Origin of the sequence: Streptomyces sp. S.PNR 29, from assembly GCF_030386795.1 — a bacterium.
Classification (GTDB): Bacteria; Actinomycetota; Actinomycetes; order Streptomycetales; family Streptomycetaceae; genus Streptomyces.
In genome coordinates, this window is the sequence record NZ_JANUQM010000004.1 from 171,622 (window position 1) to 397,529 (window position 225,908).

Below are 225,908 nucleotides of genomic sequence, written 5' to 3' on the forward strand. Positions count from 1 at the left end.
CTCACCGGCGAGCAGCGGCTCCAGCCACTGCTTCTTCTGCTGCTCGTCCCCGAACTGGGCGAGGACCTCCATGTTCCCGGTGTCGGGCGCCGCGCAGTTCGTCACGGTGGGCGCCAGCTGGGGGGAGCGGCCGGTGATCTCGGCGAGGGGGGCGTACTGGAGGTTGGTGAGGCCGGCGCCGTACTCGGTGTCGGGGAGGAAGAGGTTCCACAGGCCCTGCCTGCGGGCCTGAGCCTTCAGCTCCTCGACCACCGCGGGCGTGTCCCAGGGGGACGCCAGCCGGGCGCGCTGCTCGTGGGCGACCTGCTCGGCCGGGTAGACGTACTCGTCCATGAAGGCGAGCAGCTTGGCGCGCAGTTCCTCGGTTCGGGCGTCGAATGCGAAGTCCATGGGTGGATCAGCCCTTCCGGGAGTCTGCTGAGTCTGCTGAGTCGGTTCGGAGAGTCGTCAGGCCGTGCTCGACGAAGACGGGGACCAGCTCGCCGATGCGGTCGAAGCCGTGGCCGACCGTCTGGCCCAGGGTGTAGCGGTAGTGGATGCCCTCCAGGATCACGGCGAGCTTGAACCAGGCGAAGGCCGTGTACCAGGAGACCGCGGATACGTCGCGCCCCGAGCGTGCGGCGTACCGCTCGATCAGCTCGGCGGGGGTGGGGTGGCCCGCCGCCTCGGCGGTCGTGGAGACGGGGGAGTCGGGCGAGCCGAGGGGGATGCTGTACATCACCAGCAGGCCCAGGTCGGTGAGCGGGTCGCCGAGCGTCGACATCTCCCAGTCGAGGATCGCCTTGATCTGGTCGTCGTCGCCGATCAGGACATTGTCGAGGCGGTAGTCGCCGTGCACGACGGCCGGGGCGGGGGAGGTGGGGAGCTGCCGTCCGAGGGTCGCGTGCAGCTCGTCGATGCCGGCCAGTTCGCGGTTGCGGGAGGCGTCCAGCTGCTTGCCCCAGCGCCGCAGCTGGCGGTCCAGGAAGCCCTCCGGGCGGCCGAAGTCCGCGAGGCCGACCTCGGCGGGGTCCACCGCGTGCAGTTCCACCAGGGTGTCCACCAGGTTCAGTACGGCGCCCCGGGTGCGGTCGGGGCCGAGCGGGGCCAGCTGGTCGGCCGTGCGGTACGGCGTGCCCTCGACGAACTCCATGACGTAGAAGGGCGCTCCGAGCGGCTCCTCGTCCTCGCAGAGGAGAAGGGGGCGCGGCACCGGCACGTCCGTGGGGTGCAGGGCGCTGATCACGCGGTGCTCGCGCTTCATGTCGTGCGCGGTGGCCAGGACGTGGCCGAGCGGGGGGCGGCGTACGACCCACTGCGACGTGCCGTCCGTGACGGCGTACGTGAGGTTCGACCGTCCGCCCTCGATCAGCCGGCCGGACAGGGGGCCGCTCACCAGGCCGGGCCGCTCACGGTCGAGCAGCGCGCGCAGCCGGTCGAGGTCGAGTCCGGGCGGGTGGTCGGGGCTCATCGTCGCTCCTACGGGCAGGTGAACGGGTTGCGATCCATGATGCCGACCGGTCGGTATGGCGTCCAGTGGGGAGGTCGAACGTGACGGGGGCCACGCTGTGCCGAGTGTTGCCACGATAGGGCAGGGCCTGTCTCGCGGATCAGAGGACGAGGGCCGCACCGCAGGCTGCCATCGCCACCGTGCAGAGGGCTGCCGCCGTGGCGTGGCGTGGGGCGAGGGGCGGGGGGCTGCTGGTGGCCGCCAGGGCGCGGATGCGGCGGTGGGCGATGCCGAGGAAGCCCAGCCACAGGGCGCAGCACAGGGCGCCCGCGATGGCTCCGGAGGCGGACGCGCCGCCGTGCAGGGCGGTCTTCACGGCGAGTACGGCGGAGACGGTGCCGGAGAGGGTCGTACGGCGCCAGGCGAGTCGGGTGCGCTCGGGCTGCAGGCCGGGGTCGCGGGCCTCTGTCTCCTCGGCCTTCCCCGCCTCCTCGGGGCTCATCCCTCCCACCCGACGAGTACGACGAGGACCATCGCGACGGCCACCACGGCGACGACGATGCTGAGCAGGGCCGGGAAGCGTGACACCGGCAGGTCCTCGCCCTTGCGCATGGCCCGCTCGCAGCGCACCCAGTGGTTGATCGCGCGCAGGGAGCACAGGACGCCTGCGGCGAGCAGCGCGAGGGCGAGTCCTACGCGCCAGCCCCAGCGCAGGTCCGGCAGGAACTGGTCGACGGCGAAGCCGCCGCCTATGAGGGCCAGTGCGGTGCGGAGCCAGGCCAGGAAGGTGCGTTCGTTCGCCAGGGAGAACCGGTAGTCGGGGGTGCCGCCTTCCCGGCGGATGTCCTGGGGGGTGAACCAGAGCCGGAAGTTCCGTGCGAATTCGATCACGTCGGGACCCTATCTGGCGGGTTCGGGCGGGGGCGGGTGCCTGCGGCGGCCTGTGCGGGCATGCGAGCCGCCCGGGGCGCTCGGGGGGCCCTGCTCGAAGAGCCTGGGTCACCCCCGGTGCGCCCTGAGCCGCTCGTACGCGGCCAACCCGTCCGGAACCCACGCCCACTCCACGAGCCGGCGTTCCACCTCCGGCTCCGGCAGGAAGTCGTACCAGGCCACCTCCTCGGCCTGCGGCCGCACAGGCACCTCGCAGCGGACCTCGTACACGGCCGACCACCAGGTCCGCCCGGCACCGTCGTCGTACAGGAACTTGAAGAGGTACTCGGGGCGCGGCAGCCCCGGCACGCCCAGTTCCTCCTCGGCCTCCCGCAGGGCCGCGTCGTCGTAGGACTCGCCCGTGCCGACCACTCCGCCGACGAACATGTCGTACAGGGAGGGGAAGACCAGCTTGGTCGGCGTGCGGCGGTGTACGAAGATCCGGCCCTCGGCGTCCCGGGCCTGGATGAACACGCAGCGGTGGCGCAGCCCCTCGGCGTAGGCCACGCCGCGCGGGGACTGCCCGATGACCCGGTCGTGCTCGTCGACGATGTCGAGAATCTCGTCAGCAGCGCTCATGGGCCTCATCCAAACAGGCCGTCGGCCACGCTTTCACTGCGGCTGCAGGGCCCGCGCCGGAGCCGGCTCCGCCGTTCCCCGCGGCATCGCCGGGTGCATCCCCAGCAGGACGATGCCGGTGACCACGGCCGCGAGCCCGCCCGCTTCCCAGGTCAGCGCCACGGCGTCGGTGCGCAGCCGGTCGCCCAGGAAGCCGACGCCGCAGGCGATGCCGGCGAGCGGCTGGGCCGCGGTGAGGGCGGGCAGCGACATGCGCAGGGACGCGGTCTCGAACGCGCTCTGCACCAGGATCAGGCCGGTGACACCCAGCGCCAGCACCGCGTACGGCTGCCAGGAGGTCAGCAGCTCCGCGAAGCCGCCCGCGGAGAAACGCTCCCCGGTCACCCGGGTCAGCGCGTCCTGCACGCCGTAGAGCATGCCCGCGGCCAGCGCCAGCAGCACCGGGCCCGAGCTCAGTCGTGAGCGCTTGGCGAAGGTCGTCAGCAGGGCGGCCAGGCCGATCATCACGCCGATGATCAGCCAGTGCCGCAGGGGATTGCCGGTCGGGGTGCCGCCGTGCGGTTGCCCCGCCATGATGAACGCGGTCACGCCGCCCGCGAGCAGTACCAGGCCCGCCCAGCCCTGGCGGCCCAGTGGCTGCCGGGTCTGTCTGCGGGAGAGCGCGAGCGCGAAGAGCAGGTTCGTCGCCAGCAAGGGCTCCACCAGGGACACCTCGCCCTGGCCCAGCGCCATCGCGCCCAGCGCCATGCCGGCCACCATCAGCGCTATGCCGCCCAGCCAGCGCGGCACCTTCATCAGGTCGAGCAGCAGCCGGAAGGAGAGGAAGTCCTTCAGCGGGGCATGCTGAGCGGCGTTCTGCTGGAGCACGTAGCCGAAGCCCAGACAGCAGGCCGCACTCACGGCGAGAACCAGAACGAGAACCGACACGCTGAGGAACCTCGATGATCGGGGGCGGGGTGCCCGTATCCGGGCAGTCGACCCGGTCACGTATGGCCATGGTGGGGGGTGGGGGGAGACCGGCACCATGACGCAGGTCACAGATTCGGACATTTGGGGCATGGGGTGGTAGGGGGCTCGCTGCAAGTCGCCTTGAGGTTCGAGGAGTTGACGCGTGTAAAAATCCGGCGGCCCTTGACGGAAAGTATGGGGCCCGGCTTTGCTGTGCGTGATCAATCGATGGCAATCCGGCAACCGACGCCTCACCGCGTCGCGTGAGGAAGTCCGCGGTGTCCCCACCCCCGCCTCCACTCGGCCGCGGCCGCAGACGCACGGCGCAGGCCTTCGACGAAGCTCTCGACGACGCCGAGCTCGTCGCCGCACGCGCCGCCCTGGCACAGGGGCGGTGGCAGACCGCCCGCTCGCTGCTCGTCCACACGGGGGACGAGTGGGACCGCCGCGGGCACCGGATCACGGTCCTGGCCAGGGAGCCGTACTGCGTCCCCTGGGCCCGCGAGTGGCTGCTCGCCGAGCCCGAGTCCGCCGACGCCGCCGTCCTGCTCGCCCTCGCGCTGGTCCGGGGCGCCCTGCGCGGCAAGGGGAAGCCGGACCGCGCCCGCGAGGCCTGCCGGGACGCCGCCGCGCTCGCCCCCGCCGACCCCACCCCGTGGCTCGGCCTGCTGATGCTGGAGCGGGCCCTGGGCGCCGAGGAGGACGTGGTCCGGCTGTTCGAGGAGATCCGCAGCCGGTACGCCGACCACCACCACGCCCACCACCTGATGGTCGCCCGGCTCGCCGAGCGCCGCGCCGACGCCGGCCCCGACCCGCTGCACGAGGTGTACGACTTCGCCGGCTGGGCCGCCGAGCAGGCCCCCGCCGACTCACCGCTCGCCATCCTGCCGGTCATCGCACACGCCGAGCGCTACCGCGTACTGGCCGCCGCCGGACACGAGCCGCCCGACCCGGCGGCCTCCGGGCACTGGTCCGGCCGCCGGGCCCGGCAGGTGATGAAAGCCGCCTTCGACTGGTGGCTGGAGTGGGAGCAGGACGGCCACCCGCGCCGCCTGATCGACCTCAACTTCCTCGCCCACGCGAAGGTCTGCGAGGGGCGGGGCGCCGAGGCCGCCGCCCTGTTCCACCGCATCGGCGAGCACATCACCCCCGCGCCGTGGTCGTACCCGGACCGCGACCCGCACACCGCCTTCCGCGCCGCACGCGCCAGCGCGCTCGGCGCGGCCTGACCCCCGCTCCCAGAGAAGACAGAAGGACGGCACCCCGATGACCACGGGCAGTTCGAGCACGAGCAGACCCACCGCCGCCGGCATCAGCACCTACCTGGGGCACGAGCGCGCCCTGCGCGCCGACCGCCTCGGCACGGGGGGCCTGCTGCTCTCCGTCCTCGCCGCCACCGCCCCGCTCATGGTGGTCGCCGGTGTCATGCCCACCACCTTCGCGGTGATGGGCATCGTCGGGCAGCCGCTGCTCTTCGTCCTGCTCGGTGTGGTGCTGGTGCTCTTCAGCGTCGGGTACGCCGAGATGAGCCGGCACGTGCACAACGCGGGCGCCTTCTACGCCTACATCTCCCGCGGCCTCGGCGGCACCGCCGGAGCCGGGGCCGCCCTGGTCGCGCTCGTCGCCTACAACGCCCTCCAGGTCGGCATCTACGGCATCTTCGGCTTCGAGGTCTCCGGGCTCTTCGCCACCTACGCCGAGATCGAGGTCGCCTGGTGGATACCGGCACTGGCGGCCGTGGCCGTGGTCGGCGTGCTGGGCTGGCTGAAGATCGACGTCAACGCGCGCGTGCTGGGCGTTCTGCTGGTCATCGAGGTACTGCTCGTCGCCGTGTTCGACATCGCCGCCGTCGCCGACCCCGGCGCGGAGGGCCTGTCGCTGCACGCCTTCGACCCGGGCACGCTCACCGGCGCCGGCGTCGGCACCGCGCTGTGCTTCTGCATCGCCGCCTTCACCGGCTTCGAGCAGGCCCCGGTGTACGCCGAGGAGACCAGCCGGCCGCACGTCCTGGTACCGCGCGTGATGTTCCTCGCCGTCGGCTTCGTCGCCGTCTTCTTCGCGATCAGCTCCTGGGCGTACACCGTCGCCGCCGGGCCGTCGCAGATCGTCGGCACCGCGCAGAAGCAGAGCGCCGGGCTGCTGTTCTTCCTCACCGAATCCCGGCTCGGCGGCACCTTCACGGACGTCCTGCACGTCCTGTTCGTGACCGGCATGTTCGCCGCCCTGCTCAGCTTCCACAACGTCGTCGCCCGGTACGCCTTCGCCATGGGCCGTGAGGGCCTGCTGCCCGCCGCCTTCGGCCGCACCAACACCACCAGCGGCGCCCCCGGCACCGGATCGCTGCTGCAGAGCGCCGTCTCCGCGGTGATCGTCCTCGCCTTCGCGATCGCCGACGACAAGCCGGTGGGCGACCCCACCGAACCCGTCCTGCACCTGTTCACCTGGTTCGGCAACATCGGCGCCCTCGGCGTGATCCTGCTGATGGCGGCGGCCTCCCTGTCGGTCGTCGTCTTCTTCGTCCGCCGCGGTGCGGCCGGCGCCCAGGCCTGGCGGCTGGTCACCTCCGTGCTGGCCGGCCTCGCCCTGCTGGTGATCGCCGGTTACACGGTGAAGGACTTCGACGTGCTGGTCGGCGCCGGCCCCGGCTCCTCCCTCAGCTGGCTGCTGCCCGGCATCATCGGCCTCGCCCTGGCCGCCGGCCTCGTGCAGGGCCTGGTCCTGCGCGCCCGCGCCCCCGAGCGGCACGCCCGCATCGGACTCGGCAACGAGGCGTTCCAGCTGGAGAAGGCGGCATCGTCCTGACGGCCGCGGCGCCGAGGTGAGAAGTGGTTACGGAACTCTGACGCGCACCCGTGCATCCCTGGCCCGCCGGGGGTCGCGGGTGGTCGAATGAGTACGTGAATTCCGGACCATCCGAGGAGCGGGGCACCCCGGTCGGCCGCCGCGTCTTCCTCGGCACCCTCGGCCTCGGCGCCCTCGGCGTGGCCGCCGCTCCCCAGCTGCAACGCGGCCTGGAGGCTCTGCTCGGCAGCGCCGCCGACAAGGACCCCACCGGCCTGACGGGCCTGCTCCCGAACGGCGGCGGCTTCCGCTACTACTCGGTCGCCTCCTCCGTACCGCACAAGAACGCCGAGACCTACCGCCTCACCGTCGACGGCCTCGTCGACCGCCCGAAGACCTACACGCTCGCCGAACTGCGCGCACTGCCCCAGACCCGGCTGGTCAAGGACGTCCAGTGCGTCACCGGCTGGCGGGTCCCCGGCACCCCCTTCGAGGGTGTGCGCCTGTCCCGGCTCCTCGACGCCGCGGGAGTACGCCAGGGGGCCGGGGCCGTGCGCTTCACCTGCTTCGACGGCACGTACAGCGAGAGCCTCACCCTGGACCAGGCACGCCGCTCGGACGTGCTGGTCGCCCTGCGCATGCAGGACAAGGACCTCACGCACTCCCACGGCGGCCCCGTCCGCCTCTATGTCGCGCCCATGTACTTCTACAAGTCCGCCAAGTGGCTCTCCGGCATCACCGTCACCGAGGACGTGAAGCCCGGCTACTGGGAGGAGCGCGGCTACGACGTCGACGCCTGGGTCGGCCGCTCGAACGGACGTGACGATGAGCCTACGAGCTGACGCCCCGGCACCGCCGGGAGTGCGGCGCTTCAGCCACGCCGAACGGTGGGTGCACCGCACCACCGCCGCCCTGATGGGCCTGTGCATCGTGACGGCGGCCTGCCTGTACGTCCCCCAGCTCGCCGAACTCGTCGGCCGCCGCGCCCTCGTGGTCACCCTGCACGAGTGGGCCGGACTCGCCCTGCCCGTCCCCGTCCTGGCCGGCCTCGCCTCCCGCGCCTTCCGCGCCGACCTGGGCCGCCTGAACCGCTTCGGCCCGCACGACCGCCTCTGGCTCCGCGCCGCCCTGCGCCGCGACCGGCGGCCCGGGTCGCGCCCGGCGGCGAAGTTCAACGCCGGGCAGAAGATCTACGCGGCCTGGATCGCCGGCGCCACCCTGGTGATGCTCGGCACCGGCCTGCTGATGTGGTTCACCCACCTCACTCCGCTGGAGTGGCGCACCAGCGCCACCTTCGTGCACGACTGGCTGGCCCTCACCATCGGCGTCGTCCTCGCCGGCCACATCGGCATGGCCCTGGCCGACCCGGAAGCACGGAGGGGGCTGCGGACGGGATCGGTGAGCCGGGAGTGGGCGGAGCGGGAGCACCCGCTCTGGCGACCGTAGCTCCGGGCCGCGCTGCGGGAGCGGTAGCAGCCCTGCGGAGCCTGGGCGAACGGTTCAGGACGCGAAGTCCAGCAGCACCTTGCAACTCCGGCTCCGGTCCCCGGCAAGGACGAAGGCCGACTCCGCGTCCCGGACCGGCACCACCGCGCTGACCAGCCGGTCGAACGAGGGCTCCGCCGCCAGCAGCCCCAGCGCCCGGTCGAACTCCGCGTCGAAACGAAAGGAGCCCCGCAGCTCGATCTCCCGGCTCACCACCAGGTTCCCCGCGAACGGGCTCTGCCCCGGCGGCAGCATCCCGAGCTGCACGACGACCCCGCCGCGCCGCACCAGCCGCAGACAGGTGCCGAGCCCGGCCGCCACCCCGGACGCCTCGATCGCCGTGTCCACCTCCGTCGGCCACCTGGAGTCGTCCGGATCACCGGCCCGTACGACGGCGTCGGCGCCGACCGCGGAGGCGTACTCCAGCGCCGCGGGCAGCAGATCGCTGACCGTCACCCGGGCCGCCCCGGCGGCCTTGGCCGCGGCGACCACCAGGCAGCCGATGGGCCCGGCACCGGTGACGAGGACGTGCCTGCCGGTCACGTCCCCGGCCCGCCGCACCGCGTGCAGCGCCACCGACAGGGGCTCCGCTAGCGCGGCCCGCCGCAGTGACAGCCCCGCCGGGAGGGGCCGCAGCTGATCGACGGGGACGACGACGAGGCCCGCGAAACCGCCCTGCACGTGCGGGAAACGTGCCGCACTGCCCAGGTAGCGGGTGTCCCGGCAGACGTTCCGCCGCCCGTCCCGGCACTCCGGGCACACCCCGCACGGGGTGGCGGGGTGCACGGCGACGGCCGTACCGGCAGGGGGACCCGGCGTGTCCGGGGAGCCGTACCCCACGACCGTCCCGACCACCTCGTGCCCGAGCACCATCGGCTCCCTGAGGCGGAAGTCGCCGACCCCGCCGTGCCGCCAGTAGTGCAGGTCCGACCCGCACACGCCCCCGTACCGCACGGCGACCAGCGCCCCACCGGGGCCGGGCACCGGGGCCGGCAGCGCGTCGACCCTGAGATCTCCCTGACCGTGGATCACACAACCGAGCATCGGCGGGGCCCCTTTCACAGCACGCTCGTCATGCCGCCGTCGACGTACAGCACCTGACCGCTGACGAAGTCCGCGGCGGGCGAGGCGAGGAACAGCACCCCGCCCACCAGGTCCTCCGTACGTCCCCAGCGCCCGGCCGGGGTGCGCCGCCGCACCCAGGCGCTGAACTCCTCGTCGTCCACGAGGGGTCGGGTCAGCTCGGTCTCGATGTAGCCCGGGCCCAGGCCGTTGACCTGCACGCCGTACGGGCCCCAGTCCGCGCACATGCCCTTGGTGAGCATCTTCAGGGCGCCCTTGGTGGCGGCGTAGGGGGCGATGCCGGGGCGGACCACCTCGCTCTGCAGCGAGCAGATGTTGATGATCTTGCCGTGCCCGCGGCCGGTCATGCGCCGGGCGGCCTCCCGGCCGACCAGGAACGCGCTGGTGAGGTTGGTGTCCAGGATGCGGTGCCAGTCGGCGTCCGCAAACTCCAGGAGGGGGGCGCGCAGTTGCATGCCCGCGTTGTTGACCAGGATGTCGAGCGGGCCCACCCGCTCCTCGACCTCCGCGATCCCGGCCCGCACCGACGCCCCGTCGGTGACGTCGAACGCGGCCGTGTGGACGTCACCGGGCAGCTCGGAAGCCGCCTTGGTGAGGCGTTCGCCGTCCCGTCCGTTGAGGACGACCCGGCAGCCGGCCTCCGACAGGCCCCGGGCGAGGGCGAGTCCGATGCCCCGGCTGGAGCCCGTCACCAGAGCCGTACGGCCGCTGATGTCGAAGAGCGGGTGACTTGTCATCGCCGTACTCCTAGATCACGAGGGACAACAGGAGCACCACGCCACCCGCGACCACGGAGATGATGCACTCCATCACCGACCAGGTCTTCAGGTTCTGCCCGACGCTGAGCCCGAAGTACTCCTTGACCAGCCAGAACCCCGCGTCGTTGACATGGCTCAGGAACAGCGAGCCCGCGCCGATGGCGAGGACCAGCAGGGCGGCGTGCGTGGTCGACATGTCGGCGGCGAGGGGGGCCACCAGGCCGGCCGCCGAGACCGTCGCCACCGTCGCCGAACCGGTCGCCAGCCGGATCGCCACCGCGATCAGCCAGGCCAGCAGCAGCGCCGGGATGGACCAGTCCTCCGAGATCTCCAGGATCATCTGTCCCACACCGGAGTCGATCAGCGTCTGCTTGAAACCGCCGCCCGCGCCGACGATCAGCAGGATGCCCGCGATGGGCCCGAGGCTCTTCTCGACCAGCGGGGATATGCGCTCCTTGGAGTACCCGGCGGGCCGCAGCAGCGTGAAGACGCCGAGCAGCACGGCGGCGAGCAGGGCGATCAGCGGGGCGCCGATGACGTCGAAGACGCGCTGCACCAGGTTCGCCGGGTCGTCGATGACGATGTCGACCAGCGCCTTGGCCAGCATCAGGATCACCGGCAGCAGGACGGTGATCAGCGTGGCGCCGAAGCCGGGACGCTTGTCCAGCTCCTCGGAGGCGCGCTGGGCGGGGGCCTGGGGGGAACCCCCAGTGGAAAGCAGCATGCGGTCGGGTGCCGGGACGTCCACCCAGCGGGCCGCGTACCGGGAGAAGAGAGGGCCCGCGATGATCACCGTGGGTATCGCGACCAGGACGCCCAGCGCCAGGGTGACGCCCAGGTCGGCCTTGACCGCGTCGATCGCGACCAGTGGGCCGGGGTGGGGCGGGACCAGGCCGTGCATCACGGACAGGCCCGCCAGCGCCGGGATGCCGATCCGCATCAGCGAGTAGTTGCCGCGCTTGGCGACCATCAGCACCACCGGGATCAGCAGCACGATGCCGACCTCGAAGAACAGCGGCAGACCGATCACCGAGGCGATCAGCACCATCGCCCACGGCATGGACCGGCCGCCCGCCTTGTCCAGGATGGTGTCGACGATCTGGTCCGCGCCGCCGGAGTCGGCGAGCATCTTGCCGAGGATCGCCCCGAGGGCGATCAGCACGCCCACGCCGGCGACCGTGGTGCCGAGCCCGGTGGTGAAGCTGGTCAGGACCTTGTCGAGCGGCGCCCCGGCGAACGCGCCCAGTGCCAGTGACCCGATGGTCAGCGCCAGGAAGGCATGCAGCTTGAACTTGGTGATGAGCAGGACGATGACGGCGATGCCCGCCAGGACGGCGATGCCCAGCTGAGCGTGGCCGGCCGAGGTGATCGGCTCGGGTGCGTCCGCTGCCAGCATCTCGACACTGAGTCTGGTCACGGTGATTCCCTTGCGGTTACGGGGATTCGGGGAGGGTCCGGGGCCACGTGCGGGCCCCGGACGGGTTACGGGGCCGGCTCCGGGAGCGCCGTCAGGGCGTTCATCGCCCGTTCGGTGATCTCCTCGGGGCTGCCCGCGACGTCCACCGCGACGCCCGTCTCGTCCGCCTGGAGCGGCTGGAGCGTGGCGAACTGGGAGTCGAGCAGCGCCGTGGGCATGAAGTGCCCCTGCCGGTGCGACATCCGGTCCTCGATGAGGGCGCGGTCCCCCGTGAGGTGCACGAAGACCAGCCCGGGGGCGGCGGCCCGCAGCCGGTCGCGGTACGACCGCTTCAGCGCCGAGCAGCTGACCACCCCGCCGAGCCCCGCCCGTCCGTGCGCCCAGCTGCCGAGGGCGTCCAGCCACGGCCACCGGTCCTCGTCCGTGAGCGGGACGCCGGCCGACATCTTGTCGATGTTGGCCGGCGGGTGGAAGTCGTCGCCCTCGGCGTACGGGACGCCGAGCCGGGCCGCGAGCAGGGGACCGATGGTGGTCTTGCCGGTGCCCGCGACGCCCATGACCACGACGACATGGGGGGTGTTCATCTCTGCCTCACTGTCTGCTGTCTTCGTCGACACGGATGACACGGGATGCCACGTGATGTCGACGCAACTGAAACCCATTAGGTACGACGAATTCAAGAGTCCGGGAGAGATAAGTCTGACTTTTTAGGATCGTGACACGACCAGTACTCTGAGTTGCATGAGCACACTGGGCCGGGGGCTGCACGGCCATGTACTGGACACCCTCGGCCTCGAGATCACCGCGGGCGAGTATCCGCCCGGCAGCGTCCTGCGCACGGACGAACTCGCCCAGCGTTTCGACGTGTCGCGCTCCGTGATGCGGGAGGCCGTCCGCGTCCTGGAGTCCATGCACCTGGTCGAGTCACGGCGCCGCGTGGGCGTGACCGTCCGCCCCAAGCCCGAGTGGAACGTGTACGACCCCCAGGTCATCCGCTGGCGTCTGGAGGGCGCCGACCGTCCTCGGCAGTTGCGCTCGCTCACGGTGCTGCGCTCGGCGATCGAACCGGTCGCCGCGGCCCTGGCCGCCAAGAACGCCACGGCGCAGCAGTGCGCCGAGCTGACCGAGTGCGCCCTCGGCATGGTCGCCAACTCACGCGGCCACAAGCTGGAGGAGTACCTCGTCCACGACGTCGCCTTCCACCGCGTGATCCTGTCCGCCTCCGGCAACGAGATGTTCGCCCGCCTCGGTGACGTCGTCGCCGAGGTCCTGGCCGGCCGCACCCATCACGACGTCATGTTCGACGACCCCGACCCGGCCGCCGTGACACTCCACGTCCAGGTCGCGGAGGCGGTACGCGCGGGCGACGCGACCCGCGCGGAACAGCTGACCCGGGAGATCACCGTCGGCGCGCTGCAGGAACTGGACATCCTGGCGCCGTGACGGCCGGCCTCCGCCGGAGGCGGCCCCCGTCACTCCAGGAAGTCGTCACTCCAGGAAGTCGCCGTCGACGTACACCCACGCCCCGTCGGCCCGCTCGAACCGGCTCCGCTCGTGCAGCGACCCGCCCTGGTACGAGGCCCGGAACGTCACGGTGCCGACGGAGTGGAAGGCGGACCCGTCCTCGGTGCCGAGGATCTCCAGCCCCGTCCACCGCATCCCCGCGTCCAGGCCGAGGCGGGCGGGCCGCGTCCGCGGATGCCACGTCCGCAGCAGATACGCCTCGTCCCGCACGACGAACGCGCTGTACCGCGACCGCATCAGCGCCTCGGCGGTCGGCGCGGCCGCCGCCCCGCAGTGGTAGCGCCCGCAGCACGCCTCGTAGGCATCGGGAAGCCCGCACGGGCAGGAACGCCTGGTCATGGTCACCCTTCCGCGACAACGCCTGAGGGCCGCGACCTCGCGGTCACGGCCCTCAGCTTCATGTGTCCGAGGGGGGACTTGAACCCCCACGCCCGATAAAGGGCACTAGCACCTCAAGCTAGCGCGTCTGCCATTCCGCCACCCGGACAAGGTGTCTGTCGCGCGGGTCTCCCTCGCGGCGACACAGGAAACATTACCAGGCTTTCAGGGGTGGCCGATCACCCCCTGCCGGTAGGTGAACGGCGTGTGACGGGCCGGGAGCGGTCTTGGGCGCGGGCAGCGGGGGAGAGAGGATGAGGGGGACCCAGCAGCAGTGACAGCGGGAGGAAGCACGTGAGCGAGACGGACACGGCCAGGAGCGTCACCGGCGAGGACGAGGTCGTGGACCTCTGCCGCGAGCTGATCCAGATCGACACCAGCAACTACGGCGACCACTCGGGTCCGGGCGAGCGCAAGGCGGCCGAGTACGTCGCCGAGAAGCTCGCCGAGGTGGGCCTCGAACCCAGGATCTTCGAGTCCCACCCGGGCCGCGCCTCCACGGTGGCCCGGATCGAGGGCGAGGACCCGTCCCGGCCCGCGCTGCTCATCCACGGTCACACCGACGTGGTTCCGGCCAACGCGGACGACTGGACCCACCATCCCTTCTCCGGCGAGGTCGCGGACGGGTGCGTGTGGGGGCGCGGCGCCGTCGACATGAAGGACATGGACGCGATGACGCTGGCGGTGGTGCGCGACCGGCTGCGCAGCGGGCGCAGGCCCCCGCGCGACATCGTGCTCGCGTTCCTCGCGGACGAGGAGGCGGGCGGCACGTACGGCGCCCGGTACCTCGTCGACAACCACCCGGACCTCTTCGAGGGCGTCACCGAGGCGATCAGTGAGGTCGGCGGTTTCTCGTTCACCGTGAACGAGCAGCGGCGGCTGTATCTGATCCAGACGGCCGAGAAGGGCATGCACTGGATGAAGCTGACCGTGGCCGGCACGGCAGGGCACGGGTCGATGATCCACCGGGACAACGCGATCACCGAGCTGTCCGAGGCCGTCGCGCGGCTGGGGCGGCACACGTTCCCGGTGCGGGTCACCAAGACCACCCGGGCGTTCCTCGACGAGCTCGGTGACGCGCTCGGCACCGAACTCGACCCGGAGGACATGGAGTCCACCCTCGCGAGGCTCGGCGGCATCGCCAAGCTCATCGGCGCCACCCTGAGCAACACGGCCAACCCCACGCAGCTGGGCGCCGGTTACAAGGTCAACGTCATTCCGGGCGAGGCCACCGCCCACGTCGACGGACGGTTCCTGCCCGGGCACGAGGAGGAGTTCCTCGCCGACCTGGACCGGATCCTCGGTCCGAAGGTGCGGCGCGAGGACGTCCACGCCGACAAGGCCGTCGAGACCACCTTCGACGGGGCGCTCGTGGAGGCCATGCAGTCCTCGCTGCTCGCCGAGGACCCGACCGCCAAGGCGATCCCCTACATGCTCTCCGGTGGGACGGACGCGAAGTCCTTCGACGACCTGGGCATCCGGGGCTTCGGCTTCGCGCCGCTGAAGCTGCCTCCGGAGCTGGACTTCGCGGGGATGTTCCACGGCGTCGACGAGCGGGTCCCCGTGGAGGGCCTGAAGTTCGGGGTGCGCGTGCTCGACCGGTTTATCGACGCGTCCTGAAGCGGCCCACGGAAACGAGACTCCTCTATTCGCTCGGACGTGCGGGGATCAACTGAGAAGAGTGAATGCGACCATAAGCTCGTAGCCCCATTACTCCGTCCTCGTTACTGGTCATGTGATCCGCAATTTGGGATCGCATTGCCAACTAGGAGGAATAATGATCAAGAGGGTCGTCGCTGCTGCTGCCGCCACTGGTGGGCTGGTTCTCGCGGGCGCGGGCATGGCCGTGGCCGACGCCGGTGCCGGGGGCTCCGCCGCGCACTCCCCGGGTGTCGCGTCCGGCAACGTTGTTCAGGTGCCCGTGCACGTCCCGGTGAACGCCTGCGGCAACACGATCTCCGTGGTCGGGCTGCTGAACCCCACCTTCGGCAACTACTGCGTCAACAAGTGACGTTGTGCCTCGCCCCATGAGGGCCTGAGCCCATCGGCCCCGGAGCGCATGCCACTCGCTCCGGGGCCGACCGGCCTTTTCGGAACCCCGAGCCCCACAACAAACCCGAATTCCGAAACCGGAATATCAGGGCTCCGGGGGCAACGTCCAAGGGAGGGATTCAGTGATGCGACAGGTTACCCGCAAGGGCCTGATGACGGTGGCCGCCGCGACCGGCGTGATCGCCGCCGCGGGCGGAGCCGCACACGCCACCACCGGCGCGGCCGCCGGCGGCTCGGCCTCGGGCTCGCCCGGCGTGCTCTCCGGCAACACGGTGCAGGCACCGGTGCACGCGCCGGTGAACGTCTGCGGCAACACGGTGAACGTCGTCGGTGTGCTCAACCCGTCGGTGGGCAACTCGTGCGCCAACGGAGGCGGCGGCAGCGGTTCGTCCGGGGGGTACGGCGACTCGGGCGGAGAGGACGGCGGCCACGGCGGCGGCGCGAACGCCGGCGGGCACGCCACCGACTCACCCGGCGTCGGCTCCGGCAACCACGTCCAGGCGCCGATTCATGTGCCGGTGAACGTCTGCGGCAACAGCGTCAGCGTCATCGGGGCCGGCAACGCCACCACGGGCAACGACTGCGCGAACGGTGGCGGTTCGGGTGGCGGCCACGAGACGCCCCCGGACGAGCCGGGTAACCCCGGTGACCCGGGTAACCCCGGCAACCCGGGCGAACCTGGAAACCCCGGCAATCCGGGCGAGCCGGGAAACCCGGGTAACCCGGGTGAGCCCGGAGATCCAGGGACCCCGGGCAACCCGGGCAACCCGGGCAACCCCACGGAGCCCGCCCGCCCCGGCACTCCGGGCACGCCGCCCGCCTCGGGCGAGACGCCGGGCGGCTCCTCGCACGGCAACCAGCCGGGCGCCCAGTCCGTCACGCAGCCCAAGGGTGCCGCGCAGCTCGCGCACACCGGCAGCGACCTGCCGATGGGTGCCGTGCTGCCGCTCGGCGCGGGGGCGCTGCTGGCCGGTGCGGTGCTCTACCGCAAGGCGCGCACCTCTGCCTGAACCGGGCACGCCAGACATACGGAGCGGGCCCCGCGTCCGCGGGGCCCGCTCCGTATGAGTCGCCTCGGAAGGGGACGCCTCAGCTCACCACGTGGCGCGCACCTGACGGATGATCCGTCGGCGCAACCGCACCCTGCGGCTGCCGTCGCGCAGCAGGCTCAGGCGGTACAACTCCCAGTGTCCGTACTCTGCGTGGTCGGTCAGCAGGCGTGCCGTCTCCTTGCGGGAGACCCCGCGCGGTACGTACACGTCGACAAATTCGTATTCCGGCATCGCATCTATTGTGCGGTCTGGTGCTCGGTACGGATAGCGTCTGCACTATGTCTGATGCTGTGCAGCCCACCGCTGCCGAGGTACGCGCCGCCGCCGAGGCGGTCAAGACCGCGCTCGACCGCCACCTGGCCGCGGTCGAACGCAGGTCGGGGGAGGACGACCCGGCCGTCTACGAGGCGTTCAACCAGCTGGCCGCGGCCGCGGAGGCGTACGACGAGCTGCTCTACGACCGCTACGACGAGGTCACGCCCTTCGAGATCCCCGGTGCGGAGGACACGCTGCCGCCGTACACGGGCCCCGAGGAACCGAGCGCGCTGAGCGTCCTGATCCGCCGCGACTACGCCGTGGCGGAGCCGCAGCGGCTGCTGGCGCAGGCCCGGCGGATCGAGGCGGCGGACGACGAGGCCGGCACGGAAGCCTCCGGCACGGTCCATGGCGCGCTCGGCCTTCTGTTCGGCGAGTTCGAACCGGACGAGATCGCCTCCCGGCACAAGGAGTTCGGCCTGGAGGAGGGTGACTCCACGCTCTGGGTGACGGCCGCCGACGAACCGGCCGAACCCGGCGAGTGGCTGCAGGCTCCGTTCGACCAGGTCGACTCCCAGCGGGTGGTCTGCCGCTTCGACGTCAGCGCGGTGTTCGACGACGAGATGGACGACGACCTCGACGACGAGGACGACCTCGATGAAGACGCCGACGACGTCGACGACCTCGACGACGAGATCGAGACAGATGTCGACGGGGTCGACGGTCCGGAGGATCTGGAGCCGCTGGACGCGGAGCGCCGGCGGTAGGGCTGTGACGACGGACGGCGGTCACGGGGCGCCCCCTGTGACCGCCGCCGTCGTGTGTTCCGGGGCGCTCCGGCCGCCGGGTCAGCCGGCCGCCGGCACCTGCGGGGCGAGCAGCACGGGCAGGCGGGTCGTACGGGGCTTCGCCGGGATCTCGGCCACGGCCCGGGGAAGCGCCTGTTCCACGCCGTGCACGACGGACAGATGGCGGTCTGCCCGGCCGAACGCCGTGTACACCCAGGGACGGCTGAGGGCCTGCGCGGCATCACCGGGCAGGACCACGACCACCGCCGGCCACCGGCCGCCCACCGCCTGGTGCGCGGTCAGCGCCCATCCGTGCCGCAGGCACTGCTCGACCCGCTCCTTCGGTACGACGACGGCCTCCCCCGCGCAGGACAGGTGCAGCCCGTCGGCATCGGCCTTCACCACGCGGCCCGGCAGTGTGCGGCCCGGGGCGGGGGAGTAGGCGACGCGGTCGCCGGGGTCGAAGCCGCCGAAGCGGCCGGGGCCCGGGTTGAGCCTCTCCTTCAACGCGGCGTTCAGCGCGCGCGTACCGGCCGCGCCGCCGTGGCCCGGTGTGATCACCTGCGTGTCCTCGGCGGGGACACCGATCGCGCGCGGCACCGAGTCGGCGACGAGCTGCACGGTCCGGTGCACGGCCTCGCCCGCGTCCCGTACGGGCACGATGACGACCTCCTTGCCGGGCGCGTCCACCTGGTTCAGCTCGCCGACGCCGATGCCGGAGACCAGCTCGCCCAGCGGGCCCGGGTCGGGGCGCCGGGAGGCGATCTGCGGGCAGATCCGCGCCGCCAGCAGGTCCGCGAAGACCCGCCCAGGACCCACGGACCACAGCACCGCCGGATCTCCGGCCAGCACCAGCCGGGCCCCGTCCGGCAGCGACTCCGTGAGCAGGGCCGCCGTCTCGACGTCAAGCTGGGGGGCGTCGAGCACGACGAGCAGATCGAGGTCCAGCGCACCGTCCGCGTCCCGGGCCGGCCCTTCGGCACCGGAGAGCAGCCCGGCGACGGTGGCGACGGCGGGGCCGGGAGAGGCGATGCCTTCGGGCCCGGACCGGCGCAGCAGAGCTGCGAAGCGGTCGCGGCCGATCGGGCTGTGCGCGGCGGCCCAGGCGCGCAGACCCAGGTCGTGCGCCGCGTGCAGCAGAGCCGCCGGCTCGGTCAGGGACGCCTCCCCGCCGGTGTGCAGGACCAGGCCGTGGCTCGCCACCGCGCGCATCAGGTCGGCGGCGGAGCCCTCCGCCGACGCGGCGGCGCGGTCCCACTGTGCGGCCGAACCGTCCTGCTTGGGCACCGAGTCGACCAGTCGGGCCAGTCCGTCGGCGAGGCTCTCCTCCGCCAGCGCGTACCGCTCCAGGCCGATGAGCACGCGGACCGGGCGGTCCTCGTCCTCGCCCTCGTCCGTGTCCTCGCCACGCCGCACCGGGGCACCGGGATCCTCCAGGGCGTCCTGGAACACCAGCGCCTCGCCCTCCGTGATCGCGTTCTGCACGGCGGCGTCGGGGTCCGGGACGCCCCGCTGGGCCAGCGCCGCGGTGAGCGCCGGCATCTCCAGTGCGGTGTGCCCGGCCAGGGCCGCCTGTTCCAGGAGCCAGACCGTGACCGCCCGGCCCCGTCGCTCGTCGTCCGGACCGCACTCCGCGCCGAGCAGCGCCCGCGCGAACCCGTCGGCCTGCTCCGGCCGTACCCCGGCGATCCGCAGCAGCTGCCAGGGATCCGCGCGCAGTGCCTCCTCCGCGCCCTCGCCGAGGACCGCGGCGATCTGCGGCGCGAGCGTCTGCGGCGCACCCCCTTCGGTCAGCACGCGCCGCACGGCCTCGACGGCCTCCGGTGCCGGAGCCGAGGGCGCGGCGGCCGTCCGGACCGGCACCGGCTGCGGCCGTCGTACCGGCTCCGGGGCCGGACGGCGGGGGGTGGGCTCGCTGAAGACCGTGGCCGCGGGCTTCTCGCCGCTCTCCACGGCCCGCACGGCGGCGAGCAGATCGGCCGCCTTGCCACTGAGCTTCGCACCGCTCTCGATCGGCCTCTTCTTCTCGGCCTTGCGCCGCTCGATGCGCTCCCGCTCGATCCGCTGAGCCGCCAGCTCGGCCTCGGCCTCGGACACCTCCCCGGCGGCTGCGGCGTCCGCGTCCCCGGACGCACCCTCCGTGGGGGCATCCCCCGAATCCGCGGCGTCCGCCCGCGTCGGCCCGTCTTCGGCCGGTCCGCCCGCGGTGGTCCCGGGCTCGCCGCCTCGCCCTTCGGCTCCTCGCCCCTCGGTGCCCCCGGCTGACGCCTCCTCACCAGGGCCGCCCTCCGCCGCGGCGCCCGGCCTGACCGGCTCGGCGTCCTTGGTGGTCTCGGGCTCCGTGCTCACAGCGTGCTCCAGTCGTGATCGGGATAGCGGTGCACGGGCGCCGACACGTCGTCGAGCGCCCGGCAGATCTCGTCAGGAAGACTAAGCGCCTCCACTGACAGTGCCGCCGTGAGCTGCTGCGCGTTGCGCGCGCCCACGACGGGCGCCGCCACGCCGGGCCGGTCGCGCACCCAGGCGAGAGCCACCTGGAGCGGGGTCACCGCGAGACCGTCCGCCGCCGTCGTCACCGCGTCCACGATGCGGCTCGCCGTGTCGTCGAGGTAGGGCGCGACGAACGGCGCCAGATGCTCCGAGGCACCCCGCGAGTCCGGCGGAGTGGCGTCCCCCCGGTACTTGCCCGTCAGCACACCCCGGCCGAGCGGCGAGGAGGGCAGCAGGCCGATCCCCAGGTCGAGCGCGGCCGGCAGCACCTCGCGCTCCACGCCCCGCTGCAGCAGTGAGTACTCCAGCTGAGTGCTCGCCAGCCGGGTCCGCATGCCCGGCGCCGCCAGCTGCCAGGTCGCCGCCTTGGCCAGCTGCCAGCCGCAGAAGTTGGAGACGCCGGCGTAGCGGGCGCGGCCGCTGCCGACCGCCAGGTCCAGGGCGTGGAGCGTCTCCTCCAGCGGGGTGTGCGGGTCGAAGGCGTGGACGTGCCACACGTCGACGTAGTCGGTGCCGAGGCGGGCGAGCGAGGCGTCCAGCGCGGAGAGCAGATGGCCGCGTGAGCCGTCGAAGCGGCGATCGGGGTCGGGCACGCTGCCCGCCTTCGTCGAGATGACGAGGTCCCGGCGCGGCACCAGGCCGTCCATGAGTTTCCCGAGCAGATACTCGGCCTCCCCGTCGCCGTACACGTCCGCTGTGTCGACGAGGGTTCCGCCCGCCTCCCAGAACGTCTTCAAGAGGTCCGCGGCGTCGTGCTCGTCGGTGTCCCTGCCCCAGGTCAGGGTGCCGAGACCGATGCGGGACACGCGCAGGCCGGTGCGGCCGAGATGCCTCTGCTCCATGAACGCCGAGATTACTGGCCAAAACCTGCCGTGTGGGGGCCTGTGGACAACGGTTTCCCCGTGCGGCACCGGCGTCGGCGTGGCCGGGCGGGCACAGGTCCGTACCTCCGGCGGCCCCGCGGCCTGCCCCGACCGCGATGCCCGCGCTAAGGTCTGTCGCCAAGAGACGTTACTGATCGGTAAGGGGAACGGCATGCAGCTCGGGATCAACCTCGGCTACTGGGGTGCCGGAATGGACGCGGACAATCTCGCCGTCGCCCAGGAGGCCGACCGGCTCGGCTACGCGGTCTGCTGGGCCGCCGAGGCCTACGGTTCCGACGCGGCCACCGTGCTGACCTGGGTCGCCGCGCAGACCGAGCGCATCGACGTCGGTTCGGCCATCTTCCAGATCCCGGCCCGCCAGCCCGCGATGACCGCGATGACCGCCGCCACCCTCGACTCCCTCTCCGGCGGTCGCTTCCGCCTCGGTCTCGGCGTCTCCGGGCCGCAGGTCTCCGAGGGCTGGTACGGGGTCAAGTTCGACAAGCCGCTGGCCCGCACCCGCGAGTACGTCGAGATCGTGCGCAAGGCGATGACCCGGGAGCGGCTGTCGTACGAGGGCGAGCACTGGACGCTGCCGCTGCCCGGCGGGCCGGGCAAGCCGATCAAGCTCACCGTGCACCCGCAGCGCGAGCACATCCCGCTGTACATCGCCGCGATCGGCCCGAAGAACCTGGAGCAGACCGGCGAGATCGCCGACGGCGCACTCCTCATCTTCCCCTCGGCCGACCACCTTGAGGAGACCGCGATCAAGTACCTGCGCGCCGGGCGGGAGAAGGCCGGCAAGACGCTCGACGGCTTCGACGTCTGCCCGACCGTTCCGCTCGCCGTCGGCGACGACAAGGACGTCGCGGCGCTCGCCGACACCTTCCGTCCCTACACCGCGCTGTACGTCGGCGGCATGGGCAGCCCCAAGCAGAACTTCTACAACCAGCTCGCCCAGCGCATGGGGTACGAGAAGGAGGCCGCCGAGATCCAGGCCAAGTACCTGTCCGGCGACAAGCAGGGTGCCGCGGCCGCCATCCCGCACGAGCTGATCGACCAGACCACGCTGCTGGGTTCCGTCGACCGGATCGCGGACCGGATGAAGGCCTACGCGCAGGCCGGGGTCACCACCCTGAGCCTCGCCCCCGCGGGCTTCACACGGGAGGAGCGGATCGCCTCACTGCGCGCCGGCACCGAGGCCCTGGAGCGCGCCGGGCTCGCGTAACAGCCAGGCGGAGCTCTTCGCGGCCGTGGTGGGGGCTCGGGGGTCTTCCCCGCCACGGCCGTCACGGGAACCAACGCGCCCGTGTGCCCGTGGTTACGCCCTCTCCTGCCCTTCGTCGTCCTCCTTTTGGCCGAGTTGTCCGACGTACCTGTTGCCGCGCCCGCCGTCTCGCATTTGACTCGTTCTTTGCGGAGCCTGCGGAACGCTGCGGAACCTGCAGAGAGGTGCCACCGATGCTTTCGGCCAAGAGTCTGTTCCAGGAGATCCTCGACAACGACGAGTCGTTCCGGCTCTTCTGCTCCATCGCGGCGAGCGGGGAGACGCAGGGCGGCTGGGAGAACGGGCGCATCGCGGCGCTCGTGCCGGAGAGCGAACGCGCCCTCGCTCCCAAGATCACCAGACATGGAGCGGACGAGGACAAGCACGGGCGGATCTTCAACGCCCTGCTGAAGAAGCGCGGCCTGGAGCCCGTCGAGGTCCCGCCCGAGACCGACTACACGATGCTCCTGGAGCACCACGGCATCGGTCTCGCGCACGACAAGCTCAAGGCCGACCAGCCGCTCACGGTCGAGGACATCATCACGTACCTGGCGCACAGCAGGGTCACCGAGCAGCGCGCCGCCGAGCAGATGGTGATGCTGAAGAAGTACTTCGCGAACCATCCCGAGGTCGGCAAGGCCGTCAGGATGATCTCCAGCGACGAGGACAACCACCTCGCGTACTGCCACGAGGAGCTGCTGCGTTTCGCCGCCGCCGGGCACGGCCGGTTCATCCAGCGGACGCTGCGCGCGTGCGCGCTCGCCGAGATCCGCGTCTACCGGGACGTCAGCCTCGCGGTCATGGCCCACATGGGGCGCGTCCTCGGCTGGCCGAAGGCCAAGTCGGCGGCGCTCGCGGCGGGCATCCACGCGATGTACGCGTACGAGCGGCTGGCGGGCTGGCGCCGCATGGTGACCCTGAAGATGCCGGAGCGGCGCAACGCGCTCGGCGGACCGGCGTCCACGGCTCCCGAGTTCGCCTGAGGCCACCCGGCGGACGCCCCGCCCTACAGCCAGCCCCGGCGCTTGAACAGCCGGTAGAGCAGCACCTCCAGGACGCCCATCAGCGCGATCACCGCCGGGTACGACCACACCCAGCGCAGTTCCGGCATGTGCTCGAAGTTCATGCCGTAGATCCCCGCGATCATCGTGGGGATCGCGGCCATGGCCGCCCACGCGGAGATCTTCCGCATGTCGTCGTTCTGACGGACGCTCATCTGTGCCAGATGCGCGGACAAAATGTCCGAGACCAGCCGGTCCAGGTTCTCCACCGACTCGTTGACGCGCGTGAGGTGGTCGCTCACATCGCGGAAGAAGGGCCGCGCCGTGTCGTCCACGAAGGGGACCGCGGCACCGAACGTGCCGTTGCCCGCGAGGCGGGTCAGCGGCGGGGCGAGCGGGCCGGTCGCCCGGCGGAACTCCAGGACCTGCCGCTTGAAGGTGTAGATCCGCGACGCGGTGTGGCGCGAGCCGCCGCGGTCCGGTGAGAAGACCTCCGCCTCCAGCTCCTCCAGATCGGTCTGCAGTTCGGTCGCCACGTCCAGGTAGTGGTCGACGGCGGCGTCGGCGATGGCGTACAGCACCGAGGTGGGACCCTTGCCGAGCAGCTCGGGCTCCTGCTCCAGGCGGCTCCTTACGGCCTTCAGCGGGGAACCCTCGCCGTGGCGGACGGTCACCACGAACCCGTCCCCCAGGAAGACCATGACCTCGCCGGCGGAGACGGTGTCGGTCTCCGGCTCGTACGCGACCGGTTTGAGGACCATGAACAGCGAGTCCTCGTACACCTCCAGCTTGGGCCGCTGATGGGCCTTGAGGGCGTCCTCGACCGCCAGCGGGTGCAGTGCGAACTCCTGGGTGACCAGGTCGAACTCCCGCTCCGTCGGCTCGTGCAGCCCGACCCAGACGAAACCCCCCGCCGCCCGTGCCTCGCCCAGTGCGTCGGAGAAGTCCTCGGGGCCCTCCGTCCGGAGCCCGTCCCGGTAGATGGCGCAGTCGACGATCACTGGGTGTGTTCTCCCTTCGCCCGCACGCCACCGCACCGCACGGTACGCCTACGCTGGGCCGCATGCCCACGCTGATCCTGGTCCGGCACGGACGTTCCACCGCCAACACCGAGGGACTGCTCGCCGGCTGGACGCCCGGCGTCGCACTCGACGAGCGCGGGGCCGCGCAGGCCGCCGCGCTCCCCGGGCGGCTCGCCGCCCTGCCGCTCTCCGAGATCGTCACCAGCCCGCTGCAGCGCTGCCGGGAGACCGTCCGGCCGCTGCTCGATGCCAGGCCGGAGCTCACCGCCCACACCGACGAGCGGATCGGGGAGTGCCACTACGGCGACTGGTCCGGGCGCAAGCTCGCCGAACTCAACGACGAGCCGCTGATGGAGGTCGTCCAGGCGCACCCCTCCGCGGCGGCGTTCCCCGGCGGCGAGTCGATGCGGGCGATGCAGACGCGGGCCGCCGAAGCGGTGCGCGAGTGGAACGCGCGCGTGGAGCGCGACCACGGAGCCGACGCGGTGTACCTCATGTGCTCGCACGGCGACATCATCAAGTCTCTGGTCGCGGACGCACTCGGACTTCATCTCGACCTCTTCCAGCGGATTTCCGTTGAACCGTGTTCCATCACCGCGATCCGCTACACCCGGCTGCGACCGTTTCTCGTCCGCCTCGGCGACACCGGCGACTTCGCGTCCCTGGTGCCGCGCGAGGAACCGCCGGGCGACGATGCCCCGGTGGGGGGTGGTGCGGGCGCACCGTGATCGTCGGCCGCAGTAGGGTGAAGCGGTCGCAGCAGTGCCGCACTCCCCACGATCGCCGTACACCCACGATTCCAATGGAGACAGGACGTGTCCCGTCAGGTGTTCCTCTACGACCAACCGGACCGCTTCGTGGCCGGTACGGTCGGACTGCCCGGGCGCCGTACGTTCTTCCTCCAGGCCTCCGCCGGCTCCCGGGTGACCAGCGTGGCCCTGGAGAAGACCCAGGTCGCCGCGCTCGCCGAACGCATGGACGAGCTTCTGGACGAGGTCGTACGCCGTAGCGGCGGCAGCGCGTCCGTCCCCGCCATGGCGCCGACCGAGATCACCGACACCGCCCCGCTGGACACCCCCATCGAGGAGGAGTTCCGGGTCGGCACCATGGCGCTGGCCTGGGACGGCGAGGAACAGCGCATGATCGTCGAGGCGCAGGCCCTCGTGGAGCTCGACGCCGACTCCGAGGAGGAACTCGCCGAGGCCGAGGAGCGGCTGCTGCAGGACGAGGAGAACGGCCCCCCGATGCTGCGGGTCCGGCTCACCGGCGCGCAGGCGAGGGCCTTCGCCAAACGCGCCCTCGACGTCGTCAACGCCGGGCGGCCGCCGTGCCCGCTGTGCAGCCTCCCGCTCGACCCGGAAGGACACGTATGTCCGCGCCAGAACGGATACCGCCGCGGAGCGTGACGACCGACCCGGCGGCCGTCGAACTGCTCGCCCGGGGTGAGCTCACCGTGCGCGGCCGCATCCGTGAGGCGTCCAACGCCGCGCTGTACTGCACGGTGGCGTACGACGGCCGCGAGGCAGCCTGCGTCTACAAGCCGGTCGCCGGCGAGAGACCCCTGTGGGACTTCCCCGACGGCACGCTCGCCCAGCGCGAGGTCGCGGCGTACGAGGTCTCCGAGGTGACCGGCTGGGGGCTCGTGCCGCCCACCGTGCTGCGGGAGGGGCCGTACGGGGAGGGCATGTGCCAGCTGTGGATCGAGCCGGTGCCGGGCGCGGAACTGCTCGCCCTGGTGGACGGTGAGGAACCCGAGCCGGGCTGGAAGGCGATCGGGTTCGCCGAGGTGGGGGAGGGGCGGACCGCGCTGCTCGTGCACGCCGACGACCAGCGGCTGCGGCGGCTGGCCGTCCTAGACGCGGTGATCAACAACGCCGACCGCAAGGGCGGCCATCTCCTGCCCGCCGGTGAGGGACGGCTGTACGGCATCGACCACGGGGTGACCTTCAACGTCGAGAACAAGCTGCGCACCCTGCTGTGGGGGTGGGCGGGAGAGCCCCTCACCGCAGAGGCCGTGACGGTGCTCGGTGTCCTGAGGGAGGCGCTCAAGGAAGGCGGGGCGCTGGCCGTACGGCTGGCCGGGCTGATCACCGCCGCCGAGGTGGAGGCCACACGCGCGCGCGTGGAGACGTTGCTGGAGTCCGGGGCACACCCCGAGCCGAGCGGCGAGTGGCCGGCGATTCCCTGGCCGCCGGTATAAGGGCCTGTTGCGAAAGTCCTAGCAGCACACCGGCCGGTATCGCGCAAGAACGCCTTACCGGCCATCCGGCCCGGTCCGGTTCGGTTACGGAACATCCGTCCGGTTAGGCTCATGACATGCATGCCTGGCCCGCTTCCGAGGTCCCCGCCCTGCCTGGTCAGGGCCGCGACCTGAGGATCCACGACACCGCGACCGGCGGCCTCGTCACCCTCGACCCCGGTCCCGTCGCCCGAATGTACGTCTGCGGCATCACGCCGTACGACGCCACCCACATGGGGCACGCGGCGACCTACAACGCGTTCGACCTCGTGCAGCGCGTGTGGCTCGACACCAAGCGGCAGGTTCACTACGTCCAGAACGTCACCGACGTCGACGACCCGCTCCTGGAGCGGGCGCAGCGGGACGGCCTCGACTGGGCCGCCCTCGCCGAGAAGGAGACGACCCTCTTCCGCGAGGACATGACGGCCCTGCGGATGCTGCCGCCGCAGCACTACATAGGCGCGGTCGAGGCGATACCCGGGATCGTGCCCCTGGTCGAGCGGCTGCGCGACGCCGGTGCCGCGTACGAACTCGAAGGGGACGTCTACTTCTCCGTCGAGTCCGACCCGCACTTCGGCAAGGTCTCGAACCTCGACGCCGCCGCGATGCGGCTGCTGTCCGCCGAGCGCGGCGGCGACCCGGACCGGCCCGGGAAGAAGAACCCGCTCGACCCGATGCTGTGGATGGCAGCCCGCGACGGCGAGCCCAGCTGGGACGGCGGATCGCTCGGACGCGGCCGGCCCGGCTGGCACATCGAGTGCGTCGCCATCGCCCTCGACCACCTCGGCATGGGCTTCGACGTCCAGGGTGGCGGCTCCGACCTCGCCTTCCCCCACCACGAGATGGGCGCCTCCCACGCCCAGGCGCTGACCGGCGAGTTCCCCATGGCCAAGGCGTACGTCCACGCGGGCATGGTCGCCCTCGACGGCGAGAAGATGTCCAAGTCCAAGGGCAACCTGGTCTTCGTGTCCCAGCTCAGGCGCGACGGCGTCGACCCCCTCGCCATCCGGCTCGCGCTGCTCGCCCACCACTACCGCTCCGACTGGGAGTGGACCGACCAGGTGCTCCAGGACGCCGTCGCACGGCTCGACCGGTGGCGCGCCGCCGTCTCCCGGCCCGACGGCCCGCCCGCCGATGCGCTCGTCGAGGAGATCCGCGAGGCCCTCGCGAACGACCTGGACGCCCCGGCCGCGCTCACCGCGGTCGACCGCTGGGCCGCGCTCCAGCAGGAGGGCGGCGGTACGGACCCGGGCGCGCCCGGTGTCGTGTCGCGTGCCGTGGACGCGTTGCTGGGTGTCGCCCTGTAGGGCAGGGGAAAGCGACAAGGGGGCCTCCGCGGTCGTGCCCGCGGAGGCCCCCTGCCCTGTGCGGTGGGCCGGCGGCGTAAGGGGCCCTCGGCGTGCGGCACCAAAGGGGCGCCGCGCTCGCCGTTGCTGCCGGACTCAGTCCTCCGACGAATCCTCGTCGTCCGCGCCCGCCTTCGGCGGCTTCGGCGGCCGCGTACGACCGCTGGGGTTGTCCCGCAGATACGACGTGCCGTCGCCGCCCTCGGAAGCGAGCCCGCCGGGCGGGCCGCCGCCGTCCCGGCGCCGCAGATACCGCTCGAACTCGCGGGCGATCGCCTCACCCGACGCTTCCGGCAGCTCGGCGGTGTCCCGCGCCTCCTCCAGCGTCTGGACGTACTCGGCGACCTCGCTGTCCTCGGCGGCCAGCTGGTCCACGCCCACCTGCCAGGCGCGCGCGTCCTCGGGCAGCTCGCCCAGCGGGATGCGTACGTCGATCAGGTCCTCCAGGCGGTTGAGGAGGGCCAGCGTCGCCTTCGGGTTCGGCGGCTGCGACACGTAGTGCGGCACCGCGGCCCACAGCGACACGGCCGGGACACCGGCGTGCGTGCAGGCCTCCTGGAGGACGCCGACGATGCCCGTGGGACCCTCGTACTTGGTCTCCTCCAGGTCCATACGCCGGGCCAGGTCGGGGTCCGACGTGGTCCCGCTGATCGGGACCGGACGTGTGTGCGGGGTGTCGCCGAGCAGGGCGCCCAGGATGACCACCAGTTCGACGCCCAGCTCGTGGGCGAAGCCGAGGAGCTCGTTGCAGAACGAGCGCCAGCGCATCGACGGCTCGATACCCCGGACGAGTACGAGATCACGCGGCTTCTCGCCGCCGACCCGCACGACCGAGAGACGGGTCGTCGGCCACGTGATCTTCCGTACCCCGCCGTCCATGAACACCGTGGGGCGGTTCACCTGGAAGTCGTAGTAGTCCTCGGCGTCCAGCGCCGCGAACACCTCGCCCTTCCATTCCCTGTCCAGATGCGCGACCGCGGTGGAGGCGGCGTCGCCGGCATCGTTCCAGCCCTCGAACGCGGCCACCATGACCGGGTCGATCAGCTCGGGAACCCCCTCGAGCTCGATCACCCAGTGCCTCCTTCCGACGTGCCCTCGCTTGACGTCCCAACCTTACGGCGTGCCGCGGGGGCGTCCGCAGCCCCCTCGCAGGGGCGGTGCCCCCATCACTGCCCCGACAGCCACCCGGGAACACACCCGAGTCATCGGAGCCGCAGCCGGTGGCTCACAGGGTGGACCGCAGCCACTGCTCCACGCTCGCGATGTGCACGGTCGCCCACGACCGCGCCGCCTCCGCGTCCCGGTCGCGCAGGGCGGCCAGGATCGCCCGGTGCTCGCGCAGGGTGCGCCCGATGGCGTCCTCCTGGGTCAGGCCGCGCCAGATGCGGGCCCGGGTGGTGGGGCCCGACAGCCCGTCAAGCAGGGAACACAGCACGGAGTTGCCGGAACTCTGCACGATGCCCCGATGGAAGTCCAGGTCGCAGGCGACCAGGTCCTCCACGGACGGGGCGTCGCCGAGCTTGTCCAACTGGGCCGACAGGGCATCCAGTTGCTGCTCGCTGATGCGCAGGGCGGCCATCGCGGTGGCGGCCGGCTCCAGGATGCGGCGCACCGCGAGGAACTCCAGGACGGTGTCGTCGCGGTGGAAGTCGACGACGAAGCTCAGCGCCTCCAGCAGGAGCTGCGGGTCGAGGCTGGTGACATAGGTGCCGTCCCCCTGCCGTACGTCCAGGATCCGGATCAGCGACAGGGCGCGAACGGCCTCCCGCAGGGAGTTGCGGGACAGTCCGAGCTCGGCGGCGAGCTCGCTCTCCTTGGGCAGCCGGTCGCCGGGGCGCAGCGCGCCGGAGACGATCATCCCCTTGATCTTCTCGATCGCCTCATCGGTGACTGCCATGGCCGGCCTCCCTGTTGTCCGGGAATGTCGTTCGGGAATGTCGTTCGGAACCTCGTACAGGGCCTCGTTCAGACATCCGATGTCCTGCCATTATGCGGGCTCAGCGCCCTGAGCGGGCCCCGAAGGTCCAGCTGGGGCCGCCTATACTCCGGACCCATGGCGGAAGCTGTGACCTCCCCGGATCCCGAACTGGTCGGCGCGTTGCGCGCGCTGGCCAATCCGATGCGGTTGCAGCTGCTGCTGTGGCTGCGCGAGCCCGAGCGGCACTTTCCCATGGACGGGGCGATCGCCGACCCGGCGGAGGTGGGCGTGTGCGTGAGCCATATCCAGGCCAAGGCGGGGCTCGCCCAGTCGACGGTCTCGGCGTACATGGCCGAGCTGCAGCGGGCGGGGCTGGTGCGGGCGACGCGGGTGGGCAAGTGGACCCACTACAAACGGGACGAGGCGCGTATCGCCCGGCTTGTCGCCGAGCTGGGGCAGACGCTCTAGGGTCACCGGACCGATCGGAAACAGTCATACCCGGGTGCCCGTTGGACTTCATATCGAAGATCTGCGATATTTCGATTCGATGGGGGTCGCGCCGGGCACGGTGCGGCACGGGAGCACGCTCACGGGTACGAGGAGGGGTTCATGGGCGCCATCGACGGCCTGGAGCTCGGAACGTTCGGCATCTACACCTTCGACTTCGAGCACCAGCCGGCGGCGCGGATGCGCGAGTCGGTCCAGGAGCTGGAAGAGCGGGGGTGGCGGGCGGTGTGGTTCCCCGAAGTCGGCGGGCGTGAGGCGCTGACCCAGGCCGGTTACCTGCTCGCCTGCACCGAGCGGCTGCACGTCGTCAACGGCATCGCGCAGATCTGGTCGCGGGAGGCCCGCTGGACGCACGGCGCGAGCCTGCTCCTCGCCGACGCCTACCCGGACCGGCACGTGCTCGGTCTCGGGTTCGGCGGCCTCGCACGGCCGGGAGTCAAGCCGCTGGCCGCCATGGCCGCCTACCTGGACGAACTGGACGCGCTCCAGGCTTCGGGCCCCGCGCCGGAGGCACCGGTACGCCGCATCCTGGCCGCGTACGGGCCGAAGATGCTCGCCCTGGCCCGGGACCGCTCGGCGGGCGCCCACACCTACCACGTCAATGTCGCCCACACCGCGCAGGCGCGGGAGATCCTGGGGCCGGACGCCTTCCTCGGTGTCGAACAGCCGGTGCTCTTCGAGTCCGACCCGGGCAAGGCCCGGGCGATCGCCCGCGAACATCTCGCCCCGTACCTCGACACCCCGTACAACATCGCCAAGTTCCGGCGGCTGGGCTACTCGGACGAGGAGATCGCGGACGGCGGCAGCGACCGCCTCGTCGACGACCTCGTGTTCTGGGGCGATCCGGACACCGTCATCGGCAAGCTCCACGCCCATGTCGAGGCCGGCGCCGACCATGTCGCCGTGCAGGTGCTCGGCGTCGAGCCGGGCGGATCCTCCATGCCGTACTGGCGGCTGCTCGGGGACGCCCTGCCGGACGGCAGGGGCTGAGTCCGCGCGCCCGGACGCGGGCGAGGGGCGGCTCCATCGGCGGGAGCCGCCCCTCGCGGTACCGGCCCCCGAAGCGGCAGAGAGGGCCGTGTACCTCTGTACTGCCCGACGGCTACTTCTTGTCGAGCAGGTCCTGGACCTTCGCCCGGACGTCGTCCGTGTCCAGGCCGCGGATGGTCAGCGTCGTACGGCGGCGCAGCACGTCGTCCTGCGTCTCGGCCCACTCGTTGTCCCGGGCCCAGACGACCTGTGCCCAGATCTCCGGGGCGTCCGGGTGGACGCGCTCGCCGAGCTCCGGGTTGTCGTTGGCGAGGCGGGCGATGTCGAAGGCCAGCGAGCCGTAGTGGGTGGCCAGGTGCCGGGCCGTGTCGGCGGCCATGCGCGGGCCCGGCGCGGGGCGGTCGACGAGCAGGCGGTGGGCGACCGCGCGCGGGTTGGCGATGCCGGGCAGCGGCAGCTTCTTCGGCAGCGTGCTGATCGGCTCGAAGTCCTCGCCGAGCGGGTGGCCCGGCAGGGACTCCAGCTTCTGCATGACCGTACGGCCGATGTGGCGGAAGGTGGTCCACTTGCCGCCCGCGACGGACAGCATGCCGCCCTTGCCCTCGGTCACGACCGTCTCCCGCTTGGCCTTCGCCGTGTCGCCGGGACCGCCCGGCAGCACCCGCAGGCCGGCGAAGGCGTAGGTGATCAGGTCACGGCTGAGCTGCTGGTCACGGACGGAGAACGCGGCCTCGTCGAGGATCTGGGCTATGTCCCTGTCGTTGACCGCGACATCCGCCGGATCGCCCTCGTACTCCTCGTCGGTGGTGCCGAGCAGCAGCATGTCCTCCCAGGGGAGGGCGAAGGTGATGCGGTACTTGTCGATGGGGGTCGCCAGCGCCGCCTTCCACGGCGAGGTCCGCTTCAGGACCAGATGCGCGCCCTTCGACAGGCGGATGGACGGCGCGGCATTCGGGTCCTCCATGCGGCGCAGGTGGTCGACCCAGGGACCGGTGGCGTTCAGCACCAGCCGGGCGTTCACGCCGAACTCGTCACCGGACAGGCGGTCGCGCAGCTCGGCGCCGGTGACCCGGCCCTTGGTGAAGCGCAGGCCGGTGACCTCGGCATGGTTCAGGACGACCGCGCCCGCCTCGACGGCCGCGCGGACCGTCATCAGCGCCATGCGGGCGTCGTTCATCTGGTCGTCGCCGTACACGGCCACGGCCTTGAGGTTCTCGGTGCGCAGCTCGGGCACGTCCTGCGCGGCCTTCGCCGGGCTCAGCAGGTGCCCCACGCCGTCACCGAACGCGGAGAGCGCGGAGTAGGCGAAGACACCCGCTCCGAGCTTCGCGGCGCCGTGCGGCCCGCCCTTGTAGACGGGGAGGTAGAACGTGAGCGGGTTCGCCAGGTGGGGGGCCACCTGGCGGGAGACCGCACGGCGCTCGAAGTGGTTCTCCGCCACCAGCTTCACCGCGCCGGTCTGCAGATAGCGCAGACCGCCGTGGAGCAGCTTGGAGGAGGCGGAGGAGGTGGCACCGGCGAAGTCGCCGGCGTCGACCAGAGCCACCCTGAGGCCGGACTGCGCGGCGTGCCAGGCGGTGGAGATGCCCAGGATGCCGCCGCCGATCACGAGAAGGTCGTACGACGCCTTGGAGAGCTGCTCCCTGGTCTCGGCCCGGCTCGGGTTCGAGCCGTAGGCCGGGCGCGTCCCCAGGGCAGGCACGGACTGCAGGGTGGACTGACTGGTCATGCGGTTTCTTACTCCTCGTCCTCGAGCCAGCCCATGGTCCGCTCGACGGCCTTGAGCCAGTTCTTGTACTCACGGTCGCGGGTCTCCGCGTCCATGCGGGGGGTCCACTCGGCGGCCCGGCGCCAGTTGGCGCGCAGGTCGTCGGTGCTGGTCCAGAAGCCGACGGCGAGGCCGGCGGCGTAGGCGGCGCCGAGGCAGGTGGTCTCGGCGACCATCGGGCGCACCACCGGTGCGTCCAGGACGTCCGAGAGCGTCTGCATCAGCAGGTTGTTGGAGGTCATGCCGCCGTCGACCTTGAGGGTGGAGAGCTGGACGCCGGAGTCCTTCGTCATGGCGTCGGCGATCTCCCTGGTCTGCCAGGCGGTGGCCTCCAGGACGGCGCGCGCGAGGTGCGCCTTGGTGACGTACCGGGTCAGGCCGGCGATCACACCGCGGGCGTCGGAGCGCCAGTACGGGGCGAACAGGCCGGAGAAGGCCGGTACGAAGTACGCACCGCCGTTGTCCTCCACCGAGAGCGCCAGCGTCTCGATCTCGGCGGCGGTGGAGATCAGGCCCATCTGGTCGCGCATCCACTGCACCAGGGAGCCGGTGACGGCGATCGAGCCCTCCAGGGCGTAGACCGTGTCCTGGTCGCCGATCTTGTAACCGACGGTGGTCAGCAGCCCGCTGTACGAGTTGATGATCTTGTCACCGGTGTTCATCACCATGAAGGTGCCGGTACCGTACGTCGACTTGGTCTCCCCCTCGGAGAAGCAGGTCTGGCCGAACAGGGCCGCCTGCTGGTCGCCGAGCGCGGAGGCGACCGGGATGCCGCCGAGCAGGTCGCCCAGCTTGCCGCCCTTGATCTCGCCGTACACCTCGGCGGAGGAGCGGATCTCGGGGAGGATCTGCTTCGGCACGCCGATGGACTCGCAGATCTTCTCGTCCCACTCCATGGTGTGGAGGTTCATGAGCAGCGTGCGGGAGGCGTTGGTGACGTCCGTGACGTGCTTGCCGCCGTCGACACCGCCGGTCAGGTTCCAGATGACCCAGGTGTCCATGGTGCCGAAGAGGATGTCCCCGGCCTCGGCGCGCTCCTTCAGGCCGTCGACGTTGTCGAGCAGCCAGCGGGCCTTGGGGCCGGCGAAGTAGGAGGCGAGGGGAAGGCCGGTCTCGCGGCGGAAGCGGTCCTGGCCGACGTTGCGGCCGAGCTCCCGGCACAGGGCGTCGGTGCGGGTGTCCTGCCAGACGATGGCGTTGTGGACGGGCTCGCCGGTGTTCCTGTCCCACAGCACGGTGGTCTCGCGCTGGTTGGTGATGCCGATGGCCTTGATGTCGTCGCGGGTGATGCCGGCCTTCTCGATGGCCCCGGCGACGACCTCCTGGACGTTGGTCCAGATCTCGGTGGCGTTGTGCTCGACCCAGCCCGGCTTGGGGAAGATCTGCTCGTGCTCCTTCTGGTCGACGGAGACGATACGGCCGTCGCGGTCGAAGACGATGCAGCGGGACGAGGTGGTGCCCTGGTCGATGGCGGCGATGAAGGGGCCGGCGGTGTGGGCGTCGGTCACTGTGTGCTCCTGGGAAATCCGTGGTTATGGGCTTTACGTACGGCGCACGCTCAGAGTTTCGAAGTTCTGTAGCTCCATCGGGTGAAGCTCGGGGGCCACTCGATGGCTGCTCGTTGGCTCTAGGCGAAGGCGACGTTGTAGATGCCTGCGGCGATGGCGCCGCCGATCAGCGGACCGACCACCGGGATCCAGGCGTAGCCCCAGTCGGAGCCGCCCTTGTTGGGAAGGGGCAGCAGGGCGTGCACGATGCGCGGACCGAGGTCACGGGCCGGGTTGATCGCGTAGCCCGTCGGACCGCCGAGGGAGAGACCGATGGAGACCACGACCAGCGCGGTGACCAGGGCGCCCAGGGTGCCCAGGCCGTTGCCCTTGTCGTTCAGACCCTGGGTGAGGACGGCGAGCACCAGCACGATCGTGCCGATGATCTCCGTGGCCAGGTTCTGCCACACGACCCGGACCTCGGGGCCGGTGGAGAAGACGCCCAGGACCGGGCCGGCGCCCTTCTCCTGGGCCTCGACGGCCTTGGCCGCCGTGGCCTGCGCGCCCGGACCGCCGACGATCTCCTTGTCGGTGAGGTGGGCGTGGAACTGGCCGTAGTAGGCGATCCAGACCAGAGCCGCACCGATCATGGCGCCGAGGAGCTGCCCGGCGATGTACGTCGGAACGTTGCTCCAGTCGTTGTCCTTGATCGCCAACGCGACGGTCACCGCCGGGTTGAGGTGGGCGCCGGACAGCGGCGCCGAGGTGTAGACCGCCGTGAGTACTGCGAAGCCCCACCCGAAGGTGATGGCGAGCCAGCCGGCGTTGCGGGCCTTGGAGGCCTTGAGCGTTACGGCGGCGCAGACTCCGCCGCCCAGCAGGATGAGTATGGCGGTACCGATGGTCTCGCCGATGAAGATGTCGGAGCTGGACACCCGCGACTCCTTTGTCCTTCGTCCAGGGAAGCCGAACCCCGGGTCCCTCCGGGGGTTGCGGCGCCCTCGGGGGTGAGAGCGATGCCGGCCCTTGGCGTTGCCACACTCTAGCGCGTATTGCCGGTAGGTGTTCGACAATGCCGACCGATGGACGGGAGTCTTGTCCTGGCGTCGCACGTGCGTCAAGAGCTCTGTTATCGAATGCACGATCGTTATTGATCGATGTGGGGTATCGGTCTTTTCGGTTGGGACCTGTCGGGTTCGGAAGGGTGTCCCGGGGCGGCTCCGAGCCCCGTTCGGCACGGGGGGGCCGGGGCATGCCGAAGACCGGAACGCCGTACGACGTCCCGGTCTCGTGAGTGGGGGCGAGGCGGTGGGCGACCCCTCAGAAGCGCCCGGCGCCCAGGTCCCGCGACACCGCGCGGGCGCAGTCCCGTACCGCCGCGATCAGCTCGGGGCGCAGCTCGCCGCTGCGGCACAGCCGCTCCACGGCCCCGGTGATGCCGACCGCGCCGACCGGCATGCGCCGCCGGTCGTGGATCGGTGCGGCGATGGAGGCCACGCCCTCCCAGGTCTCCTCGACGTCGGCCGCGTAGCCCCGCGCGCGTGTGAGGTCGAGGATGTTCTCGAAGCCTTCCAGCTCACAGACGGTCCGGTCGGTGAACGCCTTGCGGTCGGCCTCGATGGCCTCGCTGTGCGCGACCGGGTCGTAGGCGGAGAGCACCTTGCCCAGGGCCGTGGAGTGCAGGGGCTGCATGGCCCCTATCTCCAGGACCTGACGGCTGTCGTCGGGCCGGAAGACGTGGTGCACGATCAGCACGCCCTGCTGGTGCAGGACGCCCAGGTAGACGCTCTCGCCACTGGACCGCGCCAGGTCGTCCGTCCACACCAGGGCGCGCGCCCGCAGCTCGTGCACATCGAGATAGGTGGTGCCCAGGCGCAGCAGCTCGGCGCCCAGCTGATAGCGCCCGGAGGTGTCGTCCTGCTCGACGAAGCCCTCCTGCTGGAGGGTGCGCAGGATGCCGTGGGCGGTGCCTTTGGCGAGGCCCAGCGACGAGGCGATGTCCGACAGGCCGAGCCGTCGCTCGCCACCCGCGAGCAGCCGCAGCATCGCGGCCGCCCGTTCGAGCGACTGGATGTTCCGTGCCATCGCCGTACTGCCTCCGTCCCCTTCGACCGTCGACGCGCGACGTCGTCTGCCGCTGTTCGGCAATGCCGAACACTACCGGTCGATGCCGACCCTTCGCTAATGGTCGGTCAGTACCTGTTGCGTCACTGGTATCCCGCACGGCGTCCGCGCGTCCTCGCCGTCCGCCCCGTGGACGCCCTGCCCATCCGACACGACTCCCGGTTAGGCTGGCGCGGTGCGCCCTCCCCGGGAATGCGGGGAAACCGCATAGCCGACAGCCGTCGCACGTACAGGGAGCCCCTTCATGGCCTCGTTGCCGCCGACCCCTTCCGCCGACAGCCGGACCCGTGCGTCCGCCCTCCGTGAGGCGCTCGCCACCCGAGTGGTGGTGGCCGACGGAGCGATGGGCACCATGCTCCAGGCGCAGGAGCCCACGCTGGAGGACTTCCAGAACCTTGAGGGCTGCAACGAGGTCCTCAACGTCACACGGCCGGACATCGTCCGCTCGGTGCACTCCGCGTACTACGACGCGGGCGTGGACTGCGTGGAGACCAACACCTTCGGTGCCAACCTCACCGCCCTCGGCGAGTACGACATCGCCGAGCGCATCGCCGAGCTGTCCGAGGCGGGTGCCCGGATCGCCCGCGAGGTGGCCGACGAGTTCACGCAAGCGACGGGCCGGCAGCGCTGGGTGCTCGGCTCGATGGGCCCCGGCACCAAGCTGCCCACCCTGGGTCACACCACCTTCACGGCGATTCGTGACGCCTACCAGCAGAACGCCGAGGGCCTGCTCGCGGGCGGCGCGGACGCCCTGCTCGTGGAGACCACGCAGGACCTGCTGCAGACCAAGGCCTCGGTCATCGCCGCCCGCCGGGCCATGCGGACCGCCGGCTACGACGTACCCCTCATCGTCTCCGTGACCGTCGAGACGACCGGCACCATGCTGCTCGGCTCCGAGATCGGTGCCGCCCTGACCGCGCTGGAGCCGCTCGGCATCGACATGATCGGCCTGAACTGCGCGACCGGCCCGGCCGAGATGAGCGAGCACCTGCGCTACCTCGCCCGCCACGCGCGCGTCCCGCTGTCCTGCATGCCGAACGCCGGCCTTCCGGTCCTGGGCAAGGACGGCGCCCACTACCCGCTCACCGCGCCCGAGCTGGCCGACGCTCAGGAGACCTTCGTCCAGGAGTACGGCCTGTCCCTGGTCGGCGGCTGCTGCGGCACCACCCCCGAGCACCTGCGCCAGGTCGTCGAGCGCGTCCGCGAGCTCGCCCCCGCCGAGCGGGACCCGCGTCCCGAGCCGGGAGCGGCGTCGCTGTACCAGTCGGTGCCCTTCCGCCAGGACACCTCCTACCTCGCCATCGGCGAGCGCACCAACGCCAACGGCTCCAAGAAGTTCCGCGAGGCCATGCTGGAGGGCCGCTGGGACGACTGCGTGGAGATGGCCCGGGAGCAGATCCGCGAGGGCGCGCACATGCTCGACCTGTGCGTGGACTACGTCGGCCGCGACGGCGTCGCCGACATGGAGGAGCTCGCCGGCCGCTTCGCCACCGCCTCCACCCTGCCGATCGTCCTGGACTCCACCGAGGTCGACGTCATCAAGGCCGGCCTGCAGAAGCTGGGCGGCCGCGCGGTCATCAACTCGGTGAACTACGAGGACGGCGACGGCCCCGAGTCACGGTTCGCGAAGGTCACCCAGCTCGCGCGGGAGCACGGCGCCGCCCTGATCGCGCTGACCATCGACGAGGAGGGCCAGGCCCGCACCGCCGAGAAGAAGGTCGAGATCGCCGAACGGCTGATCGCCGACCTGACCGGCAACTGGGGCATCCGTGAGGAGGACATCCTCATCGACTGCCTGACCTTCACCATCTGCACCGGTCAGGAGGAGTCCCGCAAGGACGGCATCGCCACCATCGAGGGGATCCGCGAACTGAAGCGGCGTCACCCGGACGTGCAGACCACGCTGGGCCTGTCGAACATCTCCTTCGGCCTCAACCCGGCCGCCCGCATCCTGCTCAACTCGGTCTTCCTGGACGAGTGCGTGAAGGCCGGCCTGGACTCGGCGATCGTGCACGCGAGCAAGATCCTGCCGATCGCCCGCTTCGACGACGAGCAGGTCAACACGGCCCTGGACCTCATCTACGACCGCCGCAGCGAGGGCTACGACCCCCTCCAGAAGCTCATGCAGCTCTTCGAGGGCGCGACCGCCAAGTCCCTGAAGGCCTCCAAGGCCGAGGAGCTGGCCGCCCTGCCGCTGGACGAGCGCCTCAAGCGCCGCATCATCGACGGCGAGCGCAACGGCCTGGAGGCCGACCTCGACGCGGCCCTGACGGAGCGGCCCGCCCTCGACATCGTCAACGAGACCCTCCTCGACGGCATGAAGGTGGTCGGCGAGCTGTTCGGTTCCGGCCAGATGCAGCTGCCGTTCGTGCTCCAGTCCGCCGAGGTGATGAAGTCGGCGGTGGCCTACCTGGAGCCGCACATGGAGAAGACGGACGAGGGCGGCAAGGGCACCATCGTGCTGGCCACCGTCCGCGGCGACGTGCACGACATCGGCAAGAACCTCGTCGACATCATCCTGTCCAACAACGGCTACAACGTCGTCAACCTCGGCATCAAGCAGCCGGTCTCCGCGATCCTGGAGGCCGCCGAGGAACACCGCGCCGACGTCATCGGCATGTCCGGGCTGCTGGTGAAGTCCACGGTGATCATGAAGGAGAACCTGGAGGAGCTCAACCAGCGCGGCCTCGCGACCTCCTACCCGGTCATCCTGGGCGGCGCCGCGCTCACCCGGGCGTACGTCGAACAGGACCTGCACGAGATCTACGAGGGCGAAGTCCGCTACGCCCGCGACGCCTTCGAGGGCCTGCGCCTGATGGACGCGCTGATCGGCATCAAGCGGGGCGTGCCCGGCGCGAAGCTGCCCGAGCTGAAGCAGCGCCGGGTCCGCGCGGCCACGGTGGAGGTCGAGGAGCGGCCCGAGACCGGACACGTCCGCTCCGACGTGGCCACCGACAACCCCGTCCCCGAGCCGCCGTTCTGGGGCACCCGGGTCGTCAAGGGCATCCAGCTCAAGGAGTACGCGAGCTGGCTGGACGAGGGCGCCCTGTTCAAGGGCCAGTGGGGCCTGAAGCAGGCCCGCACCGGCGAGGGACCGACGTACGAGGAGCTCGTCGAGACCGAGGGCCGGCCCCGGCTGCGCGGTCTGCTGGACCGGCTGCAGACCGAGAACCTGCTGGAGGCGGCCGTGGTCTACGGCTACTTCCCGTGCGTCTCCAAGGACGACGACCTGATCATCCTCGATGAGCAGGGCAACGAGCGCACCCGCTTCACCTTCCCGCGCCAGCGCCGCGGCCGGCGCCTGTGCCTGGCCGACTTCTTCCGCCCGGAGGAGTCGGGGGAGACGGACGTCGTCGGCCTGCAGGTCGTCACCGTCGGCTCGCGTATCGGCGAGGAGACCGCTCGGCTGTTCGAGTCCAACGCCTACCGGGACTACCTTGAGTTGCACGGCCTGTCCGTGCAGCTGGCCGAGGCGCTCGCCGAGTACTGGCACGCGCGCGTGCGCGCCGAACTCGGCTTCGCCGGGGAGGACCCGGACGAGATGCAGGGCATGTTCGAGCTGAAGTACCGCGGCGCCCGCTTCTCCCTCGGCTACGGCGCCTGCCCCGACCTGGAGGACCGCGCCAAGATCGCCGACCTGCTCCAGCCGGAGCGCATCGGCGTTCACCTGTCGGAGGAGTTCCAGCTGCACCCGGAGCAGTCCACGGACGCCATCGTGATCCACCACCCGGAGGCGAAGTACTTCAACGCCCGCTGACGCGCCACCGAGCCGCCCCTGGGCACACACGGGTGACCCCGCGCAGGTAACCCGTGTGCCCCGCGGCGCAGCAGCCAAACCAGGCGCTTCGCTCGCGCACGACGTACACTGGTCGATCCACCGCAGGCCGGTTCCCCACGTGGGAACCGGCCTGATCGTCCCTCAAGGAGGTACGTGGATGACCAGTACGGTCCCCGCTTCAGGAACCCGGACGGCCGAAGGCTCCGCCCTGCAAGCGGTGCTTCTCGACATGGACGGCACCCTGGTGGACACCGAAGGCTTCTGGTGGGACGTCGAGGTCGAGATCTTCGCCTCCCTCGGTCACACGCTCGACGACTCCTGGCGCCATGTCGTGGTCGGCGGCCCCATGACCCGCAGCGCGGGCTTCCTGATCGAGGCCACGGGCGCCGACATCACCCTCGCCGAGCTCACCGTCCTGCTCAACGAGGGCTTCGAGGACCGCATCGACCGCGCCCTGCCCCTGATGCCCGGAGCCACCCGGCTGCTGGCGGAGCTGTACGAGTACGAGATCCCCACCGCCCTGGTGTCCGCCTCGCACCGGCGCATCATCGACCGCGTGCTGGCCTCGCTCGGCCCCCACCACTTCACCCTGACGGTCGCGGGCGACGAGGTGCCCCGCACCAAGCCCCACCCCGATCCGTACCTGGCGGCCGCCGCCGGACTCGGCGCGGACCCGGTCAGATGCGCCGTCATCGAGGACACCGCGACCGGCATCGCGGCCGCAGAGGCGGCCGGCTGCCACGTCGTGGCGGTGCCGTCGGTGGCTCCCATCACCCCGGCCGACCGGCGCACCGTCGTGACCTCGCTCGAAGAGGTCGACTTGACATTTCTGCGCGGGTTGATGGCGCTCTGATGACGGAAATGCGCTGCGTGTTCACCGAGCGTGCAGCATCGATAGAGCGCGAATTCCCAGAACGCGTGTCCGAAGGAACGCAGGGGTCCGTCACGGGAATTCCACCCGCTCCGGATGGCCGAATTCCGGTACTGGGGAACCCCTGTGCAATGTGACGTTCCCCACGCGACAGGGGGTCGACAGGCGGGTCGGCGTGTGCTGTTCGCCCCCTTTCGAGGGCTGTCGGCGCGTCCTTGTGTCCCGATTGGTGGGACGCTGCACGAATCCTTCCGCTGTCGGTTTTTCGGTCCGTCCACACCCGGTTTCGCTGCGTGATGGGGTCTCAACTCCGGTCGTTGCGAGCCTGCGTGCAGGTGCGGACTAATCTCGTCGCGAGAACATCGCCGCTACCCCCGTGATCCGCTGCGACACCCATGCATGCCGGATACACGGACTCGACAGCTCTGGAGAAACTCGAGCATGAACCGCAAGACTTTGGTGCTGCCGGCCGTCATCGGTCTGCTCGCGCCGGTACTCGCCGCCTGCGGCGGGTCCGACAGCGGCAGCGGCGGTGATGACGCCATCGTCGTCGGCACCACGGACCGGTTCACCGCCTCGAAGGACGCCCCCGCGCCCCTCGACCCGGCGTACGCCTACGACGTCGGCAGCTGGAACATCCTGCGCCAGACCGTGCAGACCCTGATGATCCAGCCGCGCGGCGACGGCGAGCCGGTGCCCGAGGCCGCCGAGAGGTGCGGCTTCACCGACACCGGAAACGAGCGCTACGCCTGCACCCTGCGCGACGGCCTGAAGTTCGCGAACGGCGACCCCGTCACCGCGGCCGACGTCAAGTACTCCATCGACCGCGCCCTGTCGCTCAAGGCCGACAGCGGTGTGTTCGCCCTGCTGTCCACCATCGACACCGTCGAGACGCAGGGCGACCGCGAGGTCATCTTCCACCTCAAGACCGCCGACGCCACCTTCCCGTTCAAGCTGTCGACCCCGGTCGCGGGCATCGTCAACCCGGACGACTACCAGAAGAACAAGCTCCGCGACGGCTTCGACGTGGACGGCTCCGGCCCGTACACCCTGAAGTCCGAGGTCGAGGACGACCAGCTGGTCAAGGCCGTGTTCACCAAGAACCCCAACTACAAGGGGGCCTTGAAGGTGAACAACGAGCAGGTCGAGATGGACTCCTTCGACGACGCCGACGCCATGGGCGAGGCGCTCGAGAAGGGCGACATCGACGTCATGACCCGCACGATGTCGCCGGAGCAGATCCGCAAGCTCTCCGGCGGCTCGGACAACGGTGTCGACCTCATCGAGATGCCGGGCCTGGAGATCCGCTACCTCGGCTTCAACACCGACGCCCCGACGGTGAAGTCCAAGGCCGTCCGCCAGGCGATGGCCCAGGTCATCAACCGCAGCGAACTCGTCTCCAAGGTCTACGGCACCCAGGCCGAGCCGCTGTACTCGTTGGTCCCGGCCAGCATCACCGGCCACTCCAACTCGTTCTTCAACAAGTACGGCGACCCGAACGTCACCAAGGCCAAGTCGATCCTCACCCAGGCCGGCATCACCACCCCGGTGAAGCTGACGCTGCACTACACCACCGACCACTACGGTCCGGCCACCGCACAGGAGTTCGGGCAGCTGCGCAAGCAGCTGAACGCCAGCGGACTCTTCGACGTCAACGTCAAGGGCACGCCCTGGACGACCTTCCGCCCGGCCGAGCAGAAGGGCCAGTACGACGTCTACGGCATGGGCTGGTTCCCCGACTTCCCGGACGCCGACAACTACCTCGCGCCGTTCCTGGACAAGGACAACACCCTCAACCTGCCGTACGACAACAGCGAGATCCGCAACACCCTGATCCCCGAGTCCCGCCGTGAGGCCGACCGGCTGTCCGCCGCCTCCAGCCTGACGGACATTCAGGACATCGTCGCCGCCGACGTACCGCTGATCCCCCTGTGGCAGGGCAAGCAGTACGTTGCCGCGCGGGACGACGTCACCGGCACCGCGTACGCGCTCAACTCCTCCTCGACTCTTCAGCTGTGGGAGCTCGGCCGTGGCGTGAGCGGCTGACACCCTCCCTGTCCGGGGTCCCGACCGGGGCCCCGGACGCTGCCGGGCCCGTGACCGGGGTCCCGGATCGACGACCACCGACGACAAGGCACCTGCACGTGAAAAAGCGCAACCAGTGGCCGGTCCTGCCTCTCGTGGCGGGGCTGGCCTCCGGCCTGCTGACCGGCTGCGGCTCGGAGAGCGGCGAATCAGGGGGAAACGGCTCCACCGTGGTGCTGGGGATGTCCGACGACGTTCTGGCCACCGACCCCGCCTCCGGCTACGACCCCGGCTCCTGGCTGTTGTTCAACAACGTCTTCCAGTCGCTGCTCAGCTTCCCCAAGGGAGCCACCGAACCGCAGCCGGAGGCCGCCCAGACCTGCGCCTTCGCGGACACGGAGACCAAGGTCTACAAGTGCACGCTGAAGGACGGCCTGAAGTTCAGCAACGGTGACTCGCTCACCTCCCAGGACGTCAAGTTCTCCTTCGACCGCATGCTGAAGATCAACGACGACGCCGGCCCCGCGGTCATGTTCCCCACCCTCGACAAGGTCGAGACACCGGACGAGAAGACCGTCGTCTTCCAGCTCAACACGCCCGACGCCACCTTCCCGAGCAAGATCGCCTCCGGCGCCGGCTCCATCGTCGACCACCGCCAGTACGACGCGGACGGCCTGCGCAAGGACGGCAAGGCGGTCGGCTCCGGCCCGTACAAGCTGGAGAAGTTCGGCGAGAACGAGGCAGTCTTCGCGGTCAACGAGCACTACAAGGGCAGCGCCGAGACGCAGAACTCCGGCGTCACGCTCAAGTTCTTCCACGGCGACCAGACCGCCCTGAAGAAGGCCCTCATGAACGGCGACGTCGACATCGCCTACCGCGGCCTCACCGCGGGCGACATCGCCGACATCGACAAGGCCGACGACGGCTCCGGCGTCGAGGTCGTCGAAGGCAGCAGCGCCGAGATCCAGCACCTGGTCTTCAACATGGACGACCCGGTGGCCGGAAAGCGCGGCGTGCGCAAGGCCATCGCCCACCTGCTCGACCGCGACGCCCTCATCAAGGACGTCTACCAGGGCACCGCGACCCCGCTGTACTCGATCATCCCGGCCGGTATCGCCGGCCACAACACGGCCTTCTTCGACACCTACGGCGCCCGCCCCTCCAAGGCCAAGGCCGAGGCGGCGCTGCGCGCCGACGGCATCACCGGCAAGGTGCGGCTGACCCTCTGGTCCACCCCGTCCCGCTACGGCCCGGCCACCGACCAGGAGCTGAAGACGATCGCCCAGCAGCTCAACGCCAGCGGGCTGTTCGACGCCGACGTGAAGTCCGTCGCCTTCGACCAGTACGAGAAGGACATCGCAGCCGGCAAGTACGGCGTGTACGTGAAGGGCTGGGTGCCGGACTACCCGGACGCCGACAACTTCACCGCCCCCTTCTTCGGCGACGGCAACGTGCTGGGCAACAACTACAGCAACAGCACGATCACCGGCTCGCTCATACCGCGCACCGCCGCCCAGAGCGACCGCTCCGCGACCGACAAGGAGTACAGCGAACTGCAGGACATCGTCGCCGACGAACTCCCCGTCCTCCCGGTCTGGCAGGCCAAGCAGTACGCGGTCGTCCACGACGGCGTCTACGGCGTGGAGTCCTGCCTCGACGCCTCGACCGTCTTCCGGTTCTGGGAGCTCAGCAAGAGCTGACGGACGGCCGGACACACGCGATGGGCGCCCCCTGCCCGGCAGGGGGCGCCCATCGCGCATGCGGGGGTCACCGCGGTCGCGGGGACTACTGTGCGCCGGGGCGCACCAGCCCGCTCTCGTACGCGTACACCGCGGCCTGCACCCGGTCGCGCAGCCCCAGCTTCGTCAGGACATGGCCGACGTGCGTCTTGACGGTGGTCTCGCTGACGAACAGGTCCGCGGCGATCTCGGCGTTGGACAAGCCCCGCGCCACCAGCTTCAGCACCTCCACCTCGCGGTCGGTGAGGGTGTGCAGCGTGTCCGGGACCGGCTCGTCACCGGACGGCAGATGCGTGGCGTACTTGTCGAGCAGCCGCCTGGTGATGCTCGGCGCGAGCATCGCCTCGCCGGCGGCCACCACACGGATCGCCTGCACCAGCTCGTTGGCCGGAGCGTCCTTCAGCAGGAAGCCGCTCGCTCCCGCCCTCAGGGCCTCCACCACGTACTCGTCCAGGTCGAACGTGGTCAGCACCAGCACCTTCGCCGGGCCGTCCCGCCCCGGCCCGGTGATCTGCCGGGTCGCCTCCACACCGTCCATCCGCGGCATGCGGATGTCCATGAGCACCACATCGGGCTGCAGGGCTCGTACCTGGTCGAGGGCCTGGAGGCCGTCTCCGGCCTCGCCGACGACCGCGAGGTCCTGCTCGGCCTCCAGGATCATCCGGAAGCCCGTACGCAGCAGCGGCTGGTCGTCGACCAGTAGGACGCGGATGGCCACGTAAGTCTCCTTCGCTAGTCCGGCCCCATTCTGCCCGCACCCGGGGCCCGGACCGCCCCCGGGGCGCCGGACTCAGCCGCCCTCACCCGTGGCCGCGCGGCCGGCCGCCGTCCGGACCGGCAGTGGATAGGGCGGGGGAGTGCCGCCGAACTCCGGGCAGTGCGCCTGGTGGTCGCACCAGCCGCACAGCTTGGTGGGACGCGGCCGCCAGTCACCCGTCTCGGTCGCCAGCCGGATCGCCTCCCACAGCGCCAGCAGCTTGCGCTCGACACGCTCCAGATCGGCGAGCACCGGGTCGTACGTCAGCACGTCGCCACTGCCGAGATACACCAGCTGCAGCCGCCGCGGAACGACGTTCTTCAGGCGCCACACCACCAGGGCGTAGAACTTCATCTGGAACAGCGCGCCCTCGGCGTACTCGGGCCGGGGTGCCTTGCCCGTCTTGTAGTCGACGATCCGCACCTCACCGGTGGGCGCCACGTCCACCCGGTCGATGATGCCGCGCAGCCTGAGCCCCGACTCCAGCTCGGCCTCGACGAACAGCTCCCGCTCGGCCGGCTCCAGGCGGCTCGGGTTCTCCAGGGTGAACCAGCGCTCCACGAGCCGCTCCGCCTCGGCGAGCCAGCGCGCCAGCCGCTCGCCGTCGGGGTCGTCCGCGAACAACTCCACGACCTCCGGCCTGGTCTCGCGCAGCCGGTCCCACTGGCCCGGGATCAGCGCCTTCGCGCGCGGAGCCGTACGCTCGGCCGCCGGGGCGTCGAAGAGCCGCTCCAGCACCGCGTGCACCAGGGTGCCCCTGGTCGCTGCCTCGCTCGGCTTCTCGGGCAGCCGGTCGATCACCCGGAACCGGTACAGCAGCGGGCACTGCATGAAGTCGCCGGCCCGCGAGGGGGAGAGCGAGGCGGGCGGTATCGCGGGGGCGGCCGTGGCGGCCGCGGTCGTGTCCGTGGCAGCGCCCGCGTCCGTGACCGCGTCCGCTGCCGGTGCCGTCGATTCCGTCCTCGCCGTCGCCCCTGCCGTGACCGGCGGATCCGCCGCCGCGGCAGGGCTGCTGGGGGCCTCGGCCGGGCCCTCGGTGCTCGTCTCCATGACCACAGACCTTACGGCCCGCCACTGACAGTGACCCAGCCGTGCCCGTACCGCCCACGACGGAACGGAAACACAGGGTGCCGGGGCGGAACGGGGAGCGACGGCCGCATACCATCGACTCAAGACCCTTCCGCCCGGCAGGCGCGGGAGACGCTGCGAACGAGGGGACACCGTGGACGAGAGCGGCCGAAGCGGGCAGCCGCGGTCCGGGAACGACGAGCCGGCCGAGCGCCACGCAGGGTCTGCGGCCCCGGCCACCGGCTTCGCACACCCCGACCCGGACGCGAACGGCGACACCGCCCACCGTGACGACACCGGCCCGGCCCCCGCCACGGCCACACCCGCTCCGGCAGACGAACGGCGCCTCGACGTCCGCGAGGAAGACGCCGAGGCGGGCGCCGAGCGGAACGGCGCGGCGGACAACGGCGTTCCCGGGAACGGCACTCCCGGCAACGGCGGGCAGACCACGCCGCCCCGGCCCGACCAGGACGCTCCGGCCGACGGCCACGCGCCCCCGCAGGACACGGGAGGCCCCGCCGCCGGCGAAACCCGCGAGGCGGCACCCGAAGACACCACGGCCCTCACCGCCCCCCGGCCCCCACAGACCGCAACACCCCCCGACGCCCCGGCAGACGCGGCACCCGGCCCCGCCGAGCACGGCACTTCCGGCCCTGCGCCCCACGCACCCGCCGCCGCCCCCGCAGACACCACCGAGCGCCGGCCCGCCGCCCCCGCCCCGGATCACCGCGCCTCCGACCACACGCCCGGCACCCCCGATCCCGGCCACAGCCACGACGACCGCGCGCACGCGCAGTCCGGCGCGGCCCAGGGGCGTCCGCCGCGCCCCCCGGAGCCGCGGGGCGGGCTGCTGATGGGGCGGCCGTTCGGCGTGCCGGTGTACGTCGCCCCCAGCTGGTTCCTCGTCGCCGCACTGATCACCTGGGTGTTCGGCGGGCAACTCGACCGGGTGCTTCCCGAACTCGGTGCCGCCCGCTACCTCGTCTCGCTCTTCTTCGCGGTGGCCTTCTACGCCTCCGTGCTCGTGCACGAACTCGCCCACACCGTCGCCGCCCTCCGCTTCAAGCTCCCGGTCCGCCGCATCCAGCTCCAGTTCTTCGGCGGGGTCTCCGAGATCGAGAAGGAGGCCGAGACACCCGGCCGGGAATTCGTGCTCGCCTTCGTCGGGCCGCTGCTCTCCCTCGTCCTCGCGGGCGTCTTCTACCTCGCCCTGCTGCCCATCGAGCCCGGCACCGTCCCGGGCGTCCTGCTGGCCGGCCTGATGATCTCCAACCTCATCGTGGCCGCCTTCAACCTGCTGCCCGGCCTGCCCCTGGACGGCGGCCGGATGCTCCGCGCCGTCGTCTGGAAGATCACCGGCAAGCCCATGGCCGGCACCATCGCCGCCGCCTGGGTCGGCCGCGCCCTCGCCGTCCTCGTCCTGATCGGCCTGCCGCTGCTCACCCAGTCCGGAGCCCTCGGCTCCGACGCCGTGGACAACGTCGGCATGGACACCGTCATGGACGCCCTGCTCGCCGCCATCCTCGCCGCGATCATCTGGACCGGCGCCGGCAACAGCCTCCGCATGGCCCGCCTGCGTGAACACCTCCCGGAGCTGCGCGCCCGAGCCCTCACCCGGCGCGCGGTCCCCGTCGAGACCGACACCCCGCTCTCCGAGGCCCTGCGCCGCGCCAACGCCGCCGGCGCCCGCGCCCTGGTCGTCGTCGACGCCGAAGGCAACCCCCTCTCCCTGGTCCGCGAGGCCGCCATCGTCCAAGTACCCGAGCACCGCCGCCCCTGGGTCGCCGTCAGCGGCCTCGCCCAGGAGCTCACCGACGGTATGCGCGTCTCGGCCGAGCTGGCGGGCGAAGAGCTCCTGGACGCCCTGCGGGCGACCCCGGCGACGGAGTACCTGGTGGTGGAGGAGACCGGCGCGATCTACGGCGTCCTGTCCGCCGCCGACGTGGAGCGCGCCTTCGTGAAGGCGATGGCCAGGCCGTCCTAGGCCGGCTGGTGGTCGGCGGCCCCCTCCGGGGCCGGTAGGCTGGTCACATGTCCGAACCGACCGGTGCCGCCCGCAGGCGCGGGCCCTTCAAGGTCGGGGACCAGGTTCAGCTGACCGACCCCAAGGGCCGCCACTACACGTTCACGCTCGAAGCCGGGAAGAACTTCCACACCCACAAGGGTTCCTTCCCGCACGACGAACTGATCGGCGCTCCCGAGGGCAGCGTTGTCCGCACCACCGGGAACGTCGCCTATCTCGCGCTGCGCCCCCTGCTCCCCGACTACGTCCTGTCCATGCCCCGCGGGGCAGCCGTCGTCTACCCCAAGGACGCGGGGCAGATCCTCGCCTTCGCCGACATCTTCCCCGGCGCCCGCGTCGTGGAGGCCGGTGTCGGCTCCGGCTCGCTCAGCAGCTTCCTGCTGCGCGCCATCGGCGACCAGGGCATGCTGCACAGCTACGAGCGCCGCGCCGACTTCGCCGAGATCGCCCAGGCGAACGTCGAGCGCTACTTCGGCGGCCCGCACCCCGCCTGGCGGCTCACCGTCGGCGACCTCCAGGACAACCTGTCCGACACCGACGTCGACCGCGTCATCCTCGACATGCTCGCCCCCTGGGAGTGCCTGGAGGCCGTCTCCAAGGCGCTCGTCCCCGGCGGCATCCTGTGCTGCTACGTCGCCACCACCACCCAGCTCGCGCGGACCGTCGAGTCCATCCGTGAGATCGGCTGCTTCAACGAGCCGACCGCCTGGGAGACGATGATCCGCAACTGGCACATCGAGGGCCTGGCCGTCCGCCCGGACCACCGGATGATCGGCCACACCGGCTTCCTGCTCACCGCCCGCCGCCTCGCCGACGGCGTCGAGCCGCCCATGCGCCGCCGCCGCCCCGCCAAGGGCGCCTACGGCGAGGACTACGCCGGTCCCAACGCCGACGGAGGCACCGGCCGCTGAGACGGCTTCCTGCCGCGAACAACGTGAAGCCGCCGTGGCCGAGTTCCCGCAACCGCGAGGGAACTCGGCCACGGCGCTTTCACGTTGACAGGACGCCGGCATCCGTCACCCCGGAGGCTGATGAACTCCGCACCCCGCCGTTCCCCCGCAGTGTGACGTATGGCACCATGCTGGCCACCCCCACCGGCACAGCCCTCACAGGAGACACTCCTAGTGCAGCCTTCCGCCGTCCCGGAGCTCGCCCACACCCACGCCCGCCCGATCCACTGGGTCGCCACCGCCACCGCTGTCGCCGGTGTCGTGGCCCTGTCCTCGGTCCTGCAACCCAACCCCGCCACGGCGGCCCAGGCGGCCGGCCCGGAGACGAAGAGCGCCCCGGTCCGCATCGCGCCCCCCGACCCGGCCGACGTGGCATTCCCCTTGGAGTGCGGCCGGGTGAAGGCCGTGGTGAAGAAGAAGGCCTCCGGCGACCTCGACGGCGACGGCCGCCCCGAGACGGTGGCCGTGGTCCACTGCGACTCGCCCATGGGCACCCCGCCCGACGGGGTCTACGTCCTCACCCGGGCCACCGACACCGGCAAGCCACGCGTGGTGGCCACCCTCGTCGACCCCAAGGACCGCCAGACCGTCACCGACTTCTCCGTGCGCGGCGGCGCCGTGCACGCCACGCTCCTCGGCTACTCGTCGCTCGACGTGCCCAGTTGCTGCCCCGACCTGAAGGACAGCGTGAAGTGGCAGTGGAAGAACGGCGCGTTCGCCCGCTCCACGCCGTCCCAGGCCCGCGCGGTGTGAGCAACGGGCCGACGCGTGTGAGAAATCAGACAGTAGTCACCGGGCGTACTGTTCCGGTCACTCCGCGTCCGGCCCGTACACCTCGACGCTGTCCGAAACCCGACGCACGTGGATGCACTCGCCCGGACACTCCTTCGCCGAGTCGATCACATCCGTGAGGAGCGGCAACGGGACGGGTGTTGCCGCCCCCTTGTCCTGCAGAAGTTCCTCGTCCGCGCCCTTCACGTAGGCCAGACCGTCGATGTCCAGCTCGAACACCTCGGGCGCGTACTGGGCGCAGATGCCGTCGCCGGTACACAGGTCCTGGTCGATCCAGACCTCCAGTGCCTCGCCGTCGACTCCGGTCGCCTGCTGCACGCTCATCTCTCCTGCCGTTTGCTGCGTCGAGCCGTACGGGAATCCGGCCAGCTCTGACGGGTGTTGAACGCTTCGACCCTACCTTCGTCCGCTTTCCAATCATGTTCGGTGGGTATTCCCCTGGCGTGAGGGAGAGCGCAAGGGTGAAGATCGGACACGCCTCTACCGTCTTTGTGATCTAGGGGTTTCAATCGACACCCACCCAGGTAGGGTCTGGAAGCGTCCAGCTCCCCTTGGAGGAGGTGAGGACCGTGGCAGCCCACGACGACGACATCAACCGCGGCATCCGCCCGGGACGCGGGTCCGACGACCCGGCCGGGCAGATCGCCTATCTCGAGCAGGAAATCGCCGTCCTGCGACGCAAGCTCGCCGACTCTCCGCGGCACACGAGAATTCTCGAAGAGCGGATCGTCGAGCTGCAGACCAACCTGGCCGGCGTGTCCGCGCAGAACGAGCGACTCGCCAACACGCTCCGTGAGGCCCGGGACCAGATCGTGGCCCTCAAGGAGGAGGTCGACCGGCTCGCGCAGCCGCCGGCCGGCTTCGGTGTCTTCCTGCAGGCGAACGAGGACGGCACCGCCGACATCTTCACCGGGGGCCGCAAGCTCCGGGTGAACGTCAGCCCCAGTGTCGAGCTCGACGAGCTCCGGCGCGGCCAGGAAGTGATGCTCAACGAAGCGCTCAACGTGGTCGAGGCCATGGAGTTCGAGCGCGTCGGGGACATCGTCACCCTCAAGGAGATCCTGGAGGACGGCGAGCGGGCCCTGGTGCTCGGGCACACCGACGAGGAACGGGTGGTACGGCTCGCCGAGCCGCTGCTGGACGTGACCATCCGTCCCGGCGACGCCCTGCTGCTCGAACCCCGCTCCGGCTACGTCTACGAGGTCGTGCCGAAGAGCGAGGTCGAGGAACTCGTCCTCGAAGAGGTCCCCGACATCGGCTACGAGCAGATCGGCGGCCTCGGCAACCAGATCGAGGCCATCCGCGACGCGGTCGAGCTCCCGTACCTCTACCCGGACCTGTTCAAGGAGCACGAACTGCGGCCGCCCAAGGGTGTCCTGCTGTACGGGCCCCCCGGATGCGGCAAGACGCTCATCGCCAAGGCCGTGGCCAACTCGCTGGCCAAGAAGGTCGCCGAAGTGACCGGCCAGGCCGCCGGCAAGAGCTTCTTCCTCAACATCAAGGGCCCCGAGCTGCTGAACAAGTACGTCGGCGAGACCGAGCGGCAGATCCGCCTGGTCTTCCAGCGGGCCCGTGAGAAGGCCAGCGAGGGCACCCCCGTGATCGTCTTCTTCGACGAGATGGAGTCCCTCTTCCGCACCCGTGGCTCCGGCGTCAGCTCGGACGTGGAGAACACCATCGTCCCGCAGCTGCTCGCCGAGATCGACGGTGTGGAGGGCCTGCAGAACGTGGTCGTGATCGGTGCCTCCAACCGCGAGGACATGATCGACCCCGCCATCCTGCGGCCCGGCCGGCTCGATGTGAAGATCAAGATCGAGCGTCCGGACGCCGAGGCGGCCAAGGACATCTTCGGGAAGTACCTCACCGAGCGCCTCCCGCTCCACGAGGAGGACCTCGCCGAGCACGGAAGCGACAAGGCGGCCACGGTCCAGGGCATGATCCAGACGGCCGTGGAACAGATGTACGCCGAATCCGAGGAGAACCGCTTCCTGGAGGTCACCTACGCGAACGGCGACAAGGAAGTTCTCTATTTCAAGGACTTCAACTCCGGCGCCATGATCGAGAACATTGTCGGTCGCGCCAAGAAGATGGCGATCAAGGACTTCCTCGAAAAGAATCAGAAGGGGCTCCGCGTCTCCCACCTCCTCCAGGCTTGTGTGGACGAGTTCAAGGAGAACGAGGACCTGCCCAACACCACCAACCCGGACGACTGGGCCCGAATCTCCGGAAAGAAGGGCGAGCGGATCGTGTACATCCGTACGCTCGTCACCGGAAAGCAGGGTGCGGACACCGGACGCTCCATCGACACGGTGGCAAACACCGGTCAGTACCTGTAAAAGGCAGGGCGGCTGCGGGTGCCCTCGGCGGGTACCCGCAGCCGACTGTTTTTCGGGGCCACGGCTGGAGCACAGCAATGACGCAAATGATCTCCCCACCAGCGCAGAGGCGTTCTAGGCTCTTCCGTACCGCCGAGTCGCGCAGTGCGGGGACGGGCACCGCACACGCACCGGAGCGCCAGCGGTATCTGAGCGGCGCCCACGACCGAGGGAGCCGCCGGGCAAGGAGGGCCGCATGACCGTACGGCGAGTAATGGGCATCGAGACGGAGTACGGGATCTCCGTCCCCGGCCACCCCAACGCCAATGCCATGCTCACCTCGTCCCAGATCGTCAATGCCTACGCGGCAGCGATGCACCGGGCCCGCCGGGCCCGCTGGGACTTCGAGGAGGAGAACCCGCTGCGGGACGCGCGAGGCTTCGACCTCGCCCGCGAGGCCGCCGACGCCAGCCAGCTCACGGACGAGGACATCGGCCTGGCCAACGTGATCCTCACCAACGGTGCACGGCTCTACGTCGACCACGCGCACCCCGAGTACAGCGCGCCCGAGGTCACCAACCCGCGGGACGCCGTGCTGTGGGACAAGGCCGGCGAACGGATCATGGCGGAGGCGGCCGAACGGGCCGCTCAGCTGCCCGGGGCACAGCCCATCCACCTTTACAAGAACAACACCGACAACAAGGGCGCGTCCTACGGCACGCACGAGAACTACCTGATGAAGCGGGAGACCCCGTTCTCGGACATCGTGCGCCACCTCACGCCGTTCTTCGTCTCCCGCCAGGTCTTCGCCGGAGCGGGCCGTGTCGGCATCGGCCAGGACGGGCACGAGCACGGCTTCCAGCTCAGTCAGCGTGCCGACTACTTCGAGGTCGAGGTGGGCCTTGAGACGACCTTGAAGCGCCCGATCATCAACACGCGCGACGAGCCGCACGCCGACGCGGAGAAGTACCGCCGTCTGCATGTGATCATCGGCGACGCGAACCTGTCGGAGATCTCGACGTACCTGAAACTGGGCACGACGGCCCTGGTCCTGTCGATGATCGAGGACGGCTTCATCGCGGTCGACCTGGCGGTCGACCAGCCGGTGCGCACGCTGCACCAGGTGTCGCACGATCCTTCACTGAAGCGGCTGATCACGCTCCGTAGCGGCCGGACGCTCACCGCGGTCCAGCTGCAGATGGAGTACTTCGAGCTGTCGCGCAAGTACGTGGAGGAGAGGTTCGGGGCGGACGCCGACGAGCAGACCAAGGACATCCTGGCCCGCTGGGAGGACACCCTCAACCGTCTGGAGCGCGACCCGATGAGCCTGGCCGGCGAGCTGGACTGGGTCGCCAAGCGGGAGCTCATGGAGGGCTACCGGCGCCGGGACGACCTCGACTGGGACGCGGCGAGGCTGCACCTGGTCGACCTCCAGTACGCCGACGTACGCCCCGAGAAGGGCCTGTACAACCGTCTGGTGGCCCGCGGCCGTATGAAGCGGCTGCTGGACGAGGCGGATGTCGAGCGGGCCCGTACCAAGCCTCCGGAGGACACGCGCGCCTACTTCCGCGGGCGCTGCCTGGAGCAGTACGCGGACGATGTCGCCGCGGCCTCCTGGGACTCGGTGATCTTCGATCTGCCGGGCCGGGACTCGCTCCAGCGTGTGCCAACCCTGGAACCGCTTCGCGGAACGCGTAATCACGTCAAGGAGCTCCTGGATCGCTGCCGCACGGCAGACGACCTGGTCAGGGTGCTGTCCGGTGGCTGAGGGGGTACTCGGGCGGAGCCGGCCGGGCGGGGTGGAAAGCCCCTGCTCCGGGAATCATCGAAGTGGCCCCGTACGTAGAAGTAACTGCGGGGCCGATGTCAGACCCGGCTTGTAGGGTCTGAGCATCACCGATCGGCAGGAAAGCCGACCTGTCGAGCATGTCGGGCGAACTGAGCGGGGTGAGGGATATGGCAACCAAGGACACCGGCGGCGGGCAGCAGAAGGCCACGCGCTCCACCGAGGAGGTCGAGGAGCAGGCGCAGGAGGCGCAGGCTTCGGAGGACCTCAAGGAACGGCAGGAAAAGCTCAGCGATGACGTGGACTCCGTCCTCGACGAAATCGACGACGTACTCGAGGAGAACGCCGAGGATTTCGTGAGGTCCTTCGTTCAGAAGGGCGGCGAGTGATTTCACCTTCGATTCGAAGGTGAAATCGGGGGGTTTCGGGGTGCACGAAGACTCGGAACCGAGACGCTGTTCGCGGTGCAAGGAGTTCTTGCCGCGTACGGCGTTCGCAAGCAACCAGTCCATGCCTGGTGGTCTCCAGGCGTACTGCCGGGAGTGCGCCGCTGAGTACTGCCGGCAGCGCCAGGAGGCCAAGGGGAGGGAGCGCAACAAGTCCTCGTCGGACGGCTGGGCGAGCTGTTGCCGTGCGTGCCGGGCGGAGCGGAACCGGATCAGCTGCTTCAAGCGCAGGTACGGACTCACGCCGGTGGAGTCGGACGCCCTGGTGGCTGAGCAACAGGGCGTCTGTTGCATATGTCCTGCCGCCCCGGCGGAGCATGTGGATCACCGCCACAACACGGGTAGGGTCCGTGGCGTACTGTGCTTCAGCTGCAATGCCGCACTGGGGCAGTTCAAGGATCGGCCCGATGCCATAAGGCGGGCTGCCGCATACGTGGAAGGAATCGCGTGGAAGCCAACACTCGTAGCACCGGGCGTCTACCAGCTGCCTTCCTGACGCCAGGATCTTCCTCCTTCATGGACTTCCTGTCCGATCACCAGCCCGAACTGCTGCCGGGCAACAAGAAGTTGCCGCCGGTCCAGGGAGCGATCGAGGCGCCGCACGGCACCACGATCGTCGCCGTGACCTTCCCCGGCGGAGTGGTGCTCGCCGGTGACCGGCGGGCCACGATGGGCAACGTCATCGCCCAGCGGGACATCGAGAAGGTCTTCCCGGCCGACGAGTACTCCGCGGTGGGCATCGCCGGTACGGCGGGTCTGGCCGTGGAGATGGTGAAGCTGTTCCAGCTGGAGCTGGAGCACTTCGAGAAGGTCGAGGGCACGCAGCTGTCGCTGGAGGGCAAGGCGAACCGGCTGTCGACGATGATCCGTTCCAACCTGGGCATGGCCATGCAGGGGCTGGCCGTGGTGCCCCTGTTCGCGGGGTACGACGTGGACCGCGGAAAGGGCCGCATCTTCTCGTACGACGTCACGGGCGGCCGCTCCGAGGAGCAGGGGTACGCGGCCACGGGCTCCGGTTCGATCTTCGCGCGCGGCGCGATGAAGAAGCTCTTCCGTGACGACCTGAGTGAGGCCGAGGCCACGACGCTCGTGGTCCAGGCGCTGTACGACGCGGCAGACGACGACTCGGCGACCGGTGGTCCCGATGTCGCCCGCCGGATCTATCCGATCGTCACCGTGATCACCGAGGACGGCTTCCGCCGGCTCACCGAGGACGAGGCGTCCGAGATCGCCCGCTCGGTCCTGGAGCGGCGTCTGGAGCAGCCCGACGGTCCGCGGGCCGCGCTGCTGTAGCCGGCGGCGCTTTCTTGTGAGGGTGGTCCAGTGACTTCTACAGAAAGGGACGGATAACCGGTGTCGACGCCGTTCTATGTCTCACCTCAGCAGGCCATGGCCGACCGGGCGGAGTACGCCCGCAAGGGCATCGCCCGTGGTCGCAGCCTGGTCGTGTTGCAGTACGCCGACGGCATCGTGTTCGTCGGTGAGAACCCGTCCCGCGCGCTGCACAAGTTCAGCGAGATCTATGACCGGATCGGATTCGCGGCCGCCGGCAAGTACAACGAGTACGAGAACCTGCGGATCGGCGGGGTGCGCTATGCCGATCTGCGGGGTTACACCTATGACCGGGACGATGTGACCGCCCGGGGGCTCGCCAACGTCTACGCACAGACGCTGGGCACGATCTTCTCGAGCGCGGCCGAGAAGCCGTACGAGGTGGAGCTGGTGGTTGCCGAGGTGGGGGAGACCCCCGAGGGCGACCAGATCTACCGGCTGCCGCATGACGGGTCGATCGTGGACGAGCACGGCTCGGTCGCGGTCGGGGGCAACGCCGAGCAGATCAGCGGCTACCTGGACCAGCGGCATCGGGACGGGATGACGCTGGCCGAGGCGCTGAAGCTGGCCGTGCAGGCGCTGTCCCGGGACACGAACGGCAGCCAGCGGGAGATTCCCGCGGAGCGGCTGGAAGTGGCGGTGCTGGACCGTACGCGGCCGCAGAAGCGCAAGTTCAAGCGCATCGGGGGTGCGCAGCTGTCGCGTCTGCTGGGGGCGGACGGGGAGGGCGCTGCCAAGGAGCCGTCGGAGTCCGAGGAGGAGTAGCCGCTTCGGTTCCACCGTTCGGGTTGGGTGGGGGGCACGACGCCGGCCACCCCCCAACCCAGTGGCCCGGAAACTACCGTGGCGGCCCCGTAGAGCCCCGTACGACCAGGTGCACCGGAATATCCCCGCCCTCGGGCGGGCGGCCCTCCAGGACGGCCAGCAGGGCCCGCATGCCGCGTTCACCGAACAGTTCGGCGTCCAGGTGGACTGTGGTGAGCTCGGGGTCGATCGCGGTGGCGAGGGCCAGGTCGTCGAGGCCGGTGATCGAGAGGTCGTCCGGGATGCGCAGACCCAGCCGGCGGGCGGCCTTGTAGGCGCCGGCGGCCAGTTTGTCGTCGTCGCAGATTAGGGCCGTGGGGCGGGGGCCTGGAGCCGACAGGGCGCTCTCGGCGGCGGCGCGGGCGCCTTCGAAGGAGATCGGTGCGTGCGCCGTGCGCAGGGATGTGCCGGGCGCCGTGGCGAGGCGGGCGGCCAGCTCGCGGGCCCGGACCTCGAACGTCCAGGACGGGATGTCCGCGGCCAGGTGCAGGAAGCGGCGGTGGCCCAGGGCCAGGAGGTGCTCCGCGACCTGGCGCACGCCGTCCGCGATGTCGAGGTTCACCGTCGCCGCGCCCAGGCTGCCCTCGGGATCGCTGTCCAGCATCACCAGGGGAAGTTGGTCGCCGCGGATCGCCGAGAGCGCGTCGGCGGCCATCGATGAGGCGATGACGCCGTCCAGGGCCGCCTGGGCCGAGGCGAAGGGGTCCCTGGCGGGGCCGATGCCCTCGGGCGAGGGGTACAGGACGACGCCGAAGCCGTGGGCGGCGGCGACGCGTGCGGCGCCGGTGTAGACGCCCGCGAAGAACTCCGTCGTGAGGGCCGGGACGACGAGGAGCACCGTGCGGGTGCGGCCGAGGCGGAGGTTGCGGGCCGCCAGGTTCGGGCGGTAGCCCAGGTCGCGCGCGGCCTCGCGTACGCGTTGTGCGGTGGCTTCCGAGACGCGGCCGCGCCATTTGTCGCCGAGGACCAGTGACACCGCTGCCTGGGAGACGCCGGCGGCCTGGGCGACGTCCCGGCTGGTGGGGCGGGTGCTGCCTCGTGCCACCGTCGGCGTGCTCCTTCGTATGGACTCGTGAACAGCGGCCATGGTACGTATGGGAGAGTTAGTTATACGTACAACGTCAGCGGGTCGGCGGCGAAGGGCGGAGCGGCGTGGGATATCTGGAGATCCTCCGGGCGAGGCACGCCGCCCGGCTCCTGCTCGGCACGCTCGTGGGGCGGCTGCCCAACGCCACCGCGGCGATCGCGATCGTGCTGTTCGTCCGTGCGGAGGGCGGCACCTACAGCCTCGCGGGTGCGCTTGCGGCCGTGTACGGGGTCGCCAACGCCGTGGGGCAGCCCGTGCTGGGGCGGCTCGTGGACCTGCACGGGCAGCCGCGGGTGCAGTTGCCCGCTGCGCTGGCCTCGGCGCTGGCCATGGGGGCGTTCGCCTTCGTCGGAACCTCACCGCTGCCGCTCGCCTACCTCGCCGTGGGGGCCGCCGGGCTCTTCACGCCGCCCCTGGAGGGCGGGCTGCGGGCTCTGTGGGCGACGGTGCTGCGCAAGGAGGACCAGGTCCACACGGCGTACGCCATGGACGCCGTGGCGCAGGAGGTCATGTTCACCGTCGGGCCGCTCCTCGTGACCTTGTGCGTGTCGCTGTGGTCCGCGCAGGCGGCGCTGGTCGTGCTCAACGTCATCGGGGTGCTCGGCGCGCTCTCCGTGGTCGTGTCCGCTCCCTCGCGCGCGTGGCGTTCGGCGCCGCGTGAGGCGCACTGGCTCGGCGCGCTGCGGTCGCCGGGGCTGCTGGCGCTGCTGGGCGCGTTTCTCTTCGTCGGGATCGCGCTGGGGTCCATCACCGTCGCCTCCGTCCCGTACGCGGACGACCACGGCGGCGACACGGTGTACGGCTGGCTGATGGCGGCCCTGGGGCTGGGCGCGCTGATCGGCGGCACCGTCTACGGCGCCCGCCAGTGGGCCGGCGAGCCCGCGCGACGACTGCAGGGCATCGTCGCCCTTCTGGCGGTGTGTTACCTGCCGCTGATGCTCATGCCGGGCCCGGTGGCCATGGTGGGGCTCACCGTGCTGTCCGGCGTCTTCCTCGCTCCGGCCATCGCCTGCGCGTTCGTCCTGGTCGACCGGCAGGCGCCGCGCGGGACGGTCACCGAGGCGTTCTCCTGGCTTGTGACGACCTTCACAGTGGGTCACTCCGTCGGAACGGGCGTGGCCGGGCCCGTGGTCGAGGCGGGCGGGGCCCTGTGGGGCTTCGCCGTGCCCGGTGCCGCGGGCGGCGTGTCCTTGCTCGTTTTGCTGGCCACCGGGCGGGTACTCGCAGCTCCCGCCGCGGGAGCGGTGGTTGCGGGAAGTTCGGAAAATGATCCGAACCGTGCCGTCGAACCCCGTTTCAGGTCGGGGGATCGGGCGTAATGTTCACTCATGGACCGCCGCATTTTCGGGCTGGAGAACGAGTACGGCGTCACGTGCACGTTCAGGGGACAGCGCCGCCTGTCTCCTGACGAGGTGGCGCGGTACCTCTTCCGCCGTGTCGTGTCATGGGGCCGTAGCAGCAATGTCTTTCTGCGAAACGGCGCCCGCCTCTATCTCGACGTGGGGTCACATCCGGAATATGCGACACCGGAATGTGACAACGTGGTCGAGCTCGTCACCCACGACAAGGCGGGCGAGCGCATTCTGGAAGGACTCCTGGTAGACGCGGAACGACGCCTGCACGAGGAGGGAATCGCGGGCGACGTCTACCTCTTCAAGAACAACACCGACTCGGCGGGCAACTCCTACGGCTGCCACGAGAACTATCTGGTGGCCCGGCACGGGGAGTTCTCGCGGCTCGCGGACATCCTCATTCCGTTCCTGGTGACGAGGCAGCTGCTGTGCGGTGCCGGCAAGGTGCTGCAGACCCCCCGTGGGGCCGTGTACTGCGTCAGCCAGCGGGCCGAGCACATCTGGGAGGGCGTCTCCTCGGCGACGACCCGCTCCCGGCCGATCATCAACACGCGCGACGAGCCGCACGCGGACGCCGAGCGCTACCGCCGCCTGCACGTCATCGTGGGCGACTCGAACATGTCCGAGACCACCATGCTGCTCAAGGTCGGCGCCACCGACCTGGTGCTGCGCATGATCGAGGCGGGCACGGTGATGCGGGACCTCACCCTGGAGAACCCCATCCGGGCGATCCGCGAGGTCAGCCACGACATCACCGGCCGGCGCAAGGTGCGCCTGGCCAGCGGCCGCGAGGCCTCCGCCCTGGAGGTGCAGCGCGAGTACTACGAGAAGGCGCTGGACTTCTGCGAGCGCCGCGGCATCCGCACCGGCACCGTCGAGCAGGTGCTGGAGCTGTGGGGCCGCACGCTGGACGCGATCGAGACCGAGGACCTCGACCGCATCGACACCGAGATCGACTGGGTCATGAAGTACAAGCTCATCGAGCGGTACCGCACCAAGCACAACATGACCATGTCACATCCGCGGGTCGCGCAGATAGACCTCGCCTACCACGACATCCACCGCCGTCGTGGCCTGTACTACCTGCTGGAGAAGAAGGGCCAAGCCGCCCGTATCTGCAACGACTTGAAGATCTTCGAGGGCAAGTCCGTTCCGCCGCAGACCACTCGTGCCCGGCTGCGCGGCGACTTCATCCGGCGTGCTCAGGAACAGCGCCGGGACTTCACCGTGGACTGGGTTCACCTCAAGCTCAACGATCAGGCTCAGCGCACTGTCCTGTGCAAGGACCCGTTCCGTTCCGTGGACGACCGGGTGGAGAAGCTGATCGCCGGAATGTGAGCCGGAGAAAACGGGACACGTGAGGTGAGACACGTGTTCCGGGCGAAATGCCGGAACGCCACACGGGCGCCGTACGTTTACCGTACGGCGCCCTTCTCACGCCGTAGAGTTGCGCGCACGCCATCCACAAGATCGACCGATTATGAGGCCCCCACAGTGCGCCGACGCTCACTTCTGATTGCCGTACCCGCTGGACTGACCACGCTCGCCGCATGTGGCAGCGAGGACAAATCCGACTCGAGCAAGGCCAGCGACAGCGCGTCGCCCTCGGCACAGGCCACGTCCGCGGCCCCGCCGCCGAAGATCGTGGACGGTCCGCTGCCGGCGATCACCGCGGGCACGAAGTTCGATGAGAAGCCGACGGTCGCCAAGGGCGGCGGGGACCCGTCCAAGCAGCTCGCGGTGAAGACGGTCATCGCGGGCAGCGGCAGGACGGTCGCCGAGGGTGATTACATCGTGGCCCACTACCTCGGGCAGATCTGGAACACGGGGAAGGTCTTCGACAACTCCTACGACCGCAAGACCCGACTGGCCATCCAGCTCGCCCAGGGCAGCATCATCGACGGCTGGCGGTATGCCCTGACCGGCAAGAAGGCCGGCAGCCGCGTCGAGATGGCCGTCCCGCCGACCTGGGGTTACGGCACGCAGGGCCAGCCCCAGGCGGGTATCAAGGGCACCGACACCCTGGTGTTCGTGGTCGACGTGCAGGGCACGTTCAACGCCAAGAGCTCCGCCAAGGGCACCCAGGTCGCCCAGAAGGACGCAGGCCTGCCCGAGGTCGGCACCAACACCGACGGCAAGGCGCCTTCCATCGAGGTGCCGAAGGCCGACGCACCGAAGAAGCTCGTGGCGAACTACGTCATCGAGGGCGACGGCGAGAAGGTCGGCGCCGGCGACACCGTCCTCGTGCAGTACAAGGGCGTGCTGTGGGACACCGGCAAGGAGTTCGACTCGACGTACAGCCGCGGGCAGCTGACGTCGTTCTCGCTGGAGCAGGTCGTCAAGGGCTGGGCGCAGGGTCTGACCGGCAAGAAGGTCGGCAGCCGCGTCCTCATCGTCATCCCGCCGAACCTGGGCTACGGCGACAACCCGCCGCAGGGCAGCGACATCAAGAAGGACTCCACATTGGTCTTCTCGGTGGACATCCTGGCGAAGATGTGACGCCCCAGGGACGCAGAGCGAGGTGAGGGGCCCGGGATGTAAGACTGTTCCTGTCGCCTTTCCACAGACACAGCAGGAGCAGAAGACGTGAGCATCGACAAGCCCGAGATCGACTTCCCGGGCGGCGAGCCGCCGGCGGACCTCGAGATCAAGGACATCTGGGAGGGCGACGGCGCCGTGGCGCAGGCGGGTCAGACCGTCACTGTGCACTACGTGGGTGTCGCCTTCAGCACGGGTGAGGAGTTCGACGCCAGCTGGAACCGGGGCGCGCCGTTCCGCTTCCCGCTGGGCGGGGGCCGTGTCATCAAGGGCTGGGACCTGGGCGTACAGGGCATGAAGGTCGGCGGCCGCCGCCAGCTGACGATCCCCGCCCACCTCGCCTACGGCAACCACAGCCCGACCCCGGCGATCAAGCCCGGCGAGACGCTGATCTTCGTGGTCGACCTGCTCGGGGTCTGATCGTCCTACGGGAGTCGTCACGGCTCCGGTGTGGTCCGTTCGGCGTGTGACCGCCGTACGGGATCCGACCGGAGCCGATCACCTGGGGGCCATGCCTGTTCGGGCATGGGCCCTCGGCTTTTGCCTTGCCACCGTGGGGCGGTACGGTCATCGGTCGTAAGCACCATAGGGAGGCGAAGGGCGTCGATGGCCATTGCCAAGGCCGAGCGGCTGATGAATCTGGCGCTGTGTCTGCTCGGGACGCGACGGCCGCTCAGCAAGCGCGAACTGCGCGAGTCCATCGAGGCTTACGTCGAGGCCTTCGGGCCGGGAAACGGTGCAGCGGGCTCCGACGACTCCTTCAACCGGATGTTCGAGCGGGACAAGGACGACCTGCGCGAGCTCGGGCTGGTCATCGAGACCGTCGAGAACCTGGACGGCGAGGTCGGGTACATGGCCCGCCGCGACAGCAACCGGCTCCCGCCCATCACCCTCGACGCCGAGGAGGCCGCCGCCCTGGGCCTGGCCGCCAAGGTGTGGCAGCAGGCCAGGCTGGCCGGCGCCGCCAGCGGCGCCCTGCAGAAGCTGCGCGCCGCCGGGCTGCCCGAGGACGTCGACCCGTACGAGGCCCATGGTGCGCTGGAGCCCCGCATCCCGGTGCACGAGGCCGCCTTCGAGCCGCTGATGCTGGCCTGCCGCGACCGCCGCCCGGTCGTGTTCGACTACCGCAAGGCCACCGCCGCCCACCCCGAGCCCCGGCATGTCGAGCCGTGGGCGCTGGAGTGCTGGCGAGGCCACTGGTATCTGGCGGGCTGGGACCGTGACCGCGGCGCCGAGCGGGTCTTCCGGCTGTCCCGGATCACCGGCAAGGTGCGCTCGCGCGCCGGCCGCTTCACCGCGCCCGTGCCCGATGTCGTCACCGTCCGTGAGACCGTCGCGAGCTGGGCCGGGGAGACCGCCGACCGCTCCGCGCTGATCCGGCTGCGCTCGGGCGCCGGTTACCCCCTTCGGGCGAAGGCCACCGTGGTGCGGGAACTCGGCGACGGCTGGGACGAGTTGGAGATTCCGTACGGGCACGGACTCGACGCCTGGCTGGTGGAGTTCGGGCCGGACGTGGTGGTCCTGGAGCCCGCCGAGCTGCGGGCCGACGTGGTGGACCGGCTGCGTGCCGTGGCCAAGGGCTGAGGGGGAGCGGGAAGCGACAGTGACAGGCAAACCGGTCAGGCCCGTGAACGCCATCGACCAGACCCGGCGGATGCTCTCCCTGGTGACGTACCTCAGGGAGCGCCCCGGCGCCCGGGTCGAGGACGTCGCGCGCGCCTTCGGGATCACCGAGGACGAACTGGTCTCGGACCTCGACGTGCTCCCCATGTGCGGCACCAGCTTCCGCGGTGGCGACCTGCTCGACATCGACACCGACGGCGAGCGCATCTGGTGGCACAACCCGGCCGCCCTCGGGGCGGAGGCGGCCGAGCCGCTGCGACTCGCCGCCGACGAGGCCACCGCCCTGCTGGTGGCCGCCCGCGCGGTGTCCACCCTGCCCGGCCTGCGCGAGAGCGACCGGCAGGCACTGCTGCGGGCCACGGCCAAGGTCGAGGCCGCGGCCGGCGAGGCGGCCGGCGCCAGCTCCCGCCTGTCGGTGACCTTCGAGTCCGAGGGCGGCGTGTTCGCCGATGTCGACCGGGCGATCTCCGAGCGCCGCCGTCTGTGGATCCGCTACTACTCGCCCGCCCGCGACGAGGTGACCGAGCGCGAGATCGACCCGATCCGCCTGGTCAGCGTTGGGCACACGTACGTGGAGGCATGGTGCCGCCGCTCCGAGGCGCGGCGCACCTTCCGGCTCGACCGGGTCGCCGAGATCAGGATCCTGGACGAGCCGTCCGCGCCGCCCGAGATCGAGCTCCGGGATCTGTCGGAGGGGCTGGTGCAGCCCGCCGCCGAGGACCCGGAGGTCGTGGTGGAGGTCGGCCCCGGCGGACGCTGGGTGGCCGAGTACTACCCCCACGACAGCGCGGATGAGCTTCCGGACGGCGGGTTGCGTATCACTCTGCGCACCCCTGACCCGGCGTCGCTCAGACGCCTGGCGCTGCGGCTCGGCCGGGACGGCCGGATCGTCTCGCCGCCCGAGCTCGCCGAGAGCGCCCGGCAGGCGGCCCGCGACGCGCTGGCGGCGTACGACGGCATCGACGCGCAGGGACCGCAGGGAGCACACGGGGTGCACGACGTGCAGAACGACAGGCGCGAGTGAGCCGGAGCGGCTGAGGCATCCCGTAGGCGAACGACCGGAAAAGGGGAGCGAGGGCTTGTGAGCGAGTCTGCGATGTCTGGTGTGCGGGACATGACAGTGGCTTCCGCGTTCGCCGGGATGAGAAGTGTGTCCCCGGTGGTGTTCAAGGCGGGCTGCCCGGACTGCCGGGGCCGCTTCGAGCTCGCGGCGAGCGCTCTGCGTCTCGCCATCGGCGCGACCAGTCGTACGACGTTCTACTCGTTCACCTGCCCGGACTGCGGCGCGTCCGTGCGGAAGCCGGCGGGGGAGCGGATCGTGCAGTTGCTCACCGGGGGCGGCGTCAGGACTCTGCGGCTGCACTCCACGGTCTAGGCTCGACGGCATGTTCTGGCCGATGTTCGCGGTAGCCGTGGGTTTTCTGGGTCTTGTCGTGCTGGCGGTGTTCGCCGTGCGGGTGTTCGTCGAGGCGCACCGTCTGGGCAGGCAGGTCACGGACTCCGCGCGCCGGATCAACCGGGCGGCGGAGGATCTGGAGCGCGCGGCCACGAATGCGGCCCGTTCTGTGGACGCCCTGTGAGTCGTACGGCGGGTGGCTGTGAGCCCGGCGTTTCGGGTGGCTTCGCCCTGTCACCTTGACGGTTCGGGCAGGTACGCTGCTGGTCGCGGCCCGGAGAACGAGGCTCGGACCGCGAAGAGGGAGTACGCACAGGGATTGCCTGCGGTTTACCCCTGAGCGTTACGATCGCTGCCAGCACGACCGTTCGGACACTTGTCCGACCGGTCGGACAGCACCCACCCAGCAGCCTCGGTGAGAAGGTAAACACTATGTTCGGAAGGCTCGGAGCCCCCGAGATCATTCTCATCCTCGTCGTCATCATCCTGCTGTTCGGCGCGAAGAAGCTTCCGGACATGGCCCGCTCGCTCGGCAAGTCCGCGCGCATCCTGAAGAGCGAGGCCAAGGCGATGAAGGAAGAAGGCAAGGCCTCCGCCCCGGCCGACCCGCCGAACCCCGGCGAGCAGCCCCCGGCCCAGCGCACCATCCAGGCCGCCCCCGGCGATGTGACCAGCTCCCGCCCCGTCAGCGAGCCGACGGACACGACCAAGCGCTGACGCAGGGCCGGTGACCTCCGGCCCGCCGCACGAGATGGGAACGTGGGTTGCTGAAGTCTGCCCGCAAACAGGAGAAGGATCCCGAGGGGCGGATGCCCCTCGCGGAGCACCTTCGTGAGCTCCGCAACCGGCTCGCGAAGGCGATGCTGGCCATCGTCATCGTCACGGTCGTCGCCGCTTTCTTCTACAACGACATCATCAACTTGATCACCAAGCCGATCCTCGACTCGGTCGGTTGTGACAAGACCTTCGCGGAACTGGCGAACTCCCGGTCCACCAAGCCCTGCGCCCAGATCACCATCAACGGTCTGCTCACGCCGTTCACCCTGGCGCTGAAGGTATCGCTGATGGCCGGCGTCGTCCTGGCCTCGCCGGTCTGGCTCTACCAGCTGTGGGCCTTCGTAGCGCCCGGACTCCACAGGCACGAGAAGAAGTACGCGTACGCGTTCGTCGGTACGGGTGCCCCGCTCTTCATCGCCGGCGCCTACTTCGCCTACACGGTGCTGCCCACCACGGCGAAGGTGCTGCTGGAATTCACCCCGGGCGGCACCTCCAACCTGCTGCCGCTGGACGACCTCCTCGACCTCGTCCTGCGCATGGTGCTCGTCTTCGGACTCTCCTTCGAGCTGCCACTGCTGCTGGTGTTCCTCAACCTCACGGGGGCGATCACCGGCAAGCGGATGCTCGGCTGGTGGCGAGGGATGATCATGGGCATCACGGTGTTCGCGGCCATCGCCACGCCCAGCACCGACCCGCTGACCATGCTGGCGCTGGCCGGACCGATCTGGATCCTGTACTTCGGCGCGGTCGCCTTCTCTCTGCTCAACGACCGCCGCAGGCGCCGCCGCGAGGCCCTGGGCCCCGCCGACGACGAGGCCTCCGAGCTGGACCTCACGCCCGAGGACATCGGCGAGATCGAGCCCGTGACCGCCAGCCGTGCCCTGCCCGAGCAGGCGAGCGCGGACCGCGTCAACGGCTACGACGACGTGACCTGAGAACACCGGTGCCGCCGGCCGCCCCGCTCTCACCGGGCGGCCGGACGCCGACCGGGCACGCCCCCGTGAGCTGCGCGGACCTCGGGTTCCACAGCACTGGATCCGGATAATGATCGTCCTGTTGTCAGTGCGGCCCGGTACGCTCGAAGGCACGATGACAGAGGACCTCTCTCCGGCCGAGCGGTACGCGGCAGCCCGCAAGCGCGCTGCCGAGCAGGCCACCGCGCTCGCCTCCTTCCGCGAGATGTACGACTTCGGCCTCGACCCCTTCCAGATCGAGGCCTGCCAGGCACTCGAAGCGGGGAAGGGCGTGCTGGTCGCCGCGCCCACCGGATCCGGCAAGACGATCGTCGGCGAGTTCGCCGTCCACCTCGCCCTCCAACAGGGCAAGAAGTGCTTCTACACGACCCCCATCAAGGCGCTGTCGAACCAGAAGTACGCCGACCTGTGCCGCCGCTACGGCACCGACAAGGTGGGTCTGCTCACCGGCGACAACAGCGTCAACTCCGGTGCGCCGGTGGTCGTGATGACCACCGAGGTGCTGCGGAACATGCTCTACGCGGGCTCCCAGACCCTTCTCGGCCTCGGGTACGTGGTCATGGACGAGGTGCACTACCTCTCCGACCGCTTCCGCGGGGCCGTATGGGAAGAGGTGATCATCCACCTGCCCGAGTCGGTCACCCTCGTCTCCCTGTCGGCGACCGTGTCGAACGCCGAGGAGTTCGGCGACTGGCTCGACACGGTCCGCGGTGACACCGAGGTGATCGTCTCCGAGCACCGCCCGGTGCCGCTGTTCCAGCATGTGCTCGCCGGCCGCCGGATGTACGACCTGTTCGAGGAGGGCGAGGGCCACAAGAAGGCCGTCAACCCCGACCTCACGCGCATGGCGCGCATGGAGGCGAGCCGCCCGTCGTACATGGACAGAAGGCGCGGCCGCGCCATGCGCGAGGCCGACCGGGAGCGGGAGCGCAGGCAGCGCGCGCGGATCTGGACGCCGAGCCGGCCGGAGGTCATCGAGCGGCTCGACGCCGAGGGCCTGTTGCCCGCCATCACGTTCATCTTCAGCCGTGCCGCCTGTGAAGCGGCCGTCGAGCAGTGCCTGTACGCGGGCCTCAGGCTCAACGACCAGGAGGAGCGGGAGCGGGTCCGCGCCCTGGTCGAGGAGCGCACGGCCAGCATCCCGCCCGAGGACCTGCACGTCCTCGGGTACTACGAGTGGCTGGAGGGCCTGGAGCGCGGCATCGCCGCCCACCACGCGGGCATGCTGCCGACCTTCAAGGAGGTCGTCGAGGAACTGTTCGTCCGCGGCCTGGTCAAGGCCGTCTTCGCGACCGAGACCCTCGCCCTCGGCATCAACATGCCCGCCCGCTCGGTGGTGCTGGAGAAGCTCGTCAAGTGGAACGGCGAGCAGCACGCCGACATCACGCCCGGCGAGTTCACCCAGCTGACGGGGCGTGCGGGCCGCCGGGGCATCGACGTCGAGGGCCACGCCGTGGTCCTGTGGCAGCGTGGCATGAGCCCCGAGCACCTCGCGGGTCTGGCCGGCACGCGTACGTATCCGCTGCGGTCCAGCTTCAAGCCGTCGTACAACATGGCGGTCAACCTGGTCGAACAGTTCGGCCGGCACCGCTCACGGGAGCTGCTGGAGACCTCGTTCGCGCAGTTCCAGGCCGACAAGTCGATCGTGGGGATCTCCCGGCAGGTGCAGCGCAACGAGGAGGGGCTGGAGGGCTACAAGGCCTCCATGACCTGCCACCTCGGCGACTTCGAGGAGTACGCGCGGCTGCGGCGTGAGTTGAAGGACCGAGAGAACGAGATCGCCCGGCAGGGTGCGGCGGAGCGGCGCGCGGAAGCGGCCGTCGCGCTGGAGAAGCTCAAGCCCGGTGACGTCATCCATGTCCCCACCGGCAAGTACGCCGGCCTGGCGCTGGTGCTGGACCCCGGCCTGCCCGCCGGCCGGTCCAACGGCCACCGCGGCTTCGAGCAGCACGACGGGCCACGCCCGCTCGTGCTGACCGCCGAACGGCAGGTCAAGCGGCTGGCGTCCATGGACTTTCCGGTACCGGTCGAGCCGCTGGAGCGGATGCGGATCCCGAAGTCGTTCAATCCGCGCTCACCGCAGTCCCGTCGGGACCTCGCCTCCGCGCTGCGCACCAAGGCCGGGCACATCACGCCCGAGCGGCACCGCAAGCGCCGTTCCGCGGCTGCCGACGACCGGGAGATCGCCCGGCTGCGCAAGGCGATCCGCGCCCATCCCTGCCATGGCTGCAGCGACCGTGAGGACCACGCCCGTTGGGCCGAGCGGTACCACCGGCTGCTGCGCGACACCTCGCAGCTGGAGCGGCGCATCGAGGGGCGCACGAACACCATCGCGCGCACCTTCGACCGGATCGTGGCGTTGCTGACCGAGCTGGACTATCTGCGCGGTGACGAGGTGACGGAGCACGGCAAGCGGCTGGCCCGTCTGTACGGCGAGCTGGACCTGCTCGCCAGCGAGTGCCTGCGCGAGGGCGTCTGGGAGGGCCTCGGCCCGGCCGAACTCGCCGCCTGTGTCTCTGCGTTGGTGTTCGAGGCCCGGGTCAGCGACGACGCGATGGCGCCGAAGTTGCCCTCGGGCAAGGCCAAGGCCGCGCTGGGCGAGATGGTGCGCATCTGGGGGCGCCTCGACGCTCTGGAGGAGGAGTTCCGGATCACCCAGACCGAGGGGGTCGGTCAGCGCGAGCCGGACCTCGGTTTCGCCTGGGCCGCGTACATGTGGGCATCGGGCAAGGGGCTGGACGAGGTGCTGCGTGAGGCGGAGATGCCGGCGGGTGACTTCGTGCGGTGGTGCAAGCAGGTGATCGACGTGCTGGGGCAGATCTCGGCGGCGGCGCCCGGGGAGGGCTCGACGGTGCCGAAGGCCGCGCGCAAGGCGGTCGACGAGTTGCTGCGAGGGGTCGTGGCCTACTCCTCGGTGGGCTGACTCGGCCCCTGACGCCTGGACGCGGAGCCGTGCCGCCAAGCGGCTCCGCCGGGCGGCGCACCAGCCATGACCGCCCCGCATCCGCCGGACGGCGAAGACCGTCACACGGTCGAGGGACGCGCAGGCCGGCGGCGACGGCCGTCGAAGGGCGCTTGATCGAGCGCGGCGGAGTCACGCTTTGCGCCCCCTGTTCACCCTTCACGGTGAGTGATATTCGCACGTCTGTATGCGGTTACTCCGTGTGTTCGATTCATGTCGGACCGTGTAAATGGAGTCGATCGTAGCTCTTGCCGATGCCCCATTTCAGGTGCTTGCGGAATATGACACGGCGTTGATCCGGTCGGACTAAGCTCGCCCGCAGCGCGCCGAGTTGGGATGAATTCGCGCGCTTGTTCCCGTATGTGCTGAAACTCCAGACAGTTCCATGACATACCCCCTGCACGCTCCCCCTATTCCCAGCCGACCTGTTTTCAGAGGGCCTACATGGTGAGTGTTGATTCCCCTCCCGGCCGCCGTGAACTTCCGTACACGCGCGTGCTGTTGATGCCGGCCATACTGATGGCCGCGCTGACCGGAGCCGCCGTCGCCGTGGTGACGCAGCCGGCCCGGCTCGCCGTGGGCCTGTCCGGTGCCGTCGCCACGCTCATGGTCATCGCGGTGGCGGCCGAAGCGGTGCGTCGCGGCCGGACCCTGCGGAACCTGCGGGCCGAGCACGCCCGTCACAGCGCGTATCTGGAACGGCGGATCGCCGGCCACGAGGAGCGCATGACCCGCCTCGCCCGGGAGATCATCCCCGCCGCGCTGGACTATATGCGCCGGGGCCACACCCCCCGAGAGGTACTCCTCGACCTGGGCGACCTCGATCCCTCCTACCGCGGACTCAGCGACGCGGAGCACACCGTGATCAACACGGTGCTGGAGAACATCGAGCGTGAGGAGATCGTGCGCGAGGGCTCCCAGCGCTCCTTCGTCGACATCGCCCGACGCGTCCAGGCCATCGTCCACCAGCAGGCCACGGAACTCCGGGAGATGGAGGAGGACCACGGCCGTAACCCCAAGGTCTTCGACGACCTGCTGCGCATCGACCACGGCAACGCGCTGATCGGCCGCCTCGCCGACTCCATCTCCGTCCTCGGTGGCGGCCGCCCCGGCCGCCAGTGGCCCGAACCCGTGGCGCTGTACAGCGTGCTGCGCGGTGCCATGTCCCGGATCCTGGAGTACCGCCGGATCGATCTGTCCTCCATCGCCAAGGTCAACGTCCGCGGCATCTCCGTCGAGCCGGTCATCCACGCCCTGGCCGAACTCCTCGACAACGCCACCCGCTACTCGCCGCCGCAGACCAAGGTGCACGTCACCGCCAGCGAGGTGCAGACCGGCGTCGCCATCGAGATCGAGGACTGCGGCGTCAGCCTCAGCGAGGAGTCCCGCGCCCGGATCGAAGGCCTGCTGGAGCGCGCCAAGAACGGCACCGACCTGGAGGACCTGGGCGGGCAACCGCGCCTCGGCCTCGCCGTCGTCGGCCGGCTCTGCACGGCGTACGACATGCAGTGCTCGCTGCGGTCCTCCGCGTACGGCGGGGTCCGCGCCATCCTCATCGTGCCGAGCGAGATGCTCACCGACGAGCCCGGTGTCGGACTCGCGCACGGCATCGGTGCCACCTCGCTGCCCCAGGTGGGCCCGGACGCCCTGCCCGGCCCCAAGCGCCCGCCCAAGAAGCGCAACCCGACCAACCCGCTCATCCCCGCCTCCGTGTCGATGGAGGACGACGTCCCCGTGGTCACCGAGTGGACAGAGGGCGGGCTGCCGCAGCGCCGCAGCAAGAACAAGACCCCGCTCTCCCAGCGGTACGCCGAGCAGGCGGCCTGGGAGCGCGCCCAGCAGGAGGCGGAGGAAGCCGCGGAACGGGTCGCCCGGGCCGCCGGGAGGGTGCCCGCACCCGCGCCCGAGCCCGAACAGGAGGAGGAGCCCCTGCCGGGAATGTGGGTCGAGGCGTTCTGGGAGGGACTCAAGGGCAACTACGACCCCACCGCAATCACCCAGCCGACCACCGAGCCGGCCCGAGCCGAGGCCGACGACGAGAGGGACCTCAAGTGATCCAGCAGCGAGGCAACTTCGACTGGATGCTCAAGGACCTGTACGACAGGGTCCCGGGCATCGAGATGATCGTGGTGCTCTCCGCGGACGGCCTGCGCATCGCCCGTTACGCCGGCGACCCGGACGCCGCCGACCGCGTCGCCGCGGCCTGCGCGGGCCTGCAGAGCCTGGCGGCCGCCGTCGCGCAGGAGATCCCCAGCAGCGACGGCGAGATGAAGCTGGTCATCATCGAGGTCAACCGCGGCTACTTCTACCTGATGGCCGCCGGCGCCAACGCCTACCTCGCGGTGCTCTCCGACATCCGCACCGAGCCCGGCCTGATGAGCCACCACATGCGTGATGTCGTCATCCGCATCGGTGCCCATCTGACCAGTCCGCCCCGCCGCAACGGGCAGACCGTATGACCCCTCCGCAACGCCAACGGCGTTATCCCAAGCCGGTGCCGCCCCCCGTCTCGCCCCCCGAAGAGGGCGAGCGGAAGAACCCCGAGCGGCTGTACGTGATCGGCGGCGGGGAAGGGAACGGCGAGCGCGCCGGACTCGACCTGGTGACCCTCATCGTGGCGCGTGCCGACCCACCGCCGTCCGCCACGCCGGAGCAGGCCGCCCTGCTCCGGCTGTGCCCCGCCCCGCTGTCCGTCGCCGAGCTGTCGGCCTACCTGAACCTGCCGTTCAGCGTGGTGACCGTGCTGCTCAGCGAGATGCTGACGGCGGACCTCGTGCAGGCGCGCGCCCCGATCGTCCGCCAGAAGCTCCCCGACCGTTCCCTCCTCGAAGCGGTGATGCATGGACTTCAAAAGCTCTGACACCGTCCCCGGCCCACGGACGGAGGATCAGCTGCCCCACACGGCCGAGGCCGCCGTGAAGATCGTGATCGTGGGCGGCTTCGGCGTCGGCAAGACCACCATGGTCGGCTCGGTCAGCGAGATCAGGCCGCTGACCACCGAGGAGACCATGACGCAGGCCGGTGTCGGCATCGACGACAACTACGGTTCCGACTCCAAGACGGCCACCACCGTGGCCATGGACTTCGGCCGTATCAGCATCACCGACCAGCTGGTGCTGTACCTCTTCGGGACGCCCGGCCAGGAGCGCTTCTGGTTCCTGTGGAACGGGCTCTTCGAGGGCGCGCTCGGCGCGGTCGTGCTGGTCGACACCCGACGGCTGGCGGTCAGCTTCGACGTCATGGGACGCCTGGAGGAACGCGGCGTGCCGTTCGTGGTCGCCGTCAACTCCTTCCCGGACGCGCCCCGTTACCCCGTCGAGGAGCTGCGCACCGCGCTCGACCTGTCCGAGGAGATCCCCATCATCGAGTGCGACGTGCGCCGCAGGGCCTCCAGCCGTGACGTCCTGATGACCCTGATGCGCTTCCTCCACACCCTCGCCCTGTCGGGCGCGCTCCGCTGATCCTCCGTCTTCCTTCCCCCACCTGTTCTCGAAAGCGATCACCGTGACGCCTGAACACCACGCACCGACCGGTACGGACGCCCCCGTGCCCGCCCCGCCTCCCGGCTGCCCCGCCCACGGACTCGGACTCGGCCCCGGGGGACTGCACCGGCTGCACGAGGCGGAGGACCTGCGGGAGCTGTACGAGAAACTCCGCGCCGAGCACGGACCCGTGGCGCCCGTGCTGCTCCACGACGACGTGCCGCTCTGGGTGGTCCTCGGCCACTCCGAGAACCTGCACATGGTGAGCACGCCCTCGCACTTCTGCCGGGACAGCCGCATCTGGACCCCGCTCAAGGAGGGCATGGTCAAGCCCGACCACCCGTACATGCCGCACATCGCCTGGCAGCCCATCTGCTCGCACGTCGAGGGCGACGAGCACAAGCGGCTGCGCGGTGCGGTCACCGGCGCCATGACGACGATCAACCACCGGACCCTGCGCCGCCACATCAACCGCCACACCCAGCGCCTCGTCAACCGGTTCTGCGAGACAGGCCACGCCGACCTCGTCAGCCAGTTCGCCGAGCGCCTGCCGATGGGCGTGATGTGCGAGATCCTCGGCATGCCGAACGAGTACAACGACCGCATCGTCGAGGCCGCCCGCGACATGCTCAAGGGCACCGAGACCGCGATCGCCAGCAACGCCTACATCATGGACGTCCTCGGGCGGCTCACCGCGCGCCGTCGCGCCGAGCCCGCCGAGGACTTCACCACCTTCCTCATCAACCACCCGGCGCGGCTGACCGACGAGGAGGTCAGGGAGCACCTGCGGCTCGTGCTCATCGCCGCCTACGAGGCCACCGCCAACCTCCTCGCCAACGTGGTGCGCGTGGTGCTCACCGACCCGGGCTTCCGCGCCCAGCTCAGCGGCGGCCAGATGACGGTGCCGCAGGCGGTCGAGCAGTTGCTGTGGGACGAGCCGCCGTTCAGCACCACCTTCGCCTACTTCGCCAAGCAGGACGTGGAGTTGGGTGGCCAGCGCATCCGCCAGGGCGACGGGCTGCTGTACGCCCCTCTGCCGGGCAACGTCGACCCGCGGGTGCGCCCCGACCCGACCGCGCACATGATGGGCAACCGCTCCCACCTCTCCTTCGGCGGCGGCCCGCACGAGTGCCCGGGCCAGGACATCGGCCGTGCCATCGCCGACTCCGGCGTGGAGGCGCTGCTGATGCGGCTGCCGGACGTCCAGCTCGACTGCGACGAGGACGCACTGCGGTGGCGGTCGTCGATCGCGTCGCGGCACCTGGTGGAGCTGCCGGTGCGGTTCGAGCCCAAGCCCCAGCAGGACGACCGGCAGAAGCCGAGCCACGCCCCGCTCCCGCCGCAGCGCACCTCCTGGCACGTCAGCACGCCGCAGCCGAAGCCCGCCGCCACCCCGCCCCAGCCCCAGCCGGCCGCGCCGCAGTCGCCCACGGCCGCCGCGCCGCAGCCGATGCCGGAACCGGCCCGTCCACAGGGTGCCTGGCGGCGCCTGCTGCGCTGGGTGCGCGGCTACTGACCGGCGGCCCAGCCCTCGTACGACGCCCAGGCCCCGAGCACCCGCCCGCTGCGGAACCGGTGCTCCACCCCCGTGACCGGATCGGTGAACGCGAGGCCCCGCGCCAGCAGTTGCAGCGGACGCCGGAAGTCACCGGCCGGCACGGGGGCGGTCACCTCGGGATAGAGGGGGTCGCCGAGGATCGGTACGCCGAGGGCGTTCATGTGCACGCGCAGCTGGTGTGTCTGCCCGGTGCCGGGCACCAGCCGGTACCGGCCGAGCCCGTCGTCGCGCCGCTCGATCAGCTCGATGCGGCTCACGGCGTTCGGCTCGCCCTCCACCTCCCGGGCCGTGAGCACCCCGCGCTCCTTCACGATCCGGCTGCGCACGGTCCGGGGCAGGGTGAGCGCCGGATCGTACGGGGCGATCGCCTCGTACTCCTTGTGCACCCGCCGGTCGCGGAAGAGCGTCTGGTACGCGCCGCGGTCCTGAGGCCGCACGGTGAACAGCACCAGCCCTGCGGTGAGCCGGTCGAGGCGGTGTGCCGCGGTGAGCGCCGGGACGCCCAGCTCCCGGCGCAGCCGTGCGAGGGCGGTCTCGGCGACATGGCTGCCGCGCGGGGTGGTGGCCAAAAAGTGCGGCTTGTCGACGACGACGAGGTGTTCGTCGCGGTACACGACCCTGAGCGGGAAGGGCACCGGCACCTCGACAGGCAGCTCCCGGTGGAACCAGACGAACATCCCCGGCTCGTACGGCGCGTCCGGCGGTACCGCCCGTCCGTCCGCCCCGACGACCAGCCCCGCGTCGAACATCCCGTCGACGACCCCGTCGCCCGCCCCCGTGAGCCGCTCCACCAGATGCTCCCGCACGGTGGCCCACGCCCCGGTGAACGGCAACCGCACCCGCACCGGGTCCACCCCGTGGCGCTGCGGCAGGGGCGCGGGCGGGATCCGGGTCTTGCGTCTCATCGGGTGACAGGGTACGAGGCCGCGGTCGGCCGCGGAAAACCGCTGGGCCCGCCCGCCGTCCCCTTGGCAGGATGCCGATCATGCCCTACCTCACCAGCCCGGTGCTGCCCGCCGGAACCTTCGCCCACGGTGCCCAGCCCAGCCTCCCCACCGGCGACGGACTGCTGCTGCGCCCGTGGAAGGCCGAGGACGCGCCCGCGGTCCACGCGGCCTTCCAGGATCCCCTGATGCATCAGTGGCACATCCGGGCCGCCGACTCCGAGGACGAGGCCGGCGGCTGGATCGAGGAGTGGCTGCTGGCCTGGGACGGGGAGCGGAACGCCCAGTGGGCCGTCGTGGACCCGGACGGAGACCGCCTGCTGGGACGTGTGGCGCTGCGCGAGATCCGGCTCGACGAGGGCACGGCCGAGGTGGCGTACTGGACCACCGCCGCGGCCCGCGGGCAAGGCGTCGCCGCCCGCGCCACCACCGCCCTCGCCCGCTGGGCCCTGGACACCATCGGCTTCCACCGCCTCGAACTCCTGCACGCCGTCCGCAACGAGGCGTCCTGTCGCGTCGCCGCCAAGACCGGCTTCATCCTGGAGGGCACCAAGCGCAGCGCCACCCTGCACGCCGACGGCTGGCACGACATGCACCTGCACGCGCGTGTGCGGGGGGATCGAGCCGCAGGGCTCACATGATCATCCGGGGTACGTCAGGAAGGCGTGCCCACGCTCTCCTGCTCCGCCTCGATGCGGGCGTTCCACTCCCGCTTGGAGGCCTGCCAGCCGTCCTCGTTGTGGCCGAGCCGCCAGTAGCCGGAGATGGACAGGTCCTCGCGGGGGACCTGGTGCTCGACCCGCAGCAGCCGGCGCAGCTCCTTCACCCAGCCCGCCTCGCCGTGCACGAACGCGTGCACCCGGCCCTCAGGGAACTCAAGGCTCCGTACCGCTTCCACCAGCGCCTCGCCGATCGGCCGGTCGCCGCGGTGGAGCCAGACGACCTCCACGTCGGAGTCGATCTTCTGCTCCTCCTCCGGCCCGGACACCTCCACGAACGCATGCGCCCGGACGCCGTGCGGCAGCGCCTCCAGGGAGCGGGCGATCGCGGGCAGCGCGCTCTCGTCACCGACGAGCAGATGCCAGTCGGCGCTCGGATCGGGAGCGTACGCACCGCCGGGACCCATGAACCGCACGGTCTCGCCGGGCCGGGCCCGCAGCGCCCACGGTCCGGCCAGTCCCTCGTCGCCGTGGATCACGAAGTCCAGGGTCAGCTCGCGGTGCTCGGCATCCCAGTGGCGCACCGTGTACGTCCGGGTCACCGGCCACTGCTCGCGAGGGAACTCCTCACGGATCCGCTGCACGTCGAACGGCTCGGGGTAGGTCACGCCCTCCGCCGGGAACAGGAGCTTCACATAGTGGTCGGTGCAGGTGTCCGCCGTGAAGCCGGCGAGTCCCGCGCCGCCGAGTACCACGCGCTGCATGTGCGGGGTCAGCCGCTCGGTGCGGACCACCTGTGCGGAGTGGGGTTTCCGCGGCTGGCGTGCCGGTCGGTCTGCCATGAGGGCCTCCCTGCTCCCAAAAAGGTTAGGTTTACCTAAGTTAGCATCTCTCCCCTGCTTAACACCCCGCAGTTGAACGGTCCATGCATCACCCGTTCCGAATTTGACCTCCCTTTGGTGAAAAGGTGATTCACGGAGCTAAAGCATGGCTCAAGTGTTGCTCACGCCGTCAGCGTCGTCAGCAGCCGCGCCAGAGAGCCGCCCAGGCCCCATCGGGCCGCCAGCTCCTCCAGTGCCGCCGGGTCGCGCGGGGTGCGCGGCAGCATGGTGTCGACCTCGGGCAGCGGGACGTCGTCCGCGACCCGGACGACCTTCGGCGCGACCGCGAGGTAGGGCCGTGACTCGTCCAGGCGCCTGCGCTGCGACGGCGTGAGCTTCGCCTTCGGGTCGTCCACGGCGGCCAGGATCCCGGCCAGGTCGCCGAACTCGGCGAGCAGCTTGGCCGCCGTCTTCTCGCCGATGCCGGGCACGCCCGGCAGTCCGTCGCTCGGGTCGCCGCGCAGCAGCGCCAGATCCGCGTACCCGCTGCCGTCCACCCCGTACTTCTCGCGCAGCACCGCCTCGTCGGTGAGCGCGAGCGTGCCCACCCCCTTGAGCGGGTACAGCACGCGCACCCCGCGCGCGTCGTCGACGAGCTGGTACAGGTCGCGGTCGCCGGTGACGATGTCGACCGGGCCCCTGGCTCGCGCGGTGAACGTGCCGATCACGTCGTCCGCCTCGTACCCCGCCACTCCCACGCGCGCGATGCCGAGCGCGTCGAGGACGGCCTCGATGACCGGCACCTGCGGCGACAGCGTGTCGGGCACCTCCTCCTCGTCCGGCCCCGCCTCGTGCTCCTCGGCGACGCGGTGCGCCTTGTAGGAGGGGATCAGCTCCACCCGCCAGTGCGGGCGCCAGTCGGCGTCCATGCAGGCCACCAGGTGGTCGGGCCGGTGGTCCTTGACCAGGCGGTCGATGAAGTCCAGCAGTCCGCGCACGGCGTTCACCGGCGTGCCGTCCGGGGCCTTCATGGTCTCGGGGACGCCGAAGTAGGCGCGGAAGTAGAGGGAGGCGGTGTCGAGGAGCATCAGTCGTCCGGTCACGCCTCGCATCATGCCGCACGGCACGGACAGTCCCCTCGGCGTGGCAGTTGTAAATGCCTTGTGAACTGACCCACTCGTGCGTTTGTGCTCCCCGAACGAGGGCAGGGGCCGCTTCGGAGCGATGCCGGTTGCACATTCAACTTTGCGCCGCGTCGCTCCGCTCCGTTGCCGCCGAGATCAAGAGGTATGTGTGTCAGCAAGACTTGAGGCCGAACATCTCTACAAGGTGTTCGGCAGACGACCGGACGAGGCAGTGCAGCGGCTGAAACAGGGAGCCGACCGGGAGGAGCTGCGCGCCGACGGTACGACCGCAGCCGTGATCGACGCCTCCTTCACGGTGGAGCCCGGCCAGATCTTCGTCGTCATGGGCCTGTCCGGTTCCGGCAAGTCCACACTCCTGCGCATGCTCAACGGCCTGCTGGAGCCGACCGCGGGCCAGGTCCGCTTCGACGGCCAGGACCTCACCGCGCTCTCCGACCGCAACCTGCGCGAGGTCCGCGCGAAGAAGATCAGCATGGTCTTCCAGCACTTCGCGCTCTTCCCGCACCGCAGCGTCCTCGACAACGCCGCCTACGGCCTGTGCGTGCAGGGTGTGCCCCGCCCCGAGCGGGAGAAGCGCGCCGCCGAGGCGCTCGCCCTGTGCGGGCTGGAGGGCTGGGAGAAGTCCTGGCCCGACGAGCTGTCCGGCGGCATGCAGCAGCGCGTCGGCCTCGCCCGCGCCCTCGCCACCGACGCCGACCTGCTGCTGATGGACGAGTCGTTCAGCGCGCTCGACCCGCTGATCCGCCGCGACATGCAGGACCAGCTCCTCCAGCTCCAGCAGACCCTCAAGAAGACGATCGTCTTCATCACCCACGACCTGAACGAGGCCATGCGCCTGGGCGACGGCATCGCCGTCATGCGCGACGGCCGCATCGTGCAGACCGGCACCGCGGAGGACATCCTCCTCAGGCCCGCGAACGACTACGTCGCCTCCTTCACCAAGGACGTCGACCGCTCCCGCGTCCTGACCGCCGGCGCCGTCATGGACACCGACCTCCGCGGCGACGAGGCCGACTGCGGCTGCCCGACCGCGACGCCCGACACACCGTTCGCCGAACTCTGCGCGATCAGCGCCCGCCTGTCGCACCCGGTCGCCGTGGTGGACGCCGAACGCACGCTGGTCGGGGTCGTGCCCCGGCAGCGGCTCGTCGGCTTCCTCGGTGACGAGCGGGGCGCGCCCCAGACCTGCGACACCCCTCGCGACCAGGACGGGAAGCAGGTGACGCTCAATGCCTAGGATTCAGGTCGGCAACTGGGTGAACGACGCGGTCGACTGGCTGACCCAGCACATGGGCTGGCTGTTCGACTTCCTGCAGACCGTCTTCGTCGGCCTCTACGACGGGATCAACGCCGTCCTGCAGGCCCCGGAGCCGCTGCTCCTCGCGGGCATCTTCGCCGTCATCGCGTTCTGGCTGCGCGGCACCCTCGCCGGTGTCCTCACCTTCCTGGGATTCGCCTTCATCGACTCCCTGGAACTGTGGGAGGACGCGATGGTGACCCTGTCGCTGGTCCTCGTGGCCACCGTCATCGCGCTGGTCGTCTCGGTGCCGGTCGGCGTCTGGGCGGCGCGCTCGGACCGGGTCAGCAGCCTGGTGCGTCCGGTGCTCGACTTCATGCAGACGCTGCCCGCGATGATCTACCTGATCCCGGCGATCCTCTTCTTCGGCACCGGTGCCCCCGCCGGCATCGTCGCCACGCTGATCTTCGCCCTGGCGCCGGGCGTGCGCATGACGGAGCTGGGCATCCGGCAGGTCGACAAGGAACTGGTCGAGGCCGCCGAGGCCTTCGGCACCACCCCCCGCGACACCCTCCTGCGCGTCCAGCTCCCGCTGGCCCTGCCCACGGTCATGGCCGGCGTGAACCAGGTCATCATGCTCGGCCTGTCCATGGCCGCGATCGCCGGCATGGTCGGCACCGGCGGTCTCGGCGGCGATGTCAACGAGGCCATCGGGCAGCTCAACGTCGGCCTGGGGTCCGAGGCGGGCGTCGCCATCGTGATCCTCGCCATCTACCTGGACCGCATGACCAGCGCGCTGGGCACCCAGGTGTCGCCGCTCGGCCGCCGCGCCGCGGCCCGGCTGCGCGCCGCCCAGGGCCTGAAGATCTGGTCGTACCGGCCCCGCCCGGCCGTCGCCGTGGTCGGCGTCGTGGTGCTCGCCCTCGTGGCGGGCGGCATGGGTGTCTTCGGTGGTGGCGGCCAGGGCACGGCTGTGGCCGACGGCAAGGACGTCGGTCAGGGCAAGAAGGTGAGCATCGGCTACATCCCCTGGGACGAGGGCGTCGCCTCCACCTTCCTGTGGAAGGAGATCCTTCAGGAGCGCGGCTTCGAGGTGGAGACCAAGCAGTTCGAGGCAGGTCCGCTCTACACCTCCCTCGCCCAGGGCGACGTCGACTTCCAGACCGACGCCTGGCTGCCCACGACCCACGCCCAGTACTGGAAGAAGTACGGCAGCCGGCTCGACGACCTCGGCAGCTGGTACGGCCCCACGTCCCTGGAGCTGAGCGTGCCCAGCTACATGAAGGGCATCGACTCCCTGGCCGACCTCAAGGGCAAGGCCGCCACCTTCGGCGGAAAGATCACCGGCATCGAGTCCAGCGCCGGTGAGATGGCCCTGCTCAAGAGCAAGGTTCTCAAGGACTACGGCCTCGACAAGGAGTACGAGGTCGTGGACAGCTCCACGCCCGCGATGCTGGCCGAGCTGAAGCGCGCGTACGCCGAGAAGAAGCCGATCGTGGTCACGCTCTGGTCCCCGCACTGGGCGTACAACGACTACGACCTGAAGAAGCTCAAGGACCCGAAGGGCGCCTGGGGCAAGGGCGACGGCATCCACACGCTGGCCCGCAAGGGCTTCGCGCAGGACAACCCCGTTGTCGGTGAGTGGCTGAAGAACTTCCGGATGGACGAGAAGCAGCTCACCAGCCTCGAAGCGGAGATCAACAAGGCGGGCAAGGGCAAGCAGCAGGAGGCGGTCCGCGCCTGGCTGAAGCAGAACCCCGGTGTCGTCGACAAGCTCGCCCCGGTCAAGAACGCCACGGGCAGCACGCCCGCGGAGGCCAAGCGCCCCCTGGACGTGGCCTGGTTCCCCTGGGACGAGGACGTGGCCGTCACCTACCTGTGGAAGAACGTCCTGGAACGGCGCGGCTACCGGCTGAACCTGAAGCAGATGGACGTCGGCCCGGTCTACACCGGCCTCGCCTCCGGTGATCTCGACCTCAACTTCGACGCCTGGCTGCCCTACGCCCAGAAGAACTACTGGGACAGGAACAAGGACAGACTCAAGGACCTGGGCACCTGGTACCAGCCCACCTCGCTGGAGATCGCCGTCCCCTCGTACGTGAAGGGCGTCAGGTCGCTGGCGGACCTCAAGGGCAAGGCGGACACCTTCGACGGCAGGATCGTCGGCATCGAACCGGGCACCGGCGAGATGAACCTCCTCAAGACCAAGGTCCTGCCGGGGTACGGCCTCGACAAGGAGTACAAGGTCGTCGACGGCTCCACGCCCGCGATGCTGGCCGAGCTGAAGCGCGCCTACGCCGAGAAGAAGCCGATCGCCGTGGTCCTGTGGTCGCCGCACTGGGCGTACAGCGAGTACCACCTGACCAAGCTGAAGGACCCCGAGAAGCTCTTCGGCGAGGGCAACACGATCCGCACGATCTCCAACGAGGACTTCCCCGGGCAGTACCCGCAGCTCACGAAGTGGATCAAGAACTTCCATATGAGCGAGGAGGAGCTGGGCAGCCTGGAGAGCGAGATCAAGGACCGAGGCCAGGGGCACGAGGAGGAGGCCGTCGCGGCCTGGCTCCAGGAGCACCCGGACATGGTGGGTCGTATGACCCCCCAGTGACCGGTCGTACGAGGGGTGGGCTCCGCCGCAGTGGTGGCGGAGCCCACCCCTTGTCATCCCGGCATGGCCCCCCGCCCGCAAAAAAGGATCCGGCCAACCACGCAGCGCTACCTTTCAGGCCCGGGACAGGAACGGGAACACCCGGGACCTCCCACGCATTGAACCGAACGGCGGTTGCCGGGACGCACGCGGCAGACGAGCACCGAGCCCGGGGAGATGATCGACTGGCGCGAAGTGTGAGGTCGGGCCCGGCACGACGTCACGTCGATGTGACGGGCGCATGAAACGGTTTGCCGAACATGCGTAGGGTGCAGAGAACTCGTCAGGACCCCTGAGACGGACAGCGCCCGGGTGCACGGGCGGCGGAGCGACAGCGAAGGAGGGAGCCGGAGCGATGGGCGACCACAAAGAGCAGCCCCTTCGGGTGGGCGCGGCCGTGCGACGGCGGCGCCGGGCGCTGGAGCTCACCCTCGCCGTCGTGGCCGAGCGCAGCGGCCTGTCCGTGCCCTTCCTGAGCCAGATCGAGAACGAGCGCGCGCGGCCCAGCAGAAGCTCCCTGGAGAAGGTGGCCGACGCACTGCGCACCACCGCCGTGGAGCTCCTCGCCGCGGCCGACCCCGCGTGCAGCGTGGACGTCGTCCGCGCCGAGGGCCTCGAACCGCTGCCGGCGCCGCACGTGCGCTCCCTGGTACGCGGACATCACCAGATGCACGCCTCGGAGTTCACCGGCGACCATGACCCCGGCCGTGAATTCCAGTACCGCAACGACCAGTTGATGTACGTCGCCGACGGTGTGGTGGAGGTCGAGGCCGAGGGCCGCGCCTACCGGCTCGGACGCGGCGACACGCTGTATCTGACGGGCGGGGTGCGCCACCGCTGGCGGGCCACGGAGTCGGACACCCGCGTGCTCGTCGTCGCCGTGGCGGAGCACATCGAGGCGGTCCGGGACCGGCCGCGCGGTGAGGGCAGGTGAGGACAGGTGAGGACAGGTGAGGACACGGTGAGCGCCTGGTGAGAGTCGTCTCGCTGGTTCCGTCGCTGACGGAGGCGGTGGCGGCGTCGGTCCCCGGCGCTCTGGTCGGCGCCACCGACTGGTGCACCCATCCGGCCGGACTGGACGTCGCCCGGATCGGCGGTACGAAGAACCCGAAGCTCGACCGCGTCCTCTCCCTCGACCCCGATCTGGTGATCGCCAACGAGGAGGAGAACCGCGCCCCCGACCTCGCGGCCCTGCGTGCGGCGGGCGTCGAGGTGCTGGTCACCGAGGTGCGGGACGTGCCGGGGGCGTTCCGGGAACTGGCCCGGGTGCTGGACGCCTGCGGCGCCGCGGAACGGCCGCGGTGGCTGGCGGAGGCGGAGAAGACCTGGTCGCGGCTGCCGGTCCCGAAGCGCCGTACCACAGCGGTCGTGCCGATCTGGCGCCGGCCGTGGATGGTGCTGGGCCGGGACACCTTCGCGGGTGACGTGCTGGCCCGCCTGGGCGTCGACCATCTGTACGCGGCCCACGCCGAGCGCTATCCGAAGATCCCCGTCGAGGAGCTGCGGGCGGCGGGACCGGACCTCGTGGTCCTCCCCGACGAGCCCTACCGCTTCACCGCCGACGACGGCCCGGAGGCCTTCTGCGGCCTGCCCTGCGCGCTGGTCAGCGGGCGGCACCTCACCTGGTACGGGCCGACGCTGGCGGAAGCTCCACGGGTGCTGGGCGAGGCCCTGCGAGCAGCTCGGACATAAGCTGGGGTTATGAGCAATGTGGAGGGGCAGGAGGACTCCCGGGTGGTGTCCGCCGGTTCGCTGGCGCACCGGGTGCCGGATCTCGGGGCGCTGGAGCTGCTGCTGGCGGTGGCGCGGCTGGGGAGTCTCGGCGGGGCCGCGCGGGAGGTCGGCATCTCCCAGCCGGCGGCCAGCAGCCGGATCCGCTCCATGGAACGGCAACTGGGGGTCGCCCTCGTGGACCGGTCGCCGCGCGGCTCCCGGCTCACCGACGCCGGTGCGCTGGTCACGGACTGGGCGCGGCGGATCGTCGAGGCGGCCGAGGCCTTCGACGCGGGAGCGCAGGCGTTGCGGGACCGGAGGGACTCGCGGCTGCGGGTGGCGGCGAGCATGACGATCGCCGAGTATCTGCTGCCGGGCTGGCTGCTCGCCCTGCGCGCCCAGCGGCCCGACACGGCGGTGTCGCTGCTCGCCGGGAACTCGGCGGCGGTCGCGGAGCGGCTGCTGTCCGACGAGGCGGACCTGGGGTTCGTGGAGGGGGTGAGCGTGCCGCCCGGGCTGGACTCCGCGGTCATCGCGCACGACCGCCTGATAGTGGTGACGGCACCCGACCACCCCTGGGCCCGCCGCCGGAGCCCCCTCGCGGCGGAGGAACTGGCGGTGACCCCGCTCATCCTCCGGGAGAAGGGCTCCGGCACACGGCAGGTTCTGGACGCGGCGCTGGGCGGACTGGCCCGGCCGCTGATCGAGCTGTCCTCGACGACGGCGGTGAAGGCGGCCGCGGTGAGCGGGGCCGGCCCGGCTGTCCTCAGCGAACTCGCGGTGGGGGAGGAGCTGGCGATGCGGCGACTGGTACGGGTACCGGTGGAGGACGTCGCGCTGGCGCGGGACCTGCGGGCGGTGTGGCCGACGGGGCATCGGCCTACCGGCCCGGCGCGGGATCTGCTGTCGCTGACGCGGGGCTAGGAAGGCGACGCGGGGCCAGGACGGCGTTTCCTCGCCCCCGCCGCCCCTACCCGTCCCACCCCGGGGCGCTGCCCCGGAGCGTTCGGGGCGGGGGTCGGGTGGGTGGAGTCTCTGGTGGGCGGAGGGGGTGGAGCCCTTGGGGGGCGAAGGTGCGGAGCCCGAGACGGGCGGTCCAAGGGGCGGAGCCCCTGGCGGGGTCGAAGGGCCTGAGCCCCTGGGGGTGGGACGGGCGGGGGCGAGGGGCTTCCCGCCCTGCCTCAGTGCGTCGCCGCTTCCACCAGCGCCCGCATCACCCGCACGTCCTCCCCCATCTCCGGATGCCACTGCACCCCCAGTACCCATCCCTGCCCACCCGGCAGTTCCACCGCCTCCACGGTCCCGTCCGCCGCGTGCGCCGAGGGGACGAGGCCGGTGCCGAGGCGGTCCACCGCCTGGTGGTGGTAGGTCGGGACGGACGTCTCCTCCGGGACGGCAGCGGCGTACAGCGTGCCCGGCACCGGCTTGACGGGGTGGCGGCCGAAGACGCCCTTCACCTCCGCGTGGCCCTCGATGTGCTGGACGAGCGTGCCGCCGAGGGCGACGTTCAGCAGCTGCATGCCCCGGCAGATGCCCAGCAAGGGCACGCCCGCGGCCAGAGCCGCCTCGATCAGAGCCAGTTCCCACGCGTCCCGGGCCCGGGCCGGCGGACCCGTGCGTGGATCGGGCTCGGCGCCGTAGCGCACCGGCTCCACGTCCGGGCCGCCCGCGATCACCAGTCCGTCCAGGCGGCCCACCACCGCGGCGGCCCGCTCGGGGGCGTCCGGCGGCAGCATCGCGGCCAGGCCACCCGCCCGCTGCACCAGCCGCGGGTATCCGGCCGGCAGCAGCGCCGCCTCCAGCTCCCACACGCCCCAGCGCGCCCCGGACTCCAGGTACGTACTGACGCCGATCAGCGGTCGTCCGGTCACATCGCCCTCCATGACCCGCAATGGTGTAACGGTATACCTTTGCGGTTCCGCTCGCCGTACGGCAACCCGGCGCCCGTCAGGCCAGGAACCCCCGCAGCAGCGCCGCCGTCCCCGCACAGTGCTCCCGCATCATCTCCCGCGCCCCGTCGGCGTCCCCGTCGAGCACCGCGTCGACCAGCGCGGTGTGCTGCCGCTGCGAGTGCTCCAGGTTGCGGACCAGGAGCGGTATGCAGTCCAGCAGGTCGTTCACCGTCGCCCGCACCGCCGCGTACTGCGCGGTCAGCGACGGCGACCCGCACAGCTCCGCCAGCGTGAGGTGCAGCATCGTGTCCAGGCGACGGTACTCGGTCAGCGGCGCGTCCCGCGTGGCCGCCAACGCCTCCCGCAGCCGCCCCGCCTGTTCCGCGCCGAGCCCGTGCGTCGCGCACAGCCCGGCCGCGCCCACCTCCAGCACCTCGCGGAAACGCAGCACGTCCTCGATGTCGACCTCGGCGATCCGCCGCCGCAGCTCGTCCTCGCCGCCCCCGTCCGCGCGCGGCAGCACGAACGTTCCGCCGTACCGCCCGCGCCGCGCCTCGATCAGCCCCTGCTCCTGCAGCACCTTCAGCACCTCGCGCAGCGTCACCCGGCTGATCCCGAGCCGCTCCGCCAGCTCCCGCTCCGCCGGCAGCCGCTCGCCCCCCGGCACCAGACCCAGCCGTACGACCTGCAGGATCTGCTCCAGCGCCTCCTCGAAGCCGTTACCGGCCCGCACCGGCCGCAGTACCGGCGTCAGACGGTCCTCCACCGATCCGCCGGCTTCCTCAGGCATATGGCCGTGCCCCCTTCCCAAGCAAAGGTTCTCAGCAATACCTTATGGCCACCGGCCGCCCCCGGCTGACCGAAAGCCCGAAGGAGGCTCTCCGTGGCAGACCGCACACCCCCGCTCAGTGTCGAGGAGCTGCACGCCCTCGTCGCGGGCGGTGAGATCGACACTGTCGTCCTGGCCTTCCCGGACATGCAGGGACGGCTCCAGGGCAAGCGGTTCGCCGCCCGCTTCTTCCTCGACGAGGTACTCCAGCACGGCACCGAGGGCTGCAACTACCTCCTCGCCGTCGACGCCGAGATGAACACCGTCGACGGGTACGCCATGTCGTCCTGGGACCGCGGCTACGGCGACTTCGCCATGCACCCGGACCTGAGCACCCTGCGCCGCGTGCCCTGGAACGAGGGCACGGTCATGCTCATCGCCGACCTCGCCTGGAACGACGGCTCCCCGGTTCAGGCCGCCCCCCGCCAGATCCTGCGCCGCCAGCTGGAGCGCCTCGCCGAGCACGGTTACACCGCCCAGGTCGGCACGGAGCTGGAGTTCATCGTCTTCAAGGACACCTACGAGCAGGCCTGGGACGCGAACTACCGAGGGCTGACGCCGGCCAACCAGTACAACATCGACTACTCGGTGCTCGGCACCGGACGGATCGAACCGCTGCTGCGCCGGATCCGCAACGAGATGGCCGGCGCCGGCCTCACCGTCGAGTCCGCCAAGGGCGAGTGCAACCCCGGCCAGCACGAGATCGCCTTCCGTTACGACGAGGCCCTGGTCACCTGCGACCAGCACGCGATCTACAAGACCGGCGCCAAGGAGATCGCCGCCCAGGAGGGCGTGTCCCTCACCTTCATGGCGAAGTACAACGAGCGCGAGGGCAACTCCTGCCACATCCACCTCTCCCTCGCGGACGCCGACGGCGCCAACGCCATGGCCGGAGACCTGGAGGGCGGCATGTCGGACGTCATGCGCCACTTCCTCGCCGGACAGCTCGCCGCACTGCGCGACTTCTCCCTGCTCTACGCCCCCAACATCAACTCCTACAAGCGGTTCCAGCCCGGCTCCTTCGCGCCGACCGCCGTCGCCTGGGGCTACGACAACCGCACCTGCGCCCTCCGTGTGGTCGGCCACGGCCGCTCCCTGCGCTTCGAGAACCGGCTCCCCGGCGGCGACGTCAATCCGCACCTCGCCGTGGCGGGCCTGGTGGCGGCCGGCCTGTACGGCATCGAGCAGAAGCTCCAGCTGCCCGAGCCGTGCCCCGGCAACGCCTACGCCGCCGACTTCGAGCACGTCCCGACCACCCTGCGCGAGGCCGCCGAGCTCTGGGAGAACAGCGCGATCGCCAAGGCCGCCTTCGGTGACGAGGTCGTCGCGCACTACCGCAACATGGCACGCGTCGAACTGGACGCCTTCGACGCCGCGGTCACCGACTGGGAGCTGCGCCGCTCCTTCGAACGCATGTGAGAGGTTCCCCCTTGTCGCACGAGTTGTCGCACGAGTTGTCGCACGAGCATGAGCTCCAGGTACTGAACCCCGCCACCGAAGAGGTCGTCGCCACCGTCCCGGCGGCCTCCGCGGCCGACGTCGACGCGGCCGTCGTACGAGCCGCGCGGGCGCAGGCGTCGTGGGCGGCCCTCGCACCGGCCGACCGGGCCCGGCTGCTGCGGCGCTTCGCCGTCGCCGTCGACGCACACCTCGAAGAACTCGCCCGCCTGGAGGTGCGGGAAGCCGGACACACCCTCGGCAACGCCCGCTGGGAGGCGGGCAACGTCCGCGATCTGCTCGACTACGCGGCCGGGGGAGTGGAGCGGCTGACCGGCCGGCAGATCCCCGTCCCGGGCGGCCTCGACGTCACGATCCTCGAACCGCTGGGCGTCGTCGGCGTCATCGCGCCCTGGAACTTCCCGATGCCGATCGCGGCCTGGGGCACGGCCCCCGCGCTCGCGGCGGGCAACGCGGTCATCCTCAAGCCCGCCGAGACGACCCCGCTGACGGCGCTCCGCCTCGCCGAACTCGCCCTGGAGGCGGGTCTGCCCGAGGGCCTGTTCCAGGTCCTGCCCGGCCACGGGCCCGTCGCGGGCAACGCGCTCGTCGAGCACCCCGGCGTCGCCAAGATCGTGTTCACGGGCTCGACAGCCGTGGGCAAACAGGTGCTGGCGAAGGGCTCGCAGCTCCTCAAGCGCGTCACCTTGGAACTCGGCGGCAAGAGCCCCAACATCGTCTTCGCCGACGCGGACCTGGAGGCCGCCGCGGCCGCCGCCCCCATGTCCTTCCTGGACAACTCCGGCCAGGACTGCTGCGCCCGCACCCGCATCCTCGTCCAGCGCTGCGCCTACGACCGCTTCCTCGACCTCCTCGCCCCGGCGATCGAGTCGGTCCTCGTCGGCGACCCGGCCGACGAGAAGACGGACATGGGCCCACTGATCTCCGACGCCCAGCTGGAGCGCGTCCGTTCGTACGTCCCGGAAGGCGCCGAAGGCATCCGCGGCAAGGCCCCCGAGGGCCCCGGCTTCTGGTTCCCGCCCACCGTCCTCACCGGCGTCGACCCGCACGCGCGCGTGGCCGTCGAGGAGGTCTTCGGACCCGTCGCCGTCGTGCTGCCCTTCGAGGACGAGGCGGAGGCCGTGACGCTCGCCAACGCCACCGACTACGGCCTGTCCGGCTCCATCTGGACCCGGGACGTCGGCCGCGCCCTGCGCGTCTCCCAGGCCGTCCGCGCGGGCAACCTGTCCGTCAACTCACACTCCAGCGTCCGCTACTGGACCCCCTTCGGCGGCTTCAAGCAGTCCGGCATCGGCCGTGAGCTCGGCCCGGACGCCCTGGCCGCCTTCACCGAAACCAAGAACGTCTTCATCAGCACGGAGGGCCCCGCACAGTGAGCGCAGCGACCGAGGACATCATCTGCCGCCGTCTGGTCGGCCGTACCGCCGTCGTCACCGGAGCCGGCAGCGGCATCGGCCTCGCCACCGCCCGCCGGCTCGCCTCCGAGGGCGCGAAGGTCGTCTGCGGCGACGTCGACGAGACCCGCGGCAAGGCGGCGGCCGAGGAGGTCGGCGGAACCTTCGTGAAGGTCGACGTCACCGACCCCGAGCAGGTCGAGGCCCTGTTCCGGACCGCCTACGACACCTACGGCAGCGTCGACATCGCCTTCAACAACGCGGGCATCTCCCCGCCCGACGACGACTCCATCCTGGAGACCGGCCTGGAGGCCTGGAAGCGGGTCCAGGAGGTCAACCTCACCTCCGTCTACCTGTGCTGCAAGGCCGCCATCCCCTACATGCGGCGCCAGGGCAAGGGCTCCATCATCAACACGGCGTCGTTCGTGGCCCGGATGGGAGCGGCCACCAGCCAGATCTCCTACACCGCCTCCAAGGGCGGTGTGCTCGCCATGTCCCGCGAACTCGGCGTCCAGTTCGCGCGGGAGGGCATCCGCGTGAACGCCCTGTGCCCCGGACCGGTCAACACCCCCCTGTTGCAGGAGCTGTTCGCGAAGGACCCCGAGCGGGCGGCCCGTCGCCTGGTCCACATCCCGCTCGGCCGGTTCGCCGAGGCCGAGGAGATCGCCGCCGCCGTCGCCTTCCTCGCCAGCGACGACTCCTCCTTCGTCAACGCCACCGACTTCCTGGTCGACGGAGGAATCTCGGGGGCGTACGTCACTCCGCTGTAAGACCCGTCCTACAGTGCCGGGATGAGCATGACGCCGCCGCCCGGCTGGTACCGCGACCCGTCGGCCCCGCACCTGGAACGCTGGTGGGACGGCACCGCCTGGAGCGAGCACCGGCGTGCACCCGGGACGACCGCGCAGCCGCCGGCCACGGGTGGCGGCACCGGCCGCGTGAAGGTCGTCGCCCTCGCCGCCGCCGGTGCCGTGCTCGCCGCCGCGATCGCCACGGGCACCGTCGTCCTCGGCGGGGACGACGGCGGTACGGAGGCGAAGACCCCGCCGACGGCCGTGGGTTCCACCGCCGTGCCCCCGAGCGCCCCACCGTCCGCCTCGGAGCCGTCCGCCGACGACCCGGCCGTCGTCGAGGACCAGCTCAACGGCATCACGTTCCCGCTGCTCGACGGCTGGGTCAGGCCGCAGTACATCGCCGACGACGACGTCATGATGACCACGGACGGCACGTACGACTGCCCCGGCGACCCCGGAGTGTGCCGGCGCGGCCAGGTGATCTCGCGCACGGTGACGGTGAACGACGAGACGTCCCCCGAGGTCCTCGCCAAGGAGGACATCTCCGATGCGGCCGACGCGGCCTACGACCGCGACCGGGCCGGCAAGCGCCCCTTCGGCGGCATCGAGTCCCACCGGCTGGTCGAGTCGGGGCCGGTCGCGGTCGCCGGACGCGCCGGGTACTTCGTGCGCTGGCGCGTCGAGACCGCCGAGGGCCCCGGCGGCTATGTGCAGTCGCTCGTCTTCCCGTCCACCGTCGGCACCGAGTCCCCGGTCCTCGTCCGTTTCGTCTTCGACGCGGGCGAGGACGGACCGCCGCTCGCCGACATGGACCGGATCACCAAGGGCATCCGGCCGGTCGGCGACGCCGGCACGGGCGGCGGCGTGGGCAGCAGCATCGGCCCCTGACCTACAGGAAGGTGCGGCCCTCGCCCCGGTACGTCGGCACGGTCGCCGTCACCGCGTCCCCCTCGACCAGGTGCAGCGCGTCGAACCGCTCGCACAGCTCACCGGCCTTGGCGTGCCGGAACCACACCTTGTCGCCGATCAGGAGATCGTCGGCGGGCGAGCCGAGCAGCGGCGTCTGCACCTCGCCGGCGCCCTCCTGGGGGTCGTACCGCAGCCCTTCCGGCAGATACGGCACCGGAAGCCGGTCGGCCCCGGCCGCACCCGAGGCGGGATACCCGCCGCCGAGCACCGTCACGACGCCCACCCCGGGCCGCCGTACGACGGGCTGGGCGAACAGCGCCGCCGGACGCCCGCTGAACGACGTGTAGTTGTCGAACAGCCGCGGCACGTACAACCCCGATCCGGCGGCGATCTCGGTGACCGCGTCCTCCGCGGCCGTGTGCTGCACACTGCCCGTGCCGCCGCCGTTGACGAACTCCAGGTCCGGCACCACGGCCCGCACGGCCCGCACCACCTCGGCCCGCCGCTCGGCCAGCTCCCGGCGGGCGGTGGCCTGCATCAGCCGGACGGCACGCGAGCGCAGCGGACGTCCGGCCACCGCGTCCCCGACACCGGCGATGTGCCCCTCGTACGCCATGATCCCCACGACCCTGAACCCCGGCCGCCGGGCCACCACACGGGCCAGGTCGGCGACCTGGGCGGGGGAGTGCAGCGGCGACCGCCGGGCCCCGACCCGCACACGCCCCCCGAGCAGCTTGAGCGACGTGTCCAACTCCAGGCACACCCGGACGACTTCACGTCCGCCGTCCCGCGCCTCGTCGATGAGCCGCAGCTGCGCGGGGTCGTCGATCATCACGGTCACGGCGGCGGCCAGCTTCGGATCACTCGCCAGCTCGGCGTACCCGGCACGGTCGGCCGAGGGATAGGCGAGCAGGACGTCGTCGAAACCGGAGCGTGCCAGCCACAGGGACTCGGCCAGGGTGAAGGACATGATGCCCGCGAAGCCCTCCCGCGCCAGGACCCGTTCGAGCAGGGCCCGGCACCGTACGGACTTGCTGGCCACCCGGATCGGCTTCCCCCCGGCCCGGCGGACCAGATCGTCCGCGTTGGCGTCGAAGGCGTCCAGGTCCACGATCGCAACGGGGGCGTCGAGATGGGCGGTGGCCCGGTCGTAACGGGCCCGGTCGGCGGCGCGCGCAGTCATGAACGCAGCCTGCCAGACAGGATTACCGCAGGGTAGGGGGACGTTCCGGGCCAAAGCCCCGTCAGGCGTGTACGGGTTCCCCTTCTGACAGGGGCAAGCCGTAGAGTGACGCGCACGTACGACGGAACGGCCCCTGCCGGTGTGTGCGCCGGGATGGCGTTCCGTCCGTGCGGGTATGTGTGCCCGGGACGGACCAGTCCGCTGCCGGGCCCGGCAGGAACGCGCCGGCCCGCGTACGAGGAACAGCGGCCCGGGCACAAGGAAACGGGGGGTGCATGAGCACGGAAGCGCGACGCGCCTCCCTACCCCCACAGCCCACGACACCGCCGCGCCCCGCACAGCCGCCGACGGCCGGGGCCGGCGAGACGGAACGGCACCGGGACGGGACGCCGGCGCGCGGCGGGGCCGCCGACCGGCCGTCCCCGGCCCGGGAGACCTCCTCGGCAGCGGGCGGCTCCGCGGGTCCCGGCACCTCCGCCGGGCGCGGTTTCTTCGACCTGCGCGAGACGGTTGCCTCGCCGCCGCAGGACGGCTCCCGCGTGGGATCGTCGGCCCGGAACGCCACGGACGCCGACGGGGACGCCGCCGCGGCCCGGCCGACCGGCTCCTCGGAGACCCACCCCCGTTTCCCGAGCTTCATCTCCGCCGGGCCCCAGGGCGTCGATCCCACGTCCCCGCCTCCGCCACGAGCCTCCGCCCGCTTCCCGGACGCGCCGCCGACCGTCGGCCGCGGCGCGCGGCAGGAGACCAGCGCAGCGCCCCGCCGTACCACCGCCCCCGCCGAGGCCTCGTCGGAGACGACCGCACGTCTGCGCCCGGTCCCCCCACAGACATCACCCACCCCGGACACGCGCCAGGGCTCCACCGGAACGCCCCGCGAGCGGGTCCCCGGAGAGCCGCCCCGGCCCCCGAACGCCACCGCGCCCGCTGAGACCGGCCATCGGCCCGGTTTCGACTCGTCCGCCGGGGCCGGTCGTCGGTCTTCGGAGGCGGCCTCGTCCGTCGGGGCTGGTCGTCGGTCTTCGGAGGCGGCCTCGTCCGCGGGGGTCGGCCATGGGCCTGGTTTCGACTCGTCCGTCGGGGTCGGTCGTCGGTTTCCGGAGGCGGCCTCGTCCGTCGGGACCGGGCGTCGGTCTTCGGACGCCGCCGCGCCCGCTGAGACCGGTCGTCGGTCTCCGGACGCCGCCGCGCCCGCAGGTGCCGACCGCCGGTCCCGGGATGCCGCCGCGCCCGCCGAGAGCGGCCGCAGGCCCGGTTCCGGCTCGTCCGTTCCGCAGTCCGGCGTCCCGTCCTCCGGTGGGCGTACGTTCGCCGAACCCACCGAGCCGCCCCGGTCCACCCCGGCCACGGACCCGGCCCCTGTTTCCCCCGACCCCGCCCTCTCCTGGAGCGCCCCCATGGTGCCGGGAGGGACGCTCGGGGCCGGGCGGCCGTTCGTGTCGTTCGGGGAGCCCGAGGGGTACGACGAGAAGGCGCGACCGCGCCCGCTCGGCGGGCGGATGCGGTCGCAGGCAGCCGCGGCGGCCGCCTGCCTCGTACTCGGCCTGGGACTGATCGGCGGCGCGGTGACCGGTAGCTGGCTCGCCGGGGACTCGGGCGACGGCGCCGGGAGCGGTACGTTCAGCGCGGCCGGCGGCCTGTGGCACAGCGTGCCCGTCGACCGGCTGTTCCCGCCGACCGTGCAGGGACAGGGCGCCGGACCCGGCGGCGCCGACCGGACCTGGACGCGGATCGCCGTCGCCCCCGACAGCGACTGCGAGGGCGCCTTCGACCCGCTGCTGAGGAAGGCCCTCACCCCCGTCGGCTGCCAGCGCCTCCTGCGCGCCACCTACACCGACGCCACCCAGAGCTACGTCACCACCGTCGGCCTGCTCTTCACCGAGGCCGACGCCCCCGCCATGGCCGCCCTCCGCACCCGTTTCGCCAAGGACGGCCTGGACCGGCGCACCGACCTCATGCCCCTCCCGTACGCCGCCAAGGACACCGCCGCCGCAGGCTTCGGGGCCGAGCAGCGCGCCTCGTGGACGATCTCCGTCCTCACCGACGCCCCCGTCGTCGTCTACGCCGTCTCCGGCTGGGCCGACGGCCGCACCGTCGACGACCCCGAGCCCGCCGAGGAGGCCATGGAGTCCGGCGCCACCACCGCCCCCGCCCAGGCGGGCCTCGGCAACGAGGCCCAGGGCCTCGCCGACCGCATCGAACGCGGCCTGCGCAGAGACGTCGGCTCGGCCACGGAGCAGCCGTCGTGAAAGCCGCCACGACCCGTGCCGCCACGACCCGCCGCGCCGGGGTCGTGGGCGTCCTGCTCACCGCCGGCCTCGCCCTCCTGCCGCCCACCACCGCGTACGCCGACGGCATACGCGCCCAGCAGTGGGCCCTTCAGGCCATGCACACCGACGAGGCCTGGCGGACCACCAAGGGCAAGGGCATCACCGTCGCCGTCCTCGACACCGGCGTGGAGGACGACCACCCCGACCTCGTCGGCAACGTCCTGCCCGGCAAGGACCTGGTCGGCTTCGGAGCCGAGCCCGGCGACCGGACCTGGGCCCGCCACGGCACCGCCATGGCCGGGATCATCGCCGGCCACGGACACGGCCCCGGCGACGCCGACGGCGTCATGGGCATCGCCCCCGAGGCGAAGATCCTCCCCGTCCGCGTGATCCTGGAGGACGGCGACCCCTCCCGCGCCAAGGCCCGCAAGACCCGTGGCAACGCCCTCGCCGAGGGCATCCGCTGGGCCGCCGACCACGGTGCCGACGTCATCAACCTCTCCCTCGGCGACGACTCCGCCTCCGCGCACCCCGAACCCGCCGAGGACGAGGCCATCCAGTACGCCCTGAAGAAGGGCGTGGTCGTCGTCGCCTCGGCCGGCAACGGCGGCGAGAAGGGCGACCACATCTCCTACCCGGCCGCCTACCCGGGCGTCATCGCCGCTGCCGCCGTCGACAAGTACGGCACCCGCGCCTCCTTCTCCACCCGCCGCTGGTACGCCACGGTCAGCGCCCCCGGCGTCGACGTCGTCATCGCCGACCCGGACCACCGCTACTACGAGGGCTGGGGCACCAGCGCGGCCGCCGCCTTCGTCTCCGGTGCCGTCGCCCTCGTCAAGGCCGCCCACCCCGGCCTCACCCCGGCCCAGATCAAGGGGCTCCTGGAGGACACGGCCCGTGACGCCCCCGTGGACGGCCGCGACGACTCCCGCGGCTTCGGCTTCGTCGACCCCGCCGCCGCCCTCAAGGCGGCCGGCCGCCTGAGGCCAAAGGGCCTGAAACCGGCGGCGTACGGCGGGCAGTACTTCGGCTCCGGCCCGGACGCCGCGACCTCCGACGACGACACATCGGCCTGGGCGGCGCCGCTGGCGGGCAGCGCGGGCGGCGTCCTGCTGGTCGCGGCGGTGGTGCTGTGGCGCGGCCGCCGCACCTCCTGTGACGAGGCCTCCGACTTCTAGGCCGTGTCCGCAAAGTCCCTCCTGCCCCGCGACGCCTGGCACGCTCCCCCAAGCTCTTCGAGCAGGGGGGACCCCCAGAGCACGCACCAGACGTCGCAGGGCCCGCCCTCCGGGCGGACGGAGGGACTTTGCGGACACGACCTAGGACGCGGAGGCGGACACGGTCGCGGACGAGGCGTCCTCGGCGAAGACCGACACCGCCGCCTTCGCGGCCGCCTCGACCAGCGAGATCCCCTTCGCCTTGGTCGGGTTGCCGTCGGACAGCACGGCCACCAGGCAGTCGTGGCCGTCGACGCGCACGCGCCCGATGCTGTTGATGTCCCACAGCCCGGTGGTGCTGCGCGGCAGCCAGCCGTTCTTCAGCGCCCACCGCGAGCCGTCGGCCGCGGCCGACACCCCCCAGTGCTGGCCGGCGGCGATCTGTTCCATCAGCCCTTGCAGATACGTCCGCGAGACCCCACTGAGCTCCGACTCCGCGTCGTCCCCGAAGACCTGGCCGAGCAGGGTGAGCTGGTCGGCGGCCGTGGTCTGCGTCAGTCCCCACAGCGCGCCGTCGCCGCCCTCGGTGTCCGTCAGCCCGAACCGCTCGTTGGCGGCGTCGAGCCCGTCCGCCCGCCCGATCGCCTGCCACAGCGCCGAGGCCGAGGCGTTGTCGCTGTTCTCGATCATCGCTTTGGCGTGCGCCTTCTCCGTCGCGGTGAGCCCGCGCCCCGCGTCCTGCGCCTGGAGCAGCAGCGCCGCCAGGATGTCGACCTTGACGATGCTCGCCGTGTCGAAGGTGCCGTCCCCGTAGGACGCGCTCTCGCCGGAGTCCAGGTCCAGCACCGCCACCGACACGTCCGCGCCGTCCGCCACCGCCACCGACTCCATCGCGTCGGCCAGCAGCGCGTCCCGGTCCACGGTCGGCTCCGCCACAGGTTCCACCGATGCCTCCCCGCTCGCCGGGGCCGAGGAGGAGGCCGACGGCGTCGCCGCCGACGATACGGCGCCCCCGCCCGAGTGCGTGTGGGTCCTCACGTACGCGGTCCCCGCGGCCGTACCGCCCACGACGGCGACCACGGCGAGCGCCGTGTACAGCAGCGGGCGGCGTCGGGAAGGGCGAGCGCGGCGGCGTCGGCGTGCTCTGGAAGACTCCATGCCCGTGATGCTGGGGGCCGTTGCTTTGCGGGCCGTTAGACGGACGTTAGATGTTCGTCATCGGTATCTGAGATTCCGGTGAAGGGCGTCACGGACAGGTTTCCGGGCCCGCACAAGCCCAGCAGCATCCCCCCTATAGGGTCGGGGATCGTGGCGAACAAGAACATTCCCGACTCCGGCTTCTCCGACGACGACGGCTCCGCCGACCCCCGGCTGAGCGCGGCGCTGGCCGCCTGGGCCCAGGACCGCACCGCCGTGGGCCCCGTCCTGGAGGCGCTCAAGGGCGCCCGGCTGCTCGTCCCCGTCGTGGCCGTCCTCGGCGAGGCCGAGGAGGATGAGAACGGGCTGCGCCGCGAGAAGACCAGCGACATGGCCGTCCCCACCCTGAAGGCCGGGAACCGCACCGCCCTGCCCGCCTTCACCTCCACCGACTCCCTCGCCCGCTGGGACCCGGCGGCCCGCCCCGTCGCCGTACCCCTGCACCAGGCACTCCAGGCCGCGGCACACGAGAAGGCGGACACCATCGTGCTGGACATGGCCGGACCCGTGCAGTTCGAACTGACCGGCCCCGCGCTGCTCGCCCTGGCCGAGGGCCGCACCTCGACCGACCCGCTCGCCGACCCGGCCGTCGTCGAGGCCGTACGCGGTGCCGTCGCCGCCGAACCCGCCGTACTGCGCGCCCACCTCGGGCCGGGACAGGCCGACGGCACCCTCGCCCTCGTCCTCGACCCCGCCGCACCCCCGGCCGAGGCCGCCCGCGCGGTCGCCCGGCGCCTCGCCGACGACGAAACACTCAGGGCCCGCCTCGTGCGCGGCCTCGACCTGGCACTCCTGCCGGCCGGGGCGACGCCGCCGGGCGAGCCCTTGTACGTACGGGGATGAACCCTGCCTAGCCGTAGACCGGGCCGGTGTACTTCTCGCCCGGCCCCTTTCCCGGCTCGTCCGGGACGAGGGACGCCTCCCGGAACGCCAGCTGGAGCGACTTCAGGCCGTCGCGCAGCGGCGCCGCGTGGAAGGAGCTGATCTCGGTCGCCGTCGCGTCCAGCAGACCGGCCAGGGCGTGCACCAGCTTGCGGGCCTCGTCCAGGTCCTTGTGCTTCTCGCCCTCCTCGGTCAGACCGAGCTTCACGGCGGCGGCGCTCATCAGGTTGACGGCGACCGTCACGATCACCTCGACCGCGGGGACCTCGGCGATGTCACGGGTCATGGCGTCGAAGTCGGGCGTCTCAGGAGGGGTCTCACTCATGCCCACACGATAGGCGGTCCTGCGCGGCGCCTTCCGGTTAGCCCTTGTCAAGCGACCCTGCTAGTCTGGTTGACGACCGGCCGGACACGACTGTGCTCGGCCCACAAGTGGAGGCTTTCGAACTCCCACCTGACTGTCCTCAGGGACGGCGGGTCACCGGTCAGGCGGCGCAGTCCCAGCGACGGCGTTCCGCCCGAAATCGCGCCCCGCGGCCACCGCGGCGGTGCTCCGGTAGTTCGAGGAGCCCCGCCTGTGATCGTCCGGGGCATTTTTTGTGCTTCGGCGCGGTTAGGTCTAACGAACATTAGACGTTACGCGGCTGTCCGCCAGACCGTCGCGTGGTGCTACCGAGGAGGATCCATCAGCGCCGAGCCCCGCATCAACGACCGGATTCGCGTTCCCGAGGTGCGACTTGTCGGTCCCAGTGGCGAGCAGGTGGGCATCGTCCCGCTCGCGAAGGCACTGGAGCTTGCGCAGGAGTACGACCTGGACCTGGTCGAGGTCGCGGCGAACGCCCGTCCGCCCGTGTGCAAGCTCATGGACTACGGGAAGTTCAAGTACGAGTCGGCCATGAAGGCCCGTGAGGCGCGCAAGAACCAGGCGCACACGGTCATCAAGGAGATGAAGCTCCGGCCGAAGATCGACCCGCACGACTACGACACCAAAAAGGGTCACGTCGTCCGGTTCCTCAAGCAGGGCGACAAGGTCAAGATCACGATCATGTTCCGTGGCCGCGAGCAGTCCCGCCCCGAGCTGGGCTACCGGCTGCTGCAGCGCCTCGCCGAGGACGTCCAGGACCTCGGGTTCGTGGAGTCGAACCCGAAGCAGGACGGCCGCAACATGATCATGGTCCTCGGTCCGCACAAGAAGAAGACCGAGGCGATGGCCGAGGCACGCCAGGCGCAGGAGGCCCGCAAGGCTTCCGCGAAGGCCAACCCCGGTCGCTCGCAGAACCCTGCCGACGCCGAGGCTGCCGCCGAGGAGCCCGCAGAGGCGTGATCCCCGGGACGCCGTCCCAGGAAGCAAACCGAAACAAGAGCGACGCTCCACCGTGCCCGGTTCTCGCGACCGGGCACCGGAGCGCCACCGACGAGGAGAGAACGGCGCTATGCCGAAGAACAAGTCGCACAGCGGTGCCAGCAAGCGCTTCAAGGTCACCGGCTCCGGCAAGGTGCTCCGTGAGCGCGCCGGCAAGCGCCACCTGCTTGAGCACAAGTCGTCCCGTGTGACGCGTCGCCTCACCGGCAACGCCGAGATGGCCCCGGGCGACGCCGCGAAGATCAAGAAGCTTCTCGGCAAGTGACGTCGGGCGCGCACCGCGCCTGACCTCTGACCGGGACCCAATCGATTTCCGGGCCGTGTGAGGACACCCACGGCCCCGCTACAAGGAGTTAACAAGTGGCACGCGTCAAGCGGGCAGTCAACGCCCACAAGAAGCGCCGGGCGATCCTGGAGCAGGCCTCCGGCTACCGCGGTCAGCGTTCGCGCCTGTACCGCAAGGCCAAGGAGCAGGTCACCCACTCGCTGGTCTACAACTACAACGACCGCAAGAAGCGCAAGGGTGACTTCCGCCAGCTGTGGATCCAGCGCATCAATGCCGCTGCCCGCGCCAACGGCATCACCTACAACCGCTTCATCCAGGGTCTGAAGGCCGCCAACGTCGAGGTGGACCGCAAGATCCTGGCCGAGCTGGCCGTCAACGACCCGAACGCGTTCGCCGCGCTCGTCGAGGTCGCCCAGAAGGCGCTGCCGAGCGACGTCAACGCCCCCAAGGCGGCCTGACCGCCGCGCTCGGCCTGAGCCGACGTGACCGAACGGACCCGTGGGTTCTCCCTGCGGGTCCGTTGTTGTAGGGCAGTGGTGTTTGCCGGGCAGCGGTGTTGTCGGGCAGCGGTGTTGTCGGGTAGTGGAAGTGGTTGTCGAAAGTGAAGAGCATGCCCTCGGCCAGCCCTGAGCTGATCTCTCCCCGTTCCCCCCGCGTCCTGGCCGCCCGGCGGCTCGCCAAGCGGAACTTCCGGGGCAAGGAGCGGCTGTTCCTGGCCGAAGGGCCGCAGGCCGTGCGCGAGGCGGCGGCGTACGGGTCCACGTTGACCGAGCTGTTCGCCACGGTGGAGGCCGCGGAGCGCTATGCCGACATCATCGGCGAAGCCCGCGCCGTCGGTGCCCGTATCCACCTCGCCTCCGAGCAGGTCATCGCCGACATCTCGACGACCGTCACCCCGCAGGGCCTCGTCGGGATCTGCCGGTTCCTCGACACCCCCTTCGAGGAGATCCTCCGGACGCGGCCCAAGCTCGTCGCCGTCCTCGCCCACGTGCGGGACCCCGGCAACGCCGGCACCGTGCTGCGGTGCGCCGACGCCGCCGGCGCCGAGGCCGTCGTCCTCACCGACGCCTCCGTCGACCTGTACAACCCCAAGGCCGTCCGCGCCTCCGTCGGCTCGCTGTTCCACCTGCCCGTCGCCGTGGGCGTCCCCGTCGAGCGGGCCGTGGCAGGCCTGAGGGACGCCGGTGTGCGCGTCCTCGCCGCCGACGGCGCGGGCGAGCACGACCTCGACGCCGAGCTCGACAATGGCGCCATGGGCGGGCCGACCGCATGGGTGTTCGGCAACGAGGCCTGGGGGCTCCCGGAGGAGACCCGCGCGCTGACCGACGCCGTCGTACGCGTCCCGATCCACGGGAAGGCCGAGAGCCTGAACCTCGCCACCGCCGCAGCCGTATGTCTCTATGCGTCGGCGCGTGCACAGCGCGCCTCCGGAGGGTGCCGCTCCGTCACCGAGAGCTAGTAGGGTGGCCAGCCGGGGACCCGCCCCCAAGCTCTCGACCGAGCATGAGCAGGGGGTACCCCCGGGCCGGCTGAGAGGTGGGGTACGGGGATGAGCGTGGGCACGAGCAGCGCACCGGGAACGCAGGACGTGGAGCGCCCGCCCGTGTCCTGCCCCGGTGATCTCGCCGAGCTCGGCATCGACCCCGACCAACTGCCCGACGGCCTCGTCGTCGCCGACGAGAACGGGCGCGTGATCTGCTTCAACGCTGCCGCCGAACGCATCACCGCCGTCCCCGCCGCGGACGCCCTGGGGCAGCGCCTGGAGAAGGCCCTGCCATTAGAGGACCTGGAGGGCCGGCGCTGGTGGCAGCTGACCGACCCGTACGGCGGGCTCGCCATCCGGGTTCGCCAGCCCGAGCGCAACCTGCTGCTCCCCGGCGGGCGCGAGGTGCTCGTCACCGCGCGGTACGTCCGCACCCGCCCCACCGGCCCCGTCCGCCGCGTCGTAGTCACCCTGCGCGACACCGAGGCCCGCCGCCGCACCGAGCGCAGCCACGCCGAGCTGATCGCCACCGTCGCCCACGAGCTGCGCTCACCGCTCACCTCGGTGAAGGGCTTCACGGCGACGCTGCTCGCCAAGTGGGAGAGGTTCACCGACGACCAGAAGCGGCTGATGCTGGAGACGGTCGACGCGGACGCCGACCGCGTCACCCGGCTCATCGCCGAGCTGCTGGACATCTCCCGCATCGACTCCGGACGGCTGGAGGTACGCCGCCAGCCCGTCGACATCGGCGCCGCCGTCGGCCGCCACATCCAGGCCTATGTCGCCGCCGGCCAGCCCGCCGACCGGTTCCTGCTGCGCATACAGCAGCCGCTGCCCGCCCTGTGGGCCGACCCGGACAAGATCGACCAGGTGCTGAGCAACCTGCTGGAAAATGCCGTGCGGCACGGCGAAGGAACCGTCACGATTGATGTCACGGCCACGGCGTCCCCCCGCGAGGGCGAGGACACCGGCACGTCGGTCACGGTGAGCGACGAGGGGCCCGGTATCCCGGAGGAGTCCATGAACCGCGTCTTCACCCGCTTCTGGCGGGGCAGCAAGCGCGGCGGCACGGGCCTCGGGCTCTACATCGTCAAGGGCATCGTCGAGGCCCACGGCGGCACCATCACCGTCGGCCGCGCACCCGGCGGCGGCGCCGAGTTCCGATTTACCTTGCCCGTGGCGGCCCCGGCCTATCTGGCCTGAGCAGCCCACGGGCGCATGCGCATACCTCCACCCCGTTAGACTCGGCCATTGGCACCTTTGTGTCCCAAAAACCGTGACAAACCGTCCACGAGTCGGTGACGGGGACCATCAGCCAGCCAATCGGAAGCACGGGAAGAGATGTCGGCACCCAATAAGTCGTACGACCCTGTCGAGGTCGAGGCGTTGAAACCGGAAGAGATCGAGCGCATGCGGGACGAGGCGCTCGCCGCCTTCGCCGCCGCGGACTCCCTCGACGCGCTCCACGAGGCCAAGGTCGCCCACACCGGCCCCGCCTCCCCGCTGGCCCTCGCCAACCGCGAGATCGGCGCCCTGCCCCCGCACGCCAAGGCGGAGGCCGGCAAGCGCGTCGGCCAGGCCCGCGGCGCCGTGAACAAGGGCCTCGCCGCCCGCCAGGCCGAGCTGGAGGCCGAGCGTGACGCCCGCGTGCTGGTCGAGGAGGCCGTGGACGTCACGCTGCCCTACGACCGGGTACCGTCCGGCGCCCGGCACCCGCTGACCACGCTGTCGGAGCGTATCGAGGACATCTTCGTGGCCATGGGCTACGAGGTCGCCGAGGGCCCGCAGGTCGAGGCCGAGTGGTTCAACTTCGACGCGCTGAACATCGGCCCGGACCACCCGGCCCGCGGCGAGCAGGACACGTTCTTCGTGCAGGCCGCATCCGACAGCGGCTCCGCCGCGGGCTCCGGCGGCACCGAGTCCGGCGTCGTGCTGCGCACCCACACCTCGCCCGTGCAGATCCGCTCCCTGCTCGACCGCGAGCTGCCGGTCTACGTGATCTGCCCCGGCCGCGTCTACCGCACCGACGAGCTGGACGCCACCCACACCCCCGTCTTCCACCAGGTCGAGCTGCTCGCCGTCGACGAGGGCCTGACCATGGCCGACCTCAAGGGCACCCTGGACCACATGGTCCAGTCGCTGTTCGGCGAGGGCATGAAGACCCGGCTGCGGCCGAACTTCTTCCCCTTCACCGAGCCCAGCGCCGAGATGGACATGCTCTGCTACGTCTGCAAGGGCGAGTCCGTCGGCAACCCCGACCGTCCCTGCCGCACCTGCTCCAGCGAGGGCTGGATCGAGCTGGGCGGCTGCGGCATGGTCAACCCGCGGGTGCTCACCGCCTGCGGCGTCGACCCCGAGAAGTACAGCGGCTTCGCCTTCGGGTTCGGCATCGAGCGGATGCTGATGTTCCGCCACAACGTCGAGGACATGCGAGACATGGTCGAGGGTGACGTCCGGTTCACCCGGCCGTTCGGGATGGAGATCTGATGCGGGTCCCGCTTTCTTGGCTGCGGGAGTACGTCGACCTGCCGGCGACGGAGACCGGGCGCGACGTCCAGGCCAAGCTCATTTCGGCAGGTCTGGAGGTCGAGACCGTCGAGCAGCTCGGCGCCGACCTCAAGGGGCCGCTGGTCGTCGGCCAGGTGCTCACCATCGAGGAGCTGACGGAGTTCAAGAAGCCGATCCGCTTCTGCACCGTCGACGTCGGCCAGGCCAACGGCACCGGAGAGCCGCAGGAGATCATCTGCGGAGCCCGCAACTTCGCCGTCGGCGACAAGGTCGTCGTCGTCCTCCCGGGCGCCGTGCTGCCCGGCGGCTTCGCCATCTCCGCGCGCAAGACGTACGGCAGGACCTCGCACGGCATGATCTGCTCCAGCGAGGAGCTGGGCATGGGCGAGGACGGCACCAAGGGCATCATCGTCCTGCCGCCGGAGACCGAGGTCGGCAAGGACGCCATCGAGCTGCTGGAGCTGGTCGACGAGGTCCTCGACATCGCCGTCACGCCCGACCGCGGCTACTGCCTCTCGATGCGCGGCGTCGCCCGCGAGACCGCCACCGCCTACGGCCTGCCCCTGCGCGACCCCGCGCTGCTCGACGTCCCCGGCCCGAACGCCTTCGGCTACCCGGTGCGCGTCGCGGACCCCGTCGGCTGCGACCGCTTCACCGCCCGTACGGTGACCGGCCTGAGCCCCGAGGCCCGCTCCCCGATCTGGCTGCAGCGCCGCCTGCAGAAGGTCGGCATGCGCCCGATCTCGCTCGCCGTCGACGTCACCAACTACGTGATGATGGAGCTCGGCCAGCCGCTGCACGCCTACGACCGCAACCTGGTCCAGGGCGCGATCGGCGTACGCCGGGCCGAGCCCGGCGAGAAGATCACCACCCTCGACGGCGTCACGCGCACCCTCGACGCCGAGGACCTGGTGATCACCGACGAACGCGGTCCGATCGGCATCGCGGGCGTCATGGGCGGCGCCAACACCGAGATCGCCGATCACGACGACGTCGAGAACGCCTCGACCGACGTGGTCATCGAGGCCGCCCACTTCGACGCGGTCTCCATCGCGCGCACCGCCCGCCGCCACAAGCTGTCCTCCGAGGCGTCCCGCCGCTTCGAGCGCGGCGTCGACCCGCAGGCCGCGGCCGCCGCCGCCCAGCGCACCGTCGATCTGCTGGTGCTGCTCGCGGGCGGCACCGCCGAGGCCGGCGTCACCGAGGTCATCGCCCCCTCCGCGCCGCGCACCATCACCATCCCGGCCGACCACCCGGACAAGGTCGCGGGCGTCGCCTACGGCCGCGAGACCGTCGTACGCCGCCTGCAGGAGGTCGGCTGCGACGTGTACGGGCAGGACGAGCTGATCGTCACCGTCCCGTCCTGGCGGCCGGACCTCACCGACCCGAACGACCTGGCCGAAGAGGTCATCCGCCTGGAGGGCTACGAGAACCTGCCCTCCACGCTGCCCAAGCTCCCCTCGGGCCGCGGCCTGACCCACCGGCAGCGGCTGCACCGCCGGGTCGGCCGCGCCCTGGCCGGGGCCGGGTACGTCGAGGCGCCGAACTACCCGTTCATCAGCGAGCAGGTCTTCGACCAGCTCGGTCTGGACACCGACGACCCCGCCCGCCGCGTCGTCAAGCTGGTCAACCCGCTCAGCGACGAGGAGCCCGCGCTGCGTACGTCGCTGCTGCCGGGCCTGCTCGGCGCGCTGCGGCGCAACGACGGCCGGGGCTCGCACGACCTGGCGCTGTTCGAGACCGGCCTGGTGTTCCAGCCGCGCGAGGAGCAGCGGGCCGCGGTCCGGCTGCCCGTCGACCGGCGCCCGAGCGACGAGGACCTCGCCGCGCTGAACGCCGCGCTGCCCGAGCAGCCGCGCCACGTCGCCGTCGTCCTCGCGGGCGCCCGTGAGCAGGCCGGCTGGTGGGGCAAGGGCCGCCCGGCCGAGTGGGCCGACGCGATCGAGGCCGCGCGCACGGTGGCCCGTGAGGCCGGCGCCGAGCTGATCATCCGCAAGGGCCAGTACGGGCCGTGGCACCCGGGCCGGTGCGCCGAACTGGCGATCACCGTCGATGGCACCGAGCGCGTCATCGGCCACGCCGGCGAGCTGCACCCGCGCGTCCTCAAGGCCCTCGGCCTGCCCGAACGCACCTGCGCGATGGAGCTGAACCTGGACGCCCTGGAGCAGGTCGGCGACGGGACCCCGCAGGCGCCGGGCATCTCCACGTTCCCGGTCGCCACGCAGGACGTCGCGCTGGTCGTCGACGCGTTCGTCCCGGCGGCGGACGTCGAGGCGGCGCTGCGTGAGGGTGCGGGTGAGCTGCTGGAGTCGATCCGGCTGTTCGACGTGTACGAGAACGCCGAGCAGTTGGGTGAGGGGCGGAAGTCGCTGGCGTACGCGCTGCGGTTCCGTGCGGCTGACCGGACGCTGACCGTGGATGAGGCCTCGGCTGCGCGGGAGGCCGCGGTGGCCCTCGCGGGCGAGCGGACGGGAGCCGTGCTGCGGAGTTAGTGCGCGTACGGGGCGGGGAACTGCGGTGGTCCGGCGGCTGCTGCGGGTGCGTCGTGGCTGGGCGCGCCCGCGCGGCCGAACCGCGCATCGCCGCAGTCCCGCGCCCCTTGACGGGCGTTTCCGTAGCCTCACTCATTCGGGTGACAAGTCCGGGTGATCCACCCCATTCGGGGCATGCGCTCGACAGAATCGGACCGGCCTCTCGGGGCCGGTCTGCGCTGTCGGGGCCTATGTGGGGGGGCCATCCGCATGATCCGCATCAAGGCTGGGATTTCCAGCAGGGCGCGGCCCCGGACGAACTCCCGTGCGCCCACCTTGACGCTGCTGGGCCGGGTGCTCGCACTGGCGGTCGGCACCGGGCTGGTGCTCCACGGCCGCCGGACTCTGCTGCGCGAGCTGCGCCAGGCCCGACGGATCGCGGGCGCCGCCCAGAGCGCCTTGCTGCGGCCACTGCCCCCGCGCATCGACGGGCTGCTCCTCGCCGCCACCCAGCTCTCCGCCGAGCGGGGCGCGTCGATCGGCGGCGATCTGTACGAGGTGATCGGCACCGAGCACGGCGTGCGGGTCGTGATGGGCGACGCGCGAGGGCACGGGCTCGGCGCCGTCAAGACCGCCGCCGCCGTCCTCGGCAGCTTCCGCGAGGCCGTGCACGACGAGCCCGAACTCGGCAGCGTCCTGCGCAGACTGGACCGCGCCCTGACCCGGCACCTGCGCGAACGGGCGAACGCCGAGCACCCGGTCACCGAGGAGTTCGTCACCGTCCTGCTGCTGGAGATCCGCCCGGACGGCGAGGTACGCGCCCTGAACTGCGGGCATCCGTGGCCGTACCTGCTGAGCGGCGAGCGGGCCGCGCAGCTTGCCGGCGTGGAACCCCTCCCTCCGCTCGGCGCGTTCCCCCTGCCGCCGGAACTGCCCACGGTTCCCTGCGGTCACCTGATGCCGGGCGAGGCCCTGTTCCTCCACACGGACGGGGCCGAGGACGCACGGGATGCCGGTGGCCGGTTCTTTCCGCTGGCGGCGACCCTGACGGAGGCCGTACGCGAACACCCCCTCGTCGTACCGCAGGCGGTGCTGCGCTGCGTCCTCACCGCACTGCTGCGGCACACGGACGGTGCACCCGCGGACGACATCGCCCTGCTCGTCCTCCAGAACGCACGTCAGCCGGAGCACCCCACAGGGGCTGCGCGACCGGCCGCGACGCACCCGCGGTCGACAAGCCACCTGTAGTCCCCGGCGTTGCCGGCGCGGCGTCCCGCCGGCGTGCCGTCCGCCCCGCCACGGAGTGTCGGGCAGGCAGCTGGGCGGACGGCGTGGATGCGGGCCGCCGCACTGTACGAGGGGGAGCCGACGGCCCGGCCGGCCTCTTGCGAGGCATTTCAGTCAACCGGCCGGAAACTCTGCGCGACAGCGCGCACACAGTGCGGATTCGGGCACTCCGTTCACACCCCGTGTGAACGCCTTCGCACTACGCTGTCGGCACCGAGCCACCCGGGGGGCCCGAATGCAGCCCAACACTCTGCTCGACGCGATCCTGGACGAGGCCGGGATCTCGCACGCGGGACTGGCCGCGCACGTCAACCAGGCCGGGCGCAGACGAGGTCTCGCCCTCAGATACGAACACACCGCCGTAGCGCGGTGGTTGAAGGGGCAGCGACCCCGCGGCCAAGTGCCCGACCTGATCTGCGAGGTGCTCGCGGTCCGTCTGCACCGGCCGGTCACCCTCGACGACATCGGCCTCGGCGTGCCCGGCGAGCCCTCCGCCCCGCACGCCGGCTCGCTGTCCGGCTTCGTCGAGCGCGCCACCGCGCTGTGGCGCTCCGACCAGCAGCAGCGCCCGCACATCCTGGGCGCGCCCGCGCTCACCGGGACGCCCGCCGTCATGCCCGTGTGGGAGTGGGAGAACCCGCCCGAGGACGTGGACGTCTCCCGCGGCGGCCGGCACCGGGTCACCGCGGCCGACCTGGACATGCTGCGGGCCGCCCGGACCCACTACGAGCAGATGTACCGCAAGGCCGGTGGCATAGCGACCCGCGCCCGTATCGTCGGCTTCCTCAACGCCGAGGCCGCCCCGCTGCTGCGCGGCGGCTACACCGACGCCACCGGGCGCCAACTGCACCGGGCCACGGGCGGGTTGGTGGCGATCGCCGGGATCTGCGCGTACGACTCCGACGCGCACGGTCTCGCCCAGCGCTACTTCCACCAGGCGCTCAGGCTCGCCAAGGCCAGCGGGGACCGGGGGCTGGGCGCCTATGTGATCGCCCTGCTGGTCAACCAGTCGCTGTTCATGCGGGAGTACCGGCAGGCCGTCGCCTTCGCGGAGGCCGCCCTGCGCGCCGCCGGGCGGCACATCACCCCGGCGCTCGCCTCCGACCTGTACGCGATGCAGGCCAAGGCCTACGCCCACCTCGGCGACGGCACGAGCGCGCTGTCCTGCATCCGGCGGGCCGAGCAGGCCGCCGAACGCATCCGGCGCGGATACGAACCCGACGAGACCGGCTATGTCCAGCCGGGACTGGTCAACGTCCAGGTGGCGGAGGCTCTGCTCAGCCTCGGCGAACTGGCGGCGGCGGAGGAGCACGCCGCGGCCGCCGTGGACAATCCCGCGCACGACCGCGGACGGGTGCACCGGCTCGCCATGCTCAGCACGATCGAACTGCGGCAGGGCAATGCCGACAAGGCGGTGGCCACCGCTGTGCAGATGGCCGAGCAGGCCCGGGGAATGGAGTCCCAGCGGCTCCGCGACAGACTGCGGGCGGTACGCGAGCACCTCGCACGCAGCGGCTGCGCCGGCACCGCCGAGGCGGCCGAACTCATCGACGGAGCACTGCGCGTACCACTGTGACCCCGGACGCCCGCTGACGGGGACGTCTGCCTCCCGCTGCGCTGTGAGCGGCCGCCGTGCGCCTGCTGTCAGACCCGCTCCTGCTGCGATATTGCCATCTCTACTCGGCGGAAGGTGGCAGAACCGTGCAGTGGACGAAACAGAACGAACAGACTGTGTACTCAAACCGCTGGTTCAGCGTCAATCTCGCGGATGTCGAGCTGCCGGACGGCCGGCACCTCGACCACTTCCTCATACGGCTGCGGCCCGTCGCCGTGGCCACGGTGGTCAACGAGGCCAACGAGGTCCTCCTCCTGTGGCGCCACCGCTTCATCACCGACAGTTGGGGATGGGAACTCGCGGCGGGCGTCGTCGAGGACGGCGAGGACATCGCCCGTGCGGCCGCCAGGGAACTGGAGGAGGAGACCGGCTGGCGACCGGGACCCCTGCACCACCTGATGAGCGTGGAGCCGTCCAACGGGCTCACCGACGCCCGGCACCACATCTACTGGGCCGACGAAGGCGACTACGTCGGACACCCCGTGGACGACTTCGAGTCGGACCGCCGGGAATGGGTCCCCCTCAAGCTCGTCCCCGACATGGTCGCCCGCGGCGAGGTCCCGGCCGCCAACATGGCGGCCGCGTTACTGCTGCTGCATCACCTCAGGCTCGGGCAGGACACTTTGCCCTGATCCCCCCACCGCGTCCGTCCGGAGCCCTAACGGCCGAACGCCTGCCAGACCGCCACGACGAGTGCGCCCACGGCCGTGAGGGCCGCGATCGCGGGCAGCGGCCAGCGGGCGTGTTCCAGGGTGACGATGCGGGAGTTGAGCTCGTCGATCTCCTTGGCTGTCTCCTCGGTGCGATGGCTGAGCAGGGCCAGACCGCCTTCGACGCGGGCGTATGCCACGTCGAGGCGGCGTCGTAACTCTGCGAGTTCTCCATGGACGACGGGATGCTCGGGATCGGCGGTCACAAGTCCGCTCCTTTCCGTAGTCGATTCACATCCCTTGCGTGCGCAGAGTGAGTCAACTCGCCTGGTGGGCGCGTGGGGAGCGTGTGCGCAGGGCATATGCGTGCCCGGCGCGCACACGGTGTGTGAATGCCGCGGGCCCGGCACCTTTCCCGGTGCCGGGCCCGTGCATGGCCGAAATCTGACCGTCCGTAATCAGCCGTGGGTACCCGGAGCGCATGCCGCGGGTTCCGGCCGCACCCGTTGCCCTGCCGGGTCAGCCGTACGTGTAGAACCCGGAGCCCGTCTTCCGGCCCAGCCGGCCCGCGTCGACCATGCGCTGCAGCAGCGGGGGAGCGGCGTAGAGCGGCTCCTTGTACTCCTCGTACATGCTCTGCGCCACGGAGGCGACGGTGTCCAGCCCGATCAGGTCGGACAGCTTCAGCGGGCCCATCGGGTGGGCGCAGCCCATCTCCATGCCGTTGTCGATGTCCTCGCGGCTGGCGATGCCCGTCTCGAACATCCGGATCGCGGAGAGCAGGTAGGGGATCAGCAGCGCGTTGACCACGAACCCGGAACGGTCCTGGGCGCGGATGGAGTGCTTGCCGAGCACCTTCTCGGTGAAGAGCTGGGCCCGGCCCAGCGTGCCCTCGGAGGTGGTGAGCGCGGGGATCAGCTCGACGAGCTGCTGCACCGGAGCCGGGTTGAAGAAGTGGATCCCGATGACCTGGTCGGGCCGCGAGGTGGCGACCGCCAGCTTCACCAGCGGGATCGAGGAGGTGTTGGAGGCCAGGATCGCGTCCGGCCGGGTCACGACGTGGTCGAGCACCTGGAAGATCTCCGTCTTGACCTGCTCGTTCTCGACGACGGCCTCGATCACCAGGTCACGGTCGGCGAACTCGCCGAGGTCGGTGGTGAAGCTCAGCCGCGTCTGCGTCGCCTCCCGCTCCTCCTCGGTGATCTTGCCGCGCTCGGCAGCCTTGGCCAGGGAGTTGAACAGCCGGGTCCGGCCGATCTCCAGGGCCTCGCCGGTGGTCTCGGCGACCATCACGTCCAGGCCGGCGCGGGCGCACACCTCGGCGATGCCCGCCCCCATCTGGCCGCAGCCCACCACTCCGACGCGCTCGATGTCTGTCACATCGTCCCTTTCGCTGATCTACGGCTGGCGGCAGGTCCTTCCGTGGTCCGGTGCCTGCTCCGTTCGTGCACGTTACTCCCAAGTATCGATGATCGATCGCGGGGGTGGGGCATCCTCACCGCCGAGAGGATCCGTGACGGCGCGGTTCCGCGGCTTGTGCAGGAGATGTTGCAGATGGGCCAAGTGTCACGTCGGGCGTTCGCGCTGGCCGCGTTGTCGGCCCTGACCATGGCGCCGCAGGCGTCGGCCAGGCCGGGGCGCCGGCGCGCGGTCACCGAGATGCGGGGTGTGTGGGTGGCGACCGTGGCGAACCGCGACTGGCCTTCCCGGCCGGGGCTGCCCGCGGCGGAGCAGCGCGCCGAGCTGATCGCCCACCTCGACCGGGCGGCGCAGAACCGCCTGAACACGGTGATCCTGCAGGTGCGGCCGACGGCCGACGCGCTGTGGCCCTCGTCCTTCGAGCCGTGGTCGCAGTACCTCACCGGAACCCAGGGCGCGTCCCCGGGCTGGGACCCGCTGGGTACGGCCGTGGAGGAGGCCCACGCCCGTGGCCTGGAGCTGCACGCCTGGTTCAACCCGTACCGGGTCGCGAGCCACGCGGACCCCACGCGGCTGGTCGCCACCCATCCCGCCCGCAAGCACCCGGAGTGGGTGGTGACGTACGGCGGGAAGCTGTACTACAACCCCGGCCTGCCCGAGGTCCGTGCCTTCGTGCAGGACGCGATGCTCGACGCGGTGCGGCAGTACCCGGTCGACGCGGTGCACTTCGACGACTACTTCTACCCGTATCCCGTCGCGGGCCAGACCTTCGACGACGACGCGGCCTACGCCGACCACGGCGGCGGCTTCGCGCGACGGGCCGACTGGCGGCGGGACAACATCGACCGGCTGGTGCGCGAGACGGCGGCCCGCATCGAGCGGATCCGGCCCGGCACCCAGTTCGGCATCAGCCCGTTCGGCGTGTGGCGCAACGAGGCCACCGACCCGTTCGGCTCGGACACCCGGGCGGGTGTGCAGACGTACGACGACCTGTACGCGGACACCCGCAGATGGGTCCGCGAGGGCTGGATCGACTACATCGTCCCGCAGCTGTACTGGCACATCGGGTTCGACGCCGCCGACTACGACGAGCTGGTCTCCTGGTGGGCGGAGGTGGCGCGGGGCAGCCGGACCAGCCTGTACCTGGGTGAGGCGCTGTACAAGGCCGGTGACCCGGCCCAGGCCGCCGCCTGGCAGGACCCGGCCGAGCTGTCCCGGCACCTCACGCTGGCCCGGAACCACGCGGAGGTGCGCGGGCACGTCTTCTTCGCCGCCCAGGACGTCGCGGCGGACCCGATCGGCGCGATGGCGCGGGTGGTCGCCGACCACTACCGGCAGCCGGCGGTGCCCCCGCGCTGATCTAGGGTCGCGTCTCCTTGTGGCGGATCTCGGTGTCGGGGCCGGGGGAGCACACGCCCTCGTGCCCGTCCTCGAAGCGGACGCGGTACGGGGGGTTGCCTTCCTGGCCCATCACTTCGACGATCTCGCCGACCTTGTCATGTTGACCGACCACCCTGCCGTGCTGGACAAGCTGGTCGCCCACGGTTGCACGCATCTGGGGCCTCCTCACCTCAGCCTCGGGTCCGCTGGGTCACGGCGATGCAGACGAGCACCGCCGTGGCCGTGAGCGGAGCGGCCACCGTCAGGTGCTCGCCCAGCAGCAGCACCGACCACACCAGTGTGAGCAGGGGCTGGGCCAACTGCAACTGGCTGGCCTTCGGGATGCCGATCGCCGCCATGCCCCGGTACCACACGACCAGGCCGAGGAACTGCGAGCCCGCCGCCACCCACAGCAACCCGGTCACGCTGTGCGCGGTCAGCCGCACGGGCTCGTACGCCAGGGCGAGCGCGGAGGCCGGCACGGTGAGCGGCAGACCCAGCACCAGCGCCCAGCCGATGACCTGCCAGCCCGGCATGACCCGGGCCAGCCGGCCGCCCTCGGTGTAGCCGGCCGCGCACGCCAGCAGCGCCGCGAACAGATACAGGTCGGCGGTGGTCAGCGCGCCGCCGCTCTGCTGCACGGTGAAGGCGAGCACCGCCGCGGCACCCGCCAGCGCGGCCGCCCAGAAGGTGCGGGAGGGGCGGGCGCCGACGCGCAGGGCGGACAGGAGCGCGGTCGTCAGGGGCAGCAGGCCGACCACCACGGCGGCGTGCGCGGTCGAGGACGTCTCCAGGGCGAGCGTGGTGAGCAGCGGGAAGCCGAGAACCACACCGGCGAGGACCACGGCGATGCCCGCCCAGTGGCGGCGGCCGGGCAGCGGCACGCGCAGCGCCAGCAGACAGGTGCCCGCGATCACTGCGGCGAGGACGCTGCGCACGGCGACGAGGGACCAGGGGCCGAAGCCCTCCAGGCCCCAGGCGGTGGCGGGGAAGGTGAGGGAGAAGGCGGTGACGCCCAGGGCGGCCTGGAGGGCGCCTGGGGCGGGACGCTCCCGGTCGGGGGTGGTGACTGCTATCCCGGGCGCGGTAGTAGCGCTACTCTGTGTTCTCATGCAAGAGCGTAGCAGTGTGGGTGAGCTCGCGAATCAGCTGCGGCGGGAGCTGGACCGCTACTCACCGGGTGGAAAGCTCCCGTCGAGTCGAGCTCTGGTCGAGCGCTTCCGGGTCAGCCCGGTGACCGTCTCGCGTGCCCTGGCCCAGCTGACCGCCGAGGGGCTCGTGGTCACCCGGCCCGGCGCCGGCGCGTTCCGCGCGCAGCCCCATGCCGCCGCCGGGGACATCGGGGACACCTCCTGGCAGGAGATCGCCCTGAGCGCGGACGGCGCCGCGGACCTCGTACCGCGCTCGGTGGACGCCTCCGGTGTCCTGGTCTCGCTGGCCGCCCCCTCGCCCGGCGTCATCGAGTTCAACGGCGGCTATCTGCACCCCTCGCTGCAGCCGGAGCGGGCGATGGCGGCGGCGCTGTCCCGGGCGGGACGCCGGCCCGGCGCCTGGGGGCGGCCGCCCATGGAGGGGCTGGCGGAGCTGCGGGAGTGGTTCGCCCGGAGCATCGGCGGGCCCGGAGGGAGCGTCACGGCCGCCGAGGTGCTGGTCACCGCCGGCGGCCAGTCCGCGCTCACCACCGCCCTGCGGGCCCTCGCCCCGCCCGGCGCTCCCGTCCTCGTCGAGTCGCCCACCTACCCGGGCATGCTGGCGATCGCGCGGGCGGCCGGGCTGCGGCCCGTGCCCGTGCCCGTGGACGCGGACGGTGTGAAACCGGCACTGCTCGCCGGCGCGTTCCGGGCGACCGGTGCCCGGGTCTTCGTCTGCCAGCCGCTGTTCCAGAACCCGACCGGCGCCGTGCTCGCCCCCGAGCGGCGCGGCGAGGTGCTGCGGATCGCGCGCGAGGCCGGGGCGTTCGTCGTCGAGGACGACTTCGCACGGTGGTTGGTGCACGAGGACGCGGGCCCGCTGCCGCGCCCGCTCGCCGCCGAGGACCCCGACGGCGTCGTCGTCCACGTCTGCTCGCTGACCAAGGCGGCCTCGCCCAGTTTCCGGGTGGGCGCCCTGGCCGCCCGCGGTCCGGTGCTGGAGCGGCTGCGGGCCATCCAGGTCGTCGACACCTTCTTCGTGCCCCGGCCGCTGCAGGAGGCCGCGCTCGAACTCGTCGGTTCACCCGCCTGGCACCGCCACCTGCGCACGATCTCGAAGGAGCTGAAGAGCCGCCGCGACACCGTGACGGCGGCGCTCCGGCTCGACCTCCCGGAACTCGCCCTGCCGCACATCCCGCCCGGCGGCTACCACCTGTGGCTGCGCCTGCCCGACGGCGCCGGGGGAGAGGCCGCCCTGACGGCGGCCGCCCTGCGCGCGGGCGTCGCGATCACACCGGGACGCCCGTACTTCAGCGCCGAGCCCCCCGCCGCGCACATCCGGTTGAGCTTCGCGGCGGTGGCGGGCGCCGGGGAGCTCACGGAAGGGGTACGACGGCTGCGCACGGCCTGTGACGAGGTGCTCCGAACTGCCTAGCGCTCGGGCACCGGGGCGACACCGCAGAGGAACTCCGCGGAGGCGAGGAGCTGCGGCGTCAGGCGTATGCCCGTCAGTCGGTGGGCCAGGGCGAAGGCGGCCTCGGTGTGTTCCGAGTAGTCGCGGTCGTCGCCGTCGCTGAGGTCGAAGCCCGACTCCCGCATCTCGGTGAGGAGACCGTCGGCGTGACTGCCGTCGCGGGCGCAGGCGAAGAGCGGCTCGAAGTGGAGGCGGACGTCGCCGTCCTCGAACCAGTAGAAGTGGTCCACCGCGTTGACGTTGCGGAAATGGGAGACCACCCGGCGGCCGCGGGAGACGGGGATCATGGCCGCGTGCCGGATGCCCAGGTAGCCGTTGTACTCGACCATCAGCGTCCAGCCGCCGACGGCGGTCACGCCGACGAAGAGCCGCTCGCCGTCGTGGCCGTCCCACGACTCGTACGACGGCTCGCACAGCCCGTCCACCCCGGTGATCCGCGTCCGGGGCTCGGCGCCGAGCTCCTGGAGCAGTCTCTCGGGCGTGATGTCCCGGACCAGTGTGAGGCAGTAGGCCTCCATCAGCGCCGGATACTCCACGTCCAGCCATGCGTAGTCGGCGGCGGTCGTCACAGCAGTCATGTGCGCAGCATGGCAGCCGCCACTGACAATGCCCCGAAGGCCCGGCTAGTGAGTAAGGTTCGGCGCACCCTGGGTAACTCCCGTGCAACACCTCTTGACCTGCGCACTTCCTCGGCTCACGATCGCCGCATGTCGCTTCGGGTCACGTTCGTCGCGGCCGCGCGCAGCTCTCCGCTGCTCGCGGAGCGCTTCGAGGACGACCGGCCGCTGGATCAGGCGGGCTGGGACGAGGTGCTGCGCGTCGCCCGCGATCTGCTGCCGCTCGCGGCGGCGGAGCTGCGCTACTGCTCGCCGACACCCCGCAGCCGCGCCACCGGGGAGGCCCTCGGTTACGCGCCGCTGGTGCAACTCGCCCTGCGGGACTGCGACATGGGCCGCTGGCGGGGGCTGACACTCGGCGAGGCGATGGCCCGTGAGCCTCAGGCGGTGGACGCCTGGCTCGCCGATCCGCGGTCCACGCCGCACGGCGGGGAGTCGCTGCGGGACTTCGTCACCCGCGTCGGCGGCTGGCTCGACACGCGGCCCGTCGAGGACGGCGGCCGCATCGTCGCCGTGGCGGAGCCGTCCGTGATCCGCGCCGCGCTGGTGTACGCCCTGAAGGCGCCGCCCTCGTCGTACTGGAACATCGACATCCGCCCCCTGTCCACCACCACCGTCACCGGCCGCGCGGGCCGCTGGAACCTTCGCTTCGACGCGGTGTCTCAGCCCGCGCGGGCGTAGTCGGTGGTGAGGAGGAGGTCCTTGGCCGGACCGCGCACGCGCCACACCGTCCGCCAGTGGTCCCCGTCGAGGGCGGTGAACGCGCCGCGGTAGAGGTCCGCCGCGCAGGGGTGGTCGCAGACGTGGTGCCCCGAGGTCAGGTCCAGGTCGTGGAAGGGCCGTCCGTCGGCGAAGCGCACGTCCGCCGTCCCCGGGGGACTCCCCGGCAGGAAACGCAGGGTCCGCTCGGCGGGCCGGCCGACGCCCTGCCAGGTGAACGTCCCGGACTCCTCGTGCAGCAGCCCGCCTTCCGCCAGTGGGCCGAAAACCGTCGTACCGGAGAACGCCCCTTCCTCTCCGCTCGCCAGATCCCGCACGGACCGCTCGACCCGCCAGCTCCCCGCCAGGTACGTCAGTACGTCGGGTACCGGCCAGAACCCGCCCATCTGTCCCTCACTTCCGACACTTTCACTGCTGCGGGACCCATTGACGCTCTTGATCCACCTCCCTATCTTGCCGTTCGAAGTGCTGACCGTTGTCCGACATCTCGAACGATTACGAGCCGCGGAGTACCCATGTCACGCACCACACGCACCCGCCTGAGATTCGGCCTGGGTGCAAGCGCCTTCCTGCTGGCCGCCGGACTCACCCCGGCCCCCGCGCACGCCGACGCCACCACCGACTACTCGATCGCCGTCGACCCGGGCGCCAAGGGCGCGACCATCGACGACACCATGTACGGCGTCTTCTTCGAGGACATCAACCGTGCCGCGGACGGCGGTCTGTACGCCGAACTCGTGCAGAACCGGTCCTTCGAGTACTCCACCGCCGACAACGGCTCGTACACACCGCTGACCTCCTGGACGGTCGACGGCACGGCCCAGGTCGTGAACGACGGCGGGCGACTCAACGAGCGCAACCGCAACTACCTCTCCCTGGGCGCCGGTTCGTCCGTGACGAACGCCGGATACAACACCGGCATCCGCGTCGAGCAGGGCAAGAGGTACGACTTCTCGGTGTGGGCCCGCGCCGAGGGCGGCACCACCCTCACCGTCACGCTGAAGGACGCCGCGGGCACGCTGGCGACCGCCCGCCAGGTGGCCGTCAAGGGCGGCTGGGCCAAGTACAAGGCCACCTTCACCGCGACCCGCACCAGCAACCGCGGCCGCCTCGCCGTCGCCGCCACGGACGCGGCGGCCCTCGACATGGTGTCGCTGTTCCCGCGCGACACCTACAAGAACCAGCCGAACGGCCTGCGCAAGGACCTCGCCGAGAAGATCGCCGCCCTGCACCCGGGCTTCGTGCGCTTCCCCGGCGGCTGCCTGGTCAACACCGGCTCCATGCAGGACTACAGCGAGGCCTCCGGCTGGCAGCGCAAACGCTCCTACCAGTGGAAGGACACCATCGGCCCGGTCGAGGAGCGCGCCACCAACGCCAACTTCTGGGGCTACAACCAGAGTTACGGCATCGGCTACTACGAGTACTTCCGCTTCTCCGAGGACATCGGCGCCATGCCGCTGCCCGTCGTCCCGGCCCTGGTGACCGGCTGCGGACAGAACAAGGCCACCGACGACGACGCCCTGCTCAAGCGGCACATCCAGGACACCCTCGACCTCATCGAGTTCGCCAATGGGCCGGCGACGTCGAAGTGGGGCAAGGTGCGCGCACAGATGGGCCACCCCAAGCCCTTCCACCTCACCCATATCGAGGTCGGCAACGAGGAGAACCTCCCGAAGGAGTTCTTCGCCCGCTTCCAGCAGTTCCGGGCCGCCATCGAGGCCAAGTACCCGGACATCACCGTCATCTCCAACTCCGGCCCGGACGACTCCGGCACGACCTTCGACACGGCCTGGCAGCTCAACCGGGACGCCAAGGTCGACATGGTCGACGAGCACTACTACAACAACCCGCAGTGGTTCCTTCAGAACAACGACCGCTACGACTCCTACGACAGGAACGGCCCGAAGGTCTTCCTCGGCGAGTACGCCTCCCAGGGCAACGCCTGGAAGAACGCCCTCTCCGAGGCCGCCTTCATGACCGGCCTGGAGCGCAACGCGGACGTCGTCAAGCTCGCCTCGTACGCACCGCTGCTCGCCAACGAGGACTACGTGCAGTGGCGGCCGGACCTGATCTGGTTCAACAACCGCGCCTCCTGGAACTCGACGAACTACGAGGTCCAGAAGCTCTTCATGAACAACGTCGGCGAACGCGTGGTCCCGTCGAAGGCGACCACCACGCCGAACGTCAGCGGCCCCATCACCGGTGCCGTCGGCCTGTCGACGTGGGCGACCAGCGCGGCGTACGACGACGTGAAGGTGACCGCCGCGGACGGCTCGACGCTGCTCAGCGACGACTTCTCCGGTGACGCCTCCCGGTGGACCCACACCGGGGGCGGCAGCTGGAGCATCCAGGACGGCCAGTACGTCCAGACGGACGCCGCCGCCGAGAACACCATGGTCCAGGCCGGCGACCCGTCCTGGCACGACTACGACCTGCATGTGAAGGCCACCAAGAAGTCCGGCAAGGAGGGCTTCCTCGTCGCCTTCGGCGTCAAGGACACCGGCAACTACTACTGGTGGAACCTGGGCGGCTGGAACAACACCCAGTCCGCCGTCGAGCAGGCCGTGGACGGCGGCAAGGGAACGCTGATCACCAAGGCCGGGTCGATCGAGACGGGCCGCGCCTACGACATCGACATCAAGGTGCGCGGCCGCCAGGTGACCCTCTACCTCGACGGCAAGGAGTGGGGCAGCTTCACCGACAACAAGCCGGCCGAGCCGTTCCGGCAGGTCGTCACCGAGGACGCCCGGACCGGTGACCTGATCGTCAAGGTCGTCAACGCCCAGGACGCGGCGGCCCGTACCGCGATCGACCTCTGCGGCGCCAAGGTCGCCGACACGGCCCGGGTCACCACCCTGGCCGCCGACCAGGGCGCGGTGAACACCGAGACGGACACTCCGGTCACGCCGGTGACGTCGACCTTCTCGGGGGTCGGCGCCAAGTTCACGTACACCTTCCCGGCCAACTCCGTCACCTTCCTGCGGATCAAGCAGAGGTAACCGTCGGGACCGGATCCGCGGGCTGCCGTCCACCAGGGCGGCAGCCCGCGCGCGTCTCACGTCCGGAAGGGCGGGAGGACCTTGAACCGGTCGTCGAGCGTGACGGTCGGTGTGATCCGCTCAAGGGCCTCGCGGACGAGGGTGAGCGGGTGGTCGGGGAACTGCGGGTCCCACTGCTCGTGGTCTCCCACGTGGTACGGCAGGCCGCCGCTCAGGCCGGGTGCGTACGGGTGCTGCCGGAAATAGCCGGCCGGGCCCACCTGCGCCATGACCATCGCCTCGCGCATCCCGGTGGTCGCGCCCTCGGCGGCCTGCACCTTCAGGACCGTGCTGCAGCCGGCCCGCGGGACCGTCCAGGACCCGAGAAAGACCTGGCCGTGGCCGTTCGGCCGCGGCACCTTGATCAACTGCCGGACCGCGGGCACACCGTCCACGGCCCCGAGCACCGCCTCGATGAGCCCCCCGCCCGCCCCGGCCGCACCCCGCGCGAGACCGGACCGGAGCCGGTCGGGGTCCTCCAGTGAGGCCGGAAGGTCCGGTACGAGGGGAAAGAAGTGGACCGACAGGACGAGTCCTCGCTCGTCGGTCCACACGCCGGGCTCACGCGCGGTGAAGCCGGTCAGGTCCAGGCCGGTGATCGGTGTCATGGAGATCATTGTCGAACGCGACCGCGCGGACCGCCGAGAGAGCCCGCGCGGGGCCCGTTCCGCGTCCCTGGCTCCTCCCCGCGACCTGCCGACATGGATTGCATAAACGTGCATGGAAACGTATAGTCATGCCATCTAGGAGGAGGTTCCATGGCGGTACGTGCGGCAGTGGCCGGAGCGAGTGGATACGCGGGCGGGGAACTGCTGCGTCTGCTCCTGGCGCACCCCGAGGTCGAGATCGGTGCCCTGACCGGCAACTCCAACGCGGGACAGAAGCTCGGCGCGCTCCAGCCGCACCTGCTGCCGCTGGCCGACCGGGTCCTTGAGGAGACCACCCCGGACGTCCTCGCCGGGCACGACGTCGTCTTCCTCGCGCTGCCGCACGGGCAGTCCGCCGCCGTCGCCGAGCGGCTCGGGCCGGACGTGCTCGTGATCGACATGGGCGCCGACTTCCGGCTCACAAACGCCGCCGACTGGGAGAAGTTCTACGGCTCCCCGCACGCCGGCACCTGGCCCTACGGCCTCCCCGAACTGCCGGGCGGCCGCGCTGCGCTGGAGGGGTCCAGGCGCATCGCGGTGCCCGGCTGCTACCCGACCGCCGTGTCGCTGGCACTCTTCCCGGCGTACGCGGCGGGCATCGCCGAGACCGAGGCCGTCATCGTCGCCGCCTCCGGCACCTCCGGCGCGGGCAAGGCGCCCAAGCCCCACCTGCTGGGCAGCGAGGTCATGGGCTCCATGTCGCCGTACGGGGTGGGCGGCGTCCACCGGCACACGCCCGAGATGATCCAGAACCTCAGCGCGGCCGCCGGTGAGACCGTCTCCGTCTCCTTCACACCGACCCTCGCGCCGATGCCCCGGGGCATCCTCGCCACGTGCAGTGCGAAGGCTCGTGAAGGCGTCACCGCCGACTCCGTCCGCGCCGCGTACGAGAAGGCCTTCACCGGCGAACCGTTTGTGCACCTCCTTCCCGAGGGGCAGTGGCCCGCCACGGCGTCCGTCTACGGTTCCAACGCCGTTCAGGTGCAGGTCGGGTACGACGCCGCCGCGGGACGGATCATCGCGATCAGCGCCATCGACAACCTCACCAAGGGCACCGCGGGCGGTGCCGTCCAGAGCATGAACATCGCCCTGGGTCTCGACGAGACCACCGGACTGACGACGATCGGAGTTGCGCCGTGAGCGTGACGGCAGCGAAGGGATTCACGGCGGCGGGCATCGCCGCCGGAATCAAGGAGAACGGCAACCCCGACCTGGCCCTCGTGGTCAACAACGGCCCCCGCCGCGCCGCCGCGGGCGTCTTCACCTCCAACCGCGTCAAGGCCGCTCCGGTGCTGTGGTCCGAGCAGGTCCTCAAGAGCGGCCAGGTGTCCGCCGTCGTCCTCAACTCCGGGGGCGCCAACGCCTGTACCGGCCCCAAGGGTTTCCAGGACACCCACGCCACCGCCGAGAAGGCCGCCGAGGTGCTCGGGCGGGGTGCCATCGAGGTCGCCGTCTGCTCCACCGGCCTCATCGGCGTGCTCCTGCCCATGGACAAGCTGCTGCCGGGCGTCGAGACCGCCGCCGCCCAGCTCTCCGAGCACGGCGGCGAGAAGGCCGCCATCGCCATCAAGACGACCGACACCGTCCACAAGACGTCCGTCGTCACCAAGGACGGCTGGACCGTCGGCGGCATGGCCAAGGGCGCCGGCATGCTCGCCCCCGGCCTCGCGACCATGCTCGTCGTCCTCACCACCGACGCCGACCTCGACAGCGAGGTGCTGGACAAGGCCCTGCGCGCCGCCACCCGGGTCACCTTCGACCGCGTCGACTCCGACGGCTGCATGTCCACCAACGACACCGTGCTGCTGCTCGCCTCGGGAGCCTCGGAAGTCGTCCCGGAGTACGAGGAGTTCGCCGAGGCCGTACGGGCCGTCTGCGACGACCTCGGCCAGCAGCTGATCCGCGACGCCGAGGGCGCCAGCAAGGACATCAAGGTCGAGGTCGTGGGCGCCGCCACCGAAGCGGACGCCGTCGAGGTGGGCCGCTCCATCGCCCGCAACAACCTCCTCAAGTGCGCCATCCACGGCGAGGACCCCAACTGGGGCCGCGTGCTGTCCGCCATCGGCACGACCTCCGCCGCCTTCGAGCCCGACCAGCTGAACGTCGCCATCAACGGCGTCTGGGTCTGCAAGAACGGCTCCTTCGGAGAGGACCGCGAACTCGTCGACATGCGCTACCGCGAGGTGCACATCGTCGCCGACCTGGCCGCCGGCCAGGAGACCGCCACGATCTGGACCAACGACCTCACCTCCGACTACGTCCACGAGAACAGCGCCTACTCCTCATGAGCACTACGCGTAAACACACCGCACTGCCCAAGGCGCAGATCCTCATCGAGGCGCTGCCCTGGCTGGTCCGGCACAACGGCAAGACCGTCGTCATCAAGTTCGGCGGCAACGCCATGGTCGACGAGGAGCTGAAGGCCGCCTTCGCACAGGACGTGGTGTTCCTGCACCACGCCGGCCTCAAGCCCGTCGTCGTGCACGGCGGCGGCCCGCAGATCAGCGCCGCCCTCGACAGGCACGGCATCGTCAGCGAGTTCAAGGCGGGCCTCAGGGTCACCACCGAGGACGCCATGGACGTCGTCCGCATGGTGCTGGCCGGACAGGTGCAGCGTGAGCTGGTCGGGCTGCTCAACCAGCACGGCCCGCTCGCCGTGGGCCTCACCGGCGAGGACGCGCACACCATCACCGCCACCAGGCACCAGCCCGAGATCGACGGCGAGTTGGTCGACATCGGGCGGGTGGGCGAGATCACCGACATCGACACGGGCGCGATCGAGGCACTGCTCGCCGACGGCCGGATCCCGGTCGTCTCGTCGATCGCCCGTTCCCAGGACGACGGACATGTCTACAACGTCAATGCTGATACGGCGGCTGCGGCACTCGCTGCTGCACTGGGCGCCGAAACCCTCATGGTCCTCACGGACGTCGAGGGCCTCTACGAGGACTGGCCGAACAGCGACGAGGTGATCAGCCGCCTCACCGCTTCCCAGCTGGAGAAGCTGCTGCCGGAGCTGTCCTCCGGCATGGTGCCGAAGATGGAGGGCTGTCTGCACGCCGTGCGCAACGGCGTGAACACCGCCCGCGTCATCGACGGCCGGGTCCAGCACTCCATCCTGCTGGAGATCTTCACCGACGAGGGCATCGGCACGATGGTCGTGCCCGACGAACAGGGGGCGTCGTGAGCAACCAGGAACTGACCGCCCGATGGCAGGGCGCACTCATGAACAACTACGGCACCCCCCGCCTGCCCCTGGTACGCGGTGAGGGCGCCCGGCTGTGGGACGCCGACGGCAACGAGTACCTCGACTTCGTCGGCGGCATCGCGGTCAACGCCCTCGGGCACGCCCACCCGGCGGTCGTCGAGGCGGTCAGCCGGCAGATGGCGTCGCTGGGCCACGTCTCCAACCTGTTCATCGCCGAGCCGCCCGTCGCACTCGCCGAGCGGCTGCTCCAGCTCTTCGGCCGCGACGGCAAGGTGTACTTCTGCAACTCCGGTGCCGAGGCCAACGAGGGCGCGTTCAAGATCGGCCGGCTGACCGGGCGGACGCACATGGTCGCCACCCAGGGCGGCTTCCACGGCCGTACGATGGGCGCCCTCGCGCTGACCGGGCAGCCCGGCAAGCAGGAGCCGTTCCTGCCGCTGCCCGGCGACGTCACGCACGTGCCGTACGGGGACGCACAGGCGCTGGCCGCCGCGGTCACCGAGGAGACGGCCCTCGTCGTCATCGAGCCGATCCAGGGCGAGAACGGGGTCGTCGTGCCCCCGGCGGGCTATCTGAAGGCCGCGCGCGCCATCACCGCCAACGCGGGTGCGCTGCTGGTCCTGGACGAGGTGCAGACGGGCATCGGCCGCACCGGGCACTGGTTCGAGTACCAGGCCCACGAGGGCGTCCTGCCGGACGTCGTCACCCTCGCCAAGGGCCTCGGCGGCGGGCTGCCCCTCGGCGCGACCGTCGCCTTCGGACGGGCCGCGGAGCTGCTCCGGCCCGGGCATCACGGCACGACTTTCGGCGGGAATCCGGTCGTCTGCGCCGCGGGGCTGGCCGTGCTGGACACGATCGAGTCCGAGGGGCTGCTGGAGAACGTCAAGCGGCAGAGCGAGAAGCTGCGTGACGGGATCGAATCCCTGGGCCACGCGTTGATCGGTCATGTCCGGGGAGCGGGCCTTCTCCTCGGTATCGTGCTCACCGGGCCGCTCGCACCGAAGGTGCAGCAGACGGCTCAGGACGCCGGTTTCCTCGTGAACGCGCCCGCCCCCGATGTCGTACGGCTGATGCCGCCGCTGACCCTCGGCGACGACGCGGTGGACGCCTTCCTCGGGGCACTGCCCGGCATCCTTGACAAGGCCGCCGAGGCCGACGGGGACGGACGATCCGGAGAATGAGACGACGATGAGCCAGGCGCAGGACCACGAGCAGCACGCCGGCCCGGCCGTGCCGCAGACGCGCACCGCCCGCCACCGCCGGATCGTGGACATCCTCAACCGGCAGCCGGTGCGCTCGCAGAGCCAACTGGCGAAGTTGCTCGCGGACGACGGGCTGAGCGTCACTCAGGCGACGCTCTCCCGGGACCTGGACGAGCTGAACGCGGTGAAGATCCGCAACACCGACGGCGACCTGATCTACGCGGTGCCGAGTGAGGGGGGTTTCCGCACCCCCCGTGCACCGCTGGGGGGATCGGCGAAGGAGGAGCGGATGCGGCGGCTCTCCCAGGAGCTGCTGATCTCCGCGGAGGCGTCCGCGAACCTGGTGGTGCTGCGGACGCCGCCGGGTGCCGCGCAGTTCCTGGCGTCGGCCATCGACCAGGCCGAGCTGCACGACATCCTGGGGACCATCGCCGGTGACGACACGTTGCTGCTGATCAGCCGGGAGCCGACGGGCGGGCAGGCCCTGGCCGATCATCTGCTGCGGTTGGCGCAGAACGGCCACTGAGAGGGGCGGTGGGCTGCCCGGTCATCCCAACCGGGCGGCCAGGCCCCCAGTGCACCGCACCTCGTCCCCCGCCGTGATCAGCAGCGCCTCCACGTCCGGCAGCGACTCCAGCCACCGCAACCCTTCCCTCGACCCCATCGCGAAGGCTGCCGTCGCCCAGCAGTCCGCCCACGTCAGGCGAGGGCCGACCACCGTGACCGCCAGCAGGTCGGTGACCGCGGAGCGGCCCGTGCGGGGATCGACGATGTGGGTGCCGCGTTCGGCGGTGCCGGATGTGGCGACGGCCAGCTCCGAGGTGCCGGACGCGGAGACCACCGCCGCCAGCCCACCCGGCCTCAGCGGGTCCGACACGCCCACCCGCCACGGCCGCTGCGGCCCCGGCGTGCCGAGCAACTGGACGTCGCCGCCGCCGTTGACGCTCACGCCGGTCACTCCGGGCACCGCCGCCAGCCGCCGGGCCGCGCGTTCCGCGGACCAGCCCTTGACGATCCCGGTCGGGTCGAGGCGGCCCTCGTACGACGTGCTGAACCAGCCGTCGCTCAACCGCTCGGCCTCGGCGCCCAGCTCCAGCACCTCGGCGACCTCGGGATCGCAGTCCTCGACGGTCAGCTCACCGCGCGCCAGCCGGGAGACCTGGCTGTCGTCGCGGTAGGTGCTGAACACCTCGTCGACCCGGTGCAGTCCGGCGATCGCCTCCGCGAGCGCCGACCGCACGGCAACGGGATCCCCGCCGCGGACGTCGAAGGAGAAGACGGTCCCCATCACCTCCTCCGCGTGACGTACCGCGGCGGGAGCCTGTGCGGATTCGGCCACCGTGTCAGCCACCGGCCTGGTCCAGCGCGGACTGGAGGGACTGCTTGTATCCGGCGCTGGTGTAGGTCGCTCCGGAGACGGCGTCGATGTCGGCGTTTCCGGCGGCCACGGCGGCCTGGTTGAGTTTGGGTACGGAGTTCTGGGTGATCTGGTCGCTGCGTCCGCCCTTGGGTGCCTGGACCGCTTCCGCCTTGGTGATCTTGCCGCCGCTGACGGTGATGCGGACCTGGACCGGCCCGTACTGCGTCTGCGCCACGCTGCCGGTCACGGTGCGGGCGGCCTGCGCGTCACCCGAACCCTGTGCGTTCCCCGAGCCCTGGGAGGCACCGGAGCCGGCGGCCTGCACCTGGTCCAGCGCGGACTGGAGGGACTGCTTGTATCCGGCGCTGGTGTAGGTCGCTCCGGAGACGGCGTCGATGTCGGCGTTTCCGGCGGCCACGGCGGCCTGGTTGAGTTTGGGTACGGAGTTCTGGGTGATCTGGTCGCTGCGTCCGCCCTTGGGCGCCTGGACCGCTTCCGCCTTGGTGATCTTGCCGCCGCTGACGGTGATGCGGACCTGGACCGGCCCGTACTGCGTCTGCGCCACGCTGCCGGTCACGGTCTGCGCGCCCTGAGCGGCTCCCGATCCGGCGGCCTGCGCCTTGTCCAGCGCCGACTGCAGGGACTGCTTGTATCCGGCGCTCGTGTACGTCGCCCCGGACACCGCGTCGATCTCGGCGCTCTGCGCGGCGACCGCCGCCTGGTTGAGCTTGGGCACGGCGTCGGCGGTGATCTGGTCGCTGCGTCCGCCCTTGGGCGCCTGGACCGTCTCCGCCTTGGTGATCTTGCCGCCGCTGACCGTCAGACGCACCTGCACGGCGCCGTACTGGGTCTGGGCCGCGTCCCCGGTGACCGTGCCGTTCGCGGCGGCCTGGGCGCCGCCCTGCGGAGCCTCCTGCCCCGCGACGGGCGGCTGCGCCGCACCACCGGCCTGCGCGGAGGCCGGGTCGGACGCCGGCTTCAGCGACAGCATCAGCACGATCCCGGACACGGTGGCGGCGGTGGCGAGCACGGCGCGCCGGACGGGGTGGCTCTTCCTCATCTCTCCTGAGCTCCTGATTCCCTAAGATCCCGAGGATCCCGAAGATCCCGATGTCCGGTCGTCACATCTCGAACGACTCGTGGTGGATGCGGCGGGCGGGGACTCCGGCGCCGCGCAGTGCCTCGTACACCTGCTGCGCGAACCCGGGCGGCCCGCACATGAAGACGTCGTGCTTGTCGATGTCCGGCAGCTTCTGGCGCAGCCGCTCGGCCGAGATGTCCGGACGTTCCCCGTCCGGGCTGTTGACCGCGTACATCAGCCGGGCGCCGCGCTCATCGGCGATCTTGGCCAGCTCGTCCCACAGGGCCAGGTCCTGGGTGCTGTTGGCCCGGTAGAGCAGCGTGATGTCACCGGCCGCGCCGGGCAGCGTCTCGAAGAGGGTCCGCATCGGGGTGATGCCGACACCGCCCGCGACCAGCAGCACCTTGCCGCGGCTGCGGCGCTGGGCGGTCATCGCGCCGTACGGGCCCTCGGCCCACACCTTGGTACCGGGCGTGAGCTCACGCAGCCGGGCGGTGTGGTCGCCGATCGCCTTCACGGTGATCCGCAGCATGTCCGGGCGGGGCGGCGCCGACAGCGAGTACGGGTGGGAGCTGAACCGCATGCCCGGCGCCAGGAACCGCCACCGGAAGAACTGCCCGGCCTCCGCGCCGATGCGGTGCAGCTTGCGCCCGCCGATGAGCACCGACACGATGCCGGGCGTCTCCTCGATGACCGCCTCGACGCGCATCCGGTGCCGCAGGTTCAGCCGGATCGGGGTGAGGATCCGGTACCAGACCACCAGAGCCGTCACCACCCCGTAGAGCCCGTACCAGAAAGTCTTGGCGGAGGGCTCGACGGCGAACTCGTTGCCGGTGGTGATCTGGTGCCAGAACGTCAGGTACACCGCCGCGTAGGTGAGCAGGTGCACGTGGTACCAGGTGTCGTACCCGATCAGGCGGCGCACCCCGCCGATCGAGAGCAGCCCGATGACGAACAGCAGGCCGGTGCCGATGGCCGCCTTGCCCATGTCCGGCAGCTGGTTGATGGAGTCGACGGTCTGCTGGACGATGTCGCCGAGGGTCTTGCCCGCCTGCAGGGCATAGCCCCACATGGTGAGGAAGACGTGGGCGATGACCAGACAGAGCGTGTAGCGACCGCTCATCGCGTGCCAGCGGGCGACCCGGTCCGAGCCCACCCGCCGCTCCAGCGCGGGCACCCGGGCCATCTGCAGCACCACGAGTGCCATCAGGTAGCCCGCGAGCAGGCCGGTGATCCGGCCGGCCGCCAGGATCTTGGCGGTGTCGTCCGCGAGGGACGGCGTGTTGTCCCACCACAGCCACAGCACGCCCGCCGCGCCCGCCCCTACGGCGAGCAACAACGGGACGGCCGGGGAGCGGCGCGGACGGATGCGGCGCATCGTCTGGCGGCGGGCGGCACGGCCGCCGGCGAGCGTGGTGGTCACGGTTCCTCCGTGGGTACGGGACCCTTGGCCCACAGATACGTGCCGCGACCTCAGAGTGTTCAGCGTCCTGCCGAGTCCGGTGCGAGCCGGTGTGACTGGCAGTAACGCATGCTCATGGCGGTGGGTTTTGAGACCGCCTCAGTAGCGCGTGATCGCCGTCGCCCCGCTCGCCGTCCCGATGGCCACATGCGGCCGCGCCCCCGGATCCGCCCACCGCAGGATCCGCCGCATCGCGTCCAGCGGTACGGACACGCAACCGGACGTGGGACCGCGGCCCCTGACGTGCAGGAAGATGCCGGCGCCGCGCCCCCGCACCGGACGTTCGTAGTTGAACCCGATGACCATCGCGTGCGCGTACCGCGTTCCGTACGAGATCAGGTGCTCGGCCTCGGCGGCCCGGCAGTCCGCCGCCCGGGGCTCGGTCCACCGGTTGTACCGGCGGGAGTCGTTGTCCTGGCACCACCAGGAGGTGGCGCGCACCCGGCGGTACTTGTACGCCGTCCCGCCCGGCGCCGCCGAGATGCCGAAGGCGTACGGCAGGTCGTACAGCCCGGTCGGTGTGGTGCCGGTGCCCTGTCTGCGGGAGGCACCCTCGACCAGGCCCCCGGCTCCGAAGAAGGCCGGAGCGGAACCGGCCTTGACCCATCTCCCGCGTCTGAGGTCCCACCACGTCACGGTGCCGGACGTCGAAGCGGTCCGGGGGGCCACGGCGGTGATGAGCTGGGTGCCGCCCCCGGTGCCGGCCATCCGCGCCGGCAACGGCTCGGACGGCGGGCCGCCGCCGGGCACCAGGAGGGACAGGGAGGCGAGGGCGAGGACACCGGGGCGCATGGTTCAGACCGTAGAGGGCGGCAGCGGCAACGGCAGCCCGGGTAGGCCGTCCAGGCTGCTCGCGATGTGCTCCTTCTTGGTGAAGTACTCGCTCAGCGAGGCGTCGTCCTCGCGTGCGAAGCGCTTGCCGTGCAGGTCACGGTCCGCCTCGTACGTCATGAAGGGCACCGCGTATCCACAGGTGTCGCGGACCAGTTCGGCCGTCACGACGATGATCGCGCGCAGGCCGTGCCGGGTCGGGTCGATGTCCGGGAAGTGGGGGAGCAGTTCCCTGAAGCGCGGGTCGTCGCGGAAGACCGGCTCACCGCGGCCGTGGACGCGGACGATGTTCGGCGGTCCCTGGAAGGCGCACCACATCAGGGTGATCCGGCCGTTCTCACGCAGATGCGCGATCGTCTCGGCGTTGGAGCCGGCGAAGTCGAGGTAGGCCACCGTGTGCTCGTCGAGCACCGCGAAGGAGCCCTTGAGGCCCTTGGGGGAGAGGTTGACCGTGCCGTCGGCGGACAAGGGGGCGGTGGCGGTGAAGAAGAGGGGCTGGGACTCGATGAAGGTGCGGAGTCTGCCGTCTATGCGCTCGTAAGTCTTTCCCATGTCTAACGATTATGAGCGCATGTCTTTTGCCTGTCTAAGGAATCGGGGAGTTGCGGTGGCCGCCCCGGCCGGCGTGCCAACGGGGCGGCCACGGCTGTCTGTCACATCACTTCGAGAGCGTGCAGGCGGCCAGCGAGTCCAGGCCGGCCGGGCGCTCGGCGGTGCGGCCGATCGCGGTGGCGATGCGGTTGATGGTGGAGACGCGCTTGTCCTCCAGCGGGCCGAGGATGGCGTTCTGCACGAAGTTGGGGCCACCCTGGCCGACGGTGTCGACGAGCCGCTTGTTGGCCTCGGCGACCTGCGTGTCCAGCAGCGTCAGGTTGCGGTCGACCTCGGCCTGCGCGGAGGCCGGGATCGCCGGCAGCTGGGAGGCGACGTCCGGGCAGCTGATGGTGCCCGCCCCGGCGTTGCCGGCCTCGCCACCCGCGCCCGCCTCGGCTCCGGCACCGGCCTCCTCGCCCGCGCCCGCGCCCGCCCCGGCTCCGGCCTCTGCGCCCGCGCCGGCCTCCTCGCCCGCGCCGGCCTCGGCTCCGGCCTCCTCACCGGTGCCCGCCTGCTCGCCCGCGCCGGCCGCGCCGTCCGCGTTGAGGGTGCAGGCGGCGAACGCCTCCAGGCCCTCCGGCTTCTCGGCGGCGCGGCCGATGGCGGTCTCGATGCGGTTGAGGGCGGCGACGCGCTTGTCCTCCAGCGGGCCGAGGATGGCGTTCTGCACGAAGTTGGGGCCACCCTGACCGACGGTGTCGACGAGGCGCTTGTTGGCTTCGTCGATCTGGGTCTGAAGCTGGGCGAGGTTGCGGTCGACCTCGGCCTGCGCGGAGGCGGGGATCTCCGGCAGCTGGTCGGTGACGTCCGGACACGTGATGGTGCCGGGGCTCGCCAGCGTCTTCGCGTCCGTGCCGTTGCTCTTGGACGATTCCCCGGCGAGGGCGGAACCGGCGATCACCGCGCCGGACAGCGCCACCGCGGCGGCGCCGCCGATGATCGCGACGCGACGCTTGTTGTACTTCGGAAGAGCCCTGGACATGCGGATGCCTCACTCGGGTCAGGGGGGTCGTTGTTTTACAAACGCGGCGCCTGCGTTCGGCGAGAGGTACGGGAAAGCGGTTGCTCGCGTTCAACCGCTGTTCGATCTGCTCACGGCATGACCGAAATCCGACCCTCCCTCGCCCCTGATTGACGAATCATGCGGACTCCTGCATACTCATGCATGTCAGCGAATGCACTGTGAGGAGAAACCCGTGACCGAGCGCGTCGTACTCGCCTACTCCGGCGGTCTGGACACCTCCGTCGCCATCGGCTGGATCGCCGAGGAGACGGGCGCCGAGGTCATCGCCGTTGCCGTGGACGTCGGCCAGGGCGGCGAGGACCTGGACGTCATCCGCAAGCGCGCGCTCGCCTGCGGTGCCGTCGAGGCCGAGGTCGCGGACGCCAAGGACGAGTTCGCCGAGGAGTACTGCCTCCCGGCGATCAAGGCCAACGCCCTCTACATGGACCGCTACCCGCTGGTCTCCGCGCTGTCCCGGCCGACGATCGTCAAGCACCTCGTCGCCGCCGCCAAGAAGCACGGCGCCACCACCGTCGCCCACGGCTGCACCGGCAAGGGCAACGACCAGGTCCGCTTCGAGGCCGGCATCGTCGCCCTCGCCCCCGACCTCAAGTGCATCGCCCCGGTCCGCGACTACGCCATGACCCGCGACAAGGCCATCGCCTTCTGCGAGGAGAAGGGCCTGCCGATCGCGACCACGAAGAAGTCCCCGTACTCCATCGACCAGAACGTCTTCGGCCGCGCCATCGAGACCGGCTTCCTGGAGGACATCTGGAACGCCCCGATCGAGGACATCTACGAGTACACCCAGAACCCGGCCGTCCAGCGTGAGGCCGACGAGGTGGTCATCACCTTCAAGGAGGGCGTCCCGGTCGCCATCGACGGCAAGCCCGTCACCGTGCTCCAGGCCATCCAGCAGCTCAACGAGCGCGCCGGTGCCCAGGGCATCGGCCGGATCGACATGGTCGAGGACCGGCTCGTCGGCATCAAGTCGCGTGAGGTGTACGAGGCTCCGGGCGCGATCGCCCTGATCACCGCCCACCAGGAGCTGGAGAACGTCACCGTCGAGCGCGAGCTCGCCCGCTACAAGCGGCAGGTCGAGCAGCGCTGGAGCGAGCTGGTCTACGACGGCCTGTGGTTCTCCCCGCTCAAGCGCGCCCTGGACGGTTTCGTCAACGAGGCCAACCAGCACGTCTCCGGCGACATCCGGATGACCCTGCACGGCGGCCGCGCGGTCGTCACCGGCCGGCGCTCCGAGTCGTCGCTGTACGACTTCAACCTCGCCACCTACGACACCGGCGACACCTTCGACCAGGCCGCGGCCAAGGGCTTCATCGACATCTACAGCCTCTCGTCGAAGATCGCCGCCAAGCGCGACCTCGCGTAACCGCGACCGGTCACCTCACACGCACTAGCCTGACAACCGCCTCCCCGCTCGCGCACGAGAGGGGAGGCGGCGGCACATCCGTATCTCTCTAGGAGCAACGCAAGTGAGCAGCAACAGCGGTGACGTACGGCTCTGGGGCGGCCGTTTCGCCGACGGTCCCGCCGAGGCCCTGGCGAAGCTGTCCGCGTCCGTCCACTTCGACTGGCGGCTCGCGCCCTACGACATCGCCGGTTCCCGTGCGCACGCGCGCGTGCTGCACAAGGCGGGCCTGCTCACCGAGGACGAGCTGAACCGGATGATCGCCGGGCTGGACCAGCTCGAAGCGGATGTCGCCGACGGCTCCTTCGTGGGCACCATCGCCGACGAGGACGTCCACACCGCCCTGGAGCGCGGCCTGCTGGAGCGCCTCGGCCCCGACCTCGGCGGCAAGCTCCGCGCCGGCCGGTCGCGCAACGACCAGGTGGCGACCCTCTTCCGCATGTACCTGCGGGACCACGCCCGTACGATCGGCGGCCTGATCGCCGACCTCCAGGACGCGCTGATCGGCCTGGCCGAGGCGCACCCGGACGTGGCGATGCCCGGCCGCACCCACCTCCAGCACGCCCAGCCGGTGCTCTTCGCCCACCATGTCCTGGCCCATGTCCAGTCGCTGTCCCGGGACGCCGAACGCCTGCGCCAGTGGGACGAGCGGACGGCCGTGTCTCCGTACGGCTCGGGCGCGCTCGCGGGCTCCTCCCTCGGCCTGGACCCGGAGGCGGTCGCCCAGGAGCTCGGCTTCGAGCACGGCAGCGCCGGCAACTCCATCGACGGCACGGCCTCCCGGGACTTCGTCGCCGAGTTCGCCTTCATCACCGCGATGATCGGCGTGAACGTCTCCCGGATCGCCGAGGAGATCATCATCTGGAACACGAAGGAGTTCTCCTTCGTGACCCTGCACGACGCGTTCTCGACGGGCTCGTCGATCATGCCGCAGAAGAAGAACCCGGACATCGCCGAGCTGGCGCGCGGCAAGTCGGGCCGCCTGATCGGCAACCTCACCGGGCTCATGACCACGCTCAAGGCCCTCCCGCTCGCGTACAACCGCGACCTCCAGGAGGACAAGGAGCCGGTCTTCGACTCCATCGACCAGCTGGAGATCCTGCTCCCGGCCTTCACCGGCATGATGGCCACCCTCACCGTGCACCGTGAGCGCATGGAGGAGCTGGCCCCGGCCGGGTTCTCCCTCGCCACCGACATCGCCGAGTGGCTGGTCAAGCAGGGCGTGCCGTTCCGCGTCGCGCACGAGGTCGCCGGCGAGTGCGTGAAGGCCGCCGAGGCCGAGGGCAAGGAGCTGGACGAGCTGACCGACGAGCAGTTCGCGAAGATCTCCACGCACCTCACCCCCGAGGTGCGTACCGTCCTCGACGTCCCCGGCGCGCTCGCCTCCCGCAACGGCCGCGGCGGTACGGCACCGAGCGCGGTCGCCGTCCAGCTCGCCGAGGTGAAGGCGGACGTGGCGGCCCAGCACGAGTGGGCGAACGCCAAGAGGTAACCGCTCCGTTTCCCCGAGGGCGTCGCGGGATACGTTGGTCGGGCAGCCGCCAAGGAGCCGACCGAACGGAGCCCGCGATGCCCTTCGCCCGCCTGGCCTCAGCAACCACCCCCACCTGTCACATCGGCCTGGGGCTCGCCGCCGTCGGCCGGCCCGGCTACATCAACCTCGGCCGCGAGCGGGACCTGCCGGCCGATCGCGGTGTCGACGCGATGCGCGAGCGTACGCACGAACTCCTCGACGCCGCCTACGCCCAAGGCGTCCGCTACTTCGACGTCGCCCGCTCCTACGGCCGCTCCGAGGAGTTCCTCGCCGACTGGCTGACGGCCCGGCCGGACGTCGAAGACGTCGTCGTCGGCAGCAAGTGGGGCTACACCTACACCGCCGACTGGTCCACCGACGCCGAACAGCACGAGGTCAAGGACCACAGCCTCGCCACGTACGAGCGGCAGCGCGCCGAGACCGACGCCCTGCTGGGCGACCGCCTCGACCTCTACCAGATCCACTCGGTGACCCCGGACAGCCCCGCCCTCACCGACAAGGAGCTCCACGCCAGGCTCGCCGAGGCCGCGGCGGCAGGACTGACCATCGGCTTCTCCACCAGCGGCCCGGCCCAGGCCGAGGCCATCCGCGCCGCCCTCGCCGTGACGGTCGACGGCGAGCCACTCTTCCGTACCGTCCAGTCCACGTACAACGCGCTGGAGACCTCCGCCGCGCCCGCGCTCGCCGAGGCGCACGAGGCCGGGCTCACGGTGATCGTCAAGGAGGGCATGGCCAACGGTCGGCTCGCGGAGCCGCACGCGGCGGACGTACTGAAGGCCGTGGCCCAGGAGACCGGTCTCGGCTGTGACGCGGTCGCCCTGGCGCTGATCCTGCGGCAGCCCTGGGCCGGCGTGGTCCTCTCCGGCGCCGCGACCACCGCCCAGCTCGCCTCCAACCTGCACGCCGCCGTCGTCGACCTCGACGACGACCAGCTGGCACGGCTCGCCACGCTGGCCGAGGAGCCGCGCGCCTACTGGGAGCGGCGCGGGCAGCTGCCCTGGCACTGAGCCGCTGGTCCCTCTCGTCGATCGCTCCCGATCAGACGGCGTGAGTCACACATGACCATCATGAGTCACGCATGACCATGATGAGACATGAATGTCTCACATGGGCTACGCTTGTCTCATGGCCGTCGATCGTGAGCGCGTACTGCGCACCGCCGCAGCCCTGCTGACCCGTAAATCCACCGCGACCATGGACGAGGTCGCCAAGGCGGCCGGGATCAGCCGGGCCACACTGCACCGCCACTTCGCCGGGCGTGACGCGCTCGTCCGGGCACTGGAGACGCTCGGCATCGACGAGTGCGAGGCCGCTCTGGACGCGGCCCGCCTGGACGAGGGGCCCGCGAGCGACGCCGTACACCGGCTCGTGGCCGCCATCGAGCCCGCCGCCGGTCTGCTCGCCTTCCTCTACACCGAGAACCAGCTGTTCGAGGGCGAGGAGCAGAACGCCGGCTGGGCCCGGATCGACGATCGCATCGCCGACCTGTTCCGGCGCGGTCAGCAGACCGGCGAGTTCCGTATCGACCTCACCCCCGCCTGGCTCACCGAGGCGCTGTACGGCCTGCTGGCGTCCGGCGCCTGGGCGGTCACGGAAGGCCGCGTCGCCCGGAACGACTTCACCCACATGATCGTCGGGCTGCTGCTCGGCGGCGCGCTACGGAGAGAGGAACCATGACCAGCACCCTGCAGCCGGCGAGCCCGAACGAGGTGGTGAAGCGCCCGGGCCGCTGGCTCGCGCTCTGCGTCCTCGTGCTCGCCGTGCTGCTGGTGGCCGTCGACGCGACCGTCCTCGGTCTCGCGACCCCCTACATCAGTGAGGATCTGAAGCCCTCCGGAACCCAGCTCCTCTGGATCGGCGACGTCTACTCCTTCGTCATCGCCGGTCTGCTCGTCTCCATGGGCAGCCTCGGCGACCGCATCGGCCGCAAGCGGATCCTGCTCGGCGGCGCCACGGCGTTCGGCGCGATATCCGTCCTCAACGCCTACGCGTTCACACCCGAGCTGATGATCCTGGCCCGGGCGCTGCTCGGCGTCGCGGGCGCCACCCTGATGCCCGCCACGCTCGCCCTGATCCGCAACCTCTTCCACGACCCGCGCGAACGCAGCCTCGCCGTCGGCATCTGGGGTGCGACCGCCTCGGCCGGCACGGCCGTCGGCCCGGTCGCCGGAGGCTTCCTGCTGGAGCACTTCTGGTGGGGCTCGGTCTTCCTGATCAACCTGCCCGTGATGGCGGTCCTGGTGCTCGTCGGCATCAGGCTGCTGCCCGAGTCGCGCACCCCGGACCCCGGCCCCTGGGACATGCTCAGCGTGGTGCTGTCGCTGGTCGGCATGGTCGGTGTCGTCTACGCCGTCAAGGAGGCCGCCACGCACGGACTCACCTGGGAGGCGCCCGCCGCGGGTCTGCTGGGCGCGGCGGCACTGTACGGCTTCGTGCGCCGCCAGCTCACGCTGCCGACCCCGCTGCTGGACATGCGGCTGTTCCGCAACCGCGGCTTCAGCGGGGCGGTCCTGGCCGACCTGCTGACCATCCTGGGGCTGTCCGGGCTGGTGTTCTTCCTCTCCCAGTACCTGCAACTCGTGCAGGGCAGGCGGCCGTTCGAGGCGGGACTCGCCGAACTGCCCGCCGCGGTCGGTGCGGTGGCGGCCGGTCTGGTCGCCGGTCGCACGGCCCGGCGTTTCTCGGTGCGGGCCGTGGTCTCCGGCGGACTCGCGGCCATCGGCCTCGCACTCGCCGCGCTGACCGTCGTCGAGCAGTCCACCGGCTACCCGCTGCTGGGCACGGCCCTGCTGGTCGTCGGCCTCGGCGCCGGTCTCTCGTTCACCGTCACCGCCGATGTGATCCTCTCCAGCGTGCCCAAGGAACAGGCGGGCGCGGCGTCCGCGGTGTCCGAGACGGCGTACGAACTCGGCGCGGCCCTCGGCATCGCCGTACTCGGCTCCATCGTGACCGGCGTCTACCGGGGCTTCACCGCCCCGGCGGGCACCCCGGCCGAGGCCCACGAGTCACTGGGCGGCGCGGTGGAGGCGGCGGCACACCTGCCCGCCCGTACCTCCGGGGCCCTGCTGGAGGCGGCCCGCCAGTCCTTCGTGGACGGCCTGGCGCTGGCGGCGGGGGCAGGTGCGGCGGTACTGCTGGCAGCGGCGGCAGCCGCGTGGTTCACGCTGCGGGACCAACGGCTGGACAGCCGGCCCTGAGTACCCGAGCACCGGAACGGCGCTACGCGGCCTCTTTGGCCTTGCTGGCGTACATGTCCACGTACTCCTGCCCGGACAGCCGCATGACCTCGGTCATCACCGAGTCGGTGACGGCCCGCAGCACATAACGGTCCCGGTCCATCCCCTCGTACCGCGAGAACTCCATCGCCTCCCCGAACCGCACCGTCACCTTGCGCGGCCGAGGCATACCCGCCCCACCCGGCTGGATCTTGTCCGTGCCGATCATGGCGAACGGGACCACCGGCGCACCGGTCATCAGCGTCAGCCGGGCGATACCGGTGCGCCCCCGGTACAGCCGCCCGTCGGGGGAGCGGGTGCCCTCCGGGTAGATGCCGAAGACCCTGCCCTCCTCCAGCACCCGGCGGCCGGTCATCAGCGCCGCGACCCCGCCCCGGCCGCCGTCCCGGTCGACCGGGATCATGCCGACGCCGGTGAAGAACCAGGCCATCAGCCGGCCCTTGAGGCCCTTGCCGGTGACGTACTCGTCCTTGCCGATGAAGAAGACCTGCCGGTCGCAGACCAGGGGCAAGATCATCGAGTCGATGAACGTCAGGTGGTTGCCGGCCAGGATCACCGGGCCGTCGCCCGGGATGTGCTCCGCGCCCTCCACCTGTGGGCGGAACATCAGGCGCATGATCGGTCCGAGCACTGCCTTGATGAGCGCGAAGCGGGACAACGGGCCCTCCGGTGTCAAGTGGGTTGTCGAAGGAGTCGGTATGAGTCTGTGCAGGTGAGGACATTACTCGCGGCCCGGGGAGTAGTGCACATCGGGCGCGGCTGGTTCACCTAGGTATTACTCACTGTTGACGCATGTCCACCTGGGGTGGTGCGGCGTTGCCGGACGGCAATCCGGCCGGAACGCTCTGGCCGGGGTCGCGCGCCGGGGGCGGACGCCGGGGCGTCGGCATACCCGGGAACCGGTGCGGCCGATCCGGCCCCGGCTCAGCACTGACCGCGTACCCCGGCCCGCCCCCCTGAAGCCGACGGCCCGTCACACATCTGTTCCCGTACGACATCTCGTGTCACCGGCGTGTTCCCGCCAAGGTCTCCCACTCGTCATGTGCACGCACCTACCATCAGCCCGCACTGACGGGCCGACGGCAGGAGGGCGCTCATGGGAACGCAGGAGTCGAACGAACAGGCGCGCGGGACCGGACGACGGGCACTCCTCGGCGCGGCCGTGCTCGGCGCGGGCGGAGCCGCCCTCGGGCTGGCCGGCACGGCGAGAGCCGCCGGCGCCTCGCCCGGGAGCGGCGGGCTGAAGAGCCTGCCCGTGCCGACGATCATCGGCCACCGCGGAGCCAGCGGCTACCGGCCGGAACACACCTTCGGCTCCTACCAGCTGGCCCTCGACCTGGGCGCCGACATCGTCGAGGCCGGCGATCTGGTGCCCACCAAGGACGGCCACATCGTCTGCCGCCACGAGCCGGAGATCGGCGGCACGACCGACGTCGCCGACCACCCCGAGTTCGCCGACCGCAGGACCACCAAGACCCTCGACGGCGTGTCCACCACCGGCTGGTTCACCGAGGACTTCACCCTCGCCGAGCTGAAGACGCTCCGCGCGATCGAGCGCATCCCCGCCAACCGCCCGCACAACACGCTCTACGACGGCCGCTGGGAGATCCCCACCTTCGAAGAGGTGCTCCAGTGGCAGGACGAGCAGACCCGCAAGCGCGGCAGGCAGGTCTGGATCTACCCCGAGACCAAGCACCCCAGCTACTTCCGCAAGCTGGGCCTCGGCCTGGAGGAACGGGTCGCCCGGCTGCTGCGCAAGTACGGCAAGGACAGGAAGAACTCGCCGGTCATCCTGCAGTCCTTCGAGCCCACCAGCATCCAGCGCCTGAACCGGCTCGTCGGCAACCCCCTCGTCGTCCTGCTGTCCACGGCGAACAGCCGCCCCTGGGACTTCGTCGAGGCGGGCGACCCGCGCACGGTCGCCGACCTCATCACCCCCGAGGGCCTGAAGGAGATCGCCTCCTACGCCCAGGGCATCGGACCGACCCTCGACCTGGTCATCCCCAGGGACGCGAGCGGCAAGCTCACCCGGCCGACCACCCTGGTGACCGACGCGCACAAGGCGGGCCTGGTCCTGCACCCGTACACCATGCGCAACGAGAACCCCTTCCTGCCCGCCGACTTCCGCAAGGGCACCGACGCGGACGCCTACGGCGATGTCTTCGGGGCCTACGAGGCGTACTTCGCCACGGGCATCGACGGGGTCTTCACCGACCAGCCCGACACCGGCCTGCTGGCCCGCGAGGACTTCGTCAACGACTGAGCCCTGTTCCCCGATCGGGGTGAAAGCCGGCCGCCCGGGCAACCTGCCGCCCGGGCGGCCGCGTCGTCCTGCATATGACGCACGACCTGGTCACCAGCCTGGGCCCGCTGCTCACCGCCGAGACCTCCGCCGAGGCACATGCCTCGGGGACCGAGCCGGGCGACCTGGAGCAGGCGGTCTGGCTCCGTCTCCTGGAACGTCTTGAGGCCGACGGCCCGCCCAGCGACCCCCACCGCTGGCTGCGCAGCGCCGTCCGTATCGAGGCGCGCCGCACCCGCCGCACGACGCGACTGGAACGACCGTATGAGACCGAGCCGGCCGACGACGCCGACCGCGACCCCGAGGAGCTCGTCCTCGCCGCCGCCCGGCGCCGGGCCCTGCGGGACGCCGTGCGCCGCCTGCCGGGACGCTGCCCCCGGCTGCTGGAGGCCCTGCTCTCCCCGAAGGACCTGACATACCGGGAAATCGCAGGAGAGTTGGGTATCTCACAGGGCACTCTCGGCCCGGAACGTTCCAGATGCCTGGGATGTCTGCGGAGATTGCTCGCACCGGAGGTTGCGGCGCGCTGAGTACGGGGATAGGAGTGAGGGACGACAGGCGATCAGGTGAGCGGGAGGCATGCGCACATGGGCATGAGCGTGACCATCTCGGTGGCGACCGAGCAGGATGCCGAGCAGATCTTCCGGCTGCAGTACCTCTGTTTCCAGAGCGAGGCCGCGCTGTACGGCAACTACCGCATCGACCCGCTTGTCCAAACCCTCGACTCCGTCCGTCACGAGGTCGCCGAGGACTGCGTCTTCGTCGCGAGGCTCGGCGACGAGGTGGTCGGCTCGGTGCGCGGCAGCGTGACCGAGGACGGCGCGGCCTCCATCGGCAAGCTCTGTGTCCACCCCCGCCTCCAGGGCCACGGCATCGGCGCGCGGCTGCTGCGCGCGGCGGAAGCGGCGCTGGCGGAGGAGCGGGGCGCCAAGAAGTTCCGCCTCCACACCGGCCACCGCAGCGAGGGCAACCTGCGGTTGTACCGCCGGGTGGGATACCAGACGGTGGGGACGTCGCAGGGCGCCGACGGCGTACCGATGATCGTCCTGGAGAAGGCGGCGGGAACCTACGCGGCTACCGCGTAGCGCTCCGGGACTTCCGCAGCCAGTACAGCGCGGACAGCGGCAGCAGTACCGGAATGAAGACGTACCCCATGCCGTAGTCCGACCAGACCGTCGCGTCCGGGAAGGCCGACGGCTCGATCAGGGTCCACGTACCCACGGTCAGCACCCCCGCGAGCTCGGCGGCGCAACACACCTGCGCCGCCCTGCGGGCCCGCTCACCCCCGCGTACCAGCGAGTACGTGATGAAGCCGTAGACGAGCCCCGCCACCGCCGACAGCGAGTACGCGAGCGGAGCACGGTCGAACTCGGTGGCGATCTGGTACGCGGACCGCGACACCGCGCCGACCACCATCACCCCGTACAGCCACACCAGCAGCATCCCGGGCCCGCTGATCAGCCGGGTCCGTGCCGGCTTCTCCTCCATCACGGTCACCTCAGCCTCCCCAGATGTCATACAACCGCACCTCCAGGACGGCGAGGACGACACCGCCGGCCGCGACCGTCACCGAGCCCCACCTCGTCCGCTCCGCGAGCGACATGAACCCCACCGCCGGGACGCACGCGAAGGCCCCGAGCAGATACGCCACGAAGATCGTCGTCCCCTGCTCCGGCTTCTCGCCCCGCGCCAGCTGCACGATGCCGACGACCAGCTGGACCAGGGTCAGCAGCGTCACCACGGCCATCCCGATGAAGTGCCAGTCCTTGGTCGGCTGATCGCGGTAGGCGGCCCAGCCGCACCAGGCGGCGAGCAGCAGCGCGGCGACGCCGGTCGCCAGCGTCAGGGCATCAAGCATGCAGCGACCCTATTACGGGCCAAAAGGCCTGATGCGGCCGACCCCGGCACGCACCGTAGGGTCGAGAGCATGAAGATCCACGCACAGGCCCTGCTGTTCGACAACGACGGAACCCTCGTCTCCTCCCTCGAGTCCGTGCACCGCTGCTGGACGCGATGGGCCGGGGAGTACGGCCTCACGGCCGAGGAGTTCGCCCGCGTCGAGCTGCACGGCCGGCCGGCCGCCGAGATAGCCGCCGACCTGCTGCCCGCCGACGTCGTGCCGGAGGCCGTCGCGCGGATCGAGCAGCTGGAGGTCGACGACGTACCCCGGGGCGGCGTGCACCTGCTGCCCGGCACCAAGGAGTTCCTCGACGCGCTCCCGGCCGACCGCTGGGCCGTCGTCACCTCCGCGACCCGCCGCCTCGCCGAGGCCCGGCTCGACGCCGTCGGCATCCTGCCCAAGACCCTCGTCGCCGCGGACGACATCACCCGCGGCAAGCCCGACCCCGAGCCCTACCTGCTCGGCGCCCGCGCACTGGGCGTCGACCCGGCCCACTGCGTCGTCTTCGAGGACGCCCCCGCAGGACTCCTGTCCGGCCGCGCCGCCGGCATGACCACCGTGGCGTTGGCCACAACCCACCAGGCCCACGAGCTGGACGCCGACCTCGTCGTCGAGAACCTGTCGGCCCTGTCCGTACAGGTCGCCGCCGGGGGAGTCGAGATCACCGTCCGCGGCTGACGGCTGTCCACCACTGTCCAGCATGCGGACAGTGGCGCTTTGTCAGCACCGTACGTCTGCTTTACTGATCGCATGACCACCACGAGCTGCCGCACCCCTGCGACCGAGGCGACCCTTGCGCCCGGTGCTCGTTGTATGTGTCGAATGTGCGCCTTCTAGAGGGCCCCTGCACCACCCCGAGCCTCGCGCCCCGAAGCGAGGCGCCGTGGCATGTCCGTACGCCCTAGTCGTACGTGACTGACCCGGCCCCGCGCACACGTTCTCCCGGTTCCGGTGCCAAGCGAGAACCGTGCCGCGTTCCCGACCGAATGCACCCGTGCCCGGGCACACCCACGCCCGCGCACTCGACAGTGACGGAAACCCACGTGATCACCACATCGGGCCTCACCAAGGTCTACCGCTCACGCGGCCGCGAGGTCACCGCCCTGGACGGCGTCGACCTGCACGTCCGCGAAGGAGAGGTGTACGGCGTCATCGGCCAGTCCGGCGCCGGCAAGTCCTCGCTCATCCGCTGCGTCAACCTCCTGGAGCGCCCCACCTCCGGCACGGTCACCGTCGCCGGCCAGGACCTCACCGCGCTCGCCGGCCGAGGCCCCCGCGCCGGCCGCGAGCTGCGGCAGGCGCGCAGCCGTATCGGCATGGTCTTCCAGCACTTCAACCTGCTGTCCTCCCGCACCGTGCAGGACAACGTCGAGCTGCCGCTGGAGATCCTCGGCAAGTCCGGGAAGGAACGTTCCCGCAAGGCCCTGGAACTGCTCGACCTGGTAGGCCTCGCCGACCAGGCCAAGGCCTACCCCGCGCAGCTCTCCGGCGGCCAGAAGCAGCGCGTCGGCATCGCCCGCGCTCTGGCCGGCGACCCCAAGGTGCTGCTGTCCGACGAGGCCACCAGCGCCCTCGACCCGGAGACCACCCGCTCGATCCTGACGCTGCTGCGCGACCTGAACCGGCAGCTCGGCCTGACCGTGCTGCTCATCACCCACGAGATGGACGTCGTCAAGAGCATCTGCGACTCCGCCGCCCTGATGGAGAACGGCCGCATCGTCGAGTCCGGCACGGTGAGCGAGCTGCTCGCGACCCCCGGCTCCGAACTGGCCTCCGCGCTGTTCCCGGTGGGCGGCGACGCCTCCGGCGAGGACCGCACCGTCCTCGACATCACCTTCCAGGGCGAGGCCGCCACCCAGCCCGTCATCTCGCAGGTGGCGCGCACCTACAACATCGACATATCGATTCTCGGTGCCGCCATCGACACCGTCGGCGGCCTCCAGGTCGGCCGGATGCGCATCGAACTGCCCGGCCGCTATGAGGACAACGTCGTGCCGGTCGGCTTCCTGCGCGAGCAGGGCCTGCACATCGACGTCGTCGACAACGCCGCCGAGGAGCCCGTACTCGCGAAGGAGGGGGCCAAGTGACCTGGTCCGAGATGCAGCCACTGCTGGAACAGGCGTGTCAGGAGACGCTGGTCATGGTCGGCTGGTCCACCCTGATCGCCGTCGTCGGCGGACTTCCGCTCGGCATCCTGCTCGTCCTGACCGACCGGGGCGGCCTGCTGCAGAACACCGTGGTGAACAAGGTCATCGGGCAGATCGTGAACGTCGGCCGCTCGATGCCGTTCATCATCCTCATGGTCGCCCTGATGAACTTCACCCGCTGGGTCACCGGCACGACCATCGGCAGCGAGGCCGCGATCGTGCCGCTCGCCATCGGCGGCATCCCCTTCTTCGCGCGCCTGGTCGAGACGGCCGTCCGCGAAGTGGACCACGGCCTGGTCGAGGCCGTGCAGGCGATGGGCGGCAACACCTGGACGATCGTCCGCAAGGTCCTGGTGCCCGAGGCGCTCCCGTCCCTCATCGCCAGCACCACGACCACGATCATCGCCCTCATCGGCTACTCCGCCATGGCCGGCACGGTCGGCGGCGGCGGACTCGGCGACCTGGCCGTCCGCTACGGCTACCAGCGCTTCGAGACCGGCCTGATGTGGATCACCGTCGCGATCCTCGCCGTCGTCATCTCCCTCATCCAGTTCGCCGGGGACTTCGCGGCCCGCTCCCTGCACCGCCGCGGCGGCCGCTCGGGCCCCTCGCCCAAGCTGCGGCTGCTCAGGGCCGAGGAGCCCGCGGCGGCCGACGTCAGCAAGGTCGCATAACCCTCTCCGCACTCCCCGTACCACCCGAGACGGGGTCGCACCACCCACAAGGAAGGCACTTTTCGTGCGTAACACCGCCAAGATCACCACCGCCGCCCTCGCCGCCGGAGCCCTCACCCTCGGGCTCACCGCCTGCGGCGCCGGCGACTCCGGCTCCGACACCAGCGGTCCGCTGATCGTCGCCGCGAGCCCGACCCCGCACGCCGAGATCCTGAACTACGTGAAGGACAACCTGGCGAAGAAGGCGGGCCTGGACCTGGAGGTCAAGGAGTTCACCGACTACGTCACGCCGAACACGGCGACCCAGGACGGCTCGGTGGGCGCCAACTACTTCCAGAACCAGCCGTACCTCGACGACTTCAACAAGAAGAACGGCACCGACATCGTGCCGGTCGTCACGGTGCACCTGGAGCCGCTCGGCCTGTACTCCCACAAGGTCAAGAAGGCCGACGAACTGAAGAGCGGTGCGACCGTCGCCGTGCCCAACGACACCGTCAACGAGGCCCGGGCCCTGAAGCTGCTCGCGGCGAACGGGCTGATCACCCTCAAGGACGGCGTGGGCAACGAGGCGACCCCCTCGGACATCACCAAGAACCCGAAGAACCTGAAGTTCAAGGAGCTGGAGGCGGCCCAGACCCCGCGCTCCCTGGACGACGTGGACGCCGCCGTCGTCAACGGCAACTACGCCATCGAGTCCGACCTCAAGCCCGCCAAGGACGCCCTCGTCCTGGAGAGCCCGAAGAACAACCCCTACGGCAACTTCCTCGCGGTGAAGAAGGGCAACGAGGACGACCCGCGCGTGAAGAAGCTCGCGAAGCTCCTCACCTCCGCCGAGGTGAAGAAGTTCATTCAGGACAAGTACGCCGGCTCCGTCATCGCGTCCTTCTGACGCACACGCCGCACGGAGCCGCCGCTGCCGGGTCCGCTCCTGGTGAAGGAGCGGACCCCGTGGTGCGGTTCGGTGCTTTCATGCTGCATGCTGGGCAGTTCAGCAGGCCCTGACAGCTTTTCCCGAAGGTAACGGAGTGGCGCATGACTGGCACCTTCCCCAACGTCTCCATCAGCACGGAGCGGTTGGTACTGCGCCCCTTCGAGGACACCGACATCCAGGCGTTCGCCGACATGATGAACGACGAACTCGTCACCGCCTGGACCTCCGTGCCGCACCCCTACACCGAGGCCGACGCCCGCGCCTGGATCACCGAACTGGCCCCGGCCGAACGCGCCGAGGGCCGCGGCATCGTCTTCGCGGTCACCGAGTTCCTCACCCAGCGTCTCGTCGGCATCGTGCACCTCAAGCGCACCGACTGGCGCGTCCGCTCCAGCGAGATCTCCTACGTCATCGCCCCCTGGGCACGCGGCGAGGGCTACGCCTCCGAGGCGGCCCTCGCCACCGCGCAGTGGCTCTTCCACGACCAGAAGTTCGAACGGCTGGAACTGCGCACCGCGGCCGACAACACCGCCTCCCAGCAGGTGGCCCAGAAGATCGGCTGCATCAGCGAGGGCGTGCTGCGGGGGGCCTGGATAGCGCGCACCAGGACCGGGAACGGCGAGTGGACCGACGTCCGCACCGACCTCATCGTCTGGAGCCTGCTGCCCGAGGACCTGGAAGGCGTCGGCGACCAGCTGGCCGACACCGGCGGTTTCGCCTCGTTCACCGACTGGAACTGAAAGCAGCTGGTCACGGCACCGACGCCGCGTCCCGGGGCCGCACCGGGTACCCTCACGAAGCCCCCATGCGGGCTCTTCTCGGACGACCTGCGAAAACCCCCTGGAGACTGACGACGATGGCCGACCGGGTCACGGTGATCGGCTGGGACGGTTCGCCGCTGACCGCCGCGGCGCGCGCCGCCCTGGGCGCCGCCACGCTGGTGGCCGGCGCCGCCCACCACCTCGCGCTGCCCGAGGTGCCGCCCGCCGCCGAACGCATCCGCCTCGGAAGCGTCGCCCTCGCCGCCCGCCGGATCGCCGCCCACCGCGGCACGGCGGTCGTGCTCGCCGACGGCGACCCCGGCTTCTTCGGCGTCGTACGGACCCTGCGCGCCCCCGAGTTCGGCCTGGAGGTCGAGGTCGTCCCGGCCGTCTCCTCCGTCGCCGCCGCCTTCGCCCGGGCCGGCATGCCCTGGGACGACGCCCAAGTGGTCGTCGCCCACCCCCGCACCCTGCGCCGCGCCGTGAACGTGTGCCGAGCCCACACCAAGGTCGCTGTCCTCACCTCACCCGGCGCCGGACCCGCCGAACTCGGCCTGCTGCTTGAGGGGGTGCACCGCACCTTCGTCATCTGCGAGGAACTCGGCACCGCACGCGAACAGGTCACCGTCGTCACCTCCGACAAGGCCGCCGACCACACCTGGCGCGACCCCAACGTCGTCATCGTCATCGGCGGCCCCGTCGGGAACGGCGCCGCCCGGGACCGCGGGGGCTGGATCGCCGGCCGGGACCCTGCCGCCGGACCGCGCGGCTGGTCGCTGTCCGCCGAGGCGTACGGCGGTGAACTCGGCGAGGGCGAGGCGGACCTGCTGCGTGCCGCCCAACTCGCCCGGCTCGGACCGCGGCTGGGTGACCTGGTGTGGGACATCGGCTGCGGCAGCGGCGTGTTCGCCGTCGACGCCGCGCGCGCCGGAGCCGCCGTCATCGCCGTCGACCGCACTCTGGACGCCTGCGCCCGCACCGACTTCGCCGCCCGCCGCTTCGGCGTCCAGCTCCAAGTCGTCCACGGCACCGCCCCGCACGTCCTGGAGCGCCTCCCCGAACCGGACGTCGTCCGCGTCGGCGGTGGGGGAGCGGCCGTGGTCTCCGCGGTCGCCGACCGCCGCCCACAGCGCATCGTCACCCACGCCCCCACCCGCGACGCGGCCGAACTCATCGGCCGGGACCTGACGGAGCACGGCTACGTCGTCGAGTGTGCCCTGCTGCAGTCCGTCGGACTCGACACCCGCGTGTGGACGGAGAAGGAGCGGAGCGTCGCGTTCCTGCTCAGCGGCGTGCTCCCGGACCGTGCGCCCTGACGCGGTGTGCGGTCCCCGTGATCCGCTTGTCGTACCGCGCGCGGTAGGCTGGCCGATTGCTGCACCGCACCCGGGCGCCCGGCGGTTCGTCGGTCAATGTCCGGAAAGCACGCCCGTTTTGGGGTGAGTGTGGTACGGCAGAACCGGAGGGCGCGCGCAACGTGGCGCAGTCCACAGCGGGCCGTTGCGGATCACGCTGTCGCGACGGAGGAACGACCGGGACAATGCCACTCAATGGCTTTGTCGTCTTTTCCGGCGGGTCGTTCGTGCCGCTGGGCACGGACGCTCGTTCTTCACTGCGGGGCGGTCGGTGCGCCGTTCCGGGTGAGCTGGTCGTAGGAGCATTAACCGATGGGCGAGGGGTACGCATGACCGACACCGGCCAGATCCCGGGCGAGGGGCTGCCGGAGAGCGCAGGCATGGTGGAGCAGCCGGGCGTCCCCGCGCACGACGCGTACACCTACCTCTCCGAAACCACCGCCGAGGACGAGGACCTGCTGCTCCTGCCGGGCGCCCAGAGCGCCTGGGGCAACGAGGTCGCGCCTCCCGCGCCGGAGCCGGTCGTCGAGACCGTGCACGAGCCCGGCCCGCACGAGATCTCCGGCCGCGACAGCGGCTCGGTCGACCTCAGCGGCGTCCGTCTGCCCACGCCCACGCCGCCGTCCGTGCCGACGCCGCCGCGCCGGCCCCTCCACGTCGGCCCGCCGATCCCCAACACCGCCGCGAGCCCGGTCCGCTCCCTCGCCGAGCGCGGTCCCGCGGACGTGCCCGCACGGCAGCCCAGCGCGCCGTCCACCGGCCCCGAGTACCTGGACGCCCCGCAGGCGGTGGCCCCCTGGGGCGCCCCGGCCGCGGCCCAGGCGCCGGTGAGCACCGGGGCGGCCCCTGCGGAAACGGTTGTTCCGACCCCGGGCCAGACCCCCGAGCCGGTGGGGGCGGCCCAGGCCCTGGTGACGCGGGTGGCGAACGAGGCCGTGGCGGCTGCGGCGGTCCAGGCCTCGCCGGACGCCGGTGCTGCTGCGGCTGCGCAGGTGCCGCAGGCGCGGGCCCCGCAGGCCGGGGAGGCCGAGCCGGCCGGTACGCCGGTCGGGCACGTCGCGGAGGGCGAGGCTGCCGAGGCTCCAGGTGAGGGGACCGGCGCGGAGGCCGAGCAGGGGGCCGAGGCAGCGGTCGCGTCCGAGGGTGTCGCCGGGCCGGAGGGGGTGACTCCCGAGGTGGTGCAGGCCCCGGAGGGAGTGGCTCCCGAGGGGGCGCATGTCGCGGAGGCCGGGGTGGTCACCGCCGCCGTGTCCGCTCCGGAGGCCGCGGCTGTTCCCGAGGCGGTGCCGGAAGCCATGCAGGGACCCGCCACCATGTCCGCTCCTGACCCCGGGCAGGCTTTCGCGGCCGTAGGCGGTCCGGGTGCCGGTGAGGTGACCGAGGCCGCCCATGGCTCGGCTGCCGACCAGACTGTGCAGGCCGCGCAGGCTCCCGAAGCCGTGCCCGCCGGGCAGGGCACGCAGGCGCCCGAGGCAGCCGCGCCGGAGAACGCGCCGGCACCCGACGTGCCCGCGCCTGATGCTGCGCCGGTTGCTGAGGTGCCTGCGCCTGACGCTGTGCCGGTTGCGGAGGTGCCTGCGCCTGAGGCTGGGCCGGTTGCTGAGGTGCCCGCGCCTGACGCTGTGCCCATTTCCGAGGCGCCCGCATCTGATGCTGCGCCGGTTGCTGAGGTGCCCGTGCCTGGCGCCGCGCCGGTCCCCGGCGTGCCCGCGCCTGAGGTTGCGCCCGTTGCAGAGGGGCCTGCGCCTGAGGCTGGGCCGGTTGCTGAGGTGCCTGCGCCTGAGGTTGCGCCGGTTGCTGAGGCGCCCGCATCTGAGGTTGCGCCGGTTGCTGAGGTGCCCGCGCCTGACGCTGTGCCGATTCCCGAGGCGCCCGCACCTGACGCTGCCCCCGTTCCCGACACCACCGCACCCGAGGCTGCTCCGATCTCCGCCACCCCCGTGCCCCCAGCTGCTTCCGCCCCCGACACTCCCGCGCCCCAGGACGTCCCGCCCGCCGAGGCGGCCGCCCCCGGCACCGCCCAGCCCGCGGCCGCCGGTTCCGCGTCCGGCACTCCCGAGCCGGCGCCGTTCCCGGCGGCTCCGGACGCGGTGCAGGCGCCGCAGCCTGCCGTCGCCGACGTATCCGCCCAAGAGGTGGACGCCGGTCAGGCCGTACCGGGAGAGGGCGAGCAGCCGCAGCAGATTCAGGCCACCCAGCCCACGCCCGACGCGCAGGCCCAGGACGCAGCCCCGGTCCCCGCACCCGCTGCCACGGACCCGGACGCAGCGCCCTCCGCCGACGCCGCCGTAGCAGTCGCCCCGGACGGACAGCCCGCGGCCCCCGCCGACGCCGCATCCCCGGCAGAGCCGCCTGCGGAGCCCACCGCAGACGCGGCCCCGGCAGCCCAGGCGCCCGCCGGCCAGGGGGCCCAGGACGCCGCCGCCTCCCTCCCCGACGGGCAGGCTGCCCCACCGGAGCCCCTGCCTCTGCCCACGGACGACCAGCAGGCGGCGGAACCCGCCGCCACGGTCCCCGCACCCGGAGAGGCCCGACCCGACCTCGTACAGAACGCCGACGACCTGGACACCCGGGTCGCCGACCAGGAAGACCAGGAAGACCAGGAAGAGGCGAGCACGGCCGCAGTGGCAGAAGCACGACAGCCCGTCGGCCCCGCCGCGCCCCCCTACGACGACGCCGAGCGCGAGGCCGTCCTGAAGGTCATGCGTGAACGCCGTGACATCCGCAACGGCTTCCGCAACGACCCCATCCCGCACGAGGTGCTGCTCCGGGTCCTGGAGGCCGCCCACACCGCGCCCTCGGTCGGACACTCGCAGCCCTGGGACTTCGTCGTCATCCGCTCGGCGGACACCCGCCGCACGATGCACGAACTGGCCATGCGTCAGCGCGAGGCGTACGCGAAGTCCCTCCCCAAGGGCCGGGCCAAGCAGTTCAAGGAACTGAAGATCGAGGCCATCCTCGACACCCCGGTGAACATCGTGGTCACCGCCGACCCGACCCGCGGCGGCCGCCATACCCTCGGCCGCCACACGCAGCCGCAGATGGCGCCGTACTCCGCCGCGCTCGCCGTGGAGAACCTCTGGCTCGCCGCCCGCGCCGAGGGCCTCGGCGTCGGCTGGGTCAGCTTCTTCGACGAGCGCGAGATGGTCCGTGCCCTCGGACTGCCCGAACACCTGGAGGTCATCGCCTACCTCTGCGTCGGGTACGTCGACGAGTTCCCGGACGAGCCCGAGCTGATGCAGGCCGGCTGGTCCAAGCGCCGCCCGCTCTCCTGGGTCGTCCACGAGGAGACGTACGGCCGCCGCGCCCTGCCCGGCGAGGACCCGCACGACCTGCTCGCCGAGACCGTCGCCCAGATCCGCCCGCTGGACGCGAAGGCGCTCGGCGAGGCCTGGGAGCGGCAGAAGCGCATGACCAAGCCGGCCGGTGCGCTCGGCATGCTGGAGATCATCTCCGCCCAGCTCTCCGGCCTGTCCCGTCAGTGCCCGCCGCCGATCCCGGAGCCCGCCGCCGTTGCGATCTTCGCCGGCGACCACGGAGTGCACGCCCAGGGCGTCACCCCCTGGCCGCAGGAGGTCACCGCGCAGATGGTGGCCAACTTCCTCGGCGGCGGAGCGGTCTGCAACGCCTTCGCCGGCCAGGTCGGCGCGGAGGTCTGTGTCGTGGACGTCGGCGTCGCCGCCGACCTCCCCGCGACCCCCGGCCTGCTGCCCCGCAAGGTCCGCGCGGGCACGTCCGACATGACCACCGGCCCGGCGATGACCCGCGAGGAGGCCAAGAAGGCCATCGAGGTAGGCATCGAGACGGCCCGCGACCTGGTGGCGGCCGGCAACAAGGCCCTGCTCACCGGTGAGATGGGCATCGCCAACACCACCGCGTCCGCGGCCCTGATCTCCGTCTACACGGACACGGACCCGTCCGAGGTGACGGGCCGCGGCACCGGGATCAACGACGAGACCCTCGCCCGTAAGACGGAGGTCGTCCGCCGCGCCCTCGAACTGCACCAGCCGGACCCGGCCGACCCCATCGGGGTCCTTGCCGCGATCGGCGGCTTCGAACACGCGGCGATGGTGGGCCTCCTGCTCGGCGGCGCCTCCCTCCGTACGCCGGTGATCCTGGACGGCGTCAGCGCCGGCGCCGCGGCCCTGGTCGCCCGCGCCATCGCCCCCGAGGTGCTTGCGGCCTGCATCGCGGGCCACCGCAGCGCCGAGCCCGGCCACGTGGCCGCGCTGAACAAGCTGGGCCTGCGCCCCCTGGTCGACCTCGACCTCCGCCTCGGCGAGGGCACGGGCGCCCTGCTGGCCTTGCCACTGGTCCAGAGCACGGCGAGGGCGATGCACGAGGTGGCCACGTTCGATTCGGCCGGAGTCACCGAGAAGTAGGACCGTCACCGGGGTCGGGGATGACGCGCACTGCGGGCCCCCGACCCCGCCGTACGCTGAAGCACGTCTAAAATCCGCACGTCAGGGCCGCTCCAGAGCCGCAGCGCCCATCGCACCGCCAGCACGAGGAGCCGACCCTCATGGCCGAACACCCCGCCTACCCCGTAGGCCTCCGCCTCACCGGCCGCCGCGTGGTCGTCCTCGGCGGCGGCCAGGTGGCCCAGCGCCGCCTCCCCGCACTGATCGCGGCGGGCGCCGACATTCTCCTCGTGTCCCCCGAAGCGACCCCCTCGGTCGAAGCCATGGCGGACGCGGGCGAGATCACCTGGGAGAAGCGCCCTTACGCCGAAGGCGACCTCGCCGACGCCTGGTACGCCCTGATCGCCACGAGCGACGCCGAGGCGAACACCCGAGCCTCCGCCGAGGCGGAGGCACACAGGGTGTGGTGTGTCCGCTCCGACGACGCCGACGCCGCCACGGCCTGGACCCCGGCCACCGGCCACAGCGAGGGCGTCACCGTCGCCGTGCTCACCACGAGAGCCAAGGGCCGCGACCCCCGCCACACCGCCGCCATCCGCGATGCCGTGGTCGAGGGCCTCCGCGACGGCACCCTGGTGGCGCCCCACCACCGCACGCGCACTCCGGGCGTCGCCCTGGTCGGCGGTGGCCCCGGCGACCCGGACCTGATCACGGTCCGCGGCCGCCGCCTCCTGGCCGAGGCCGACGTCGTCATCGCGGACCGCCTCGGCCCCCGTGACCTGCTCGCCGAGCTCCCGCCGCACGTCGAGGTGATCGACGCGGCGAAGATCCCGTACGGCCGTTTCATGGCCCAGGAGGCCATCAACAACGCGCTGATCGAGCACGCCAAGCAGGGCAAGTCGGTCGTGCGCCTGAAGGGCGGCGACCCCTACGTCTTCGGCCGCGGCATGGAGGAACTGCAGGCGCTGGCCGAGGCGGGCATCCCGTGCACCGTCGTCCCCGGCATCTCCAGCTCCATCTCGGTCCCGGGCGCGGCGGGCATCCCGGTCACGCACCGGGGCGTCGCCCACGAGTTCACGGTGGTCAGCGGGCATGTGGCGCCCGACGACGAGCGCTCCCTGGTCGACTGGCCGTCCCTCGCCAAGCTGACCGGCACCCTCGTGATCCTCATGGGAGTCGACAAGATCGGCAAGATCGCCGAGACTCTGGTGGCCCACGGCAAGTCCCCGGACACGCCCGTCGCCCTGGTCCAGGAGGGCACGACGGCCGCCCAGCGCCGCGTCGACGCCACCCTCGAGACGGTCGCCGAGACGGTCCGTACCCAGGAGGTCAAGCCGCCGGCGGTGATCGTCATCGGCGAGGTCGTGCGTGTGGGCCCACAGGGCCTGGAGTAACCCGGGGTAACGCGTCCGATCCCAGCCGTTGGCACCGCACTCAGGACAAGGCAGTATCACTCTGTGGCCGATCTCATCACCGTCGAGGATCCCGACGACCCGCGCCTGCGTGACTACACGGGCCTGACCGACGTCGAACTGCGCCGCAAACGCGAACCCGCCGAGGGCCTGTTCATCGCCGAGGGCGAGAAGGTCATCAGAAGGGCCAAGGAAGCCGGCTACGAGATGCGGTCCATGCTGCTGTCGGCCAAGTGGGTCGACGTCATGCGGGACGTCATCGACGAGCTTCCGGCCCCGGTGTACGCGGTCAGCCCGGAGCTCGCCGAGCAGGTCACCGGCTACCACGTGCACCGCGGAGCGCTGGCCTCCATGCAGCGCAGGCCGCTGCCCACGGCGGCCGAGCTCCTCCGGGCGGCCCGTCGCGTGGTGATCATGGAGTCGGTCAACGACCACACCAACATCGGCGCGATCTTCCGCTCCGCGGCCGCCCTCGGGATGGACGCCGTCCTGCTCTCGCCGGACTGCGCCGACCCCCTCTACCGCCGCAGTGTGAAGGTGTCGATGGGCGCGGTCTTCTCCGTGCCGTACGCCCGCCTGGACACCTGGCCCAAGGGACTGGAGTCGGTCCGCGAGGCGGGCTTCACCCTCCTCGCCCTGACCCCGGACGAGAAGGCGAGGTCCCTCGACGAGGCCGCCCCGCACAGGATGGACCGCGTGGCCCTGATGCTCGGCGCCGAGGGTGAGGGCCTGTCCAGGCAGGCCCTGGTCGCCGCCGACGAGTGGGTCCGCATCCCCATGTCCCACGGCGTCGACTCCCTCAACGTGGGCGCGGCGGCCGCGGTCGCCTTCTACGCGGTGGCCACGGGCCGCCCCCAGGTGTAGGGGCACGGGTGGAGCAGGGCCAGGCCATCGTCGCCGTCCTCCTGCGCGGCGACCGTGTGCTCGCCATCCGCCGCGGCGCGGCCGTCGCCCGCCCCGGCTACTGGCAGCCGCTCAGCGGCAAGATCGAACCGGGCGAGACCCAGGAAGAGGCCGTCGTCCGGGAGGTCCGTGAGGAGGTCGGCCTCACCGTCTCCCCGCTGGCCAAGGTCTGGGAGTCGGAGACGGACGACCACCGCTTCCGCCTCCACTGGTGGACCGCCCGCGCCGACATCGGCGAGGTGGTCCCCGACCCCGGTGAGGTCGCCGACGCCCGCTGGGTCACCCCGGAGGAGTTCCTGGCCCTCGACCCGGTCTTCGACGGCGACCGCGAGTTCTTCGAACGGATCCTGCCGCAGCTGTCGTACGGGTCGTCCTAGCCTTCGCCGCGAAGCATCGATTCGGGGCGCTGGGACATGAACTGTCCCTCCAGCGGAGCGTATTGGGTACGTACGTCCGTCTGCGCGTGCTCCTGCTGCTTCCGTACGCCGTCCGAGCCGCCGTCGAGCCCCCGCGCGGGACCCTGGCAGCCCTGCGCCGCGGCGATGCCGAGCGCCACCAGCAGCGTCACCACGACGAACACGAACAGCCGCTGCCGCAGCAGCCGAGGGTTGGCGGGGCGCCGGCCGGTGCCCGTGGTGCGGGGCGCCGGGCGACCGGGGCCACTGCGTGGAGCGGGCCGACTACCGCTGCCGGGGCCCTTGGCATTCCGGGGGGTGTTGCGGGAAGCGGGTGTGGCGCGCCCCCCCGACCGGGACGACGGACCGCCGCCGCGCGCCGGGGTGGTGCCCCGGGAGGGGGCCGGTCCCCGAGGCGTGGGGGTTCCCTGCGCTCCCCTCTGCATCCCGTTCGCATTCTGCTGGGCGTGCTGACCCTGAGGACGCCGCTGGGCACGCTCCGGGTAACTGTCGGCGATCCGCCCGGTGGGCCGGTCCGCGTCACCGGCGCGCGGTGCGGGCGGCCGTACGTCGGCGAGGCCCTGGGCCTCCCGGGCCGCGATCTCCTTGAGACGCAGCGACAGTTGGAGCGTGCTGGGGCGCTCCTCGGGGTCCTTCGCCAGGCAGGCCCGGACGAGCGGGGCCAACGCGTCCGGGACGCCGTGCAGCTGTGGCTCCTCGTGGACCACGCGGTACAGCATGACCTCGGAACTGCCGTGCCCGAAGGGCGAGTCGCCCATCGAGGCGTACGCGAGCGTGGCGCCGAGGGAGAACACGTCCGTGGCCGGGGTGACGGCCGCGCCGCGCACCTGTTCCGGCGCGAGGAAGCCGGGCGAGCCGACCGCCGTGCCGACGTGCGTGAGCGTGGAGGCACCGGTCGCCCAGGCGATGCCGAAGTCGATGATCCGCGGCCCCTTCGGGGACAGCAGGATGTTGGACGGCTTCAGGTCCCGGTGCACGACCCCGGCCTCGTGCACGGCGACCAGTCCCTCCGACAGGGCGGCTCCGATGGCGGCGACCTCCGCGGCGCCCAGTGGTCCCTCGTCGACGACCTTGTCGTGCAGGGAGGGGCCGGGGACGTACTGCGTGGCGAACCAGGGCCGGTCCGCGTCGAGGTCGGCGGCCACGAGCCGGGCGGTGCATCCGCCCCTGATCCGCCGCGCGGCCGAGACCTCGCGCGCGAAGCGCGACCGGAACTCCTGATCCTCCGCCAGGTCAGGGCGGATGACCTTCAGCGCGACGCGCTGCCCCTTCTTGTCGGAGCCCAGATAGACAACGCCCATCCCGCCCGCGCCGAGCCGTCTGTGAAGCCTGAACGAGCCGACGACGCGCGGGTCCTCGCGCCTCAGGCGCATCATCGCCATGTTCATCCCCGCTGCCCGGTCCCTGTGACGAGCCACAGCTTACGTTTCCACGGCCGCCCGCGCGCAGAGGCCGCGCCCTCTCGGTCCGATGGATTGTCAGTGGGGGGTGGGAGACTTGAAGGGTGGTCAGGGAAGGTGCGAAGAGGGCGGCTTCGCGCCGTTTGTGATCCCAACCACCCGACACAGAAGGGGGATTGGACCCGTGAAGGGTGATCGTGTGGAGATAGTCGTGGATGCGGGCGACACGACGCGCACTTACGAGGTGGTGGCGAGCAGGGCGGGGCGCCGGGTGGATACGGCGGTACGTCGAGGTGTGGTGGAAGTGAGCGAAGTCACCCGGAATGGGACTGTCGTGAGGACGGCCCGCTTCATGGCGAACCGGGTCCTGGCGCTCGTCGAGCAGCCGGTTCCGCGTGCGGACGGCTCGGAGAAAACGGGGCAGACCGGGCGTCCCCTCGGGGAAGACCCCGAGACCCAGGTCGCCGTCTCCACCCAGGGGAGTACTCCGCAGGTCGTGGCTCATCCTCCGGGAGGCCCGGCAATCGGTACGAGGGCATGACGTCCGGCGAGGGCCGGACGCCTAGATTTGAGGTCAAGCGGCGGGTGCAGCACTCGTCCCCCGAGGTCAGACACCCGCCGCTGCCAACGACAACATCACAACGGTCAGGGGAGGGACCATGGCCCACACGGCATCGCGGACGCTGATCCGCACGCAGAAGCGCCGCCGCACGGGCCGTCGCCACCCGCTGGTGGCGACGCTCATGGCCCTTCCGCTGGCGGTCCTGCTCCTCGTCGTCTTCGACGGCTGGGAGACAGTGGCCACACAGGCGTCGTCCGTGGGTGCGATGCTGGGGCGCTGAGCGGCGACCCCAGGCCCGGAAGAGCGGTCCGGGCGGGGACATCCATCCATGAAACCCCGTGGGGACGGGGGTGCGGCGGACGGCAAAGATGCCGGCGCAGCTGGGGAGCTGCGCCGGCATTGCTTTGTGTGCGGGTGCGGATGTGGGTGCGGATGCCTGCGGCGGCCTGTGCGGGTGGGGGTACGCGCGGGTGGCCCGCATCTGGCGTAGCTGCGGGCATGCGTGCCGCCTGGGGCGGCACGGGTGGGCGCTGGGGGTACCCCCTGCTCGAAGAGCTTGGGGGAGGCACCCCGTTGCGCCGGGCTGCGTAACCCCGCCCGGTCACCGCGACGCAGGGCACGCCCGAGCGCCCGGCATCGCGGCCGGCCCCGCATCCTCGACGCAGGGCACCTGACAATCCCGGCGGCCCGGGACGTACGCTCGCCCGACAGACCCGCACCCCAGGGAGCCCCTTGTCAGTGAACCCCCTCCTGTCCGAGCTCGACGCCCGCGTCAGGGCCACGGCACACGGACGTGCGTCGGCCTGCCCCTGCGGAGTGACGGGAACCCTCGCCGACCGCCCCGACGGCACCGTCGTGCGCCACGCGGACACCGTCGGGAAGGCGCACGCCCCGGACGCCCACCCCGGCGAGCTGGCTCTCCGGCTCACCGTCGCCGCCCGCCTCCCCGGCATCCTCCTGCCCCCGCTGAGCCCGACGCCGGTCGACCTGCACGGCAGGCTCGTGACGTTCTGGCCGTACGGCACCCCGGTCGACCCGGGGGACCCCGACGCCGCCCCCTGGGAAGCCGCCGCCGCTCTCCTCGCCCACCTCCACCGAGCCCCGGCCCCGACCGCCCTGCCGCCGATGCGCGGGCCCGTCAAGGCGGCCCGTGCCGTCGACCGTCTCCGCGCCGCCGGTCCCCACCCCGGCACGGCCTGCGTCCTGCGCGCCTGGACCACCCTGCCCGCCTGGGCCCGCGCCGAGGCGCCCATGCCGGGAGCCACCACGCTGTGCCACGGCGACCTCCACCTCGGCCAGCTCGTACGGCATCCCGCCCCCGACGGACCCTGGCAGCTCATCGACGTCGACGACCTCGGCGTGGGCGTCCCGGCCTGGGACCTCGCGCGCCCGGCGGCCTGGTACGCCTGCGGACTGCTCCCGCGCGATGCGTGGACCCGCTTCCTGACCGCCTACCGTGCCGCCGACGGCCCGGCCGTCCCCCCGGACGGCGACCCCTGGCCCGCCCTGGACGTTCCGGCCCGCGCCCTCGCCGTGCAGACCGCCGCCCGGGCGATAGCCAAGGCGGTCGCCGCCGACCGTGCCCTGGACGAGGTCGAGCAGGCCGTGGTCGACGCCTGTGACCGAATGGGTGCCATCCCCCCGCAGTTGACCCGAAGCTCCGCGAAGTAGGGTGCAACCGACCGCGGCCGGACAGAGTCTGTCCTGGCGATACGCGAAGCAGGACCGACCGGCGAGGAGTTGAGCCGACGATGCAGTGTCCGAAGTGTCATGCGCCGATGCACACGTACAACCGCAACGGCGTCCAGATCGAGCAGTGCGGCAACTGCCGCGGGATCTTCCTCGACTACGGAGAGCTGGAGGCACTGACCCGCCTGGAGGCCCAGTGGTCCCAGCCCGCCCCGCCGCCCCCGCCCGCCCCGCAGGCGTACCCGGCGCCTCCGGCCCCCGCCTGGGGCGCTCCGCACGGCGGCCACGGACACCACCACGGCCACCACCGCCACAAGAGCTTCGGTCACATGCTGTTCTCCAGCTGACCAGGCAGACGCCAAAGCCCCCAGCCGTTCGGCTGGGGGCTTTGTGCTGTGGACGATACTGGGATTGAACCAGTGACCTCTTCCGTGTCAGGGAAGCGCTCTCCCGCTGAGCTAATCGTCCTCGGGTCCACGATCTCTCGAAGAAGCCGATCATGGGCACTGCGTGCGCGATACTGGGATTGAACCAGTGACCTCTTCCGTGTCAGGGAAGCGCTCTCCCGCTGAGCTAATCGCGCGGGGGATCCGAAGATCCAGTGGACGATACTGGGATTGAACCAGTGACCTCTTCCGTGTCAGGGAAGCGCTCTCCCGCTGAGCTAATCGTCCTTGGAGGTGGAGACGGGATTTGAACCCGTGTAGACGGCTTTGCAGGCCGTTGCCTCGCCTCTCGGCCACTCCACCAGGAGTCTACGGGACCGGGTGGGTCCCCTAGTTCCTTCGAGCGGACGACGAGGCTCGAACTCGCGACCTCAACCTTGGCAAGGTTGCGCTCTACCAACTGAGCTACGTCCGCTTGTCGTTTCCGTTTCGCTTGCGCGTCGCGGCGACGTGTTGAACTCTAGCGGATTCCGGGGCCAGTACAAAAACGCGTTTGTGCAGCGTGCTGCGCTGCCTCTGCTCGCGGACGGGGTCAGTGCAGATGGCAGGGCGTGCCCGGCCGCCTCCGTGATACCGGCCATAGACTCGACTGCGTGCTGGACCTCCCTCCCCTCGCCCGCTTCGGTGCTCGTGTCGCGACCGGTCTCCTCGACGTCACCAGCGATCCCGCGGCCCTCGACTCCCGTGGTTTCTGGGCCGTGTGCGCGGACTTCGAGGGGCGGCTGACCTGCGCGCGCTTCAGGGAGGTGAGGGAGGAGCCCGTGCCCGCTCCCGTGCCGGGTGCGTGGCGGGGGCCGGCCGCCGGTGACTGGGCGTCCTCGCTCGACCGCGTCGCGTACACGACGGCCGTGCGCCGCATCCGTGAGCACATCGCCGCCGGCGAGGTCTACCAGGCCAACCTCTGCCGGGTGCTCTCGGCGCCCGCCCCGCCCGACGCCGACGTGGACGCCCTCACGGCCCTGCTGGCCCGCGGCAACCCGGCGCCGTACGCAGGAACGATCCGTCTCCCCGGGCACGGTGTGGAGATAGCCACCGCCTCTCCCGAGCTGTTCCTGCGCCGTGACGGCCGGGTCGTCGAGTCGGGGCCCATCAAGGGGACCGGGCGCACCGAGGCGGATCTCCTGGAGAAGGACTACGCCGAGAACGTGATGATCGTGGACCTGGTCCGCAATGACATCGGACGGGTCTGCGCCACCGGCAGCGTGACGGTGCCCGAACTGTGTGTCGTGGAGAAGCACCCCGGGCTCGTCCACCTGGTGTCCCTGGTCCGGGGCGAACTGCGGGCCGGCGCCGGCTGGCCGGAGCTGATCGACGCCGCCTTCCCGCCGGGCTCGGTCACCGGTGCCCCCAAGTCCAGCGCCCTGCGGATCATCGACGCGCTGGAGACCGCGCCCCGGGGCCCGTACTGCGGCGGCATCGGCTGGGTCGACGCCGACCGGGGTGTCGGGGAGCTGGCCGTCGGGATCCGCACCTTCTGGATCGACCGCGCTGGAGGCGCGCTGCGCTTCGGTACCGGGGCCGGGATCACCTGGGGGTCGGACCCCGAGGCGGAGTGGCGGGAAACTGAACTGAAGGCGTCCCGGCTGCTCGCGGTAGCGTCGGGAACCTACGAGGTGAGTGGAGAGGGACAACGGACGTGAAGATCTGGCTCGACGGCGGGCTGCAGGACACCGAGTCCGCCCGCGTCTCCGTCTTCGACCACGGGCTGACCGTGGGCGACGGCATCTTCGAGACGGTGAAGGCGGTGGACGGCAAGCCGTTCGCGCTCACCCGGCATCTCGACCGGCTCACCCGCTCGGCGCGCGGTCTCGGCCTGCCCGACCCCGACCACGACGAGGTGCGCCGCGCCTGCGCCGCCGTCCTCAAGGCCAACCCGATGCCGCTGGGCCGGCTGCGGATCACGTACACCGGCGGTTACGGCCCGCTCGGGTCCGACCGCGGCGAGCACGGCCCGACCCTCGTCGTCGCCCTCGGCGAGACCACCCGCCGCCCCGACTCCACAGCCGTGATCACGGTCCCGTGGACCCGCAACGAGCGCGGCGCGCTCACCGGCCTGAAGACGACCTCGTACGCAGAGAACGTCGTCGCCCTCGCTCGCGCCCACCAACAGGGCGCCTCCGAGGCGCTGTTCGGCAACACGGTGGGGCAGCTGTGCGAGGGCACCGGGTCGAACGTCTTCGTCGTCCTGGACGGCGAGATCCACACCCCGCCGCTCGCCTCCGGCTGCCTCGCGGGCATCACCCGGGCCCTGGCGATCGAGTGGGCCGGCGCCCGGGAGACGGACCTTCCGCTGGACGTGCTGGAGCGGGCCGACGAGGTCTTTCTGACCTCCACGCTGCGGGACGTGCAGGCCGTGCACCGGGTCGACGACCGAGAACTGCCGGGGGCGTCCGGCCCGGTGACCGTCAAGGCGATGCGGATCTTCGAGGAGCGGGCCGCGGACAGGCTCGATCCCTGAGAGCGGCACATATTCGGCTGCCCAGGGGGCGCGTCGCGGGGTAGAACACCCCTGATGACCACGACCCTGCGGCCGACCGAGCCGCTTCAGCGCGCTGCCGACGGGACGCGTTCACGCCGCTACCAGGTGTGCGTCAACAGCCGTCCCGTTGGCGCGATACACCTCGGCACCCATCCTGTCTTCGGCGACGCGGTGGCCCGCATCCTGGACCTGCGCATCGAGGAACCGGACCGGCGGCGCGGCCGGGGCACCGTGGCCGCGCTCGCCGCGGAGGAGGTGGCCCGGGGCTGGGGCTGTGGGCGCATCGAGGCGGCGGTCCCCGCCGACGCGGAGACGGCGCTCCGACTCGCCACTGCTCTCGGGTACGTCGTGCGCAACCGCAACATGCGGAAGACGCTCGGCGACACCCCGCCCGACCTGCCCGCGGGCAGCCGGGCCCGGCCCATGACGGAGGCCGAGTTCGGGCCCTGGCTGGACAAGGGCCGGGAGGACTACGCGCAGCACTGGATCGCGCGCGGGGTGCCGGAGGCCGAGGCCCGGGCCAAGTCCGAGCGGGACCACGCCATGCTGCTGCCGGACGGTCCTGCCACGCCGGACATGCTCCTCAGCGTCCTCGAACACGAGGGGACACGCGTGGGCACACTGTGGCTGGCGCTGCGGGACGAGGGCGCCTTCGTCTTCGACGTCGAGACCGGCACCGCACACCGCGGCAGAGGACACGGACGTACGCTCATGCTGCTGGCCGAGGCCCAGGCCGTCGCCGCGGGGAAGCGGACCATCGGCCTCAACGTCTTCGCGGGCAACACCCCGGCCGAGCGGCTCTACGAGTCACTCGGCTACGAGACCACGGAGTACAGCCTCTACAAGCAGTTGCTGTAGCGGCCCGGCGGGACCTCCGGCGGGGAGCGGACCGGCGCTGTTCAGGCCTGCTGTCCGGCCAGCAGCCGGTCCGCGATCTCCTCGATGCGCTCGCGCAGCCCCTCCTGGCTCTTGCCGCCGTCGAGGCGCTCGCCGCCGATGACGTACGTCGGGGTCCCGGTCACGCCGATCGCCTTGCCCTCGGCCTGGTCGGCGTCCACGATCAGGATGTGCCGGCCGTCGATCAGGGCGGTGTCGAACTCCTCGGCGTCGAGGCCGAGTTCACGGGCGATCTCGACCAGGAAGGGTTCTCCCCTACGGGCGAGCTCCTCGACCCGGCCCAGCAGGGTCTCTACGTACCGCCAGTCCTGCCCCTGCGCCGCGGCCTCCTCCGCGGCCTGGGCGGCGGCGAAGGCGTGCTTGTTCTTCTCCAGCGGGAAGTGCCGCAGCCTCAGCTCCAGACGATCGCCGTAGCGGGCACGCAGGGCGCGGAGGTCGTCCAGGGCGCTGCGGCAGTCCGGGCACTGCAGATCGCACCAGACGTCGAGAACGGGGGCGGGGGAGGAGTCGCTCATGGAGACAGTCTCCCAGCCCGTGCCCCGGCGACCCAATCCGACCTCGCACGTCAGGGTCGTACGACCGCCACCGGCACCTGCGGAGGAGCCGACCCGGAGATGTCCCTGATGTCCCGCCGGGGCATGGCCGCCGGGGTCGGGGAGGTGCAGGATGGAAGGGACGAAGTGCCCCTGCCCGACCGAGCCCTGGAGGACCGGATGATTGCCGAGACCGTCTGCTCCGCCGTGTCCGCGGCCGGCCTGGGCATCGCGGCGGTCACCGCGTACCGCAGGCGTTTCCTGACCGCGGTCCGTATCGCCGCCTACTCGCTCGTCCCCCTCGGCCTGGTGATGACCGGGGTGGTCGACTGGCTGGCCGACACCGCCTTCAGCCCGACCGCCTGGGCGGGCTTCGGGGTGCTCGGCGTCTCCTGGCTGCTCTTCGCCACCACGCGGTCCGTGGAGCGCCGCCGCGGCGGCACCCGCAAGGAGCGCAGGGAGGCCCGGGCCGCCGCCGGCCGGCCCGATGTGGTGCCTCCGGCGGCCTCGGCGCCCTCCCTGGGGCCCGGCTCCCGCCCGGCGGCCCGCCCCGCGAGCGCGCCCCGTGCCGAGGACGACTTCAGCGACATCGAGGCCATCCTCAAGAAGCACGGCATATGAGGAAGCCTGGCCGGAAGAACACGGCTGGCATATGAGATCCCGAAGCAGGAGAAACGACACAGTCCGTCCCGTGGGCGTCCGGAAGCGATCACAACCTGAACCGGAGATCGCGGAACCAGCGAGCTCCCGTTCTTCCCTGGGCGCTGATCGCGTGGGGCACATCGACTGCGCCATCATCGGCGCGACATGCTGGACACGACACAGAGCGAGGCCGCGCCGCCGCAGGACGAGCCGCGCGGCTGCCTTTTCGCCCTTTCCCAACCACCGCTGATGATCTTCCTTGCGGTGATCGGGGGTCTCCTGCTCACGGCTGCGTTGCACGACCTGCTGTTGCTGTGAGCCGTACCCGCGCTCCCCGGCGCCACCCGCCGGGGAACGCGTCAGCAGGGTGGTCCGCTGTGGCCGGGACCGACGTCAGCCCGCCGCCTCCTTGCGCCGCGCCCGGTACGCGGCCACATGCAGGCGGTTGCCGCACGTGCGGCTGTCGCAGTACCGCCGTGAGCGGTTGCGGGAGAGGTCGACGAAGGCCCGCCGGCAGTCGGGAGCCTCGCAGCGTCGCAGTCGCTCCTGCTCCCCGGCTACCACGAAGAACGCCAGCGCCATCCCGCAGTCGGCCGCCAGGTGATCGGCGACGGAGGCGCCGGGCGCGAAGTAGTGCACGTGCCAGTCGTAGCCGTCGTGGTCCGTGAGGCGGGGGGTGGTGCCTGCCGCGGCGACCAGTTCGTTGATCAGCCCGGCGGCGGTACGGGCGTCGGGGGCCGCGAAGACCGCGGCGAACCGCCCGCGCACCTTGCGCACCGCCGAGAGGTCGAACTCCGAGAGGTGCCCGACGTCGCTCACTTCGTGCTTTCGTACGAACGCCTCAAGGGTCGCGACATCCGGCAGTCCCTCCGGCGTCGTCTCCTCCGGTGCGGTGTTCACCAGATCCACCACGGTGTCGAGGGCGCACCGGGTGTCGTGGGTGATCAGCACGTTTCGCTCCCTGGCCTGGGGTCCGGGCGGGCGCCCGCCGATGCTGGCCGATGGTAACGGCTTCCACAACAACGGCACCGGCCTCGGCCCGACCTCCGCCCACACTTGCCGATACAACGCGACGACCACCACGCGGGTTCCCACGGCCACACCGCACCGCGACCACCAGGCCGCAGGCGCGGCCCCTGCGGAAGCCACCGAGCGGCAGCCCAGCGCCGCCCGTTCGCGGCGGCGAGACCCGGGGGGCGGATCGATCGGGCCGGGTTCGACAGTCGGCGTGGTGCGGCGAGTGCGCATCGCTGCCGGCGGGGTTGGCCGGCGCGGTGGTGGGTGGTGTTGCGGTTTGGTGGTGGGTGGTGCCTCGGTGCGGTGTCGGGTGGTGGTGTGCTGGGTTCGGTGGTGCGGTGTCGGGTGGTGGTGTGCTGGGTTCGGTGGTGCGGTGTCGGGTGGTCGTGTCCTGGGCGGAACCGCCCGTCGATTCCGCACCCCGGCCACCCGCGTCCGCGTCCCCGGAACCGGCCCTGGACAGTCATGCCGCCGGGGCGGGCGGGTGCGCGTGGCCGGCGCCCCCGTAGCGCCGGGCCGCCCGCCCTCACCGCCCTCAGCCGCAGGCCGCAGCCCCCGGCTACCCAGCGAGTACCGAGCCTTCAGCCGACCCCGAGCCCGGCTCCCGCGCACCGAGCACACACAACCGACGCCGCCCCGCGAAGCGCTCCACGGTGACGGCGACCGGTGTGTGCCGTATGCGGTTGTCCCAGCCCGAGCCGTCACCCCGAGTCGACGGCGCCGGGCGGCTTCGCGAGGAGTTGCGACCTAGCTTTCCGCCAGGATGTGCGAGAGCTCCTGATCGAGATCGAAGTGCCGGTGCTCCGTGCCGGGAGGCACGGCGGCGTCGGTCCGCTTCAGGAAGGACTCCAGGGCCCTTGCCGGGGCCTCAAGCAGGGCCTCCCCCTCCGGGGAGCTCAGGGCGATGCACACGACGCCCTGACCATGGCTGCGCGACGGCCAGACACGGACGTCGCCGGTTCCCGTGGGACGGTGAAGCCCCTCGGCGAGGAGGTCGCGGGCGAACACCCACTCGACGGTCTCCTCGGCTCCGGTGTGGAAGGTGGCGTGCACGGCGTAGGGGTCGGCCGTGTCGTACCGCAGGCCTGCGGGGACAGGCAGGGAGGACTCGCTCGACACAACGAGGCGCAGGTGCAGCTCGCAGCTGACCGTGGTGTTCATAAGCGCCAGGGCCTTTCGCTCAGTGTGCGCTCGGGGATTCGCACGTCGGCGAAATCGACATGCCACCTACGGTGCCGTTGTAAACCCCTCTGAGTGTTTTGGGTGCCTTTACGTAACTCTTCCGGCCGAGAGATCGTTGTCGATGTGCGGCCATTCCGGTGACTCGTTTCCCTCGGGTAGGGTTTGGCCGTATGAATACGGGGAGTAACGAGCCGGGCGAGGTAGCCGTGGCATCCGACGAGACGAGGACGGACGAGACGCAGGGCGAACGGGAGCTGGGTTCCAGGGCGCCGGAATTCATCAAGGCGCGCCGCATGCTGCACCTGAGCTGGCAGGTCGGGATCTTCATCGTCGGCCTCGCCGTGGTGGTCGCCGGCATCATCATGCTCCCGCTGCCCGGACCCGGCTGGGTGGTGATCTTCGGCGGCATGGCGATCTGGGCGACCGAGTTCGTCTGGGCCCAGCTGGTGTTGCGCTGGACCAAGCGCAAGGTCACCGAGGCGGCCCAGCGTGCCCTCGATCCCAAGGTCCGCCGCCGCAACATCATCCTGACGTCGATCGGCCTCGTGATCGTGGGCGTACTCGTCGGCATCTACGTGTGGAAGTTCGGCATCGTCATGCCCTGGAAGATCAAGGACCAGTGACGGGAGCCCGGCCCGCGCTGGTCACAGGCACCCCCTGACATCGGGTAATGTTCTTCCTGCACCCGGGCGATTAGCTCAGTGGGAGAGCGCTTCGTTCACACCGAAGAGGTCACTGGTTCGAACCCAGTATCGCCCACCCGGAAACGGCGGCCCGCCTGCGACATCGCAGGCGGGCCGCCGTCGTCTGCATCGCGCGGTTGCCCGACGAGGACGGATGTCCTGCGCCGGGGGAGGGCGGATATCCCACTTCCGGCAGCGAGCCCCCGGGAACCCGTTCGCCGGCCGACGATGCGCCTGCGGGCGCGCTCGCCCATCCGACAGTGCGACCAGAAGAACCCGCCGCGCCATTCCGAGGGTTCGCCCTGAGGGACCCGCCGCGCTGTTCCGAGGGTTCGCCCCGAAGCACCCGCCGCACTGTTCCGACGGCTCGCCGCGCGAGACCCACGGCGCCGTCGTCTTTCAGTCCCTCGCGAGGTTCGTGTGATCCGCTGAGCCCCGTTCGGTCCGCCGACCGGACGGCGCCTCACCTGCGGCGTCACGCCACCCGGCCCCTGGGCCCGCCTCCCCGCGGCGCCCAGTTGCAGGGCTGCTCGGTAAGAAATTCTTGTCTGAATCATTGACGCACCCTCAGCCCCTCCGTACCTTGTGCCAGCAAGCGCTTACTTGAAACGATTCATGCAGCCGCTGCGACGCTGCGGGGAGGGGCCAACGGTGGGAACCGGCAGGAATGTTGAGAGGCGTACGGTTCTGAAGGCGGCCGGGGCCGCGGCGGCCACGCTCGGGCTTGCCGCGACGACCGGGTGTGGCGGCGATAGTGGCGGTTCCGGCGACGGAACGGTGACCCTCCGTTACGCGTGGTGGGGCGGCGAGCCGCGCACGATCGCCATCAAGAAGACGATCGCGCTCTTCGAGAAGAAGTACCCGAAGATCAAGATCAAGCCTGAATTCACCGACTACGAGGCGTTCTGGGAGAGGTTCCAGACCCAGGCCTCCGGCGGAAATCCGCCGGACGTTTTCCAGAATGCTGTCGGCTTCCTGCGTAAGTACGACAAGCGTGGTGTCCTTATGGATCTCAAGACGCAGGCGGACGCGGGGAATCTGAGACTGGAGAACTTCCGCAACGGCGTTCTGACGGCCGGCCAGGCCGACGGCAAGCAACTCGGCGTACCCGTCGGTGCCAACACCATGGCGCTCGTCATCGACCTCAAGGCCTTCAAGAAGGCGGGCGTGGAGGCGCAGTTCGGCTGGACCTGGGACGAGTACTTCGACGCGCTGCAGACCATCCAGGACAAGCTGAAGATCGCCGGTGACACCGGCTACTTCAGCATCATGTACCTCTACGACCTGTACCTGCGGCAGAACGGCAAGGCCTTCTTCACCGACTCCGACCTCGGCTTCACCGAGGACGATCTCACGCAGTGGTGGGAGGACGGCTACAAGCGTGTGAAGTCCGGGCTCGTCGCCGACCCGAAGAAGGTCGAGCAGGTCAAGCCCAAGTCCGCCCTCTCGGCTGGGCTCGCCGCCTCCGAGTTCACCTGGGACAACTTCTCCATCCGCTACGAGGGCGAGGGCGAGTCGGACTACGGACTCGCGCCGATCCCCACCACGAACGGCAAGGACACCGGCCAGTACCTCGGCTCGCTGATGCTCAGCGCCTTCTCCGGGACCAAGCACCCCAAGGAAGTCGCCCAGTTCATCGACTTCATGGTCCACGACCCCGAGGTCGGCAAGATCATGGGCTACGACCGCGGCATCCTCGCCACCACCGAGCAGTACGACGCGTTCACGCCCACCGACGACACCAACAAGGGCGTCAAGGCGTACGAGGAGGAGGTCGCCAAGGCGGGAGTCCTGGGGAAGATCACCCCGCACCCGTCCGGCGCCGACGTCATCGAGGCGGCGTTCCTGCGGATCGGCGGCGAGGTCGCCCAGGGCAAGACCAAGCCCGCCGACGCCGCCAAGAAGCTGTTCAGCGAGGCCAAGGCCGCGTTCGCGGGCTGAGGGGACGTACCACCATGACGCTCGTCAAGGAAGCGCCCGCGCGCCCGGCGGGGAAGCGGTCCTCCGCTCCCCTCGCCGGGCGGCGCGGGCGGCGCCGCGAGAACCTCGCCGGCTATCTGTTCATGTCGCCGTGGATCGCGGGGTTCCTGCTGCTCACAGCGGGACCGATGATCGCGTCGCTGTACTACGCGTTCACCAGTTACAACCTGTTCACGCCGCCCCAGTGGGTGGGGCTCGACAATTTCACGACCATGTTCCAGGACCCGCGCTGGCAGAAGTCGGTCCAGGTCACGCTGAAGTACGTCGTCGTGGCCACACCACTGAAGCTGCTGCTCGCGCTGGGCGTCGCGCTGCTGCTCGCGCAGAGCCGGCGCGGGCAGGGGCTGTACCGGGCCGCGTTCTACATGCCCTCGCTCATCGGCGCCAGCGTCTCCGTGGGTTTCGTGTGGCGGGCGCTGTTCTCGGACGACGCGATCGTGGACCGTACACAGAAGATCTTCGGTCTCGACGTGGGGGGCTGGATCGGCAACCCGGACTACGTCATCTACGCTCTGGTGGCCCTGAGCATCTGGCAGTTCGGTGCCCCGATGGTCATCTTCCTGGCCGGCCTCAAGCAGGTGCCGCGGGAGCTGTACGAGGCCGCCGAGATGGACGGAGCGGGTCCCCTCCGCAGGTTCTGGAACATCACGCTGCCGATGATCTCCCCGGTGCTGTTCTTCAACGTGCTGCTGGAGTCCATCCACGCGTTCCAGGTGTTCGGTTCCGCGTATGTCGTCTCCGACACCCGGTGCGGGCCCGCCGACGCCACGCTCGTCTACACCTGTTACCTGTACCAGAAGGGCTTCAAGGAGGCCCAGATGGGCTTCGCCTCCGCGATGGCCTGGACGCTGGTGGTCGCGGTGGCGCTCGTCACGGCGGTCCTGTTCTGGTCGCAGAAGAAATGGGTGCACTACGAGGAGGCCGCCAAGTGACCACCGCCACCAGCCCTGCCGTGCGCACCGCGAACGAGCGGCGGCGCATCGGATCGATCGCCTGGCACGTGGGCGCGCTCGTCGTCCTCGCGGTCGTCCTGTATCCCGTGATCTGGGTGGTCGGTGCCTCGTTCAAGCCGAGCAAGGACATCATCGCCAGCCTCGACCTGCTGCCCGCCAAGCCGGTCTGGGCGAACTTCTCGGGGCTCGCCGACGGCATCTCCGGCATCTCCATCAGCAGCTTCTTCGTGAACTCGCTGCTGTACGCGGTCCTCGCCGTGGTCGGTGTCGTGGTGTCCAGCTCGCTGACCGCCTACGCCTTCGCCAAGATCCGGTTCGCCGGGCGGAACCTGCTGTTCACGCTGATGATCGGCACGCTGTTGCTGCCGTATCACGTCCTGCTCATCCCGCAGTACGTGATGTTCCGCAAGCTGGAGCTCACCGACACGCTGGTGCCGCTCGTGGCGGGCAAGTTCCTGGCGACGGAGGCGTTCTTCGTCTTCCTGATGGTCCAGTTCATGCGCGGGCTGCCGCGCGAGCTGGACGAGGCCGCCAAGCTCGATGGCTGTGGGCACTTGAGGACCTACTGGTCCATCGTGCTGCCGCTGAGCCGCCCCGCCGTCATCACCAGCGCCATCTTCACCTTCATCAACGCCTGGAACGACTTCATGGGGCCGTTGATCTACCTCAACACCCCCGAGAATTACACCGTTTCGCTCGGCCTGATGATGTTCCGCGACCAGGAGGGCATCTCCAACTACGGCAGCATGATCGCGATGTCGCTGGTGGCGCTGGTGCCGGTCATCGCCTTCTTCATGGCCTTCCAGCGCTACCTCATCGACGGCATGGCGACCTCCGGACTGAAGTGAGGCGGTGACCTTGGCGCAAGCGCGCGTGAAGGCACGCAAGGAATCCGTGTTCGGCGAACGCTTCGCGGTTTTCGCCGAATGCCTGCTCACCGGCGTCTGGATCGCCGTGGCCTCACTCGGCGTGGTCACCTACCCGGCCGCCTTCGCCGCCGGCGCGCGGCATCTGCGCCGGCGGACCGCGCACCAGGGCGGCGGCTGGCGGGAGTTCGTCACGGACTTCCGTACGGCGGTGCGCGGCGGATGGCCGGCCGGTCTGGCCGGGTGGGCCGCGGTGGCCGCGGTCTGGGTGGACGTCCAGGCCGCGAGAGCCGGGATCCCCGGCGGGACGCTCGTCGGGGCCGTCGGCCTGTTCGCGCTGATCGGGCTCGCCGTGGCCGGGCTGCGTGCCGCGGCGGTCTGGACTCCGGACGCCCGCTGGCGCGCGCTGCTCGCCGCGGCGGGCCGCCGGACCGTCCTGGACCCCGCCGGGTCCTTCCTCATCGTCTGCGGACTCGCCGTCGTGGCCCTGTCCGCATGGTTCGTCACCCCGCTGGCGGTCCCCGTCCTCGGGGCCGTCGCGGCGGCGGCCGTCGCCGTGGAGGAGCGGTACCGGCACCGCTGACGGGCGGTGCCCTCGTACAAGGCCGGCGTCCGAGGCGCCGTACCTCTCTCTGTCATGCCCTTGACCACCCCCTTGCCCCCGCACGGAAGGAAAGGCCATGTCCCCCATCCCCCGCAGGTCCCTCCTCAAGGCGGCCGCCGTCGCCGGAGCCGCCGCCCAGTTCAGCTGGGCGCTAGGGGCGCAGGACGCGCAGGCAGCGCCCAGAGCCGAGCCCGCCGACGCCGATCCCGTGACCCTGTCCTGGCTGGAGGACGGCGGCCTCGGCGCCGCCCCCGGCTCCACCGTCGGCGTGCCCTGGCCGAAGGGCGTGTACCGGGAAGACCAGGAGTTCGCGCTGACGGACGCGGACGGCACGGCCGTACCCGTGCAGTCGTGGCCGATCGCGTACTGGCCGGACGGGTCGCTGAAGTGGACCGCCCACGCCGTCAGTTCGGGCTCCGGCAAGCTCACCCTCACCGCCGGCGCGCCGGCCGCCCCCGCCAAGAAGGTCACCGTCGACAAGAGCGGCGGCACGATCGACATCTCGACCGGCGTCATCAGCGCGCGGATCGGCAAGTCCGGCGCCACGATCATCAAGTCGGTCACCCGCGGCTCCACCGAGATCGCCAAGAACGGACGGCTCGTGCTGATCCGTCAGCCGGAGTTCGAGGACGGCGACCAGGGCACGGTGAAGACCGAGCGCTTCGAGGGGGCCATCTCCAAGGTCGAGGTCGAACAGGAGGGACCGGTCCGGGCCGTCGTCCGCATCGACGGCAAGCACCGCAAGGGCGACCGCACCTGGCTGCCGTTCTCCATCCGCCTGTACTTCTACGCGGGCGCCGACTCCTTCCGCATGGTGCACACCATCACCTACGACGGGAAGCAGGAGCGCGGCAAGGCGAGCGGTGACTTCATCCGCGGCCTCGGCGTCCGCTTCACCGTGCCGATGCGGGACCAGGCCTACGACCGGCACATCCGGCTCGGCGGCGAGGGCACCGGCCTGCTCCGGGAGGCCGTCAAGGGCATCACCGGCCTGCGCCGGGACCCGGGCGCGGCCGTGCAGGCGGCCCAGTTCGAGGGCAGGAAGCTGCCCGACCCCTCCACCTGGGACCAGCGGGTGACGACCCGGCTGCAGTACATCCCCGAGTGGGGCGACTACACCCTCTCCCAGCTCTCCGCCGACGGCTTCACCCTGCGCAAGCGCACGAAGAAGGGGTACGGCTGGATCGCCGCCGGCGGCGGACGCCGTGCCTCCGGATTCGGCTACGTCGGCGGCGCGAGCGGCGGCTTCTCGTTCGGCCTGCGGGACTTCTGGGAGAAGTTCCCCGCCCAGCTGGACATCCGGAACGCCCACACGTCCGAAGCCGAGGTCACCCTCTGGCTCTGGTCGCCCGAGGCGCAGCCCATGGACATGCGCTTCTACCACGACGGCATGGGCCAGGACACCTACGCCGAACAGCTCGAAGGCCTCAACATCACCTATGAGGACTACGAGCCGAAGTTCGGCACCCCCTACGGCATCGCCCGCACCTCGGAACTGCTGTTCTGGGCCAACGACTCCACCCCCGGTGCCGAGACGCTCGCCCAGCAGGTCGAGGCGGTCCGCGTGCTGCCGCAGCTCGCCGCCCCGCCCAAGCAGCTCATCAAGGCCAAGGTCTTCGGCCCGGGCCTGTACTCCGAGCCCGACCGCTCCACCCCGGCCAAGGCGAAGATCGAGGACCACCTCGACTTCCTCTTCACCTACTACAAGGACCAGGTGGAGCAGCGCCGCTGGTACGGCTTCTGGGACTACGGCGACATCATGCACACCTACGACACGTTCCGGCACCAGTGGCGGTACGACATCGGCGGCTACGCCTGGGACAACTCCGAGCTGTCGCCGGACCTGTGGCTGTGGTTCGCGTACCTGCGCTCCGGCCGCGCGGACATCTTCCGCTTCGCCGAGGCGATGACCCGGCACACCGGCGAGGTCGACGTCTACCACCTGGGCGAATGGGCGGGCCTCGGCACCCGGCACGGTGTGCAGCACTTCGCCGACAGCGCCAAGCAGCAGCGCATCGCCAACACCACCTACCGGCGCTACTACTACTTCCTCACCGCTGACGAACGCGTCGGCGACCTCATGCACGCCAACGTCGACTCCGACGAGACGTTCCTCGTCCTCGACCCGCTGCGCAAGGTGCGCACCGATCCCTACACCCCCGACCGGCACGCCCTGTCGATCGGCTTCGGCACCGACTGGAGCGGCCTGGTGTCGGCCTGGCTGACGGAGTGGGAACGCAAGGGTCCCAAGTGGGAGAAGGCCAAGGCGCGTGTGCTGTCGACGATGGAGGGCATCGCCGCCCAGCCCAACGGCTTCGTGCAGGGCAGCGGTCTGTACGACCTGGACACCGGCAGGTTCGCCGTCGCGGACAAGCCCGTGGTGAGCGTCTCCCACCTGTCGGCCGTGTTCGGCCTCAACGAGCTGTGCGCCGAGCTCATCGACCTGGTCGACATGCCGAAGTTCAACGAGGCGTACTTCGACTACTGCCGCTACTTCAACGCCACCAAGGCCGAGCAGAAGGCGCGCTACGGCTCCGACTTCGGCAGCCTGCTGCTCTTCCAGGGCCACTCGCGCCTCGACGCGTACGCCGCCGTCAAGACCGGCGACGAGAAGCTGGCCAAGCGGGCGTGGGAGAAGTTCTACAACTCCGACGGCTACAAGGAGTCGGCGCCCTGGAGGACGGAGAAGCTGAGCGGCCCGGTCGCGCTCGTGCCGGGCAGCGAGGCCACCTGGGTGTCCACCAACGACACCGCGCTGTACGGCCTCGCCGCCATCGAGAACCTGGCGCTGCTGGGCGACAAGATGCCGTAGCCGGGGGTCAGTTCATCCTCCCCAGGACCTCCCGCCACCGCCGGACGTCCCGGATCCGCTGCTCGTACGTCGCCCCGAGGGCGAGCAGCAGCAGTCCGGCGAGGGCGGGAGGCGCCCAGCGGGGGAGTGCCCCCGCGACCTGGACGAGGTAGGGGGCGAGCTCGTGCAGCGCGTCGAGCGCGAGCACCGCCCCGCCCAGCACCAGCGGCGCCCCGAGATGATGCCGGGCCCCGAGCAGGGTGACCAGCAGTGCTGTCGCACCCAGCAGCAGCGGGCGCTGCCAGTGCGAGTCGGTCCAGGCCGCGGCGAGGCTCGGCACGAAGGTGGCGGCGAGGCCGGGGCCGTACGCCGTCCAGGACGACGCCCGCGGGTCGCGGCGCCTGCGCAGGGCGCCGACGAGCAGGGCCGGGACGGTGACCGGGAGCGTGTACGCCTCGGGCGTGCCGACGTCCCAGGACGCCAGCCGCACCCAGGTGGCCAGGACGAACAGCGCGGTGGCCGCGTATCCGGCGGGGCGGCGGTCGGAGCGGACCGCCGTGCCCGCGGTGATCACTCCGCACAGCGCGAGGACGAGCGCGAGCATCGGCGGGTCGCTGACGGCCAGCCCGACGGCGACCAGTCCGGCGACGGCTCCCGTCACCTCGACGGCCACCCTCGTCGTGCCGCGGAGGCGGAGCGCGAGCAGGGCCGCGGCCACGGGTACGGCGAGGACGAGCAGCGCGGTGTGCTGCGGCTGCCGGCCCGCGGCGGCGCCCGTCGCGCAGGCCAGTGCGGTGGCGTACGCGAGGGCGGCCGGGGCCGTGAGAGGGGAGAGTGACTTTATTCCGGAGGACGCGGCGAACAGCGCGGTCAGGGCGGACAGCACGGTCAGGGTCGCGGTCTGTGCGGTGAGGGAGAGCAGGGCGAGAGGGAGGGAACCGGCGAGTGCGAGGACGGTGGCGGTGAGGCGCGCGGGCGGGGTCCGCCGGACGTACGCGGCTGCCACCAGGGCTGCGGCCGTCGTGGCTCCCTGGCACAGGAGGCCTGCGACGTAGGGGAGTTGCAGGACGGGCGGGAGGGTGAATGCCGCGGCCCACGTGAGGACCAGCGCACCGCTCGGTGCCCTCCAGGTCCCGTCCTTCACCGCCAGGAAGAGCACGGCGGCGACCGCCACCAGGACGAGGGGAACAGCTGTTGCCGCCTGCGGTGGCCAGGGCACCACGACGGTCACCGCCTCGCGGGCGTCGGAGGGAGCCCCGGCCCACACTCCCGTAACCCGGCCGAACGGCCCCAGCAGCGTGACGGCGACGACGGGCAGCGCCCACAGGACGGCCAGCGCCTGGACGGCACCGGACGCCCACGCGAGGCCGTGCCGCACCGTCTCCGGCACGCCTCCCACCCGTACGGCCGCCAACAGAGCGATGCCGCAGGCGAGATGGGCGGGGACCGTCCACGCGTCCGGCAGGGCGGGGCGTGCGACGCCGCCGAGAGCGGCGACGGCGAGGAGCCCCGAGGCCAGGGCCAGGCAGAGCGAGAGCTTCTTGCCCTGCCGCTGCCAGGCGGCCCCCAGGATGATCGCCGCCGCCAGGAGGAGGAGCGCCGCCGCACGGGCGGCGGCGCTCGGGCCGGCGGCCGTCCACGACAGCCGGCCGGCCGCTGATATGCCGCAGGCGCCGAGGCCGTAGGCACCGACGGCGGCGACGGCACGTACCGGTCCTCCGGTCGCCCGGAGCGCCAGTACCGTGTCGCACCCGGCCGTCACCAGCAGCGCGGTCGTGACCCCGTACGGAACGGCGGTGGCCGCGAGGCTCCAGAGCAGCAGCGGGAGTTGGGCGACGGCCAGCGCGGCGGGCAGCGGCAGCCGCAGCGCGGCCGCACCGGGCAGGGCACGGCTGTACGCCGCCCACAGCCCCGCCAGCACAGCTGTCGCGATCGCCGCGTACCCCGTGCCGTCCGCCCCCGGGAAGGCCACCTCGTGCAGCGCGTACGCGTCCAGCACCGTCAGCGCGAGTCCCAGGCCCGCCACCGACTCGGCCGTCGACCTGAGGCCCCGCCTCAGCAACGGCACCGGCACGGCGAGCGCCGCCGCCGTGACCGCCCCGAGCACCAGGGCCCGCCCGGCGATCCCCAGGTGCCCCCAGCTGACCAGCGTGAACGCCGTCGCCGCGATGGCGAGCAGGACACCGCCGAGCACGAGCAGCACGTTCTGGACGCGCGGGGCGCTGGTCTCCGGGCGCGGGGGCGCGGCGGGGGCCGGCGGCGCCGGGTACAGGGCGGCGACCAGCCGGCCGCGGCGGGCCAGCAACTGGGCCCGGCGGAGGTCGAGTCGCCGCAGTTCGGCGTCGATGAGCCGCAGCTCCTCGGCCGGAGGCGGGGTGTGCGTCATGCCCCGGAGTGTGGCCCTGGCCACGTCGTCCGGCATGAGTGCGGGTACTCAGAACGTACTCATCCACCGCCCGGATACGGGCAGGCGCTCCCCATGGACTGGACGCACTACCGCTTCCGCAGCCTGTGGGCCCTGCCCGCACCGCCCGCCACCGTGTACGACGCGCTGGAGCGCGCCGAGGACTACCCCCGCTGGTGGCGCCAGGTGCGCGAAGTGACCAGGCTCGACGACACCACCGGCGTCATCCGCATCCGCTCACTCCTGCCGTACGACATGACCTTCACCGCGCGGGAGACACGACGGGACGCGGGGGTGCTGGAGATCTCGATGTCCGGGGACATCGACGGCTGGGCCCGCTGGACCGTCACCCCCAAGGGCGCCGGCACCTTCGCCCGCTACGAGCAGGCCGTCGACGTCAACAAGTCGCTGCTCAGGATGCTCGCCATACCCGGGCGGCCGCTCTTCCGCGTCAACCACCGGCTGATGATGCGCGCCGGGCGGCGGGGGCTGGCCGCGTACCTGCAAGCGGTTTGAAGGAAACGCGCGGGGACCTGTATTGTTCAGTCCGTTGCTGGGCGATTAGCTCAGTGGGAGAGCGCTTCGTTCACACCGAAGAGGTCACTGGTTCGAACCCAGTATCGCCCACCGGCAAGGAGCCGGTCCGCATCACGCGGACCGGCTCTTTTTGTTCGCCCGCGGCCGGTATACGCTGCCGATCTTCATGGAGGCAGGGGGGACCTTCCTTGAGTACGGCAAAAGGCAAGAGGGCGAGGCCGATCGGGCCGCTGACCGCGGGACGCAGGAGTTTCACCCCGACCAAGATCTTCTTCCTGGTGCTCCTGCTCGGTGGTCTCGTCGCGCTCGCCCGAGTGAGCGGGAACGTGGAGCGCGTCAACACGATGTGGGTGGGCGCCGAGGTCGCCGCGGACGGCAGTGTCCGGATCACCGAGGTCATCGACTACGACTTCGGATACCCCGACCAGACCCGGCACGGCATCTACCGCGATCTGCCGGACCTCCCCTACGACGCGGACAGAGCCGAGGCCGTCGCCACCATGGACGGCCACCGGGTCCCCTGGGAACTCGACATCGGCGAGCGCTACGAGGAGCCGGACGGCCGGAGGGAGATCGCCACCCGTATCAAGGTGGGCGACCCCGACCGCTCCGTCACCGGAGTGCACCGGTACCGCATCCAGTACACGCTCACGGACGTCGTGAAGAACGGCAAGCTGGCCTGGGACGCCGTCGGCACGGGATGGCGGGTCGACCGCTCCGACGTCGAGATCCACGTCGTGGCGCCCTACGACCTCACCGGCACGCGCTGTGCGCAGGGCACCAACGGTTCCGAGGACGGCTGCACCGCGGAGAAGACCGAGCCCGGCCACCTCGTCGTCGGGCTCGACAAGCTCAAGGGACGGGAGGGCATCACCCTGTACGCCTCCCGTGGCCCGAAGCTGACCGGCACGGAGCCCGCACTGCCCGAGCCGCCCACGGGCAAAGCAGTCGGCTCGACCATGCAGCACCCGCTGTGGGTGGGCCTGCTCGCCTTCGCCTTCGCCCTGGCCTGCGCCCTTGCGACGGTCCAGCTGCTGCGCTTCCTCGGCCGCGACCGGATCGCCGAGGACGGCCCGGACGCAACGCCCGGCAGGACCCGGCGCGTCGACCTCGACCGGCTCGCCGCCTCACTCACCCCGTCCCCCGTGCCCCCGGAGGGACTGACCCCGGCCCAGGGCGGAATCCTCCTCTCCGAACGCGTCGAACACCGACACAAGGTGGCCTGGCTGCTGGGGGCGGCCGTCGACGGGCACATCACCATCAAAGGGACCGACCAGCATCCCACCCTCAAACGCCGGAACCCCGTCGATGCCCCGGAGGACCCGGACGCGAGGGTCGTCCTCGGCAGCATCTTCTCCGGGCGCGACAAGGTCACCCTGGGCTGGTACGACCCGCAGTTCAGGTCCGCCTGGGAAAGCCTCTCCCGCCGACTGGAACAGTGGCAGGCCGACAGCGGCCTGTGGGACGCGGCCGCCGCGGAACGCGCCCGCCTCGGGCGGACCATCGGCACCACCGCCACCCTGCTGGGCTTCGTCGTCTCGGCCGTCGGAGCCTGGATCGGCGGAGGCCGGAACGCGGTCGGCTGGCCGATCCTCGCGGTGGGCCTGATCGCCGTGGCGGCCGGCTTCGCGCTGCGGCTGCGCTCCTGGGAGTTGCAGACCCGCAGCCCTCGGGGCGCCGCCCTCTGGCTTCAGGTGGAGGCGTTCCGGCGCTACCTCGTCGACCCGTCCCCGCTCCAGGCGGACGAGGCCTTCGACGAGGAACGGATGGAGCTGTACACGGCCTGGGCGGTGGCCCTGGGCGTGGCCCACGCCTGGGAGAAGGCGATCGCCGACTCGACCGTGGCCCCCGGACGCCCCTCGACCCTGACCTCCCGGATCACCCCCGCCCTGGCCGTGGGCCTGCTCGTCCACACCGTGCACTCCAGCGCCGCCCCGGCCTCCAGCAGCGGCGGTGGCGGGGGCGGCGGTGGCGGCGGTGGTGGAGGAGACGTCGGCGGCGGAGAGGGAGGCGGCGGCGGAGGCTCCTGGTGACTCCCGGCGCACACGGCGTCAGGCCGCCGCCGGCAGGTCCGGCCGCAGCGGCCACGCCGGGTCCACCGCCTCCTCGGTGCCCTGCAGCGCGAACCACGACTGCAGCCCCCGCGCCTGTGCCGCGTGCCACACCGCCTGCAGGGTGTGCAGCTCGCCGGGGGACAGGCGCTCCAGCCGGGACGCGAAACGGCGGCCCACCGCGCGTACGACGTTCAGCGCGGCCAGCGCGTCGGCCGCCGCGTCGTGGGCGGCCTCCAGCTGGACGCCGTAGTGCGCGCACAGGTCGGTGAGGGTGCGGCGGCCCTTGCGGTAGCGGTCCAGATGCTTGTCGAGCACCCGTGGGTCGAGGACGTGCAGCGGCGTCGCCTCGAACCAGCGGCTCAGGGACGAGGCACGATGGCGCCTCAACTCGCGGTCCAGCAGCGTGAGATCGAACGGCGCGTTCATCACCACCACCGGACGCCCGGCGGCGGCCTGCTCGGCCAGCGTCTCCGCTATCTCGTACATCACCGGCGCCGGCCAGCGGCCGTTGCGCTGCAGATGTTCCTCCGTCAGCCCGTGCACCGCCGTCGCCGCGGCGGGCACCGGCACGCCCGGGTGCACCAGCCACCGGGTCACCCGGGGCCGGACGCCCGGAGCGTCCTGGACGACGACGGCGGCCGACACGATCCGGTCCGTCTCGACGTCCACACCCGTGGTCTCCGTGTCGAACGCGGCCAGGGGCCCTTCGTACCAGTACGTCATACCAACACAACCCCTCGTTCGCCCTCGGCAGTTGACGCCCCGTCCGCTGCCCGTTTCGGTGATACCCGGGCTGTTTGCGCCGTACGCCGGAAGGACACAACAGGAGTACGGGTCTTTCCAGTTCAGGGGCCCGCAGCGCGGAATCACCGGTTCTGGAAGGCTGTTGGTCATGGCTATGGCGCAGCCCGAACGGGGCGGGCTGCTGCCCGAGTGCACGGCACCCTCTCGCGGTACTCTCCACACCACTGCCTGCATGGAGACCCTGCAGGTGGGCTATCTGCACGCCGTCGCGGCGGCCGCGGGCTGCTCGCTGTCCCAGCCGTTCCCGGACAACGGCATCGACTGGCACGTCAGCCACAGCGCGCCCGGGCACACCGTCGACGACGAGGTCACCATCAAGGTGCAGCTCAAAGCGACGTACCAGGTCCCGCCGAACCCCCCGGGCCGCTTCTTCTCCTTCACGCTCGACAACGAGCACCTGGCGAAGCTCGCCCGCACCCCCGTGTCGGTGCACAAGATCCTGGTCGTGATGCTCGTGCCGCGCTCCCAGGACGACTGGCTGCGCGCCGGCCACGACCGGCTCGACCTGAGGCACTGCTGCTACTGGACCAACCTCGCCGGGCACCCCGTCACGGGCCGGCGCCGGACCACCGTGCGGATACCGACCTCACGCATCTTCGACGACCGGGCCCTGTGCGAGATCATGGGGCGGGTCGGGACGGGAGGCAGACCGTGACGCACCGCCCGACCGAGGAACCCGTGCGACCACACCCGGTGGAGGCCTGGAACGGCAGTCCGCCCGCACCTGGCGACGTCGACCCGGCCGTCCTCGGTGCCCTGCTGCACCGGCACGGCTGGCAGCGCCGCGGCGGCGCCCCCGGACGCTACGGCCGCTGGACCCCGCCCGGACCGGGCGGGCGCGGCATGAGCCTGCTGGTGCCCGAGAGCCGTGCCTTCCCCGACAGCGACGACCTGCTCGGCGAGGCGCTTCTCGCCCTGTCCCGCAGCGGCACGCCCTCCGCGCGCGAGGTGCTGGTCGCCCTGGCCGTACCCAGCGACGAGATCCGCTGGTGGCGGGACGTCCCCACCGGACCGGCCGGTGCCGCGCCCTGGCCGGTCGAGGAGCAGTTGCGCACCGCCGCCCGCCGGATGCTGCTCGCCTCGGCCCTCGCCACCCGCGCGCGTGCGGGCTACTACGGTGCCCGGCACCGCCGCTCCGCCGCCGCGATGCTGGAGAACGCCCTGGTCGGGCCCGCCCCCGGCGGACGCCGGCTGACCGCGTTCCTGCCGGTCGCCGACGGGCGCCCGCTCGCCGTACGCCTCCACCAGGCCCTGTACGCCGCCCGCGAGGCCATCGACTACCAGCGGGCCACCGGTGGCACGGACGCCTTCGACACAGCCGTCGAGGCGGGCGTCAGTCATGAGCTCACCGAGGCCCTCGTCGCCCTCGTCCGCGGCACCGAGGGCGCCCGGATCGCCGTGGAGTGGGCCCCCGCGGCCGGAGTCCCCGAGGGCTGCGCGGCCTTGGCCGAGCCCGTCGAGTTCTCGCCCGGTGACCTGCCCGTCCTGCGCGAGGCCGGGGCCCGGTACCTGCGGGCCGAGCCCTCCGTGCCGGTGCGGATCACGGGCACGGTGGTACGGATGCGCAGATCGGGCCCGGGCGGCGCGGGCACCGTACGGCTGCGGGTGCTCGCCGGGGCCGAGGTGCCGCATGTACGCCTCAGCCTGGACGAGGAGGCCTACCGCATCGCCGGGCACGCGCACCTGGTCGGGCTGCCGGTGCGGGTGCGGGGACGGCTGGAGAGCCGGGGCGGCTTCCGCAGGCTCACCGAGGCTTCGGAGGTCGTGCCCGTGCAGGTCGACGACGCCGAGCGGGACCGGCTGATGAAGTCGCTCCAGGAGACCGCCGAGATCACGGCCTTCTTCGAGGAGGCCTGCGGAGGGGACTGATTTCGCAGAGGGTGGTCCCGGGTCGGTACGATCCTTAGTCATGCGCGCGCTCCGGTATGGCGCCGCACCCACCTTCAGTCAGGAGAGACCGGTGTCAGACGTCCGTGTGATCATCCAACGCGATTCCGAGCGGGAAGAACGCGTGGTGACGACGGGCACTACGGCCGCCGAGCTCTTCGCCGGCGAGCGCTCGATCATCGCGGCGCGCGTGGGCGGCGAGCTCAAGGACCTCAGCCACGAGCTCAAGGACGGCGAGACCGTCGAGGGCGTCGAGATCTCCTCCGAGGACGGCCTGAACATCCTGCGCCACTCCACGGCGCACGTCATGGCGCAGGCCGTGCAGGAGCTCTTCCCCGAGGCCAAGCTCGGCATCGGCCCGCCCGTCAAGGACGGCTTCTACTACGACTTCGACGTCAAGGAGCCGTTCACCCCCGAGGACCTCAAGCGCATCGAGAAGAAGATGCAGGAGATCCAGAAGCGGGGCCAGCGCTTCTCCCGTCGCGTCACCACCGACGAGGCCGCCCGCGAGGAGCTGGCGGAGGAGCCCTACAAGCTGGAGCTCATCGGCCTCAAGGGCAACGCCGCGCAGGCCGCCGACGGCGCCGACGCCGAGGTGGGCGGCGGTGAGCTGACCATCTACGACAACCTCGACGCCAAGACCGGCGAGCTGTGCTGGAAGGACCTGTGCCGGGGTCCGCACCTGCCGACCACCCGCACCATCCCCGCCTTCAAGCTGATGCGCTCGGCCGCCGCGTACTGGCGCGGCAGCGAGAAGAACCCGCAGCTCCAGCGCATCTACGGCACCGCCTGGCCGTCCAAGGACGAGCTGAAGGCCTACCTCGACTTCCTGGTCGAGGCCGAGAAGCGCGACCACCGCAAGCTCGGCGCCGAGCTGGACCTGTTCTCCTTCCCCGACGAGCTGGGTCCCGGCCTCGCGGTGTTCCACCCCAAGGGCGGCGTCATCCGCAAGGTCATGGAGGACTACTCGCGCAGGCAGCACGAGGTCTCCGGCTACGAGTTCGTGAACACCCCGCACATCTCGAAGGAGCACCTCTTCGAGATCTCCGGGCACCTGCCGCACTACGCGGACGGCATGTTCCCGCCCATCCAGTTCGACGAGCAGAACTACCGCCTCAAGGCGATGAACTGCCCGATGCACAACCTGATCTTCAAGTCGCGCGGCCGTTCCTACCGCGAACTGCCGCTGCGTCTCTTCGAGTTCGGGACGGTGTACCGGTACGAGAAGTCGGGCGTGGTGCACGGGCTGACCCGTTCGCGCGGCTTCACCCAGGACGACTCGCACATCTACTGCACCAAGGAGCAGATGCCGCAGGAGCTCGACACGCTCCTGACCTTCGTCCTCGACCTGCTGCGCGACTACGGCCTGCACGAGTTCGAGCTGGAGCTGTCCACCCGCGACGACTCCGACAAGTTCATCGGCTCGGACGAGGACTGGGAGGAGGCCACCGAGGCCCTCCGGCAGGCCGCCGAGAAGCAGGACCTGCCGCTGGTCCCGGACCCGGGCGGTGCCGCCTACTACGGCCCGAAGATCTCCGTCCAGGCCAAGGACGCCATCGGCCGGTCCTGGCAGATGTCGACGATCCAGGTCGACTTCAACCAGCCCAAGCGGTTCGGCCTGGAGTACACCGCGGCGGACGGCTCCCGCCAGCAGCCCGTCATGATCCACCGGGCGCTGTTCGGCTCCATCGAGCGGTTCTTCGGCGTGCTGCTGGAGCACTACGCGGGCGCCTTCCCCGCCTGGCTGGCCCCCGTCCAGGCGCTGGGCATCCCGATCGGTGACGCGCACGTGCCGTACCTGCAGCAATTCGCCGACAAGGCCCGGGCGGCCGGTCTGCGGGTCGAGGTCGACTCCTCCTCCGACCGCATGCAGAAGAAGATCCGCAACGCCCAGAAGCAGAAGGTGCCCTTCATGGTCATCGCGGGCGACGAGGACATGGCGAACGGCGCCGTCTCCTTCCGCTACCGCGACGGCTCCCAGGAGAACGGCATCCCCGTCGACGAGGCCATCGCGAAGATCCTCAAGGTCGTCGAGGAGCGGGCGCAGGTCTGAGCGGACGCCCCCCAGAAGGCCCCCGGCAGTTCCGGGGGCCTTTCTCCTTGCCCTGGCCGGACGCCATATGCTGCACGCATGACGAGTGAGCCGGAGCAGCAGTTGGGAGTGGGGACGCAGGACGCGTTCCAGCGCCTGTGGACACCCCACCGGATGGCCTACATCCAGGGCGAGAACAAGCCGACCGGCCCGGGGGCCGACGACGGGTGCCCCTTCTGCTCCATCCCGGCCAAGTCCGACGAGGACGGACTGATCGTCAAGCGCGGCGAGCTGGTCTTCGCGGTGCTCAACCTGTATCCGTACACCGGCGGCCACCTGATGACCGTGCCGTACCGCCACGTCGCCGACTACACCGACCTCGACGAGGCGGAGACCGCCGAACTCGCCGCGCTGACCAAGCAGGCGATGACGGCCCTGCGCGCCGCCTCCGGCGCCCACGGCTTCAACATCGGCATGAACCAGGGCACGGTCGCCGGCGCCGGCATCGCCGCCCACCTCCACCAGCACATCGTCCCGCGCTGGGGCGGGGACACGAACTTCATGCCGGTCGTCGGCCACACGAAGGTGCTGCCGCAGCTGCTGGCCGACACGAGGAAGATGCTGGCGGAAGCCTGGCCGACGGGCTGAGCGTGATCAGCCCGTCCGGCACTTGAGGACGAGGCCGTTCAGGCCGAAGCGGGGGTCTGGGGGCGCAGCCCCCAGGACCGGCCCTCCAGACCCACCCGCACGCACTCCCGCCCGACCGACGGAGGCCTACGCGTCGTAGACGTCGGCCTTCTTGGGCATCGGATCCTGCACAGCCGTGCTGAGGAACGCCGACCGCGTCCCGAACTTCTCCGTGTCCACGCCGTTCTCCTCCAGCACCTTGATCGCCGCCGCGTGCACCACCCGCAGCACCGGCGTCGCAGCGCGCAGCGCGTCGTCGGCCATGAAGCGGTGCCGCCAGGGCTGGTCGGCCCAGGCGTGCCGCAGACCGAACGGCTCCGGCAGGGCGATGGTGCCGCCGAGCCAGTTCAGCAACGGCGGATACCAGGTCAGCGGCGCCCGGACGGCGAGCCGCACCACCTCGTTGGTGGTGACCAGCGGCAGCTTCACCGTGCGCGTCTCCCACGGCTTGAACGACTTCGCGACCTCCTTCGACGGAGCCTCCGGCTTGGTCGTGAACAGCCCGTTCACGGGACCCAGCGCATGGCCGGTCACCTCGATCCGCAGGGTCGCGTGCAGCACGGTCACCGTGATCAGCATGGTGATGATCAACTGGCCGTCCCACAGCGTCCACTGGACGCCCAGGTAGTGCCGGTCACCGGCGCCGAACTGCTGCTTGTTGCAGATGTCCTGTATGGCGTGCGGCTTGACCTGGAACGCCTCGACGTCCGTGCCCTCCGGCCGGGACACCGCCGCGGCGCCCTCCCCGATCGGCGTGACGATCCAGTGCCGTATCGACGGTGTGGGGAAGCCGCCGGTGTTCAGCGGGCCCCGCTCCAGCATCCGCAGCTGGTCGTGGACGGACCGGATGACGTCCCAGCTGCGGAACGGGTGGATCTCCCGGGTGGGGTCGGCGGGCACCAGGTCCTCGGCGAGCTGCCAGCTGCCCCAGCGCGTGCCCATGCCGAGTATGCCCTTGGGCCCGGCGTAGAAGACGGAGTTGGACTGCTGCTCGGCGCTGAGCTTGGCCAGTGACTGGCGCAGCTGCTCGGCCGCGGTCTCACCGGGGCCGGTCGGCACCGCCTCGGGCACCTTGGCGCCGACACTGCTGCCGGAGAGCAGGCTGTCCCAGCGCTCCCTGAGGTCCCGCGCCGTGCTCTCGCAGATCTGTTTGGCCCAGAACCAGCCGACGACGGGCATCACGACCGCCGCACGCGCGTACCACCCCCAGAAGCCGGTGAAGGGCATGCGGATCAGGAAGATCACGGCGAGGGCGCCGACGGCCACGAGCAGGGTCGTGCCCAGCGCGCCGGCCTGCTTGTTCTCCGACTTGGAGACGGTGGTGCGGATCTGGAAGACCAGCAGCCAGACCAGCAGCCCCGGCAGGAACAGCAGCCCGCACAGCACCATGGCGGCGGACAGCTTGTTGTCACGCTCCCGGCGGATGCGGTTCGCCGCCAGGCAGTGCTCCACCACCACCAGCGGCTCGGTGCCGAAGGACTGGATCAGCGGCTTGCGGCCGCTGCCCAGCATGCGGTCCACCACCGCGCGGGAGAAGGCCTCGCCCAGGTTGGGCCGGAAGATGGTGGCCCAGGGCCGGCCGGGTTTGACGGTGGTCTGGTGCCATTCGTTGTCGGCCTTCTTGATGTCCTCCATCGGGCTGTCCCGGTAGGCCGCCGAGGCCAGCGCGACGGTCGCCGTCTGCCCCGCGTCGCCGGTGCGGGGCACCTGTGGCCCGAAGATGTCCGCGTAACCGTTCTCAACGGTCATTCCCGCCCCCGATCGCCCGCCATGCTCGCACCTGCGGCCTTCCCGACTTCCTGGCTCCGCACACCTGTTGATCAGGTCATCAGCGTATCCCCAGGCACCGACATCCCATCGGCGGACGGCCGAAGCCGCCCACCGAATCGGAGGGGCAGCGCTCCATGAAGGCCACTTCCGGGCGCCCGCACGCCACTTCCGGGCGCCCGCACGCCACTTGCGGGCGCCCGGAGCCAACTACGCGGACTCGCGCGCCTCTTCGCGCACCTTCTCCGCGATCTGCGGTGGCATCGGTTCGTGCCGTGCGTAGCGGCGGTTGAAGCGCGCGGTGCCGTGCGACAGGGAGCGCAGGTCGACGGCGTACCGGCCGATCTCGATCTCGGGCACCTCGGCGCGCACCAGTGTCCGCCCGCCGGTCACCTGCTCGGTGCCGAGCACCCGGCCGCGCCGACCGGACAGGTCGCTCATCACGGCGCCCACGTAGTCGTCGCCGGTCAGCACGCTCACCTCCGCGACCGGCTCCAGCAGGTGGATCTTCGCGTCGGCCGCGGCCTCCCGCAGCGCGAGCGCGCCGGCCGTCTGGAAGGCGGCGTCGGAGGAGTCCACGGAGTGCGCCTTGCCGTCCAGCAGCGTGACCCGCACGTCGATGAGCGGGTAGCCCGCGGCGACGCCCTTGGCGGCCTGGGCCCGTACGCCCTTCTCGACCGACGGGATGAACTGCCGCGGCACGGCACCGCCGACGACCTTGTCCACGAACTCGATGCCCGAGCCGCCCGGCAGCGGCTCCACCTCGATCTCGCAGATGGCGTACTGCCCGTGTCCGCCGGACTGCTTGACATGACGGCCACGCCCCGCCGACCTGCCCGCGAACGTCTCCCGGAGGGAGACCTTGTGCGGTACGACGTCGACCTGGACGCCGTACCGGCTGCGCAGCCGCTCCAGGGCGACGTCCGCGTGGGCCTCGCCCAGGCACCACAGGACCACCTGGTGGGTGTCCTGGTTCTGTTCCAGCCGCATCGTCGGATCCTCGGCGACCAGCCGGGCCAGGCCCTGCGAGAGCTTGTCCTCGTCCGGCTTGCTGTGCGCCTGGATGGCGAGCGGCAGCAGCGGGTCGGGCATCTCCCACGGCTCCATCAGGAGCGGGTCCTCCTTGGCCGACAGGGTGTCCCCGGTCTCCGCGCGGCTCAGCTTGGCCACGCACGCCAGATCGCCCGCGATCACGTGCGAGACCGGGCGCTGCTGCTTGCCGAACGGCGTGGACAGGGCGCCGATCCGCTCGTCGACGTCATGGTCCTCGTGGCCGCGGTCCGCGAGGCCGTGCCCGGAGACGTGGACCGTCTGGTCGGCGCGCAGGGTGCCGGAGAAGACGCGGATGAGCGAGAGCCGGCCGACGTACGGGTCGGAAGAGGTCTTCACGACCTCGGCGACCAGCGGCGCGTCGGGGTCGCACACCTTCAGCTCGCGCGGCTTGCCGTCGGGCGTGGTCACCCGGGGCGCCTCACCCTCCAGCGGCGTCGGGAACCCGCCGGTGATCAGCTCCAGCAGCTCCACCGTGCCGAGCCCCTGCCTGGCGCCCTCGGCCGCGGGGGCGGCGGCCAGGACGGGGTGGAAGACGCCGCGTGCGACGGCCCGCTCCAGATCCTGGACGAGCGTCTTGATGTCGACCTGCTCGCCGCCGAGGTAGCGGTCCATGAGGGTCTCGTCCTCGCTCTCCGAGATGATCCCCTCGATGAGCCGGTTGCGGGCCTCCTCGATCTGCGGCAGCTGGTCCGGGCCGGGGTCGGACTCCTTGCGCTCCCCGGACGCGTAGTCGAACAGCTTCTGCGACAGCAGCCCGATCAGGCCCGTCACGGGAGCGTGCCCGTCGGGTCCCTGCGGGCCGTGCAGGGGCAGGTACAGCGGCAGCACGGCGTCGGGGTCGTCCGCACCGAAGGCCTCCGCGCAGGTCCGTGTCATCTCCTCGAAGTCCGCCCGCGCGGCTTCCAGGTGCGTGATGACGATGGCCCGCGGCATGCCGACGGCCGCGCACTCCTCCCACACCATGCGGGTCGAGCCGTCCACGCCGTCGGAGGCGGAGACGACGAAAAGGGCCGCGTCCGCCGCTCGCAGACCGGCCCTGAGTTCACCGACGAAGTCGGCGTATCCGGGAGTGTCGAGTAGGTTGATCTTGATGCCGTCCCATTCGACCGGCACCAGGGAGAGCTGCACCGAGCGTTGCTGCCGGTGCTCGATCTCGTCGTAGTCGGAGACGGTGCCGCCGTCCTCCACGCGGCCCGCCCGGTTCACCGCTCCCGCCGTGAGGGCGAGAGCCTCCACCAGAGTCGTCTTGCCCGAACCGGAGTGGCCGACCAGCACCACGTTCCGTACGGACTGGGGGTGGTCGGCCGCCTGTGCCCTGCCGGCGGCTCCGGGGTGGGTGTGTGCCTTGTCGCCCATGATCCTGCCTCCCGTGCACGGTGAGGTCACTGTGGGCGCGGACACGCGGGGGCCGCTTGCGGGGCGGCTCCGGCGACGCCCGCGGTGTTCTTCGAGCTTTCCACTCCCGTCACGGTGCGTCCATACGAAGGACGCGATCGCGTCGTGACCCGGCCGCCGTCGGGCCGTGACAACGGCGTCCGGGTGCCCGGCCGTCGGCCACGCGCGCGCGTGGCTACGATGGGCCAGCCGGGGCCAGCAGGGGCCGTCCGGCGACACCGACCGTCGGGAAGGCCATGCTGAACAAGTACGCGCGTGCTTTCTTCACGCGTGTCCTCACGCCGTTCGCCGCGTTTCTCATCCGCAGGGGCGTCAGCCCCGACGCGGTCACGCTGATCGGCACCGCGGGTGTGATCGCGGGCGCGCTGGCCTTCTACCCCCGGGGCGAGTTCTTCTGGGGCACGGTCGTGATCACGCTGTTCGTGTTCTCCGACCTCGTCGACGGCAACATGGCCCGCCAGCTCGGCCGCTCCAGCCGCTGGGGTGCCTTCCTGGACTCCACGCTCGACCGGGTCGCCGACGGCGCGATCTTCGCGGGCTTCGCCCTGTGGTACGCGGGCGGCGGCGACGACCTGGTCCTGTGCGCCGTCTCGATCTTCTGCCTGGCCAGCGGCCAGGTGGTGTCGTACACCAAGGCCCGCGGCGAGTCGATCGGCCTGCCGGTCGCCGTCAACGGACTCGTCGAACGTGCCGAGCGCCTGGTGATCTCGCTGGTCGCCGCCGGTTTCGCCGGGATGCACAAGTTCGGAGTCCCGGGCATCCAGTACCTGCTCCCGATCGCCTTGTGGATCGTCGCCGTCGGCAGTCTCGTCACGCTGGTCCAGCGGGTCGTCACCGTCCGCCGGGAGTCCGCCGAGGCGGAGGCGGCCGAGGCCTCGTCCGCGCGGGAGAATGCTTCCGGGGAGAACGCCTCCCACGGGAGCGAGGCGGCGACATGAGGGCCCAGGAGCGGCTGACGGACGCGCTGTACGGCCTTGGCTGGAGCACGGTCAAGAGGCTCCCCGAGCCGGTCGCCGTCCGCCTCGGCCACACCATCGCGGACCTCGCCTGGAAGCAGCGCGGCAAGGGCGTCAGGCGGCTGGAGAGCAACTACGCGCGCGTGGTGCCGGACGCGAGCCCCGAGCGGCTCGCCGAGCTCTCGCGCGCGGGCATGCGGTCGTACCTGCGCTACTGGATGGAGTCCTTCCGGCTCCCCGCCTGGAGCACCGAACGCGTCAAGGGCGGTTTCGACCCGAAGGACGTGCACTACCTGACCGAGGGCCTGGCCGCCGGCAAGGGCGTCGTCCTCGCCCTGCCGCACCTGGCCAACTGGGACCTCGCCGGCGCCTGGGTCACCACCGAACTGGGCATCCCCTTCACCACGGTCGCCGAGCGGCTCAAGCCCGAGACCCTGTACGACCGTTTCGTCGCCTACCGCGAGGGCCTCGGCATGGAGGTCCTGCCGCACAGCGGAGGCTCCGCCTTCGGCACGCTGGCCCGGCGGCTGCGCGACGGCGGCCTGGTCTGCCTGGTCGCCGACCGCGACCTGTCCGCCTCCGGCGTGGAGGTCGGGTTCTTCGGCGCCACGGCCCGGATGCCGGCCGGTCCCGCCCTGCTCGCCCAGCAGACCGGGGCACTGCTGCTGCCGGTGACCCTGTGGTACGACGACTCGCCCGTGATGCGGGGCCGCGTCCACCCGCCGATCGAGGTGCCCGAGACAGGTACGCGGGCCGAGAGGACGTCTGTCATGACACAGGCGCTGGCCGACGCCTTCGCCACGGGGATCGCCGACCATCCGGAGGACTGGCACATGCTGCAGCGCTTGTGGCTCGACGACCTCGATCCGGCGAAGAGCCCCTCTTCCGAAAAGGGCGACTCGTGAGGATCGGCATCGTCTGCCCGTACTCCTGGGACGTGCCGGGCGGTGTCCAGTTCCACATCCGTGACCTGGCCGAGTACTTCATCCGCCTCGGTCACGACGTGTCCGTCCTCGCCCCCGCCGACGACGACACCCCGCTTCCGCCGTACGTCGTCTCCGCCGGCCGCGCGGTGCCGGTGCCGTACAACGGTTCGGTGGCCCGGCTGAACTTCGGCTTCCTGAGCGCCGCCCGCGTGCGCCGCTGGCTGCACGACGGCGCCTTCGACGTCATCCACATCCACGAGCCCACCTCGCCGTCGCTGGGGCTGCTGACCTGCTGGGCCGCGCAGGGGCCGATCGTGGCCACCTTCCACACCTCCAACCCGCGCTCCAGAGCCATGATCGCCGCGTACGCGATCCTGCAGGCGGCGCTGGAGAAGATCAGCGCGCGGATCGCGGTGAGCGAGTACGCCCGCCGCACGCTGGTCGAGCACCTCGGCGGGGACGCGGTCGTGATCCCGAACGGCGTGGACGTCGACTTCTTCGCCAGGGCCGAGCCGAAGCCCGAGTGGCAGGGCGACACGATCGGGTTCATCGGGCGCATCGACGAACCCCGCAAGGGCCTGCCGGTCCTGATGAAGGCCCTGCCGAAGATCCTCGCCGCCCGCCCGCAGACCCGGCTCCTCGTCGCGGGACGCGGTGACGAGGAGGAGGCGGTGGAGACGCTGCCCGCCGAACTGCGCTCCCGCGTGGAGTTCCTCGGCATGGTCAGTGACGAGGACAAGGCCCGCTTCCTGCGCAGCATCGACCTGTACGTGGCCCCCAACACGGGCGGCGAGAGCTTCGGGATCATCCTCGTCGAGGCCATGTCCGCCGGAGCCCCCGTCCTCGCCTCCGACCTGGACGCCTTCGCGCAGGTCCTCGACCGGGGGGCGGCGGGGGAGCTGTTTCCCAACGAGGACGCCGACGCCCTCGCGGAGGCCGCCGTACGGCTGCTGGAGGACCCGGCGCGGCGGACGAAGCTGCGGGAGCGGGGGAGCGCCCACGTACGGCGTTTCGACTGGTCGACGGTCGGCGCGGACATCCTGTCCGTCTACGAGACCGTGACGGCCGGAGCGGCGGCCGTCGCGGCGGACGACCGGACGCCGGGCCTGCGGGGGCGGTTGGGGCTGGCGCGGGACTGAGGACGCCCGTGGGCCCCCGCAGGTCCCTGACCCCGCCCCGGTAGCCTGCCGCGCGTGACCGCAACCCTGATCTGGATCCTCGTCGCGCTCGTCGCGGTCGGCCTGTACCTGAGCTGGACCGCGGGCCGGCTGGACCGGCTGCACGCCCGTATCGACGCCGCCCGCGCGGCACTGGACGCCCAACTCCTGCGCCGGGCCTCCGTGACGCAGGAACTGGCCACCTCAGGTGTGCTCGACCCAGCCGCCTCGATCGTCCTCTACGAGGCCGCGCACGCCGCCCGGCAGGCCGAGGAGGAGCAGCGGGAGGTCGCCGAGAGCGAGCTGAGCCAGGCGCTGCGGGCCGTGTTCGCGGACGCCCAGCAGGTGGAGGTGGTCCGGGAGGCGCCCGGGGGAGAGGCCGCGGCCCGCGAGCTGACCGAGGCGGTCCGCAGGGTGCCGATGGCCCGCCGCTTCCACAACGACGCCGTACGCGCCGCCCGAGCCCTGCGCCGGCACCGCAAGGTGCGGTGGTTCCGGCTGGCCGGACACGCACCGTTCCCGATGGCCTTCGAGATGGACGACGAGCCGCCCACGGCCCTGGTGGAGCGCGCGGCCTAGGCCCGCTCGCCATGCCGCCACCTGCAAAACGATCCACCGTCTCACTATTGGCCCTTGCAGTGGCCCGCATACCTCCCGTTTCCTCGGTGCTGCAGAAAACCCTCTTTTCACGTCAGTGAGGTCATCCGTGTCCACGTTCTCCGAAAACCAGGCTCCCGAGACCGGCACCGCCCGAGTGAAGCGCGGTATGGCCGAGCAGCTCAAGGGCGGCGTGATCATGGACGTCGTCACGCCGGAGCAGGCGAAGATCGCCGAGGACGCGGGGGCCGTCGCGGTCATGGCCCTGGAGCGGGTCCCGGCCGACATCCGCAAGGACGGTGGCGTGGCCCGTATGTCCGATCCGGACATGATCGAGGGCATCATCAACGCCGTGTCCATCCCGGTGATGGCCAAGTCCCGCATCGGCCACTTCGTCGAGGCGCAGGTCCTGCAGTCCCTCGGCGTCGACTACATCGACGAGTCCGAGGTGCTCACCCCGGCCGACGAGGTCAACCACTCCGACAAGTGGGCGTTCACCACCCCGTTCGTCTGTGGCGCCACCAACCTCGGCGAGGCCCTGCGCCGCATAGCCGAGGGCGCCGCGATGATCCGCTCCAAGGGCGAGGCCGGCACCGGCAACGTCGTCGAGGCGGTCCGTCACCTGCGCCAGATCAAGGGCGACATCGCCCGCCTGCGCGGCCTGGACAACCACGAGCTGTACGCCGCCGCCAAGGAGCTGCGCGCCCCGTACGAGCTGGTCAGGGAGGTCGCCGAACTCGGCAAGCTGCCGGTCGTGCTGTTCTCCGCCGGTGGCGTCGCCACCCCGGCCGACGCGGCCCTGATGCGTCAGCTCGGCGCCGAGGGCGTCTTCGTCGGCTCCGGCATCTTCAAGTCCGGCGACCCGGCCAAGCGCGCCGCCGCCATCGTGAAGGCGACCACCTTCTACGACGACCCGAAGATCATCGCGGACGCGTCCCGCAACCTCGGCGAGGCCATGGTCGGCATCAACTGCGACACCCTCCCCGAGTCCGAGCGCTACGCCACCCGCGGCTGGTAACACCCATGAGTGAAGCACCTGTGATCGGCGTCCTGGCCCTCCAGGGCGACGTACGGGAGCACCTCGTCGCCCTGGCCGCGGCCGATGCCGTGGCCAGGCCGGTGCGGCGCCCCGAAGAGCTCGCCGAGGTCGACGGCCTCGTCCTCCCCGGCGGCGAGTCCACCACCATCTCCAAGCTGGCCATCCTCTTCGGAGTGATGGACCCCCTCCGCGCGCGCGTGCGGGACGGCATGCCCGTCTACGGCACCTGCGCCGGCATGATCATGCTCGCCGACAAGATCCTCGACCCGCGCTCGGGCCAGGAGACCGTCGGCGGCATCGACATGATCGTGCGCCGCAACGCCTTCGGACGGCAGAACGAGTCCTTCGAGGCGGCCGTCGAGGTCAAGGGCGTCGAGGGCGATCCCGTGGAGGGCGTCTTCATCCGCGCCCCCTGGGTCGAGTCCGTCGGGGCCGGGACCGAGGTGCTCGCCGAACACGACGGGCACATCGTCGCCGTCCGCCAGGGCAACGCGCTGGCCACCTCGTTCCACCCGGAACTGACCGGCGACCACCGGTTGCACGCCCTGTTCGTCGACATGGTGCGCGCCAACCGTCCGGCGGAGTCCTTGTAGGATCTCAGGCGTTCGTAGAGAGTTGGGTAACGCGAAGGAGACAGGCAGATGTCCGGCCACTCTAAATGGGCCACGACGAAGCACAAGAAGGCCGTCATCGATGCCAAGCGCGGCAAGCTCTTCGCGAAGCTGATCAAGAACATCGAGGTCGCGGCCCGCATGGGCGGTGCCGACCCCGACGGCAACCCGACGCTGTACGACGCCATCCAGAAGGCCAAGAAGCAGTCGGTTCCGAACAAGAACATCGACTCCGCGGTCAAGCGTGGCGCGGGCCTTGAGGCCGGCGGTGCCGAGTACGAGACGATCATGTACGAGGGCTACGGTCCGAACGGCGTCGCGGTGCTCATCGAGTGCCTCACCGACAACCGCAACCGCGCCGCGTCCGAGGTCCGCGTCGCCATGACCCGCAACGGCGGCTCCATGGCCGACCCGGGTTCGGTGTCGTACCTCTTCAACCGCAAGGGCGTCGTCATCGTCCCCAAGGGCGAGCTGACCGAGGACGACGTCCTCGCCGCCGTCCTGGACGCGGGCGCCGAGGAGGTCAACGACCTCGGTGAGACCTTCGAGGTCATCAGCGAGCCGACCGACCTGGTCGCGGTCCGCACCGCCCTGCAGGACGCGGGCATCGACTACGAGTCCGCCGACGCCAACTTCGTCCCGACCATGCAGGTCGAGCTGGACGAGGAGGGCGCCAAGAAGATCTTCAAGCTGATCGACGCGCTGGAGGACAGCGACGACGTGCAGAACGTCTTCGCCAACTTCGACGTCAGCGACGAGATCATGGAGAAGGTCGACGCGTAACGCTGCCGCGAGCTGCGGAAGTTCACCGGGCCGACGGGACACCCCGTCGGCCCGTCGCTTTGCCGGGCGTCGGTGCGGGCCGTTGTCAGTGGCACCCGATAGCCTGCACAAACAGGTGATCGAAGGGAGGGCGCGTGCGCGTACTGGGGGTGGACCCGGGGCTGACCCGGTGCGGTGTCGGCGTCGTCGAGGGCGTCGCGGGACGGCCGCTCACGATGCTCGGCGTCGGTGTCGTCCGTACGCCCACCGACGCGGACCTCGGCCACCGCCTCGTCGCCATCGAGCAGGGTCTGGAGCAGTGGCTGGACGAGCACCGGCCCGAATTCGTCGCCGTGGAGCGGGTCTTCAGCCAGCACAACGTCCGTACGGTCATGGGCACCGCCCAGGCCAGCGCCGTCGCCCTGCTGTGCGCCTCCCGCCGCGGCATCCCCGTCGCCCTGCACACCCCCAGCGAGGTCAAGGCCGCCGTCACCGGCACCGGCCGCGCCGACAAGGCGCAGGTGGGCGCCATGGTCACCCGCCTGCTGCGGCTCAGCGCGCCCCCGAAGCCCGCCGACGCCGCCGACGCCCTCGCCCTCGCCATCTGCCACATCTGGCGCGCCCCCGCGCAGAACCGACTCCAGCAGGCCGTCGCCCTGCACTCAGCCAACGTCTCGAAAGGCCGTACGGCATGATCGCCTTCGTCAGCGGCACAGTGGCCGCGCTCGCCCCCGACGCCGCGGTCGTCGAGGTCGGCGGCGTCGGAATGGCCGTCCAGTGCACGCCGAACACGCTGTCCACGCTCCGGACCGGCCAGCCCGCCAAGCTGCACACCTCCCTCGTCGTACGGGAGGACTCCCTCACGCTGTACGGCTTCGCGGACGACGACGAGCGTCAGACCTTCGAGCTGCTGCAGACCGCCAGCGGGGTCGGCCCCCGCCTGGCCCAGGCGATGCTGGCGGTGCACACCCCGGACGCCCTGCGCCGGGCCGTCGCGACGGCCGACGAGAAGGCGCTCACCGCCGTCCCCGGCATCGGCAAGAAGGGCGCCCAGAAGCTGCTGCTGGAGCTGAAGGACCGCCTGGGCGAGCCCGTCGGAGCGCCCGCCGTCGGCACGGCCGTCAGCAACGGCTGGCGTGACCAACTGCACGCCGCCCTGATCGGCCTCGGATACGCGACCCGTGAGGCCGACGAGGCCGTGGCCGCCGTGGCTCCGCAGGCTGAGGCCGCCGGGGGCACGCCCCAGGTCGGGCAGTTGCTGAAGGCGGCCCTGCAGACCCTCAACCGCGCCCGCTGACCCCACGACCCCCGAGGCATAAGCAATGAACTGGGACGACACGACCGACAACTCCGCCCCCGAGCGGCTCGTCGGCCCCGCCGAGGAGCGGCTGGTGGGCTCTGTCGCCGACGGTGAGGACCAGGCCGTCGAGGCCGCCCTGCGCCCCAAGGACCTGGACGAGTTCATCGGCCAGGAGAAGGTCCGCGAACAGCTCGACCTCGTGCTGCGGGCGGCACGCGCGCGCGGGGCGACCGCCGACCACGTCCTGCTCTCCGGCGCCCCGGGGCTCGGCAAGACCACCCTCTCCATGATCATCGCGGCCGAGATGGGCGCCCCCATCCGCATCACCTCCGGCCCCGCCATCCAGCACGCCGGCGACCTCGCGGCGATCCTCTCCTCCCTCCAGGAGGGCGAGGTGCTCTTCCTCGACGAGATCCACCGCATGTCGAGGCCGGCCGAGGAGATGCTCTACATGGCGATGGAGGACTTCCGCGTCGACGTCATCGTCGGCAAGGGCCCGGGGGCCACCGCGATCCCCCTCGAACTGCCCCCGTTCACCCTGGTCGGCGCCACCACGCGCGCGGGCCTGCTGCCGCCCCCGCTGCGCGACCGCTTCGGCTTCACCGCGCACATGGAGTTCTACGAGCCCGCCGAACTGGAACGCGTCATCCACCGCTCGGCGAGCCTTCTCGACGTCGAGATCGACTCCGAGGGCGCCGCCGAGATCGCCGGCCGCTCCCGCGGCACCCCCCGCATCGCCAACCGCCTGCTGCGCCGCGTCCGCGACTACGCCCAGGTCAAGGCCGACGGCGTGATCACCCGCGACATCGCCTCGGCCGCCCTCGCCGTCTACGAGGTCGACGCCCGCGGTCTCGACCGCCTCGACCGGGCCGTCCTTGAGGCCCTGCTCAAGCTGTTCGGCGGCGGCCCCGTCGGCCTGTCCACGCTGGCCGTCGCGGTGGGGGAGGAGCGCGAGACCGTCGAGGAGGTCGCCGAGCCCTTCCTCGTACGGGAGGGCCTGCTCGCCCGCACCCCGCGCGGAAGGGTCGCGACCCCCGCCGCATGGGCGCACCTCGGTCTCACCCCGCCCCGCTCGCAGGCTGCGGGAAGCGGACAACAGGACCTGTTCGGGGCCTGACGGCGCCGTGACGGCGAGGCCAGTGGCCCCCGCAGGAACCCCGGTGCCATGCTGAGCGTTGTTCCATGCGCGCGGACTCGCTTAGACTCCGCCGATGCCGCCCTTGTCGGCGACACACATACCCCCAACCATCAGGCCGCTCACCATCGCGGTCGTGTGAAGGAAGTACCGACCCGTGAGTCTCGTGACCCTCCTCCCGTTCATCGTGCTCATCGGGGCCATGTTCCTGATGACCCGGTCGGCCAAGAAGAAGCAGCAGCAGGCCGCGGACATGCGGAACCAAATGCAACCCGGCAGCGGTGTCCGCACCATCGGGGGCATGTACGCCACGGTCAAGGAGGTCAACGAGGACACGGTCCTCCTCGACGCCGGTCCCGGTGTCGAGCTGCTCTTCGCCAAGAACGCGATCGGTGCCGTCCTGTCCGACGACGAGTACAACCGGATCGTCCACGGCATCGAGCACGACCTGAAGTCCGACGCAGACCTCGTTCCGGACGACGCCTCCTCCCTCACCGAGACCGACGAGCCCTCCGACGCTGCCGCCGCTTCCGACGACAAGTCCGTCGACCTCGGCAAGAAGGACACGGCCGACGAGCCGACCGACGAGGCGAAGACGGACGCACAGCCGAAGAAGACCGACGGCGACTCCGAGGCGAAGTAGCCGTGCCCCGGGGCGCGCGGGCGGTGCCTGCGCGCCCCCGAGCATGCGCGGATCGCACGGGATCCCGACACCATGTCATGGCCGCACGCCCGGCGACCCGGCGCGGGGCGGCCCGAGAGGGAGTAACTGAAGGTGGCAGCACCTAAAAAGGGCCGGAACGCGAGCGCCCAGAGTAGGCCGGGGCGCTCGCTGGCCCTGATTCTGATCGCCATCGTGGCGCTCACCGGCGGCATGTTCGCCTCGGGACACACCACTCCGCGTCTCGGCATCGACCTGGCCGGTGGCACGAGCATCACGCTCCGGGCGGTCCCGGAGGCCGGCCAGGAAGGCGCGATCAACAAGACCAACATGGACACCGCGGTCGACATCATGAACCGCCGTGTCAACGGTCTCGGTGTCACCGAAGCCGAAGTTCAGACCCAGGGCAACAGCAACATCATCGTCAACATTCCCAAGGGTACGAACTCCAAGGAAGCCCAGAAGCAGGTCGGCACGACGGCCAAGCTCTACTTCCGCCCGGTGATCGCCACCGAGGTCTCCGGCGGTGCCGCGGCCAGCCCGTCGCCGAGCGCGTCCAGCAGCGCCTCCGACAAGGCCACGGACAAGGAAAAGGCCACGGACAAGGCGAGCTCCTCCCCGTCCGCCACCTCGACCCCGTCGGCGAGCTCCACCACTCAGGGCCGCCCTGTCACCGACGGTCTGAAGGCCGACGCCTCCCCGTCCGCGAGCAGCTCCGCCAGCGCCTCCCCGTCCGCGAGCGGCGGCGCCTCCGGCGACGACAGCAAGCTCCAGGCGGCGTACGCGGCGCTCGACTGCACGGACAAGAAGGCCCGGGCCAAGGCCGGTGACGGAGCCAAGCCCAGCGACTCCACCGTGGCCTGCGGCCAGAACTCGCAGGGCCAGTGGCAGAAGTACATCCTCGGCCCCGCCGAGGTCGACGGCACGGACGTCGACAAGGCCCAGGCCGTCTTCAACACGCAGACCGGCGCCGGCTGGACCGTCACGATGGACTTCACGAACGCCGGGTCCAAGAAGTTCGCGAACATCACCGGCAAGCTGGCGCAGAACCAGTCCCCGCAGAACCAGTTCGCCATCGTCCTGGACGGTGAGGTCGTCTCCGACCCGTACGTCCGTCAGGCGCTGACCGGCGGCAACGCCGAGATCTCCGGCAACTTCACCCAGGAGTCGGCCCAGAGCCTCGCCAACATGCTCTCGTACGGCGCCCTGCCGCTGACCTTCAAGGAGGACAGCGTCACCACGGTGACCGCCGCGCTCGGCGGCGAGCAGCTGAAGGCCGGTCTGATCGCCGGCGCGATCGGCCTCGCCCTGGTCGTCATCTACCTGGTGGTCTACTACCGCGGCCTGTCGCTCATCGCCGTGGCCTCGCTGCTGGTCTCCGCGGCCCTCACGTACGTGATCATGGCGCTGCTCGGCCCGACCATCGGCTTCGCGCTGAACCTGCCCGCCGTGTGCGGCGCCATCGTCGCGATCGGCATCACAGCGGACTCGTTCATCGTGTACTTCGAACGGGTCCGCGACGAGATCCGCGAGGGCCGCTCGCTGCGCCCCGCCGTCGAACGGGCCTGGCCACGCGCCCGGCGCACCATCCTGGTCTCCGACTTCGTGTCCTTCCTCGCCGCAGCGGTGCTCTTCGTCGTCACCGTCGGCAAGGTGCAGGGCTTCGCGTTCACGCTCGGCCTGACCACCCTGCTCGACGTGGTGGTGGTGTTCTTCTTCACCAAGCCGCTGCTGACGCTCCTGGCCCGCCGGAAGTTCTTCGCGAACGGCCACAGCTGGTCCGGCCTCGATCCCAAGCGACTGGGTGCGCAGCCCCCGCTGCGCCGCACCCGCCGTCCCTCCCCGTCCGCCGCTGGCCCTGTCGACCCGAAGGAGGCGTGAGAGATGTCGAAGCTCGGCAACCTCGGCGCCCGACTGCACCGTGGCGAGGTCGGCTACGACTTCGTCGGCAACCGCAAGATCTGGTACGGCATCTCCATCCTGATCACCATCACGGCCATCGTCGGCCTGGCGGTGCGCGGCCTGAACATGGGCATCGAGTTCCAGGGCGGTGCGGTCTTCACCACCCCCAAGAACACGAGCGTGTCGGTGTCCCAGGCCGAGACGTACGCGGAGGAGGCCTCCGGCCACGACGCGATCGTCCAGAAGCTCGGCGACGGCAGCATGCGCATCCAGATCGCCGGCATCGACACCGACAAGTCCAACCAGATCAAGGACGAGCTGGCCCAGGACCTGAAGCTCGACTCCGAGCAGATCAACGCGGACCTGGTCGGCCCCAGCTGGGGTGACCAGATCGCCGACAAGGCCTGGCAGGGCCTCGGCATCTTCCTGGTCCTCGTGGTGATCTACCTGGCGATCGCGTTCGAGTGGCGCATGGCGCTCGCCGCGTTCGTCGCGCTGATCCACGACATCACCATCACCGTCGGTATCTACGCCCTCGTCGGCTTCGAGGTGACGCCCGGTACGGTGATCGGTCTGCTGACGATCCTCGGTTACTCGCTCTACGACACGGTCGTCGTCTTCGACAGCCTCAAGGAGCAGACGAGGGACATCACGAAGCAGACCCGCTGGACCTACAGCGACGTCGCGAACCGCTCGATCAACAGCACCCTGGTCCGCTCGATCAACACCACCGTGGTGGCGCTGCTGCCGGTGGCGGGCCTGCTGTTCATCGGTGGCGGTGTCCTCGGCGCCGGCATGCTCAACGACATCTCGCTGTCGCTGTTCGTCGGCCTCGCGGCCGGTGCGTACTCCTCGATCTTCATCGCCACGCCGCTCGTCGCCGACCTCAAGGAGCGCGAGCCGCAGATGAAGGCCCTCAAGAAGCGCGTGCTGGCCAAGCGTGCCCAGGCCGCCGCGAAGGGCGAGTCCCCCGAGGCCCCGGTCACCGACGAGGCGCACGCGGACGAGCCCGAGGACGCCGCCCCCGCGGTCGTCGGCCCCCGCAACCAGCCCGCGTCCCGCAACCGGGGCCGTGGCCGACCCTCGGGGAAGCGCCGATGACCGACGTCAAGGAGCTGCTCCTCAGCCGTATCCGCGACGTGGCCGACTACCCGGAGCCGGGCGTGATGTTCAAGGACATCACCCCGCTCCTGGCGGACCCGGCGGCGTTCACCGCGCTCACCGACGCGCTGGCCGAGACCGCCGAGCGCACCGGCGCCACCAAGGTCATCGGCCTGGAGGCCCGCGGCTTCATCCTCGGCGCGCCGGTCGCCGTACGGGCCGGCCTCGGCTTCATCCCCGTGCGCAAGGCGGGCAAGCTCCCCGGAGCCACCCTCAGCCAGGCGTACGACCTGGAGTACGGCTCGGCAGAGATCGAGGTGCACGCCGAGGACCTCAGCGGTGAGGACCGGATCCTGGTGATCGACGACGTCCTCGCCACCGGCGGCACCGCGGAGGCCTCGATCCAGCTCATCCGCCGGGCTGGCGCCGAGGTCGCGGGTCTCGCCGTCCTGATGGAGCTCGGCTTCCTCGGCGGCCGGGCCCGCCTGGAACCGGCCCTCGGCGGCGCTCCGCTGGAGGCACTGCTCACGGTCTGAGGACCTTCGTAGACGTAAGGGGCGGGCCCGGAGGAATCCGGCGCCCGCCCCTTGCGTTTCTCCGGTAGACGGCCCTCACATCGGCCTGAAGGCGATCCTGGGGCCCAGGATCGCTACCATGGGGTTTCCGGAGCCTGACCGGGGGACCCGGATCGCGCACGAGGAGCCCTCTTGCCAGACGAGGCCCAGCACCTGACCGCCGCCAAGCCCGAGTCCGCCTCGGCAGCCGCGGCCAAGCCCGCGCCGAACGCGCCGCACGCGAAGAACGACACCCGCGGGCCGGTCCAGCACGCCCAGTCCGCGCCCGTCGACAAGCCTGCCGAGCAGCCGCGTCCCAAGCCCGCGCCCCCCGAGCGCTCCACGAACCCGCCCGTGGTCCGCCCGCCCGCCGGCCAGCCCGCCCGCTCCGGCTCCTCCAACCGGGTCCGCGCCCGCCTCGCCCGGCTCGGCGTCCAGCGCGCCAACCCCTACAACCCGGTGCTGGAGCCGCTGCTGCGGATAGTCCGCAGCAACGACCCGAAGATCGACGCCTCCACGCTCCGCCAGATCGAGCGCGCCTACCAGGTCGCCGAGCGCTGGCACCGCGGCCAGAAACGCAAGAGCGGCGACCCGTACATCACCCATCCCCTCGCCGTCACCACCATCCTCGCCGAGCTGGGCATGGACCCGGCCACGCTGATGGCCGGACTGCTGCACGACACGGTCGAGGACACCGAGTACGGCCTCGACGACCTGCGCCGCGACTTCGGCGACGTGGTCGCCCTGCTCGTCGACGGCGTCACCAAGCTGGACAAGGTCAAGTTCGGCGAGGCCGCCCAGGCCGAGACCGTGCGCAAGATGGTCGTCGCCATGGCCAAGGACCCGCGCGTCCTGGTCATCAAGCTCGCCGACCGCCTGCACAACATGCGCACCATGCGCTACCTCAAGCGCGAGAAGCAGGAGAAGAAGGCGCGCGAGACCCTGGAGATCTACGCGCCGCTCGCCCACCGCCTGGGCATGAACACCATCAAGTGGGAACTGGAGGACCTCGCCTTCGCGATCCTCTACCCCAAGATGTACGACGAGATCGTACGGCTGGTGGCCGAGAGGGCGCCGAAGCGTGACGAGTACCTGGCCATAGTGACCGACGAGGTGCAGCAGGACCTGCGCGCCGCCCGCATCAAGGCCACCGTCACCGGCCGCCCGAAGCACTACTACAGCGTCTACCAGAAGATGATCGTCCGCGGTCGCGACTTCGCGGAGATCTACGACCTGGTGGGCATCCGCGTCCTCGTGGACACCGTCCGCGACTGCTACGCGGCCCTCGGCACGGTGCACGCGCGATGGAACCCGGTCCCCGGCCGGTTCAAGGACTACATCGCGATGCCCAAGTTCAACATGTACCAGTCGCTGCACACCACGGTCATCGGCCCCAACGGCAAGCCGGTCGAACTCCAGATCCGTACGTTCGACATGCACCGCCGTGCCGAGTACGGCATCGCCGCGCACTGGAAGTACAAGCAGGAGGCCGTCGCCGGCGCCTCCAAGATCCGCACCGACGCGCCGAAGTCGTCCGCGAAGGACAAGGACGCCATCAACGACATGGCGTGGCTGCGGCAGCTGCTGGACTGGCAGAAGGAGACCGAGGACCCCAGCGAGTTCCTGGAGTCCCTGCGCTTCGACCTCTCCCGCAACGAGGTCTTCGTCTTCACCCCGAAGGGCGACGTCATAGCGCTCCCGGCCGGAGCCACCCCCGTCGACTTCGCCTACGCGGTCCACACCGAGGTCGGCCACCGCACCATAGGGGCGCGGGTCAACGGACGCCTCGTACCGCTGGAGTCCACCCTGGACAACGGCGACCTGGTGGAGGTTTTCACCTCCAAGGCGCCCGGCGCCGGCCCTTCCCGGGACTGGCTCGGCTTCGTGAAGTCGCCGCGCGCCCGCAACAAGATCCGCGCGTGGTTCTCCAAGGAGCGCCGCGACGAGGCGATCGAGCAGGGCAAGGACGCCATCGTCCGCGCGATGCGCAAGCAGAACCTGCCGATCCAGCGCATCCTGACCGGCGACTCCCTCGTCACGCTCGCCCACGAGATGCGCTACGCGGACATCTCCGCGCTGTACGCGGCGATCGGCGAGGGCCATGTCTCCGCGCAGAACATCGTGCAGAAGCTCGTCCAGGCCCTCGGCGGCGAGGAGGCGGCCACCGAGGAGATCGACGAGACGGTCCCGCCGGCCCGCGGCCGCAGCCGCAAGCGCCGCTCCAGCGCCGACCCGGGCGTGATCGTCAAGGGCGTCGAGGACGTATGGGTCAAGCTCGCCCGCTGTTGCACACCGGTGCCCGGCGACCCCATCATCGGCTTCGTCACCCGCGGTAGCGGTGTATCGGTTCACCGCAATGACTGCGTCAACGTGGAGTCACTGTCCCGGGAGCCCGAGCGCATCCTCGAAGTCGAGTGGGCGCCCACCCAGTCCTCGGTGTTCCTGGTCGCCATCCAGGTCGAGGCCCTGGACCGCTCCCGGCTGCTGTCGGACGTCACGCGCGTGCTGTCCGATCAGCACGTCAACATCCTCTCGGCGGCCGTCCAGACCTCCCGCGACCGCGTCGCCACGTCCCGCTTCACCTTCGAGATGGGCGATCCGAAGCACCTCGGACACGTCCTGAAGGCCGTCAGGGGCGTGGAGGGCGTCTACGACGTGTACCGGGTGACATCGGCCCGCAGCCGGTCGTAGGCCGGCCGCGAGGCCGTACACACACGAACGAGGGGCTTCCGTACGGCGAGTACGGAAGCCCCTCGTTCGTGTGCCGGTCAGCCGCCGAACTCCTGCAGCCCCTTCAGAGCCTGGTCCAGCAGCGCCTGGCGGCCCTCCAGCTCCTTTTCGAGCTTGTCGGCCTTGGCGTTGTTGCCCTGGGCGCGGGCCTGCTCGATCTGGGCCCTCAGCTTGTCCACGGCGGCCTGGAGCTGACCGGTCAGACCCTCGGCACGCGCGCGTGCCTCCGGGTTCGTCCGGCGCCACTCGGCCTCCTCGGCCTCCTGCAGGGCCCGCTCGACCGAGTGCATCCGGCCCTCGACCTTCGGCCGCGCGTCGCGCGGCACATGGCCGATGGCCTCCCAGCGCTCGTTGATCGAACGGAACGCGGCACGGGCGGCCTTCAGATCCGTGATCGGCAGCAGCTTCTCGGCCTCCTCGGCCAGCTCCTCCTTGAGCTTCAGGTTCTCCGCCTGCTCGGCGTCCCGCTCGGCGAAGACCGAGCTGCGGGCGGCGAAGAAGACGTCCTGGGCGCCGCGGAAGCGGTTCCACAGGTCGTCCTCGTGCTCCCGCTGGGCGCGACCGGCGGCCTTCCACTCGGCCATCAGCTCGCGGTACCGCGCGGCCGTCGGCCCCCAGTCCGTCGAGTCCGACAGCGCCTCGGCCTCGGCGACCAGCCGTTCCTTGGTCTTGCGGGCCTCCTCGCGCTGCGCGTCCAGATGCGCGAAGTGCTGCTTGCGCCGCTTGGAGAACGCCGACCGTGCGTGCGAGAAACGGTGCCACAGCTCGTCGTCGGACTTGCGGTCCAGGCGCGGCAGGCCCTTCCAGGTGTCCACCAGGGCCCGCAGCCGCTCACCGGCCGCCCGCCACTGGTCGGACTGCGCCAGCTCCTCCGCCTCGACGACCAGCGCCTCCTTGGCCCTGCGCGCCTCGTCGGACTGCCTCGCCCGCTGCGCCCTGCGCTCCTCACGGCGCTTCTCCACCAGCTCCACGAGCTTGTCCAGCCGGGCCCTGAGGGCCTCCAGGTCGCCTACCGCGTGATGTGCGTCGACCTGCTCCCGGAGGTGGTCGATGGCGGTCTGGGCGTCCTTGGCCGACAGGTCGGTGGTCTTCACCCGCTTCTCGAGGAGGCCGATCTCGACAACCAGGCCCTCGTACTTGCGCTCGAAGTAGGCCAGCGCCTCCTCGGGGGAGCCGGCCTGCCAGGAACCGACGACCTTCTCGCCGTCGGCCGTACGCACGTACACGGTCCCCGTCTCGTCGACGCGGCCCCACGGGTCGCTGCTCACAGCGCCTCCTCCACATGATGCCTGCGGAGGGCTTCAGAACCCCCGGGCATCGTCCACAGTTTCGTCACGGCCAACATAGGCGACCGGCGGGTGGCCTGTCCGCATCCCGCGCGACCGAAATTTCGCAGTTGGCGGTCAGGATTTGGTGACCGTCGCCTTGTTGATCACGACCGTCGCGTTCGGGGCCCCGTCACCGGCGCCCGTGCTCTCGCCCGCCGCGGCGATCTTCTTGAGCACCTTCATGCCCGCCTCGGAGACGGTACCGAACGGCGTGTAGCTGGGCGGAAGCTGACTGTCCTGGTACACCAGGAAGAACTGGCTGCCACCGCTGTGCTTCTGCCCGGTGTTCGCCATCGCCACGGTGCCCGCCGGGTAGACATTGCCCTTCAGGCTTTTGTCCTTCAGATTCTCGTCGGGGATCGTGTACCCCGGACCACCGCTGCCGCTGCCCGTCGGGTCACCGCACTGCAGCACATAGATGCCGTTGGTGGTGAGCCGGTGGCACTTGGTGTGGTCGAAGTAGCCCTTCCCGGCGAGGAAGTCGAAGGAGTTGACGGTGTGCGGCGCCGCCGACGCCTTCATGTCGATGTCTATCTCGCCGCAGGTCGTCGCCAGCTTCATGGTGTACTTCGCCGACTTGTCGATGGTCATCGCCGGCTCCTTCTTCCAGTTCTCCGACGTGACCTTGCCCGCGGCGGGCTTCTCGCACGGGTCCGCGGGCTTGCTCGGCGAGGCGCTCGGGGTGACCTCGGCGCCCGCGTTGGCCTTGCCGCCGTCGTCCTTGAGGACCCCGGTCGTGTACAGCGCCAGGCTGCCCACCAGGACCACGCCGAGCACCGACGCGATCACCGCGTTGCGCATCCGCGCCTTGCGCCGGGCGGCGGTGCGCCGCTGCTGCTGCCGCAAGAACTTCTCCCGGGCGAGCTGACGCCGCCGCTGTTCCTGGCTGACCACCGGGTTTTCTCCTCATGCGTCTCGTATGCCGACCGGTACGCGTGCGTCCTTGAGCCGACCGCATGCGTGTGCCCCGTACCGTATATGGGTTCGCTGAGGAATCGGCAGCGCCGGTAGGCTCTGACCCCAGGCGCAGTCGCCGAGAAGCCGCCCGTATCGACACAACGAAGGACGATCGTGCTCATTGCCGGGTTCCCCGCCGGGGCCTGGGGGACGAACTGCTACCTCGTCGCCCCCGCCGCCGGTGAGGAGTGCGTGATCATCGACCCCGGCCATCAGGCCGCCCAGGGCGTCGAGGAGGCGGTCAGAAAGCACCGGCTCAAGCCCGTCGCCGTCGTCCTCACCCACGGACACATCGACCACGTGGCCTCGGTCGTCCCGGTGTGCGGCGCGCACGACGTACCGGCCTGGATCCACCCCGACGACCGGTACATGATGAGCGACCCGGAGAAGGCGCTCGGCCGATCCATCGGGATGCCGCTCATGGGCGAGCTGACCGTCGGGGAGCCGGACGACGTCAAGGAGCTGGCCGACGGCGCGAAGCTGGAGCTGGCGGGCCTGGAGCTGACGGTCGCGCACGCGCCGGGCCATACCAAGGGGTCGGTGACCTTCGGCATGCCCGAGGCGGCGGACATCCCGCCGGTTCTGTTCTCGGGTGACCTGCTGTTCGCCGGCTCCATCGGACGCACCGACCTGCCGGGCGGTGACATGGCCGAGATGCTCGACTCGCTGGGCCGCGTGTGCCTGCCGCTCGACGACTCGACCGTGGTGCTGTCCGGCCACGGCCCCCAGACGACCATCGGCCGGGAGCGCGCCACCAACCCCTATCTGCGGCAGGTGGCGGCCGGCCTCGGGAGCACGGACGCCGCTCCCCGACGAGGAATGTGACGAGAGACCTTCCGTGAGCACCTTCAAGGCCCCCAAGGGCACGTACGACCTGATCCCGCCGGACTCCGCCACATACCTGGCGGTCCGTGAGGCGATCGCCGCGCCGCTGCGCAACTCCGGCTACGGCTACATCGAGACACCCGGCTTCGAGAGTGTGGAACTCTTCGCGCGCGGTGTCGGTGAGTCCACCGACATCGTCACGAAGGAGATGTACGCCTTCGAGACCAAGGGCGGCGACAAGCTCGCCCTGCGCCCCGAGGGCACGGCCTCGGTCCTGCGCGCCGCCCTGGAGGCCAACCTGCACAAGGCGGGCAACCTCCCGGTCAAGCTCTGGTACTCCGGCTCGTACTACCGCTACGAGCGCCCCCAGAAGGGCCGCTACCGCCACTTCTCGCAGGTCGGCGCCGAGGCGATCGGCGCGGAGGACCCGGCGCTGGACGCCGAGCTGATCATCCTGGCCGACCAGGCGTACCGTTCGCTGGGGCTGCGTGACTTCCGGATCCTGCTGAACAGCCTCGGCGACAAGGAGTGCCGCCCGGTCTACCGGGCGGCGCTGCAGGAATTCCTGCGGGGCCTGGACCTGGACGAGGACACGCTCCGCCGCGCGGAGATCAACCCGCTCCGCGTCCTCGACGACAAGCGCGAGTCGGTGCAGAAGCAGCTGGCGGGCGCGCCGCTGCTGCGCGACTACCTCTGCGACGCCTGCAAGGCGTACCACGAGGAGGTCCGTGAGCTGATCACCGCGGCGGGGGTCGCCTTCGAGGACGACCCCAAGCTGGTGCGCGGCCTGGACTACTACACCCGTACGACGTTCGAGTTCGTCCACGACGGTCTGGGCTCCCAGTCCGCGGTGGGCGGCGGGGGCCGCTACGACGGTCTGTCGGAGATGATCGGCGGCCCCGCACTCCCGTCGGTGGGCTGGGCCCTGGGCGTCGACCGCACGGTCCTGGCCCTGGAAGCGGAGGGCGTCAGGCTCGAACTCCCGGCGACGACCAGCGTGTTCGCGGTACCGCTCGGCGAGGAGGCCCGCCGTGTCCTGTTCGCCAAGGTCACCGAACTGCGCAAGGTCGGCATCGCCGCCGACTTCTCCTACGGCGGCAAGGGCCTCAAGGGCGCCATGAAGAACGCCAACCGCAGTGGCGCCCGCTACACGATCGTGGCGGGGGAGAGGGACCTCGCCGAGGGCGTCGTCCAGCTGAAGGACATGGAGAGCGGCGAACAGACGGCCGTCGGCGTCAACGAGATCGTGGCAGAACTGGAGGCCCGGCTCGGCTGAGCCCGGTGGGGCGGCGGGAGCGGCTTTCCCCGCCCCCGCCGTCCCTCCCTCCGGACACGTCGACCCTCAGTCCAGCAGCCCGAAGCGCATCGCGCTCGTCACCGCAGCTGTCCGGTCGTCCACCCCCAACTTGCCGAACACCCGCAGCAGATACGTCTTCACCGTCGACTCCCCGATGAACAGCCGGCGCCCGATCTCCGCGTTCGTACAGCCCTCCGCCACCAGCCGCAGCACCGCCGTCTCCCGCTCCGACAACCGCGGCCGCTCCGGCTTCGTCCGCAACTGGTCCACCAGCCGCGCCGCCACCGATGGCGCCAGCACCGTCTCGCCCCGCGCAGCGGCCCGTACGGCCTCCGCCAGCTCCGCGCGCGGCAGGTCCTTCAGCAGGTACCCCGCCGCCCCGGCCTCCACGGCCCGCAGGATGTCCCGGTCCGTCTCGTACGTCGTCAGGACGATCACCCGGCACGCCAGCCCGGCCTCCGTCATCCGCACGATGGAGTCCACGCCCCCACCGCCCGGCATCCGCAGGTCCATCAGCACGATGTCGGGCGCCAGTTCGGCGGCCAGTGCCTCCGCCTGCGGGCCGCTGGACGCGTCGGCGACCACCTCCAGATCCGGCTCGGCGCTCAGCATCGCCCGCAGCCCCTCCCGTACGACGGGATGGTCGTCGGCCAGGATGATCCGGATCATGGTGCGCTCCCTGAGGACGGTACGGGCAGTCGGACCGTCACCGTCGTCCCGTCGCCCGGCGCGCTGCGCACCAGGGCGATACCGTCGGCCTCCGCGACCCGGGCGCGCAGCCCCGCCAGACCGTACCCGCCCGACACGGCACCCGGCTCGAAGCCGCGGCCGTCGTCCCGTACGCACACGGTGAGCGTCTCCTCGGTGTACGTCAGCGTGATCCCGACCGCAGCCGAACTCCCCGCGTGCTTGCGGGCGTTCGCCAGGGCCTCCTGGCAGACCCGCAGGGCGACCACCTCCGGACCGGCGGGCAGGGGCCGTACCGGACCGGTCACCTCCAGGGCGGCGTCATGGCGGGCGGCCAGCCGGCCCAGGGCGTCCGGGAGCGAGGCGCCGTCCAGATCGGCGGGCGCGGCACCGGCGACCAGGGCGCGGGCCTCGGCGAGGTTCTGCCGGGCCGTCTCGTCCATCAGCCGCAGATGACGGCGGGCCTGCGGCACGTCATGGCCGAGCTCCGCCTCCACGGCCTGGATCAGCATCAGCAGGCTGGTGAAACCCTGCGCCAGCGTGTCATGGATCTCCCGCGCGAGCCGCTCCCGCTCCGCGAGCGCGCCGTGCGCCGCCGACAACCGCGAGATCTCGTGCCGGCTCGCGTCCAGCTCCGCGATCAGCGCCGCCCGCTCCTGGCTCTGCTCGATGATCCTGATGATCCAGGTGCCGACGGCCACCGAGAACACGAAGGTCACCACGGCGAACAGACCGTTGAAGAAGACGTCCTGATCACTGGGCCACCACAGCAGCGCCCAGCCCACCACGGGTACGAGGCTGAGGACGGCCACGGCCACCAGCGCCTGCCGCACCCGCAGCGTCATGAAGCACTGGGGGACCAGCGCGAAGGTCATCAGCCGGGTCTCGCCCACGAGGACCGCCGACGGCAGGAAGAGCGACATCGCCGCCACGAGATAGCCGAGGACCCGCCGCGCGTCGGGCGGGTCCTCCCGCAGCAGGGGGCGCCCCACCCACACGAACAGCGGGATCAGCGGCACCAGCAGCCCCGCCGCGACCGCGCGGACCGGCCACCCCGGCTGCCCGGCGCCGAGCACGAACACCAGGGTGGCCAGCCAGATGAGCGCGAAATACGTGTCCCAGAGCCGGAACGACCGGTCCCAGGTGTACGCGCCCACGGCCCCGGCCGCACCGGTCATCCGTCGCGCCGGTTCTTCCAGCGGAAGGTCAGCAGACACAGCAGCAATCCTCCGGCGCACCACGCCCCCAGCACCAGGGCGACGCGTCCGAACTCCCAGCCTCCGGCCTGCTCCAGCACCTGCGCCGACTCCGGCAGGAACACGCCGCGCAGCCCCTGGCACATCCACTTCAGCGGGAACAGCGCGCCGATGTTCAGCATCCAGTCCGGGATGGTGCCGATGGAGATGTACACACCGGAGATGAACTGCAGGACGAGGAACGGCAGGACGACCACCGAGGACGCGCTCTTGCCGGACTTCGGGACCGAGCTGATCGCGATGCCGAGCAGCGCGCACGCCGTCATGCCGAGGACGAAGACCCAGGCCAGGCCGAACCACCGGCCCGCGTCCGAGGGAAGGCCGACGTCGTACAGGGTCGTGCCGACCAGCAGCAGGATCGCCGTCTCCAGCAGACCGGTGACCAGAACCAGCCAGATCTTGCCGAGGAAGTACGCCGCCGGCGGCATCGGCGTGCCGCGCAGCCGGCGCAGCACCTTCTCGTCCCGCTCGATCGCGATCGAGACGCCGAGGGACTGGAAACTCGTCGACATGATGCCGGCGGCCATCATCGCCGGAACGTACAGCTGCGAGGCGGTGACGCCCGCGCCCTCCACGTCGTCGCTGAAGATCGAGGCGAACAGGAACAGGAAGACCACCGGGAAGGCGAAGGTGAACACCACCTGGTCGCGCTGCCGGAAGAACTGCCGCAGCTCCAGCGCGCCCCGCCGCACCCCGAGCCCCCAAGCCCCCGGAAGCCGCACATCGGTCGTCCCGCGGGACTCCCGCACGACGGTCGTGGTCATCGCGCCTCCTCCTGTCCGGTCAGCCGGAGGTAGACGTCCTCCAGCGTGGGGCGGCTCACCCTGAGGCCCGGGATCTCGCCGTCGAAGCGGCGCATGAGCTCGGCGACCGTCAGGGTGGGAGTCGTCGTGCGCTCCGCGCGTGGGGCACCGTCCGGCTCGGTCCACTCGACGGTGGCCTCGGTGCCGTACCGCTCCCTCAGGGCGGCCGGCTCGCCCTCCGCGACGACCCGGCCCCGGGCGACGATCGCCAGCCGGTGCGCGAGCGCCTCCGCCTCCTCCAGGTAGTGCGTGGTCAGCACGATGGTCGTGCCCTCGTCGGCCAGGGTGCGGATCAGGCCCCAGAACTGGCGCCGGGCCGCCGGGTCGAAGCCGGTCGTCGGCTCGTCCAGGAGCAGCAGGTCGGGGCCGCCGATCACCCCGAGGGCGACATCGAGCCGCCGGCGCTGCCCGCCCGAGAGCGCCTTGATCCGGCTGTCCGCCTTCCCCTCCAGGCCCACCAGGGCGATCACCTCCTCCGGGGCCCGGGGCCTCGGGTAGTAGCGGGCGAAGTGCCGGACGGTCTCGCGGACCGTCAACTCGGCGGGCGCGGACTCGTCCTGCCAGACGATGCCGACACGCGAGCGCCACGCGCGCGTGCCGGTCTCCGGGTCCGCACCGAGCACGGACACCTCACCCGCGTCCCGCGTCCGGTTGCCCTGCAGGATCTCCACCGTGGTGCTCTTGCCCGCCCCGTTGGGGCCCAGCAGGCCGAACACCTCGCCCCGCCGGATGCCGAGATCGATGCCGTCGACCGCGGTCACGTCCCCGTACTGCTTGCGCAGCCCCCGTACGTCCACCGCGAGATCGTTCGCGTGTGCTGTCATGGTTCGAGCGTCGGCCGGAACCGAACGTTCGGGGACGACCACACGTACTTCCTTATGTCCACTGAACGGTGGACACGCGCGCGCGTGCGGCACAATGGGCCTGCACGAAGCAGATCCGACCCTCTAGTGACGGAATCGGCGTGATGAGCAAGACGACAGTCAAGGACGTCTCCACGGAGCCTGAGCCCGAGCATTCGACGGAGCGCACGGCCGCCGCATCCCGTGCCGAGGGCGGAAGCCGGGCCTTCGCCCTGCTGCTGGTCATCACCGGAGCGGCCGGGCTGCTCGCCGCGTGGGTCATCACGATCGACAAGTTCAAGCTGCTGGAGGCCAAGGTCGAGGGGAAGACCTTCGTCCCGGGCTGCAGCCTGAACCCCATCGTGTCCTGCGGCAGCGTCATGGAGAGCAAGCAGGCCGCCGTCTTCGGGTTCCCCAATCCGATGCTCGGCCTCGTCGCCTACGGCATCGTCATCTGCGTCGGCATGAGCCTGCTGGCCCGCGCCCGCTTCCCGCGCTGGTACTGGCTCACCTTCAACGCGGGCTGCCTGTTCGGCGTCGGCTTCTGCGCCTGGCTGATGTTCCAGTCCCTGTACCGGATCAACGCACTGTGCCTGTGGTGCTGCCTGGCCTGGGTCGCGACGATCATCATGTTCTGGTACGTGACCTCGTTCAACGTCCGCAAGGGCTTCCTGCCCGCACCCGGCTGGCTGAAGGGCTTCTTCGGCGAGTTCACCTGGGTGCTGCCGGTCCTGCACATCGGCATCATCGGCATGCTGATCCTCACCCGCTGGTGGGACTTCTGGACCGGCTGACGCCGATCACCGCGTTGTCAGTGCGGTGATTTAGGGTTTCCAGCGTGGAGCCCGACCTGTTCACCGCCGCCGCAGAAGAACGCCAGGAGAAGGACCCGACCAGCAGCCCCCTGGCCGTGCGGATGCGCCCGCGCACTCTCGACGAGGTCGTGGGCCAGCGGCATCTGCTGAAGCCCGGCTCGCCCCTGCGCAGACTGGTCGGCGAGGGGGCGAACGGCCCGGCGGGACCGTCCTCGGTGATCCTCTGGGGCCCGCCCGGCACCGGCAAGACCACCCTGGCGTACGTCGTCTCCAAGGCCACCAACAAGCGCTTCGTCGAACTGTCGGCGATCACCGCGGGCGTCAAGGAGGTCCGCACGGTCATCGACGGCGCCCGTCGCGCCTCCGGGGGATACGGCAAGGAGACCGTCCTCTTCCTCGACGAGATCCACCGCTTCAGCAAGGCCCAGCAGGACTCCCTGCTCCCGGCCGTCGAGAACCGCTGGGTGACGCTGATCGCCGCGACGACCGAGAACCCGTACTTCTCGGTGATCTCGCCCCTGCTGTCCCGCTCGCTGCTGCTGACCCTCGAACCCCTCACGGACGACGACGTGCGCGGCCTGATCCACCGCGCCCTGACCGAGGAGCGCGGTCTGGGCGGCGCCGTCACCCTCCCCGAGGACACCGAGAGCCACCTGCTGCGCATCGCCGGCGGCGACGCCCGCCGCGCCCTGACCGCCCTGGAGGCCGCCGCCGGAGCCGCGCTCGACAAGGGCGAGACGGAGATCGGCCTGACGACCCTGGAGGAGACGGTCGACCGGGCCGCCGTGAAGTACGACCGGGACGGCGACCAGCACTACGACGTCGCCAGCGCCCTGATCAAGTCCATCCGCGGCTCCGACGTCGACGCCGCCCTGCACTACCTGGCCCGGATGATCGAGGCCGGCGAGGACCCCCGCTTCATCGCCCGCCGCCTGATGATCTCCGCCAGCGAGGACATCGGCCTCGCCGACCCGAACGCCCTCTCCATAGCGGTGGCCGCCGCCCAGGCCGTCGCCATGATCGGCTTCCCGGAGGCCGCGCTCACCCTGAGCCACGCCACCATCGCCCTCGCCCTGGCCCCCAAGTCCAATTCCGCGACCACCGCGATCGGCGCCGCCCTGGACGACGTACGCAAGGGATTGGCTGGGCCGGTACCGGCCCACCTGCGCGACAGCCACTACAAGGGCGCGGGCAAGCTCGGTCACGGGCAGGGGTACGTCTACCCGCACGACCTGCCCGAAGGCATCGCCGCCCAGCAGTACGCGCCGGACGCGATCAAGGAGCGGGAGTACTACACCCCGACCCGGCACGGTGCCGAGGCGCGGTACGCGGACGCGGTGGAGTGGACCAGGAAGCACCTCGGTCGCAAGCGGTCCTGAGCACGCGGTAGACTCGCTCGGAGTGCTGAGTCCTGTGCAGTCAGAGCAGGAGAGTCAGCCGGAGACCCAGTCCCTCCCGGACTGACTCCAGGAGCGTCGCGCACCGTCGAACGGTGTCGCGGGCAGCCCACCACCACCCGGAGCCCCGGGAACGGTCGGTGGGCCACTCGCGTGCTGCACGTATGTGCCCAGACCAGGGAAGCGGCTGCCCGGCAGGTCCCCGTGAGGACCCGGCGGGATTCCCCGGCTGCGGATGCGACCTCCCTCAACCCTGACAAGCCGACACCAGGAAATGAGAGAAAAGTGGCGAACCAGTCCCGCCCCAAGGTCAAGAAGTCGCGTGCCCTCGGCATCGCGCTGACCCCGAAGGCCGTCAAGTACTTCGAGGCCCGCCCCTACCCGCCGGGTGAGCACGGCCGCGGCCGCAAGCAGAACTCGGACTACAAGGTCCGTCTGCTGGAGAAGCAGCGCCTGCGCGCTCAGTACGACATCTCCGAGCGCCAGCTGGTCCGCGCCTACGAGCGCGCGTCCAAGGTCCAGGGCAAGACCGGTGAGGCCCTGATCGTGGAGCTGGAGAAGCGCCTCGACGCGCTGGTCCTGCGTTCGGGCATCGCCCGCACGATCTACCAGGCCCGCCAGATGGTCGTCCACGGACACATCCAGGTCAACGGCAAGAAGGTCGACAAGCCGTCGTTCGTCGTCCGTCCCGACGACGTGGTGCAGGTCCGCGACCGCAGCAAGGACAAGACGCTCTTCCAGATCGCCCGCGAGGGTGGCTTCGCCCCCGACGGCGAGACCCCGCGCTACCTGCAGGTGAACCTCAAGGCCCTGGCGTTCCGCCTGGACCGCGAGCCGAACCGCAAGGAGATCCCGGTGATCTGCGACGAGCAGCTCGTCGTCGAGTACTACGCCCGCTGACCCCAGCCGGGCCGCAGTACCCCAGCCCGCCGTCCCGTCCGCCCGCTTCGGGCGGGCGAGCCGGCGGGCTTTCGCGATTCCGCTGTGCCCGACGCTAATCCGGTACGGAGCGCCACCCCCGGCGCGATAGGCTCGGTGGCACGACTTTCTCGATGTTCAGGCAATTGTTCAGGCACGTTTCAGGGAGCGGGTGCATCCAGTGTCCGGTGGAGAGGTGGCCGGAATCCTGGTGGCCGTCTTCTGGGCGATCCTGGTCTCCTTCCTCGCCGTCGCGCTGGCGAGGCTGGCCCAGACGCTCAGGGCGACCACCAAGCTCGTGGCGGACGTGACCGACCAGGCCGTCCCGCTGCTGGCCGACGCCTCCGCGGCGGTGCGCTCCGCGCAGACCCAGATCGACCGGGTCGACGCGATCGCCTCCGACGTCCAGGAGGTCACGTCGAACGCCTCCGCACTGTCGACCACCGTCGCCTCCACCTTCGGTGGCCCCCTGGTCAAGGTCGCCGCCTTCGGTTACGGCGTGCGCCGGGCCCTGAGCGGGAACCGGGAGGACGTGTCCGCCAAGACGGCGAGGCGCACCGTGATCGTGGGCCGCACCGTGCCGGCCGCGCGGCGGGTGAAGCGGAAGAAGAAGGACTAGCGAATGTTCCGCCGTACGTTCTGGTTCACCACAGGTGTAGCCGCCGGTGTGTGGGCCACCACCAAGGTCAACCGCAAGCTGAGGCAGCTGACCCCCGAGCACCTCGCCACGCAGGCGGCGAACAAGGCGATCGAGGCCGGCCACCGCCTGAAGGACCGCGCGGTCGGCTTCGCGCTCGACGTCCGCGACAACATGGCCCAGCGCGAGGCCGAACTGGGCGACGCGCTCGGGCTCAACGCCCCCGTCGACCCCGAACTGCCCGCACCCAGGCGGTACGCCGCCATCGAGAACCGCAACAGCCCGAAGTACGTCGACGGCTCGACGTACCAGACGTACTCGTACAACCGGAATGAGGACCACTGATGGAGTCGGCTGAGATCCGCCGCCGCTGGTTGAGCTTCTTCGAGGAGCGCGGTCACACCGTCGTCCCTTCGGCGTCGCTCATCGCGGACGACCCGACTCTGCTGCTCGTCCCGGCCGGCATGGTGCCCTTCAAGCCCTACTTCCTGGGCGAGGTGAAGCCGCCGTTCGCGCGCGCCACGAGCGTGCAGAAGTGCGTCCGCACGCCCGACATCGAAGAGGTCGGCAAGACCACGCGGCACGGCACGTTCTTCCAGATGTGCGGCAACTTCTCCTTCGGTGACTACTTCAAGGAAGGCGCCATCAAGCTCGCCTGGGAGCTGCTCACCACGCCCCAGGACAAGGGCGGTTACGGCCTCGACCCCGAGCGTCTGTGGATCACCGTCTACAAGGACGACGACGAGGCCGAGCGCATCTGGCACGAGGTCGTCGGCGTGCCCAAGGAGCGCATCCAGCGCCTGGGCAAGAAGGACAACTACTGGGACATGGGCGTCCCCGGCCCCTGCGGCCCCTGCTCCGAGATCAACTACGACCGCGGCCCCGAGTTCGGCGCCGAGGGCGGCCCCGCCGTCAACGACGAGCGGTACGTGGAGATCTGGAACCTCGTCTTCATGCAGTACGAGCGGGGTGAGGGACCGGGCAAGGACTACCCGATCCTCGGCGACCTGCCGAGCAAGAACATCGACACCGGCCTCGGCCTTGAGCGGCTCGCCATGATTCTGCAGGGCGTGCAGAACATGTACGAGATCGACACCTCCATGGCCGTCATCGACAAGGCCACCGAGCTGACCGGCGTCCGCTACGGCGACGCCCACGCCTCGGACATCTCCCTGCGCGTGGTCACCGACCACATGCGCACCGCCACGATGCTCATCGGCGACGGCGTGACGCCGGGCAACGAGGGCCGCGGCTACGTGCTGCGCCGCATCATGCGCCGTGCCATCCGCAACATGCGCCTGCTCGGCGCCACCGGCCCGGTCGTCAAGGACCTGGTCGACGTCGTCATCGGCATGATGGGCCAGCAGTACCCCGAGCTCATCACCGACCGCGAGCGCATCGAGAAGGTCGCCCTCGCCGAGGAGAACGCCTTCCTCAAGACGCTGAAGGCCGGCACCAACATCCTCGACACGGCCGTCAGCGACACCAAGGCCGCCGGCTCCACGGTCCTGCCCGGCGACAAGGCCTTCCTGCTCCACGACACCTGGGGCTTCCCGATCGACCTCACCCTGGAGATGGCCGCCGAGCAGGGCCTCTCCGTGGACGAGGAGGGCTTCCGCCGCCTGATGAAGGAGCAGCGGGAGCGCGCCAAGGCCGACGCCCAGGCCAAGAAGACCGGCCACGCCGACCTCGGTGCCTACCGCGAGATCGCCGACCGGGCCGGCGCCACCGACTTCATCGGCTACACCGACACCGACGGCGAGTCCACGGTCGTCGGCATCCTCGTCGACGGCGTCTCCTCTCCGGCCGCCACCGAGGGCGACGAGGTCGAGATCGTCCTCGACCGCACGCCCTTCTACGCCGAGGGCGGCGGTCAGATCGGCGACACCGGCCGCATCAAGGCCGACTCCGGTGCCGTCATCGAGGTGCGCGACTGCCAGAAGCCGGTCCCGGGCGTGTACGTCCACAAGGGCGTCGTCCAGGTCGGCGAGGTCACCGTCGGCGCCAAGGCCCACGCCTCCATCGACGCCCGCCGCCGCAAGGCCATCGCCCGCGCCCACTCGGCCACCCACCTCACGCACCAGGCCCTGCGCGACGCCCTCGGCCCGACGGCCGCCCAGGCCGGTTCCGAGAACCAGCCCGGCCGATTCCGCTTCGACTTCGGATCGCCCTCCGCCGTCCCGACGGCCGTGATGACCGATGTCGAGCAGAAGATCAACGAGGTGCTCGCCCGCGACCTGGACGTGCGCGCCGACGTCATGGGCATCGACGAGGCCAAGAAGCAGGGCGCCATCGCCGAGTTCGGCGAGAAGTACGGCGACCGGGTCCGCGTCGTGACCATCGGCGACTTCTCCAAGGAGCTGTGCGGCGGCACGCACGTGCACAACACCGCCCAGCTGGGCCTGGTGAAGCTGCTCGGCGAGTCGTCCATCGGCTCGGGTGTCCGCCGTATCGAGGCTCTCGTCGGGGTGGACGCCTACAACTTCCTCGCCCGTGAGCACACGGTGGTCAACCAGCTCACCGAGCTGCTCAAGGGCCGCGCGGAGGAGCTGCCGGAGAAGGTCTCCGCCATGCTCGGCAAGCTGAAGGACGCCGAGAAGGAGATCGAGAAGTTCCGCGCCGAGAAGGTGCTCCAGGCCGCCGCCGGTCTCGCCGAGTCCGCCAAGGACGTGCGAGGCGTCGCCCTGGTCTCCGGCCAGGTCCCGGACGGCACCACCGCCGACGACCTGCGCAAGCTGGTCCTCGACGTACGCGGCCGCATCCAGGGCGGACGGGCCGCTGTCGTGGCCCTGTTCACGACCGTCAACGGCAAGCCGCTGACGGTCATCGCCACCAACGAGGCCGCCCGCGAGCGCGGTCTGAAGGCCGGTGACCTGGTCCGTACGGCCGCCAAGACCCTCGGCGGCGGCGGTGGCGGCAAGCCGGACGTCGCTCAGGGCGGTGGCCAGAACCCGGCCGCCATCGGCGAGGCCATCGACGCCGTCGAGCGGCTCGTGGCGGAAACGGCCAAGTGATGCGCAGAGGACGTCGGCTCGCGATCGACGTCGGGGACGCCCGCATCGGGGTCGCCTCGTGCGACCCCGACGGGATCCTCGCCACGCCGGTCGAGACGGTCCCCGGGCGTGACATCCCAGCAGCTCAGCGGCGGTTGAAGCAGCTTGCCGAGGAGTACGAGCCGATCGAGATCGTCGTCGGTCTCCCTCGCTCCCTCAAGGGGGGCGAGGGCCCCGCCGCGGTAAAAGTTCGCGGCTTCGCTCAGGAACTGGCGCGCATGATCGCCCCCGTTCCGGTGAGACTGGTCGATGAGCGGATGACCACGGTGACGGCCAGTCAAGGACTGCGCGCATCAGGCGTGAAGACCAAGAAGGGCAGGTCCGTCATCGACCAGGCAGCTGCTGTGATCATCCTGCAGCAGGCTCTGGAATCCGAACGGGTGTCAGGTAAAGCACCCGGCGAGGGCGTCGAAGTGGTCATCTGATCGCGATACGGTAACGTTCCGCGCGATGCGACGGCGTTCGAACAGTCGCCGCACAACGAGAGGCGGAACGGTGGCCGAGCCGCAAAGACGGCTTCCACCGCCTCGCGGCTCTAGGGGATCGATGACTGAGTATGGCCGGGGCCAAGGCTCCGAACCGTGGCATCCGGAGGACCCGTTGTACGGGGACGGCGGATGGGGAGGACAGCAGGCCCAGGTGGGCCGGCAGTCCCCCTACGGCGGCCAGCCGCAGCACTATCCAGAGCAGCCGCAGTACGGCGACTGGGGCACCGGCGAGCAGGACGGATACGGTCAGTCGCAGCAGCAGTACCAGCAGTACGACCAGCAGCAGTACGACCAGCATTACGCCCCCCAGTCGCAGCAGGGCTACGACCAGGGCGGCTGGGCCACCGGCACGCACCCGCAGGTTCCGTACCCGGCCGACCCGGTCGACCCCTACGGTCAGCAGGCCGCCGCGTACGGCGCGGAGCAGTCCGACTTCTACGGCACGCCGGAGGGGTACCCGCCGCCGGAACCGCCGAGCCGCAGGCAGGCCGAACCGGAGCCGACGCGGACCGACTGGGACCCGGGGCCCGACCAGGGTGAGCACGCCTTCTTCGCGGGCGGCAACGATGACGACGACGCGGACGACGGCGACGGCGGGGACGGCCGTGGTGACCGGCGGGGCAAGGGCGGGAAGGGCAAGAAGCGCCGCAACGGCTGTGCCTGCCTGGTGGTGCTCCTGGTGCTCGCCGGCGGCGTGGGCGGAGTCGGATATTTCGGCTATCAGTTTTACCAGGATCGTTTCGGCGCGCCCCCGGACTATGCCGGGGAAGGCACGAAGACGATGGTGACCGTCGAGGTCCCCAAGGGCGCGCTGGGATACGAGATCGGCCAGAAGCTGAAAGCGGCGGGTGTCGTCAAGAGCGTCGACGCGTTCGTCGCCGCGCAGGAGCAGAATCCCGAGGGCAAAAAGATCCAGGCGGGTGCGTATCTGCTGCGGAAGCAGATGTCCGCCGCCAGCGCCGTGAAGATGATGCTCGACCCGAAGAGCCAGAACAATGTGCTGGTGCGGCCTGGTGAGCGCAATATCAGCGTCTACAAGGCCATCGACGAAAAACTCGAACTGTCGTCGGGCACGACCAGGAAGGTCGCGCTCAAGCAGTACAAGAGCCTCGGACTGCCGAGCTGGGCGAACGACAACCCCGATATCAAGGACCCGGTGGAAGGATTCCTCTTCCCCGGTACCTATCCGGCGGCCAAGGGTATGAAGCCCGAGACGGTGCTGAAGGAGATGGTGACCCAGGCTGCCGCGAAGTACAACAGTTACAACCTCGCGGCGAAGGCCAAGTCCCTGAACCTGGAAAACCCGCTGCAGGTCGTCACGGTGGCCAGCCTCGTCCAGGCCGAGGGCAAGACGGACGACGACTTCCGCAAGATGGCGGAGGTGGTCTACAACCGTCTCAAGCCGACGAACACCGAGACCAACCAGCTGTTGCAGTTCGACTCGACGTTCAATTACCTGAAGAACGAGAGCAACATCAACATCAGCGAGTCGGAGATCAACAGCAATACGGACCCGTACAACACGTACACCCAGAAGGGTCTGCCGCCCGGACCCATCGGCAACCCCGGTGACGACGCGCTGAAGGCGACGCTGAATCCGACGCACGACGGCTGGATCTACTTCGTCGCGACCGACGGTGTGAACAAAACCGAATTCGCCAGGACCTACGCCGAATTCGAGAAGCTCAAGGACAAGTTCAATGAAGCCTCGGGCCGCTGACGCCCGCCGGGCCGCCGTGCTCGGCTCACCCATCGCCCACTCCCTGTCGCCGGTACTGCATCGCACCGCCTACGAGGAACTGGGGCTGACCGGCTGGACGTACGACAGGTTCGAGGTCGACGAGGCGGCGCTGCCCGGATTCCTCGGCGAGCTCGGGCCGGAGTGGGCGGGGCTGTCACTGACCATGCCGCTGAAGCGGGCCGTCATCCCACTGCTCGACGAGATCAGCGAGACGGCGGCCTCCGTCGAGGCGGTCAACACCGTGGTGTTCACCGAGGACGGGCGCCGGGTCGGGGACAACACCGACATCCCCGGGATGGTGGCCGCCCTGCGGGAGCGCGGCATCGACCAGGTGGACTCGGCCGCGATCCTCGGCGCCGGAGCCACCGCCTCCTCGGCGCTGGCCGCGCTGGCCCGGATCTGTACCGGTGAGGTCGTCGCCTACGTACGCAGCGAGGCCCGCGCCGCCGAGATGCGGCAATGGGGTGAGCGGCTCGGCGTCGCGGTGCGCATCGCGGACTGGGCCGACGCGGCGCGGGCGCTGCACGCCCCGCTCGTCGTCGCCACCACCCCGGCCGGGACGACCGACGCACTCGCCTCCGAGGTCCCGGAGATGCCGGCGACCCTGTTCGACGTGCTCTACGACCCGTGGCCGACCGCGCTCGCCGCCCGCTGGTCGGCGCACGGCGGGGCGGTCGTCAGCGGCCTCGACCTGCTGGTGCACCAGGCGGTACTGCAGGTCGAGCAGATGACGGGGCGCGCCCCGGCCCCGCTGGACGCGATGCGCAAAGCGGGCGAGCACGCTCTGGCCGACCGCTGACGGCGTACACCACGTGGCCGGTGGTGACCCTGTGAAACTCCTGTACCAGGGAGTAACCACCGGTCGTCATCTCCGGGCGGCCCGGCACCGTCGGCGGGCCGCCGACCTACGCGCCAGGCAGCGCCGACGCGGCGGTTCCCACGCCGCCCGCACCGGCCGATCCGGTCGTCGGTGACACGAACAGGACGTCGCCCAGTGCGGCTACTGCCAGCCCGGACAGATCATCGCCGCCGTCGCTCTCCTCAAGCGCACCACCAACTCCACCGACGCCGACATCGACGAGATCGCCAACGTCTGCCGCTGCGGCACGTACTTCCGTATCCGCGAGGTGATCAGGAGCGCGGCGGCGCGGATGGGATGACACAGGACCCCGGACTGTCGCGTCCGCCTTGTGGACCTGCGGCCGGGCACGGCGCCGGACGTGGGAGGATCGGAGGTGGCGGGCCGGGACCGCGCACCCGGTCGAGCCGTCGCCGTACGCGAGGACACGCGTACGCAGGGCAGTAACCGGGGCGCGAGCACTGAGGAGCACCGTTGAGCAGGTTGCGCTGGCTGACCGCGGGGGAGTCCCACGGTCCCGCACTCGTGGCGACGCTGGAGGGCCTTCCCGCCGGCGTGCCGATCACCACGGACATGGTGGCGGACCATCTCGCGAGGCGGCGGCTGGGCTATGGGCGCGGTGCCCGGATGAAGTTCGAGCGGGACGAGGTCACCTTCATCGGCGGCGTCCGGCACGGCCTCACCCTCGGCTCCCCCGTCGCGATCATGGTGGGCAACACCGAGTGGCCGAAGTGGGAACAGGTCATGGCGGCCGACCCGGTGGATCCCGAGATCCTGGCCGGCCTCGCCCGCAACGCGCCGCTCACCCGGCCCCGGCCCGGCCACGCGGACCTCGCCGGCATGCAGAAGTACGGCTTCGACGAGGCCCGGCCGATCCTGGAGCGCGCCTCCGCGCGGGAGACCGCGGCCCGCGTGGCCCTGGGCGCGGTGGCGCGGTCGTACCTGAAGGAGACGGCCGGCATCGAGATCGTCTCGCACGTCGTCGAGCTGTGCTCCGTGAAGGCGCCGCAAGGCGTGTACCCGACCCCGGCCGACGTCGAGAAGCTGGATGCCGACCCGCTGCGCTGCCTGGACGCGGACGCGTCGAAGGCGATGGTCGCGGAGGTCGACCAGGCCCACAAGGACGGCGACACGCTCGGTGGCGTGGTCGAGATCCTGGCGTACGGCGTCCCCGTCGGCCTGGGTTCGCACGTCCACTGGGACCGCAAGCTGGACGCCCGGCTCGCGGGCGCCCTCATGGGGATCCAGGCGATCAAGGGCGTCGAGATCGGCGACGGCTTCGAGCTGGCGCGGGTGCCCGGATCCAAGGCGCACGACGAGATCGTCAAGACCGACGAGGGCATCCGGCGCACCTCCGGCCGCTCGGGCGGAACCGAGGGCGGCCTGTCCACCGGTGAGCTGCTGCGGGTACGTGCCGCGATGAAGCCGATCGCGACTGTGCCACGCGCTCTGCAGACCGTGGACGTGACCACCGGCGAGGCGGCCGCCGCCCACCACCAGCGTTCGGACGTTTCGGCGGTACCGGCGGCCGGCATCGTCGCCGAGGCGATGGTGGCGCTGGTGCTGGCGGACGCCGTGGCCGAGAAGTTCGGCGGCGACTCGGTGACCGAGACCCGCCGCAACGTCCGGTCGTACCTCGACAACCTGGCCATCCGATGAGCGCACCGACGATCGTCCTGGTCGGCCCGATGGGGGTGGGCAAGTCCACCGTCGGGCAGCTGCTCGCCGAGCGGCTCGGGGTCGGCTACCGCGACACGGACGACGACATCGTGGCCGAGCAGGGCCGGACCATCGCCGAGATCTTCGTGGACGAGGGCGAGCCGGCCTTCCGGGCGATCGAGAAGCAGGCCGTGCGTCGGGCGCTCGCCGAGCACGACGGGGTACTGGCGCTCGGCGGCGGCGCGATCCTCGACGCGGACACGCGCGCGCTGCTCGACGGGCAGCGGGTCGTCTACCTCTCGATGGAGGTGGACGAGGCGGTCAAGCGCACCGGCCTCAACGCGGCCCGCCCGCTGCTCGCCGTCAACCCGCGCAAACAGTGGCGCGAGCTGATGGAGGCCCGTCGGCACCTGTACGAGGAGGTCGCCACGGCCGTCGTACCAACCGATGGCCGTACGCCGGAAGAGGTCACCCAAGCCGCCCTCGACGCAATGGAGCTGAAAGAAGCATGAGCGAGGCAGTGACGCGGATCCAGGTCGGCGGCACCGCGGGCACCGACCCGTACGAGGTTCTGGTGGGCCGTCAGCTCCTGGGTGAGCTGGGCGGATTGATCGGGGCGAAGGCCAAGCGGGTCGCCGTCATCCACCCCGAGGCGCTCGCCGAGACCGGTGACGCGCTGCGGGCCGATCTGGCCGGGCAGGGCTACGAGGCGGTCGCCATCCAGGTGCCCAACGCGGAGGAGGCCAAGACCGCGGAGGTCGCCGCCTACTGCTGGAAGGCGCTCGGCCAGTCCGGATTCACCCGCACCGACGTCATCGTGGGCGTGGGCGGCGGCGCGACGACGGACCTGGCCGGGTTCGTGGCCGCGACCTGGCTGCGCGGGGTGCGCTGGATCGCGATCCCGACCACCGTGCTGGCCATGGTGGACGCCGCCGTCGGCGGCAAGACCGGCATCAACACCGCCGAGGGCAAGAACCTCGTGGGCGCCTTCCACCCGCCCGCCGGCGTGCTGTGCGACCTGGCCGCGCTGGACTCCCTGCCCGTCAACGACTACGTGTCGGGACTCGCGGAGGTCATCAAGGCGGGCTTCATCGCCGACCCGGTCATCCTCGACCTCATCGAGGCCGACCCCGAGGCCGCCCGTACCCCGGCAGGCCCGCACACGGCCGAGCTGATCGAGCGCTCCATCCGGGTGAAGGCCGAGGTCGTCTCCTCCGACCTGAAGGAGTCGGGCCTGCGCGAGATCCTCAACTACGGCCACACGCTCGGTCACGCCATCGAGAAGAACGAGCGCTACAAGTGGCGCCACGGCGCCGCGGTGTCGGTGGGCATGCACTTCGCCGCCGAACTGGGCCGTCTGGCGGGCCGCCTGGACGACGCCACGGCCGACCGCCACCGCACGATCCTCGAATCGGTCGGGCTGCCGCTGCACTACCGCCACGACCAGTGGCCCAAGTTGCTGGAGACCATGAAGGTCGACAAGAAGTCCCGCGGCGACCTGCTGCGCTTCATCGTCCTCGACGGCCTCGCCAAGCCCACCGTCCTGGAGGGACCCGACCCGGCCGTCCTTCTCGCCGCGTACGGCGAAGTGGGCCAGTAAGTCCCCGGGTGGGTCCTCCCCCCGATGCGCCTTACGACACGGGCACTTCGGAGCGCCCCCGGCCGTTCACCAATCGACGGCAGGGGGCGGTACCGTTCGGATGGGGGGTGCCCCAACGCCTTTAGGCTGTGGGGGAATGCGGGTTCTTTCCCGCCGTCAGCGCCTATCGCCTGTACGAGACGGAGTGGCACCGGATGCAGCACGCAGTGGGTTCTCCGCTGCCGCCGCCCCACCAGCCGGGGCACGGACCGGCCGTCGGCTGGTCGCCGGCCGCACACCACCCGGGACACCCCGGGGCACACCAGGGTTCCGCCCCCGTGCCCCCGCCGCCCCCGGCACCCGGCTACCCCGGACAGACGCCACATCCCACCGTCCAGCACCCCACGGTTCCGCAGCACACCCCGGCCCCACCCGCGCCGGACACCACGGGACACGTCCCGCTGCCGCCGGGCGGCCCCGTCGCCGTGCCCAGCGCGCCTCCCGCCACGGCCATCGCGCCCGACCCGGCCACCACCACCATCGCGGTGCTGCTCATCGGGCCCGCGGGCGCCGGCAAGACCAGCGTCGCCAAGTACTGGGCGGACCACCGCCGGGTCCCCACCGCCCACATCAGCCTCGACGACGTCCGCGAGTGGGTCCGCTCGGGCTTCGCCGACCCCCAGTCCGGCTGGAACGACAACTCCGAGGCCCAGTACCGCCTCGCCCGCCGCACCTGCGGCTTCGCCGCGCGCAACTTCCTGGCCAACGGCATCTCGTGCATCCTCGACGACGCCGTCTTCCCCGACCGCCCGGTGGTGGGCCTCGGCGGCTGGAAACGGCACGTCGGCCCCGGCCTCCTCCCGGTGGTCATCCTCCCCGGCCTCGACATCGTCCTGGAACGCAACGCCGAACGCACCGGCAACCGCCGCCTCACCGACGAGGAGGTCGCCCGCATCCACGGCCGCATGGCCGGCTGGTACGGCTCGGGTCTGCCGATCATCGACAACTCCCAGCTGGACATCCCGGAGACGGCGAGGGTCCTGGACGACGTCCTGGCCAGGTCGATCGCGAGTCCGCCGAAGTGGTGACCGTGCCCTAGCACACCCGCGCCCGCGACGCACCGGAGCGGCGGTGGCGACGCCGCCAACCCCGCCGCTCGGCACGGCCCTCTACCCCTCCACTACGGCAGCGGACGGGTAGGGGGCCATGCCGCAGCGGCCTCACCACACCACGGCGACCGCGCCCGGCCCACCGGCCGTGACGCCACCGACCACATCGCCGGGGGCCCGACGACCGCGGCGACCGCGCCCCGCGCCTTGGCTGTGGGCACACTGGCCTCATGGCCGGGGGCTCACGTACCGCGGCGACCGTGCCCTGCCCCTTGGCTGTGGGCGCACCGGCTTCATGGCCGGGGGCTGCGCACGTCACGACCCCGCGCTGCCCACTGTGGGCGCGTCAGCTTCATTGCCCGAGGCAGCCGTGGGCGCACCGGCCTCACCGCCGGGGAACCGTGTACCGCCGCGACCGTGTCCCACCCACCGGCCGCACGCGCATCGGCACTCGGCGGAGGTCTGCACAGCGACGCGCCCCCGACCCGCCTCTGCCCGCACGCCCATGGGCCTCGCTGTCGGGGGCTGGTGCTGGGCTCGCCTGCGCGTGGGCCTTGCTGTCGGGGGCTGGTGCTGGGCTCGCCTGCGCGTGGGCCTTGCTGTCGGGGGCTGGTGCTGGGCTCGCCTGCGCGTGGGCCTTGCTGTCGGG

210 protein-coding genes, 8 tRNA genes and 1 pseudogene (1 of these 219 running past the window's edge) are annotated in these 225,908 nt (G+C 71.1%); 150 read left to right on the plus strand and 69 right to left on the minus strand.

From position 1 onward, the window contains the following. From NW895_RS13215 to NW895_RS13240, 6 genes are all read right to left on the minus strand, one after another. Positions 1 to 390: the start of an acyl-CoA dehydrogenase gene (locus NW895_RS13215; RefSeq protein WP_289935671.1), read on the minus strand. The gene continues 825 nt to the left of window position 1, outside the view; only the first 390 of its 1,215 coding nucleotides appear in the window; its start codon is at positions 388 to 390; the stop codon falls past the left edge of the window. 7 nt (positions 391 to 397) lie between these two features. Beyond that, positions 398 to 1,450, minus strand: coding sequence for a phosphotransferase family protein (locus NW895_RS13220; RefSeq protein ID WP_289935672.1), 1,053 nt, complete (start codon positions 1,448 to 1,450; stop codon positions 398 to 400). Between the two features lie 139 nt (positions 1,451 to 1,589). Further along, positions 1,590 to 1,931, minus strand: a complete 342-nt coding sequence (locus NW895_RS13225; RefSeq protein WP_289935673.1) for a DUF202 domain-containing protein — start codon at positions 1,929 to 1,931, stop codon at positions 1,590 to 1,592. Next, positions 1,928 to 2,320 (minus strand): DUF202 domain-containing protein, encoded by a 393-nt coding sequence (locus NW895_RS13230; protein ID WP_289935674.1) that lies wholly within the window; start codon positions 2,318 to 2,320, stop codon positions 1,928 to 1,930. Before NW895_RS13230 ends, NW895_RS13225 begins: the two co-directional genes overlap by 4 nt. 108 nt (positions 2,321 to 2,428) lie before the next feature. Continuing rightward, complete coding sequence (locus tag NW895_RS13235) at positions 2,429 to 2,938, minus strand: NUDIX domain-containing protein (protein ID WP_289935675.1); 510 nt, start codon at positions 2,936 to 2,938, stop codon at positions 2,429 to 2,431. 33 nt (positions 2,939 to 2,971) lie between these two features. Next, positions 2,972 to 3,865 (minus strand): DMT family transporter, encoded by an 894-nt coding sequence (locus tag NW895_RS13240; RefSeq protein ID WP_289935676.1) that lies wholly within the window; start codon positions 3,863 to 3,865, stop codon positions 2,972 to 2,974. Between the two features lie 299 nt (positions 3,866 to 4,164). Here NW895_RS13240 and NW895_RS13245 point away from each other — a divergent pair, with 299 nt between their 5' ends. The 4 genes from NW895_RS13245 (at position 4,165) to NW895_RS13260 (ending at position 8,113) form a co-directional block, all read left to right on the plus strand. Then, positions 4,165 to 5,115, plus strand: a complete 951-nt coding sequence (locus tag NW895_RS13245) for a hypothetical protein (protein WP_289935677.1) — start codon at positions 4,165 to 4,167, stop codon at positions 5,113 to 5,115. A 37-nt stretch (positions 5,116 to 5,152) separates the two neighbouring features. Next, complete coding sequence (locus NW895_RS13250) at positions 5,153 to 6,688, plus strand: APC family permease (protein WP_289935678.1); 1,536 nt, start codon at positions 5,153 to 5,155, stop codon at positions 6,686 to 6,688. A gap of 95 nt (positions 6,689 to 6,783) precedes the next feature. After that, positions 6,784 to 7,509, plus strand: a complete 726-nt coding sequence (locus tag NW895_RS13255) for a molybdopterin-dependent oxidoreductase (protein WP_289935679.1) — start codon at positions 6,784 to 6,786, stop codon at positions 7,507 to 7,509. Beyond that, complete coding sequence (locus NW895_RS13260; protein ID WP_289935680.1) at positions 7,493 to 8,113, plus strand: cytochrome b/b6 domain-containing protein; 621 nt, start codon at positions 7,493 to 7,495, stop codon at positions 8,111 to 8,113. The genes NW895_RS13255 and NW895_RS13260 overlap by 17 nt, the downstream gene beginning before the upstream one ends. Before the next feature lie 54 nt (positions 8,114 to 8,167). On the opposite strand, the gene NW895_RS13265 is transcribed toward NW895_RS13260, so the two are convergent. The 4 genes from NW895_RS13265 to NW895_RS13280 form a co-directional block, all read right to left on the minus strand. Then, on the minus strand, positions 8,168 to 9,196 hold the full coding sequence (locus NW895_RS13265) for an L-idonate 5-dehydrogenase (protein WP_289935681.1): 1,029 nt from the start codon (positions 9,194 to 9,196) through the stop codon (positions 8,168 to 8,170). A gap of 14 nt (positions 9,197 to 9,210) precedes the next feature. Then, positions 9,211 to 9,972 carry an SDR family oxidoreductase gene (locus NW895_RS13270; RefSeq protein ID WP_289935682.1) on the minus strand — a complete coding sequence of 254 codons (762 nt, stop codon included), beginning with the start codon at positions 9,970 to 9,972 and terminating at the stop codon, positions 9,211 to 9,213. 10 nt (positions 9,973 to 9,982) lie between these two features. After that, positions 9,983 to 11,410 carry a gluconate:H+ symporter gene (locus tag NW895_RS13275; RefSeq protein ID WP_289935683.1) on the minus strand — a complete coding sequence of 476 codons (1,428 nt, stop codon included), beginning with the start codon at positions 11,408 to 11,410 and terminating at the stop codon, positions 9,983 to 9,985. A 65-nt stretch (positions 11,411 to 11,475) separates the two neighbouring features. Further along, positions 11,476 to 11,994: a gluconokinase gene (locus NW895_RS13280; protein ID WP_289935684.1), complete on the minus strand. Its 519-nt coding sequence runs from the start codon at positions 11,992 to 11,994 to the stop codon at positions 11,476 to 11,478. A 157-nt stretch (positions 11,995 to 12,151) separates the two neighbouring features. Between NW895_RS13280 and NW895_RS13285 the strand changes: the two genes are divergently transcribed. Beyond that, on the plus strand, positions 12,152 to 12,853 hold the full coding sequence (locus NW895_RS13285) for an FCD domain-containing protein (protein ID WP_289935685.1): 702 nt from the start codon (positions 12,152 to 12,154) through the stop codon (positions 12,851 to 12,853). 45 nt (positions 12,854 to 12,898) lie between these two features. Here the strand turns inward: NW895_RS13285 and NW895_RS13290 are convergent, their stop codons facing one another. Then, entirely contained in the window at positions 12,899 to 13,273 is a 375-nt protein-coding gene (locus tag NW895_RS13290; protein ID WP_289935686.1) for a YchJ family metal-binding protein, read from the minus strand. Positions 13,274 to 13,336: 63 nt separating this feature from the next. Beyond that, a tRNA-Leu gene (locus NW895_RS13295) sits at positions 13,337 to 13,421 on the minus strand. Positions 13,422 to 13,606: 185 nt separating this feature from the next. Between NW895_RS13295 and NW895_RS13300 the strand changes: the two genes are divergently transcribed. From NW895_RS13300 to NW895_RS13310, 3 genes are all read left to right on the plus strand, one after another. Beyond that, positions 13,607 to 14,932 carry a M20/M25/M40 family metallo-hydrolase gene (locus NW895_RS13300; RefSeq protein WP_289935687.1) on the plus strand — a complete coding sequence of 442 codons (1,326 nt, stop codon included), beginning with the start codon at positions 13,607 to 13,609 and terminating at the stop codon, positions 14,930 to 14,932. Between the two features lie 157 nt (positions 14,933 to 15,089). Then, entirely contained in the window at positions 15,090 to 15,323 is a 234-nt protein-coding gene (locus NW895_RS13305; RefSeq protein WP_289935688.1) for a chaplin, read from the plus strand. Positions 15,324 to 15,489: 166 nt separating this feature from the next. After that, entirely contained in the window at positions 15,490 to 16,374 is an 885-nt protein-coding gene (locus NW895_RS13310) for a chaplin family protein (RefSeq protein ID WP_289935689.1), read from the plus strand. Positions 16,375 to 16,458: 84 nt separating this feature from the next. On the opposite strand, the gene NW895_RS13315 is transcribed toward NW895_RS13310, so the two are convergent. Further along, positions 16,459 to 16,647, minus strand: a complete 189-nt coding sequence (locus NW895_RS13315; RefSeq protein WP_030244084.1) for a DUF5703 family protein — start codon at positions 16,645 to 16,647, stop codon at positions 16,459 to 16,461. A gap of 47 nt (positions 16,648 to 16,694) precedes the next feature. On the opposite strand from NW895_RS13315, the gene NW895_RS13320 reads away from it, so the two are divergent. Continuing rightward, positions 16,695 to 17,438, plus strand: coding sequence for a hypothetical protein (locus NW895_RS13320; RefSeq protein WP_289935690.1), 744 nt, complete (start codon positions 16,695 to 16,697; stop codon positions 17,436 to 17,438). 81 nt (positions 17,439 to 17,519) lie between these two features. Here the strand turns inward: NW895_RS13320 and NW895_RS13325 are convergent, their stop codons facing one another. Together NW895_RS13325 and NW895_RS13330 are read right to left on the minus strand one after the other, a co-directional pair. Then, a complete protein-coding gene (locus NW895_RS13325; RefSeq protein ID WP_289935691.1) occupies positions 17,520 to 19,808 on the minus strand; it encodes a helix-hairpin-helix domain-containing protein in 2,289 nt (762 codons plus the stop codon). Beyond that, positions 19,805 to 20,791, minus strand: coding sequence for an aldo/keto reductase (locus NW895_RS13330; RefSeq protein WP_289935692.1), 987 nt, complete (start codon positions 20,789 to 20,791; stop codon positions 19,805 to 19,807). Before NW895_RS13330 ends, NW895_RS13325 begins: the two co-directional genes overlap by 4 nt. Before the next feature lie 193 nt (positions 20,792 to 20,984). On the opposite strand from NW895_RS13330, the gene NW895_RS13335 reads away from it, so the two are divergent. Further along, positions 20,985 to 22,040, plus strand: coding sequence for an LLM class F420-dependent oxidoreductase (locus NW895_RS13335; protein WP_289935693.1), 1,056 nt, complete (start codon positions 20,985 to 20,987; stop codon positions 22,038 to 22,040). A gap of 233 nt (positions 22,041 to 22,273) precedes the next feature. Continuing rightward, the gene (locus tag NW895_RS13340; protein ID WP_289935694.1) at positions 22,274 to 23,062 is read left to right on the plus strand and encodes a ferritin-like domain-containing protein; all 789 of its coding nucleotides are present in this window, start codon (positions 22,274 to 22,276) and stop codon (positions 23,060 to 23,062) included. Positions 23,063 to 23,085: 23 nt separating this feature from the next. Here the strand turns inward: NW895_RS13340 and corA are convergent, their stop codons facing one another. After that, positions 23,086 to 24,081 (minus strand): magnesium/cobalt transporter CorA, encoded by a 996-nt coding sequence (gene corA / locus NW895_RS13345; RefSeq protein ID WP_289935695.1) that lies wholly within the window; start codon positions 24,079 to 24,081, stop codon positions 23,086 to 23,088. Positions 24,082 to 24,143: 62 nt separating this feature from the next. Between corA and NW895_RS13350 the strand changes: the two genes are divergently transcribed. From NW895_RS13350 to mshC, 4 genes are all read left to right on the plus strand, one after another. Beyond that, the gene (locus NW895_RS13350) at positions 24,144 to 24,830 is read left to right on the plus strand and encodes a histidine phosphatase family protein (protein ID WP_289935696.1); all 687 of its coding nucleotides are present in this window, start codon (positions 24,144 to 24,146) and stop codon (positions 24,828 to 24,830) included. An 87-nt stretch (positions 24,831 to 24,917) separates the two neighbouring features. Continuing rightward, positions 24,918 to 25,508: a DUF3090 domain-containing protein gene (locus NW895_RS13355; RefSeq protein ID WP_289935697.1), complete on the plus strand. Its 591-nt coding sequence runs from the start codon at positions 24,918 to 24,920 to the stop codon at positions 25,506 to 25,508. Continuing rightward, on the plus strand, positions 25,472 to 26,302 hold the full coding sequence (locus NW895_RS13360) for an SCO1664 family protein (protein WP_289935698.1): 831 nt from the start codon (positions 25,472 to 25,474) through the stop codon (positions 26,300 to 26,302). Before NW895_RS13355 ends, NW895_RS13360 begins: the two co-directional genes overlap by 37 nt. Before the next feature lie 116 nt (positions 26,303 to 26,418). Further along, entirely contained in the window at positions 26,419 to 27,648 is a 1,230-nt protein-coding gene (mshC, locus tag NW895_RS13365; RefSeq protein WP_289935700.1) for a cysteine--1-D-myo-inosityl 2-amino-2-deoxy-alpha-D-glucopyranoside ligase, read from the plus strand. Positions 27,649 to 27,783: 135 nt separating this feature from the next. Here the strand turns inward: mshC and NW895_RS13370 are convergent, their stop codons facing one another. Then, complete coding sequence (locus NW895_RS13370) at positions 27,784 to 28,758, minus strand: PAC2 family protein (protein ID WP_289935701.1); 975 nt, start codon at positions 28,756 to 28,758, stop codon at positions 27,784 to 27,786. A 154-nt stretch (positions 28,759 to 28,912) separates the two neighbouring features. Then, on the minus strand, positions 28,913 to 29,584 hold the full coding sequence (locus NW895_RS13375) for a FadR/GntR family transcriptional regulator (protein ID WP_289935702.1): 672 nt from the start codon (positions 29,582 to 29,584) through the stop codon (positions 28,913 to 28,915). A gap of 156 nt (positions 29,585 to 29,740) precedes the next feature. Here NW895_RS13375 and NW895_RS13380 point away from each other — a divergent pair, with 156 nt between their 5' ends. After that, entirely contained in the window at positions 29,741 to 30,073 is a 333-nt protein-coding gene (locus NW895_RS13380; RefSeq protein WP_289935703.1) for a metalloregulator ArsR/SmtB family transcription factor, read from the plus strand. A 141-nt stretch (positions 30,074 to 30,214) separates the two neighbouring features. Further along, the gene (locus NW895_RS13385; RefSeq protein ID WP_289935704.1) at positions 30,215 to 31,102 is read left to right on the plus strand and encodes a TIGR03620 family F420-dependent LLM class oxidoreductase; all 888 of its coding nucleotides are present in this window, start codon (positions 30,215 to 30,217) and stop codon (positions 31,100 to 31,102) included. Positions 31,103 to 31,214: 112 nt separating this feature from the next. Here the strand turns inward: NW895_RS13385 and NW895_RS13390 are convergent, their stop codons facing one another. From NW895_RS13390 to NW895_RS13405, 4 genes are all read right to left on the minus strand, one after another. Next, complete coding sequence (locus tag NW895_RS13390) at positions 31,215 to 32,831, minus strand: glycerol-3-phosphate dehydrogenase/oxidase (protein ID WP_289935705.1); 1,617 nt, start codon at positions 32,829 to 32,831, stop codon at positions 31,215 to 31,217. 8 nt (positions 32,832 to 32,839) lie between these two features. Beyond that, positions 32,840 to 34,378, minus strand: coding sequence for a glycerol kinase GlpK (gene glpK / locus NW895_RS13395; RefSeq protein WP_289935706.1), 1,539 nt, complete (start codon positions 34,376 to 34,378; stop codon positions 32,840 to 32,842). Between the two features lie 119 nt (positions 34,379 to 34,497). Continuing rightward, complete coding sequence (locus NW895_RS13400; protein WP_289935707.1) at positions 34,498 to 35,292, minus strand: MIP/aquaporin family protein; 795 nt, start codon at positions 35,290 to 35,292, stop codon at positions 34,498 to 34,500. A 385-nt stretch (positions 35,293 to 35,677) separates the two neighbouring features. Then, a complete protein-coding gene (locus tag NW895_RS13405) occupies positions 35,678 to 36,442 on the minus strand; it encodes an IclR family transcriptional regulator (protein WP_289935708.1) in 765 nt (254 codons plus the stop codon). A gap of 283 nt (positions 36,443 to 36,725) precedes the next feature. On the opposite strand from NW895_RS13405, the gene metH reads away from it, so the two are divergent. The 4 genes from metH (at position 36,726) to NW895_RS13425 (ending at position 44,855) form a co-directional block, all read left to right on the plus strand. Then, complete coding sequence (metH, locus tag NW895_RS13410) at positions 36,726 to 40,238, plus strand: methionine synthase (RefSeq protein ID WP_289935709.1); 3,513 nt, start codon at positions 36,726 to 36,728, stop codon at positions 40,236 to 40,238. Between the two features lie 178 nt (positions 40,239 to 40,416). Next, positions 40,417 to 41,112 (plus strand): HAD family phosphatase, encoded by a 696-nt coding sequence (locus NW895_RS13415; protein WP_289935710.1) that lies wholly within the window; start codon positions 40,417 to 40,419, stop codon positions 41,110 to 41,112. Between the two features lie 459 nt (positions 41,113 to 41,571). Next, a complete protein-coding gene (locus tag NW895_RS13420; protein WP_289935711.1) occupies positions 41,572 to 43,176 on the plus strand; it encodes an ABC transporter substrate-binding protein in 1,605 nt (534 codons plus the stop codon). A gap of 98 nt (positions 43,177 to 43,274) precedes the next feature. Next, positions 43,275 to 44,855 (plus strand): ABC transporter substrate-binding protein, encoded by a 1,581-nt coding sequence (locus NW895_RS13425; RefSeq protein WP_289935712.1) that lies wholly within the window; start codon positions 43,275 to 43,277, stop codon positions 44,853 to 44,855. 85 nt (positions 44,856 to 44,940) lie between these two features. Here NW895_RS13425 and NW895_RS13430 read toward each other — a convergent pair whose 3' ends face one another. Next, on the minus strand, positions 44,941 to 45,612 hold the full coding sequence (locus NW895_RS13430) for a response regulator transcription factor (protein ID WP_030606450.1): 672 nt from the start codon (positions 45,610 to 45,612) through the stop codon (positions 44,941 to 44,943). A 72-nt stretch (positions 45,613 to 45,684) separates the two neighbouring features. Further along, positions 45,685 to 46,701, minus strand: coding sequence for a RecB family exonuclease (locus NW895_RS13435; RefSeq protein ID WP_289935713.1), 1,017 nt, complete (start codon positions 46,699 to 46,701; stop codon positions 45,685 to 45,687). A 172-nt stretch (positions 46,702 to 46,873) separates the two neighbouring features. Here NW895_RS13435 and NW895_RS13440 point away from each other — a divergent pair, with 172 nt between their 5' ends. The 3 genes from NW895_RS13440 to NW895_RS13450 all read left to right on the plus strand — a co-directional run bounded on the left by NW895_RS13440 (position 46,874) and on the right by NW895_RS13450 (position 50,445). Next, positions 46,874 to 48,703 (plus strand): site-2 protease family protein, encoded by a 1,830-nt coding sequence (locus NW895_RS13440; RefSeq protein WP_289935714.1) that lies wholly within the window; start codon positions 46,874 to 46,876, stop codon positions 48,701 to 48,703. A 47-nt stretch (positions 48,704 to 48,750) separates the two neighbouring features. Then, positions 48,751 to 49,653: a tRNA (adenine-N1)-methyltransferase gene (locus tag NW895_RS13445; protein ID WP_289935715.1), complete on the plus strand. Its 903-nt coding sequence runs from the start codon at positions 48,751 to 48,753 to the stop codon at positions 49,651 to 49,653. 213 nt (positions 49,654 to 49,866) lie between these two features. Next, positions 49,867 to 50,445, plus strand: coding sequence for a hypothetical protein (locus NW895_RS13450; RefSeq protein ID WP_289935716.1), 579 nt, complete (start codon positions 49,867 to 49,869; stop codon positions 50,443 to 50,445). A 57-nt stretch (positions 50,446 to 50,502) separates the two neighbouring features. Here NW895_RS13450 and NW895_RS13455 read toward each other — a convergent pair whose 3' ends face one another. Continuing rightward, the gene (locus NW895_RS13455) at positions 50,503 to 50,808 is read right to left on the minus strand and encodes a ferredoxin (RefSeq protein ID WP_289935717.1); all 306 of its coding nucleotides are present in this window, start codon (positions 50,806 to 50,808) and stop codon (positions 50,503 to 50,505) included. 245 nt (positions 50,809 to 51,053) lie between these two features. On the opposite strand from NW895_RS13455, the gene arc reads away from it, so the two are divergent. The 6 genes from arc (at position 51,054) to prcA (ending at position 57,128) form a co-directional block, all read left to right on the plus strand. Beyond that, entirely contained in the window at positions 51,054 to 52,820 is a 1,767-nt protein-coding gene (arc, locus tag NW895_RS13460) for a proteasome ATPase (RefSeq protein WP_289935718.1), read from the plus strand. Between the two features lie 235 nt (positions 52,821 to 53,055). Further along, a complete protein-coding gene (gene dop / locus NW895_RS13465) occupies positions 53,056 to 54,567 on the plus strand; it encodes a depupylase/deamidase Dop (protein ID WP_354670087.1) in 1,512 nt (503 codons plus the stop codon). Positions 54,568 to 54,755: 188 nt separating this feature from the next. Then, positions 54,756 to 54,974, plus strand: coding sequence for a ubiquitin-like protein Pup (locus NW895_RS13470; RefSeq protein WP_108147781.1), 219 nt, complete (start codon positions 54,756 to 54,758; stop codon positions 54,972 to 54,974). 121 nt (positions 54,975 to 55,095) lie between these two features. Then, positions 55,096 to 55,527 carry an endonuclease VII domain-containing protein gene (locus NW895_RS13475; protein WP_289936010.1) on the plus strand — a complete coding sequence of 144 codons (432 nt, stop codon included), beginning with the start codon at positions 55,096 to 55,098 and terminating at the stop codon, positions 55,525 to 55,527. Then, on the plus strand, positions 55,479 to 56,324 hold the full coding sequence (gene prcB, locus NW895_RS13480) for a proteasome subunit beta (protein WP_289935719.1): 846 nt from the start codon (positions 55,479 to 55,481) through the stop codon (positions 56,322 to 56,324). Before NW895_RS13475 ends, prcB begins: the two co-directional genes overlap by 49 nt. Before the next feature lie 60 nt (positions 56,325 to 56,384). Next, positions 56,385 to 57,128 carry a proteasome subunit alpha gene (gene prcA, locus NW895_RS13485; protein ID WP_289935720.1) on the plus strand — a complete coding sequence of 248 codons (744 nt, stop codon included), beginning with the start codon at positions 56,385 to 56,387 and terminating at the stop codon, positions 57,126 to 57,128. Positions 57,129 to 57,201: 73 nt separating this feature from the next. Here prcA and NW895_RS13490 read toward each other — a convergent pair whose 3' ends face one another. Next, positions 57,202 to 58,212: a LacI family DNA-binding transcriptional regulator gene (locus NW895_RS13490; protein WP_289935721.1), complete on the minus strand. Its 1,011-nt coding sequence runs from the start codon at positions 58,210 to 58,212 to the stop codon at positions 57,202 to 57,204. 107 nt (positions 58,213 to 58,319) lie between these two features. Between NW895_RS13490 and NW895_RS13495 the strand changes: the two genes are divergently transcribed. The 16 genes from NW895_RS13495 to NW895_RS13570 all read left to right on the plus strand — a co-directional run bounded on the left by NW895_RS13495 (position 58,320) and on the right by NW895_RS13570 (position 74,874). Continuing rightward, positions 58,320 to 59,573, plus strand: a complete 1,254-nt coding sequence (locus NW895_RS13495) for an MFS transporter (protein WP_289935722.1) — start codon at positions 58,320 to 58,322, stop codon at positions 59,571 to 59,573. 9 nt (positions 59,574 to 59,582) lie between these two features. Continuing rightward, positions 59,583 to 60,944 (plus strand): Pup--protein ligase, encoded by a 1,362-nt coding sequence (pafA, locus tag NW895_RS13500; protein WP_289935723.1) that lies wholly within the window; start codon positions 59,583 to 59,585, stop codon positions 60,942 to 60,944. Between the two features lie 156 nt (positions 60,945 to 61,100). Beyond that, positions 61,101 to 62,105: an FKBP-type peptidyl-prolyl cis-trans isomerase gene (locus NW895_RS13505; protein ID WP_289935724.1), complete on the plus strand. Its 1,005-nt coding sequence runs from the start codon at positions 61,101 to 61,103 to the stop codon at positions 62,103 to 62,105. Between the two features lie 87 nt (positions 62,106 to 62,192). Then, entirely contained in the window at positions 62,193 to 62,564 is a 372-nt protein-coding gene (locus tag NW895_RS13510) for an FKBP-type peptidyl-prolyl cis-trans isomerase (RefSeq protein WP_289935725.1), read from the plus strand. A gap of 186 nt (positions 62,565 to 62,750) precedes the next feature. Beyond that, the gene (locus NW895_RS13515) at positions 62,751 to 63,728 is read left to right on the plus strand and encodes a WYL domain-containing protein (RefSeq protein ID WP_289935726.1); all 978 of its coding nucleotides are present in this window, start codon (positions 62,751 to 62,753) and stop codon (positions 63,726 to 63,728) included. A gap of 19 nt (positions 63,729 to 63,747) precedes the next feature. Continuing rightward, positions 63,748 to 64,791: a WYL domain-containing protein gene (locus NW895_RS13520; protein WP_289935727.1), complete on the plus strand. Its 1,044-nt coding sequence runs from the start codon at positions 63,748 to 63,750 to the stop codon at positions 64,789 to 64,791. A gap of 57 nt (positions 64,792 to 64,848) precedes the next feature. After that, positions 64,849 to 65,142, plus strand: coding sequence for a hypothetical protein (locus NW895_RS13525; protein ID WP_289935729.1), 294 nt, complete (start codon positions 64,849 to 64,851; stop codon positions 65,140 to 65,142). 10 nt (positions 65,143 to 65,152) lie between these two features. Next, the gene (locus NW895_RS13530) at positions 65,153 to 65,347 is read left to right on the plus strand and encodes a hypothetical protein (RefSeq protein ID WP_289935730.1); all 195 of its coding nucleotides are present in this window, start codon (positions 65,153 to 65,155) and stop codon (positions 65,345 to 65,347) included. Positions 65,348 to 65,595: 248 nt separating this feature from the next. Then, on the plus strand, positions 65,596 to 65,880 hold the full coding sequence (tatA, locus tag NW895_RS13535) for a Sec-independent protein translocase subunit TatA (protein WP_289935731.1): 285 nt from the start codon (positions 65,596 to 65,598) through the stop codon (positions 65,878 to 65,880). A gap of 47 nt (positions 65,881 to 65,927) precedes the next feature. Continuing rightward, entirely contained in the window at positions 65,928 to 66,875 is a 948-nt protein-coding gene (tatC, locus tag NW895_RS13540; RefSeq protein WP_289935732.1) for a twin-arginine translocase subunit TatC, read from the plus strand. Between the two features lie 109 nt (positions 66,876 to 66,984). After that, complete coding sequence (locus NW895_RS13545) at positions 66,985 to 69,837, plus strand: DEAD/DEAH box helicase (RefSeq protein WP_289935733.1); 2,853 nt, start codon at positions 66,985 to 66,987, stop codon at positions 69,835 to 69,837. Positions 69,838 to 70,320: 483 nt separating this feature from the next. Beyond that, positions 70,321 to 71,931: an ATP-binding protein gene (locus NW895_RS13550; protein WP_289935734.1), complete on the plus strand. Its 1,611-nt coding sequence runs from the start codon at positions 70,321 to 70,323 to the stop codon at positions 71,929 to 71,931. Continuing rightward, positions 71,928 to 72,335: a roadblock/LC7 domain-containing protein gene (locus NW895_RS13555; RefSeq protein WP_289935735.1), complete on the plus strand. Its 408-nt coding sequence runs from the start codon at positions 71,928 to 71,930 to the stop codon at positions 72,333 to 72,335. The genes NW895_RS13550 and NW895_RS13555 overlap by 4 nt, the downstream gene beginning before the upstream one ends. Beyond that, positions 72,332 to 72,736: a DUF742 domain-containing protein gene (locus tag NW895_RS13560; RefSeq protein WP_289935736.1), complete on the plus strand. Its 405-nt coding sequence runs from the start codon at positions 72,332 to 72,334 to the stop codon at positions 72,734 to 72,736. The genes NW895_RS13555 and NW895_RS13560 overlap by 4 nt, the downstream gene beginning before the upstream one ends. Continuing rightward, positions 72,717 to 73,337: an ATP/GTP-binding protein gene (locus NW895_RS13565; RefSeq protein ID WP_289935737.1), complete on the plus strand. Its 621-nt coding sequence runs from the start codon at positions 72,717 to 72,719 to the stop codon at positions 73,335 to 73,337. The genes NW895_RS13560 and NW895_RS13565 overlap by 20 nt, the downstream gene beginning before the upstream one ends. 43 nt (positions 73,338 to 73,380) lie before the next feature. Beyond that, complete coding sequence (locus tag NW895_RS13570) at positions 73,381 to 74,874, plus strand: cytochrome P450 (RefSeq protein WP_289935738.1); 1,494 nt, start codon at positions 73,381 to 73,383, stop codon at positions 74,872 to 74,874. Here NW895_RS13570 and NW895_RS13575 read toward each other — a convergent pair. Next, the gene (locus NW895_RS13575) at positions 74,868 to 75,821 is read right to left on the minus strand and encodes an RluA family pseudouridine synthase (RefSeq protein WP_289935739.1); all 954 of its coding nucleotides are present in this window, start codon (positions 75,819 to 75,821) and stop codon (positions 74,868 to 74,870) included. The genes NW895_RS13570 and NW895_RS13575 overlap by 7 nt on opposite strands. Before the next feature lie 80 nt (positions 75,822 to 75,901). Between NW895_RS13575 and NW895_RS13580 the strand changes: the two genes are divergently transcribed. Continuing rightward, positions 75,902 to 76,501 (plus strand): GNAT family N-acetyltransferase, encoded by a 600-nt coding sequence (locus tag NW895_RS13580; protein WP_289935740.1) that lies wholly within the window; start codon positions 75,902 to 75,904, stop codon positions 76,499 to 76,501. A gap of 14 nt (positions 76,502 to 76,515) precedes the next feature. Here the strand turns inward: NW895_RS13580 and NW895_RS13585 are convergent, their stop codons facing one another. Beyond that, positions 76,516 to 77,361: a siderophore-interacting protein gene (locus tag NW895_RS13585; RefSeq protein ID WP_289935741.1), complete on the minus strand. Its 846-nt coding sequence runs from the start codon at positions 77,359 to 77,361 to the stop codon at positions 76,516 to 76,518. 161 nt (positions 77,362 to 77,522) lie between these two features. Next, positions 77,523 to 78,452, minus strand: a complete 930-nt coding sequence (locus tag NW895_RS13590) for a 5'-3' exonuclease (protein WP_289936011.1) — start codon at positions 78,450 to 78,452, stop codon at positions 77,523 to 77,525. 181 nt (positions 78,453 to 78,633) lie between these two features. Here NW895_RS13590 and NW895_RS13595 point away from each other — a divergent pair, with 181 nt between their 5' ends. The 5 genes from NW895_RS13595 to NW895_RS13615 all read left to right on the plus strand — a co-directional run bounded on the left by NW895_RS13595 (position 78,634) and on the right by NW895_RS13615 (position 85,006). Continuing rightward, positions 78,634 to 79,722, plus strand: a complete 1,089-nt coding sequence (locus NW895_RS13595; protein WP_289935742.1) for a betaine/proline/choline family ABC transporter ATP-binding protein — start codon at positions 78,634 to 78,636, stop codon at positions 79,720 to 79,722. Further along, positions 79,715 to 82,330, plus strand: a complete 2,616-nt coding sequence (locus NW895_RS13600) for an ABC transporter permease/substrate binding protein (protein WP_289935743.1) — start codon at positions 79,715 to 79,717, stop codon at positions 82,328 to 82,330. Before NW895_RS13595 ends, NW895_RS13600 begins: the two co-directional genes overlap by 8 nt. Positions 82,331 to 82,724: 394 nt before the next feature. Continuing rightward, complete coding sequence (locus tag NW895_RS13605; protein WP_289935744.1) at positions 82,725 to 83,303, plus strand: XRE family transcriptional regulator; 579 nt, start codon at positions 82,725 to 82,727, stop codon at positions 83,301 to 83,303. Between the two features lie 38 nt (positions 83,304 to 83,341). Continuing rightward, on the plus strand, positions 83,342 to 84,061 hold the full coding sequence (locus tag NW895_RS13610; protein ID WP_289935745.1) for a helical backbone metal receptor: 720 nt from the start codon (positions 83,342 to 83,344) through the stop codon (positions 84,059 to 84,061). Positions 84,062 to 84,070: 9 nt separating this feature from the next. Then, a complete protein-coding gene (locus NW895_RS13615) occupies positions 84,071 to 85,006 on the plus strand; it encodes a LysR family transcriptional regulator (protein ID WP_289935746.1) in 936 nt (311 codons plus the stop codon). Positions 85,007 to 85,263: 257 nt separating this feature from the next. Here NW895_RS13615 and NW895_RS13620 read toward each other — a convergent pair whose 3' ends face one another. Beyond that, a complete protein-coding gene (locus tag NW895_RS13620; protein WP_289935747.1) occupies positions 85,264 to 85,953 on the minus strand; it encodes a gamma-glutamyl-gamma-aminobutyrate hydrolase family protein in 690 nt (229 codons plus the stop codon). Positions 85,954 to 86,029: 76 nt separating this feature from the next. Further along, positions 86,030 to 86,764, minus strand: a complete 735-nt coding sequence (locus tag NW895_RS13625) for an FCD domain-containing protein (protein ID WP_289935748.1) — start codon at positions 86,762 to 86,764, stop codon at positions 86,030 to 86,032. A gap of 93 nt (positions 86,765 to 86,857) precedes the next feature. On the opposite strand from NW895_RS13625, the gene NW895_RS13630 reads away from it, so the two are divergent. From NW895_RS13630 to NW895_RS13645, 4 genes are read left to right on the plus strand one after another with little or no spacing between them, the layout of a single operon-like run. Continuing rightward, the gene (locus NW895_RS13630; protein WP_289935749.1) at positions 86,858 to 88,222 is read left to right on the plus strand and encodes a glutamine synthetase family protein; all 1,365 of its coding nucleotides are present in this window, start codon (positions 86,858 to 86,860) and stop codon (positions 88,220 to 88,222) included. 11 nt (positions 88,223 to 88,233) lie between these two features. Then, entirely contained in the window at positions 88,234 to 89,637 is a 1,404-nt protein-coding gene (locus NW895_RS13635; RefSeq protein WP_289935750.1) for an aldehyde dehydrogenase family protein, read from the plus strand. Next, positions 89,634 to 90,425, plus strand: a complete 792-nt coding sequence (locus tag NW895_RS13640) for a 3-oxoacyl-ACP reductase (protein ID WP_289935751.1) — start codon at positions 89,634 to 89,636, stop codon at positions 90,423 to 90,425. The genes NW895_RS13635 and NW895_RS13640 overlap by 4 nt, the downstream gene beginning before the upstream one ends. 27 nt (positions 90,426 to 90,452) lie before the next feature. Continuing rightward, positions 90,453 to 91,337 carry a DUF2510 domain-containing protein gene (locus NW895_RS13645; RefSeq protein ID WP_289936012.1) on the plus strand — a complete coding sequence of 295 codons (885 nt, stop codon included), beginning with the start codon at positions 90,453 to 90,455 and terminating at the stop codon, positions 91,335 to 91,337. Position 91,338: 1 nt separating this feature from the next. On the opposite strand, the gene NW895_RS13650 is transcribed toward NW895_RS13645, so the two are convergent. Then, positions 91,339 to 92,541: an amino acid deaminase/aldolase gene (locus tag NW895_RS13650; RefSeq protein WP_289935752.1), complete on the minus strand. Its 1,203-nt coding sequence runs from the start codon at positions 92,539 to 92,541 to the stop codon at positions 91,339 to 91,341. Positions 92,542 to 92,816: 275 nt separating this feature from the next. Here NW895_RS13650 and NW895_RS13655 point away from each other — a divergent pair, with 275 nt between their 5' ends. Together NW895_RS13655 and mycP are read left to right on the plus strand one after the other, a co-directional pair. After that, complete coding sequence (locus NW895_RS13655) at positions 92,817 to 94,790, plus strand: hypothetical protein (protein WP_289935753.1); 1,974 nt, start codon at positions 92,817 to 92,819, stop codon at positions 94,788 to 94,790. Then, positions 94,787 to 95,989, plus strand: coding sequence for a type VII secretion-associated serine protease mycosin (gene mycP, locus NW895_RS13660; protein WP_289935754.1), 1,203 nt, complete (start codon positions 94,787 to 94,789; stop codon positions 95,987 to 95,989). The genes NW895_RS13655 and mycP overlap by 4 nt, the downstream gene beginning before the upstream one ends. A 141-nt stretch (positions 95,990 to 96,130) precedes the next feature. Here mycP and NW895_RS13665 read toward each other — a convergent pair whose 3' ends face one another. After that, positions 96,131 to 97,126 (minus strand): serine hydrolase, encoded by a 996-nt coding sequence (locus tag NW895_RS13665; protein WP_289935755.1) that lies wholly within the window; start codon positions 97,124 to 97,126, stop codon positions 96,131 to 96,133. 150 nt (positions 97,127 to 97,276) lie between these two features. On the opposite strand from NW895_RS13665, the gene NW895_RS13670 reads away from it, so the two are divergent. After that, positions 97,277 to 98,008 (plus strand): SseB family protein, encoded by a 732-nt coding sequence (locus tag NW895_RS13670; protein WP_289935756.1) that lies wholly within the window; start codon positions 97,277 to 97,279, stop codon positions 98,006 to 98,008. Between the two features lie 7 nt (positions 98,009 to 98,015). Here NW895_RS13670 and NW895_RS13675 read toward each other — a convergent pair whose 3' ends face one another. Beyond that, positions 98,016 to 98,372, minus strand: a complete 357-nt coding sequence (locus NW895_RS13675; RefSeq protein ID WP_289935757.1) for a DUF1844 domain-containing protein — start codon at positions 98,370 to 98,372, stop codon at positions 98,016 to 98,018. 360 nt (positions 98,373 to 98,732) lie between these two features. Here NW895_RS13675 and infC point away from each other — a divergent pair, with 360 nt between their 5' ends. The 10 genes from infC to NW895_RS13725 all read left to right on the plus strand — a co-directional run bounded on the left by infC (position 98,733) and on the right by NW895_RS13725 (position 109,692). Beyond that, entirely contained in the window at positions 98,733 to 99,371 is a 639-nt protein-coding gene (infC, locus tag NW895_RS13680; RefSeq protein WP_289936013.1) for a translation initiation factor IF-3, read from the plus strand. A 109-nt stretch (positions 99,372 to 99,480) separates the two neighbouring features. Continuing rightward, on the plus strand, positions 99,481 to 99,675 hold the full coding sequence (rpmI, locus tag NW895_RS13685) for a 50S ribosomal protein L35 (protein ID WP_004933563.1): 195 nt from the start codon (positions 99,481 to 99,483) through the stop codon (positions 99,673 to 99,675). A gap of 95 nt (positions 99,676 to 99,770) precedes the next feature. Then, positions 99,771 to 100,154, plus strand: a complete 384-nt coding sequence (gene rplT, locus NW895_RS13690) for a 50S ribosomal protein L20 (protein ID WP_003977226.1) — start codon at positions 99,771 to 99,773, stop codon at positions 100,152 to 100,154. Positions 100,155 to 100,306: 152 nt separating this feature from the next. Further along, entirely contained in the window at positions 100,307 to 101,155 is an 849-nt protein-coding gene (locus NW895_RS13695; protein WP_289935758.1) for an RNA methyltransferase, read from the plus strand. A 90-nt stretch (positions 101,156 to 101,245) separates the two neighbouring features. Further along, positions 101,246 to 102,382 carry an ATP-binding protein gene (locus tag NW895_RS13700; RefSeq protein WP_289935759.1) on the plus strand — a complete coding sequence of 379 codons (1,137 nt, stop codon included), beginning with the start codon at positions 101,246 to 101,248 and terminating at the stop codon, positions 102,380 to 102,382. A 138-nt stretch (positions 102,383 to 102,520) separates the two neighbouring features. Continuing rightward, positions 102,521 to 103,666 (plus strand): phenylalanine--tRNA ligase subunit alpha, encoded by a 1,146-nt coding sequence (gene pheS, locus NW895_RS13705; protein WP_289935760.1) that lies wholly within the window; start codon positions 102,521 to 102,523, stop codon positions 103,664 to 103,666. Continuing rightward, complete coding sequence (pheT, locus tag NW895_RS13710; RefSeq protein WP_289935761.1) at positions 103,666 to 106,179, plus strand: phenylalanine--tRNA ligase subunit beta; 2,514 nt, start codon at positions 103,666 to 103,668, stop codon at positions 106,177 to 106,179. Before pheS ends, pheT begins: the two co-directional genes overlap by 1 nt. 249 nt (positions 106,180 to 106,428) lie before the next feature. Continuing rightward, positions 106,429 to 107,406 carry a PP2C family protein-serine/threonine phosphatase gene (locus NW895_RS13715; RefSeq protein ID WP_289935762.1) on the plus strand — a complete coding sequence of 326 codons (978 nt, stop codon included), beginning with the start codon at positions 106,429 to 106,431 and terminating at the stop codon, positions 107,404 to 107,406. Positions 107,407 to 107,680: 274 nt separating this feature from the next. Further along, entirely contained in the window at positions 107,681 to 109,021 is a 1,341-nt protein-coding gene (locus tag NW895_RS13720) for a transcriptional regulator (protein WP_289935763.1), read from the plus strand. 125 nt (positions 109,022 to 109,146) lie between these two features. Further along, positions 109,147 to 109,692, plus strand: coding sequence for an NUDIX hydrolase (locus NW895_RS13725; RefSeq protein WP_289935764.1), 546 nt, complete (start codon positions 109,147 to 109,149; stop codon positions 109,690 to 109,692). A gap of 26 nt (positions 109,693 to 109,718) precedes the next feature. Here NW895_RS13725 and NW895_RS13730 read toward each other — a convergent pair whose 3' ends face one another. Both NW895_RS13730 and NW895_RS13735 read right to left on the minus strand, forming a co-directional pair. Next, entirely contained in the window at positions 109,719 to 109,976 is a 258-nt protein-coding gene (locus NW895_RS13730; RefSeq protein WP_289935765.1) for a hypothetical protein, read from the minus strand. 253 nt (positions 109,977 to 110,229) lie between these two features. After that, positions 110,230 to 111,090, minus strand: a complete 861-nt coding sequence (locus NW895_RS13735) for a 3-hydroxybutyryl-CoA dehydrogenase (RefSeq protein ID WP_289935766.1) — start codon at positions 111,088 to 111,090, stop codon at positions 110,230 to 110,232. A gap of 174 nt (positions 111,091 to 111,264) precedes the next feature. On the opposite strand from NW895_RS13735, the gene NW895_RS13740 reads away from it, so the two are divergent. Further along, positions 111,265 to 112,488, plus strand: a complete 1,224-nt coding sequence (locus NW895_RS13740) for a family 10 glycosylhydrolase (RefSeq protein ID WP_289935767.1) — start codon at positions 111,265 to 111,267, stop codon at positions 112,486 to 112,488. Between the two features lies 1 nt (position 112,489). On the opposite strand, the gene NW895_RS13745 is transcribed toward NW895_RS13740, so the two are convergent. Continuing rightward, positions 112,490 to 112,684 carry a DUF1918 domain-containing protein gene (locus tag NW895_RS13745; RefSeq protein ID WP_289935768.1) on the minus strand — a complete coding sequence of 65 codons (195 nt, stop codon included), beginning with the start codon at positions 112,682 to 112,684 and terminating at the stop codon, positions 112,490 to 112,492. A 16-nt stretch (positions 112,685 to 112,700) separates the two neighbouring features. Continuing rightward, on the minus strand, positions 112,701 to 113,621 hold the full coding sequence (locus tag NW895_RS13750) for a DMT family transporter (protein ID WP_289935769.1): 921 nt from the start codon (positions 113,619 to 113,621) through the stop codon (positions 112,701 to 112,703). Between NW895_RS13750 and NW895_RS13755 the strand changes: the two genes are divergently transcribed. Continuing rightward, positions 113,620 to 115,074, plus strand: coding sequence for a PLP-dependent aminotransferase family protein (locus tag NW895_RS13755; RefSeq protein WP_289935770.1), 1,455 nt, complete (start codon positions 113,620 to 113,622; stop codon positions 115,072 to 115,074). The genes NW895_RS13750 and NW895_RS13755 overlap by 2 nt on opposite strands. Here the strand turns inward: NW895_RS13755 and NW895_RS13760 are convergent. Continuing rightward, positions 115,071 to 115,691, minus strand: a complete 621-nt coding sequence (locus tag NW895_RS13760) for a DUF6461 domain-containing protein (protein ID WP_289935771.1) — start codon at positions 115,689 to 115,691, stop codon at positions 115,071 to 115,073. The genes NW895_RS13755 and NW895_RS13760 overlap by 4 nt on opposite strands. A 129-nt stretch (positions 115,692 to 115,820) precedes the next feature. Between NW895_RS13760 and NW895_RS13765 the strand changes: the two genes are divergently transcribed. Further along, complete coding sequence (locus tag NW895_RS13765; RefSeq protein ID WP_289935772.1) at positions 115,821 to 116,411, plus strand: histidine phosphatase family protein; 591 nt, start codon at positions 115,821 to 115,823, stop codon at positions 116,409 to 116,411. Here the strand turns inward: NW895_RS13765 and NW895_RS13770 are convergent. Further along, positions 116,393 to 116,836, minus strand: a complete 444-nt coding sequence (locus NW895_RS13770) for a DUF6314 family protein (protein WP_289935773.1) — start codon at positions 116,834 to 116,836, stop codon at positions 116,393 to 116,395. The genes NW895_RS13765 and NW895_RS13770 overlap by 19 nt on opposite strands. Positions 116,837 to 116,965: 129 nt before the next feature. Here NW895_RS13770 and NW895_RS13775 point away from each other — a divergent pair, with 129 nt between their 5' ends. Continuing rightward, complete coding sequence (locus tag NW895_RS13775; RefSeq protein ID WP_289935774.1) at positions 116,966 to 119,449, plus strand: alpha-L-arabinofuranosidase C-terminal domain-containing protein; 2,484 nt, start codon at positions 116,966 to 116,968, stop codon at positions 119,447 to 119,449. A gap of 56 nt (positions 119,450 to 119,505) precedes the next feature. Here the strand turns inward: NW895_RS13775 and NW895_RS13780 are convergent, their stop codons facing one another. After that, entirely contained in the window at positions 119,506 to 120,096 is a 591-nt protein-coding gene (locus NW895_RS13780) for a hypothetical protein (RefSeq protein ID WP_289935775.1), read from the minus strand. A gap of 150 nt (positions 120,097 to 120,246) precedes the next feature. Here NW895_RS13780 and argC point away from each other — a divergent pair, with 150 nt between their 5' ends. From argC to NW895_RS13805, 5 genes are read left to right on the plus strand one after another with little or no spacing between them, the layout of a single operon-like run. Then, positions 120,247 to 121,275, plus strand: coding sequence for an N-acetyl-gamma-glutamyl-phosphate reductase (gene argC, locus NW895_RS13785; protein ID WP_289935776.1), 1,029 nt, complete (start codon positions 120,247 to 120,249; stop codon positions 121,273 to 121,275). Then, positions 121,272 to 122,423 (plus strand): bifunctional glutamate N-acetyltransferase/amino-acid acetyltransferase ArgJ, encoded by a 1,152-nt coding sequence (gene argJ / locus NW895_RS13790; protein WP_289935777.1) that lies wholly within the window; start codon positions 121,272 to 121,274, stop codon positions 122,421 to 122,423. Before argC ends, argJ begins: the two co-directional genes overlap by 4 nt. Further along, positions 122,420 to 123,322: an acetylglutamate kinase gene (gene argB, locus NW895_RS13795; protein WP_289935778.1), complete on the plus strand. Its 903-nt coding sequence runs from the start codon at positions 122,420 to 122,422 to the stop codon at positions 123,320 to 123,322. The genes argJ and argB overlap by 4 nt, the downstream gene beginning before the upstream one ends. Further along, positions 123,319 to 124,524, plus strand: a complete 1,206-nt coding sequence (locus NW895_RS13800) for an acetylornithine transaminase (protein ID WP_289935779.1) — start codon at positions 123,319 to 123,321, stop codon at positions 124,522 to 124,524. Before argB ends, NW895_RS13800 begins: the two co-directional genes overlap by 4 nt. Before the next feature lie 7 nt (positions 124,525 to 124,531). After that, positions 124,532 to 125,071 carry an arginine repressor gene (locus NW895_RS13805; protein ID WP_289935780.1) on the plus strand — a complete coding sequence of 180 codons (540 nt, stop codon included), beginning with the start codon at positions 124,532 to 124,534 and terminating at the stop codon, positions 125,069 to 125,071. 21 nt (positions 125,072 to 125,092) lie between these two features. Here NW895_RS13805 and NW895_RS13810 read toward each other — a convergent pair whose 3' ends face one another. From NW895_RS13810 to NW895_RS13835, 6 genes are all read right to left on the minus strand, one after another. Further along, positions 125,093 to 125,896, minus strand: a complete 804-nt coding sequence (locus NW895_RS13810) for an FAD:protein FMN transferase (RefSeq protein ID WP_289935781.1) — start codon at positions 125,894 to 125,896, stop codon at positions 125,093 to 125,095. Then, entirely contained in the window at positions 125,889 to 126,965 is a 1,077-nt protein-coding gene (locus NW895_RS13815; RefSeq protein WP_289935782.1) for an FMN-binding protein, read from the minus strand. Before NW895_RS13815 ends, NW895_RS13810 begins: the two co-directional genes overlap by 8 nt. Before the next feature lie 61 nt (positions 126,966 to 127,026). Then, positions 127,027 to 128,409 carry a ferredoxin reductase family protein gene (locus NW895_RS13820; RefSeq protein WP_289935783.1) on the minus strand — a complete coding sequence of 461 codons (1,383 nt, stop codon included), beginning with the start codon at positions 128,407 to 128,409 and terminating at the stop codon, positions 127,027 to 127,029. Positions 128,410 to 128,547: 138 nt separating this feature from the next. Continuing rightward, positions 128,548 to 129,240, minus strand: coding sequence for a L,D-transpeptidase family protein (locus tag NW895_RS13825; RefSeq protein ID WP_289935784.1), 693 nt, complete (start codon positions 129,238 to 129,240; stop codon positions 128,548 to 128,550). Positions 129,241 to 129,243: 3 nt separating this feature from the next. Beyond that, entirely contained in the window at positions 129,244 to 129,831 is a 588-nt protein-coding gene (locus NW895_RS13830; protein WP_289935785.1) for a pyridoxamine 5'-phosphate oxidase family protein, read from the minus strand. 106 nt (positions 129,832 to 129,937) lie between these two features. Then, positions 129,938 to 130,855 (minus strand): hypothetical protein, encoded by a 918-nt coding sequence (locus tag NW895_RS13835; RefSeq protein ID WP_289935786.1) that lies wholly within the window; start codon positions 130,853 to 130,855, stop codon positions 129,938 to 129,940. Positions 130,856 to 131,069: 214 nt separating this feature from the next. Here NW895_RS13835 and NW895_RS13840 point away from each other — a divergent pair, with 214 nt between their 5' ends. The 5 genes from NW895_RS13840 (at position 131,070) to NW895_RS13860 (ending at position 137,033) form a co-directional block, all read left to right on the plus strand. Then, the gene (locus NW895_RS13840; protein WP_289935787.1) at positions 131,070 to 132,263 is read left to right on the plus strand and encodes an argininosuccinate synthase; all 1,194 of its coding nucleotides are present in this window, start codon (positions 131,070 to 131,072) and stop codon (positions 132,261 to 132,263) included. A 103-nt stretch (positions 132,264 to 132,366) separates the two neighbouring features. Beyond that, on the plus strand, positions 132,367 to 133,794 hold the full coding sequence (gene argH / locus NW895_RS13845; RefSeq protein ID WP_289935788.1) for an argininosuccinate lyase: 1,428 nt from the start codon (positions 132,367 to 132,369) through the stop codon (positions 133,792 to 133,794). Positions 133,795 to 133,871: 77 nt separating this feature from the next. Then, positions 133,872 to 134,843, plus strand: coding sequence for an aldo/keto reductase (locus NW895_RS13850; RefSeq protein ID WP_289935789.1), 972 nt, complete (start codon positions 133,872 to 133,874; stop codon positions 134,841 to 134,843). A gap of 118 nt (positions 134,844 to 134,961) precedes the next feature. Then, entirely contained in the window at positions 134,962 to 135,513 is a 552-nt protein-coding gene (locus NW895_RS13855; protein WP_289935790.1) for a TetR/AcrR family transcriptional regulator, read from the plus strand. Continuing rightward, entirely contained in the window at positions 135,510 to 137,033 is a 1,524-nt protein-coding gene (locus NW895_RS13860; RefSeq protein WP_289935791.1) for an MFS transporter, read from the plus strand. Before NW895_RS13855 ends, NW895_RS13860 begins: the two co-directional genes overlap by 4 nt. Positions 137,034 to 137,055: 22 nt before the next feature. On the opposite strand, the gene NW895_RS13865 is transcribed toward NW895_RS13860, so the two are convergent. Beyond that, positions 137,056 to 137,730 (minus strand): lysophospholipid acyltransferase family protein, encoded by a 675-nt coding sequence (locus NW895_RS13865; RefSeq protein WP_354670088.1) that lies wholly within the window; start codon positions 137,728 to 137,730, stop codon positions 137,056 to 137,058. Positions 137,731 to 138,168: 438 nt separating this feature from the next. Here NW895_RS13865 and NW895_RS13870 point away from each other — a divergent pair, with 438 nt between their 5' ends. From NW895_RS13870 to NW895_RS13880, 3 genes are all read left to right on the plus strand, one after another. Further along, complete coding sequence (locus tag NW895_RS13870) at positions 138,169 to 139,335, plus strand: glycerophosphodiester phosphodiesterase (RefSeq protein WP_289935792.1); 1,167 nt, start codon at positions 138,169 to 138,171, stop codon at positions 139,333 to 139,335. 74 nt (positions 139,336 to 139,409) lie between these two features. After that, positions 139,410 to 139,904, plus strand: coding sequence for a sigma-70 family RNA polymerase sigma factor (locus NW895_RS13875; protein ID WP_289935794.1), 495 nt, complete (start codon positions 139,410 to 139,412; stop codon positions 139,902 to 139,904). 57 nt (positions 139,905 to 139,961) lie between these two features. Continuing rightward, positions 139,962 to 140,459 (plus strand): GNAT family N-acetyltransferase, encoded by a 498-nt coding sequence (locus NW895_RS13880; RefSeq protein WP_289935795.1) that lies wholly within the window; start codon positions 139,962 to 139,964, stop codon positions 140,457 to 140,459. Here the strand turns inward: NW895_RS13880 and NW895_RS13885 are convergent. Then, positions 140,449 to 140,892 carry a hypothetical protein gene (locus tag NW895_RS13885; protein ID WP_289935796.1) on the minus strand — a complete coding sequence of 148 codons (444 nt, stop codon included), beginning with the start codon at positions 140,890 to 140,892 and terminating at the stop codon, positions 140,449 to 140,451. The two genes, NW895_RS13880 and NW895_RS13885, sit on opposite strands and share 11 nt — an antisense overlap. Then, on the minus strand, positions 140,873 to 141,232 hold the full coding sequence (locus NW895_RS13890) for a hypothetical protein (RefSeq protein WP_289935797.1): 360 nt from the start codon (positions 141,230 to 141,232) through the stop codon (positions 140,873 to 140,875). Before NW895_RS13890 ends, NW895_RS13885 begins: the two co-directional genes overlap by 20 nt. A 69-nt stretch (positions 141,233 to 141,301) precedes the next feature. Between NW895_RS13890 and NW895_RS13895 the strand changes: the two genes are divergently transcribed. From NW895_RS13895 to NW895_RS13940, 10 genes are all read left to right on the plus strand, one after another. After that, positions 141,302 to 141,952 carry an HAD family hydrolase gene (locus NW895_RS13895; protein WP_289935798.1) on the plus strand — a complete coding sequence of 217 codons (651 nt, stop codon included), beginning with the start codon at positions 141,302 to 141,304 and terminating at the stop codon, positions 141,950 to 141,952. Positions 141,953 to 142,317: 365 nt separating this feature from the next. Then, positions 142,318 to 143,361: an ATP-binding cassette domain-containing protein gene (locus NW895_RS13900; RefSeq protein WP_289935799.1), complete on the plus strand. Its 1,044-nt coding sequence runs from the start codon at positions 142,318 to 142,320 to the stop codon at positions 143,359 to 143,361. Beyond that, the gene (locus NW895_RS13905) at positions 143,358 to 144,095 is read left to right on the plus strand and encodes a methionine ABC transporter permease (RefSeq protein ID WP_289935800.1); all 738 of its coding nucleotides are present in this window, start codon (positions 143,358 to 143,360) and stop codon (positions 144,093 to 144,095) included. The genes NW895_RS13900 and NW895_RS13905 overlap by 4 nt, the downstream gene beginning before the upstream one ends. Positions 144,096 to 144,159: 64 nt before the next feature. Then, complete coding sequence (locus NW895_RS13910) at positions 144,160 to 144,984, plus strand: MetQ/NlpA family ABC transporter substrate-binding protein (RefSeq protein ID WP_289935801.1); 825 nt, start codon at positions 144,160 to 144,162, stop codon at positions 144,982 to 144,984. A gap of 143 nt (positions 144,985 to 145,127) precedes the next feature. Continuing rightward, positions 145,128 to 145,766 (plus strand): GNAT family N-acetyltransferase, encoded by a 639-nt coding sequence (locus NW895_RS13915; RefSeq protein WP_289935802.1) that lies wholly within the window; start codon positions 145,128 to 145,130, stop codon positions 145,764 to 145,766. A gap of 116 nt (positions 145,767 to 145,882) precedes the next feature. Then, on the plus strand, positions 145,883 to 147,103 hold the full coding sequence (cbiE, locus tag NW895_RS13920) for a precorrin-6y C5,15-methyltransferase (decarboxylating) subunit CbiE (RefSeq protein ID WP_289935803.1): 1,221 nt from the start codon (positions 145,883 to 145,885) through the stop codon (positions 147,101 to 147,103). 368 nt (positions 147,104 to 147,471) lie between these two features. Further along, positions 147,472 to 151,524 (plus strand): nicotinate-nucleotide--dimethylbenzimidazole phosphoribosyltransferase, encoded by a 4,053-nt coding sequence (cobT, locus tag NW895_RS13925; RefSeq protein WP_289935804.1) that lies wholly within the window; start codon positions 147,472 to 147,474, stop codon positions 151,522 to 151,524. Between the two features lie 140 nt (positions 151,525 to 151,664). After that, positions 151,665 to 152,897 (plus strand): uroporphyrinogen-III C-methyltransferase, encoded by a 1,233-nt coding sequence (gene cobA, locus NW895_RS13930; RefSeq protein ID WP_289935805.1) that lies wholly within the window; start codon positions 151,665 to 151,667, stop codon positions 152,895 to 152,897. 63 nt (positions 152,898 to 152,960) lie between these two features. Then, complete coding sequence (locus NW895_RS13935) at positions 152,961 to 153,779, plus strand: RNA methyltransferase (protein ID WP_289935806.1); 819 nt, start codon at positions 152,961 to 152,963, stop codon at positions 153,777 to 153,779. 8 nt (positions 153,780 to 153,787) lie between these two features. After that, entirely contained in the window at positions 153,788 to 154,195 is a 408-nt protein-coding gene (locus NW895_RS13940) for an NUDIX domain-containing protein (RefSeq protein ID WP_289935807.1), read from the plus strand. On the opposite strand, the gene NW895_RS13945 is transcribed toward NW895_RS13940, so the two are convergent. Beyond that, positions 154,192 to 155,622: a serine/threonine protein kinase gene (locus tag NW895_RS13945; protein WP_289936015.1), complete on the minus strand. Its 1,431-nt coding sequence runs from the start codon at positions 155,620 to 155,622 to the stop codon at positions 154,192 to 154,194. The genes NW895_RS13940 and NW895_RS13945 overlap by 4 nt on opposite strands. 196 nt (positions 155,623 to 155,818) lie before the next feature. On the opposite strand from NW895_RS13945, the gene NW895_RS13950 reads away from it, so the two are divergent. The 4 genes from NW895_RS13950 (at position 155,819) to NW895_RS13965 (ending at position 158,232) form a co-directional block, all read left to right on the plus strand. Next, on the plus strand, positions 155,819 to 156,175 hold the full coding sequence (locus tag NW895_RS13950; RefSeq protein ID WP_289936016.1) for a hypothetical protein: 357 nt from the start codon (positions 155,819 to 155,821) through the stop codon (positions 156,173 to 156,175). Between the two features lie 118 nt (positions 156,176 to 156,293). Beyond that, entirely contained in the window at positions 156,294 to 156,476 is a 183-nt protein-coding gene (locus NW895_RS13955) for a hypothetical protein (protein WP_289935809.1), read from the plus strand. A 452-nt stretch (positions 156,477 to 156,928) separates the two neighbouring features. Then, the gene (locus NW895_RS13960; RefSeq protein ID WP_289935810.1) at positions 156,929 to 157,867 is read left to right on the plus strand and encodes an aminoglycoside phosphotransferase family protein; all 939 of its coding nucleotides are present in this window, start codon (positions 156,929 to 156,931) and stop codon (positions 157,865 to 157,867) included. Between the two features lie 80 nt (positions 157,868 to 157,947). After that, on the plus strand, positions 157,948 to 158,232 hold the full coding sequence (locus NW895_RS13965) for a zf-TFIIB domain-containing protein (RefSeq protein WP_289935812.1): 285 nt from the start codon (positions 157,948 to 157,950) through the stop codon (positions 158,230 to 158,232). Positions 158,233 to 158,281: 49 nt separating this feature from the next. On the opposite strand, the gene NW895_RS13970 is transcribed toward NW895_RS13965, so the two are convergent. The 5 genes from NW895_RS13970 to NW895_RS13990 form a co-directional block, all read right to left on the minus strand. Beyond that, positions 158,282 to 158,353: transfer RNA gene (locus NW895_RS13970), tRNA-Val, on the minus strand. A gap of 43 nt (positions 158,354 to 158,396) precedes the next feature. Continuing rightward, a tRNA-Val gene (locus NW895_RS13975) sits at positions 158,397 to 158,468 on the minus strand. A gap of 19 nt (positions 158,469 to 158,487) precedes the next feature. Beyond that, positions 158,488 to 158,559, minus strand: a tRNA-Val gene (locus tag NW895_RS13980). Between the two features lies 1 nt (position 158,560). Beyond that, positions 158,561 to 158,634 (minus strand) — tRNA-Cys (locus tag NW895_RS13985). A gap of 39 nt (positions 158,635 to 158,673) precedes the next feature. After that, positions 158,674 to 158,746, minus strand: a tRNA-Gly gene (locus NW895_RS13990). 178 nt (positions 158,747 to 158,924) lie between these two features. Between NW895_RS13990 and NW895_RS13995 the strand changes: the two genes are divergently transcribed. Genes NW895_RS13995 through NW895_RS14005 form a run of 3 tightly spaced genes read left to right on the plus strand, consistent with a single transcriptional unit; the run spans position 158,925 to position 161,668 of the window. Continuing rightward, positions 158,925 to 159,971: a chorismate-binding protein gene (locus NW895_RS13995; RefSeq protein ID WP_289935813.1), complete on the plus strand. Its 1,047-nt coding sequence runs from the start codon at positions 158,925 to 158,927 to the stop codon at positions 159,969 to 159,971. After that, a complete protein-coding gene (locus NW895_RS14000; protein ID WP_289935814.1) occupies positions 159,968 to 160,789 on the plus strand; it encodes an aminodeoxychorismate lyase in 822 nt (273 codons plus the stop codon). Before NW895_RS13995 ends, NW895_RS14000 begins: the two co-directional genes overlap by 4 nt. Positions 160,790 to 160,843: 54 nt before the next feature. Further along, positions 160,844 to 161,668: a GNAT family N-acetyltransferase gene (locus tag NW895_RS14005; RefSeq protein WP_289935815.1), complete on the plus strand. Its 825-nt coding sequence runs from the start codon at positions 160,844 to 160,846 to the stop codon at positions 161,666 to 161,668. Between the two features lie 41 nt (positions 161,669 to 161,709). On the opposite strand, the gene NW895_RS14010 is transcribed toward NW895_RS14005, so the two are convergent. Continuing rightward, positions 161,710 to 162,222 (minus strand): DsbA family protein, encoded by a 513-nt coding sequence (locus NW895_RS14010; RefSeq protein WP_289935816.1) that lies wholly within the window; start codon positions 162,220 to 162,222, stop codon positions 161,710 to 161,712. Between the two features lie 198 nt (positions 162,223 to 162,420). On the opposite strand from NW895_RS14010, the gene NW895_RS14015 reads away from it, so the two are divergent. Continuing rightward, a complete protein-coding gene (locus NW895_RS14015) occupies positions 162,421 to 162,861 on the plus strand; it encodes a hypothetical protein (protein ID WP_289936017.1) in 441 nt (146 codons plus the stop codon). 186 nt (positions 162,862 to 163,047) lie between these two features. After that, a complete protein-coding gene (locus tag NW895_RS14020; protein ID WP_289935817.1) occupies positions 163,048 to 163,200 on the plus strand; it encodes a hypothetical protein in 153 nt (50 codons plus the stop codon). A 75-nt stretch (positions 163,201 to 163,275) separates the two neighbouring features. On the opposite strand, the gene NW895_RS14025 is transcribed toward NW895_RS14020, so the two are convergent. Beyond that, complete coding sequence (locus NW895_RS14025) at positions 163,276 to 163,833, minus strand: CGNR zinc finger domain-containing protein (protein WP_289935819.1); 558 nt, start codon at positions 163,831 to 163,833, stop codon at positions 163,276 to 163,278. Between the two features lie 813 nt (positions 163,834 to 164,646). Next, positions 164,647 to 165,060: an SsgA family sporulation/cell division regulator gene (locus tag NW895_RS14030; RefSeq protein ID WP_004002642.1), complete on the minus strand. Its 414-nt coding sequence runs from the start codon at positions 165,058 to 165,060 to the stop codon at positions 164,647 to 164,649. Positions 165,061 to 165,251: 191 nt separating this feature from the next. On the opposite strand from NW895_RS14030, the gene NW895_RS14035 reads away from it, so the two are divergent. The 7 genes from NW895_RS14035 to NW895_RS14065 all read left to right on the plus strand — a co-directional run bounded on the left by NW895_RS14035 (position 165,252) and on the right by NW895_RS14065 (position 172,979). Beyond that, entirely contained in the window at positions 165,252 to 165,704 is a 453-nt protein-coding gene (locus NW895_RS14035) for a TIGR02611 family protein (RefSeq protein ID WP_289935820.1), read from the plus strand. Positions 165,705 to 165,768: 64 nt separating this feature from the next. Next, positions 165,769 to 165,840, plus strand: a tRNA-Val gene (locus tag NW895_RS14040). 575 nt (positions 165,841 to 166,415) lie between these two features. Further along, entirely contained in the window at positions 166,416 to 167,705 is a 1,290-nt protein-coding gene (locus NW895_RS14045) for an extracellular solute-binding protein (protein WP_289935821.1), read from the plus strand. Between the two features lie 14 nt (positions 167,706 to 167,719). Beyond that, positions 167,720 to 168,676, plus strand: a complete 957-nt coding sequence (locus NW895_RS14050; RefSeq protein ID WP_289935822.1) for a sugar ABC transporter permease — start codon at positions 167,720 to 167,722, stop codon at positions 168,674 to 168,676. After that, complete coding sequence (locus tag NW895_RS14055) at positions 168,673 to 169,545, plus strand: carbohydrate ABC transporter permease (protein ID WP_289935823.1); 873 nt, start codon at positions 168,673 to 168,675, stop codon at positions 169,543 to 169,545. The genes NW895_RS14050 and NW895_RS14055 overlap by 4 nt, the downstream gene beginning before the upstream one ends. A 10-nt stretch (positions 169,546 to 169,555) precedes the next feature. Beyond that, positions 169,556 to 170,146, plus strand: a complete 591-nt coding sequence (locus NW895_RS14060) for a hypothetical protein (RefSeq protein ID WP_289936018.1) — start codon at positions 169,556 to 169,558, stop codon at positions 170,144 to 170,146. Between the two features lie 97 nt (positions 170,147 to 170,243). Further along, positions 170,244 to 172,979 (plus strand): Tat pathway signal sequence domain protein, encoded by a 2,736-nt coding sequence (locus tag NW895_RS14065; RefSeq protein ID WP_289935824.1) that lies wholly within the window; start codon positions 170,244 to 170,246, stop codon positions 172,977 to 172,979. Between the two features lie 7 nt (positions 172,980 to 172,986). On the opposite strand, the gene NW895_RS14070 is transcribed toward NW895_RS14065, so the two are convergent. Then, a complete protein-coding gene (locus tag NW895_RS14070; protein ID WP_289935825.1) occupies positions 172,987 to 175,344 on the minus strand; it encodes a hypothetical protein in 2,358 nt (785 codons plus the stop codon). A gap of 93 nt (positions 175,345 to 175,437) precedes the next feature. Here NW895_RS14070 and NW895_RS14075 point away from each other — a divergent pair, with 93 nt between their 5' ends. The 3 genes from NW895_RS14075 (at position 175,438) to NW895_RS14085 (ending at position 177,932) form a co-directional block, all read left to right on the plus strand. After that, the gene (locus tag NW895_RS14075) at positions 175,438 to 175,878 is read left to right on the plus strand and encodes an SRPBCC family protein (RefSeq protein WP_289935826.1); all 441 of its coding nucleotides are present in this window, start codon (positions 175,438 to 175,440) and stop codon (positions 175,876 to 175,878) included. A gap of 39 nt (positions 175,879 to 175,917) precedes the next feature. Beyond that, positions 175,918 to 175,989, plus strand: a tRNA-Val gene (locus NW895_RS14080). 98 nt (positions 175,990 to 176,087) lie between these two features. Continuing rightward, entirely contained in the window at positions 176,088 to 177,932 is a 1,845-nt protein-coding gene (locus tag NW895_RS14085) for a DUF2207 domain-containing protein (protein WP_289935827.1), read from the plus strand. Positions 177,933 to 177,950: 18 nt separating this feature from the next. Here NW895_RS14085 and NW895_RS14090 read toward each other — a convergent pair whose 3' ends face one another. After that, complete coding sequence (locus tag NW895_RS14090; protein ID WP_289935828.1) at positions 177,951 to 178,676, minus strand: 3'-5' exonuclease; 726 nt, start codon at positions 178,674 to 178,676, stop codon at positions 177,951 to 177,953. A 169-nt stretch (positions 178,677 to 178,845) separates the two neighbouring features. Between NW895_RS14090 and NW895_RS14095 the strand changes: the two genes are divergently transcribed. The 4 genes from NW895_RS14095 (at position 178,846) to NW895_RS14110 (ending at position 183,324) form a co-directional block, all read left to right on the plus strand. After that, the gene (locus NW895_RS14095; protein ID WP_289935829.1) at positions 178,846 to 179,412 is read left to right on the plus strand and encodes a DUF4365 domain-containing protein; all 567 of its coding nucleotides are present in this window, start codon (positions 178,846 to 178,848) and stop codon (positions 179,410 to 179,412) included. Further along, the gene (locus NW895_RS14100; RefSeq protein WP_289935830.1) at positions 179,409 to 180,626 is read left to right on the plus strand and encodes a hypothetical protein; all 1,218 of its coding nucleotides are present in this window, start codon (positions 179,409 to 179,411) and stop codon (positions 180,624 to 180,626) included. The genes NW895_RS14095 and NW895_RS14100 overlap by 4 nt, the downstream gene beginning before the upstream one ends. 91 nt (positions 180,627 to 180,717) lie before the next feature. Next, positions 180,718 to 182,697 carry a threonine--tRNA ligase gene (gene thrS / locus NW895_RS14105; RefSeq protein ID WP_289935832.1) on the plus strand — a complete coding sequence of 660 codons (1,980 nt, stop codon included), beginning with the start codon at positions 180,718 to 180,720 and terminating at the stop codon, positions 182,695 to 182,697. A 78-nt stretch (positions 182,698 to 182,775) separates the two neighbouring features. Next, positions 182,776 to 183,324, plus strand: a complete 549-nt coding sequence (locus NW895_RS14110; protein WP_289935833.1) for an HIT domain-containing protein — start codon at positions 182,776 to 182,778, stop codon at positions 183,322 to 183,324. A 126-nt stretch (positions 183,325 to 183,450) separates the two neighbouring features. On the opposite strand, the gene NW895_RS14115 is transcribed toward NW895_RS14110, so the two are convergent. Both NW895_RS14115 and NW895_RS14120 read right to left on the minus strand, forming a co-directional pair. Next, positions 183,451 to 185,112: a hypothetical protein gene (locus NW895_RS14115; protein ID WP_289935834.1), complete on the minus strand. Its 1,662-nt coding sequence runs from the start codon at positions 185,110 to 185,112 to the stop codon at positions 183,451 to 183,453. A 228-nt stretch (positions 185,113 to 185,340) separates the two neighbouring features. Then, positions 185,341 to 187,539, minus strand: a complete 2,199-nt coding sequence (locus NW895_RS14120; RefSeq protein WP_289935835.1) for an elongation factor G-like protein EF-G2 — start codon at positions 187,537 to 187,539, stop codon at positions 185,341 to 185,343. 275 nt (positions 187,540 to 187,814) lie between these two features. Between NW895_RS14120 and pgsA the strand changes: the two genes are divergently transcribed. The 15 genes from pgsA (at position 187,815) to relA (ending at position 202,970) form a co-directional block, all read left to right on the plus strand. Continuing rightward, positions 187,815 to 188,516 carry a phosphatidylinositol phosphate synthase gene (gene pgsA, locus NW895_RS14125; RefSeq protein WP_289935836.1) on the plus strand — a complete coding sequence of 234 codons (702 nt, stop codon included), beginning with the start codon at positions 187,815 to 187,817 and terminating at the stop codon, positions 188,514 to 188,516. Then, positions 188,513 to 189,439 (plus strand): phosphatidylinositol mannoside acyltransferase, encoded by a 927-nt coding sequence (locus tag NW895_RS14130; RefSeq protein WP_289935837.1) that lies wholly within the window; start codon positions 188,513 to 188,515, stop codon positions 189,437 to 189,439. Before pgsA ends, NW895_RS14130 begins: the two co-directional genes overlap by 4 nt. Continuing rightward, positions 189,436 to 190,599 (plus strand): glycosyltransferase family 4 protein, encoded by a 1,164-nt coding sequence (locus NW895_RS14135; protein WP_289935838.1) that lies wholly within the window; start codon positions 189,436 to 189,438, stop codon positions 190,597 to 190,599. The genes NW895_RS14130 and NW895_RS14135 overlap by 4 nt, the downstream gene beginning before the upstream one ends. Before the next feature lie 54 nt (positions 190,600 to 190,653). Next, the gene (locus NW895_RS14140; protein ID WP_289935839.1) at positions 190,654 to 191,196 is read left to right on the plus strand and encodes a hypothetical protein; all 543 of its coding nucleotides are present in this window, start codon (positions 190,654 to 190,656) and stop codon (positions 191,194 to 191,196) included. 127 nt (positions 191,197 to 191,323) lie between these two features. Next, on the plus strand, positions 191,324 to 192,232 hold the full coding sequence (gene pdxS / locus NW895_RS14145) for a pyridoxal 5'-phosphate synthase lyase subunit PdxS (protein ID WP_289935840.1): 909 nt from the start codon (positions 191,324 to 191,326) through the stop codon (positions 192,230 to 192,232). A 5-nt stretch (positions 192,233 to 192,237) separates the two neighbouring features. Continuing rightward, positions 192,238 to 192,846 (plus strand): pyridoxal 5'-phosphate synthase glutaminase subunit PdxT, encoded by a 609-nt coding sequence (gene pdxT, locus NW895_RS14150; protein WP_289935841.1) that lies wholly within the window; start codon positions 192,238 to 192,240, stop codon positions 192,844 to 192,846. A 48-nt stretch (positions 192,847 to 192,894) separates the two neighbouring features. Next, positions 192,895 to 193,647, plus strand: a complete 753-nt coding sequence (locus tag NW895_RS14155) for a YebC/PmpR family DNA-binding transcriptional regulator (RefSeq protein WP_289935843.1) — start codon at positions 192,895 to 192,897, stop codon at positions 193,645 to 193,647. A gap of 134 nt (positions 193,648 to 193,781) precedes the next feature. Further along, positions 193,782 to 194,321, plus strand: a complete 540-nt coding sequence (ruvC, locus tag NW895_RS14160; RefSeq protein WP_289935844.1) for a crossover junction endodeoxyribonuclease RuvC — start codon at positions 193,782 to 193,784, stop codon at positions 194,319 to 194,321. Further along, positions 194,318 to 194,923: a Holliday junction branch migration protein RuvA gene (gene ruvA / locus NW895_RS14165; protein WP_289935845.1), complete on the plus strand. Its 606-nt coding sequence runs from the start codon at positions 194,318 to 194,320 to the stop codon at positions 194,921 to 194,923. Before ruvC ends, ruvA begins: the two co-directional genes overlap by 4 nt. A 25-nt stretch (positions 194,924 to 194,948) precedes the next feature. Continuing rightward, complete coding sequence (gene ruvB, locus NW895_RS14170; protein WP_289935846.1) at positions 194,949 to 196,043, plus strand: Holliday junction branch migration DNA helicase RuvB; 1,095 nt, start codon at positions 194,949 to 194,951, stop codon at positions 196,041 to 196,043. A 175-nt stretch (positions 196,044 to 196,218) separates the two neighbouring features. Beyond that, positions 196,219 to 196,704, plus strand: coding sequence for a preprotein translocase subunit YajC (yajC, locus tag NW895_RS14175; RefSeq protein WP_289935847.1), 486 nt, complete (start codon positions 196,219 to 196,221; stop codon positions 196,702 to 196,704). A gap of 132 nt (positions 196,705 to 196,836) precedes the next feature. After that, positions 196,837 to 198,603, plus strand: a complete 1,767-nt coding sequence (gene secD, locus NW895_RS14180; RefSeq protein WP_289935848.1) for a protein translocase subunit SecD — start codon at positions 196,837 to 196,839, stop codon at positions 198,601 to 198,603. A 3-nt stretch (positions 198,604 to 198,606) separates the two neighbouring features. Then, on the plus strand, positions 198,607 to 199,725 hold the full coding sequence (secF, locus tag NW895_RS14185; RefSeq protein ID WP_289935849.1) for a protein translocase subunit SecF: 1,119 nt from the start codon (positions 198,607 to 198,609) through the stop codon (positions 199,723 to 199,725). Next, a complete protein-coding gene (locus NW895_RS14190) occupies positions 199,722 to 200,261 on the plus strand; it encodes an adenine phosphoribosyltransferase (RefSeq protein ID WP_289935850.1) in 540 nt (179 codons plus the stop codon). The genes secF and NW895_RS14190 overlap by 4 nt, the downstream gene beginning before the upstream one ends. A gap of 171 nt (positions 200,262 to 200,432) precedes the next feature. Next, complete coding sequence (gene relA / locus NW895_RS14195; protein WP_289935851.1) at positions 200,433 to 202,970, plus strand: GTP pyrophosphokinase; 2,538 nt, start codon at positions 200,433 to 200,435, stop codon at positions 202,968 to 202,970. A 77-nt stretch (positions 202,971 to 203,047) separates the two neighbouring features. On the opposite strand, the gene NW895_RS14200 is transcribed toward relA, so the two are convergent. Together NW895_RS14200 and NW895_RS14205 are read right to left on the minus strand one after the other, a co-directional pair. Beyond that, positions 203,048 to 204,277, minus strand: a complete 1,230-nt coding sequence (locus NW895_RS14200) for a DUF349 domain-containing protein (RefSeq protein WP_289935852.1) — start codon at positions 204,275 to 204,277, stop codon at positions 203,048 to 203,050. Positions 204,278 to 204,412: 135 nt separating this feature from the next. Beyond that, entirely contained in the window at positions 204,413 to 205,231 is an 819-nt protein-coding gene (locus NW895_RS14205; RefSeq protein ID WP_289935853.1) for a peptidylprolyl isomerase, read from the minus strand. Positions 205,232 to 205,408: 177 nt separating this feature from the next. Here NW895_RS14205 and NW895_RS14210 point away from each other — a divergent pair, with 177 nt between their 5' ends. Then, on the plus strand, positions 205,409 to 206,119 hold the full coding sequence (locus NW895_RS14210) for an MBL fold metallo-hydrolase (protein WP_289935854.1): 711 nt from the start codon (positions 205,409 to 205,411) through the stop codon (positions 206,117 to 206,119). 13 nt (positions 206,120 to 206,132) lie between these two features. Beyond that, positions 206,133 to 207,395 carry a histidine--tRNA ligase gene (hisS, locus tag NW895_RS14215; RefSeq protein WP_289935855.1) on the plus strand — a complete coding sequence of 421 codons (1,263 nt, stop codon included), beginning with the start codon at positions 206,133 to 206,135 and terminating at the stop codon, positions 207,393 to 207,395. Positions 207,396 to 207,461: 66 nt separating this feature from the next. Here hisS and NW895_RS14220 read toward each other — a convergent pair whose 3' ends face one another. Genes NW895_RS14220 through NW895_RS14235 form a run of 4 tightly spaced genes read right to left on the minus strand, consistent with a single transcriptional unit; the run spans position 207,462 to position 210,986 of the window. Continuing rightward, a complete protein-coding gene (locus NW895_RS14220) occupies positions 207,462 to 208,085 on the minus strand; it encodes a response regulator transcription factor (RefSeq protein ID WP_289935856.1) in 624 nt (207 codons plus the stop codon). Continuing rightward, entirely contained in the window at positions 208,082 to 209,281 is a 1,200-nt protein-coding gene (locus tag NW895_RS14225) for a sensor histidine kinase (RefSeq protein ID WP_289936019.1), read from the minus strand. The genes NW895_RS14220 and NW895_RS14225 overlap by 4 nt, the downstream gene beginning before the upstream one ends. Continuing rightward, the gene (locus NW895_RS14230; RefSeq protein WP_289935857.1) at positions 209,278 to 210,123 is read right to left on the minus strand and encodes an ABC transporter permease; all 846 of its coding nucleotides are present in this window, start codon (positions 210,121 to 210,123) and stop codon (positions 209,278 to 209,280) included. Before NW895_RS14230 ends, NW895_RS14225 begins: the two co-directional genes overlap by 4 nt. Continuing rightward, complete coding sequence (locus NW895_RS14235) at positions 210,120 to 210,986, minus strand: ABC transporter ATP-binding protein (protein ID WP_289935858.1); 867 nt, start codon at positions 210,984 to 210,986, stop codon at positions 210,120 to 210,122. The genes NW895_RS14230 and NW895_RS14235 overlap by 4 nt, the downstream gene beginning before the upstream one ends. Before the next feature lie 143 nt (positions 210,987 to 211,129). On the opposite strand from NW895_RS14235, the gene NW895_RS14240 reads away from it, so the two are divergent. From NW895_RS14240 to NW895_RS14305, 14 genes and pseudogenes are all read left to right on the plus strand, one after another. Beyond that, complete coding sequence (locus NW895_RS14240) at positions 211,130 to 211,798, plus strand: vitamin K epoxide reductase family protein (RefSeq protein ID WP_289935859.1); 669 nt, start codon at positions 211,130 to 211,132, stop codon at positions 211,796 to 211,798. A 44-nt stretch (positions 211,799 to 211,842) separates the two neighbouring features. Next, positions 211,843 to 213,198, plus strand: a complete 1,356-nt coding sequence (locus NW895_RS14245; protein WP_289935860.1) for a replication-associated recombination protein A — start codon at positions 211,843 to 211,845, stop codon at positions 213,196 to 213,198. A gap of 303 nt (positions 213,199 to 213,501) precedes the next feature. After that, positions 213,502 to 214,116, plus strand: a complete 615-nt coding sequence (gene rpsD, locus NW895_RS14250) for a 30S ribosomal protein S4 (RefSeq protein ID WP_103780920.1) — start codon at positions 213,502 to 213,504, stop codon at positions 214,114 to 214,116. A gap of 190 nt (positions 214,117 to 214,306) precedes the next feature. After that, positions 214,307 to 214,753 carry a DUF948 domain-containing protein gene (locus tag NW895_RS14255; protein ID WP_289935862.1) on the plus strand — a complete coding sequence of 149 codons (447 nt, stop codon included), beginning with the start codon at positions 214,307 to 214,309 and terminating at the stop codon, positions 214,751 to 214,753. 3 nt (positions 214,754 to 214,756) lie between these two features. Beyond that, positions 214,757 to 215,116, plus strand: coding sequence for a hypothetical protein (locus tag NW895_RS14260; RefSeq protein ID WP_289935863.1), 360 nt, complete (start codon positions 214,757 to 214,759; stop codon positions 215,114 to 215,116). Further along, a complete protein-coding gene (gene alaS / locus NW895_RS14265; RefSeq protein ID WP_289935864.1) occupies positions 215,116 to 217,785 on the plus strand; it encodes an alanine--tRNA ligase in 2,670 nt (889 codons plus the stop codon). The genes NW895_RS14260 and alaS overlap by 1 nt, the downstream gene beginning before the upstream one ends. Then, positions 217,785 to 218,249 carry a Holliday junction resolvase RuvX gene (gene ruvX / locus NW895_RS14270; protein WP_289935865.1) on the plus strand — a complete coding sequence of 155 codons (465 nt, stop codon included), beginning with the start codon at positions 217,785 to 217,787 and terminating at the stop codon, positions 218,247 to 218,249. Before alaS ends, ruvX begins: the two co-directional genes overlap by 1 nt. A gap of 121 nt (positions 218,250 to 218,370) precedes the next feature. Then, on the plus strand, positions 218,371 to 220,032 hold the full coding sequence (gene mltG, locus NW895_RS14275) for an endolytic transglycosylase MltG (RefSeq protein ID WP_289935866.1): 1,662 nt from the start codon (positions 218,371 to 218,373) through the stop codon (positions 220,030 to 220,032). Continuing rightward, positions 220,013 to 220,852 carry a shikimate dehydrogenase gene (locus NW895_RS14280; RefSeq protein WP_289935867.1) on the plus strand — a complete coding sequence of 280 codons (840 nt, stop codon included), beginning with the start codon at positions 220,013 to 220,015 and terminating at the stop codon, positions 220,850 to 220,852. Before mltG ends, NW895_RS14280 begins: the two co-directional genes overlap by 20 nt. A 178-nt stretch (positions 220,853 to 221,030) precedes the next feature. Then, positions 221,031 to 221,213, plus strand: a pseudogene (locus NW895_RS14285) (2Fe-2S iron-sulfur cluster-binding protein); the annotation flags it as partial. 173 nt (positions 221,214 to 221,386) lie between these two features. Beyond that, complete coding sequence (gene aroC, locus NW895_RS14290) at positions 221,387 to 222,571, plus strand: chorismate synthase (RefSeq protein WP_289935868.1); 1,185 nt, start codon at positions 221,387 to 221,389, stop codon at positions 222,569 to 222,571. Next, positions 222,568 to 223,083, plus strand: a complete 516-nt coding sequence (locus tag NW895_RS14295; RefSeq protein ID WP_289935869.1) for a shikimate kinase — start codon at positions 222,568 to 222,570, stop codon at positions 223,081 to 223,083. The genes aroC and NW895_RS14295 overlap by 4 nt, the downstream gene beginning before the upstream one ends. Then, entirely contained in the window at positions 223,080 to 224,171 is a 1,092-nt protein-coding gene (gene aroB, locus NW895_RS14300) for a 3-dehydroquinate synthase (protein WP_289935870.1), read from the plus strand. Before NW895_RS14295 ends, aroB begins: the two co-directional genes overlap by 4 nt. A 194-nt stretch (positions 224,172 to 224,365) precedes the next feature. Then, complete coding sequence (locus tag NW895_RS14305) at positions 224,366 to 225,238, plus strand: Pro-rich N-terminal domain-containing protein (RefSeq protein ID WP_289935871.1); 873 nt, start codon at positions 224,366 to 224,368, stop codon at positions 225,236 to 225,238. Positions 225,239 to 225,908 lie beyond the last annotated feature (670 nt).

Bases quoted from the DNA above. Each gene is read 5' to 3' on its own strand.
- NW895_RS13815 (WP_289935782.1), bottom strand. From the start codon at position 126,965: ATGAGGAAGAGCCACCCCGTCCGGCGCGCCGTGCTCGCCACCGCCGCC.
- NW895_RS13225 (WP_289935673.1), bottom strand. From the start codon at position 1,931: ATGAGCCCCGAGGAGGCGGGGAAGGCCGAGGAGACAGAGGCCCGCGAC.
- NW895_RS13880 (WP_289935795.1), top strand. From the start codon at position 139,962: ATGGGCATGAGCGTGACCATCTCGGTGGCGACCGAGCAGGATGCCGAG.
- NW895_RS14010 (WP_289935816.1), bottom strand. From the start codon at position 162,222: ATGAGCGACTCCTCCCCCGCCCCCGTTCTCGACGTCTGGTGCGATCTG.
- NW895_RS13600 (WP_289935743.1), top strand. From the start codon at position 79,715: ATGCCTAGGATTCAGGTCGGCAACTGGGTGAACGACGCGGTCGACTGG.
- NW895_RS13805 (WP_289935780.1), top strand. From the start codon at position 124,532: ATGAGCCAGGCGCAGGACCACGAGCAGCACGCCGGCCCGGCCGTGCCG.
- NW895_RS13675 (WP_289935757.1), bottom strand. From the start codon at position 98,372: ATGAGTGAGACCCCTCCTGAGACGCCCGACTTCGACGCCATGACCCGT.
- NW895_RS13420 (WP_289935711.1), top strand. From the start codon at position 41,572: ATGAACCGCAAGACTTTGGTGCTGCCGGCCGTCATCGGTCTGCTCGCG.
- NW895_RS14225 (WP_289936019.1), bottom strand. From the start codon at position 209,281: ATGACCGGTGCGGCCGGGGCCGTGGGCGCGTACACCTGGGACCGGTCG.
- NW895_RS13280 (WP_289935684.1), bottom strand. From the start codon at position 11,994: ATGAACACCCCCCATGTCGTCGTGGTCATGGGCGTCGCGGGCACCGGC.
- NW895_RS13955 (WP_289935809.1), top strand. From the start codon at position 156,294: ATGGCCCACACGGCATCGCGGACGCTGATCCGCACGCAGAAGCGCCGC.
- NW895_RS13870 (WP_289935792.1), top strand. From the start codon at position 138,169: ATGGGAACGCAGGAGTCGAACGAACAGGCGCGCGGGACCGGACGACGG.
- NW895_RS13290 (WP_289935686.1), bottom strand. From the start codon at position 13,273: ATGACCAGGCGTTCCTGCCCGTGCGGGCTTCCCGATGCCTACGAGGCG.
- NW895_RS13645 (WP_289936012.1), top strand. From the start codon at position 90,453: ATGACGCCGCCGCCCGGCTGGTACCGCGACCCGTCGGCCCCGCACCTG.
- NW895_RS13835 (WP_289935786.1), bottom strand. From the start codon at position 130,855: ATGTCCAGGGCTCTTCCGAAGTACAACAAGCGTCGCGTCGCGATCATC.
- NW895_RS13890 (WP_289935797.1), bottom strand. From the start codon at position 141,232: ATGCTTGATGCCCTGACGCTGGCGACCGGCGTCGCCGCGCTGCTGCTC.
- NW895_RS13770 (WP_289935773.1), bottom strand. From the start codon at position 116,836: ATGGGCGGGTTCTGGCCGGTACCCGACGTACTGACGTACCTGGCGGGG.
- argC (WP_289935776.1), top strand. From the start codon at position 120,247: ATGGCGGTACGTGCGGCAGTGGCCGGAGCGAGTGGATACGCGGGCGGG.
- NW895_RS13825 (WP_289935784.1), bottom strand. From the start codon at position 129,240: ATGCGCCCCGGTGTCCTCGCCCTCGCCTCCCTGTCCCTCCTGGTGCCC.
- cobA (WP_289935805.1), top strand. From the start codon at position 151,665: ATGGCCGAACACCCCGCCTACCCCGTAGGCCTCCGCCTCACCGGCCGC.
- NW895_RS14115 (WP_289935834.1), bottom strand. From the start codon at position 185,112: ATGACCGTTGAGAACGGTTACGCGGACATCTTCGGGCCACAGGTGCCC.
- NW895_RS13760 (WP_289935771.1), bottom strand. From the start codon at position 115,691: ATGACTGCTGTGACGACCGCCGCCGACTACGCATGGCTGGACGTGGAG.
- NW895_RS13565 (WP_289935737.1), top strand. From the start codon at position 72,717: ATGGACTTCAAAAGCTCTGACACCGTCCCCGGCCCACGGACGGAGGAT.
- NW895_RS13945 (WP_289936015.1), bottom strand. From the start codon at position 155,622: ATGAACATGGCGATGATGCGCCTGAGGCGCGAGGACCCGCGCGTCGTC.
- NW895_RS13745 (WP_289935768.1), bottom strand. From the start codon at position 112,684: ATGCGTGCAACCGTGGGCGACCAGCTTGTCCAGCACGGCAGGGTGGTC.
- NW895_RS14190 (WP_289935850.1), top strand. From the start codon at position 199,722: ATGACCGACGTCAAGGAGCTGCTCCTCAGCCGTATCCGCGACGTGGCC.
- NW895_RS13475 (WP_289936010.1), top strand. From the start codon at position 55,096: ATGCCTGGTGGTCTCCAGGCGTACTGCCGGGAGTGCGCCGCTGAGTAC.
- NW895_RS14130 (WP_289935837.1), top strand. From the start codon at position 188,513: ATGAGGGCCCAGGAGCGGCTGACGGACGCGCTGTACGGCCTTGGCTGG.
- NW895_RS14035 (WP_289935820.1), top strand. From the start codon at position 165,252: ATGAATACGGGGAGTAACGAGCCGGGCGAGGTAGCCGTGGCATCCGAC.
- cobT (WP_289935804.1), top strand. From the start codon at position 147,472: ATGACCGACACCGGCCAGATCCCGGGCGAGGGGCTGCCGGAGAGCGCA.
- NW895_RS13405 (WP_289935708.1), bottom strand. From the start codon at position 36,442: ATGGCACGGAACATCCAGTCGCTCGAACGGGCGGCCGCGATGCTGCGG.
- NW895_RS13580 (WP_289935740.1), top strand. From the start codon at position 75,902: ATGCCCTACCTCACCAGCCCGGTGCTGCCCGCCGGAACCTTCGCCCAC.
- tatA (WP_289935731.1), top strand. From the start codon at position 65,596: ATGTTCGGAAGGCTCGGAGCCCCCGAGATCATTCTCATCCTCGTCGTC.
- NW895_RS14110 (WP_289935833.1), top strand. From the start codon at position 182,776: ATGACGAGTGAGCCGGAGCAGCAGTTGGGAGTGGGGACGCAGGACGCG.
- NW895_RS13655 (WP_289935753.1), top strand. From the start codon at position 92,817: ATGAGCACGGAAGCGCGACGCGCCTCCCTACCCCCACAGCCCACGACA.
- mltG (WP_289935866.1), top strand. From the start codon at position 218,371: ATGACTGAGTATGGCCGGGGCCAAGGCTCCGAACCGTGGCATCCGGAG.
- NW895_RS13830 (WP_289935785.1), bottom strand. From the start codon at position 129,831: ATGGGAAAGACTTACGAGCGCATAGACGGCAGACTCCGCACCTTCATC.
- NW895_RS13965 (WP_289935812.1), top strand. From the start codon at position 157,948: ATGCAGTGTCCGAAGTGTCATGCGCCGATGCACACGTACAACCGCAAC.
- NW895_RS13310 (WP_289935689.1), top strand. From the start codon at position 15,490: ATGCGACAGGTTACCCGCAAGGGCCTGATGACGGTGGCCGCCGCGACC.
- pdxT (WP_289935841.1), top strand. From the start codon at position 192,238: ATGAGTGAAGCACCTGTGATCGGCGTCCTGGCCCTCCAGGGCGACGTA.
- NW895_RS13515 (WP_289935726.1), top strand. From the start codon at position 62,751: ATGGCCATTGCCAAGGCCGAGCGGCTGATGAATCTGGCGCTGTGTCTG.
- NW895_RS14070 (WP_289935825.1), bottom strand. From the start codon at position 175,344: ATGACGCACACCCCGCCTCCGGCCGAGGAGCTGCGGCTCATCGACGCC.
- NW895_RS13750 (WP_289935769.1), bottom strand. From the start codon at position 113,621: ATGAGAACACAGAGTAGCGCTACTACCGCGCCCGGGATAGCAGTCACC.
- NW895_RS14295 (WP_289935869.1), top strand. From the start codon at position 222,568: ATGAGCGCACCGACGATCGTCCTGGTCGGCCCGATGGGGGTGGGCAAG.
- dop (WP_354670087.1), top strand. From the start codon at position 53,056: ATGACCGTACGGCGAGTAATGGGCATCGAGACGGAGTACGGGATCTCC.
- NW895_RS13895 (WP_289935798.1), top strand. From the start codon at position 141,302: ATGAAGATCCACGCACAGGCCCTGCTGTTCGACAACGACGGAACCCTC.
- NW895_RS13305 (WP_289935688.1), top strand. From the start codon at position 15,090: ATGATCAAGAGGGTCGTCGCTGCTGCTGCCGCCACTGGTGGGCTGGTT.
- NW895_RS13445 (WP_289935715.1), top strand. From the start codon at position 48,751: ATGTCCGAACCGACCGGTGCCGCCCGCAGGCGCGGGCCCTTCAAGGTC.
- NW895_RS14065 (WP_289935824.1), top strand. From the start codon at position 170,244: ATGTCCCCCATCCCCCGCAGGTCCCTCCTCAAGGCGGCCGCCGTCGCC.
- NW895_RS13220 (WP_289935672.1), bottom strand. From the start codon at position 1,450: ATGAGCCCCGACCACCCGCCCGGACTCGACCTCGACCGGCTGCGCGCG.
- NW895_RS14220 (WP_289935856.1), bottom strand. From the start codon at position 208,085: ATGATCCGGATCATCCTGGCCGACGACCATCCCGTCGTACGGGAGGGG.
- NW895_RS13850 (WP_289935789.1), top strand. From the start codon at position 133,872: ATGCCCTTCGCCCGCCTGGCCTCAGCAACCACCCCCACCTGTCACATC.
- NW895_RS13720 (WP_289935763.1), top strand. From the start codon at position 107,681: ATGCAGCCCAACACTCTGCTCGACGCGATCCTGGACGAGGCCGGGATC.
- NW895_RS14075 (WP_289935826.1), top strand. From the start codon at position 175,438: ATGGACTGGACGCACTACCGCTTCCGCAGCCTGTGGGCCCTGCCCGCA.
- pheT (WP_289935761.1), top strand. From the start codon at position 103,666: ATGCGGGTCCCGCTTTCTTGGCTGCGGGAGTACGTCGACCTGCCGGCG.
- NW895_RS14030 (WP_004002642.1), bottom strand. From the start codon at position 165,060: ATGAACACCACGGTCAGCTGCGAGCTGCACCTGCGCCTCGTTGTGTCG.
- NW895_RS14090 (WP_289935828.1), bottom strand. From the start codon at position 178,676: ATGACGTACTGGTACGAAGGGCCCCTGGCCGCGTTCGACACGGAGACC.
- NW895_RS13285 (WP_289935685.1), top strand. From the start codon at position 12,152: ATGAGCACACTGGGCCGGGGGCTGCACGGCCATGTACTGGACACCCTC.
- NW895_RS13530 (WP_289935730.1), top strand. From the start codon at position 65,153: ATGTTCTGGCCGATGTTCGCGGTAGCCGTGGGTTTTCTGGGTCTTGTC.
- NW895_RS13340 (WP_289935694.1), top strand. From the start codon at position 22,274: ATGCTTTCGGCCAAGAGTCTGTTCCAGGAGATCCTCGACAACGACGAG.
- NW895_RS13885 (WP_289935796.1), bottom strand. From the start codon at position 140,892: ATGACATCTGGGGAGGCTGAGGTGACCGTGATGGAGGAGAAGCCGGCA.
- NW895_RS13250 (WP_289935678.1), top strand. From the start codon at position 5,153: ATGACCACGGGCAGTTCGAGCACGAGCAGACCCACCGCCGCCGGCATC.
- pheS (WP_289935760.1), top strand. From the start codon at position 102,521: ATGTCGGCACCCAATAAGTCGTACGACCCTGTCGAGGTCGAGGCGTTG.
- NW895_RS14305 (WP_289935871.1), top strand. From the start codon at position 224,366: ATGCAGCACGCAGTGGGTTCTCCGCTGCCGCCGCCCCACCAGCCGGGG.
- NW895_RS14005 (WP_289935815.1), top strand. From the start codon at position 160,844: ATGACCACGACCCTGCGGCCGACCGAGCCGCTTCAGCGCGCTGCCGAC.
- NW895_RS13550 (WP_289935734.1), top strand. From the start codon at position 70,321: ATGGTGAGTGTTGATTCCCCTCCCGGCCGCCGTGAACTTCCGTACACG.
- NW895_RS13765 (WP_289935772.1), top strand. From the start codon at position 115,821: ATGTCGCTTCGGGTCACGTTCGTCGCGGCCGCGCGCAGCTCTCCGCTG.
- NW895_RS13615 (WP_289935746.1), top strand. From the start codon at position 84,071: ATGAGCAATGTGGAGGGGCAGGAGGACTCCCGGGTGGTGTCCGCCGGT.
- NW895_RS14260 (WP_289935863.1), top strand. From the start codon at position 214,757: ATGTTCCGCCGTACGTTCTGGTTCACCACAGGTGTAGCCGCCGGTGTG.
- NW895_RS13585 (WP_289935741.1), bottom strand. From the start codon at position 77,361: ATGGCAGACCGACCGGCACGCCAGCCGCGGAAACCCCACTCCGCACAG.
- ruvB (WP_289935846.1), top strand. From the start codon at position 194,949: ATGAACTGGGACGACACGACCGACAACTCCGCCCCCGAGCGGCTCGTC.
- ruvA (WP_289935845.1), top strand. From the start codon at position 194,318: ATGATCGCCTTCGTCAGCGGCACAGTGGCCGCGCTCGCCCCCGACGCC.
- NW895_RS13270 (WP_289935682.1), bottom strand. From the start codon at position 9,972: ATGACAAGTCACCCGCTCTTCGACATCAGCGGCCGTACGGCTCTGGTG.
- NW895_RS13260 (WP_289935680.1), top strand. From the start codon at position 7,493: ATGAGCCTACGAGCTGACGCCCCGGCACCGCCGGGAGTGCGGCGCTTC.
- NW895_RS13715 (WP_289935762.1), top strand. From the start codon at position 106,429: ATGATCCGCATCAAGGCTGGGATTTCCAGCAGGGCGCGGCCCCGGACG.
- NW895_RS14240 (WP_289935859.1), top strand. From the start codon at position 211,130: ATGAGCAAGACGACAGTCAAGGACGTCTCCACGGAGCCTGAGCCCGAG.
- NW895_RS13320 (WP_289935690.1), top strand. From the start codon at position 16,695: ATGTCTGATGCTGTGCAGCCCACCGCTGCCGAGGTACGCGCCGCCGCC.
- NW895_RS13350 (WP_289935696.1), top strand. From the start codon at position 24,144: ATGCCCACGCTGATCCTGGTCCGGCACGGACGTTCCACCGCCAACACC.
- NW895_RS13330 (WP_289935692.1), bottom strand. From the start codon at position 20,791: ATGGAGCAGAGGCATCTCGGCCGCACCGGCCTGCGCGTGTCCCGCATC.
- NW895_RS13860 (WP_289935791.1), top strand. From the start codon at position 135,510: ATGACCAGCACCCTGCAGCCGGCGAGCCCGAACGAGGTGGTGAAGCGC.
- NW895_RS13915 (WP_289935802.1), top strand. From the start codon at position 145,128: ATGACTGGCACCTTCCCCAACGTCTCCATCAGCACGGAGCGGTTGGTA.
- argB (WP_289935778.1), top strand. From the start codon at position 122,420: ATGAGCACTACGCGTAAACACACCGCACTGCCCAAGGCGCAGATCCTC.
- NW895_RS13560 (WP_289935736.1), top strand. From the start codon at position 72,332: ATGACCCCTCCGCAACGCCAACGGCGTTATCCCAAGCCGGTGCCGCCC.
- NW895_RS14235 (WP_289935858.1), bottom strand. From the start codon at position 210,986: ATGACAGCACACGCGAACGATCTCGCGGTGGACGTACGGGGGCTGCGC.
- metH (WP_289935709.1), top strand. From the start codon at position 36,726: ATGGCCTCGTTGCCGCCGACCCCTTCCGCCGACAGCCGGACCCGTGCG.
- NW895_RS13375 (WP_289935702.1), bottom strand. From the start codon at position 29,584: ATGGCAGTCACCGATGAGGCGATCGAGAAGATCAAGGGGATGATCGTC.
- NW895_RS13625 (WP_289935748.1), bottom strand. From the start codon at position 86,764: ATGCCTGAGGAAGCCGGCGGATCGGTGGAGGACCGTCTGACGCCGGTA.
- NW895_RS13780 (WP_289935775.1), bottom strand. From the start codon at position 120,096: ATGACACCGATCACCGGCCTGGACCTGACCGGCTTCACCGCGCGTGAG.
- cbiE (WP_289935803.1), top strand. From the start codon at position 145,883: ATGGCCGACCGGGTCACGGTGATCGGCTGGGACGGTTCGCCGCTGACC.
- NW895_RS14095 (WP_289935829.1), top strand. From the start codon at position 178,846: ATGGCTATGGCGCAGCCCGAACGGGGCGGGCTGCTGCCCGAGTGCACG.
- NW895_RS13545 (WP_289935733.1), top strand. From the start codon at position 66,985: ATGATCGTCCTGTTGTCAGTGCGGCCCGGTACGCTCGAAGGCACGATG.
- NW895_RS13435 (WP_289935713.1), bottom strand. From the start codon at position 46,701: ATGGAGACGAGCACCGAGGGCCCGGCCGAGGCCCCCAGCAGCCCTGCC.
- NW895_RS14050 (WP_289935822.1), top strand. From the start codon at position 167,720: ATGACGCTCGTCAAGGAAGCGCCCGCGCGCCCGGCGGGGAAGCGGTCC.
- NW895_RS13590 (WP_289936011.1), bottom strand. From the start codon at position 78,452: ATGCGAGGCGTGACCGGACGACTGATGCTCCTCGACACCGCCTCCCTC.
- NW895_RS14280 (WP_289935867.1), top strand. From the start codon at position 220,013: ATGAAGCCTCGGGCCGCTGACGCCCGCCGGGCCGCCGTGCTCGGCTCA.
- aroB (WP_289935870.1), top strand. From the start codon at position 223,080: ATGAGCGAGGCAGTGACGCGGATCCAGGTCGGCGGCACCGCGGGCACC.
- NW895_RS13235 (WP_289935675.1), bottom strand. From the start codon at position 2,938: ATGAGCGCTGCTGACGAGATTCTCGACATCGTCGACGAGCACGACCGG.
- NW895_RS14015 (WP_289936017.1), top strand. From the start codon at position 162,421: ATGATTGCCGAGACCGTCTGCTCCGCCGTGTCCGCGGCCGGCCTGGGC.
- pafA (WP_289935723.1), top strand. From the start codon at position 59,583: ATGGACCGCCGCATTTTCGGGCTGGAGAACGAGTACGGCGTCACGTGC.
- NW895_RS13650 (WP_289935752.1), bottom strand. From the start codon at position 92,541: ATGACTGCGCGCGCCGCCGACCGGGCCCGTTACGACCGGGCCACCGCC.
- NW895_RS13455 (WP_289935717.1), bottom strand. From the start codon at position 50,808: ATGAGCGTGCAGCAGGCGACCGGAGTCGACGGCGAGGCACTGGAGGTC.
- alaS (WP_289935864.1), top strand. From the start codon at position 215,116: ATGGAGTCGGCTGAGATCCGCCGCCGCTGGTTGAGCTTCTTCGAGGAG.
- NW895_RS13605 (WP_289935744.1), top strand. From the start codon at position 82,725: ATGGGCGACCACAAAGAGCAGCCCCTTCGGGTGGGCGCGGCCGTGCGA.
- NW895_RS13335 (WP_289935693.1), top strand. From the start codon at position 20,985: ATGCAGCTCGGGATCAACCTCGGCTACTGGGGTGCCGGAATGGACGCG.
- NW895_RS13775 (WP_289935774.1), top strand. From the start codon at position 116,966: ATGTCACGCACCACACGCACCCGCCTGAGATTCGGCCTGGGTGCAAGC.
- secF (WP_289935849.1), top strand. From the start codon at position 198,607: ATGTCGAAGCTCGGCAACCTCGGCGCCCGACTGCACCGTGGCGAGGTC.
- mshC (WP_289935700.1), top strand. From the start codon at position 26,419: ATGCATGCCTGGCCCGCTTCCGAGGTCCCCGCCCTGCCTGGTCAGGGC.
- NW895_RS13265 (WP_289935681.1), bottom strand. From the start codon at position 9,196: ATGCTCGGTTGTGTGATCCACGGTCAGGGAGATCTCAGGGTCGACGCG.
- NW895_RS13755 (WP_289935770.1), top strand. From the start codon at position 113,620: ATGCAAGAGCGTAGCAGTGTGGGTGAGCTCGCGAATCAGCTGCGGCGG.
- ruvX (WP_289935865.1), top strand. From the start codon at position 217,785: ATGCGCAGAGGACGTCGGCTCGCGATCGACGTCGGGGACGCCCGCATC.
- NW895_RS13415 (WP_289935710.1), top strand. From the start codon at position 40,417: ATGACCAGTACGGTCCCCGCTTCAGGAACCCGGACGGCCGAAGGCTCC.
- NW895_RS13470 (WP_108147781.1), top strand. From the start codon at position 54,756: ATGGCAACCAAGGACACCGGCGGCGGGCAGCAGAAGGCCACGCGCTCC.
- NW895_RS13385 (WP_289935704.1), top strand. From the start codon at position 30,215: ATGGGCGCCATCGACGGCCTGGAGCTCGGAACGTTCGGCATCTACACC.
- NW895_RS13855 (WP_289935790.1), top strand. From the start codon at position 134,962: ATGGCCGTCGATCGTGAGCGCGTACTGCGCACCGCCGCAGCCCTGCTG.
- NW895_RS13360 (WP_289935698.1), top strand. From the start codon at position 25,472: ATGTCCGCGCCAGAACGGATACCGCCGCGGAGCGTGACGACCGACCCG.
- NW895_RS13700 (WP_289935759.1), top strand. From the start codon at position 101,246: ATGAGCGTGGGCACGAGCAGCGCACCGGGAACGCAGGACGTGGAGCGC.
- NW895_RS13695 (WP_289935758.1), top strand. From the start codon at position 100,307: ATGCCCTCGGCCAGCCCTGAGCTGATCTCTCCCCGTTCCCCCCGCGTC.
- NW895_RS13740 (WP_289935767.1), top strand. From the start codon at position 111,265: ATGGGCCAAGTGTCACGTCGGGCGTTCGCGCTGGCCGCGTTGTCGGCC.
- pgsA (WP_289935836.1), top strand. From the start codon at position 187,815: ATGCTGAACAAGTACGCGCGTGCTTTCTTCACGCGTGTCCTCACGCCG.
- NW895_RS14230 (WP_289935857.1), bottom strand. From the start codon at position 210,123: ATGACCACGACCGTCGTGCGGGAGTCCCGCGGGACGACCGATGTGCGG.
- NW895_RS13390 (WP_289935705.1), bottom strand. From the start codon at position 32,831: ATGACCAGTCAGTCCACCCTGCAGTCCGTGCCTGCCCTGGGGACGCGC.
- NW895_RS14155 (WP_289935843.1), top strand. From the start codon at position 192,895: ATGTCCGGCCACTCTAAATGGGCCACGACGAAGCACAAGAAGGCCGTC.
- NW895_RS13875 (WP_289935794.1), top strand. From the start codon at position 139,410: ATGACGCACGACCTGGTCACCAGCCTGGGCCCGCTGCTCACCGCCGAG.
- NW895_RS14120 (WP_289935835.1), bottom strand. From the start codon at position 187,539: ATGGGCGACAAGGCACACACCCACCCCGGAGCCGCCGGCAGGGCACAG.
- NW895_RS13575 (WP_289935739.1), bottom strand. From the start codon at position 75,821: ATGAGACGCAAGACCCGGATCCCGCCCGCGCCCCTGCCGCAGCGCCAC.
- rpmI (WP_004933563.1), top strand. From the start codon at position 99,481: ATGCCGAAGAACAAGTCGCACAGCGGTGCCAGCAAGCGCTTCAAGGTC.
- NW895_RS13665 (WP_289935755.1), bottom strand. From the start codon at position 97,126: ATGGAGTCTTCCAGAGCACGCCGACGCCGCCGCGCTCGCCCTTCCCGA.
- NW895_RS14020 (WP_289935817.1), top strand. From the start codon at position 163,048: ATGCTGGACACGACACAGAGCGAGGCCGCGCCGCCGCAGGACGAGCCG.
- NW895_RS13315 (WP_030244084.1), bottom strand. From the start codon at position 16,647: ATGCCGGAATACGAATTTGTCGACGTGTACGTACCGCGCGGGGTCTCC.
- NW895_RS13380 (WP_289935703.1), top strand. From the start codon at position 29,741: ATGGCGGAAGCTGTGACCTCCCCGGATCCCGAACTGGTCGGCGCGTTG.